We start from the raw sequence: 228,411 nt of genomic DNA, 5'->3' as shown, positions 1-228,411 counted from the left end.
GCAATCGTCTGTTCGAGCTCGGCCTGTCCGAAGTCGGTCTCGCGCTCTGCGCTGCATCCTCGAAATCCGATCAAACGCTGATCGACCAGATCTTCGCCGAGCATGGCCGCGACGGTTTCCTGACCGCGTGGCTCAACGCCCGCGAGGTCGGTTGGGCCGTCGATCTCCTTCCCAATGTCCAAACACTCGTCCCCCAACCCGAAAAGGAGCTTCAGCCATGAGCATCCGTCGACTTCGTAAATACTCCGCTGTTCTCGCGGCGACCATGCTTGCCATGCCGCTTGCGATCTCGCCGTTCGCGACCGCGCCCGCCTATGCGTGGAAGATTGTCTACGATCCTTCCAACTACGCGCAGAACGTCCTGACTGCCGCGCGCACGCTGGAGCAGATCAACCACCAGATCACCTCTCTTCAGAATGAGGCCACGATGCTGATGAACCAAGCCCGCAATCTTGCGAGCCTGCCGTTCTCCTCGCTCCAGCAGCTTCTGCAGAATGTCCAGCGCACGAAGCAGCTTCTGAGCGAGGCGCAGAACATCGCCTTCGATGTGCAGCGGATCGACCAGGCGTTCCAGCAGCAATACGGCAACGTCTCCATGTCGGCCACGGACCAGCAACTCGTCTCCGACGCGCGCTCGCGCTGGCAGAACACGGTCGGCGGCCTGCAGGACGCCATGCGCGTCCAGGCGGGTGTCGTCGGCAACATCGACACCAACCGCACGCAGATGAGTGAACTGGTGAGCCAAAGCCAGGGCGCGACCGGCGCACTTCAGGCAACGCAGGCTGGCAACCAACTGCTCGCACTCCAGTCGCAGCAGCTCTCCGATCTGGTGGCGTTGCTTGCCGCCAATGGGCGTGCCGGCGCGCTGACCGAAGCCGAGCGCACGGCTGCGGCCGAGCAGGGGCGGGAGCAGCGCCGCCGCTTCCTGACGCCGGGTTCAGGCTACCAGCCGGGCAATGCGCAGATGTTCAACGGCAACTGAGGGCGGGCTTATGGACGGTAAGATGTTGGCCCGGCTGGGCGCTGTCGTGTTCGTCGCCGTCGCCATCACGGCGGCGGTCGTCGAACTAACCCGAAAGGAGGAGCCGAAAGAGGAGTTCTCCACGCGCATCATCGAACCTCCGCATGATCCGCTGCGCGAGGGGCAGCGCCGGTGCCAGCAGCTTGGGCAACAGGCCGCGAACGACGCCGAATGCCTGCGCGTCTGGGCGGAAACGCGCGACCGTTTCCTGCGTCCGTCCCCCGCGCCAGCGTCACCGGCCCCCAGCGAAGGGCGATGAACCATGGGCGGCTCGGGCGTCATCGACACATTCCTCGGAACCTTCACCCGCTATATCGACAGCGGATTCGGTCTGCTCGGCGGCGAGGTGGCGTTTGTCGCCACCACGCTGATCGTCATCGACGTGACGCTGGCCGCTCTCTTCTGGAGCTGGGGCGCCGACGACGACATCATCGCGAGGCTGGTGAAAAAGACCCTGTTTGTCGGGGTCTTTGCCTACCTGATTTCCAACTGGAACAATCTGGCGAAGATCGTCTTCGACAGCTTCTCCGGTCTCGGACTAAAGGCCGCCGGTACAGGCTTTACGGCTCAGGATCTGCTGCGTCCCGGCAAGGTGGCACAGACCGGCCTCGATGCGGCGCGTCCTCTGCTTGACGCGATCTCGCCCCTGATGGGCTGGATCGCAGTCTTCGAGAACCTGATCCAGATCGTCTGCCTGCTCTTTGCCTGGGCGCTGGTCATCCTCGCCTTCTTCATTCTGGCGATCCAGCTCTTCGTGACTCTGATCGAGTTCAAGTTGTCGACGCTGGCCGGCTTCGTCCTGATCCCGTTTGGCCTGTTCGGCAAAACCGCCTTCATGGCCGAGCGCGTGCTTGGCAACGTGATCTCCAGCGGCATCAAGGTGCTGGTCCTCGCCGTCATCGTCGGCATCGGCTCGACATTGTTCAGCCAGTTTACACAGGGCTTCGGCGGGCAGACCCCGAGCATCGACGACGCGATGGCCATCGTGCTCGCCGCGCTTTCGCTCGTCGGCCTCGGCATCTTCGGTCCCGGCATCGCCTCTGGTTTGGTCAGCGGCGGTCCACAGCTTGGCGCAGGCGCCGCGGTTGGCACCGGCCTTGCTGTCGGGGGCGCAGCACTTGCCGCCGGTGGCGGCGCGGTGATGGCCGCGAAGGGCGGAGCCGCTCTTCTTTCCGGCGGCGCCGCTGCCGCGCGTGGTGGCGCTGCGGCGGCCGGCGCGGCATCGTCGGCCTACACATTGGGCTCTATGGGACAGTCGGGCGCGTCCGGCCTCGGAGGCGTAGCGCGCGCCGCCGGATCGGCCTCCGTTTCCCCGTTGCGCCGTGCCGCCTCCCGTGCGTCCGAGAGCATGAAATCCAGCTTCTCCGACGGCGCGCGAGCAGGCGTCAGCGCCACAGGTGGCTCTTTCTCGTCCGGCGCGGGTGGCGGCGAAGCCGATCCCGCTTCCGTCGCTCCCGCAGCCACCCCCGACCAGCCGCCGGCCTGGGTGCAGCGCATGAAGCGCGGCAGCCACGTCTCCCATGGCGTCAGCGCTGCCGCCCATGCCGTCCGCTCGGGCGACAGCCATGGGTCCGGCGCATCCGTCAATCTCTCCGAAAGTGACCGTTCATGAATCTCTTCAAACGCCCGGCCGTGCATTACGGCAAGACACCTCAACCGGAAACGCCTTACCAGAAGGCCGCACAGGTCTGGGACGAACGCCTCGGCTCCGCCCGCGTCCAGGCGAAGAACTGGCGCTACATGGCCTTCGGCTCGCTGATCCTCTCAGCCGGCTTCGCGTCCGCATTAGTCTATCAGTCCGCTCGCGGGACAGTGGTTCCCTGGGTGGTTCAGGTAGACAATCTGGGTCAGGCCCAGACCATTGCCCCTGCCGCTGCCGACTACCGTCCGACCGATCCGCAGATCGCCTGGCATCTCGCACGCTTCATCGAGCAGACGAGAAGCATTCCGGCCGATCCGATCATCGTCCGGCAGAACTGGCTCAGGGCCTATGAATGGACGACCGATCGCGGTGCGGCTGCCCTCAACGACTATGCCCGCGCCAACGATCCCTTCACGAAGGTCGGCAAGCAGCAGATCGCCGTCGAGGTTTCCAGCGTCATCCGCGCCTCTCCGGACAGCTTTCGCGTGGCGTGGACGGAACGGCATTTTGAGAACGGACAGCTCGGCGTGACAGAGCGATGGACCGCGATCCTGACCATCGTCATCCAGCCACCGCGCGATGCGGAGCGGCTGAAGGTCAACCCGCTCGGAATTTATATCAATGCGATCAACTGGTCGCGGGAGTTGAGCCAATGAACCGGCCGATGATCCGCAAACCCGCCTTTGCGGTTTTCCGTAAATCCGCGCTTCCGGTTCTGCTGCTTTCCGCCTCCACGTTGGCGGGCTGCGCCACGCCGCAGAAGCCGCCAGAGATCAGCTACGATCGACATGTTCCGGCTTTGCCGGCCGTTCCCGTATCGGCGACGGACGATCGGCCCCGTCCGATCCACATCCCTCCGGCCTGGACGCCGGCAAAGGGCGGCACTGCGGGCAGCACACCAGTCGCTCGCGTCGAGAACGCCAACGCTGCCGCTCGCGTGCAGCCGCGCCGGGAGGGCTACTTCAATGCAATCCAGATATATCCCTGGTCGGAAGGCGCGCTCTATCAGGTCTATGCAGCTCCCGGGCAGATCACCGATATCGCGCTGGAACCCGGCGAATCGCTGACCGGCGCCGGGCCGATTGCAGCCGGCGACACCGCCCGCTGGATTATCGGTGACACCGAGAGCGGCAGCGGCACGACCCGCCGCGTCCATATCCTCGTGAAGCCGTCTCGGCCGGACATCACGACCAATCTCGTCGTGACCACCGACCGGCGCGTTTACATGATCGAGCTGCGTTCCGGCGCGAAGCCCTATATGCCGTCCGTCTCCTGGTCCTATCCGCGGCCGCGCGCCGGTCAAGGCCAGAGCATTCCGGCAACCCCGGTCATCCCGGCCGTTGCGGCGCGCAACTACCGATACCGTTTGACCGGTGGGAACCCGCCCTGGAAACCAGTCTCCGTCTATGACGACGGTCGCAGGGTCTACGTCGAGTTTCCGGGCGGGATCATCCAGGGCGAAATGCCGCCGATCTTCGTCATCGGTCCGGAGGGCGAAGCCCAACTCGTCAACAGCCGTATTCATCAGCACATCCTGATCGTCGATCGCCTCTTCGGCGCTGCCGAGCTTCGCCTTGGCAGCGGCGACAAACAGCAGGTCGTCAGGATCGTCCGCACCGATGGGAGGCCCGCATCATGAGTGAGGACAATACCGACAATGCAGCTACCATGCGCCTTCGCGCCGAGGCGCCACGCGTCACCCGCCTTTCGCGAAAGGTGCTGGCAAGCGTCGCAGCCGTCGGCCTCGTCGGGATCGGCGGCGCGCTGATTTACGCTCTCCAGACCCGCAATGGAGGCCAGGGCGGAGAGGAACTTTACTCGACCAACAACCGCCAGACGGCAGATGGCCTTGCCGGTTTGCCGCGCGACTACACCGGGCCTGTCCTCGGCCCGCCGCTGCCCGGAGATCTCGGGCGGCCGATCCTCGACGCTCAGAACCGGGGCCAGCCCGTCGTTCCGCCGACGATCACGACAACCACCGTCGATGAGGCGGAGCAGCGCCGCCAGGCCGAGGAAGAAGCTGCGCGGACCAGCCGCGTCTTCTTTCAGACCCAACCTGGCTCGACGGCGACTACACCCGGCGGCTCAACCATGCCGAATGTTCCCGGCTTCGATCTTGCCGGCTTGGCCGGGCAACCCGGACAGCAGACCGCGCAGGATCGGCAGCTTGCGTTTCTCAATGCGCCAGTCGATCGCCGGACTACGGCGACGGATCGCGTCATGGCTCCGGCTTCGCCGTTTATCCTCCAAGCCGGGGCGGTGATCCCCGCCGCGCTTATCACCGGCATCCGTTCCGATCTGCCTGGCCAGATCACGGCGCAGGTGACGGAAAACATCTATGACAGCCCGACCGGAAGATTGCTTCTGATCCCGCAGGGCACCCGGATTATCGGCCAGTACGATAACAACGTGCAGTTCGGGCAGAGACGAGCGCTGTTGGTCTGGAACCGGCTGATCTTCCCGAACGGCCGCTCCATCGTCCTCGAACGCCAGCCGGGCGCCGACACGCAAGGATACGCTGGTCTTGAGGATGGGGTCGATTATCACTGGTGGGATCTCGCCAAAGCGGCCGGTCTCTCCACGCTGCTCGCGGTTGGCACGGAACTGGCGGTCAGCGATGAGGACCGCCTGGTCCGCGCTATCCGCGACGGCACACAGGACACCATCAACGACGCCGGTCAGCAGATTGTCAGGCGCCAATTGCAGGTCGCGCCGACGTTGACCATCCGGCCGGGCTTCCCGGTCCGCGTCATCGTCACGCGCGATCTCATCCTCGAACCCTACAGAGGCTGACTATGGCAAAGCTGAAACTTGGACCGATCGCCGACGACAAGCCCGTCAAGGTGGCGGTGGAGCTGCCCGCGCCGCTCCATCGCGATCTTGTCGAATACGGCCGGTTGCTCGCCGAAGCGGGGACCCAACCCATTGAGCCGGTCCGCCTGATCGTGCCTATGCTAGAGCGCTTCGTCGAGACGGATCGCGGTTTCGCCAAAGCCCGGCGTTCGGTCACGCCCGACCGTCAGGAAGAGTGATCGGCTGCGTTGCGAAGCGCTTCTTCGACAGGCTCTTGGCGAGGCTCAGCATCCTACGTAGCGCGGGATTGTCGTTACGCGATGACCAGACCGCGCAGAATGGAATTGCATCCGCCTCGAGCAACCGATAGGTCACGCCTGGAAACATCGTTCCCGTCGTCGCCTCACTGGTCAGCGTGATCCCTTCAGCAAGCGCCACCATCTGCATCAGCGTGTCTCTGTTGTAGATCGGGTACCGCTCGATACTCGGACGATGGCCGAGCTCCGCGAGATGCTTCACGAGATAGTCGTGGATCTCTGGACCGGGCTCGGCCTCGCTCACGATGAAGTGCCGCCCGCGTAGATCGGTCCATTCGATCCGATCTTTTGCTGCCAGTTCGTGCGTCTCCGAAAGCACGACGAATACCCTCTCACACCATAGCCGCGTCACCTCGCAGCTCGGCACTTCAGCATGTCCGGTCAGAAAGGCGACGTCGATCTCGTGTCGCCGTACGGCCACCACGTGGTCGGCAGGCGCGCCCTCGACGAAAGTCGAACGGATGCCGGGATTTTGCTCGCGGTAGCGCTGGAGCAGCTCAGCGATAAACCCCGACGCGAGCGAGGTGAATATACCGATCCTCAGCACACCCTTCTCGGCGCGGCCAGCCGCGCCCACCTCCTTCAAGGCGAGGTCGATCTCGTTAATTGCTCTGCGCGCATGCGTCAGGAATTTCTTTCCGGCTTCGGTGAGCGACACGCCGCGCGGACAGCGGATGAAAAGAGCCGCGCCAGCCTGGTCCTCCAGATCGCGGATCCGGCGGCTGATCGCGGACTCCTGTACTCCGACTGCGAGCGCCGCCTGTCGGAAGCTGCCATGCTCGGCCGCCGCGATCACATAGTGAAGCTGTCGGAGTTGGATTTCAGGGTTGCAGTCATGTCTGAGCAAACACTTCGACTCCCCGCGTTATGGCCCTTCTGCTGGAGCGGTTCATTTTGCGAGTTCTCCATCCCAGCGTATCGTCGTGATGGACCCGTTTAAAGGGAATGCTGTAGGATGGCGGGCCGCCTGGGCCATCGCGCGTCGCGATGGTGATCAGCTTCCGACCCTTCTCCCGTGATGCCCCCGACCGTTCATTTTCCGGGTCTGCAAACAGGGCAATGAGGCTGGCGTAGATGCCGACTACGGGCAGGCAGACTGGGGATTGTGTGCTCTTGGCCCCCGCGGCGTAGGATGCATCGTCCTCCAGTCCGTCGGCGCTGCACTTCGAAAGGGCGATCAGGACGGCAAGGCCGATCGCGTTGCCGCCGCCCTGTTTATCGTAACGCTCGCCGGGGAGTGTCGCGATCCATATGCCGGTCGAGACGATGACCTGCCCGACCTCATCGGGGCATCCCAGTTCTATCGCGGAGTTCCAACCCATGCATGTTATCCTCTCTGCAACTGCCAGGCGCTGTACCCTGTTCAGGCTAAGACGAATTCCAGTTTCAATTCGTCTGCTGTAGGGCGACTTAACCAATGTCGGGCTGAAGATTGCCTGATCCTAGCCCCAGGATGTGTTCAGCTGTGTCACAGAAATCGGAACGTGCGCGTCGATGTCGATGAATTAGCGACCCGTGACGGAGCAATGGCTTGGCTTTGCCACCAGAGACGGCATGGGCGGTTCCTCGTCATGACGTTCAGGCTCGGGTGAGCCGCCGGTATCAAGATGCTGTGTACGACATCGATAGGATCTGAAGACCTCATCGAGGGAGACATTCATCCGGTCGCCCCAAACAGTGGTAAGCAAGGATTTCACTGTCTTGGATTGACGGCGCTGTCGCGGCCGCGAAGTCGAGCCGCCGTAGAGTAACTCCGCCAACATCGGAGGCATTTCTCAAATGCTCTCGAGATCATCTATGCGGATATCGCCGTTCCTCATAGTGCGACACAGCTTCACATAAACGGGCGCTACCATACCATAAATATAAATGTCAGTGTCCTTTGAAGTACTGCCGAAGGCCGTGCCAGCACGCGCGTGTTACCAAGGCCGACGCGCTGGATCAGGAACTGCCGAATTCCTTCATATCGGCGACCAACAGCAGATCGTCCGCCACCTGAGGCGGCCTTTATGACCAGTATGAGCGGAGGAACGTGACATGAGCTGGAACCCTACGCAGAACCCCGAATGCCCCGAAGCCGTCAGCCTGGACGCTATTGAAACCCTCATCATCCCGCGCACCCGCGATCTCGGCGGTTTCGAAGTGCGCCGGGCATTACCCGCCCCGAAACGGCAGATGGTTGGCCCCTTCATCTTCTTTGATCAGGTGGGACCGGCGGAGTTCCTGACCGGCGGTGGCATCGACGTACGTCCGCATCCGCATATCGGGCTGGCGACCGTGACCTATCTTTATGAGGGCGCATTTCATCATCGCGATAGCACCGGCGCCGACCAGATGGTCTACCCCGGTGAGGTAAACTGGATGATCGCCGGTAATGGCGTCACGCATTCCGAACGCACCAGCGAGGAGATGCGCAGCCGTCCCCGCACCGCTTTCGGAATCCAGACTTGGGTTGCGCTACCAGATCATGCGGAAGACACTGCGGCCAGTTTCGAACATCACGGTCGCGAGGCGCTGCCGGTCATCGAGGATGAAGGCAAGCAGGTCCGGCTGATCATCGGCTCTGCTTGGGGCGCGCGGGCTCCAGTCAAGACCTTCACTGAGACCTTCTATGCCGATATCATTCTATCCGCCGATGCAAAGCTGCCGCTGCCCGACGATCACGAAGATCGCGGCGTCTATGTCGTTGAGGGCAGCATCCTGATCGCCGGAACTCCGTTTGCTGCTGGCCAAATGATGGTGTTCCGTCCCGGCGATCGGATCAGTCTGACAGCAGGCGAGACTGGCGCGCGCCTTATGGTGCTCGGCGGCGAGACAATGAATGGACCGCGCTATATCTCGTGGAACTTCGTCGCTTCGTCGCAGGAGAAGATCGATGCCGCGAAAGAGGCCTGGCGAAAGGGTGACTGGGAGCATGGTCGCTTTCGTCTACCGCCCGGCGATGAGACCGAGTTCATCCCGCTGCCCGAATAGCTGAAGTGATCGAATGTGATACCAGAGTGGCTAGCATACCCATCGACAACAATTAAGTGGGAACGAGAAGTGACAAAACCCCGGGTCATCTTTCCGGTCAACAGGCATGCTATTTACGAAGAACATCGCTACTCGGCAGCCGCAGCGATGGAACACCCGAACCTGATTTCGAACGTCAGGTTGAAATGGCCTTCGACAATCTGAAGGCTGCACTCGATGCCGTAGGCTGCACGTTCGACGATCTCGTGGATGTCACGACGTTCCATACAGATCCGGAGAGCCAGTTCGCAACGATCATGGAAGTCAGGCGGAGGATTTTCACCAAGCCGCCCTATCCCAACTGGACTGTCGTCGGAGTAAACTGGCTGGCCGGGTTCGATTACGAGATCAAGGTGATCGCACGCCTACCGGAGAGCAATTAAGTCCCGAGGCTTTTCCTCATCCGCCCACTGTAAGGACGGCCTTTCCCGCGAACTTTCTTTTCAGAAGTTTGCGGGCTGTCGCATCGGTGTCGACCCAAGGTGCAGTCTTTCCGATAACCGGACGCAGACTTCCATCGGACAGCCGCCGCGCAAGGTCGGCAAGAATGGCCGACCCGTCGGCCGCACAGTCCGGCCGGTACAACTCCTCGAGGAGAAAGAAACCGTAGAGAACCGTACCGCCGAATGCTCCGCCGGCCTGAAGGCGGAAGCGACGGGCGTCAAAGGTCGTGAGCCTATCCTCCGAAGCATCCCCGAAAAGAACGCAGACACCGCGCGATGCCAGCCACATCAGCGCATTGCCCAGAAGCGAGCCTCCAACGCCCTCCAAAATGAGGTCGTAGGGCGCACTCTTTTCGCCGGCCTCAACGCCGACCGCGATATCGTTCGCGCCAAGGCTGCGCAGGAATTCCGCTGTCGAGCCATCCCGCGTGAAGGCCGTCACGTGGGCACCTGCAGCCGCTGCGAGCTGGATCGCATAAATGCCGACACCACCCGTGGCCGCCGTGACGAGAACGCGGCTTCCCGGACCAATCGCCTTCTTCCGCAGCGCTATGGCCGCAGTCAAGCCTGCGACAGGGAGGGTCGAGGCCGCTTCAAAGCTGACGTCGTCGGGAATTTTGGCAAGTCGGCTCGTCGGCACGGCGACACGTTCCGCCCAGCCACCGCTCCATACCAAGCCTACCACGCGATCACCTGGGTGGAAACCGGATCCTTCCGGCGCGGTCTGTACTACACCGGACAAATCCCATCCGGGTCGATCGCCATCGCTACCTTCATTGAGTGCACCGCGAACCTCGCCGTTGTTCAGGGAGAACGCGCGAACCGCGACGATTGCCTCGTCCGGTGCGGCCCCAGGTTCTGTATGTTCGGCAAGGACGAGGTGAGTTTCTGCGCCTGTCTTCGAAACTGTGATAGCTTTCAATGTGACACTCCCCGGTTCAGTATTCGACCCGATTTGGATCTGGTTGGGTATCGTTCCGCGGGTGAAGACACGCGCAACGGTGGTCCGATATCGGCCGAATGCCGGATTATTTCGCAGCCTCTTCGATCAGGTCTGCCACAATCTTCGGGTGCGAGACCATCACAACATGCGATGCCCCCTCGACCACGACCGTCTGCCTGGAGCCTGCACGCTCTGCCATGAAGCCAAGTGCCTTGGCCGGGATATTTTTGTCGCTGTCGCCATAGACGAAGTACGACGGCAGCGTTTTCCAAGCCGGTTCACCGGACTTGTCCGTCAGGGCCGCTTCAGTGATTGGCCGCTGGCCGACAGCCATTAGTGCCGAGGCATCTGGCGGAACGTCGTGCGCGAACTGGTCGCGGAACTTGGTCTGGTCGATGGAGAGATCGACGCCACCGTCAGTGAGCTTGATGGGAGCAGCAAGCGCTTCCCCAAGCGTGCCGCCGGGGAACCTGCCCGCCAGATCGGATGCAGATTCGCCAGAATCCGGTGCGAAGGCAGCCACATAGACGAGTGACTTGACGTTGTCGTGCCCATTCGCAGCGTTGGAGATAATTTGGCCTCCATAGGAATGACCAACGAGCACCACCGGGCCCTCGATGCTTCCGACGACGTCGGACACGAGACCCGCATCATTTGATACACTTCGCAACGGGTTGGCTACAGCGACCGTCTTATAGCCGTCCTTTTGGAGGTTGACGATGACGCCATTCCAGCTTGACGAGTCAGCAAATGCACCATGAACCAGGACGATAGTGGGCTTGACCGGTTGAGCGATAGCGGTGCCGGATAGAAGGGAGGTCGCAATAGCAACCGTTGCAGCAAGCTTGAGCATGATCACTTCCTATTCATATCTGTTTTTGTGAATTTTCATGCGTCTAATCCGCGACGCGGAGAAACGTGTGTCGGAGACGGCTCGGCTCCCTTTTAGTCGACATCGGCGGACAGATAAGGCTAAGCAGTCTCAACGATCACGGCGGACCGACGGCGTTACCAGCAGTCTTCGTTCAATTCGTTACTGCCGTGGTGGCACGATTCTTATTGTTCCTGCAGGTGTTTCGGTAGCCCTTTTTCATGATGAGCTGTGTCGCTGAGTCGGGAACGCTACACTTTGCATCCGCAAACACGTAGTGGCAGCGCGCGCGTTTATTCAGTTTGCTGCGCGATGCACGTGCATCGCGCAGCCGCAGGGGCTGGTCCTATCGCCGGCACTCGCGGCGGTCAGGGTCGCGCCTGCAGCGGTCCCAGCGCGCGCGATCAGTCGCCACTTGGGCGTTTCTCGCAATCTCCTGTGTCAAGCGGGTCCGCTCGAGCGACTCCCGTTGCGCATTGTCGCGCCGCGCCCGTTGTTCCAGCATGCAGTTCGTATAAGCGCGAGACCCATAGGCCGCCCCAAAGCTCTGGCAGGTGTCCGCGTCCCTGTACTGCCGCTCTTCGGCTGACACGCACCCTGTTACAGCAAGGCCGAGCAGGGCGATGGAGAATATGGTTATCGCAGACCGACGACGTTCGGCGGAAGGACGTTGTAGCATTCTGTTGATCTCCTTTCGAGAATGAGCGCTGGCGGTCAAAGCGCGACGCAAGCGAGCGACGTCCCCCTCAGTCGGCATAACCAGCCCAAACCCCAAAGAGCAGGAGAAGATTGCGGCAACATTGTTTGACTGTGGAAAATCCTCCGGGAACAATCCGGTCGCCACCTGGAGCCCAGTGCGCGCTTCGCGAACCGGAACGTCCCGGTGTCGACGTTTCTGACATCAGTGCAATTACTGCACGTACCTTGAAACACGCCGTTGAACGGAAGCGGCGTGAAGATTAGCCCAATTCTCTGCAGCAAGCTTTTTACTCTTGAGACACCAAGGCGTTGATGAGTGCGTAAGTGGCTTTAACACGTGCTTCATTGGGATAGTTGCGGTTCGCCAGCACGACGACACCCAGATCCTTGTCCGGGAGAAAGGCGACATATGCGCCGAAACCGTTCGTCGATCCCGTCTTGTTTAGAAGAACCTGCTTTTGGGGTGGCAGAGCGGGCACGATCCTATCTTCCCGTTGAGGGTTCAGAATGAAGTCTGGAGCATTGCCCGATATAAGCTTTTTCTCATCGACAGGCCATTCGTACTGTTCCCAGATCATGTCCTGCGTGAAGTAGGCAGTCCGGAACTGACCTTCATGTGTGCGGGCAATCGCTGTCTTGATATCCGCCGGAACCTCCCGCTGACCGAGTTGTGCATCAAGGAACGTCAGCATGTCGCGAGCGGTTGATTTGATGCCATAGGCTTCCGCGTCGAGAACGCCCGGATTGACGCGAATGGCCTGGTCGGTCTTGTCATAACCATAGGCGTAATCGGCGATCGCCTCATTCGAGACCGTGATCCAGGTGTTCGACAGGCCAAGTCCGGTCAAAAGCTCAGCCTTCAGGGTGTTCTCGTATGTCATGCCCATGGACTTGGAAGTAATATGTCCGAGCATGCCGATGCTGACGTTGGAGTAGCTGCGCGCTCCAGGCTGCGTCGGTTTCCAGATTTTCAGCCACGCAGCCATCTTATCGACGTGGTCCACCTCGTCGGGCACCTGGAGGGGCAGGCCACCTGAGTGATGGGTGGCCAGATCCATTAGCGTTATGTCGTCGCCGATCCGGCACGTATTCGAGCAAAGGTGTTTTGCAACCGTATCGTCGAGCGATAGCTCACCTTTCTGCTCCGCGATCGCCGCCAAGGTCGCGGTAAAAAGCTTGCTGACCGATCCCAATTCGAAAATCGTGTCGGGGCTGACGGGCCGCTGATCCGCCAGCGATGCAAAACCATAGCTATAAAAACTATGCCGGCCGTTCTGGGTCGCTCCGACCACGAGTCCTGGAATTTTGTACTCCCTGACCGTGGAGGCGAAAATATCCTTCGCTTTCTGCTCAATTGCTGTCTCAGCAGCAGATCCGGGGTCCAACGGCACGGCACCGAGCGCAAGCGCGAACGAAAGGAGATAACGTCTGTTCAAACTGATTTTCCCTATGGCTGAGAGGACCCGCGCAGTCGGCATTGCTGAGAGAATTCGCTTCCCGTTCAGCCATGGCCGCTGCTGCGGGTGATTGCAGCGACCAAAGGGCTTTCACTTTACTGCATTGGCGAAAATCTCATGGCCGATGCAAAACTATTGGCGCCGTTATAGACGCAATGCAGGATGACACAGGGCCAGACCGATCCGGTTGCCCGGAAAAGGATAGCAGATAAAATACCGACCATGATCGCGACGGGCAGGATCACGCCGACGCCGTGCGCGAGTCCGAATATGATCGCGCTCAGAACGATGCCGGCAAACGCGCCGTAGCGGTTGACTGCATTCGCAACGACACCTCTGAACAGGATTTCCTCGCCAAAGGGCGTGAAGATGGCGCCGCCCAGGAAAGACAAGAGAAACGGTAAGGGTCCACCACGCGCGGCCGCATGCAGGATGCCTTGAGGATCACTGCTCCCAAACCAGGCCAGGTATGCGAACTGTATGATCAGGTTGATACCGTATCCGATGATTCCGACTCCAGTCGCGATCAGGAGCCAGCGAGGTGAGACCGGTCGGAACCCGAAGGAGCGCAGATTCCGTATCCGCAGGCTATATGCTGCGGTGAAAGCACCGACGCCGACGAAACCTCCTGCCGTCGAGCCGACAACTCCTAGGACAACGGGATCGTTGCTGGGTAGAAGTCCCATTAGCAGGCCGAACGAAACAAGAAGCACTGCGTATGCGACGAGCCCTATCAGTATTTCTGGCCAGCCGGGTCGTTGCCATCGATCATCTGTGATCATTATCAACCTCAAGTATAACAAGGCGGCGCCTCGCGGTCGTAGCTCACTGCAAACGCGCAAGACCACGAGGATGGATGCAGGCAGCCCGGCGTCGCGATCCGTCCGTGTAGATGCGCAGGGAAACATTGCGCCAACATTGGCTCGGCCGCGGTTACGACACCGCAGTGAACTCTAACCGTACGATCGCCCCGCCGCTGGGGGCCTCTGCGATTGTGATGCGGCCGCCATGGTGATCCACGACCTGTTTGACCAGATTGAGACCCAGGCCAGCACCGGAAGAACGCGGCCTTAGCCGGTGAAAGGGTTCAAGCACCCGTTCGTGTTCTTCGCCCGGTATGCCGGGACCGTTATCCTCCACTTCCACGGAGGGGCCGTTAACTCGCACTATCACCTCGTCCCCGCCATGCTCGACAGCATTCTGGATGAGATTTGTGAGCGCGCGTTCTATCGAACCGGTATTGCCCATGATCATTCCGGGCTGTTCAACAATCACCTCGATTGCCTTGCCCGACGAAACGAGCACCGGCGCCAGATCCGCAGCGACACTGCGGGCGAGCGCAACCACGTCGAGCCGGTCGCTCGGTGCGCCATTGTCCAATCTATGAAGATCAAGAAGTTGCTCGGACAGCGTCGCAAGCCGTGATACGTCCGGCAAGAGCAATCGCAGACCCTTGTCGGTCGCGGCGTCGATCTTCATTCTCAATATCGCGATCGGCGTGCGCAGCTCGTGCGCGGCCGACGCGATGAAACGGTGCTGACGATCATAACCTTCATCGAGACGGTCGAAAGCTTCATTGACAGCGCGGACGAGCGGGCTGATCTCGCGTGGAACCTTGTCTGCCGAAAGACGGATGCCGCGACGTCCGGCGTCGATCCGCTCTGCTTCCTCCGCAGTTTTTATGACACCGGCCAAGGCGCGCTTGACGATCAAGGGCGTCGCGACGATGGAGACGAGAGCCAGGGCGAGGAAAATGGCAGTCGCTACGATATTGGATGCAATGGTGATGAGCGCTGTGAAGGGTTGGACCCGACCATGCGCAATGATTTTCATATCGCCTGCGGGGCCGGATTCCTGTCGAACCAGGACGGAAAGGGTGAAGGGCTCGAACTGCCCGCGCATGTCTGCCGAAGACAGTTTGTCGAGGTGGGGAATGAGGGGAGCGTACTCCGCCGGCACCTGGCCGAAGGCAACCACACTGCCGTCGCTAAGCCGGGCCGCGAACCAGAGATCCGGCGATTCCTCTCGAAGTTTCGCCAGCTCGGAGGTCACTTCCACTATTGGGTCTCCGGCCGCATACCGGACGATCGAGTTTGCCGCAACTTTTACGACAGCCTCCTCGACATACATCCCGTCAAGAGCCGAATTGACGAAAAAGATGATGAATCCGATGGCGGCGACCGCGATCGTCAGAAACTGGAGGATCAACTGCCTGGCGACGAGGCGCGTCTTCAATGATGGCTGACGGCGCTTCAATCCTTTGCCCTGAGCAAATAGCCCACTCCTCTTACCGTATGAATCTCGACGCCGGCGCCTGCTTCGTTGAATTTTCGACGCAAGCGTGAGATATGAGAATCGAGTGTGTTCGACTGGATAGCGTCGTCGAAGCCGTAGACTGATTCCTCAAGCGTCTCGCGCAGGACAACGCGTCCGCGACGCCGAATCAACGCAGTGAGCACTGCAACTTCACGCCTTTGCAGTACCAACTGCGTTGCGCGAACCCGTGCTTCGCCAAAGGCCATGTCGAATACGATGTCACCGACGACGATCTCGTCTGGTGCAAGTTCGTTCGGGCGGCGCTGCACGGCCCGGATGCGAGCAAGCATTTCCTCCAGGTCGAAAGGCTTCACCAGGTAATCGTCGGCGCCATCATCAAGCCCGGCAACGCGGTCGTTCAGTTCCCCACGAGCGCTCAACACAATGATAGGCACGCCCGGATTATCTACCCGCAGCTGTCGAACAAGGCTAAGGCCGTCGCCGTCGGGCAATGTGCGATCGAGCAGGACAAGCTCATGCACGCGCGACTGGGATGCTTCACTGGCAAGCGAAATGCTTGTCACCCAGTCGACCACGAAACGGTCGCGTTCAAGCGCGCCGCGCATTGCTTTGGCGAACTCCGCCTCGTCCTCGACCAAAAGTATCCTCATGCTGGTGTTCCCGCAACGTGGGAAGGTGCGCCTGAATCAGTGAAGTGGAACCTCTTACCGCCGAGCTGTAATGCCCCAATACCGATACGTCTCATTTTCCCTGTCGTGCCCCGGTTTGATATGCATTCGGGACTTTCGACGCAAAGCTGGGTGACGACTTCGCCAGGCAGCCGGTGACAAAACGAACGATTTCCTCTGTGAGTTCCTGATCTTCCGGGGCGCCTCCAAAGCCGCCATGCGGCATTGTCTCGAAAACATGCAGTTCTGCTGGAACGCCCGCACGTCTCAGCTTGCGATGAAATCTCACTGCATTGGAAAGGAACAGATCGCGGGTTCCACTTTGCAGGAAAGTCGGCGGAAAATCGGCCGCTATTTCCCCGAAAAGTGGAGACAGGTAGGGATGAGACAAGTCCGCTCCGTTTGCGTAGAGCAGGTTATGCGACATCAGCGAACTCGGCAGGATGACGTCGATCGTCCGGTTGGTCTGAAAGCTGTCGCCCGATTCAGTGAGGTCCACTTCCGGGGAAAGGAGCACGACGCCGGCCGGAAAAGGCAGGCCTTCGTCCCGTGCCCTCATAATAGCAGCCATCGCCAAGTTACCGCCGGCCGAGCGACCGCTAAACACGACACGGTTTGCGCCATAGCGCTGGATCAGGTGCCTGTAGGTTACGATGCAGTCGCTGAGGGCGGCGGGATAGGGGTGATCTGGTGGCATGCGATAGTCGATACCGTAGCAGATCATACCGTGCCGCTCTGCATGTATTCGCGCACTTTCCCGACAGGAATCGCCGCCGCCAAAAACAAGCGCGCCGCCATGCAGATCGATAAGAACGCAGTCCGCAAGTCTAATATTTTCCGGTGTCGCTACATGGGCCGTGGTTGTGCCGAAATGTAGCGTTTCGAGATTTCCTTTCGTTTCCTTCGCAGCCTCCGGAAGAGTTTCTGCGTAATACCTGTCGGCAGCGATCTGCATCTGCCGCCATGCCTCATGATCTTGTGGTGATGGTGTTGCAAAGAGTGCGTTGAGTGGCGCTCCCTCGCGTACGGCGGCGTGCAACATTACCTGCGCCTCGGTGCTTATTGAGGCGGGGACGGGTATTACGCGTTCGTCTACGCGGACGCCCTGTGACCCAGCTGGTTTCCGACTGTCTACCATAAGAGATTTCTCCCAATCCATTCATGCGTCTCGCTAACCCACTAGGTCGGCATTTAGCTCTCTGAGATCGAGCGTATCCGTGGCCCTACTTTCTATCGGGCAGAACGCGGCCGAGGAAATCGCGGATCAGGGCGCGATCTCGTGGGCATGGGTCTCCAGCGCGAAATGTCCGGCATCGAGTAGATTGACCTCTGCGTTGGGAAGGTCGCGCTTGGAAGCTGCAGGATCAATGAATGATGGCGGTGACACGGATCTCGAACCGCATCGTCGGCAGGCCCAGCGCCTCGACGCCCACCTGCGTCCAGATCGGTGCGTGGTCCGGCATGTACTGGCGGTACAGCTTGACGATCGTCTCGTTGACGATCGGAGGAAAACCGCCGACATGGTAGGTGTTGACGTGAACGACGTGCGACCATTTCGCGCCGGCCTTCGCCAAGATCAGTTCGATATTTCGGAATGCGGCGGCGATCTCTTCATCGATCGCCTCGGGGATCTCCAGATCGTCGTTCCAACCTCCCTGGCCGGAGGTCTCGACCCGGTTTCCGATCTTGACAGCGTTCGAGAAGTGCAGGTTTTCACGAAACTTTTCGCCGAAGCCCGGCACGACGATGAATTCAGGCTTTTCCATTGTGTTTCTCCATTTTCAAAGGTTCAAAATCTTGAGGAGCGCAGCGGAGTTACTCAAACGATTCCGCCAACGCTTTTCTGTATTGATCGGGTCTTCACCTGCCGACGTGAGTTCAGCGTCCGCTTGTTACCAACGGAACTACGAGACGCCGTTACCAGCGTTACGTTGGCGACCAGTGACATTGTCGCGTAGTTCCCAAAGTTTTGCCTGGCATGGTATCGGCGATGTGAAGCTAAACCGGCGCCACTACTGGTTTGCCAACTCGGCTGTCGGCGCTCTGCATGCCGGCCATCATTCCCGCTCAACCTTTCGCGGTGAGCCTTCCGCCTCACACGCGAGGACCTTCTGCACGGCCGGATCGCCCGCCAACCTGTCATGAAGTGCCAGCACGTTCGGATATCCTTCCAATCCTCCCGGCAGAAGCTTCAGCGCCCAGCGGATCATCGGGAAGGAATAGGCGTCTATCATCGAGCGCGCGCCATTCAGGATATATTCTCGCCCATCCAAGTGGCGGTCGAGGATGCTTAACTGCTTCGCGACCAGTTTGTATCCGGCTTCGACCGCCGCCTGCCGGGCACTTTCACTTTCGTCGCTCGTGTAGCGGAAAGGCATGAAGATCGGCCAGAAGGCCGCATGAACGTCCGAAGTGAAGAAGGCGGACCAGCGATGCGCTTCGGCTCTGGCGCGTAGGCTATCCCCGCCGGCAAGGCCGGCATCGGGGTGTTTGTGCGCCAGATAGTCGAGGATCGCACCGGCCTGTGTCAGGAGCCAGCCGTCATCCTCGCGGAGCGTCGGCACCGCCCCGGCCGGATTGACCGCAAGAAGCTCCCTGGAACCGTACTGCACCCTGACCGCCTCGTAGGGTGCGCCGATCCATTCGAGTGCGATATGCGGCGCCAGCGAGCACGCGCCCATGGCATAGTAGAGTGTAGGCATAATTTGTCCTATCTCGTTCTTCGATTTCTACGGGAGTTGTGACGAGGCGGAGAAGATTCTCAGCAGAGGCGGTCACAGCGATTTGTGCTTTTGCAAAAAGGCTTGATCATCAGAGAAGCGGCTTTCGCACGGGTTGAAGGAGCAGCCGGTTGCTGCCCGACATGATGTCCCCGTGGACCTGCTCGGACAGGCGCTCGGCGTCGCGGCGACGAATGTCGGTGGTGGCATCTTCAATATCGGCTTTTCCGTAGCCCAAGGCCCGCAAACTTTCGGCTCCCATCAGGTAAGCGGATTCGACTGTTTCGCGGATCTGGTAATCGACGCCGGCGCGGATCAGATCTATCGCGTGTCCACGATCGTAGCTGCGGACAAGAAGCTTCGCCTGGGTGAATTCGTGTTGCGCCAGTTCCACGATCTTCATCGCGGCCTTCGGGTCGTCTATACAGATCATGATTGCGTCGGCTTTCTCCGCACCGGAGTGTCGCAGCGTGTCGAGTCGAGTCCCGTCGCCGAAGAAGACTTTGAAGCCATATCGCCCGGCATCGCGGATGCGGTCAGGGTCCCTGTCGATGACAGAAAGCTCCACTCCCTGCGACAGAGGTATCTGTGACGCGATCTGACCGAAGCGTCCGAACCCGATGACAAGGACCCGCCCCTTGAGATCGTGGGCGGGATCGACGCCATCCATCGACTCTTCCGTACGAAGCAGAAGGTCGGTCGCTATCGTGAGCAGCGGGGTCAGCACCATGGACAGAATCACCACAGTGGCAAACAGTGCGTTCTCCCGCGTATCGATCACGCCGCCCGACGTCGCTGCCGCATAAAGGACGAAGGCAAATTCGCCACCCTGGAGAAACATGGATGTGCGATGCAGGGCCTGGTGGTTGGAGCCTCCGAACAGACGCGCGACTGCATAGACCACGGCACCTTTCGCGACCGTGAACGCGCCCAGCAGGGCCAGCAGAAACGGCCATTCGGCCGCAACGATCGAAAGGTCCAGAGACATGCCGACCGCGAGGAAGAACAGTCCCATCAGCAAGCCGCGAAACGGCTCAATATCGCTTTCGATCTGATGCCGGTAGCTCGAGCTTGAGAGCATCACCCCGGCAAAGAACGCGCCCATCGCCATCGACAATCCAGCGACATCCATCAGCAGAGCTGCACCGAGAACGACGAGCAGCGCTCCTGCCGTCAGCACTTCGCGGGTGCGGGCACGTGCCAGCAAGGCGAAGAACGGATTGAGGCCCCAGCGCGAAATGCCCAAAAGCAAGAGCAGCGCCGCAACGGCCACGAAGGCGTCAGTCCATTCTGCCTGTCTATGCGATAGCGGCGAGAGGAAGGCGACCACCGCCAGCAGCGGTACGATCATCAGATCCTCAAACAACAGGATAGCGACCGACTTCTGTCCCTCTGCGCTCGAAAGCTCCCCGCGGTCCTGCAGCACAGACATTATCACGGCGGTCGAGGATAAGACAAAGCCCGCTCCTGCGATGAAAGCGACGGTCGCAGAGAGGCCGAAGAACACCGCGCCCGCAAGCGCGAGTGCTGCCGTCGCGGCGACGACCTGGACAAGGCCCAGCCCGAAAATCTGGGCCCGCATCGCCCATAATTTGTTCGGGCGCAGCTCCAGTCCGATCACGAACAGGAACATCACCACGCCAAGCTCGGAAAAATGGAGGATGGATTGGGTATCGGTGAACAACCCCAGCACCGATGGCCCGACGAGAACGCCAGCGGCGAAGTAGCCGAGCACCGATCCGAGCCCCAGCCGGCGGAACAATGGCACAGCGACAACAGCCGCTCCCATCAGGACAACTGCCGGTCCAATCGTTTGCCCCAGGCTCACTTCAGCCATCCACGTACCTTTCCTGCTTTGCGTTGGTCATGATCAAAGGGCGGCGGATGATAAGCCGTCCGCCGTGATCGATAGTTGGAAGCGAAGTCCGGCAGGGTGTCCGCCACCTCGCTCAAGCCTTGTCGCGGCCTTCGATGAAGGCCAGCAGATCGGCATTGATCAGTTCGGGATGTGTGGCGAACAGGCCGTGCGACAGGCCGGGATAGGTCTTCAGCGTGCCGTTCGGCAGCAGGTTGATCGCCTTGCGGGCCGAAGCGTCGATCGGCACCACCTGATCGTCTTCGCCGTGCATCAGCAGAACCGGCTGCGAAACGGCTTTCAGGTCCTCGGTGAAATCCGTCTCCGAGAAGGCGGAGATGCAGTCGTAGTGGGCTTTTGCACCGCCCATCATGCCTTGCCGCCACCAGTTGCGGATCAACCCCTCGCTTACTTCGGCACCTTCGCGGTTGAAGCCGTAGAAGGGGCCAGTCGGGACATCGAGGAAGAACTGTGCGCGGTTGCGCAGGAGCGCCTCGCGAAATCCGTCGAACACCTGCATTGGCAGGCCGCCGGGATAACGCGGTGTCGCCAGCATGATCGGCGGTACCGCGCCGATCAGCACGGCCTTCGACACTCGACCAGGCTGGCTGCGAGCGACATAACGGATCACCTCACCGCCACCGGTCGAGTGCCCGACGTGAACCGCGTCCTTCAGATCGAGTTCCCGGGCCAGCTCCGCGACGTCGGACGCATATGTGTCCATGTCATTGCCTGTATCGGTCTGGTCCGAGCGACCATGACCGCGCCGGTCATGCGCGATGACGCGGTAGCCCTTGCCGAGGAAGAACAGCATCTGGTTGTCCCAGTCGTCCGCGCTGAGCGGCCAGCCGTGATGGAACATGATGGGCTGCGCGTCTTTCGAACCCCAGTCCTTGTAGAAGATCCGGGTGCCGTCCTGCGTCGTAATTGCCGTCATGGTTTTCTTTCCTTTTCTTAGGTTTCCGGATGGGAGGACCGGGTTGCCACCATCTTCCCGATGGTGAGCGATCGTCGTTGAAGCATTCTCTGGTCGATTATCGGCACGCAGATGTTCTTGTCACTTCATTGGATCAGTCCTGACCGACGGGCTGCGGGCGCGGCGCCCGGACCATACGGAGCATCTCCTCGACGTCGTGGCGTAGGCCCGCCGTTCAGTTTTGGGTTGGAAGCCGTAGTCTGTCGCGACAAGCCAGTTCGAAATGTGAGAAGCTTGCGAATGAAGGTCGTCATGTCCCAGCACTCCAAACAGGTGCATTTTTCTCAAACGATTTGATCAGCAATTCGGAAAGTATGCGCACCTTTTGCGACGGATGCGGACTTGGTGGGCGCACGACGTGGACATTGCCGACCGGCAGGGGATATTTGCTCATAACCGGTACGAGCGCACCGGACGCAAGATAATGTTGCGTGACACAGTCGGGAAGCCATGCAAGGCCAAGTCCGGCCGCGGCTGCATTGGCAAGTGCCATTCCGTTCTCGGTTTTGAACCGTCCTTGCGGCTGCACGGTGACGATTTTGTCTCCATCCATGAACCGCCACGTTTCAGCCCCCACCAAAGCCTGGTGAGAGCTGATCTCATCCGGTGCTGCCGGTGAGCCATGCTTCTTGATATAGTCAGGGCTTGCGACCAACTGCCCATAAATCTGACCAACTCGCCTCGCGATCAGGTTCGAATCGCGCAGTGCACCAACCCGGATTGCACAATCAAATCCCTCTGCGATCAGATCCACGAAGCGATCACTGTAGTCAGCCTGTAATTGCAGCTCTGGATGGAGCCGCGCCATCTCAGAAAGCACTGGGGCAAAATGTACTGGCCCCGATGTCAGTGGCACGGCGACCCGCAAGCGTCCACGAAGATTGCCGGCTGGCAGGATAATCTCCCTTGCCGCATCGATTTCGGCGCATACCTTTGCAGCATATTCACGAAAGGTAACACCGGCTTCCGTCAGCGCAGCACCGCGGGTCGTTCGTGCAAGAAGCTGGATACCCAAAGCTTCCTCGAGACGGATGAGGCGCCGGCTGACCATCGACTTGGATATCCCCAGTCGACGTGCCGCGGGAGAAACGCCCCCGGCGTCAGCTACTTCGACAAATGTCTGCAGATCCTCGATATCCATATGGTCACCCCGGTTCGAATTCGTTTCCCGATCAGATCTTTCCAGCAGCCCTCACGATTGGCGCCACTTCGGTGCCGAGAAGTTCGATCGAGCGTTTCATTGCCACCGTTTCCAGAGAGGCGGTGCTCATCTGAAATGTGATGCGAGAAATACCACCGAGCACCTTGCTGGCCCGAAGCATCTTCTCGGCAACCGTTGTCGGGGCGCCGATCAGGAAAGCGCCGTGGGGCCCCGCCATGTCTTCGAACTGCTGACGCGTTGGGGGCGACCAGCCACGTTCGCGTCCGACCTTGGTCGTCAGATGCGCCCAGCCCGGGAAGAAGGCGTCCCTTGCCGCCGCGTCGGTCTCGCCGACGAAGCCCATGGCATGAACGCCCACCTTGAGCTTCTCGGGACCGTGCCCCGCGCGCAAGCCGGACTCGCGATAGAGATCGACGAGCGGGCGAAACCGTTCAAATGTTCCTCCAATGATCGCCACCATCAGCGGAAGGCCGAGCGCGCCGGCACGCGCGAATGATTGCGGCGTGCCGCCAACGCCGATCCATAGAGGCAGTCGCGATTGGTGAGGCCTCGGAAAGACCCCCTGGCCGTTCAACGCCGGGCGGAATTGCCCCTCCCAGACGGGATTGCTTGTCTCGCCAAGCTTCAGGAGCAGGTCGAGCTTTTCCGCGAAAAGATCGTCATAGTCGCGTGTGTCCAGACCGAATAGCGGATAGGCTTCCACGAAGGAACCTCGGCCGACAACGAGCTCCGCCCGGCCTTTGGAAATCAGATCGAGGGTTGCGAACTCCTGAAAGACCCGCACCGGGTCGGCGGCGCTCAGAACGGTTACCGCGCTCGTTAATCTAATCTGGCTGGTGCGCGCCGCTGCTGCGGCAAGTATGATCGCTGGTGCGGAATCGAGGAATTCGGCCCGGTGATGCTCGCCGATACCGAATACGTCCAGCCCGACCCTGTCGGCGACCTCCACTTCCTCAAGAAGATCGGCGATGCGGTCGGTTGCCAAAGGGAGCTTTCCGGTCGTCGGATCAGGAAGGATCGCGGCAAAACTGTCGATACCTATTTCCATGCTTGGTCCTTCCAAGTTTTATCGGGGTTTGTTGCCGGCGCCACCACGCCAGTTTCATTTCCGTCGTCAGATATTCACCGTCGCGGTGGTCGAAGACGCCTCTTTCGCGTCGGTGCATGGCTGGGCCAAGCGTGAGCATGCTAGAATCGGGATGGCGAGGCTCAACCTGAGGATCTTTGCGGCGACATCAACTCGAGATTCCGCCATCCCGGTCAGCTTTTACAAACCGGCCTTGCTGGCTGCCTTTACGGGCGTGTTGAGGAGTTGCTGTTCCCAGAGATAGGCGATGCCGCTGCCAGCGAAGTGCTGGATGAGAATCTCGGTCAGCTGTTCCACATGCCCGGTGCGCGCCCAATCGCGCTGCCATTCGCCGGCGAGCGCCATCACGGTCATCGGGTTTGCACCGGCCGCGATCATACGCTGGACAGCAACTTCGTGGGACTCCTTCGAAATTCCGCCCGACGCGTCGGTGATTACGGTCACGTCCCAGCCTTCGCCGGCCGCCTGGATGACAGGCATTGCGACGCAGACTTCTGTCCACAGGCCGGCAATAATCAATTGCTTGCGACCGGTCGCCTTAACAACATTCACAACATTCTCGTCCTGCCAGGTGTTTACCCAGGTGCGATCGATGACCTCCTGGTCCGGAAATACATCCGTAATCTGCTTGAATAGAAGTCCACCGCGATCCGCGATCACGCTGGTAAGAATAGTCGGAACGTCGAAGGCTTTTGCCAGCTTCGCCAGCGCGGTCGTGCTGTTGACCACGGCTTGCGGATCGTGGCTGTTCAGGTTCGCGAGCTGGTAGGGCTGGTGGTCGATCAGAACGAGGACCGAGTCTTCGGGGCGAAGAAGTGAATCAAGGCCGTTACGAAAGGTCATGGAAGCATCCTTTGTTGCTGTTGAGGCGTGGGTTAATCGGTAGGCTCACACCGCTTGCGATGACGCCTTGATCGACAGTGTCATTTTCATTTGTGATGCGGTAGCGCCCGATCGTGTAGAGCTGTGTCGCGAAACGAGGAACGCTAAAGTCAAAACCTGTATTTCTATCTGTGGTACGATCGGAACGATTCGAGCGCTAATCTGTCGTGAATACAGGAACGTTGATTTGGACATCGAAGACCTGCGGACCTTCGTGGAAGTTGCTGATACTGGCGGGGTTTCCCCCGCCTCGCGGCGGCTCGGCATCTCGAAGTCGATGGTCAGCCGGCGGCTTATTCGGCTTGAAAAGGAATTGGGTGTGCAGTTGCTCGCTCGCACGACGCGCGGCGCCGCGCTCACGGAGGCTGGGATCACCTTTCGGGAGCACGCCGCAAAAGTCTGCGCCGAGATCGACATTGCCAAGGAGACGATATCGCCCGCCGGCGATCTTCGCGGTCGGCTAAGAGTAGCAGCTCCGCTTACATTCGGTCCGACGCACTTCGCGCCGGTGCTCGCATCCTTGGCACAGCGCCATCCGGAGTTGCACATTCAGGCCAGCTATACTGATCGGTTTGTTGACCTGATCGCAGAAGGGTTCGACTGCGCGATAAGGGTCGGTCATCTTGCCGACTCGAATATGCTTGCAAGACGTGTCGGCTGGACCTCCGCCAGGTACGTTGCAACGCCGGACTACATCAAAAAGCACGGCTCACCCGAGACGCCAGAGGAATTCCTCACGCATGAAGTTGTCATGCAGGGAACCGAAACATGGCTGGCGATGGATGGGGATAAGATCATCACTTTGAAGCCGCAAGGCCGCTTCAAAGCCGATAACGCCGTGGCTCTTGTGGCCGCAGCACTTGCGGGAATTGGCCTTGCCGGTCTTCCTGAAGAATTGATCAGGGAGCATCTGGCTTCCGGCGCGTTGGTCCCGGTCATGACACGCTATCCGCCGCCCAAACTTGGCATCTATGTGATCCGGCCGCCGGGGCAGCACCCTGCACGCAAAATACGGGTGCTCACCGAGATTCTAATCGAGTGTTTTGAAGACTTTTCGACGGATCGTGAAAACTAGGACCCGGATTGGGCCGGGTCTTTTGCGGATATCACGACGATCGCAGGGCAAGTGCCAAGCTTTCATGAATATGAGAGTGGCGCTCTGATTTTTGCGTTGCGTGTACTTTACCGAAAACCGTTGCGTGCTTTTCGGAATGCGTCCGAACGTAACAGCGATCCATTCAACGTCAAAAACGCTCTCCGACCAATTCTTCGCTCTTTTGCCAGAGTGCTTTTGCCCGTTCGGGATCCACGGCGTAGCCGTAAAGGCCTTCATCGGCAGGATCGAGTGCGCCCTCCACCTTATCGCAGGACTACGTGCCAGGCGATGTAACGGCAATCAAGGAAAAACCGTGCGTTTACCTGCTGCTGGATCAGGTTGTTCTCCGGTCCGCCAATTATGTCAATCGGCGTCCAGAGGGATAATGCTGCCGCCTTCCGCATGCAACCGAGATAGATAGGTGGTGTGATCAAGAACTTGAAAAGGGAAATACAGCCCTGCTAGGGTCGGCCTGTTACCGTCCAGCCCGATCAGTCGTTCAAGGATCATGCTAACGCCCAGTGCAGTCAAGGAAGCGGCGCCGTCCGGATGAAACACCGCATGGCGGGTGCGAAGCGGCTGTCCGTCGTGATCCCCGCCAGCCAGTTCGATGATGATTTCCGTCGATTTGGGTTTGCCCCGACGACGGGACGAACTGACGCCGGTCGCAATGTTGAACTGAACATTCGGCGCTCCGGTTGCTGCGGCCAGGCCGGCAACATCAACAGACGAAAAGCCTGTCCCAATTATTTTGGTACCATCGATCGCATGGAACTCGGCTTTGGCATCATCTTCACCACGCCAGACATAGCTGCCGTCACGACGGGTGAGGGCGGCCGGCATCATACGGTTCAATCGCTCGAAATCCTCGGCGACGGCCGGGCCGCCACCGTCCTGCTCATCGACAAGGGCACCGATCGTGATCTCGTGAAGTCGTGCAAATGCTTTTGCGCATGTGAATGTGGCGACGGTTGTGGCGCCGACCAGCCATTCATAGCCGAGGACGACTGCCGCGGCGTCCGGCGCGTGCATATAGGTCGCAACTTCAGGAGCAATTTCATAGACGCCTGAGGAAATGCCCAGATGCGGTATCCTTCGGCTTTGAGCGAAGCGCAGGCTGGCCAATCGTTCGTCAGCGTAAAAAATCGCGACGGCGCTGACCTCGCGATCACCGAGACCGAGATCGTCAGCACACGCGTCAATCACCACGCCCTCTGCTTGCCCGATCTCGCTTGCGGCGTTGCGGCTTTTGAGCAGATCGCGCCCACCGATCAATAAAGGAACATCGGGGTAAACGGAGCGAAGCGCGCGGGCAGTCAGACGTCCGATCGCGCCCGTGCCACCCAGCAGGAGAATAGGATGGGAAATCATTGTCGTATATCCTTACTTGGTATAACCTACCAATGGTAGTTTATGCCTACTAAAAGTAGGTTTTGCAAGGACCCGACAATGACAGGTATTTCCAATCACGTTGCCATACAGACCTCATCACGTAGGCTTTCGAAAGGAGAGAGACGACGGCAACTGCTCTATACTGCATTGCTGATCGTCCGCGAAGAAGGTGCAGACCGTCTGACGCTGGGCAATCTCGCCTCCCGTGCCGGAATCTCCAAACCGGTGGTGTACGAACATTTCGGTACCCGTTCTGGTCTACTCATCGAGCTTTACCGGTGGATTGATGACGAGCGGGTGAGGGCATTTCGAACTGCGATGGCAGCGGGTGCGCGGAGCCTAGAGGAAACCATTCATCTGCTGGCGGAAGCCTACATCCGTTGCGCTGCTGACATGACGGATGAATTTCATACCGTCGGCGCAGCCTTAACCGGAAGTGAGGAAAAAGCCGTCGTATTTCAGGAATTGCTCGACAATTCGGTTCAGATGTTCGCCACAGTCCTTAAGCCCTTCGATACTCTATCGGCAGGGGATCTGGAGAAGCGTTGCATTGGGTTCGTCGGTGCGGGAGAAGCGCTTTCGTCTGCTGTGGTACGTCAGATTTTGTGCCAGGGCGAAGCTGTCGAGGTCTTTGTGTCGCTGATCGCTGGCGGAATGGTTGCATCATAAATTCTCAGACTCAGAAAGATCTGAGTGGAGGTCTCATCCGAGGGAAGTGCTGAGAGAAATCGGCACTTCCGTACTGCCTTCGACGTGGATCGTCCACATATTGTCAAAGTGACGAATGACCACGTTCGAGATCAGATGAGCGTCCTGATCGCGCTGTCCTCGGTTCAGACTGTTGCCTGATCTTCGCGCGCGTCATAGCTGCGCTGACAGTCCTGGATCACGTCAATGTTCTCGACGGTCCAGTCGAACAGGATCGAGAACGGTCCTTGCAGCGATCGGCCGAGCGGTGTCAGCGCATATTCGACGCCGAGCACGCGCCCGTCCAGAACCCTGCGCGTCACCATCCCGTTGCGTTCCAGTTTGCGCAGCGTCTGCGTCAACACGCGCTGGGTGACGCCATCGAGGCGGCGTTTGATCGCATTGAAGCGACGGGGCTTGCTGAGCACCGCCAGCACCATCATCGACCACTTGTCGGCTATCTGGTCGAGGATCACCCGGCTCGGGCAGTCGGCACGGTAAACCGGGTCATTTTCACTTGTTGGTTCATCCATCGGTATCCTCCGGCATCCCTGGGATGCTTCAGGTGCGTAATTGACGCTAAGTATCCGATGAATACTTTATGGTCAATGGTGCAAAACACCGGCACCAGAGTTTCCCGAAGAACAGAGACTTTACATATGACAGACACAGCTTTCAGCCGGCTTCGAATTTCCAAATCGGAAGGCATCGCGACGATTACCATCGACAATCCTCCGGTCAACGTTCTCGATGTCCCCTTGATGAGTGAGATACGCCGTTTTCTTCTCTCCGTTCGCGATGATCCCGACACGCGCGTGCTGGTTTTCCAGAGCGCGGACCCGGAATTCTTCATTGCTCATGTCGACATGACTTTGATCGACGAGCCGCATGCCTTCGATGAGATTGCCCGCGAGGCTCCGGAAGGCCTCAACCCGTTCCAGGCATTCGGTGAGCTGCTGCGGGAGCAGCCGCAGGTGACGATCGTCAAGCTCGCCGGGCTGGCGCGCGGCGGCGGCGCGGAGTTCGTCGCAGCGGCCGACATGGCGTTCGCAGCAGAGGGGCGGGCAGGGCTTGCCCAATGCGAGGCGTTGATGGGCATCACGCCCGGCGGCGGGGCCATGCAATATCTGTCCAGCCGGATGACACGCGGCCGGGCTCTCGAAGTGATCCTCGGCGCCGATCTTATCGATGCGGCGACGGCGGAACGCTATGGCTGGATCAACCGGGCGCTGCGGGCCTCGGAACTCGATAGCTTCGTCGACCGGTTGGCAGGCAACATCGCCGCTTTACCAGAAGGCGTCATCGCCGCCGCCAAAAAGGCGGTGCCACCCGCAGACTTGCGGGAGGGCTTTAGTCGCGAGCACGACGCCTGGGCGGGATTGTTCGCGCGCCCGGCGGCCGAAAAACTCATTCGAGGCGGGCTTAAGGCAGGAGCACAGACCAGGGACGGTGAGCGAAACCTCGAAGGTCTGCTCCGTGCGCTGCGGGTTTGACGCCAAGGCGTCGCCGGACGTTCCGCATCTTGCAACACAGTTCAGCAGGTCTTGAGACTAAGCGTCGTTAACGGAGAACATTAAGTTAGCGGGACAGGCGGTCGAGCGTCTTTCGCATCTTGTAAGAACCATCGCGGCCTGGGTCGACTACGTAGAAAAGGAAGAACACATGATTGATCTGAACGGGAAACGTGCATTGGTAACCGGAGGGTCGCGAGGCATCGGTGCCGCGATCGCATTGGCTCTCGCCGAGAACGGCGCTGACGTGGCGTTTACGTACCAGCGCTCGGCTGAAAAAGCTGCCACGGTGGCCAAGTCCATTGAAGATGCGGGGCGTCGCGCGGTTGTTATTCAAGCCGATAGTGCCAATCCTGAGGCGATCACGCGTGCAGCCAGCGATGCCATCACGGCACTTGGTGGTCTCGATATCCTCGTCAACAGCGCGGCGATCGGCCACTCCGGAATGATCGTTGACCTCGATGTAGCCGACTATCAAACCTTGATGGACGTCAACGTGCGAGCGCCAGTGCTGTTCGCGAAGGCTGTCATTCCGCATCTTTCCGCCGGCGGGCGTATCATCTCCATCGGATCGGGTCTCGGTGAGCGGGTTCCATTCCCGGGCGTAACGGCTTATGCGATGTCCAAGGCAGCGCTCACCTCTTTCACCCGCGGGCTGTCGCGCGAACTTGGTCCGAACGGCATTACCGTAAACCTGGTGCAGCCCGGATCGGTGAATACCGATGCAAATCCGGCGGACGGCGCGGCCGCCGACTTCCAGCGGAGCCTCACGTCGCTGGGGCGTTTCGGCGAGCCACGCGAAATCGCGAACGCTGTGGTCTTTCTCGCAAGTCCTGCTGCGAACCTGATTACGGGTGCCATTCTGACCGCCGATGGGGGCGCGATAGCCTGACTGCGCCCGGTCTTCCTTGGGCTAAGGGGGCGAACCCTCGCCTCCAACCTTGGATGATCGGAGCCTAAATTGCCGTCCGGAAAAAGCAAGCTAAGGTGCATGCTTCCGCATCAGATGACCGCGGATCATCGAACGGTGGTCATCGCGATACTTAACAGGTCGGCTGACCAGCCCGTAGAAGCGCCATGCCTCAAGGTGTACTGGACGGTTATGATGATCTCAGGCGCGGCGCTCAACGCATTGCCGATTTGCCTTTGGGTGATCCGGATGTTCTTTTGCTCAAATCCGCCAGCGGCATCTCGCAAAGGCGGGCGTTTGTCGCTGCGCTGCTGGCCACAGACATCGGTGATCGCCCGCATCTGTTGCGTGTCGAGACCCGTACCGGTCGCGGGGCGGCAAACCGACGAGCAAGGCCATCAAGGAGTTCGCTGAGCAGTGGGCGTTCGCCGAGCAATAGACCAAATTGAAAGTCCGTCAGCCGGATTGATACAAACAAGACGCTCAAGTCGTAAATGAACCCGCCTTCCAGGCGGGTTTGTGAAGCCAAGCTTGGTGTTACCTAAACATCTCGCCGGGGTGTCCATCCCTGTGGTGCCATTTCGAACTGTTCGAACAAGAAGCCCGGCGCGACGGTGCATCCGACTAGGGTCCAAGCCCCGAGGGGTTCCGCCGTCTGCCACCATCCCGCGGGAACGACGAGCTGCGGCCGTTCGCCGGCGGTAAGGTTAGCGCCGAGGCGATGAGGGATCATGTCGCGCCCATCGGGCGAAAGGGTGAGAGCCAGCGCATCACCGGCATGGAAATGCCAGATCTCCGTCGCGTCCTTGACGCGGTGCCAGTGCGAGCGCTGTCCGGCTTCGAGCAGGTAGTAGATTGCGGTAGAATAGCCACGAGGGGCCGCCGACTCGTCGCGGAAAGTCTCGGCGTACCAGCCGCCTTCCGGGTGCGGCTTGAGGCCGAGCGCCTCGATGATCTCGCGAGCGGATGGCGTTACATCCCTTGGAAGTTCAGTCATGACGAGGGCTCCGAAATCGATACCGGGACGGCTACCCTCGCAGACAGAATGTGCTCGAGATCTTTCAGCGCAGCTGCTGCGGTGGCGAGGGGCTCCTTGCCGGATCCGATCGCGATCGTATCGCCCATCGCGTCGGTGGTGATACGGATTGCCTTGTCCTTTCCCCGAACATTCGCAAGTGGGTCTGAAAGCGGATAGGTCCTGATTCCGACCGCGGCGCGGAATTTGCCGTCAATGCGCGTCAGGCTGCCGACGAGTTTCGGAACCACACCTTCCGCTCGCCACGCTTCGATACGATCTCCGGTGACCGACTGGATGCCTTCGACGGCAAGCTCGTCCATCGTTAGGTCGGCGCCGAGCCCAAAATTGGCGAGGATCAAGAGCTTGCAGGCGGTATCCCAGCCTTCGGTGTCGTTGCGCGGATCGGCTTCGGCGAAACCGCCTTTCTGCGCCTCCTGCAGGGCCGCATCGAAGCCGAGGCCTTTCGTCGTCATAGCGTCGAGCAGGAAATTGGTCGTGGCGTTCAGGATACCCTCGATTTCGAGCACTTCGCAGCCCTTCAGGCTGTAATCGACGAGATCGATCGTCGGCAGGGCGGCGGCTGCTGCGCCGCTGAACTTCAGCATCGCACCCGAGCCTGTTGCGAGCTCACGCAACTGTTTTCCGCTATGGACCAGCGCACCCTTCGATATTACGATCGTGTCGCGCCCGGCGGCGAGAGCCGAGCGGATATAGGCCAGTCCCGGGCCGCCGGTGCGGAAATCACTTGGTCCCGCCTCGATCAGAATGTCGGCGCCGCTTGCCGCCACGAAGTCCGGTCCAGAAAGCCCTGCCGCAAGCGTATCCAGCCGCTCAGCTTCCAGGCCGCCGGGGTCGGATAGACCGGATCGCGATCCGCAGACGGCGACCAGGCGAACATCGGCTCCGTAGACCTTCCGATAGCGCTCGCGCCGGGACAGAAGCAGCTTCGCCGTGGCACGTCCCACGCCTCCGAAACCTGCAATCGTGATGTTGAAAACCCGCATATAGTCTTCTTTCTTTTCTGGTTTGCCTATTTCTTTTCTGGTTTGCCTACGGCCTGTCGACGGACAGTCGCTAAAACGCCTCGACCTGGACGGGTTCCGGCGTTTGCGTTCGTGAAAGGCCAGATTGCTGGGGTTGCAATCTTACCTTGATGCAGGCTCGGGCCTACGGTCCGGCCCTTGGTGGCACCTGTCGGCTATCTGGAGAGCGCCTGTTCGATAACCGGCCTCGCTGACGATGATGGATTGTCGGCCAAGCGGTCAATCCGTCGTCGTAGCGTCGAGGCCGGTCCAGTGGGCGACGAACGCCCAAAGGTCGGCGATCTCGTCGATTGCCTTGTTGGTGGGTTTCCCGGCACCGTGGCCGGCCCGCTTGTCGACCCGCAGGATCCGCGGCTTGTCGCCGAGGCTCGCGGCCTGAAGTGCCGCAACATATTTGAAGCTGTGGGCCGGCACGACGCGGTCGTCGGTATCAGCCGTCGTGACCAGGATCGCCGGATAGGGTGTGTCCGAGCGGATCGTGTGATAGGGCGAATAGGACAGGAGGTTACGGAAGTCGGCTTCCTTCCGTGGATCGCCGTAGTCCCCGATCCAGAACTGTCCGCCTGTGAAACGGGCGAAGCGCAGCATGTCCATGACGCCGACACCTGGAAGGACCGCGGCGAAAAGGTCCGGTCGCTGGTTGGTCACGGCCGCGACCAATAGGCCGCCATTGGATTCGCCTTGGATTGCGAGGCCCTCGGCAGCGGCGATGCCTTTGCTCTTCAGATATTCGGCGGCGGCGATGAAGTCGTTGAAGACGTTCTGCTTGTTCGCGAGCCGCCCAGCGTCGTGCCATGCTTTGCCGTATTCCCCGCCGCCGCGCAGATTGGCGACGGCGTAGGCGCCGCCCGCTTCCACCCATGCGAGGACGGGCGGCGAATAATAAGGGATCATGCTGATGCCGTAGCCGCCATAACCGTAAAGGATCGTCGGTACCGGCGCCTGAACGTCTGCCCGGCGCACAACGAACATCGGAATGCGTGTGCCGTCTTTCGATTGATAGAAGTGCTGTTCGACGGTGATGCGGCCGAGATCGATCGCGACCTCCGGTTGGGCCCAGACTTCGAGCTGTCGGTTGGTGACATCGTAGCGGTAGATCGTCATTGGAGCGTCGTAACCGGTGAAGACGAAGAAGGCGTCGTCGTCGTCCGGACGTCCGTGAAAACCGCCCGCACTGCCAATGCCCGGAAGCTCGGCCGTCCCATCGGGCGTGCCGTCGGGCATATAACGGCGGATCTCGGTCTTGGCATGGACGAGATAGGTGACGAGAAGCCTCCCGCCGAGGAGGGATGCATCGTTCAGCGTGGCGTCGTTTCGCTCTTGGACGAGATCGACGATGCGCAGTTCGGCCTCAGCGAGGTCGAAAGTGACGATCCTGCCGCGCTCCGCCCCTTGGTCCGTCACCACGAAGAACCTGTTCCCCTGATTTCCGGCTACGAACCAGTTATGCCCCTGGGTCTCGATGACAGGGCGCGGCGTCCACGTCGGGTCGTGTAGGTCAATGATCGACAGTGTGTTGCTGCCCGCGCCGGGAGTCGAATAGATCACGACATAACGCCCGTCCGCTGTCACGCTGACCGTCTGTATGAGGAGCTGACCTTCCGCTGCCGCGTAAACGAGGCGGTCGTCAGCCTGCGCCGCGCCGAGTGTGTGGAAATAAATGGCGTGCCCGGTGACCGGCGCTTCGAATCCGTTCGCCGCAGGCGGCTCTGGAAAACGGGAGTAGAAGAACCCGGATCCGTCATGTGCCCAGGCGATGGCGGTGAAGCGCGCCCATGCGATTTCGTCGGCAAGGGTGTTTCCACTCTCTACATCGAGAACCCCGATCGTACGCCAGTCGGTGCCGCCCTCCTGGCGGGCAAAGGCAACATGACGTCCGTCTTCGCTGACGGCCCATTCTGCCAGGGCCGCCGCGCCGTCCTCGGCCCACGTGTTCGGATCCACGAGGACATGTTCCGGGCCGTCCGCCCCTTCGCGCATGACGAGAACCGCCTGGTCGTCGAGGCCGGGATTGCGGGTGAAGAAATAGCGGTCTCCACGCTTGATCGGGGCGGTCAGGCAGGCATGCTCGAAGAGCGCCGCCAGCCGCTGCCGGAAGGTTTTTCGGCCCGGCAGCCTGGCCAGATGTGTTCGCGCCAGCTCGTCTTGCGCCTGCACCCACTCCGCGACCTCGGGGTGACTGCGCGCATCGCCTTCCAGCCACCGGTAGGGATCGGCAATCGTTGTGCCAAAATGCTCTTCCGTCGTGTCGATGCGTCGGGTTTCGGGATAGATCATTTTTGGTTCCTTATGGAGCGAAGGGACTGGCCGACCAGTTTAGCGAGCGACCGGATCGCAGATCGGCAGGGTGCTTGCTGCGCGAATGGCAGCGGCCAACCGGTCGCAGACTTCATGGTGTTCGAAGTAGCGGCCATGGGTGAACGTGGCAGTGCATATGTCTTCATCGACAACGCGCACGGCGGCCATTGCGGCCGCAGCGCAGAGCTTGACGTCGAAATCCTCGGACGTGCGCCCGGCGCGCTCGGCAACGATCGCGACGAACTCGTCTTCTGCTTGCGCGCTCGCCATCAGATAGGCGGTGCGGATCGCCGGTTCGGTTTTCAGGCGGGAGATCAGCCGCGCCACGGCTACGCCGTCGCGGATTTCCTGCTCTGTCTTCAGCATCGAGCCCAGCGTATCGCGCAGGTAGACCTCGATCGAGAACTCGCGCGGCCAGGTGCGCAACAATTCGATGAAGCGCAGCCCCGTAACCATGAAGAGCGGCTCGATACAGGCTTCCTTCGATCGGAAATAGCGCCAGACCGTTCGCTTCGAGAGCCCCGATGCGGCGGCAATCGCGTCGCCACTCGTCTTCTCGACGCCGTATTTCCAGAACAACTCGGCCGCGTGACGTGCGACCTCAAGTCGCCCTTTCTCGATCTTTGCCAAACTCTGATATCCTTCTGTCACTTAGTGCCAACCCATTGTTTGGCACTAAGTGTCACTTTGGTCAAGGAGATGGACGAAGCCTTTTCGCCCGGCGCCTGCGCGAGCGGCTAGCCGAGGCCGCGCGTTAGAGCTGCCATGACATCCTTGATCGGCCTGCCGTTCCACGTTTTGCAACAACGTTTCGCATTCGGGGAGACTATGCTGCTCGCCGATGCAGTACTAACCTCCACGCCATGAAATTCTAATGAAGGCGGCCATTTCCCGGAGGGCACTTACAGCCGCAGCTATAACAGCGGTGGTATCTCGAACCAAATCCGGAGCGATAAAAATAAAACTCAGGAAATCACATGGTAGATATCGTCCATCGCCTTCATCATGTCGGTGTCGTCGTCAATGACCTGCGGGCTAGCCTTGACTGGTATCGTGATAAGCTTGGATTCGAGCACCAGTACAGTTTCATCGTGCCTGGCGCGCAGGTGGCCATGCTCGTCCGCGGCCAAGCTAGGCTCGAAATCTTTCAAGTCGAAGGTGCTACGCCGATGGCAAGCGAGCGCGAAGACATCGAAACACTCCTGAAACGCGGTGGCGTCAACCATTTCGCGCTCAATGTTGATGAACTGGAAGAGACCATAGCCGCGCTGGCGGCCAAGGGTGTTGAAATCGTTATACCGCCAACCTCCGTTCCCAACAATTCCGGCGATCGTTTCGCTTACATCCGGGACAATGAGAGGATGCTGGTCGAGTTGTTTCAACCGGCGTCCTGAGAATGGGTGCTGCGATATCGGCCCAAGAATGCCTATCCGGCTTTCCTCATCGTGCAGCACCGCGTCTTGCATATCAGACGACCGATCTATCGTCCCTCAGTGTTCGGCACGGCGAAAGGCGGCGTTGGTGCGTAGAGTTGTGCGTTCGCTACCATGAGTATTTCAATTCCGCTCGAACATAGTTGCTGTCACTGCCTCCGGCGTCGCGAAGCGCCGAGCCGACTTGATAATGGACGGCCTCCAGCGATCCCGTGAGAACGGGGGTGAAACGGTAGTCCGCCCTGACCTGCAAATAGGCTCCTGTCCATGCCGACCCCTGACCCGCCGTGCCGGACACGGGAATGCTTGGCAGGGTGTAGACGGCGTCATCAGTCGTTTGTCGCCAGAGCAGTCCGACCCCGGCCATCAAGGTCAGGTCTTCTGTCGGCTGAACGGTGACCGATGGTTTGATGTGGACGAGGTTGGCGTATCCGGTATGACCGCCGAGCGAGAAATAAAAGCCGTTCGGAAACAGCGGATTGAAAGTGCCGAGCGTGTCGTCGCCCGCATCACTGTCGCCCGACGCCACGTCGAACTGCAGACCAATCCGCGGCGACCAGGTAATATCCTCGAACGTGTATCCGGTCCTCGCGCCTACGGCCCAGGCTAGAATATCAGCCGAGCCGACCTTGCCGACCTGTCCCATCGCTTCCGCGTCCCAGTCGAAACCGGCATATTTGCCAGCCGTCCGGATATTGAGAATATGCCTGTCCTCCTCACCCGACGCGGTGAGAAAGGTGGCGTCCTTGCGCTGATAAAGTGCATAATACGCGGAGGCCTCGATATCCGGCGACAGCTGCCATTCCACACGAGCTCCGCTGAACATTGCATCGCCACTCGATCGATCATCGAAAGGGCGGTCATCGCGATACTGGACAGGTCTGCTGACAAGTCCATAGAAGCGCCATGCATCCGTCTCCCACCCGGCCCAGACCGCATCGAACGACTGACGGACATTCGGCCCATCGCGCGTCGAAACGAACCGTTCCAGGTCGAACGCAAAGTCCTGACGGCCAACCCTTGCCCTGAACGTTCCCGCGTCGGTCTCCTGCGTATAACCGATGAAGGCTTGACGAAGGTCAAATCGGTTCGCGTCATTGGGACCGACTACCGTCTTGTTGAACGCACGTACATCCTCGAACTGTGTGAATAATTGCCAGTTTTCATTCAGGTGAACATCGATATGGAACTGTGCGCGCTGCAACCAGTAGGAGTCCCCGGGATTCGCGCGCACGGTTCCGAATGCCGGCGCATCACTGACTTCGAAGATTTCGCGCAGATTGAGCCCGAGCGAGATGTAGCTGTCGGGATTGGAAGAAAACAAGGGAATGTATTTGAGGTTGTCCAGCGGCTCAGTCCGCAGTTTTGGATCTGCGAGAAGCGACCAGTCCTCTCGCGACCTGTCGGCTTTTATCGAAGGCCTTTGCTGCTTCAGGGCAGAAGCATCTGCCATGGCGGGCAGGTAGTCCCACTGAACAATGGCGAGGGCAGCAAGAGAAATCAACGGTAACCGCGCCCTGGATGCGGACCAAAGGCCAAGCGTTATTGAAAAACGCGAAATGGCGTATCTCTGTCGGTCAATCCTCTGCTCGCCTTTCGACCTTAGGCACATGGACACATCCTGTGTTGTTTTTCTTGAGTGGTCGCCGCCGTCCGTCGCTGGCACGGTATGCGATGGACGGAGAAACGAGTTGAAGCGGCTATGAAAGATTATAGAATCGATCCTATGTTCGCGGTTGGTGCGGTACGTTGCGAAGATGCCTTCCTGGAAGATTCACCGGCGCCGACGTTGTCATTCTCTTCTTCGCCTTGGTAGCCCCCGGTCGCGTGAAGCCGTGTCGCAAAATAAGGAACGCTTTGTGGAAATTGAGGATCTAAGGATATTCGTTGAAGTTGCCGATGCGGGCGGATTATCGTCGGCAGCGCTACGACTGGGCATCTCAAAGTCGATGGTCAGCCGGCGGATTAACAGGCTTGAGGCCGAACTCGGCGCACAGCTATTTGCAAGGACGACCCGTGGTATAGCGCTCACTGAAGCAGGAGCTACATTCCGCGATTACGCAGCCAGGACCTCCGCTGAATTGGACCTGGTTCGCGAAACGATCCTGCCCGCCGGTAAGCTTCGAGGCCGCATGCGCGTAGCTGCCCCATTATCATTTGGTCCGACCTGTTTTGCTCCCGTCCTTTCGCGGATGGCGAGCCAACACCCGCAGCTACAAATCCTCTCTTCCTTTACTGATCGCTTCGTGGATCTCGTGGGAGAAGGGTTTGATTGCGCAATCCGGCTGGGGCATCTGTCGGATTCGAACCTCGTCGCAAGACGGATCGGACCAATCTTTGGCAAGCTGGTTGCAAGTCCTGCTTATATCGAGGCTCACGGTGCTCCAGAGACGCCCGACGAGATTGTGAAGCATCAGACCGTTATGCGGGATGCCGAGAAATGGCAATTCATGGATGGAGACGAGATCGTCACAGTGCGGCCCCAGGGGCGCTTCATCGCTGATAACGCAATGTCACTGGTAGCGGCCGCTCTGGACGGTGTCGGGGTCGCCTATCTGCCAGAGCCGTTGGTCGCGGATCATATTCGTTCGGGCGCGCTGGTGCCAATCATGGCGCGTCATCCAATTCCGCCGGCCGGCATCTTCGTGGTGAGGCCGCCGGGCCAATATCCCTCTCGAAAAGTGCGAACCCTCACCGAGATGCTTATCGAACGATTTGGAACGACGTCCGTTAGCGAGGGGAAGTCGGCTGCCGACAAGGTATTCTAACGATCAGTGCAGGGTAGTGACATTCCCGGCATTGAAGCCATGAGGGCCGACTGAAGCGAAGACGACAAAACCGCTCCAGCAGAGATATACCATAGTGGTCCCGTATGGTGCGGAGATCTGCCGGAAACACGAGCGTTGAATCATGGCGTCGCTCGCACCACCGTCTGCCTCGGAAAGAGAATGCCTCCAGAAGATGTCTTCACTCCGCTGACAACGAGCGGAGCGTCATACCTCGCCGGGCACCGTATCCCGAGCCTCGTGTGCAGCCGTGAAGCTGATTCAGGCAGAAACGGGAGCAAGCAGCGAGCGACGATGGCGAGCCCATGGACCTGCTCCGCCAGTGTCGCACCAAGACGATCCGAAATCCTCTGCCGTTCCGTTTGGTTGAGCTCGCCCAGCAAGGCCTTGGCGTCAGACCAAGGCGCTTTCCGCGTAAACTCCCTGTTCGCGGACCCCAGATAGGAAAAGATTTCTGCCAAGCCGACGTGAAGTTCGTAGTTATCGAAGGCGTCCAGGATTTTTTCTGGAAGAGACGCTGCTTCGCGAACAAGGGCACTGTCGGGAACGGCTGGCGTTACACCGGAGAAGGACGAAGACAGTAACGTGATAACCCGATTGAGGAGATTTCCAAGCTGCCCGCCGAGTTCTCCGGACCACGCAGCGTCGAGCCGTTCCTCGGAAAAGTCTCCATCATCGGCCGAACGGATATGGCGGAGCAGGTAATAACGAAGTGCGTCCGGAGTCCGGTAGTTTTGAACGAGACCATCGGGATCGATGCCGTTGCCGGTCGATTTTCCGATCTTCCGCCCGTCGGCGGTCAGATAGCCATGAACGTAGATCGACGACGGCAGCGGTAGGCCAGCGGAAAGGAGTATCGCCGGCCAGTAGATCGCATGGAACTTGGATATTCCCTTTCCGACGAAGTGAATGCGCTCGCCCTGACGCGCCCAATAGTGGCTGAACAGCACCTCGTCGGAACCGTAGCCGAGCCCTGTCAGGTAGTTCGCCAAGGCATCGAACCAGACATAGATAACTTCATCACTGCCGGGCACGGGAACTCCCCAGCCGCGTGCCCGCTCGGCACTGCGCGACACACTGATGTCCTCGAGCCCGTGCCGGAGCAAGGCAAGTATCTCGTTTCGCCGGTGACCCGGCACGACCTGAAGCTCCTCCGTCTCGATCAGACGGAGGATACGGGAGCCATATCGGGAGAGGCGGAAGAACCAGTTTTCTTCCTTGATGACTTCAAGCGGGATACCGTGCTCCGGGCATCTGCCGTCATCAAGATCTGGTAGGTCGTAGAACTGCTCACAGCCCACGCAATAAAAGCCCTCATAGCTCTTTCGATAAAGATCGCCATTCTTCGCACATGCATTCCAGAGGGAATGAACACAGGCGGCATGTCCTGAATCAGCGGATGTGCGGACGAACGCATCGTTTGAGATGTGGAGGCGCTTGCCAAGCTCTTCGAAGCGGGCTGCATTTTCGCCGACGAAGTCGGCCACGGGACGTCCTGCCGTTTCCGCGGCTCGGACATTCTTCAAGCTATTATCATCCGTCCCGCATTGAAACCTGACGTCTTTGCCGAGAAGTCGGGAATGGCGAGCATAAGCGTCGGCCTGCACGAGTTCGAGCGCAAAACCCACATGTGGTGCGGCATTGACATATGGAATCGACGTTGTGATGTAAGTCGTCGTGTTGTTCATTGGGATATCCTTGTGGAGGTTGAGTATCCCTCAAAGCGGATCGACCAATGAAAAACCGCCTCAAGGGCGGTCTAGGGTGCATAAAAAGCGCACAAAATCCGCCACGCTAGGAGCGCAGCATCATCATCGTGGCGTTGGCAAAAAGTCTGTCCATATCCTCACTGCTATCATGCGTAGACGGCGGGAACAAGATAGCGACTGACAGATTTACCGGCGCCGAAGCGACAAATGGCGAGACGTTCTTCTTCGATCAGACCTGCCCGGCCGAGTTGGTGACCGGTCACGGCATCGACGTTCGACCCAGCACTTTATCGGCCTTGCCACTGTCAGGTGCCTGTATCGCGGCAACTTTCATCGCTGCTGCAGGACGGCTGACCAGATTATCCGTCTCGGTGCATTGGACCGAATGATCGCAGGGCGTGGTGTTTCCCGTTGCAAGCAGCCAGGCGGTACGCGTTCCACCTTTGGTGACGGAGTATTGCGAATAGCGGGACTACCCAATCTATGACGGCGACGATACCAACCGCGTTGAAAGGTTGATCGGCAAGATGAGGGGTATCTCGGGTTGCCGCCCCGAAGGCGAAAGACGAGGGAACGTGGCTGCGCGGCGGCACTCGGAAGGAAAGGGAACGCCAGAAGACTGTTCCCAAAGATGGAGTGAACAGCAGCAACGGGCAGTCGTTCGGCTCATCAACGACCGCGAGTTTATGCACACGGCAGAAGCTATCCGTCGCTTCTCAGCACTTCGCCAGAGTAGACGCTGTGGCAGCACAATTGAAGTACGCTAACAACATGTGAGGTGAACAATGACAGATATTGGACCTGATCTTACCCCGGCTGAACGCCAAATCGCTGTCGTCATCAGCCGTGCGGACAGGATGTTGGCTGCTGCCGTTTCGGCGGCTTTGGAAAAGGCGATCGAACAGGCTGCCCATGACCTGCGAGCAATCGGCCAGGAGGACGCCACGCCGGTTCTGCAATATTTTGCAAGCGTCGTTCATCAGCAAATGTATTGTTTGATGTGTGGTGCGAATCCGGACACTTTTCAAGGAGGCGATCCGGATATCGCCTACCACGTTATCCGCAACAGCCAGAATATTGCTAAACACTATTGGTCGGCAGACATCGAGCCTTATCCAGCCAAGTGAAAATAGTATTATTGTGCGCCGGCATTCGCGATCCAACGAGGCTTTGCAAATCGTCGACCCTCTCGCTCGCGTTCCTCATTGTAGGACACAGTTTCGCGCGCGGCGAGACTACAGTGACGCCCAATCGAACGTTAGAAGAGGGCTATATGCATGGGGTTTCTGCACTTCGCACGAACTACCGATGACCTCAGTAGAAAGATTGAAAATGGCGTTCCGCGATGATCTGAAGTCACTTCTTCGGCGAAGTCGGCGAGATCTTTCAATTATTACCTGGGGCTGCGTGACCGGAAATCAGTCTACGATCGGGGTGTTAGAAGCAAGCTGTTCCGCGCGATGGGGAGCGGAGGGGATGGCGATCAGGCGGCGACAGCAATCCGGGCGATACATGGCAGCCATACTGTTCACGGCGCTGGCACTTGCATTGTGCGCCTGCGCCGCGCGGCCCGGCTCATCCGTCCTCACTCCGGTGGCTGCCGTCGAGGGCGCGAAGCAGGTTACCATCTTCGTGGCGAGTACGCGGGCAACCGATCCGAGTACACCAACCTTCCTGACCGACCGGTTTACGGCCACAACTACCTATGTTCGCTATGTCGTCTCCATTCCCCCGACCCACCGACCGACCGAGATCGAATGGCCGACGGATGTGCCGGACCCGACCCGGCACTTCGCGATCGTTTCGTCCGAGCGCCTCGATGAAAGGCGGTTCTTTGCGGAAGTCGGGGGCACTGCCGCCCGCGGAGAAGGGCTCGGCCGCGACGTCGCCATCTTTGTCCACGGCTTCAACAGCAACTTTCCGGAAACGCTGTTCCGCACGGCTCAACTCACCGCCGACGTCCAGGTCGCGCAGTCAGCAGTGCTGTTCTCATGGCCTTCGAAGGCAGCGATCACCGGGTATCTCGCAGACAAAGACGCGGTGACGTTCTCGCGCGATGCGCTTGCCCGGGTGGTCGAGCGGGTCGCTGGCGACCGCCATGTCCGGGGGATGAAGCTTTACGCTCACAGCATGGGGGCTTGGCTAACTATGGAGTCTGTCCGGCAAATCCGGATTGCCAAAGACGAGCGCACCCTCGGCAAGCTCATCGACCTCACGCTCGCTGCGCCAGATATAGACGCGGAAGTCTTTCTTCAACAACTCCGGGTCGTCGGCCGCCTGCGCTCTCCCGTCACCGTTCTGGTCTCCAGGAAGGATCAGGCGCTGTCGGTATCCAGATTTATCGCCGGAGGGCAATTCCGTGCCGGCGCAGCCAACATCGATGATCCCCAAGTTCTCGTCGAAGCGCGGAATTCAAACCTCCGCGTGATCGACATAACCAACCTGGCCACGCAGGCGGGAGCCGGCCACGATGGTTTCGCGGCCTTCGCTTCCATCTATGGCCGCCTCCCGCAGAGCTCAGACGGAAGGGTTGCTTCCGACATCGGTCCGGGTGTCTACGAGCTTGATGTCGCTAACAAGTTCGAAACGCTCGACGCCCGACTGGTCCAACGGGTCGCAGATACAAAGACCATCGAGCGCTAGCACTTCGCAGTTACGCGACTGTACGAAATAGTCCGCTATGGTTGCTGGTAGGAAGTGATTTTAGAAGGGCATACAACGGTGATAATGATCGGTACTTAAGAGAAACCCTAGCCCACACTCACGCAATGGCACACAGTTAACACTGCGGTGCGTTGTCCCATTAAATTGACAGGCTCCAAGCAGGTCTGGACCGCTTCTGGGCATCAGCTGTCACTGGTCGGTTTGCTTGCGTCCGGACAACGAGCCAGAGCGCCTATTGAGGCAGATCAAAATCGGCTGTCGCGAGATCCGATCCCGGACTTCGCGGTATTCTCTGGGGCGCATCCGGCAGCGAGCGCGAAGGCCGCGAAGGTCGCCACCGACGGCATGGCGCCAAAGCTGCCCAGAAGCAGGCCGAACAGCGGGGCGCCGGCCGTCTGGCCGATGGCAATCGTCAGGAAGGCGATCATTAAACCTGTAGCGGGGCGGTCGGCCAAGGTGCGCACCCCCCACACAAGATAGACGCCGGTGAGCATCACGTAGGCCGCTCCGAACACGGCCCCGCCAAGGAGTACTATTGCAGGCGTCCTAGCCCCGGGACCAAAGCTCAGGATGGCTGTCGCCATCAGGACAAGAAGTGTCCAGTGGACAGGCACCAGTCCGAAACGCGCGATGCAGCCACCAGCCCATATGCCCGTTATCCCGCCGAGGCCGATGCAACTCCATAGGAGGCTGACGCCCGCCGGGCCCCAAGCCAGTTGCCGCGACACGAGCTCGCTGCCGAAAGACCACACCGCCGTACTCGCCGCGCCCATCAAAAACGTTGCAGCGATCAGGCGCAGCAAAGATGTGGATGCGACCGGCTCTTCGGCAACTCTCTTACCAGTGCGAGCATTCGGTAACAAAGCTGCGGTGATAACTGCCAAGATCACCGCCATGGCCGCAAAGACGGCAAAGCCAAGCCGCCATTGTTCCGCCATAGCAAGAGCGATAGGACCCGAGATGGCAACGCCGACGCTTGCCCCGGCATTGATTGTCGTGTTCGTCCTATCCTGGCCGGACGGCGGGACAGCCGCCGCCACGACCGCGGCCATCGGCGGCGACGCCAGCCCGGTGCTGGCGCCGGCCACCATCACGGAAATAGCCAGAATTAGCGCAGACGGTGCCAGTGCAATACCCGCCATGCCAATGGCCGCGACTGTCGCGGCTATGGTTGCGACCACCGTGGCTCCGACCCTTTCGGTAAGGTAGGCGGAGGCGATGATAGTAACACAATAGGTGGCGAAGGCACCACCCGAGATTACGCCGCGCAATTCTGGACCAAGCGCAAGATCCGCGCCGATCTGAGGCAAGAGTAATCCGAAGGCAAACCGGGCGAACCCGTAGCATACGGCGATCAGGCCGAGGCCTATCGCACCAGTACGGAAAGCCGGGCTCATGACCGTGCCTTTTCAACGAGCACCGAAGCCGCAGCCCGCGCGGCCGAGACGGAGAAAGCACCCCGATACACGGCGGCATGGATCGCGCCCTCGAAAAGAACGAGAACCTGTTCGGCCAAGATTGGGTCATCGTATCCGAGTTCCGTCAGAACGATGTCAGCGATCCGCTTCCGAAGGGCTGACTTGTGCGCAGCGACCGCCGCCGAGATTTCAGGAATCTCTCCGCCTGTCTCAGCACGGGCGCGCAGGAAGAGGCAGCCTCGTGTTCCTTCGACGCGGTTCCAATCTTCGAGCGCAGCGAAGAGCGCGTCCACACTCCCGACTTCGATTCTGCGCATGAACCGCCGATCCCGTTCGGTGAGGATCGAGGCCATGAGCTTTACCTTGCTACCGGCATGCTTGTAGAGCGTCCGGCTCGACATGCATGCGGCTTCAGTCAGCTGGTCCATACCAGTTGCCGTGAAGCCGTGCTCATCGAACAGTTTCTCGGCTGCGGTGACGAGCCTTTGTTTCATGTTCATCTCGGATCCTCCGTGCCGGGTCATGACCATTATGTAAAACGAACGTTTTACATTTCAAGGGCAATCGATGCCAACGCGTGGCGCCTCGTCACTTGGCTTGCCGCTGTCTTTGATGCCTAGGACATCCCTTGCCGGACCATCGCGGGCAAGTGCTCCAAGCGGTGGTCCGGCTGGCATGGTAGATATGAGCTGCGAATTGCGTCCCGAAGTTTATTATCCGGTGATGAATGCCAGGATATCCGCGTTCAGCACATCGGCATTGACCGTCAACATGCCGTGAGAATAGCCGGGATAGGTCCTCAGCGTTCCGTTCTTCAGCAGCTTGACGGATTTCAATGCCGAGGCAGCGATCGGGACGACCTGATCGTCCTCACCGTGCAGCACGAGGGTCGGTACGGTGATTGCTTTCAAATCCTCGGTCTGGTCCGTTTCCGAGAAGGCCTTGATGCCGTCGTAGTGCGCCTTGGCGCTGCCCATCATGCCTTGCCGCCACCAGTTCTGAATGACTCCCTCATGGACCGTCGCGCCTTCGCGGTTGAAGCCATAGAAAGGACCTGACGGGACATCGCGGAAGAACTGTGCACGGTTGCCGGCCAGCGCTGTCCGAAAACCGTCGAAGACCTCCTTCGGTGTGCCTTCGGGGTTGTCAGTGGTTTTCAGCATCAGCGGTGGGATGGCGGCTACAAGGACGGCTTTAGCCACGCGGCCTGCAGGTTCGCCATGTTGCGCCACATAGCGGGCAACTTCGCCGCCGCCGGTGGAATGGCCGATATGGACCGCGTCTCGCAGGTCCAGCGCCTTTACGACCGCAAAGGCGTCGGCCGCGTAATGGTCGATGTCGTGACCTTCGGAGACCTGCTCCGAACGCCCATGCCCACGCCGATCGTGGGCGACGACGCGATATCCTTTCGACAGAAAGAAAAGCATCTGTGCATCCCAGTCATCGGAACTGAGCGGCCAGCCGTGGTGGAATACAATTGGCTGCGCATCCTTGGGGCCCCAATCCTTGTAAAAAATCTGAACATTGTCGCCGGTCGTGACAAAGCCCATGGTGAGTTCTCCTTCTGAATGTTTTAGGGTGACGGGGCTGCGGGCACGCGCTGCGCGTGGCAGTAATGTAAGGCTTGCGGCAAGCGCCGCGCCCGCGATCAGGGCATCACGGCGGTTGAGCGGCAGGCCGGGGGTGTAGAATGGAGGCATAGAGACGTTCCGTGAGTTAATCCAAATGTGGCGGAGGGTTCTGCGCGGTGGTCTCTCAAGAGAGAGTGTTTCCGAGCATTTCCCACGACAGTCTGGACACGGCCCAGAAAGCGGAGTTGCTGGAAAGAGGGTCTGAGTGTGTCCTTGGCCGCTGCTCTAGTTCGGATAGGTTATGCGGGCAGGCATGCGCTCAAATAGACGTTGTCTGAGGTATTGATGTCATCTGAATAAACGGTGCGGCAGTTGCGATAAAACTGTCAGACAACGCGTTTGAGCATATGTGCAAACTCTGTTTTTTCGACATTGCTGCGCCCGTTGGCATGAAAATCCGCAATATGCGGACCATGCTCGTGGTGTCGATTACGGGTTTCCACGGATGCCCATTCCTCAACGAACACAAAACGTCCCGGTTCGTTTTGATCCTCGAACAGATCGTAACGGATATTACCTTCCTCGTTTCGAGAAGGTTCGACGAGCACCGACAGGTCATGACGCAGTTCGTCTTCCTTGCCTGCCTTGGCTTTCAGCCCGACGACTATGAATAGCTCGCTCATTTGCTTTCTCCTTGCAAAATGCGGCGACAGCAGCCGAGCCGCCATCGCCATGGATCTTGGTTGTTGCTTGTCGGCTAAAGGTTATTTGGCGGCTTTTTCGACGTTGAAACCATCGTAATTGTCGAACACGCCCATGAAGCCCGGAACCGTCGCCTCGCGTGCCCAGTCGCGCTGGAGTTCGCAATACATCTGAACGCGGCTGATCAGCTTTCCCCCAGCCTGTTCGATGCGGCGTAGTGCTGCTTCATGGGCGGCAAGAGAAGTGCCACCGATGGCATCGACCGGCAAATAGACTTCATAACCTTCCTGAATGGCATCGAGCGCGGGGAAGGTTAGGCATGCCTCGGTCCACAACGCGGTCATGATGAGTTTGCGGCGGCCAATGGCCTTGACGGCCTGTTTGAACGCCACATCCTCCCAGCTGTTGATAGAGGTACGGTCATAGGTCGGCAGATGGCCGAGCACGTCCTGAAGTTCGGCGATCGGCGGCTTGTTGCGGCCGGTTGCGACATTGACGGTCGAATGGATGATCGGCAGATCGTAGTTGACCGCCGCCTTGGCGACGCTTGTGATGTTGAAGACCAGTTCGTCGCGCGGCATCGAGCGGATCGACGATACCTGTATCGGCTGGTAGTCGATGACGATGAGGGCAGAGTTTTGCGGCGTGAGAAGCTGGTCGGTATGGGGATTGCGGATTTCTTCGCTTGCCATTGGTAGGTTTCTTTCATCGATTGGAATTTTGCGCTGGCGCGGGCCGAAGCCCTCGATCAAGTGGACGAGCGAGCGCGGACCCTTCCACAGGAAAGAGGAGCCGGATGCTGTATGCTTCCGGCTCTCCCGATCATGCTGCGGCGATGCCGAAGCATCCGCTGTCAACGTCTTCGATCGCCTGTCTGATTTCAGCCTCGTTGTTCATAACAAACGGCCCGTAGCCCACGATGGGTTCATCGATCGGCTCTCCCGTCAGGACCAACAACTGCGCTTCACCATCGCTATGAATGCGAGCCTCGCGGCCTGCCGGATCGAGCAGTACCATCTCCGCTTCACCTGCCTCATGGTTGTTATCGATGACGACGCGATCGCTTAGCACCACGATCATCGCGGTATGCCTCTCGGGCAGATCGAGCGTCAGTTCTGCGTCGGTCTTGAGGGTCAAGTCCCACAGGTTGATGGGGGTGAAGGTTTTTGCCGGCCCTTTTATTGCGCGATACTGACCGGCTATGATCCGTGCCTTCCCGGCGTTTCCGGGCAAAGAGACCTGGGGAATGTCCGTCTTCAGGATGCTCTGATAGCCGCCCGATGTCATCTTGTCCTTGGCGGGCAGGTTCAGCCAGAGCTGAACCATGCGCAATGTCCCTCCCGCCTTTGCGAAGGCTGACGAATGGTATTCCTCATGAATGATGCCGCCAGCCGCCGTCATCCACTGGACGTCACCCGGCCCGATAATACCGCCATTGCCTGCCGAATCGTGATGTTCGACCTCGCCGTCATAGACGATGGTGACGGTCTCGAAGCCGCGGTGCGGATGCTTGCCGACGCCACGCCGCTGCGTAGTTGGTTGAAAGTCATATGGCCCGGCGTAATCGAGTAGGAGGAACGGGCTGATGTGGGCGCCGAGGGTATTATAGGAGAAAAGCGAGCGAACGGGAAAACCGTTGCCGACCCAATGTTGCCGATCATTCCCGTAGCGGCCAATGACTTTCTTACCCATGTTTTTTCCTCCATCAACGCTGCAGTAGAGCTTGATGAAGGAAGGAATAACATCGCAACGATGATGAAAAAAGATTGCAAAAAGCGACGCAGCGTCCTACAAAAAGGACAATGCAGGACCTTAACGATTTTTATTATTTTGTGGCCGTTGTCGACCATGGTGGCTTCTCTCCAGCCGGGCGTGCGCTTGGCATTCAGAAGTCAAGACTGAGCCGTCGTATTCTTCATCTGGAAGAACGTCTGGGCGTGCGCCTTCTCAACCGTTCTTCTCGCCGCTTTTCCGTGACGGAGATCGGTCGCGAGTTCTACGAGCGTTGCGTGGCAATGCTTGTCGAGGCTGAGGCTGCCGAAAAGGTTATCGCCAGGGTGAGGACGGAGCCGCGCGGTGTTGTACGCATGAGCTGCCCGACGGCATTGCTTTCGTTTCAGTTCGGTGAGCTGATTTCGCGTTTCATGATGCAGAATCCGGGCATCGAAATTCATCTGGAAAGTACGAACCGCCGCGTTGACGTCATTTCGGAAGCGATCGATCTGGCCATCCGGGTACGGTTCCCGCCGCTTGATTCGACTGATCTTGTCATGCGCTGGCTCGATGAAAGCAGCCAGTGCCTGGTTTCCGCGCCTGGCCTGATTTCAGGCGCCGTAAAATCGCCTGCCGATTTGAGGGGGCTGCCGAGCCTGGATTGGAAGCGGCCTCACAGGGATTATGCCTGGGAGCTGCATCACGCCGATGGGCAAGTCGCGACCGTTCCGCATTCGCCCCGCCTGATCACCGATGACATGAAGGTGCTTCGCGATGCGGCAATTGCCGGCGCGGGTGCGGTACAATTGCCGACCATTTTTGTCTGGGATGATATCAGAGCGGGTCGGCTCATTCATGTTCTTCCCGACTGGCGACCTATGGCAGGCATTGTACACGCGGTTTTTCCCACCCGCCGCGGGCTGCTGCCATCGGTGCGGGCGCTGGTCGATTTTCTTGCCCATGAATGTGCGATCCAGCGCTCGCAGGCAAATAAGATCGTGCCGCCCATCGATCTTTCTAATGCCTTGCCGGAAAGCTGATATTTCACTCAGCGCTCAGCCTACGGCCTGATCTTGACGGGCATCTCATAGCTCCGTTGGCAGTCCTGAATTACATCGATGTTTTCAAGCGCCCGGTTGAACAGGATCAAGAATTTTGCAGTTAGTGCCCAAGCGGTGACAAACGCCTTCGTGAAGCGTGGTCTCATCGCGGTTAGCGTGACAAGGCAGCAGCTATCACAGCATTACCCGTCGTCGTAAGTGCCAGGCGGCACCTTTGAGTGAAGGGTTAATTCGTTTTCTCTCGATGAGTATTTTGGCGTCAGGTTCCTACGCGGTGTAAGCCCCCGGTGAGGGCCGTCTTGCGAGGTTGATGCGAACATCGGAAGTCCTAGTGCAAACACTAGGAGTAGTCCTATGACGAAGCATCCGATTGAAGTGATCACGTCTGTCGAGCGCCGCCGGCGCTGGTCTCGCGAGGACAAAGAGCGGCTCGTTGCGGCCTGCCTTGAGCCAGGTGCGGTGCTTTCCGAGATTGCCCGTGCGGCCGGTATCCATGTGAGCCAACTCTTCCGTTGGCGCAAGGAGCTTTGCCAAATCGAGGAACCGAGGCCTGATACGGCGAGCACGTTGGTGCCGGTGATCGTGTCGGAGGCCCAACCCGCCGCTACGGAAGCGCCGGCCCCATCGCAGCCCCGCCGGAAGCGTAGCGATGTAACGATTGAGCTGGGCCGTGGCCGTCGTGTTCGAGTGGACAGCGACATCGACACGGAAGCGCTTGGCCGCATTCTCGATTGTGTGCTGGGTCGGCGATGATACCGGTTCCTGCTGCCGTGAAGGTCTGGTTGGCAACCGGCCATACCGATATGCGCAAGGGCTTTCCCGGTCTGTCGCTGATGGTGCAAGAGACACTGAAGCGCGATCCCATGTGTGGACATCTGTTCGTGTTCCGCGGCCGCGGTGGTGGCTTGATCAAGGTCATCTGGCATGACGGCCAAGGCGCTTGCCTGTTCACGAAGAAGCTGGAACGCGGACGCTTCATATGGCCGTCGACGGCCGATGGGACGGTCGTGATTACCCCTGGGCCGCTCGGTTATTTGCTGGAAGGTATCGACTGGCGGATGCCGCAAAAAACCTGGCGACCGACGTCGGCCGGATGAGCAAAAACACTGGAATGGCGGGGTCGAATATGATTCCATCAGTCCATGAACAATGCGGCCGAACAGCTTCCTGACGACCTTGCCAGCGCACTTGCGGCCCTGGCGAAGGAGCGTGCCCGGCGCATCACGGCCGAGGCAGATGCCGCGACCGCCAAGGCGGAGGCCGCCAGCGCAAAGGCACTGGTGTCACATTCCGAGGCGTTGATCGCGCGGTTGAAGCTGGAGATCGAGAAGGTTCGCCGTGAGCTCTACGGCAGCAGGTCTGAGCGCAAAGCGCGGCTCCTTGAACAGATGGAACTACAGCTCGAGGAGCTGGAGGCTGATGCTGGCGAAGATGAACTGGCAGCAGAGATCGCAGCCAATGCCTCGACCGTCAGGGCCTTTGAGCGCAGACGTCCGTCACGCAAGCCGTTTCCAGAACATCTGCCGCGCGAGCGTGTCGTCATCGCTGCCCCGACAACCTGCCTCTGCTGCGGTTCAGCCAAGCTGTCGAAGCTCGGCGAGGATATCACCGAGACCCTGGAGGTCATCCCACGTCAGTGGAAGGTCATCCAGACGGTGCGGGAGAAGTTCTCCTGCCGCGAATGCGAGAAGATCACGCAGCCACCAGCGCCCTTCCATGTGACGCCGCGCGGCTTTGCCGGACCCAACCTTCTGGCGATGATCCTGTTCGAGAAGTTCGCCCAGCACCAACCGCTGAACCGTCAAAGCGAGCGCTATGCCCGAGAGGGCATTGTCCTCAGCCTGTCGACGCTGGCCGACCAGGTCGGCGCGTGTGCCGCTGCCCTGAAGCCCATCCATTCTCTGATCGAGGCGCATGTCATGGCCGCCGAGCGGCTGCATGGCGACGACACCACCGTGCCGATCCTGGCGAAGGGCAAGACCGATACGGGCCGCATCTGGACCTATGTCCGGGATGACCGGCCGTTCGGCGGGCAGTCACCGCCCGCCGCCCTCTACTATGCCTCGCGAGACCGGCGACAGGAGCATCCCGAACGCCACCTGAAGACCTTCACCGGCATTCTGCAAGCAGATGCCTATGGCGGCTACAACCCGCTGTTCAAGATTGATCGCGATCCCGCGCCTCTGACACAGGCGCTGTGCTGGGCACACGCGCGCCGCAAGTTCTTCGTGCTCGCTGACATTGCCACGAATGCCAAACGTGGCAGCAAAGCCGCGCCGATCTCGCCGATGGCGCTGGAGGTGGTAAAACGGATCGACGCCCTGTTCGACATCGAACGCGATACAAACGGTCTTGCCGCCCAGCAACGACTGGAGCACCGTCGCAAGGACAGCCAGCCGCTCGTCGAAGAACTGCACGACTGGCTCCTAACCGAGCGGGCAAAGCTGTCGCGCAGTTCTCCCGTCGCCGAGGCAATCGACTACATGCTGAAGCGCTGGAACGGCTTCACGTCATTCCTCGACGACGGCCGGATTTGTCTCACAAACAATGCCGCCGAACGCGCGCTCAGAGGTTTTGCACTCGGAAGGAAGTCATGGCTCTTTGCCGGATCGGATCGTGGTGCAGATCGCGCCGCCTTCATGGCGACGCTGATCATGAGCGCCAAGCTCAACGACATCGATCCGCAGGCCTGGCTCGCCGACGTCCTTGCTCGCATCGCCGACACTCCGCTCAGCAAGTTGGAGCAACTGCTTCCGTGGAACTGGATATCGGCACGGTCACCCCTGGCATTGGCATCATGACATCCAACGAACGCATCGCCCGGCTTCACATCAAGCTCGATCATATCGAGCCAGTTATCTGGCGCAGGGTCGAGGTCCCGATCACCACCAGTCTGAAGGGGCTGCACGACGTCATCCAGGCCGTCATGCTCTTCAAGGATTATCACCTCTTCGAGTTCAATGCCGGCGGCAAGCGCTATGCCGTTCCCGATCCCGAATGGGACTTCGGGGCTGATACCTATGCTGCCCGCAATGTTCGCATCGGCGCTCTGGTGGATCGCGGTATCACCACCTTCAACTATACCTATGACTTCGGCGACGACTGGCGGCACTCAATCACTGTCGAGGCCGTCACGGACGCCGATCCGGCAGTCGAATATCCGCGCTTCCTCGACGGCGACCGGCGCGCGCCGCCGGAAGATGTCGGCGGCTTGCCCGGCTTCGAAGACTTCCTCATCGCAATGTCAAAGCCACGACATGCACAACATCGCAAAGTCGTGGACTGGTATGGCGGTCGCTTCGAGCCGAATGATATTGGCGTCGATACGATCAATGAGCGGATAGCGAAACTGGCGCGTCGCCGAACGCTCGGGAAAGCTGGCTTCGCAAAAAGCCGAACCAAACCCCACTGACCGGATGCTGAAGACCCATCCGCGGCCTACGCCGGATGCTTACTACGCGGTGGTACGAAATAGACCGCTACGCTCGCAGGTAGGAAGAGATTTTATTAAAGCACGGGGCGGTCGCGATGATCGCAAGTTAAGATGAAAGCAGGCCCCCGCAACCATTTCCTACTCCAAGCTATCCCGCAATAGCCGAAAACCACGGTCCTGTACGCTAAACAGCTACGATCAAACAGGCTAAATCCCCGACATAAAACACAAATCCAAGATCAGCAGGTGCAAAGCAGGGGGCGCACGTTCGCGCGGATGAAGTGCGTGTCCGATCCAGTCGATGTAAACTGACTTCCCGGCCTCTTCGAGCAATCGCTTTATGCCAAGAATTAAGCTCGCGTCTTTGATTGAGTGAGATAGGAAAATATCAAACTCGTCACGAAATGCTGCGAGAGCGTTATGAAAGGCAAGAAATACGCGTGCTGCCTGTTGGTCAACTCCGGCAATTTTTGCGCGGACTTGAGCTTCCGTAACATATGTTGGCAATTCAAATTACTCCGCCACGGTCGTCGGACCAAGCTCCGATTAATTTGACCTGAGGATTTGAAGTGCCTTTCTGCCAAGATCAAGTGCTTTATTGATTTCCGTAGTGGTGACGTCCTGCCCGTGGATCGCTGAGTTTGCGACGGCCCAGAATTCGACGAGCATGCCATATGACGGTGATAGGCTTGGATCAGAGCGAACGACAATGTCTGCCAGTTGGCGTGGTGGCGTCTTCCTGCCAGCTATCTTGAGGTCCCCATTCTTAACTGCTTGGTCTGCCAGCATCCCGATAGCACGGTCGATCATATTTCGAAGTGACACGAGTTTTTCAAGCTGTGATCCAACCTGCTCGTATTCGATCAAGGCGGTCCGGCCTTCAATGAAGCGGACAATCGCACGAAAAACGTGCCCATGAGCATCCTCTAGGACGAAGGGTTCATCGACAGAGAAAGTGGTAGGCTGACGCTTTCCGCCATCGATCGCAATATTCTCAGCATACAAGTAGGTTCGTTCGCTTGTATCGAGAATGGGATTTAGCCGTCCGCTCAGCCCTTCGATATGACCTGTAGACTGGATTATGATTGAGCCGACATCGCCTCGCTTTTTCAGGCGGACTTCCAGCTGTTCTGATGTATTCAGGTTCGTCAATATTTTGGGACAGTAACGGGGGTGCGCGACAAGCACTCGATAAGTCCGCGAGTGCACCACCGGCAGTATCGCTCGTCCTTCGCTGTCACTTACGGCATCGATTGTCGTGCCGTTTTCCGCGATCGCCGAAATCATCGCACCGTTGATTGGATTATTCCCATCTGCCAAGATATGGATACGAATGCTCGTCTGTTCACTGGTCGCGGCCACCTCATGAGGACGTATCAGTTTCAGCACTTGCTGTGCGGCAGCGCCGACGTTGTCCTTCGCGATGCCGTAAGTTTTCAGATGTTGAAGGTAGGACGGGAGCCGCTCAGTACCTGCATCTTCCAATATAAATGGTATCAGGAGACGTGGTCTTTCATCAGAAGCAGCTTGCCGTAGAAACATGCGAACGTCAGTTTCCACGGCGCGGTTTCGATCATCGCCGTCGCCAAATAGCAGAACAAAGTGATCGACATTTTCCAATGCATCCGAAACAGATCGAGCCCAGTCCTCTCCCGCAATGACATGATCGGGAATTCTGACGTCAATACCATTGCGGCTCAGCTCTGAAGCGAGCTTGTCCCCGATGTCTCGATGCTCAGATGAGAAGCCTATGAAGACCGACCTGTTCTCGGGATCACGGCCGATTCTTCGTGCTGCCCCGACGAATTCGTCGCGCGACCCAACAAGAAGATGTGTCTTGCTCAGATTGTGCGCGAGAAGCGCGGCCAGATTCTCCATCGCAAAATTGATGCTTGACTGGTCCCCAATCGGATCTTCGACAACGGAGAGTTTTTCACCAAAGCTCCAAAAGGGGACGTATGGAATAGTCGTAGCTGGAATCAGCTTTTCGAGCCTTGCATCCTGACTGGCCCAACCCGAATAAAACTCTTTGAGTTCAGCGACGAATCTCTCTCGCCATTCTTGTGATATTCGGTGCTCAACCTGCGCTTCAAACCGTGCCGGAATAGGCAGCGTCAGCAACGGAGAACGGTCGAGGGCAATGTCGTTTCTAATCGTTGTCGCGCGTCTTGCTACCTTTGTCGCACCGCTGATGCTCTGCTCGTTTGCTGTAAACAAGAACGCCAGAATATCAGGTAGCTGCGCTGTCACGATGCCTGAAAAATCGGTCACACCGGTTCTCGAGTCGATAAGGACAAAATCGTAGGTTTCCCTGATTTCATCGAACATCGTTTCGAGCGCGTCTCCTAGGCCTTTCTTGTAAAGCCTGTCCCAGTTGAGCTGTTGCAGTCGGCGAGTATAGCCTTCGTCAGCGAGACCGGATTTGATGAGATCGACACCGGGAAGTTGGCGACTATCCAAGGGGATGACGAGTTCACGCCACAGCAAAGGAACCTGGGCTCGTTTATGGAAATCCAGCAAAAGCTCAACAAGGCCATTTCCTTCGAGGAAGCGATTGTCACGTCTGTAAGGTTTGAAAAAGTCTTCGAGGCCAGGGGCCTCCAGATCCCAATCCACACACAGAACGCGAAACCCCCATCGGCCGAGCAATGCCGCGATATTAGCGAGCGCAAAAGAACGCCCAACCCCACCTTTGTAGGAATAGAATGTGATTACGGTTCCTCTCATCTCAGATCCTCGGCAACCGCACTCTTGGGCCTTTTTGAGCAATTGGCTCAACGTCCACAAGAGGGAAATCAGGTTCCCACTCAGGGGCTGCTGCGAGACGGGCTTGAATATCCTCTGCGACATCACGAACGGCGTTGTAGAAATCAATGTACGCGATGGCTTCGCGAAAATTTGGCAGCGGGTAGCCAAAGCTGCTGAGATCCTTCACCTGGATAGCTTGGGCGCGCTTGTCGAAATTTTGTCCGTCCGAGTATTTGATTGGATATACGAGGCTTGACTGGTTGACGGCGCCAGGACGAGCATACCGCTGTTCACGTGCGAGCATGCTCTCCCATTCTGCAATGCACCAGTGAGAGCGAAAATAGGGCGGTGTCCAGACAGCAACCATTATTCTGCTGTGCTTAAGAGCAGTCTTGATATTGTCGGGCCAAACAACACCAACTGGTTGGGCGCGATCTAGAAAAATCCGTGGTTCGTCTGGCAAGAGCGCATCGAGATGGTCGCGCAACAGCGGAAAAAAGTGATTATCCAGCCATGGCTCCACGTACGGCGTTCGCGGATAACTCAAGAAAACGTCCCATTGGTAAGCCACTCCAACCCCATCACTTTTTTAACGCTGTAGCGATTGCCTCCAATATTTCCGACACCAATACGTCCGGCTCGGCATCGAGCTCTCCGAGCAGCAGTACCGCGGATTTGGCCTCTGCCGACAAATCAGACAAAAACGTTTCCGGAGCGGCGGCAACGTCGTCGAATATCTCTTTGGCAGCATAACCTGATGTGCCCATGGCAATTACCATCAGCTTGTCTCTTGCCGCGATCTCGAATTCCTGTTTCATGCCATCCGCGATGATATTGGCGCCGTTTTCGTTCTTGTTGCCAAGAAGGAATATCGCAATTCCTGCCTCGCCAATAAGCTCCTCGCGATACCTTCTCCATACGGCCTCCCGATCACCATCGGCGATCTGCTGCGGGAAGGGGCGAACTAGCAGCGCGTCGTCAAGTTGGTTCCTGGAGGTCCGATAAACTTGGTCAACAACGCCGCTGAGTAAGGCATCCCCCACGCCCTTACCTAGGCCAGTAACCACTCGATATCCGTGCTTCGCCAGTTCCGAGCCGAGAATGCGACTGAATGCTTCGACCTTGGATCGCCCCCACGGATCAAAAGTATCTGCGCTTCCCGAAACGAATACCGACTTGCTTCGGTAGTGGCGGTGAAGCATTTGTAGGGCTTCATCGATCTCCGCGTACTCGTCGACCAACACGGCTTCAATATTGAAGCGCAGAAGATCCGCAATAACGAGTTCCTGTCGAACGACGGCGTTTTTAAAGGCCTCGTCCGTCTCCCCTGGCATTTTCGTGCGCTTTTTGAAAAAGCAGTAGTGTTTACGCTGGTTGTCGTCGAGGTTGAGACGAACTCTGCTCAGGATATAATCGAGATTTGGATCGGTAAAACTGAAGCCAAGAAATAGAAACGTTCGCGAAACAAGATCCCCTGACAGGGCGGTCACAAAGGCTGCGCGGTTTACATGATAGCGCTCGTAATCATCCTTTGCCAGGACGGCATCCTGTGGGTTTGAGATGTCGCCATGCATTTTAAAGACGACGGCATCGCGTCCCCGTCGCGTCAGGGCAAGATGGGCCTCCGTATATTTTATATCTGGTGTTTTACCCTGGGCTGAAAGGGATTTTTCGATCAAGTCATCGTAGTTTGTCGTCCAATAGGTCGCAATCGGCAGTCGGGCGAGGGTATTGTGATTAGCAGTGGGGTTTTTCGGAACGCCAAACCGTTCGATGAGAAGCTGGTTTTGCTGCCCCTTGTTTCCGTGATGCTTGTTGCGGTGAAACTGTGCGAGAGCAACAAAATCGGTTTCAATATCGGCGTCTAGGTCGAGCTCTTCCGCGATCGGGCGAAGGAGCTCTCGCCAATTTACGAACCCGGCCGGAGCCGATAGACCCGCTCCGGCGAACACTGCAGCGTTACCCTCGACAATTTCTTTCAGGTAACGTTCGACGAACTGCTTGACCTTAGGTTTCATAACGTTTTTCTTTTCCAAGAAAACCACAGCGTGTATTGATGTCTGCAAGGCGGCCGTCCCAGACCGCCGCGCTCCCTCAATTCTCTAGCAGATTCATTGCGCGCGGCGGTACTAAAACTTCCTTACGCGATTTAGTCCTGTGCAATCTTGTTAATGGGCCTACTATTGCGAGGCAACGCTGTTTGGTGACGGGGCGTTAGCGCCCCGCTGCTGACGCTGCCATGTCGATCCAATTCCCGATGTTTTTGAACCCGTTTTGACTCCAGTCATACTCGTGTGTCATCTCTGACAGGCGCACGGGCGCTCCCCTGTTCGGAGGGGAGTGGAAATATTGGGGAAGACCGATCGGCTGGGTGTAGTCTTGATACCATCGCCAGCTCCAGGCGCCGTTGTGATTAAACCGCTCACACAGGTAGTATTGACCGCTCTCGGCTGCAGCGATTCCTATGTAGCGGCAGGGATTATCGCCCCTATCGTCGGGGAGTCTTCGCTCATGGTGATTGATGCTGTTGATGTGGACTGCGAGAAGACCTTTACCATCCACCACGCTGCGGGCTATCTCGTAGCGTACCCAGCGCCGATGCCATGTTTGCGACCCCACCAATACACAAACCGCTGAAGTATTCTTCACACCGTCGCGGATGAGGCGCTTCAATGATTCATCGCCGTCTAGCTTACGCGATTCCCACAAGCTGGCGTCATAGTAACCCTCGATATTTCGGCCAGTATCGCTTGAGGATCGAGCGAATTCTCCCGAATTCCGGACATTGTTGACCCTCATAATATCTTTGAAGTGGAAAGAGAAAAAGACGCGCCTCTTCTTCTGCTGTTGGTAGCCGCTGAGCCCAAACGTCACGTCTTGTCGTCCTCCGTTGAATTCCTACAGGCTTGATCAATCAATTGGGTGTCTTCAGCCAAGTACTTGTGGCATCGCGACGCGGAGGAGCATTGCTCATCTGTGCAACCATGCGTGTATAACGTGCCGCCGCGCTTGATAGCAATATCGGTCGATGCTCATATTGAAAAGGTAGAATCGCGGAATTTTCAATGTCTTTGCAAACTATCTTCATCAGTCACGCCAAACCTGAAGACAATGACTTTGTCAGATGGCTCAGCGCTCGCTTGACAGGCGCGGGCTACAAGGTCTGGGCAGAGTTGATTGATTCAACGGGTGGTAGCCCTTTCTGGGCAGACATAGAGGTGGCGATAAGGGAGCATAGCGTTAAATTCATCAGCGTTGTCTCGAAGGCTAGCGTTGCCTCAGACAGGAGGGGTTTCCGCAATGAACTTTCCATCGCCGACTCGCGCAGCAGAACTCTCAAGGATAGTCGGTTCATTATCCCAATAAGGCTCGACGACGTCACTCTAGACGAATTTCCGGCTCAGCTTCACCAACTCCATCACATCGACTTCTCAAGCAACTGGGGAGAAGGCTACCTGGATCTTATACGCTCGCTTGAAAAGATGGGCGTCACGAAGGATGCGTCCGCTGACAGCACCCTTTTTGAAGACTGGCGGAGGATATCGGAATCCGCGTCAAGCATCGTCGAGGCGGCTACCGAGCGCGCGCTCACCAACCTCGTACAGATCGTCAAACTGCCTACGACTGTGAATGTCTTTTCGTTCCAGGGAGACCTAGACAAGTTTTCGGCTGCGCTCAGAAAGACTGAAGTGCCCTGCAGCCAGTTCTACAGACTTGTCGTCACTTTCTCCGACATCGGGTTTCTCCAGGAAAGGTTGCCAGACCACTTTAAGCTGAGCGAGCATTCATCGTATGCATTCGAGGAATTCATCGATGGCACGGACAAGGGCGCAACCCGCCCCAAAAAGATAGACGCAAAAAACATGGCAACAGCAATGCTCCGCGCAAATATTGAGAGGTACCTGTGCGTACGCGGCTTGCGAGAGTTCTCAGGGAGACAGGCCGCATACTTTTTCCCAAAGGATTTACTGCTGAACAACAAGGTATTCTACCAGCTTCCCCAGGGAAAACGCACTTGGAAAGCGGTGGTTGGTCGAAGTGAAAAGATGGGCGTCTTCTGGCATCTGGCCATGAAGGTGAATGTCACGATCGGTGATGACCCCGTGGTTCGTTTCAAACCGTATATCTGTTGGTCTGAAGACGGGGTCACGCCGATCACAGATCCCAAACGAACTTCCGCGATGAGGAAGCGCTTTTGTAAAAACTGGTGGAACCCCCAATGGAGAGGGCTTCAGGAGGCATTCATAGCATTTCTGGCCGACGACAAACCCACGGTGGAGATTGAGCTTGGATCTCGGGACGCACTCTCGCTTGATCGTGATCTCGTCTCGATCGATCTGGCGCGACGGATGCCAACCGATCTTCTTCTCTATGACGAGCCCGACACGCCGCAAGAAGAGCCCGAGGACGATGTCGAAGACCTCGATGGGGACAGCCTGGCTGGAGAGGGCGACGAAGAATGAAATGGGAAGTTGTGCACATTGAGGAACCAAATCTAGCGTTTGGGCATGGTCAAAGGGCTCAACATCCAAAGGATGGTCTGTTCCTCTATGGCCCGCCCGCCTCTAACCGAAATCCAGCACGAATGGATGTAGGGGTGATCGGTACACCGGCGGGAATCGAGCTATTCAAGGCATGGGTAAGGGCGATCAGAGGCACTATCAGTGCCCCGGAAGCTGGCAGGCCGGAGAACAAAATGATGTGGCCAGGCTTTCAGGCCGCTTTCGGAATCGACTGGCCGGAGCAACCATTTGTAACCTGTGCGGTTGCGTCAGAGGTACTCGATACTCGTATACGCTCCAGCGATCGCAGTGAGGCTATCCATTCAGCGGTCAGCGTATACGAGGAAGCTTTGCGGCGTCATCTACTGCAGGAGGAGGAGCGGCCAGCGCTGTGGTTCGTCATCGTGCCGGAGATCGTTTTTAAATACGGCCGACCACAGTCCAAAGTCCCACGAAGCGAGCAAATACCGTCCCGCGCAATTGGAAGGCGCCAAGCGAACAGAATGTTCACGGGTGGCTGGCTCTTCGAAGAGGACCTCAAAGAAGCGGAGATTTACAAGTACGAAGAGAACTTCCATAACCAATTGAAAGCAAGGCTGCTGGATACAAGGCAAATCCTGCAGGTCGTCCGTGAAACGACTTTGGCTGGGGGCAACCTTGGCGATACAAAACGGCGGCTTCAAGACCCTGCGTCAGTGGCTTGGAACCTTGCAGCTACCTCATTCTACAAGGCTGGGGGCACCCCCTGGAAAGTTGCCGATGTTCGTGAGGGCGTTTGCTATGTCGGCCTTGTCTTTAAAAAGATGGATATTCCCGGCCGCGCCGAAAATGCCTGCTGCGGGGCTCAGATGTTTTTGAATACCGGAGAAGGTGTTGTTTTCAAGGGTGCAGTCGGTCCTTGGTTTTCCGAGGCTGACAATTCATTTCATCTCGGCGGTGCGAAAGCCCATGAGCTCATGAAGATGATAGTGGACGCATACATCGACATGCATGGAAAGGCACCATCTGAACTGTTCATCCACGGCAAGACCTGGTTTGATGATGATGAGTGGTCCGGCTTTAGCCGAGCCGTACCGGAAGGAACACGCCTTACCGGGATACGAATTCGCAGACAATCCGAGATAAAGCTGTTTCGATTCGGAAAAAATCCGATTCTTCGTGGTACGGCCATTATCACCAACAGCCGAAGTGCTTACTTATGGACTACGGGCTTTGTCCCCAGATTGAATACATACCCAGGAAGGGAAGTTCCGAATCCACTCACGGTAGACATCGTCAAAGGTGACGCGGAAATCCGAACTGTTCTGGAAGACTTGATGTCTCTAACCAAACTTAATTTTAATAGCGCCACATTCGGAGATGGGCTTCCGGTTACACTGCGATTTGCCGATCTCGTAGGCGAAATTCTGACAGCTGCGCCCCTTGAGACCACGCCTCCTCTTCCCTTCAAAGCCTATATCTAAACAGACTGGGTAAAGGCCTGTAAGCGTGCAGCCGACCAATGCGGTCAGTCGCCGGTGGAGTTTGCGCATACCTCCATTCTACGATGCGCAGACGACGTGATAAATGGGCGTTTGATTGTCATGACCCCCGAAGGGTTTTCGGATTTTTGCTTGGGCTTATCTGAACCGGCTGCCCCGGTTCCGGAAATGGTCGAACTCATAAATCGGCCCGCGCCTTGGGAACGAGGACAGACTGCCGATAAGTGATTGGACTTCACTGGTTGCTCGCCCTCTGGTTTGAAGGCGAGGTCGCTATGCCCATGTTGCAAAAAGTTCGCCTTGCGGGATGACGATATCCCTGGAAGCCATTGTTAAACAATCTGAAATTGCGCGACTTAAACCTGCAACCATCTTTACTTGCTTGGAGCGCAAGTAAAGATGAAAGCTCGCCCCCGCAACCAAATCAGAAATAGCCCCGTCTCCGACGGGGCTTTTTGCGTTTAAAGCCAGTGAAACCCGGGAAAGACAAAGTCATCCCAATAAAGTCACGACGCCAGCAAATCCATATCCCAATATCGTGATAGCAAAGAATTTTGTCGCCCCGCGGCAAACTGATAGAAGCCCAAGCGAAACTATCTCAACGGAGACCGTGATGAAGCTCTATTACAAACCCGGCGCATGTTCATTGGCACCCCACATCGTGCTTAGCGAAGCTGGCTTTTCCTACGACCTTGAAGTGGTCGATCTCAAGGAAAAGAGGACAGCGAGTGGTGCCGACTACCTGAAAATCAATCCTCGTGGTGCAGTACCTGCTATCGAGGTTGAATCCGGTGTCGTGATTACGCAGAATGCAGCAATTCTGCAGTATATCGGTGACCATTCTGATGTTGCAGCCTTCAAGCCTGCCTATGGCACGATTGAACGTGCCCGTTTGCAGGAAGCGCTCGGCTTCTGCGGCGATCTGCATACAGCGTTCGGCGGTCTGTTCGCGCCCAATTTGGCTGAAGAAGCAAAGGCCACAGTGGTTGCCTCCATCAATCGTCGTATGGGGCAGCTTGAAACGATGCTTTCGAGCGACCAGGACTTCTGGCTTGGGGCCGATTTTACGCAACCCGATGCCTATGTATCCGTCATCATCGGTTGGGGCCTCATGATGAAGGTCGATCTTACGGCCTATCCGAAGGCCCTTGCTCTGCGCGAACGCGTCATGGCGCGTCCTGCCACCCGAAAGGCCCTCAAAGAAGAAGGCCTGCTCTAGAGCGCATCCCGAAAAGTGTGAAACGGTTTTCGGACAAAGATGCGCGTTAAATCAGATAATCAGAGTGCCGATCTGATCCAATCAGATCGAAACGCGCTCTAAGCACTCAAAGCCCGGTGGCAAACTGTCGCCGGGCTTTTTGATTCCGAAGCGATGAATTGAGCTTTGCTTGCACACACTCAATGAAAACGACGGTGCGGCAGCTCTAACTATTCTCAGGAACGTGCGACGGGTTCGGTGTCAGGGCGTTCGATGAAGGGGCAGCTTCAGCTGTCTGAGCTGTGGCTGCAGCCGTGCCTTCCAGTTCGAATTTATCGACATGCATTGACTCGTTCTTACGCCATCCCCCATGAAGATAAAGCGCGCCAGCCATAAGCATCGTCGAAAGCATGGCAACAGGGAAGCTGAGCCACAGGGCATCCGGTCCGAGCCAGTCTCTCATGCCGACGGCAACACCAAGTCGCACCGGATACATCGAAACAAACAGAATGATAAGCGGCCACATAACCTGGCCATTGGCTCGGACGGTACCAAACAGGACCATTGAAACGCCAAAGGCGATAAAGCCCCATGTTGCGATCTTGCCGATGTGCTGACCTATCGGAATGGCAGGGCTGTCAGCACCCAGGAATATCTGCATGGCTTGCCTGTCCGCGGTGAGTAGAACAACAACGAGAATACCGGTCATCAGGATTGCATAGAAAACTCCGATGCGAGTAATGCGGCTGACGCGGTCCCACTTGCCTGCGCCAATATTTTGCGCTGCCATGGCGCTTACCGCTGCGCCAAGCGCCATGGCTGGCATCTGAACATAGGTCCATAATTGTTGTGTTGCGCCGAAGGCTGCGGTCGTGTTGACGCCTTCCTGATTGACCAATCGCATCATTGTCAGCATGGCGCTTGATACCACGATCATCTGGATACCCATCGGAAGTCCTTTGCTGAAAATCAGCTTCAAGACCTTGAGGTCTGGCACCAGAAGCCAAAGCTCCTGTCCCTTGAGACGCAAAGGCAAATCTCGGCGATAGACATAGATGAGCATGGCAGCGAGGCTGATATAATTGGCTACGGCTGTGGCGAGTGCTGAGCCTGATATGCCGAGCGCGGGAATAGGACCGATCCCAAGAATAAGCAGCGGGTTAAGTGCTATGTCGAGGATGACGGCGAGACCCATGAACATGAGCGGAGTCATGGAATCGCCACTGCCGCGCAGCGCCATCATCAGAATGGTCTGCATGAGAATGGCAGGCATCGCGACGAAGGTTACCTGCAGGAAGGCGCGCGCCAATGGCTCGATGGTTTCGGGCGTTCCGAGAAGCCCCAACACAGAAGGCGCAAGAAACCAGCCAACGATTGAGACTATGATGCTGACCGGAATGAATGCGCCCAGCGTTGTGCCTGTGATGGCGCGCGCTGTTTCTATATCGCGGCGTCCGAAAGACTGACCAATGAGAATAGTTGATGCCATCCCAAAGCCAAAGACAAAGGCTGTTAGCAAAAACATCACCAGATTGCCGTTGGTGGTCGCGGCAAGCGCATCTGTCCCGAGCAGCTGTCCGATCCAGATTGTGTCAATGGAGCCGTTTGCTGATTGCAGGATCGAAGATCCGAGTGTGGGCAGAGCAAAGAGCAACAATGCTTGATTGATAGGCGCTGTCGTCAGATCAATGGTGTTTTTCATCCGGCCTCAATCTGGTTCGCCTGTGTTGCAGCTTCACAAGCATCGATAATGCTTCCAAGTTTCAAACAATTCAAATCGCTATCTTGAACGATTGAGTTGAATTGCAGTCAAGAAACAACAAAACCAATGTTTTGGCTTTAAAATGAACGTTTGGCTGCTATCTTGTGCCGGAATCAGGCCGGGCCTCTTTAGTCAATGCTCTGCTTCGTCTGCAAGAATATCGATTTTGGAATGGATGGTATGATCTCTCGTCTTCTCGTGGCCGGCATGACATTGGCGTTTGCAACCTCTGCGAATGGTCAAGCACACACTACCCCATCAACTCAACCCGATAAGTTCATCCCCGTTTCGCAGGTCAGTGGTGTTGATATTGTGCGCTTAGCAGAACTGCCGAAAGTTCCGAAAAAGAGTCACGAAGCGGAATCCTGTGATACCCCAGCCAGCAAAACTCCAAGTGTCGAGGCGCGCGCGGTTGAACAGCAGGGCTGGACCGTAACCGGTGAAGCGAAACTTGGTTCTCTGCAGGCTGTCAGCTTCGTGGCCGACATGGAACAAGGAACGAGCGGATCGTGCCTGTTGAAGGAAGGCAATCTTGCCTTTTATGAAGACGGCAAACTTGTTGCACTTGCATATGCGGCCAAAAATGCCGCGCTCAGTCTGGGTCGTGTTGAACAGAATGGCGACGGCCTGCGCATTTGGGACGGCGACTGGGTACAGCAGCCGGTTGCTGATGTGAAGCTGGTTGGTGGCAAAGGTATCATTATCACCGCATTACCGGGCGAAGAGAAATTCTGTTCCGGCCAGGTGACGGTACCTAATATTTATCGACTGCCGATTAGTCTGGCGCGTATCATGCTCAATGAACATGGCTGGCAGCCAGAAGAAAGCAAGGATGAGCTGGACATCATATCGAAGGGTTTGCGAGAGATGGGTATCAGCGAGGTTGATGGCTGCTCAGGAACCGGCTTCGGCTATTGCGGCTTCTCCTATAAGAATGCTGACCACAGCCTGTCTGTCACAACGGTAGGTGATACGCCATCGGTCCTGTCTTATGATGTGAAGTGCTCGAATTGAGCGTAATGCGCATCTCGAAAAGTGCGAAGCGGTTTTGCAGAACAAGATGCGCGCAAAACAGATTGATAGAGCAGTTCCAGCGGTTCAATGAAAACTGGAAATGCTCTAATGCGTGCATCTCAACAAGTTGAGGGCACTGATCTAATCAGCCACGATCTTTGCTTTCACGAAGACATCGTAGCGGGTGCTTTTACCGAGAATCTGATGGGAGGGCTTGCGTAGCCCTGCCATCGGCTCTGCACGCAAGGGCCATTTGAGCACGACGCGATTTTGCGCATGCTCCAGCGCGACCTGCATCAGCTTCTCAGAGTCTGCGTCGGTGCCGACGATCTCGCGGATTTGGCGCATTTCCTTTTTGACCAGTGCTGAATTCCCTCGCGGTGGGTGCATGGGATCAACCAGAACGACCATTGGCTTCAATTCCGGTATCAGCAGGCAGGAATCGCCATGTAATAGCGTCATGCGCGCCACGGTTTCCGCATACTGACCGCCTTCAGCTGCAGCGCGCGCCAGCCCTTCAGCCAGCAGACTGTGCATTTTCTCTGATCGCTCTATCAGCGTTACTTTCGCCCCCAGTGCGGCGAGCAGAAAAGCGTCGCGGCCAAGACCGGCTGTTGCATCCACGATGTCTGGCGTGATGCCACTTACAAGACCCGCCGCCTTTGCCAGAGCCTGTCCGCGCCCCTCGCCAGAACGAAAGCGATGCCCGACGGCACCGCCGACAAAATCAACAACCAGTTCCGATGTGTCTATTTTCTGCGACATGGGTATTTCCGAAACATAGCCATTGTTAGAAAGGGCAAGGGGCCGTGAATTGCACATGCCGACCATCCGGGTGATGGAAAGCGACTTCTTCTGCGTGAAGAAGCAAGCGGTCTGCCGCGCCAAGTGCCTCACCTTTGGCATAAAACTCATCACCGAGAATAACATGTCCCAGCGCTTTCATGTGAACGCGCAGTTGATGAGTACGACCGGTCAGCGGAAACAACTGAATCCTCGTGCTGTTTTCATGACGTTCCAGCACCTGCCAGCGTGTCTGGGCTTGCTTGCCGTTATCAAGATCGACCCGATGACGCGGTTTATTGTCCGGATCGATTGCCAGTGGCAGATCGATCAGTCCCTCGTCTTGTGCCACCCGACCCCAAACCTCGGCAATGTAGCGCTTCTCTGTTGTGCGCGCTTCAAACTGCGCTGCAATAGCGGCGTGGGCTTTGCGATTGAGCGACATGAGCACGAGACCGGACGTGTCCTTGTCCAGACGATTGATCATCAAAGCTTTTGGAAACTGTTTTTGGACGCGTGTGGCCAGGCTGTCAGAAAGCGCCGGATGACGTCCGGGCACGGATAACAGTCCGCTTGGCTTATCCAGAACCAGAATATCCGCATCGCGATGGATGATCGAAACATACGGCTCTAACGGCGGATTATAAACGGGAGAAATATCAGACAACACACTCATGTCGGTCATCTAGCATGGTTTGGCTCTCTACGAGAAGCGCGAAGACCGCGTAATTGAGTATGCTGAACTGGCGCGGTTTGGCCATGTGTGAGCTATGCTGAGAGTTAGTGTCGATAACGAATTTGCCGCGTCGTTGAGCATGACTCATATATAGTTTATCTTCATAAGCAGTGCCTTAATAAACGGATCCTTTCGGATATGATGGTATGACTGTCATTGTTGCTGCAACAGTAGAGAATATTAATGTCCATCAAGGATGACGCTGCGCTGAGCCAGTTGAAAGACGAGTTGGAGCGGCTGCGGCTCGACTTAGAAAACAAAGAAAAGCTCATCAATGAGCAGGCGCAAACGCTTTCACACTTCAAAAAAATATATGGGCAATCTTCTATTGTCGCTCAAATCGGTATCTGGGAGTGTACATTACCCGACGAGGCGTTGACGTGGTCAGACTATGTCTATGATATATTTGAGCTTCCACGGGGCGCGCCGCTTAACCGATCTCAGACACTGGATTGCTATACCGAGAGTTCCCGGCAGGAGCTACAAAAGCGCAGGTCGGGTGCCATAGCAGAATGCAGCGGTTTCACACTGGAAGCCGAAATAACAACATTCCGTGGTAACAAGCGCTGGATACGGATCACGGCTTCTATCGAATGTCAGGATAACGTGCCGGTTCGAATTTTTGGTATGAAGCAAGATATCACAGATCAGAAAGCTTTGTTTGACCGCATCATATATCTCGCCGAATATGATCAAATGACGGGACTGGCCAATAAAAGCCAGTTCCATTTAAAACTGACTTCAGCGTTGGAATATGCGGCCATCGACAGCAAATCTGGATTTCTTTTGCTCATCGATCTGGATGGGTTCAAAAGTATAAATGACGATTATGGTCACCTCGCTGGTGATGCGTGTATCAAGACGATGGGTGAGCGCCTTAGTGCAATAAATCACACAGGCAACAGTATTTTCAGAATAGGTGGAGATGAGTTCGCAGTTATCGCGCCGAGCTCTTATGATAAAGAAGAGGCTGAAAAGCTTGCACAAATCATAATTGAACGTCTCTGTGAACCGATAAAGTTTGGCAATAAAATGTTAAAGCTCGGAGCATCAATCGGCATAGCAGAGATATCAGGAGATTCTGCATCCAGTGTCTTTATCAATGCGGATACGGCGCTTTATTCTGCTAAGGCTGCGGGAAAGACGACATTTCGTTGTTATCAGCCGGGCATGAAAAGCGGCCCATCCCGAATTGAATTTTGATCAGAGTTGAGTTTCTGCTGTCAATTGTTGTGTGCTGTCTTAGCTTATAAGGCGAGTGTGTTTTGAAACGGCTCGTATTGCTGCAACAAGGGAGAAAGCGAATGTCACAGTTGAATGTAGCTGTTCTGGTTGGAAGCCTGAGAAAAGATTCGTTTAATCGCCGAGTGGCTTTGGGGTTGAGTTCCGTTGTGCCGAAGGACATGACTCTAAGGAGCATTGAGATCGGCGATTTGCCGCTTTATAATCCTGATCTAGATGAGAATACGCCACCCGCAGAATGGATGCGGTTTCGATCAGAAGTGAGTAAGACAAATGCCGTTCTTTTCGTGACACCAGAATATAATCGATCTGTTCCGGGTGCTTTGAAGAACGCAATCGATGTGGGGTCGCGTCCTTACGGGCAGAGTGTCTGGAGCGGAAAGCCTGCAGCGATTATCAGCGGTTCGCCGGGAAATATTTCTGCCTTTGGCGCCAATCATCATCTGCGGCAATCGCTGGTATTCCTCGATATGCCGACCTTGCAACAGCCCGAGGCTTATCTCGCGCATGTTGATAAACTCGTTGATGAAAGCGGCAAGCTTATGCCTGATACGGCAAAGTTCTTAGGCGAATTCCTCAAAGCATTTGATCGATTTGCCCAGAAGAATATTTGAGGTTTCGGTAACGGAATCTCGCATATCGGGTGTGCTGCAAGGGGACCTCAGAACGACAGGATTGTTGATTGCCGCTGAGAACTGACCCAGTTTGGGCGGATATTTCCATTTAGAATTGACCCATGTTTGAACCTTCCCTCGTTTGTTTTTCAGCGAGGGCTATGGAGTGATCGACATGGCATTATTGAGCGTTATCCGCCGGTGGCATTACCGGGACGAACTATCGATCCGCGAGATTGCCCGACGAACGGGCCTATCGCGGAACACCATCCGCAAGTATCTGCGTCTCAATGGCGTTGAACCAAAATTTCAGGTTCCGGACAGGCCAAGCAAACTCGACCCATTTTCTGACCGACTGACCACGTGGTTAAAGTCGGAAGATCGCAAACCTCGCAAACAAAAGCGCACGGTGAAGCAGATGCACGCTGACCTTGTCGCTCTGGGCTATGAGGGATCATACAGTCGCGTTGCCACCTTTGCCCGCGAGTGGAAGGCCGATCTTCATATGCACAACCAGACATCGGGTCGAGGTACGTTTGTCCCTTTGAGCTTTGAGCCTGGCGAAGCATTTCAATTCGACTGGTCAGAAGACTGGGCAATTATCGGCAGTGAACGGACAAAGCTTCAAGTCGCCCATACGAAGCTAAGTTATTCCAGAGCTTTTATCATTCGTGCTTATCTCACACAGTCCCATGAGATGCTGTTTGACGCTCACAACCATGCATTCCGTGTGCTTGGTGGCGTTCCACGGCGTGGCATTTATGACAATATGCGTACAGCCATCGATAAGGTCGGTCGAGGCAAAGAACGGGACGTCAATATTCGCTTTCAAGCCATGGCCAGCCATTATTTGTTTGAACCAGACTTCTGCAATCCTGCATCGGGTTGGGAGAAGGGACAGATTGAGAAGAATGTTCAGGATTCTCGGCATCGGTTCTTTCAACCAGCTCCACGATTTGCTTCACTGAATGAATTGAACGACTGGCTGGAGGAACGTTGCAGGTTTTTCTGGGCAACGACACAGCATGGCAAAATGCGCGGCAGCATAGCCGATCTTTGGATGGAGGAAGCTCAGGCTCTCATGCCCGTTTCCCGACCTTTTGATGGCTTTGTCGAATATACCAAGCGCGTATCACCGACCTGCCTCGTTCACTTTGATCGTACGCGTTATAGTGTTCCAGCATCCTTTGCCAATCGTCCAGTAAGCCTGCGTGTCTATCCTGATCTTGTCGTGGTCGCTGCCGAAGGGCAGATCATTTGCGAGCATTCACGCATCTTCAATCGCTCTCACGAAGCACCAGGTCACACTGTCTATGAGTGGCGGCACTATTTGTCGGTCGTTCAACGAAAGCCCGGTGCATTGCGCAATGGCGCTCCTTTCACGGAGCTTCCTGAAGCGTTTCGCACACTCCAGTTTCATCTGTTGAAGAAGCCGGGCGGCGATAGGGAAATGGTCGATATCCTTTCCCTCGTCTTACAGCATGATGAACAGGCCGTACTTATGGCAGTCGATATGGCACTGAAGTCGGGAGTGCCGACAAAGACCCATATCCTCAATTTGCTTCACCGTTTGGTCGACGGCAAATCTCTCATTCCACCCCCGATTAATGCGCCGCAGGCACTTACCCTTAACAATGAACCCAAGGCCAACGTCGCACGCTATGACACCTTGAGAAAGGCGGAGGCTCGTCATGCGTCATAATCCAGCGAGTGGTGCTATCGTTATCATGCTGCGGCAATTAAAGATGCATGGCATGGCACAAGCAGTTGGTGAACTCACCGAACAAGGGTCACCAGCATTCGAGGCAGCTATTCCAGTTCTTTCTCAGCTGCTAAAAGCCGAAACGGCGGAGCGTGAAGTCAGATCAGTTGCCTATCAGCTCAAAACTGCACGCTTTCCAGCCTACCGTGATCTGAACGGCTTTGACTTCGATAGCAGTGAGATAAACGAGGCATTGGTCCAGCAGCTGCATCGCTGTGACTTTCTCAATGATGCAAACAACATCGTTCTGGTTGGTGGACCCGGCACGGGTAAAACTCATATCGCCACCGCTATTGGAGTACAGGCGATCGAGCACCACCACAAACGTGTCCGGTTCTTCTCAACCGTTGAACTTGTGAATGCACTTGAACAGGAAAAAATCCAGGGCAAATCGGGGCAGATCGCCAACCGACTCATTTATTCCGATCTCGTCATTCTTGATGAACTCGGATATCTGCCATTCAGCGCATCAGGTGGCGCACTTCTATTCCATCTGCTCAGCAAACTTTACGAGCGCACGAGCGTCATAATCACCACCAATCTCAGCTTCAGTGAATGGGCAAGCGTGTTTGGTGATGCCAAAATGACGACCGCATTGCTCGACAGGCTCACTCATCACTGCCACATCCTTGAAACCGGAAATGATAGCTTTCGGTTCAAAAACAGTTCCGCACAAGAAACAAAACGACCAAAGGAAAACACGAAACTTGACCGCGAATAAAAACCCGAACAATAATTAAAAGGCGGGTCAGTTCTCGGTGGAAATTCCGGGTCAGTTCTCAGCGGCAATCAACACCCCCCTGAATAGCTCACGTCCCCAACGTCGGTATCATCTATGACAAATATTGAGTTCGATCCATGTTTCCGCTCAAGGGAGCGTAGTGGGCCGAGACGAATGAAAGAAGTCTCTCCTTTTCCTCGCCAATGCCTATCTCGAACAATTACGAGGAGTCTTGAGGCAATTTCCTGGATTACGCAAAATGCCCCTAACTCTGCCATGCTCCCTTCGCTTTCACAGAAGAGCAGAATTAGTTCGGAAATTTCGGCTAAATCCGTTTCAAATTGAAGCACATCATCATAAGCGTCTGAAAATATATGAAGCTTAGTAATGTCTTCTGCTTGAATTATAACTTTTCCCCTGAGCACTGGATTATCAAGTATTTTAAGGAAGCCATCGCGAAGTGAAAGCGGAACAGGCTCGCTGATATCTGAGTATTGTCCACCACACAGGAATACCACCGCAGAAGGCGATTGGACATGGATTTTATCCACGTCGAGCTCTTCTGCGAATGGCAACATTGCTTACCCTTAAAGCCCTGTAAGGTAGGGATGTTTCATCGAGCGGAGCGTCCCGTAGGGCGATGTTTCATCACTACCTTACAGGGCACCAAAATTCCGCAATATAATGAGACCCAGACGAAACGCTAGGCCAAGTGCCACACTATGCACTCAATACACGTAAGCAAGATCAAAATAGTAGGAAGAGATAAATTGTCAACTAGGTTTAATTACGTGAAAGCAGAAGTATGTGTAACAGTAATGGAGCAAAAAAATGCCAGTATGAGGCAAGGCGTGCCTTGAGCGTGTCCCTTGATAGCGCACCAGCGCTGAGCAGCGCACGGAGATCCATACGAGCAAGTTGTATTCAGGTTAAGTATTTGATACAATTAATAAAATCGTAGGATTCGAGCCCGACATAGTGCGACCTCCTGTAGCAATGAATTACATATGCAGAAACGCATTCTTGTCCGCACCTCGTGGTTGATGCTAGATCATCTGAAAATGGGGTGGGTCATGCGTAAGTCTTTTGTTTGCGCCGTTGCGGGCATTTTGTCAGCATTCTATATAATTGCCGTCGGAGTCGCGTTTGCGACCGAGACTAGCTTCGGTCCTTTTACGGTTGATGAATCTAAGCCAGATGTAATTAAGATGAATGGCATTGTAGCTCCGGGGGCTGCTCTGGATTTTCGTAGAGCTCTCCGCGCTGCACCAGATGCCAAACTGATCATACTTAATAGCGATGGTGGCAACGTTCAGGCTGGCTTGCTCATAGCCGACGACATCCACCAGCGAGCCTTGGCGACTTACATTCCAAAAGCGAGCAAGTGCTATTCGGCATGTTCATATATCTTCCTGTCGGGCAAGGAGCGCAAGGCTGATGGCGAATTAGGCGTTCATCAGATATCGTCAGACTCACCTGATCTGGTCGGTGCTCAATTGGCGATATCCGACATTATAGAAGTGCTGAGCAGATTTGATACGCCGCCAGCGGTTATGCAGATCATGTTCAAGACGCCACCAAATGAGATGCACGTATTCAGTCCGGAAGAAATTCAGCGATACGAACTTAATCGGTCAGTCGATCAGCGAATAGACGTTGGTCGGCCAGCTGCTGGTTCAACTTCTGAAAAAAACGAGGAAGATGCAGGAACTGTCAGGCCTGAAGCCGGTATTGAAACTATAGCTCCTGCGCCGCCCCCAAATGTTGAAGCTGAAACCCTCGCCAAGCTGTCACCGCTTGAAGAGTTTACCAAACGCCCGAACAGGATAGCGGTTTACACAGGGCTTGATCTCTTCGGTGAAGATATATCCAGCGTTCGCGTCGTCGACGCTGCTGCATGTGCTAAAAGCTGTCTTGAAATGAACGGCCAGTGCAAGGCGTTTACGTTCAATACTAATCCTAAGGTTAAAAAGGGGCCGAACTGCTTTCTTAAGTCGAACGAGGGGCGAGCGGACGGAAATAGCGTCGCATTCTCTGGTCGTTTTCTCAGCGGTTCGGAGTCTGATCCTGAACCATTTTCGCTTGGTATGATTGATCCGGCAAAAGCGCTTTTTGACGATGTCGATTTGCCAGGAGGCGATCTGTCTCGTCGCCCTCATACATCAGCTCGAACCCCTTTGACGTGCCGTCTTGCGTGTATCGACAATAATCGCTGCGTGGCTTTTACATACGTCAAACCTAAAAAGGAGTGCTGGCTGAAGGGAACTGTTGGATCACCGAAGTTTGGTAAGGGGCTGGTTACCGGTGTCAAAAAATATGAGACGTTCGCGCCTGCCAAAATTATCACTTTGAACTGAGATTTAATGATGCGTTTTTCGGAAGAAGTTTGCGAGAAGCTTGGCAATTATGTCTATCGACTAATCGATCCGCGCAACGGCGAGACGTTTTATGTCGGAAAAGGCAAAGCCAATCGTGTGTTTGACCATGCGGCAGGCGTGTCCGCTGGCGACGGAGACGGGGATCAAATCCTTGGCGCCAAGCTGGATCGTATTCGGGCAATCAAGAACGCCGGTCTTTCCGTCACCCACGTCATTCACAGGCACGAAATCCCGGACGCAGCTATATTCGAAGTAGAAGCGGCGCTGATCGATGCTTATCCCGGACTAACCAATATTCAGGGCGGTCATGCAAGCACTGATCGTGGTCCGATGAATCACATCGAATTAATAGACAAATACAGCCTTCCTGAGTTTCCGACAGAACCTGCAGACGGGCTGGTCCTTATTTGCATCAACAAGCTTGAGGAGCGTTTCAATCGGAAAGCGATATATGATCTCGTCCGATACTGCTGGCGCATCAATAGGAAGCGGGCGGAGAATGCCGCTTACGTGATTGCGGTCATTCGTGGTGTGGCCGTTGGGGTGTTTTCGTCGGAGGTCTGGCTACCCGCAACGCTTGAAAACTTCTCTGATGTGCCACACGCGTCAGATGCTGAGGGACATCGATTTGGGTTCATTGGCAAAGAAGCACCAGAAAGTGTGTGGGATCTGTATGTAGGAAACCGGGGCAAGCAGATTACGAACCCAGAATTAAAGCATGTTCAGAATCCCGTGCGATTTTGGAAGTGCTGAAATGCGATAAGACCGATAGAATTAGCAGGAGCTATTTTATATGCGAGTAATCCCTGAACATCCGAGTAAGCTTGCACGAATTGGCTCCTGCTTGGCTGTCATGGGGTCACTTGTGTGGGTGCAGTGGCCGATTGACTTTCAAAATCTGAATATCGCGGGCGTAATCCTCTTGATCGGATCACTCGTTACGTGGTTGGGAATCGAGCTTGCAGATTTCTCTAATGGCAACAGTGCGCACGACGGTATGATGGTCGATGATGTAAATAAGTTGAACTCGCTTCTTAAGCTCGTAGACCGGCATCAAGCTTACATTTTACGCGAGCACGCTATTGAAACATCTATGCACGATACCGACTACGATGGCATCCAACAACTCGTCCGGTATCACAACGACGATATCTTCCCCTTCCACAATAAGAATATCCAGGTGCACTATGAACAGCTTTGTCGCGATGCTGAAAAATTTCTACGTGACCTTTTCAATCTCTACACCTCGGATGGTCGTGGTTGGATGACTTGGCGCGTTGCCGGAGAGGGCTGGGTGTCGCAGGATGTGTATGATAGAGTTATGAGTAGGATAGGTGAACTGAATCGGCAAACCTCTTTGCTCAGCCAAACATGGGAAGAACTCATAACATTGGCTTTAGCGGAGTTGAAAGGAGCTTCTCAGCCTATCAATAGATATGAGTAGAATCTCTGCGACGTGCCTTGAGCGTGGCTCTTGATTGCAGACAAGCGCTGGGCCGCGCGTGGAAATCCCTACGATTAAGCTGTATTTCGTGTAAGAATTTGATTTCAATAATTAAATGGCGGAGAGGGTGGGATTCGAACCCACGGTGGAGTTACCCCCACGCCGCATTTCGAGTGCGGTACTTTCGACCACTCAGCCACCTCTCCGCATTGTGCACTACGGTAAAACGATCTATGAAAATCGCGCCGTCGGTAAGCATCTAAAGCGAATGCTAAGTGTGTAGCGGCTCAATAACGGGCCAAACACAATTAGACAAGACCTAATTTGCATTCCGGGACGAAAATTCTTGACTTTTCCGCTACCTCATATCTATAAGCACCTGACTTTATGTGTGGGGTAGTCCGCGCTTATTGTTTTGATTGGAGATTTCCGGTTTTCCGGGCTCTGATCAGGAGGCTGAGAAGCTTCCAAAATCAATCGACTGATAAAAAGACGGCCCGTGCCCAAGGCGCTTGCGTTGCTGGGTATGAGAGCTGGACCGAACGACCCGAAAGGAAAACAAATGTTCGCAGTCATTAAGACTGGTGGCAAGCAGTACCGCGTTGCCGCAAACGACCTGATCAAGGTTGAAAAGGTTGCTGGCGAAGCTGGCGACATTGTAGAATTTGCAGAAGTTCTGATGGTTGGTTCGACCATTGGCGCGCCAGTTGTTGAAGGCGCTCTGGTAACGGCAGAAGTCGTTGAACAGGGCCGCGCTCGCAAGGTGATCGCGTTCAAGAAGCGTCGTCGTCAGAACTCCAAGCGTACCCGCGGTCATCGTCAGGAACTGACGACTATCCGTATCTCGGAGATCCTCACCGATGGTGCGAAGCCTTCCAAGAAGGCAGAAGCCAAGAAGGCAGCTCCGAAGGCAGACGCCGCTGAAGGCGAAGCCGCAAAGCCAAAGAAGGCAGCGCCTAAGAAGGCTGCAGCCAAGGCTGAGTCGGCTGAGTAAGTAGAAGAGATTAAAGGAGAAATCCAATGGCACACAAAAAAGCTGGTGGTTCGTCGCGTAACGGTCGCGATTCAGAGTCGAAGCGCCTTGGCGTGAAGAAGTTTGGTGGCGAAGCTGTGCTCGCTGGCAACATTATCGTGCGTCAGCGCGGCACCAAGTGGCATCCGGGCGCCAATGTAGGCATCGGCAAGGATCACACCTTGTTTGCGCTTACCCAAGGTTCGGTGTCTTTCCGCGCGAAAGCCAACGGCCGCACCTACGTGTCGGTCAATCCGATCGCGGAAGCAGCAGAGTAAGCCGGACCTCTATAAAGTACCGGCGTCCCATGGACCCGGTACATATGGCGACCTGCCAGAAGATCGAAGGGAAGATGGGACAACCATCTTCCCTTTTTTTCATCTGGAGGACAGAACAATGGTCGTCGAAGTTTTAGAAGAAGATTATTACGAGAGCTGTAGTGAGCGGGAGGACAGCTATGCTGATCTCTCGCCCGGATTAGCAGATCAGTTAGATTGCCCCGTCCTCGTTACCGAACGGCTGGTGCTCCGCCCGCCGCACACTGAAGACGTGGATGCAATTTCCTATCTTGCCGATAACACCCGCGTCTCCGCTATGCTCGCCCGTATGCCTCATCCGTACACCCGCGAAAATGCAGTCGACTTTGTCGAGCGCGTGCGAAAAGGCGAGATGGGCAATTGCATTTACGCAATTACCCAAGCTGAAACTGGCATATTTATGGGCTGTTGTGGCATCCACGCGCATAAACACGGCGAAGGGCTGGAGATCGGATATTGGCTCGGCGAGCCCTATTGGGGGCATGGTTTTGCCACCGAAGCCGCGCACGTGTTGATTGATCTGGCTTTCCGGGCAACGCCTATAGAACGGCTGCATGTTTCGTGCCGTGTCAGCAATGACGGTTCAAGACGGGTGATCCATAAGTGTGGCTTCCAGTTCAGCGGAATGGGCATGTCGGATTCGCTGGCCGTTGGTAACGTTCCTGTCGAACGTTACGTTCTTGACCGTCGGACTTGGATCGGCCTGAGAAGCTGGCAGTCATAATTATAAAAAATGGCCCTGTGGCTTCAGTTACAGGGCCGATAATGATCGGGGAATGAAATGATTGATATTCACGCGTTAAGCCGCGACCGGCTGACGTTACGTGCACTCGACAAAGGCGATCTGCACAGGTTTCGGGCAATCCGACTTTCGGCGCTACAACTTGCGCCGCAGGCATTCGGATCGAGTTTTGATGAAGAAAACGCCTATTCCGACAGCGTGTTTGCACGTCGTCTGGAACAGGTGAATGGCAATGTTATTTTCGGTGCCTTTGATGGCGAGAACTTGATGGGCATTGCCGGGCTTTATCGGCACGAGCGCAAGTCGGAGCGGCATCGCGGCACTCTGGTAAGTGTCTATGTTGCGCCGGAAGCACGTGGATTAGCTCTTGGTAAGGCGCTTGTTGAACGGATTATCGAACACGCGGCGCAGCACGTCGTGATACTGGATGCGAAAGTCGTGGCGACCAATGAGCCTGCGAAGCGCATCTATTATGAGCTTGGTTTCAAATCCTATGGCGTTGAGCCAAAGTCGCTTTTCGTGCAGGGGCAGTATCTGGATCAGGAACTGCTCTATATCGATTTCAGCGATCCTGCGTGGAAACAGAATTTAGGCTGAAAACCAGTGTCGTCGAGTGGATTGAATTTGACATTTGTTCGTTACCTGCAGCGGAGTGATGCAAATGTCGGAATCGGAGCACTAGCTGTTTGCAGGACAAGGGTTTTGCTGTAATTGCAAATCGGATTGCACGAGATTGCGTGCGGTCCCAAGTTTAAGACGCGCTACGATACAAGTTTCGGATGCGTCACAAGAGGTAAGTTCAATGAAATTTCTCGATCAGGCCAAGATTTACATTCGCTCCGGCGCGGGCGGTGCAGGCGCTGTTTCGTTTCGGCGCGAGAAATTTCTTGAATTCGGTGGTCCTGACGGCGGTGATGGCGGTCGTGGCGGTGATGTGTGGGTCGAGGCGGTAGACGGTCTCAATACGCTGATCGATTATCGCTACCAGCAGCATTTCAAGGCCAAGACCGGCATGCATGGCATGGGCCGCAACATGACGGGTGGCAAGGGCGACGATGTCGTGCTTAGAGTGCCTGTTGGTACGCAGATTTTTGAAGAAGATAATGAAACGCTGATTTGCGACATTACTCAACTCGGTCAGCGTTATCGTCTCGCCAAGGGTGGTAATGGTGGCTTTGGCAATCTGCATTTTACAACGTCAACAAACCGTGCGCCGCGCCGCGCCAATCCGGGCCTTGACGGTATCGAGCGCACGATCTGGCTGCGCCTGAAGCTGATTGCCGATGCCGGTCTGGTCGGATTGCCGAATGCGGGCAAATCCACATTCCTCGCAAGTGTGACAGCTGCCAAGCCAAAGATTGCCGATTATCCTTTTACCACGCTGCATCCTAATCTTGGTGTTTCGCGTGTTGATGGTCGTGAGTTTGTGATTGCCGATATTCCTGGGCTTATTGAAGGCGCAAGCGAAGGTGTGGGCCTTGGTGACCGCTTCCTTGGCCATGTCGAGCGCACGCGTGTGCTGTTGCATCTGGTATCGGCGCAGGAAGAGGATGTGGCAAAGGCTTACACCGTCATTCGTGGCGAGCTCGAAGCTTACGAGCACGGTCTTGCTGAAAAGACGGAAATTGTAGCGCTATCGCAAATTGATACGCTTGATCCGGATGCACGCAAGATCAAGATCAAGGCACTGAAAAAGGCCTGCGGGCGCGATCCGTTGCTACTTTCTGCGGTCAGTCATGAAGGTCTGAACGATACGCTGCGTCAGCTTGCAAGCGTTATTGATAAGAGCCGGGCTGCAGAGGCGGGTACGGCTGAAGCCGAAGACTGAGGATAATTATTATCTTAAGCGCATCTTGTCCGAAAACAACTTCACCCTTTTGGGGATGCGCTTTCGGTGCGGCGAGGAAATGAATGCATGCTGAAACAACTCAAAGACTATCGCCGCATCGTCATAAAGATCGGTTCCGCTCTGCTGGTGGACCGATCAACTGGTCTCAAGCAGAGCTGGCTTGAGACATTGGGTCAGGACATTGCCAATCTGGCGCGTGCCGGGGTGGAAGTTCTGGTAGTTTCTTCAGGGGCCATTGCACTTGGCCGCACAGTTCTTGGGCTGCCGAAAAAGTCGTTAAAGCTTGAGGAAAGCCAGGCGGCAGCTGCCGCAGGTCAGATCGCGCTTGCCAAGGCTTATGCCGACGTGCTCGGCAGCCACGGCATCAAGTCTGGCCAGATTCTGGTGACACTTTCAGACACCGAGGAGCGCCGCCGCTACCTCAATGCGCGCGCGACCATTGAAACGCTTTTGAAACTTGGCGCGGTTCCGATCATCAATGAAAACGATACGGTCGCGACAACCGAAATTCGTTATGGCGACAATGACCGTCTGGCAGCGCGTGTAGCCACCATGATGGGTGCTGATCTGCTGATCCTTCTTTCGGACATTGACGGGCTTTATACGGCACCTCCGCACAAGGACCCGAACGCGCAGTTTCTGCCGCTCGTTACAACGATTACTCCCCAGATTGAGGCTATGGCGGGTGCGGCTGCATCCGAACTTTCGCGCGGTGGCATGAAGACCAAGCTTGATGCTGGCAAGATTGCCAATGCTGCAGGCACCGCGATGATTATCACCTCCGGCACGCGTATGGCGCCACTTTCAGCCATTGATCGTGGAGAACGCGCAACCTTGTTTGAGCCGTCGCGTGCGCCGGTTAATGCCTGGAAGACCTGGATTTCCGGCAATCTGGAACCTGCTGGAAAATTATTGGTCGATGCCGGTGCGGCTAAGGCGCTGAAGTCTGGAAGATCGCTACTGCCTGCGGGTGTGAAAGAGATTGAAGGTCAGTTCGAGCGCGGTGATACGGTTGCAGTGCTGAATGAAGAGCGCCGCGAAATCGCGCGTGGACTGATTGCTTACGATGCTGACGATGCGCGCAAAATTGCTGGGCATAAAAGCGATGAGATTAGTGCCATTCTTGGTTATGATGCGCGCGCTGCGATGATCCACCGTAATGATCTGGTGGTACGAGGTGTGACCACTACCGAGACGGAAGAAGCGTAAGGGGAAGAGGATGTTGAACAAAGTGGATGCCGGAACTGACATCGCAGCCATCATGGCAGAAGTTGGTCGTAAAGCCAGACAGGCAGCGGCTCCGCTTTCCATCGCTTCGCCTCAACAGAAAAACAAAGCCCTGCTTGCTGCTGCAGATAGCATCCTTGCAAGCAAAGACGCTATTCTTGAAGCCAACAAGCTCGATCTTGCCAATGCTGCGGAAAGCGGGATGGCAGCTTCGTTTGTTGATCGGCTGACACTGGATGACAGTCGTATTCAGGTGATTGCTGACGGCATTCGCGCTATTGCTGAATTGAATGATCCGGTCGGTGAAGTGATTGCCGAGTGGGATCGTCCGAATGGTCTCCATATCGAGCGTGTTCGCACGCCGTTAGGTGTGATTGGCGTGATCTATGAAAGCCGTCCCAATGTGACGGCGGATGCTGGCGCATTGTGCCTCAAAGCCGGTAATGCCGTGATTTTGCGTGGTGGTTCGGATTCCGCACATTCGTCGGCTGCTATTCATATGGCTCTGGTTGCGGGACTGGAGGCAGCTCAATTGCCTGCCGATGCAATCCAGATTGTGCCGGTTACAGACCGCGCGGCGGTTGGCGAACTGCTCAAAGGTCTCAATGGTGCGATTGACGTGATCGTGCCACGGGGCGGTAAAAGCCTCGTTGCGCGGGTGCAATCGGAAGCGCGCGTGCCGGTTTTCGCGCATCTTGAAGGCATCTGTCATCTCTATATCGATAAGTCCGCTGATCTCGACATGGCGCGTGCGATTGCTGTGAATGCCAAGATGCGCCGCACCGGTATTTGCGGTGCGACCGAAACCTTGCTTGTGGATCGCGCGGTGGCTCAAACGCATCTGGTGCCGGTTCTTGAAGATCTGGCTTCGAAGGGCTGCGAAATTCGGGGCAGCGGTGAAGTCGTCGCACTTTATGAAGCCGCGACGCCTGCCGCGCAAGAAGACTGGTCTACCGAATATCTCGATGCAATCATTTCGGTGGCGCTGGTCGATGGTGTTTCTGGCGCGATTGAGCATATCAACCGTTATTCCTCGCACCACACCGAAGCTGTTGTGGCTAGGGATGCGGATGTCGTTGCACGCTTCTTCAACGAGATCGACTCGGCCATTCTTTTGCACAATGCTTCGACGCAGTTTGCTGATGGCGGCGAGTTCGGCATGGGTGCGGAAATTGGTATCGCGACTGGCAAGATGCATGCGCGTGGTCCGGTTGGCGTCGAACAACTGACCTCCTTCAAATATCGTGTTCGTGGAAACGGACAGGTTAGAGGTTAGGCTCGACATGATCTTATCCGAAAACTGGTACCCCCTTTTCGGGATCATGTGCTAATGCGGTTCGGCTTTGGGCTTTCCGCATTAAAGGCGAGTTATCCGGACGTTGATGCACAATATTTGCGCATGCCGCATGTCGAAAAGGGCATGACGGTCGGCCTGTTTGGCGGCTCGTTCAATCCACCACATGGTGGTCATGCGCTGGTCGCTGAAATCGCCATCCGGCGGCTGAAGCTCGATCAGCTCTGGTGGATGGTGACGCCCGGCAATCCACTGAAGGATAAGCGGGAACTTGCGCCGCTTGCTGAACGCTTAGAGCTCAGTGAGCATGTCGCAAGCGATCCGCGCATCAAGGTGACGGCGCTGGAAGCAGCCTTCAATGTGCGCTACACAGCCGACACTCTGGCGCTGATCCGCAAGGCCAATCCCGGTGTGCATTTCGTCTGGGTTATGGGTGCAGACAATCTGGCTTCTTTCCATCGCTGGCAGCGCTGGCGGGAGATTGCGCAGAACTTCCCGATCGCAGTGATCGACCGGCCGGGTTCGACTTTGGCTTATCTGTCGTCACGGATGGCGCAAACATTTTCCGATAGCCGGCTAGATGAACATTACGCGCCGATCCTTGCACGGCGTAATCCACCGGCCTGGACGTTTATTCACGGGCCGCGTTCTTCGCTTTCTTCAAGTGCGCTGCGTAAACAAAAATCGAACAAATGAAGGATGTCTTGAGCACATCCGAAAAGTGTAAAGCCACTTTACGTCTAAGATGCGCTTCAAAAGAAGCCAAGACTCTTGAAAGAATACAGGGACTCTGCCTATCTTAGGTATGTGCGGTGCTTATGACTGCCGTACGGCGTTGTTCTTGTCGGAAAGGAACTACACTGAGAACAGCAATTGAGAAGAAGGCTCACCACGCGCCTTCACCGGTCGGGATGAACGAAACAGCTTTCGTGTCCCAGACCTTCGACGCGGCTTTGGCCAGTCTCGAAAACTCCAAAGCAGAATCCATTATCCCCATCGACATTCGCGGAAGATCTTCGATCGGCGATTATATGATCGTCGCTTCTGGTCGTTCGCATCGTCACGTGACGGCTGTCGCTGACCATCTTTTGCAGGCGCTCAGTCAAATGGGCTGCAAGAATGTCCGGGTCGAAGGGCTCGAGGGCGGTGATTGGGTTCTCATCGATACAGGCGATATTGTCGTCCATATTTTCCGTCCGGAAATCCGTGATTTCTATAATCTGGAAAAAATCTGGATCAACGACGATGCCGAAGATCAGCGCGCATCGGGAACGGTGCACTGATCAAGTCGTAAGAGGGCACTATGCGTGTGAGTGTGATGGCCGTGGGCCGGATGAAAGCCGGCCCCGAGCGGGAGTTGGTCGAGCGTTATTTCGGCCGCTTTTCCAAGGCGGGACCGCCATTAGGGCTCGAATTTGCGGGTGTGAATGAAATACCCGAAAGCCGCGGACAAACAGCTGATCTGCGTAAGGCCGAAGAAGCACAGCGCATCAATGAAGCACTTGATAACGGGGCAGCCCTTATCCTGCTCGACGAGCGCGGCAAAGCGCTCGGCTCAGAATCTTTTGCTGAACGCATTGGCCGCATGCGTGATGATGGCAAGCGCCAGCTGATTGTTGCCATTGGCGGCCCGGATGGGCACGATCCTTCGTTACGATCGCGCGCAGATCTGGTTCTGGCGCTAGGCGAGCTCACATGGCCGCATCAGATCGCGCGTATATTGATAGCTGAGCAATTATATCGTGCTGCAACAATTCTTGCAGGCCATCCGTATCATCGGTCCTAGTTCTTTCATGTTTTTCAAATAGGTGGCGAAATCGGTCCTGTTTTTTGGCCGATTTTATAACTGCCTCTTGCATCACCTGCAGAAAACCATGTCACATAACTCACTTACCGAGACGTTGCCACAGATCGCTTTCGTGACGGATAGCGGCTTTCTCAAACCCACTCTTGTGGCTATGTGGGGCGTGCTCCGTCACTTGACCCTACCGGGTATCATTCATTTCTGGGGTGACGGCCTTAGCGACCAGGACTGGGACGCGGTCAGGCGTGTTGCGATGACAAATCCGGCTGTTACACTTAATTGCCTCGCTTTGTCGGCCGATGATCTGGATGGCGCCAAGGGGCCGACCGCACATATTTCAGCTGCAACGATGGGGCGTCTGCATATTCCAGCTCGAATTTCTGGTCGCGTTCTTTATATCGACGGCGATACTCAGGTCGTCGGTGATGTTGCACCGCTTTTCTCGCTCAATCTCAATGGTTGTCCGATTGGTGCAGTACGTGATTGCGTCGTGGCGAAGTGGTCGGCGCGCGGTCTTAAAGTGCGCGATAAATGTCTGGTTCGCGTAAGCGAGTTACAGGGACTGATGGAGCAGACCGATATATCGCGCTATTTTAACGCCGGTGTCTTGCTGCTTGATACAGATGCGATCCGCGCCGAGCCAGAACTACATCAAGCAATGCACGATCTCGTTCGAGCTTCCGCATTCCCGCTAGGTGATCAGGACCACCTCAATAATGTGTTTCGTGGTCGTGTGCATCTTATCAATCCGGCTTACAATTCTTCATGGCGCGATTCCTCCCGACAACGCAGACATATTGTCCGACTTGGTGGAGACGCCGAGGAAAGCAAGACGGTTCCGGATATTATCGTGCATTTCCATGGCCCGGAAAAACCGTGGAAAAGACCGCGCCGCGATCTTTGGAAAAGTCGCGCACGAGCCGTCTGGCGCTATCGCCGTGAAATGCAGGAATATGCGAGCAAATACCCTGACCTTGCCCTTTGAGTAATCTTCTTGCCTAATACTGCCACGAACAATGGTTGGACAAGCACGGATGCATATCACTCGGCTCGATCATATACAGCTGGCGATGCCAAAGGGCGAAGAAGAAAAAGCTCGTGCTTTTTACGAAGGACTTCTGGGAATTCCTGAAGAGCCGAAGCCATCAAATCTGGCGGTAAGAGGTGGTTGCTGGTTTGAGCGAGGTTCGTTGAAAATTCACCTCGGTATCGATCCCGAATTTGTTCCCGCCCGCAAAGCGCATCCGGCCTTCATTGTTAAGGAGCTGGCAAAGTTGATCGAAACGCTGACCGCCGCCGGTGTCTCTGTTGTCGACGATGAACCGCTGATTGGTTATGCAAGATGCTATATCTCTGATCCATTCGGGAATCGTATCGAATTGATGGAACAGCTCGCGTCATGACGGCTATAATCGGCTCTGCCGGGTTATGGTTGATGGTTCGTTAACAGTATGCGGCTAGTTTTGGCCTTGTTTGTTCCTGATATAGCGCGCCATGAGTCCTTTTCGCCTTCCAAAAAAGTCTTTGCTGTCTGCCTTGATGCGGGCTGGCCTTGTTGCGACTGCGCTTATGTCGGGCGCAACGCTGGCTTTTGCACAGGAAGGAATCCAGCAGCAGCGCGACAAGGCAGCAAGTGAATATGAGCAGCTCAGCACCGAACTCTCGGTATCAAGCGACAAGCTGAAGCAGCTCGAAGACGAGGTAGCCAACCTTAAGAAAGACCAGGCAACGATTACGGCAGCACTGATCCAATCTGCAAAGACTGACAAGAAATTGCAGCAGGATATTGCTGATAGTGCCGACAAACTCATGTCTTTGCGTGAGCAGGAAGACGGCATTCGCAATTCCTTGCGTGCGCGGCGCAGCATTCTGGCTGAAGTGCTGGCAGCCCTGCAGCGGATGGGTTTGAACCCGCCGCCTGCCATTCTTGTACGGCCCGACGATGCCCTGGCATCGGTACGCAGTGCGGTGCTGCTTGGCGCGGTTGTGCCTGAAATGCGCGAGCAGGTGGAAGAACTCACAAGCGATCTCCAGGATATGCAGCGTGTCACGGCCTCGATTACTCAAGAGCAGGACAAGCTCAAGGAAACACGCACTGCGCAGGCCGAAGAGCAGAAGCGTCAATCACTTCTTCTTGAAGAAAAGAAGAAGTTGCAGGCACAATCCGAGCAGGAAATAGAGACACAGCGCAAGCGTTCGGAAGAACTTGCGGCCAAGGCGGGTAGCATCAAGGAGCTGATCGACGGGCTCGATGAGCAGATGGCAGGGGTCCGGGATGCGGCTGATGCTGCGCGCAAGGCGGAAGCCGAACGTCTTGCAAAAGCGCAAGAAAAGGCCGGAGAAGCAACGCCTGGCGAGAACCGCTTGCATGCTCAGATCGACTTTGCATCATTGCAGGGAAAGTTGGGATTGCCTGCTGCGGGCAAGACAATCCGACACTTTGCTGAAAAGGATGGGGTTGGCGGCAACATGATGGGGCAGGTGGTCGAAACCTTGCCCGCTGCCACGATTACGTCACCTTCCGATGGCGTTGTGCTTTATGCAGGTACATTCAGATCTTATGGGCAGCTCTTGATCCTGGACGCGGGCGGCGGATATCATATCGTGATGGCTGGCATGGGTCGAATCGATGTGGCGCAAGGTCAGTTTGTGTTGGCGGGTGAACCTGTCGGCGCAATGGGTGAAAAACTTCTCGCAAGTGTTGCACCGATAGAGGTGGGCAATGGCGCGCCATTGCTTTACATTGAGTTTCGAAAGGATGGAAAACCCGTTGATCCGGCCCCGTGGTGGACTGAACGGCTTTCTGGAAGGACACAAAATGATACGTAAACTGTCGCTGCTGTTCGCCGGAGCCCTTATGGGGGCGTCAGCCATGGTGATGGTTCAGGGCGCGCCTGCTTCCACTGCCTTTGCGGCAGCGGGGAAAGACAGCGATGTCTATAAGGACCTTGCACTCTTCGGTGATATTTTCGAGCGTGTGCGTCAGCAATACGTGACGCCGCCCGATGACAAGAAGCTGACCGAAAGCGCGATCAACGGCATGTTGACGTCGCTGGATCCACATTCCTCCTATCTCAACCCGGAAGCCGCGCAGGATATGCGCGTGCAGACCAAAGGTGAGTTCGGTGGCCTTGGTATCGAAGTGACAATGGACAATGATCTTGTGAAGGTCATCGCGCCGATTGATGATACGCCTGCCTCCAAGGCCGGTGTTCTTGCGGGCGATCTGATCAGCAAGATCGACGGCCAGGAAGTCCGTGGATTGAGCCTCAGCGACGCCGTTGAAAAGATGCGCGGTGAAATCGGTTCGCCGATTGAGCTCACACTTATTCGTCAGGGTGCTGATAAGCCTATCACGCTCAAGATCGATCGCGCTGTGATCAAGGTCAAGGCGGTTCGCTCGCGGATTGAGAATGATGTTGGCTATCTGCGCGTGATTTCCTTCACCGAGCAGACTTCGGAAGATCTCAAGAAGGCGATCAAGGACATTCAGGAGAAGCTGCCGGGCGACAAGCTCAAAGGCTATGTGCTCGACCTTCGCCTCAATCCAGGTGGACTGCTTGATCAGGCCGTGGCTGTTTCAGACACGTTCCTCGATAAGGGTGAAATTGTTTCGACCCGTGGACGTGATCCGCAGGATGTAACCCGCTTTGACGCGCGCAAGGGTGATCTTGTTGATGGCAAGCCAGTGATCGTGCTGATCAATGGCGGCTCGGCCAGTGCTTCGGAAATCGTTGCCGGTGCATTGCAGGATCATCGTCGTGCGACCGTGCTGGGCACGCAGTCTTTCGGCAAGGGTTCCGTTCAGACGATCATCCCGCTTGGTGAAAATGGTTCGCTGCGTCTGACGACAGCGCTCTATTATACGCCGTCGGGCAAGTCGATCCAGGGCAAGGGCATCACGCCGGACATCAAGGTTGAACAGCCATTGCCGCCAGAACTGCGCGGTGAGGATGTTGTTCGCGGTGAGTCCGAGCTCAAGGGCCACATCAAGGGCAATGCTGAAGACGATCAGGGATCGGGTTCGGCAGCTTATGTTCCGCTTGAGACTAAGGATGACGTTCAGCTCAACGAAGCGCTGAAGCTTCTGCGCGGTGAGGAAGCCAATGCTGCGTTCCCGCCAGACCCTAAAAAGGGTGTGCTGAACTGATCTATCTGTGACGACGACTGAAACAACAAACGCGGAAGCCTCGGCTCCCGCGTTTTCTTTTTGTCGCAGTTTAATAACATTGAAACGCTAAGAGCTGCCGCATATCAATGGGTGCGCATACCTGCGAATACACGGAGATTACGATGTCGAAGCATAAAGGTCCTGTCGATCCCGAAAGCCTGCCTTATCGCCCCTGTGTTGGGTTGATGGTGCTCAACAAGGAAGGTCTCGTCTGGGCCGGGCGGCGCATCGTTATTCCAGGTGATGAGATGGATGGGGCAACACAGCTTTGGCAGATGCCGCAAGGCGGTATCGATAAAGGCGAAGATCCAGCAGTTGCATCGCTGCGTGAGCTTTATGAGGAAACCGGCATGAAGTCGGTATCCCTCCTTGCTGAAGCCCCAAACTGGATCAATTACGATCTACCTCCACGCCTGGTCGGGCAGGCGCTTAAAGGAAAATATCGCGGACAGACCCAGAAGTGGTTTGCTTATCGCTTTGAAGGCGACGAGAGCGAGATCGCGATCAATCCTCCTCCCGGTGGTCATACGGCTGAATTCGAGGAATGGGCGTGGAAACCGATGCAGGAACTGCCGGATTTGATCGTGCCCTTCAAGCGTAAGGTCTATGAAGATGTGGTTGCCGCTTTCCGGCATCTGGCGCCTTAATTCTCATAGCCTCTTGTCTGACAGGCCAACATATTGTCAACTCATTGCAGATGCGTCGCGGGATGCATGATGAGAGGGAGAATTGCTTATGGACGGTGGAAGTCTTCTCGTATTTCTATTGGTCGGCCTGATCGCCGGCTGGCTAGCTGGCAAAGTGGTTCAGGGTGGTGGTTTCGGCCTCATCGGTAACATCATTGTGGGTGTGATCGGCGCTTTCTTCGCAGGCTGGCTTTTGCCGCGACTGGGTTTTTCGGTCGGCGGCGGTATTATCGCGGCTATCGTCAACGCCTTTATCGGTGCTGCGATCCTTCTTGTTATTCTGCGTATCGTTAAACGCGTCTGAGGGCGCGTTCCAATCTTGAATTAAGGCCCGGTTTTTTCAAAAGCCGGGCCACTCTTTTTCAAAGTTCAATCCCATGACACCGAATTCGCGACTGTCTCTCGGTCTGGCTCTGACCGCATCGGCGGGCTTCATTGATGGAATTGCTTTTCTCGAACTGGGCGGCTTTTTTGCCTCTTTCATGAGTGGCAACACCACACAGCTCGGTCTCGCTATTGCCGGGCAGTCGGATGCGATGGGACGGGCAATTATCTGGCTTCCGGCGGCTCTTATCGCCTTGTTTTTCACCGGAGCTTTTTTAGGTACGTTGACCGTTCGCGCTCATGGCAAGAACGGTAGTCTTGCAGTTATGGCTAGCGTGGCGGCGATACTTCTTCTGGTCAGTGTCTTGCGCCACGAGGGGCTCAATCTTATCCATCCGGTGCTGCTTCTGGCAGCCGCCATGGGTGCGCAGAATGCCGCCGTACAACCGATCGGCTCAGCGCGCCTCGGTGTGACTTATGTGACAGGAACTTTGTTTAATTCTGCTGCCGATCTTGCCGGATCATTGCGGGGCGAAGCACCAAGGTGGCGCTGGTTGCAACATTTCGCCGTTTGGCTGTCACTGATGATTGGTGCCGTTCTGGGCGGCTTTGCGCATTATTTCATTGGCCTTGATGCGCTGTTTATCCCAGCAGCTATGATCCTCAGTGTGATGGCAATTTACTGGCGAGCGAATTAGAGCGCGTTTCTACGTGCATCCCGAAAACCGTTTCACACTTTTCGGGATCGCTCTAGCTAAACAGCGACTTCTCGCTCTCTACCAGCTCGGAAATCAAAGCTGAGACGGCAGTAACGCGCCGCAGGGTGCGCGCGGATTCGTGATAGGTCAGCCAATAGGATCGACGGATGATGCGATCGGGCAGAACAGGCACCAGATTGGGATCAGCGCGTGCGATGAACGCGTGAAGAATGCCAATGCCAGCACCCGCACGAACTGCCTCTACCTGTCCCAGCGCACTTGAAACTTCAAAAGCAGGCTTCCAATCGCGGCTGATTTCCGGCGCATATGCCAGAGACGGATTGATCACCAGATCTTCCACATAGCCAATGGTCCGATGCTTGTTCAGATCTTCGACGCTTTCCGGCATGCCATTCGCTTCAATGTAGGAGCGATGTGCAAAAAGACCGAGCGTATAATCGACCAGCCTGCGGGCGATCAGCCGCCCCTGTTCCGGGCGTTCGACCGTGATAGCTATATCTGCTTCACGTCGCGACAATGAGAAGGAGCGCGGCACCGGCACAAGCTGGATCGTGAGGTCGGGATATTGCTGTGTCAGCCTCGCCAGCCTTGGAGCCAGAAACGTAACGCCAAAACCATCGGGCGCACCGATCCGCACTGTACCTGAAACAGCGATATCCGCATTGCCGACCTGCGAACGCGCGGAAAGCATTTCTGCTTCCATGCGTTCGGCTGCAAGCAGAAATTCCTCGCCCGCCTGCGTGAGCGTCGAGCCGTTGGTTCGGCGCGTCAGCAGAGTCGTGGAAAGTGCAGCCTCAAGTGCAGTCAGTCTGCGGGCAACTGTTGTATGATTGAGGCCAAGCCTTTTGGCCGCGCCCAGAATCTGCCCAGAGCGCGCAACGGCAAGGAATATGCGGATATCGTCCCAGTTCATGGCGTTCTTTGTTTGAGCGTGATCTTACAGCGGTTCCAGTTAATATTGAATCGTTGGAGCCGCTGTAACTATTTGTTTTTACGCATTTCCGAACGCAAAAGCGGTTCCCACTTTTGCTGGAAATGCTTTAATTTGAGCATGACCTTGTCCGAAAACCGCTACGCACTTTTCGGAATATTGCTCCATCGTACTATAGAAAATGCACAACGGATACGCTTTTCAGCGCCTTGCAATTGTGAATTTGCAGAGCCAGGATGGATATCAAGATGGCAGTTTTGAATCTGCCAGATGGAACCGGAATTCAGGGAGGTCTTTTCAATGCGCACTGTAGGACATTTCATCGGCGGCAAGCATGTCGCTGGCAAAAGCGGACGTACATCGGATATTTTCCAGCCGCTTGATGGCACGGTGCAGGGTACTGTCGCTCTCGCCACAAAAGACGAAGTCCGCGAAGCGGTGGAAAATGCCAAGGCCGCACAGCCTGCATGGGGTGCAACCAACCCGCAGCGCCGCGTTCGTATTTTGCGCAAGTTCCTTGAACTGGTTGAAGCCGAATATGACAGCCTTGCCGAACTGCTTGCACGTGAACACGGCAAAACCATTGCTGACGCCAAGGGCGATATTCAGCGCGGTCTTGAAGTGGTCGAGGTTTGTCTTGGCTCTGCGCATATGCTGAAGGGCGAATTCACCGACAATGCAGGAACCGGCATCGACACCTATTCCATGCGCCAGCCGCTGGGTGTGGTTGCTGGTATTACTCCGTTCAACTTCCCGGCAATGATTCCCCTTTGGAAGGCCGGACCTGCGATTGCTTGCGGCAATGCTTTTGTGTTGAAGCCATCCGAGCGCGATCCAGGTGTGCCGATGCGCTTGGCCGAACTGTTCATGGAAGCCGGTCTTCCAGCCGGCATTTTCAACGTCGTCAATGGCGACAAGGATGCCGTTGATGCGCTGCTTGATGATCCTGATGTTCAGGCTATTGGCTTTGTCGGCTCAACACCGATTGCGCAGTATATCTATGGTCGCGGCTGCTCGAACGGCAAGCGCGTCCAGTGTTTCGGTGGTGCCAAGAACCACATGCTGATCATGCCGGATGCGGACATGGATCAGACCGTGGATGCACTAATCGGCGCGGGTTACGGTTCGGCAGGCGAACGCTGCATGGCGATCTCGGTAGCTGTTCCGGTTGGTGAAGACACTGCAAACCGCCTGATGGAAAAGTTGATCCCACGCGTTGAATCGCTAAAGATTGGTCCTTCGACTGATAATTCAGCTGATTACGGTCCGGTTGTTACCAAGGCTGCACTAGATCGCATTCGTGGTTATGTCGATCTCGGTGTCGAAGAAGGTGCAAAGCTCGTCGTCGATGGCCGCAACTTCAAGATGCAGGGTTATGAAAACGGCTTCTACATGGGTGGTTGCCTGTTCGATAATGTCACGTCGGATATGCGCATCTATAAGGAAGAAATCTTCGGTCCGGTTCTCTCGGTTGTGCGCGCTAAGACCTACGAGGAAGCGCTGGCCCTTCCGAATGAACATGAATACGGCAACGGCGTTGCCATTTTCACCCGCGACGGTGATGCAGCCCGGGATTTCGCAAGCCGTGTTCAGGTCGGCATGGTTGGTATCAATGTGCCGATCCCTGTTCCGATTGCTTATTACACCTTTGGTGGCTGGAAAGCTTCTGGCTTCGGTGATCTCAACCAGCATGGCCCGGATGCATTCCGCTTCTATACCAAGACCAAGACAGTCACCTCGCGCTGGCCGTCAGGCGTCAAGGACGGAGCCGAATTCGTTATTCCAACGATGAAGTAACGCCAGACGATTTTCACATTGCGCGTCCTCGCTCCGCTGCGGGCGCGCGGTGGCGTCAAGGACGGAGCCGAATTCGTCATTCCTACGATGAAGTAACGACCGCATTTTATGGAATATCGACCCCGCCCATCGTGGCGGGATTTTCTTTTCTAACGGCGTGCCGGAAAGGGAACAGAGTTTCTTTCCATTCGTTTAAAACAAGCACGAAGATTTCCGTGCGGTCGTTTCGCAGTCGAAGCGATTCACTTACGTTCGGATCAAGAGTAAGGGGCATAATGCCTTTTGATCAGCCAGAATGTGCAGGGAGTTTTCCATGGCCACGAAAGTCAATCAACGTATCGTCCTCGCATCGCGTCCCGATGGGCAGCCGGTAGCTGAGAATTTTCGACTTGAGGAAGTGGCAATCCCAAGCCCGGGCGAAGGTGAACTGCTTCTGAAACTGCGTTACCTTTCGCTTGATCCCTATATGCGTGGGCGCATGAGTGCCGCCAAATCCTATGCTGCACCTGTCGAGATCGGCGGCGTCATGGATGGTGGGACCGTGGGCGAAGTGGTTGAAAGTCGAAGCGCTGGTTTTGCGCCGGGCGACCTCGTGCTTTCCCATTCGGGCTGGCAAAGTTATGCGCTGGCAAAAGCCACCGATGTTCGCAAGCTTGATCAGAAAGCAGCGCCCGTAACCACGGCACTTGGCATTCTTGGAATGCCGGGCTTTACCGCTTATTCGGGCCTTCTCACAATTGGTCAACCGAAAGAAGGTGAGACCGTTGTGGTCGCCGCAGCAACAGGACCTGTGGGTTCAGCTGTTGGCCAGATTGCGAAGCTGAAAGGCGCGCGCGCTGTCGGCATCGCGGGTGGTGCAGATAAATGTCGTGCGCTGATTGAAGAGTTTGGCTTTGATGCAGCAATTGATCATCGTAGCGATAACTTTGCAGAAGAGCTGGCCGCAGCCTGCCCCAAAGGCATTGACGTTTATTTTGAGAATGTAGGCGGCAAAGTCTTTGCGGGAGTTTTCCCGCTGCTCAATCAGTTTGCGCGTGTGCCGGTCTGTGGTCTGATTGCCCAATATAACCAAAGCGGAGCGTTCGATGGACCGGATCGACTGCCGGTTTTCATGCGGGACGTTTTGTCAAAGAGCCTTACCATTCGCGGTTTTATCCAGCGTGATTTCGTGGAGCAGCGCCCGGCCTTCTATCATGATATGGCGAAGTGGATTGCCGATGGTCATGTGCGCTATCGCGAGGACATTGTTGACGGGCTTGAAAATGCACCAAAAGCCTTCTTCTCGCTGCTTGAGGGCGGTAATTTTGGCAAGCTGATCGTGAAAATCGCATGAGTGTATTTCGAAAAATGCCAATCTGTTTGCAGACGAGTTACGTTTGATCAAACATTCTGCTTGCAGAACGGCGCTTCGGGCGTGATGCTGTGGTTCTTCTCTGAGACGCGAGTCTTTTCTTGAGGGCAGGCAGGTCATGGGTGAACGCCAGCAGGCGGGTATAGGCGAGGGCAGCGGTCCGGGACGCGAGCGTCAGGACGAGGCGCAGCGTATTCTTGATCGGCTGCAGCGTGAACAGATTGGTGCCGAGGGCATTGTGCGGCGTGGGCTTTCTCGCACCGCCGATCATCTCTCCGCCAGCGACGCACCAGAGAATGATCCAATCGAACTCTGGGCTACGCGCGTTGGGCGCGGACTCGGCCTCATCATCACGCTGGCGATTATCGGCTGGCTCCTTTTCTATCTCATGCAAAGCTAGGTTCAACATGACGCTCTCAGCGCCGTCGGATGCGACAACCGTTATTGTCATTTCAAGTCATGTCGTTCGCGGTTCGGTGGGCAATCGCGCCGCGGTTTTCGCATTGGAAACGCTGGGTTTTCCTGTTTGGGCCGTACCAACTGTGGTGTTGCCATGGCATCCTGGTCATGGGCCTGCTGGGCGCATTGTGCCGCCGCCGCAGGAATTTGCGACATTGATGCAGGATCTGGAACGCGCGCCGTGGCTGGGTGAAGTGGGTGCGATCCTGACCGGATACCTCGGGCATCCCGAACAAACAGAAGCTGTAGCCGGACTGATCAAGGCGGTGAAAGCGCGCAATCCAAATGCGCTCTATCTGTGTGATCCGGTTATCGGCGATCAAAAGGGGCTGTATGTTCCTGAAGCGACGGCCGTCGGCATCCGCGACAAGTTGTTGCCGCTTGCCGATATTGCCACGCCCAATCGATTTGAGTTGTCCTGGCTGACCGGCGTGCCGCTTGAAGATAACAAGGCACTGATGGAAGCAGCACTTGATGCGGGGCCTGCGACGATGCTGGTGACATCTGCTTTCCCGCTTATGACGGGCAGTATCGGTAATATTTTGCTGACGCCTACGGCCGCATTGATGGCGGAGCATCGTTGTGTCGAAGGCCCCACCAATGGTCTTGGAGATCTAACTTCGGCGGTGTTTCTGGCGCGCAAACTTTCCGGTCTTTCCGACGAGAAGATGTTGCAAAGTACGACAGCTGCAGTGTTTGAGATCATGGCTCGTTCTGCGAAGCGCGGGGCTGATGAACTGATGCTGGAAGCAGATGCGTCCAGTCTCGCAACGCCGATGGCAATGGTACAAACCCGACGGTTGGTACATCCAACCAAGGGATTGCGCGCATAATACCAAAATCCCATGAGAATCACTCATGGGATTTTGGTTAAAGCATTTCCAGCAAAAGTGGGAACCGATTTTGCGTTCGGAAATGCCTAAAAACAAATAGCTACAGCAGTTCCAACGATTCACTATTAACTGGAACTGCTGTAAGCGCCAGTGATTGAACTTTTCAAGGCGTGATGCGTCTGCAGCATCTTGAGCCGCCTTGGTATAAGAGTTGGGTTAAGTGGCAACGGGTCGCAAGTTGTCGCCTCACGTTTTTAATTGCTCTGCGTTTTCGATAGGGATAATGGAAAGCCATGGCTGATATTCCAGATACACTCCTCGCCGGTTACCAAACCTTCATGAGCGAGCATTTCGCGTCTGAAACGGCACGTTATAAGGAACTCGCTGAAAAAGGTCAGGCACCAGAAACGCTGGTCATTGCCTGCTGCGATTCCCGCGCCGCTCCGGAAACAATCTTCAACACGGCACCGGGCGAAATATTCGTTTTGCGCAATGTTGCCAATCTTATTCCGCCTTATGAGCCGGATGGTGAATTCCATGCGGCTTCTGCTGCGCTCGAATTTGCAGTGCAGAGCCTCAAGGTTAAGAATATCGTCGTCATGGGCCATGGTCGATGCGGCGGTATTAAAGCAGCGCTTGATACGCAAAGCGCGCCGCTTTCACCAAGCGACTTTATCGGCAAGTGGATGAGCCTGATTGCGCCAGCGGCGGAGACCATCAGTGGCAACCAGCTGATGACACCGACCGAGCGTCAGACTGCGCTGGAGCGTATTTCGATCCGCTACTCGCTCAACAATCTGCGCACATTCCCATGTGTCGACATTCTTGAGAAGAAGGGCAAGCTTACCCTTTATGGCGCGTGGTTTGATATTTCGACCGGCGAGCTGTGGGTGATGGATCAGCAGACCGGTGACTTCAAGAGACCTGAAGGTTCGGTCATAGACGCACCGGAAACAGCAGCATAAGACGAAAAAAGCCCCGAATTTCGGGGCTTTTCTCTGTTCGTTTTATGGCGAAACAATGTTCTCACTTCGCCATAAGTATGATTATTCGTCGATTGCCTTGCCCATTTCGGCAATGGCGCGCTGGTAAACGCTTGCAGCATTCCAGCCCTGGATCGCGCCGTAGTTGGCTTCACCTGGCTGGTAGCCAGCGCCGCGTCTCCAGCCGTGACCGACGAGGAAGTTAGCAGTCGAATAGAGTGCATCCGCCTTAGAGCGAGCCATGTCAATATGACCGCTGCCATCGCCGTCCACGCCGTATTTCAGAACGTTAACAGGCAGGAACTGTGTCTGGCCGATTTCGCCATGCATGGCGCCGACAGCATTTGGATCGAGATCCTGATTGTCGATCAGCTTGAGCGCTGCATAAAGCTGCTGGGTGAAATAGTCGCTGCGGCGGCAATCATAGGCAAGCGTTGCAACAGCCGAAAGCGTGTGCTGCTTGCCGAGATAGGCACCGAAGCCAGTTTCCATACCCCAGATTGCAAGCAACGGGCCGGCAGGAACGCCATAGCGCTTTTCGATTGCAGCAAAGAGCGCTGCATTCTGCTTCTTCATCGAACGTCCGCGCTGGATGATCGTGTTTGCGCCACGCTTCTGCATGAACTGCTCGAAGGAAAGCTTGAAGCTCTTCTGATTGCGATCAGCATTGATCGTGGCCTGCGCATATTTTGTATTGGTCAGTGCGCTGATTGCACGCTTGCCAATACCACGTCCCTGCGCTTCCTTGATCGTCTGCTGGAGCCAGGCATTATAGCCAGCGCCGTTGTTTCCGCACTGGGCTGCCTCGGCTAGGCCAGTTCCGGCCATCATGCCCACTGCAAGAACTGCTGCTGCCGTCCAAGACCGGCCCTTGGCAAACAATGCCATTCGTTTCTCCTTCGGAGTTGATTCTACCTCGGCGCGAATTTGCCATTCTTTACGTCAAATGTCATGCCGGAACCGGACACCAAGTCCCACCATTTCAAGTATTTTATCGCTAAAATAGGGGAGTTTGACAAGTTTAGGGCTTGAGAACGAGCATTTTCGCCCCTGTTGACAAAGTGCTTCATACCTATGAACTATAGCCGAGGTGGTAAAAACTATTTACCACTATGATTACAATTTGATCTTTTAGGCCACGACATTGACGAGGGAGGACGCCACGTGTCGAATGGATTTCTTGCGTTATTTGCATTTTTGCCGATTTTCGTAGCCGGTGTAATGCTGGTTGGATTTCGTATTCAAGCCCGGACCGCCATGCCGGTCACTTACATTGTCACAGTCATTATTGCCATGGCCCTATGGGGTATGAGCGGCAATCGCATCATCGCTTCTACCATTCAGGGCTTGATCCAGACTGCCGGATTGCTCTGGATCATCTTCGGAGCGATCCTGCTGCTTAACACACTGAAGCATTCGGGCGGCATTTCTGCGATCCGGTCTGGTTTCGCACAAATTAGTCCCGATCGACGCATTCAGGTGTTTCTGATTGCGTGGCTTTTCGGTTCCTTCATTGAAGGGGCGTCTGGCTTTGGAACGCCTGCGGCTGTTGTCGCTCCATTGATGGTTGCCGTTGGCTTCCCAGCGCTTGCCGCCGTCACATTCGGTCTCATTATTCAATCGACGCCCGTTTCATTTGGAGCGGTTGGAACTCCTCTCATTGTGGGCGTTCAGTCGGGCCTCAATCGCGAGGCATTGACGGGGCAACTTCAGGGCGCTGGTTCAAGCTGGGAATACTTCTTTCACGTCATCACGTCGGAAGTAGCCATTCTGCATGCAATTTGTGGCACTTTAATTCCGCTCTTTCTTGTTCTTATCATGACGCGTTTCTTCGGGCGCAACCGGTCGTGGACAGAGGGGCTGGCCATTCTGCCTTTCGCGCTCTTCGCAGCCATTTCATTCACAATACCTTACGCTCTAAGCGCGGTGTTTCTGGGTGCGGAATTTCCGTCAATGATCGGCGGTCTGGTCGGTCTGGCTTTCGCCACGCTTGCAGCACGTGCCGGATTTCTGATGCCAAAAGACACGTGGGATTTTGCGCCAGCGTCTGAATGGCCGGAAGGCTGGATGGGCAGCGTCGAGATGAAACTCGATGAGCTGACATCACGGAAAATATCGTTGGGACTTGCCTGGACGCCCTACATACTTCTGGCGCTGTTCCTTGTGATAAGCCGTACATTCCCTGCTGTTGGCAGTGCATTGAAGTCGGTGACTTTCGCTGCAACCAATATCATGGGGGAAACCGGAATAAGCGGTGACTTTGCGCCCTTGTTCCTACCTGGAGGGCTGCTCGTCATTGTCTGCCTGATCACGTTCTTCATTCACCGCATGTCTGTAACACAACTATCCAAGGCGTTTGGGGAGAGTACAAAGACGTTGCTCGGCGCTGGCTTTGTGCTGCTCTTCACCGTCCCAATGGTTCGAGTGATGATCAATTCAGGCGTCAATTCAAAGGAGTTGGTAAGTATGCCGCTGATGGTTGCGGATTGGGTGGCTGTCGAGGTCGGCAATATCTATCCATTCTTCGCTCCATCCGTCGGTGCTCTCGGCGCGTTTCTTGCAGGTTCCAATACTGTTTCCAATCTCATGCTGAGTCAGTTCCAGTACGGTGTTGCGGAAGGGCTGGGAATATCCGGGGCTTTGATGGTTGCAGGACAGTCGGTTGGTGCTGCGGCGGGCAATATGATCGCTATTCATAATGTCGTTGCTGCTTCTGCAACGGTCGGATTATTGGGCCGCGAAGGCTTGACGATGCGCATGACCATCATTCCGACGATCTATTATGTGACGCTGGCAGGCACGTTGTTGTTAATCGGCTTCTATGTGCTGGGCATCGGCGATCCACTTGTCGGAGCAGTTGCACAATAACGCTCGAGCAAGCGGCTCTGTGCTACATTGTACAGGGCCGCTTCCCGCCTTTTGCTTGACATTGCAGGTTTATCGCCTTAGAGCCTACCCCAATCTATCCGCGATCTTCAGAACGCGAGCCGCCGACCGGGACCCATTGTGGTATAAAACGATCCCGGAGGTCCACATCCGACAGCGCGATGCGCCCTCGGGTGCTGTACCTCTTTGATTGGTTTTATAACTGGGCTGCTTCTTGAACTGGCAGATATGTGGGACGATCTATCCCTGATGAAGCATTAAGCCTCCTCTCGGATTAAAAGGAAATTCGATGTTTGAATCACTTCAGGAGCGTCTTGGCTCCATTCTGAACGGCTTGACCGGACGCGGCGCTCTCTCTGAAAGCGACGTGACGGCTGCGCTGCGCGAAGTGCGTCGTGCGCTGATTGAAGCCGATGTCTCGCTGGAAGTGGTTCGTTCGTTCACTGACAAGGTCCGCGAAAAGGCTGTCGGTGCAGAAATCCTCAAGAGCATCAAGCCCGGTCAGATGGTCGTCAAGATCGTCCACGACGAGCTTATCGAAATGCTGGGCACTGAAGGTGTCACGGTTGATCTGAATGCGCCTGCACCTGTCGTCATTATGATGGTTGGTTTGCAGGGTTCGGGTAAGACGACCACCACCGGTAAGCTTTCCAAGCGCCTCACGGAGCGTCAGCGCAAGAAGGTGCTGATGGCGTCGCTTGATACGCGTCGTCCGGCAGCGCAGGAACAGCTCCGTCAGCTCGGCATTCAGACGTCTGTTGATACACTGCCGATCATTGCTGGTCAGTCGCCCGTCGAGATTGCCAAGCGCGCCGTTCAGGCTGCGAAACTTGGCGGTCATGATGTGGTCATCCTAGATACCGCAGGCCGTACGCATATCGACGAGCCGCTGATGGTGGAAATGGCGGATATCCGCAAAGCCGCCAATCCGCATGAAATTCTGCTCGTAGCCGATAGCCTCACTGGTCAGGACGCCGTCAATCTGGCACGCAACTTTGATGAGCGCGTTGGCATTACCGGTATCGTTCTGACCCGTATGGATGGTGATGGCCGTGGCGGCGCAGCACTTTCGATGCGTGCCATTACTGGCAAGCCGATCAAGCTGATCGCCACCGGCGAAAAGATGGATGCGCTTGAGGAGTTCTATCCCAAGCGTATTGCCGACCGTATTCTCGGCATGGGCGACATTGTTTCGCTCGTCGAAAAAGCTGCCGAAAACATCGATGCGGAAAAAGCTGCAGCGATGGCCAAGAAGATGCAGTCGGGCAAGTTTGATCTTAATGATCTTGCTGACCAGCTTGGCCAGATGAAAAAGCTCGGTGGCATGGGCAGCATCATGGGTATGATGCCCGGCATGGGCGGAATGAAGGACAAGGCGGCGGCAGCCGGTCTTGACGACAAGGTATTTGATCGTCAGATCGCAATCATCGGTTCGATGACCAAAGCCGAACGCGCCAATCCAGACCTTCTCAAGCATAGCCGCAAGCAGCGCATCGCCAAAGGTTCAGGCACGAATGCTGCCGACATCAACAAGCTTCTCAAGATGCACCGACAGATGGCCGACATGATGAAAGTCATGGGCAAGGGCAAGGGCGGAATGATGAAGCAGATGATGGGCGGCCTGGCTGGCAAGATGGGGCTTGGTGGTCTTGGTGGTGGTATGGGTGGCATGCCTGATCTCTCCAAGATGGATCCCAAGCAGCTCGAAGCGCTGGCCAAACAGGCGGAAGCAGCTGGTCTAACCAAAGGCGGCGGTCTTCCAGGATTGCCCGGTTTAGGTGGACCTAAGCTTCCTGGTCTTGGTGGTGGTCTCCCCGGGCTACCTAAGAAGAAGTGAGTATCATGGCCGACGAACAGAACACCGTACCCGCTGAACTTCTGTCCTTGCGCGCGTCCATCGATAATATCGATGCAGCACTCATCCACATGCTTGCGGAGCGGTTTCGCTGCACCAAGGCTGTAGGTGTCTTGAAAGCCGAGCGCGGCCTTGCTGCTGCTGACCCGGCTCGTGAGAAGCGTCAGGTCGAGCGCCTTCGTGGCCTCGCTGTTGATGCCCATCTCGACCCAGATTTTGCCGAAAAATTCCTGAACTTTATCGTGAAGGAAGTCATTCGGCACCATGAGCATGCCGCTGCCAACCACAGCGGAAACTGAATAACCGAACAGAGCGGTTTCAGTGAAAATGAAACCACTCTGTTTGTTTAATTTACGCATTATCCGACGCAAAACCGCTTCGCACTTTTGCTGGAAATGCTCTACCGGATTAACCAATTGCCCGTCAGGGTAGAACTTTTGTCTAAAGGAAAGAAAAAATGGCTCTTAAGATCCGTCTCGCCCGCGCTGGCTCCAAGAAGCGTCCTTACTACCACATCGTTGTTGCTGATGCTCGCGCTCCACGCGACGGCCGTTTCATCGAAACCGTTGGTGCATGGAACCCAATGCTTGCCAAGGACGCTGAACGCGTAAAGCTCGATGGCGACCGCATCCAGCATTGGATTTCGCAGGGCGCACAGCCAACCGACCGCGTTCTTCGCTTCCTCGATCAGGCTGGTCTTGCAAAGCGCCCAGAACGCAGCAACCTGACCAAGGGTGAGCCAGGCAAGAAGGCTCAGGAGCGTCTCGCTCTCGCCAAGCAGGCTGAAGAAGATGCAGCAGCCAAGGCTGCCGCTGCTGCTGAAGCTGCGGCCGCAGCAGCTGCCGCTCCTGCTGAAGAAGCTGCAAGCGAATAATTTTTCGCAATTCGCGATTGGAAAAAGCGGCGGAGCAATCTGCCGCTTTTTTTATGTGCTGCCACAGGATTGCCCAAAGAGGCCGGATGCGTTCTAGAGCGCCGTGCGCCCTCTTGGGCGCACAAAGGTCGCTCTAACACTTTATATTTACAGCATAGTTTTACCTTAAACTGATTCAAGTTTAAGGATTTATGCTGTAGAGCGTGTCGCGTTTAATCGCACCCATGGTGCTCGCTCTAGATTCTTTTGATTGTCGCATGTTCGCGAACGTTAAATGAATCCATTTAACTGCGACATGCTTTAGAGATCCAGCTCCCATGTCTGGCCAATGAGATCTGCACCGAAAGAATGGTGTGGCTTTTCGTCGATAAGTCGGAAACCAGCTCGTTCATAAAGACGCCGGGCTGCCTTCAATATATCGTTCGTCCATAGTGTGAGGCGGTCATCGCCGACCTTGCGCGCATGTTCAATACAAGTGTTCACAAGCTTGGCGCCTACGCCAGAGCCTCGCGTCTCCGGTTCTACATAGAGCAGGCGTAGCTTGCCCAGTTTCGGTCTGTCGCCTCGTACCAGAAATACCGATCCCACGATGCGTCCATCGTTTTCGGCCACCCACGCGGCATCGTGGTCTGGATCGAAGGATTCCATGAAATCGGCTATGATACGGGAGACGAGTGCCTCGTAGTCGCTGTTCCAACCGTATTCATCCGTATAGAGCACAGCCTGCCGATGGATGATCCAACCCAGATCGCCAGGACGCAAGTTGCGCAGCTGCACTTCAGCACGCTCTTGTTTGTCGAATAAGCGCGTGATCGTTCCTGCCGCCGTCAGCAGGTCCTTGCGCTGATCCGGTCGCAATTCATCGAGCAGTTCGCCCACGGCCTCGCAGGTGTTTCGTTCTAATGCTGCAAATGTTCTCCGTCCCATCTCCGTCAGTTGTATCGGACGGCTGCGCCCGCCTTCGGGATGCTGCGATGTTTCGATCAATCCACGTTCGGAGAAGCGCTTGAGCGTCCTGCTGAGTTGGCCACGGTCGAGATCGAGAGCGCGCATGATGTCCGCCGCTGTAGGCGCCGGGCGGTGCGCGATCTCATAGAGAATGCGCGCTTCGGTCAGCGTGAACGGGCTGTTGTCGAGATGTGCATTCAGCAAGCCGAGGCGGCGGGTGTAGGTACGGTTGAAGGCACGCAACGTGCCGATGTCGGTTTGGTTGTCCGTCTGTTTCATGCCTCTTTACGCCACGTGCGGCGCCTCCGTATGTTGACACAATCAATATCCAATATGTTGACTAAGTCAACATCCTAATAATGACTGAGCTTTCTCCCCGATTTGAATCGTCGGGGAAATGCTTGAAGCCGGCTTTCACGTAGCCTCTGGTTGCTTTCGGTAAACGGGCTGGACGACGAGCAAATTTCGTCTATCTTATTGATTTGACGGCTCGCATTCTCGTGAACACAGATATGCGGGCTCAAGAAGAATTATTCAGGCGCTTAGAAGGCGCCTTTTTCAGGAGAACACCATGTCGGCCGTGACCGCTATCCGTTCTTTCTCACTTTCAATATTGGGTCGCCGCATTTTCATAGCTCTTGGGCTTGCGGTCCTTGTGCCGCTACTTTCGGCCTGTGGCTTTAACACCATTCCGACCAATGAAGAAAAGGCCAAGGCTGCATGGAGCGAAGTGCAGAACCAGTATCAGCGCCGTGCCGATCTCGTACCTAATCTGGTCGAAACCGTGAAGGGCTATGCCGCTCATGAAAAGGAAACTCTTCAGGCGGTAATTGATGCGCGTGCCAAGGCGACACAGGTGCAAATTACGCCGGAAACGCTCAATAACCCTGAACTCTTCAAGCAGTTTCAGGATAATCAGGCCAACCTTACCAGCGCGCTTTCACGCCTGATGGTGGTTGTAGAGCGCTACCCCGACCTCAAAGCCAACCAGAATTTCCTCGCGTTGCAATCGCAGCTGGAAGGCACCGAAAACCGAATTGCCGTAGCGCGCCGGGATTATATCGAAGCGGTACGTGTATATAATACGGCGATCCGCACCATGCCGACGATGATCTGGACATGGATCTGGTACCGCGATGCTGTGCCGATGCAGACATTCAGTGCGGATGCGGGAAGCCAGACAGCACCCCAGGTCAACTTTAACAATTGATCGGGTTTTCCGTGGCAGCTTTGCTTCCCATGCGTGCGGCGTTTCGCGGCCTGAACCGGCTGCGAAACCTGTTTGCTTTTGTCGCGCTTCTGTTCGCGGTCTTTGCGGCGGTGGGTGCAAATGCGCAGGACACGGCAAAGCCTGCGCAAGTTTTGACCGGGCGCGTGGTTGATGCAGCCGGTATTATTGACCCGACAGCACGGCAGCAACTCACGCAAAAACTCGCCGATTTTGAAGCGAAATCGTCCGATCAAGTGGTGGTGGTGACGGTTCCGAGCCTGAACGGCGAGGATATCGAAACCTATTCCAATCGCTTGTTCAGGGCCTGGGCGCTGGGTCAACGCCAGGAAAATAATGGCATCCTGCTGGTCGTAGCACCCAATGATCGAAAAGTGCGCATTGAGGTCGGATATGGCCTCGAAGGCACGATGACGGATGCGCTTTCGAGCGTCATCATCAATGGTACGATCATTCCGGCGTTTCGCACCGGAGATTATTCCGGTGGTGTGGTTCAAGGCGTTGACGGGATTTTGTCGGTGCTTTCCGGTGATGCAGCTGAGCTTGAAGCGCGTGCAAAACGCAACGTTCAGACAAGTTCTGGTTCCGACGACGTCGATTGGATTTTTGTCGTTTTCATCACTTTTTGGTGCCTGATCTTCTTCGGAGGCTTTGGCATGGCGATCCTGACGCCAATCTTTGGGCGCAAGATCGGTCCCGGTAAGTATCGCTGGCTGGGTATGGTGGTCGATTTCAACTCACGCGGCGGGTCTGGCGGCGGCGGTTTCTCCGGCGGTGGCGGTGGATGGTCATCAGGCGGTAGTGGCGGTGGCGGCTTTTCTGGCGGCGGTGGTTCGTCAGGCGGCGGCGGCGCTTCGGGTAGCTGGTAGGGGAGGAATCTGTGACAGGTAAAAACCTAATCGGCGGACAAGATCACAAGCGTATCGCTCATGCGATCCGCGATGCCGAGGCCAATACGAGCGGCGAAATCTATGCCGTTCTGGCGCGTTCCAGTGATGATTATTTCTTTGCTGCGGGCTTCGTTGCAACCTGCGGCATTCTCATAACCTCGGTCATTCTTGCATTTCTCGCGCATTGGTACTGGTTCGATATCCGGCTACCGATGTTTGGTCTCGCTATTCTGGCGGCTTTCATTTCGGCGATGCTGGTTCTCTGGTTTCTGCCTTCGATCCGTATGTTGCTGGTGCCGCGCCGCATTCGCTATAAACGCGCCCATCTCAATGCATTGCAGCAGTTTTTAGCGCGCAATGTACACATCACAGAACACCGCACCGGCATCCTGCTTTTTGTCTCTATGGCGGAGCATTACGCCGAGGTTATCGCCGATGCAGGCATTCACGCGCGGGTCGAGCAGGAAGAATGGAATGGGATTGTTGCAACCCTCATCCATCATGCTTCACGCAAGGAGGTAGCCGAAGGTTTCGTATTGGCCATTGGTCAGGCAGGCTTGTTGCTGGAGAAACATTTCCCCGCTGGTGACAATGATATCAACGAGCTGGACGATCATTTGATCGAGCTTTGATCGGGATTTTCACGGCTCAGATTCGCCCCTGATTTGTGGCAAAATTTAGCTGTTATGACGCTTACGTAAACCTGTTGTGTCACCTGAAGTGTGATTGACGCGAAGCGAAACGGCATATTTCGAAATTTCCCGGAGAGTTTTCGAAGTTTTGTTCCAAATTAAATGGATTAGATGCGAGTTTTCTGACTTTCACGGAATTTTTTGGTTGTTTTCAACGATTTGTCATCGAAACGGATACCCAATCTGCTAGTTTGGCGCGCATTGCCATCATGACAGGAGTATCCGACGTGACTGCAAAGCAGGATCGGTCGAGCAAAATTAAAGGTTCCAAGGCAAGCAAGGAGGAGAGGAAGGGAGGAAAGTCAAAGGCGCTAACCGCGTTTTCGCAGCTTCTCTTCGAATGGGCTCCGCCCGAAGATCTTGCGGCCTACGATGCTGCAGCGCTCGATAAATCTGCCCAATATGGCTACGAGGCGCTTCAATCCTATCGTAAGGGCAAGAGTATTATCAGCGTCGATAACAGCATCGAACGCCATGGTCGCCCCGTCAGCGTCATCACCATCGTCAACGACAATATGCCGTTCCTGCTCGACTCAATCATGGGTGAGCTGAACGATCATGTCAGCCAGATTTTTATGGTCGTGCACCCGGTTTTCGATATCGAGCGGGAAAAAGACGACCTCACCATTCTAGGCGAAGCATCGCAGCTCGCACCCGCCAAGGGCGTTGAGCGCGTAAGCCTTGTGCAGATTCATCTGCCAGCACTCGACAAGCAGGCGAAAGCTAATCTGACCGCCGCGATCAAGCGTGTGCTCGGACAAGTCCGTTCCGCTGTCAGCGACTGGAAGCCGATGATGAAGCGCCTTGATGGCGCTATCGCCGATTACAAGCGGGTTCAGGAATTGACGGGTAATGCCGCAATGCCGGAAGCAATCGCCTTTCTCGAATGGCTGCGCGATGATCGTTTCATCTTCCTCGGCATGCGTGAGCTGACCTTCAAGGGCAAGGGTGACAACCGCGAACTGGTTCCTGTCAAGGAAACACTGGGTATCCTGAACGACAGCGAAGTGCGTATCCTCCGCAAGGATGACGACGACACGGTGACACCACGCGAAATCACTGACTTCCTCGACAGCAATGAACCGCTGATCGTGACCAAGGCAAATTCGCTTTCGCTGGTCCATCGCCGGTCTTATCTTGATTATGTCGGCGTGAAGATTTTTGGTCCGAAAGGTGAAGCCATCGGCGAACTTCGTCTCGTCGGACTGTTCACCTCCGTTGCCTACACGAGCTCGGTCGCGGGTATTCCTTTCATTCGCTCCAAAGCCGACGCAGTTATCAAGCATCTCGGCTTTAACCGCGAAGACCATTCGGGCAAGGCACTTATCAATGTGCTTGAAGAGTATCCACGCGATGAGCTTTTCCAGATCGATACGGAAAGCCTGACGGCCAATGCCGAACTGATCCTGGCATTGGGTGAGCGTCCGCGTGTGCGTGCTGTTCCGCGCCTTGATCGCTTTGGCCGCTTCGCAACTGTGCTGGTCTACATCCCGCGTGACCGTTATGACTCGGTCGTGCGTGAGAAGATCGGTCGTTATCTCGTCGAGATTTACAGTGGTGACAGCTTCGAATTCCATCCGGTTTTTCTGCAAAACGGCCTGACCCGTGTGCAGTTCGTCATCCGCCGTCATGAGCGCTCGACGCCACATGTGGATCGCGAAGAACTGGAGGCGGAAGTGCGTGCCATCGTGCGCACTTGGGAAGACGCGGTGCGCGAAAGCTCGGATAGTGCGGATGCGAAGACTGTCGCATTAGCTGCAAGCTTCCCGCAATCTTATCGAGAAATCTTCACTGCACCTGAAGCCCTGATTGACGCAGAGCGCATAGCTGGCCTCAGTGCCGAGGCACCGCTTTTCGTGGACTTCTATCGCTATCGCACCGATGGGCCGGATGCGGTTTCGCTGAAGCTTTATCATCATGGTGCGCCGGTTGTGTTGTCGCAGCGGGTGCCGCTTCTGGAAAACATGGGCTTCCGTGTCGTCAGTGAGCAGACCATTGATTTGCCGCAAGCAGGCAAAGACAGCGCTCCGGTCTATGTCCATGATATGCAGCTTGTGAACGCCTATGGTGCTCCGGTCGATCTGTCTGACGATGGCGAGATGCTGGAAGATGTGTTCCGCAATGTCTGGGATGGGCTGGCGGATAATGACGGCTATAACGCACTGGTGCAGACAGCACGTCTGACCGCGCGCCAGATCATGATCCTGCGCTCTTATGGCCGTTATCTGCAACAGGCAGGTATCGCCTATTCGCAGGGCTTTATCGCAGCCGCATTAAACCGCTATCCAGAAATCGCCAGCGACCTTTATTCGCTGTTTGACTTGCGCTTTAACCCATCGGCCAAGCGTCGCGAATCTGCAGAAAAGAAGCTGGTTGATGGTATCGAAACGGCACTGCTCGGAGTACCGAGCATTGATGACGACCAGATACTGCGTCGTTTCCGTAATCTGATCGAAGCCACGTTACGTACCAATGCCTATCAGCCGGATGGCGAAGGCAAGCCACGCGTGACCTTTGCGTTCAAGCTCAATCCACGGCTTGTGGAAGGGCTGCCTGATCCGCGTCCATATCGCGAAATCTTTGTTTATGGTCCTGAAGTGGAAGGCGTTCACCTTCGCTTTGGCGCCGTTGCGCGCGGTGGCCTACGCTGGTCAGACCGAGCACAAGATTACCGCACAGAAGTCCTGGGCCTTGTGAAGGCCCAGCAGGTCAAGAATGCGGTGATTGTGCCAGTGGGTGCCAAAGGCGGCTTCTATCCGAAGCGTCTGCCGGTTGGCGGCGATCGCAATGCGGTGTTCGAAGCCGGTCGTGATGCCTATAAGGTTTTCATCTCCACGCTTCTGTCGGTCACCGATAACATCCATGACAATGATGTTGTGCCGCCTGCGGAAGTCGTGCGTCATGACAATGACGATCCTTATTTCGTTGTTGCTGCCGACAAAGGCACAGCTACCTTCTCGGATACAGCTAACGCGATCAGTCAGGCGCACGATTTCTGGCTGGACGATGCTTTCGCATCGGGCGGCTCTGCCGGTTACGACCACAAGGGCATGGCGATTACCGCGCGTGGAGCATGGGAAGCCGTGAAGCGGCATTTCCGTGAGTTCGACAAGGATATTCAGACCGAGCCGTTCACGGTTGCGGGTGTGGGCGATATGTCGGGCGACGTGTTCGGTAATGGTATGTTGTTGTCGGAGCAGATCAGGCTTGTTGCCGCATTTGATCATCGCGACATCTTCATCGATCCCGATCCGGTTCCTGCAGACGGTTTTGCAGAGCGCAAGCGTCTGTTCGATCTGCCGCGTTCAAGCTGGCAGGATTATGATCGTTCGAAGCTTTCGGCTGGTGGTGGCGTCTATAGTCGCAGCCAGAAGACGATTACCCTGTCGGCAGAAGCTGCAAAAGCTATCGGCCTTAGCAAAACCACAGCATCACCTCAGGAGATTATGACGACGATCCTGAAGGCGCAGGTCGATCTTCTGTGGTTCGGCGGCATTGGTACCTATATCCGTTCGACGGCGGAAACGGATGCTCAGGTTGGTGACCGAGCCAATGATGCAATTCGTATCACGGGTTCTGAAGTGCGGGCGCGGGTGATTGGCGAAGGTGCAAATCTTGGCGTCACGCAGCGCGGCCGTATCGAATATGCGCTTACTGGCGGCCGCAGCAATACCGACGCTATCGACAATTCAGCAGGCGTGAATTGCTCGGACGTCGAGGTCAACATCAAGATCGCACTGGCCGCGGCAATGCGTTCGGGTAAGTTGAAGCGTCCTGCACGCGACAAGCTGCTGGTAAGCATGACGGATGAGGTTTCGGAGCTGGTGCTGCGTAACAATTATCTGCAGCCGCTCGCGCTTTCCTTGAGCGAACGTCAGGGCCTTACAGAGCTGCCTTATCAGGCACGCTTCATGGCCGAGCTGGAAACCCGAAAGCTGCTTGACCGCAAGGTTGAGTATCTGCCTTCGGATGCGCTTCTGAATGAACGCCAGAAATCTGGTCAACCGCTGACACGTCCAGAACTTGCTGTGTTGCTTGCCTATGCCAAACTGTCGTTATCGGATGATCTGGTAGCAAGCAGGCTTCCGGACGAGCCTTATTTTGATCAGCTGCTGTTCGGTTATTTCCCCAAGCGCATGGTCAAAAACTATGCCGAGGAAATTTCCAACCACCGTCTGAAGCGGGAAATTGTTGCTACTTTGCTGGCTAATGATGTCATCAATCGTGGGGGCATCACCTTCATCAGCCGTCTGGCTGATACGACGGGCAAGTCGGCTGCCGATATCGTGCGGGCTTATGTGGCAGTGCGTGATGGCTTCGAGATCAATGCGATTTATGATGCCATCGATGCGCTTGATAACAAGGTGACGGGCGATGTGCAGAACCAGTTCTATCATCTGGTTGGTGAAATGCTGCTGTCGACCACCGCTTGGGTGCTCCGCAACGATACAACGCGAGCCAATCTCACAGAACTAGTGAACACGATCACGACGGCACGTGCAGCTCTTGAGCCACGCTTCGATGGCCTGATGCCAGACTACCTCATCGAGGCCGTACAGGCAGACAAGGCAGCCTTCGTCGAGAAGGGCGCGCCTGAGAAGCTTGCTCAGCGTCTGGCCAATCTGCAGCTTGCAGGCATCATGCCAGATATTGCTTTGATTGCGCATCTTGCGTCTGCTGATCTGGTGGCGACCGCCAAGACCTATTTTGGTGTATCGGAAGCCTTCCGCATCGGTCGTATCGAGGAAGCGGCACGTACCATCCCCGTCACAGATTATTATGACGGTCTGGCATTGTCGCGTGCGAGCGATACGATCACGCAAGCGGCACGTGGTATCACGATTGCAGCGCTCAAGAAGCACGGGAAGGATAAGGATCCGGCGGCAACATGGTTCGCTGAAGATGCAGCACGCATCGATCAGGTCAAGAACCGTATGGTCGCTTTGACCGAGGGCGGTGATCTGACCGTGTCTCGGCTGGCCGTTGCTGCGGGGCTTATGTCTGATTTAACTCAGTAAGGCACGACAACTCTGGGTTAAAGGGGCGGCTTCGGTCGCCCCTTTTTGTTTATTGTGGGCTTTAGCAGCGCAGTATAAGGTCCAGCTTAATTATGAAGGAGCAGCTTCAAGCATCGGGGGCAAGGAGCAATTCATTGAGCGATCAATCTGTGAGCGCGAGAGGCTATGCTTCTCGACGCGGCGTATGGGGCTGGATATTTTTCGACTGGGCGGCACAGCCCTTTTTTACAGTTGTCATCACTTTTATCTTCGGCCCTTATTTCATTTCACGCATGGCTGAAACGCCTGAGGCGGGGCAGATTGCCTGGGGCTATGGCTTTGCTGCGGCAGGCTTTGCCATCGCAATTCTATCACCCATTCTGGGTTCTATTGCCGACCAGACCGGTGCGCGAAAGCCTTGGATCGCGTTCTTTGCGGTTCTCAAGATCGTCAGTCTGATGACGCTTTGGTTTGCAGTACCCGGAGCCAATCTGTTCTGGGTATTGCTTGCCTTCAGCATAGCGATGGTTTCTGCGGAATTTTCTATTGTCTTCAACGATTCCATGATGCCACGTCTTGTGCCGCGTGAGGATATAGGCAGAGTTTCCAATCTCGCTTGGGGACTTGGTTATCTGGGCGGCATGATTGTTTTGATCTTCGTCGTCTTTTGTCTTGCGGCTTCACCTGAAACCGGCAAAACGATCATCGGTATGAAACCCCTCTTTGGGTTGGACCCGGTCCAGGGAGAAGATGCCCGTATCACGGGGCCGATTTCCGCCATCTGGTATCTGATTTTCGTTCTGCCGATGTTTTTGTTCACACCCGATCAGGCGCGTGGAAAGCCTCTGCGACAGGCACTCGGCAAAGGTCTGTCGGAGTTAAAGGCGACATTGGGCGAAGTACGCAGGCGTCCAGGCGTTGCACGGTTTCTGATTGCCCGCATGATTTATCAGGATGGCGTCAATGCCATCATTGCCTTAGGTGCAGGCTATGCCGCGTCAATGTTCCATTGGTCGATCACGGAGATCGGTCTTTTCGGCATGATAACCAATGTCATGGCGATTTTCAGTTGCCTTGTTGCGAGCCGCATGGATGCGCGTTTTGGCTCCAAAGTGATCGCGATGATTTCACTCGTATTGCTGTTTCTCGCTTCCATCGGCATTGTTTCGACTGGAAAGGATTACATGCTGTTTGGCATGGTGGCACTGGAGTATACGGCCGCTCAGGGATTGTTCGCGACCGCTGCCGAGCATGCCTATCTGATTTACGGCATCATGATGGGGGCAGCCTTTGGCCCAGTGCAGGCGTCGTCCCGCTCGTGGTTCGCACGCAGTATCAAGCCGGAAGAGTCGGGTCGATATTTTGGCATCTATGCGTTGGCCGGAAGAGCGACAAGCTTCCTCGGCCCGTTCCTGGTGGCAAGTGTTACGGCACTCACGCATTCAGCGCCATTGGGTATGTCGGTATTGGTATTGTTTTTTGCCGTTGGTTTGGTGCTGACTGCGAGAACCCCATATCCTGCGGACAGATAAGGAACGCAGCGCGCCAAGCGCGCTGCTTTTAAACGCTCACATCATGCCTGCGGCTTTGGCACAGGCAATGGCGACAAGCCCGCCAACTACGGGTGCTGCAACGGGCACCCAGGCATAGGACCAATCCGAACCGCCTTTACCCGGAATGGGCAAGAGAGCATGCGCAATGCGTGGCCCGAGGTCGCGCGCTGGATTAATTGCATAGCCGGTGGGGCCGCCCAGCGAAACGCCAAGCGCCCAGACAAGCAGGCCAACCATCAGCGGACCCAGTACGCCTGTTGCACCAACAGCCTTTGTACCAATGGCAATGACCACGAATACAAGCACGAAGCTGCCTATGATTTCAGTGATGAAATTGGCCGGGATGTTGCGGATGGCCGGGCCTGTGCTGAAAACAGCAAGCTTGATACCCTTGTCTTCAGTGGGTTTCCAATGGGGTAAATAGGCAAGATAAACGAGTACCGCTCCTGCGAATGCACCAAGCATTTGTGCGGCTATGTAAGGCAGTACATCAACAGCGGGAAACGTACCTGCAGCATATAAGGCCAATGTTACAGCGGGATTGAGATGGCCTGCGGCACCTGCTGAAACCGCAACCATGACACCACACAGAACAGCAAAGCCCCAGCCTGCCGTAATCACAATCCAGCCAGAGTTCTGACCTTTGGATTTAGCGAGAAGCACATTGGCGACGACGCCGTCGCCCAGCAGGATAAGCACCATTGTGCCGAGAAACTCTCCGATAAAGCCATGACTCATTATCTGCTCCGAGAATAATTTGATGCTGAAAAGCTGTCCGGTGGGCAGCAACGCTCACCGGCTGTCTAAAAATATATTTTGCTATCATGCGACGGCCGATTGATCCGGCCGGTTTCATAAACCTCAATCGACCCAGTTGAGCGAGCGCTGAACGGCCTTTTCCCACGAGGTGAACAGGCGGGTTCGTTCCTTTGATGTCATCTTGGGATGCCAGCGCTGACCGACTTGCCAGTTTTCGATAATGTCGTTTGTCGATCTCCAGTAGCCAACGGCAAGACCAGCCGCATAGGCTGCTCCAAGTGCTGTGGTTTCGATGATCTTGGGACGCACGACAGGTACATTCAGGATGTCGGACTGGAACTGCATGAGAAGCTCGTTGATGGTCATGCCGCCATCGGCGCGTAATTCGGTGATTTCGACACCAGAGTCCTTCACCATGGCTTCCAGCACTTCGCGGACTTGATAGCAGCTTGCTTCGAGTGCTGCGCGGGCAATATGGCCCTTGTTTGCAAAGCGGGTCAGACCGGCAATGATGCCACGCGCGGAATCTTCCCAGCGCGGTGCGTAAAGGCCGGAGAAGGCAGGAACAAAATAGACATCGCCATTGTCTTCGACGGTGCGCGCCAGTGTTTCAATGTCGCCACTGGTTTTGATGATGCCGAGATTATCACGCATCCATTGCACCAGTGCGCCGGTGATCGCGATGGAGCCTTCCAGCGCATAGACCGGCTTTTGGTCACCAAGCTGATAGGCAATAGTCGTTAGAAGCCCGTAGGTGGATGGAACCAGTTTCTCGCCGGTATTCATCAGCATGAAGCAGCCGGTGCCATAGGTGTTCTTGGCTTCGCCTGGCTCAAGGCAGGCCTGACCGAAAAGGGCTGCCTGCTGATCGCCTAGAATGCCTGCAAGCTTGACATTGACAAGCGCGGGTAGGGTAATCTCGCCATAGATTTCACTGGAAGAACGAATTTCCGGCAGGCAAGCTGCGGGAATATCGAATATCCGCAGGAGTTCCTCGTCCCATTCGAGCGTAGACAAGTCCATCAACTGCGTGCGTGACGCATTGGTTACGTCGGTGATGTGAATGCCGCCTTTTGTGCCGCCGGTGAGGTTCCAGACAAGCCAGCTATCCATCGTGCCGAACAGCGCATCGCCTGCTTCTGCCTTCTCGCGCACACCGGGAACATTATCGAGTATCCAGCGCAGTTTAAGGCCTGAGAAATAAGTCGAGATCGGCAGTCCGGTCTTATCGCGGAGACGATCTGCGCCGCCATCTTTCGCAAAATGATCGACCAGCTCGTCCGTGCGTGTGTCCATCCAGACAATGGCGTTGTAAAGTGGTGTGCCGGTTTTCCTGTCCCACAAAAGCGTGGTTTCGCGCTGGTTGGTGATGCCGACCGATGCGATATCGGAAGCTTTGAGGTTGGCTTTCTTCAAGGTCGCGGCGATGACATGCTGCGTGTTGCGCCAGATTTCATTGGCGCTGTGTTCCACCCAGCCAGCCTTCGGGTAAATCTGCTCGTGTTCTCGCTGGTCCATGGCGATAATGTCGCCGTTCCGGTCAAAAATGATAAAACGTGAACTGGTGGTTCCCTGATCGATGGAACCGACGAACTGTGTCATTTACTATGCTCCTCCCGCTCGAATGGCAGAGATCTTGTCAGGATGCGAATATGTATGTCCGTTGCAACCCATTTTCGCTAATTTCGAATGAATATATGCGTCTCTCCAAAAGCCACTGTGCTCTTTTTGAGCAGGTGGCCACTTCAACATAATTCAGGCCCGTATTGCAGCACTCCCAATGCTTTTTTACTGACATCCCTTATTTCATTTATACGTTAAATGAACTTAATCGAAATAATATGAATATCAAACGAAAGCAATAGGGGTATTTTAGAGCGATTATCCCGCCTCTTTGATAAGATTTGCAGGCTAATTAATAGGGTGCACTTTCGTTTGCGAAAATGTACCCAGCTTACCAAGAACTCAAAGAAAAAGCCCCGGCAACATAGTGTTGCCGGGGCTTTTGCGTTCAATATAGATTGCTGTATTAGTGACGGAAGTGACGCATACCGGTCATCACCATGGCAATGCCATGTTCGTCAGCCGCAGCAATGACTTCATCGTCACGCATCGAGCCACCCGGCTGGATAACCGCCGTGGCGCCTGCCTGGACAGCAGACAGCAGACCATCGGCAAACGGGAAGAACGCGTCGGAAGCGACAACACAGCCCTTGGTCAGCGGCTCTGCAAGACCAGCTGCTTCGGCTGCATCTTCAGCCTTGCGGGCAGCGATACGAGCTGAATCTACACGGCTCATCTGGCCTGCGCCGATGCCGACCGTTGCGCCGTTCTTAACGTAAACGATAGCGTTCGACTTCACGTGCTTGCCAACGCGGAAAGCAAACTTCATGTCGTTGAGTTCGGCTTCGCTTGGGGAGCGCTTGGTCACGACTTTCAGATCAAGATCGTCAACGACGCCATTGTCGCGCGACTGAACCAGCAGGCCGCCAGCAACTGTCTTGGCCGCAATGCCTTTGGCGCGCGGGTCAGGCAGTCCACCTGTTACCAGAAGACGCAGGTTCTTCTTGGCCGCAACGATAGCCTGTGCGCCTTCGGTCGCGTCTGGTGCGATGATGACTTCGGTGAAAATCTTGACGATTTCTTCGGCTGCAGCCTCATCAAGTGTTTTATTAAGCGCAACAATACCGCCGAAGGCTGAAACCGGATCGCAGGCCAGTGCCTTGAGATAGGCTTCGGTGATGGTTGCAGCTTCTGCCACGCCGCAAGGATTGGCGTGCTTGATGATGGCAACGGCTGCGGTGCGGGCCGGGTCAAACTCGGCAACGAGTTCGAAAGCCGCATCGGTGTCATTGATGTTGTTATAGGAAAGCTGCTTGCCCTGAAGCTGGGTTGCTGTGGCAACACCAGGGCGCTGTTCGCCGGTCAGGTAAAAGCCAGCAGTCTGATGTGGGTTTTCACCATAGCGCATGACAGAGTGCAGCTTGCCAGCAACCGAACGGTGGGTCGGAGTCTCTTCATTGATTGCTTCGGCAAACCAGTTGGAAATGGCTGCATCATAAGCGGCAGTGCGCGAGAATGCCTTGGCTGCGAGCTTTTTACGGAAAGAAATCGGGAGCGATCCTTCGTTCTTTTCGAGCTCGGCTACAACGTCCGCATAGTCAGCCGGATCGACAACGGTTGCCACATAGGCATGGTTCTTTGCCGAAGCGCGGATCATGGCCGGCCCACCAATGTCGATATTTTCAACAGTAGTGTCGTAGTCGCCGCCCTTGAAGCGGACTTCTTCAAACGGATAAAGATTGATGACGGCAAGATCGATACCGCCAATGCCGTGTGCTTCCATGGCTGCGATATGTTCAGGATCGTTGCGCACTGCAAGCAGGCCGCCGTGCACTGATGGGTGCAGCGTCTTCACGCGTCCATCCATGATTTCCGGAAAGCCGGTGACTTCCGAAACGTCCTTTACAGGAATGCCTTCTGCGGCAATCGACTTGGCGGTGCCGCCTGTCGAAAGGATTTCAACGCCGTTTGCGTGAAGTGCTTTGGCGAAATCAATGAGGCCGGTCTTGTCGGACACGGAAAGGAGGGCGCGGCGCACCCGATGAAGATCGGGAGCGGGAATATGCTTGGAGCTGACAGCCATAGGGAGTTGGTCTCTTCGTTGCTGAAACATAAGCGTTCAGGAAGGGTGGACGGCTGCGAGTTAGCACAGGAGAGGAACGAATCATACCTCAAAACACCCGAAAACTGCAGAGATGTGGGTTTCTGTGCTTAAGCCAATCTCTTGTCGACTCTCGAAGGCCGGGGAGTGCAAGAGATTGTTCATAAATCCGTGGGGGCGTGAAGCCAGTTAAGCATAGCTTCCGATGGCGACACGGCTGAATTGCCAGTTCACTTCCGGCAGGTCAGAGGCCGGGAAGGACAACACAATTTGCTTTGATGTCACAGGCCCGCGGAAGCCGGCGAAGAAGATACTGTCTTCCAGCTGTGGCGCCACTTCGAAGCAGGAAAAAGCCCATGTGTCGTCATGGGGCGCACTCAAGATAATCAGACCATTTTCATCAAATGAGATATCGACAGAAGGGTGGATATGAAAACGCACGGCGATGTTATCGCGCCCGTTGGCTTTCAAAGCCTTGGCATCGCCACGATAGAAACGGTCGGCACCCTGAATGACACTGCCATTGTGCGAGAGCACTGCGCGGCGCTCGTGGAAAATTCCAAAAAGCCGAACATAACCGTCATGGCTTGCCATAAACCCTTGTCGGCCCATGTCTTCCACACGATCACGCTGCACTTTGGTCGGTCCCGCAATGATCGGTGTGCCGATCATGTTGGAAAGGCCTGCATTCAAGCTGAAACGGCAGGATGATGTGTCGTTGATGGTTGCGGTCGAGTGTGCGGCGGTCGAGCGTCCCAATGGACGAAATTCCGGTGGACCAAAGCGGTCGACGCCGGAATTGACGATATAGCGCTGACGTCCGGAGGACATTTCAAAGGCGAGACAGCCTGCATGGGCATCGCGCGAAGAGGTAACCGGTGGCGGCAAACCCGTATCTGCAATGATCGTGGTGGAACCCATCGACAGGCGTTCATAACCGGAATAGGGCGCATGGGTCAACGGTGAGCCTGCGGTTTCATCATGGCGCAGAACCGAGATGATGCGTTCCGACATGGTCGGGCCGACGCCGTTGAACAGTGCAAGGCTGCCGTCCTGATGACGGAAGAAACGAAGTGCTGGCAACATACGCTCGACGGCTTCGATCAATGCTTTGGGCGGTGATTCCGTGCCATTGGCGTAGGTCTGGCGCAGCGGCAGAAGGTCAGCCAGCAGTTCGAGAATAGTCAAAGGGTTGCGCGAAACATGGCCGCCGTCAGGCAGGATCTGGCGCTTCAGTTCATATTCGAGATTGCGGCGTGCCGCACGCGCAGTCGGTGGTGAAACCGGGAGCGCGAGGGCTGCAAAAGCCAGTGCGATGCGGGCGCGAAGGCGTTCTTCGCCGTCATCCATGGCCGAAGCCACCGTGCGCAGATAGCGCACCTGCATGGCGAGAGAGCGCATGAATTTGCGGTAAGCGGGCAGTTCAGCGCCCGAAAGAATCAGATTGGAATGCTGCAGCCATGCGATGATGCGTTGCGCTGTGACTTCCGGTGACCATGCCAGTCCGCCAATGCGTCTTCCATAAAGGCGCATCCAGTCATCGAGCAAAGCACGTGCATTGGCAGTGGCAAGCTCGCTGTTGGCGCTTTTGAGGTGACGCAGCCAGCTGAAGCTGTGGAGTGCCGCCTCCCATTCAGGCGTTGGTGGCTCAACGGCAAAAGGCGAAAGCCCGCCCGTTTCGACAAGGCGACCGGCAAGCGCAAAGCGGCCGTGATAGAATTCCTGCGCGAGCTGGGGGTCAGCGACGCGAAGATCGGGCGGGGCGATGAGGATGCGTTCCGGCGTGAAGCCGGTGAAACGCCAGCGATAAAGCGGGCCCATGCGCAGGCGACGGCTGAACCTGCGCCAAGCCTGTGCAACAGCCAGTCCCCAAAGATGCGGGGTTTCGCTCAACGCGACTGCCACCCTCTCGTTCTCCGTATTAAAGTTCATTCTCACTGGACCCGATAAGGCAGGTCCGCCCTTTCATGGCATGATTCATTCGAATGCTGTTTCTGCATCGCGGAATCATGCATTAATAGAATCGTATATAATGGTGAACCGAGTGTTAACCATAACGGACGCAGAGCACCCGCTATGGCAATTTCATCGATTTTGATGGTCTAAAGCCGCGTGATCAGGCCTTGCGCTTGAAACGCGCGGCAAAGAAGCCATCCATTCCGGCCATATGCGGATTTCCACCGAAGTGTTCGGCGGGCAAATCGGCAGGTGTTGAGCGCAGGAAGCCTTCTTTGGTGATCAAGCTTTCAAGGCCGGGGCAATCTTCGAGGGTGATCGGATAGGCTTCAATGACCGGGTTTTTGAGTGCATTGCGGGCCAAGTCCTCGCCTTCCTGCGGATGTAGCGAGCAATTGGAGAACAGCACTGTGCCACCGGGTTTCACAAGCGTGATGGCCTGATCAAGCATTTTGGCCTGAAGGGTCGCAAGCTTCTTGATATCCTGCGGTGTCTTGGTCCACGGCACATCCGGGTGACGGCGGACAGTTCCAGTGGATGAGCAGGGCGCATCGAGCAGCACGGCATCGAACAATGCATCTGGCTTAAAGTCCATCATATTGCTTGAAACCGTGCGGGCTTTAAGGCTCAGACGTTCCAAATTGCCTTCAAGCCGCTTGAGGCGGTTTTCGGACATATCAAGGGCTGTCACATCAGCGCCCTGAATCACAAGCTGTGCAGTCTTTCCACCTGGGGCTGCACAAAGATCAGCCACGCGCTTGCCTTTAATGTCGCCCATCAGGCGCGCAGGTAGGCTTGCGGCGGCATCCTGCACCCACCAGTCACCCTCGGCAAAACCGGGCAGGTCGGTGAGGTTGCCCTCGACTGTCTCAAGACGCACAGAACCGTTAGGCAAGGCTACGCCGCCGAGCTTTTCAGCCCATTCCTTCGGATCACCTTTCACGGTGAAATCGATTGGCGGCTCATAACCATGCATGGTCAAAATGGCTTCGGCTTTTTTCGGGCCATAGGAATCGGTAAGGCTCTTTGAAAACCATTCCGGCACATTTTTTTCAGGCTGCAATGTGTGTTCGAGTGCCCGCTCTTTGTTGCGCGATAGACGGCGCAGAAGAGCGTTTACCAGACCTGCATATTTGCGATTGCGCGGATCGGCATTGGCCGCTTCGACCGCGAGATCGACTGCCGAATGATCGGGCAGGTTGAGGTAGAAAATCTGCGCGATGGCCACATGCAGCAAATGTTTGAGCGCATGTGCATTTTCCGGCAATGGACGGTCGAGGCGCTTGTTGATTGCGCGTTCAATGCTGCCGCGATTACGCAGAGCCGAACCGAGAATGGCGCGAACCAGCGAGCGGTCGCGCGGTTCCAGCGCCAGATATTGCGGATGGCCATGGCTGTTATCAGTGAGGCCGTCGAGCGATGTGTTCTTTTCGATCACCGCACCAAGCAGGCGTGCCGCGCACAAACGCGCCGCAAGGCCCGGCCGTTGTTCGGCGCGGTCTGCGGCGTAATTGTGTGTCTGCGGCTTGTTATTTCCACGCTTTGGCGCAGGTTTCTTATCGTTCACGCTGTTCTACTTTATCTAACGCACATCCTGCTTTCGGGACGCGCTTTTACGACCAAGGGCCCCGATAGCCGGAACCGCCACTGTTGTTATCGCCTGCATTACCACTACTTTGTCCCCATGGGCCACTGCTTTGTGATGGCGTCGAGGTGCGTTGCGCCATTCCAGCCGAACGAATACCCATTTCGGCAGCCATTTGTTCGAGTGCTGAGATGCGGTTGTCTGTGTCCGGATGCGTCGAGAACAGATTGTCCGCACCACGTCCGCTCAGTGGATTGATGATGAACATATGGGCTGTCGCCGGGTTATGCTCGGCTTCCTCATTCACCACGGTTTTTGCGCCACGCGCAATCTTGCCGAGCGCCGAGGAAAGCCAAAGTGGATTGCCACAGATTTCTGCACCGCGCCGGTCAGCGGCATATTCGCGGGTACGGCTTACGGCCATCTGCACAATCATAGCGGCAAATGGCGCAACGATCATCGCAAGGATCGTGCCGATCACGCCCATGATGCCATTGCCGTTTTCGCGGTTACCACCTAGGAAGAAAGCGAAATTACCAAGCATGGAGATTGCACCCGCGAGGGTGGCGACGATTGTCATGGTCAGGGTATCGCGGTTTTGAACATGGGCTAGTTCATGTGCCATGACGCCTGCGACTTCTTCCGGTGTCAGGCGCTGAAGAAGGCCAGTTGTGGCTGCGACCGCTGCATTTTCCGGATTACGGCCCGTGGCAAACGCGTTGGGCTGATCCTCATTGATGATATAGACTTTTGGCATCGGTAGACCTGCATTGGCGGCAAGGCCACTGACCATGCGGTAGAAGTCGGGTGCCGAGCGCTCATCGACTTCCTGCGCATTATACATGCGCAGTACCATCTTGTCGGAATTCCAATAGCCAAACATGTTCATGGCAACCGCGATTACCAATGCGATCATCATGCCGCCGCCGCCGCCCAATAAGTAACCGATGCTCATAAACATGACTGTCATGAGAGCGATCAGCATGGCAGTTTTCGTCATATTCATGCGTAGGGGTCTCCAGTTCAGCGAAAGTTTATCTCAAACAGGGTTTTGCTTACCCGCCAGATTTACCTATATGATGGGTATGAACGGCCCCAGCTTCAATAATGGGGCTTCAATAATGGATTTGCTGCGGATGACCGATAAATTCAACGAAACCGACATCAATGACAATGTAGCTCCGCGTAAGCTGGACGATCTGCCAGCTGCAGCACAGCGCGCGCTCAAAGAAGCTGAAGCACGTCGCGCGAGCGAAAATGTCGAAAAGTTACCGCGTGAGATTGGCGGACGGGGCGGCAAAGATCCCGCTCGTTTTGGCGACTGGGAGATCAAGGGGCGGACAATAGATTTTTAAATTGCGATACTTCCGCATTTGCGGCCCGCAGTTACCCTCACCCTGAGCCGGTGCGATAGCACCGTGTCGATGGGCGAGGGATATGATTTCCTGATCCTTCGAGACAGCGCTTCGCGCTTCCTCAGGATGAGGGGTGTAGCGATATTAAAAAGGCCGGGAAATCCCGGCCTTTTTGTTACTTCTTGTTCTGGCGATTTTCGATCAGATCGTCCACGACGCCCGGGTCGGCGAGGGTCGAGGTATCGCCCAGTGAGCCGAATTCGTCCTCTGCGATCTTGCGCAGAATACGGCGCATGATCTTGCCTGACCGGGTTTTCGGCAGGCCGGGCGAGAACTGAATCTTGTCTGGTGTCGCAATTGGCCCGATTTCCTTGCGCACGTGGCTGACCAGCTCTTTGCGCAAAGCATCGGCATCTTGTGTTTCAGCGCCCGTCATCAGAGTGACGTAGCAATAGATGCCTTGTCCCTTGATCGGATGTGGGTAGCCAACGACCGCAGCTTCCGAAACGGAATGATGCGAGACGAGTGCCGACTCGATTTCCGCCGTGCCGAGACGGTGACCGGAAATATTGAGCACGTCATCGACGCGGCCGGTAATCCAGTAATAGCCGTCGTCATCGCGGCGGCAGCCGTCACCGGTAAAATACTTGCCTTTATAGGTTGAGAAGTAAGCTTCGATGAAGCGCTTGTGATCGCCATAGAGCGTACGCATCTGGCCGGGCCATGAGTCGATGATGCAGAGATTGCCATCGACTGCACCTTCAACAACGGCACCTTCGCCGTCAACCAGCTGCGGTTTCACGCCGAAGAAAGGACGCGTTGCCGAACCGGGCTTGAGGTCGGTTGCACCGGGCAGCGGCGTAATCAAAATACCGCCGGTTTCCGTCTGCCACCATGTATCGACAATCGGTGAATGCTGATCACCCACGACGTTATAATACCATTCCCAGGCTTCGGGGTTGATCGGCTCGCCAACCGAACCAAGCAGGCGCAATGTCGAGCGCGATGAACGGGTAACAAATTCATCGCCCGCCCCCATCAGCGCGCGGATTGCGGTTGGCGCGGTATAGAAGATATTGACGTGGTGTTTGTCGATGACTTCCCAGAAACGACCCTGATCGGGGAAGTTCGGTACACCTTCAAACATCAGCGTGGTAGCACCATTGGCGAGCGGCCCGTAGACGATGTAGGAATGGCCTGTCACCCAGCCCACATCCGCAGTACACCAATAGACATCGCCGTCATGATAATCGAACACATATTGATGTGTCATCGAAGCATAGACGAGGTAGCCGCCGGTGGTATGAAGCACACCCTTCGGCTTGCCTGTCGAGCCGGAGGTATAAAGGATGAATAGCGGGTCTTCCGCATTCATGGGTTCCGGTTCGCAGGTAGGTTCTACGCTTGCCACTTCCTGATGATACCAGAGATCACGGCCAGGGCCCCAGCTGACCTTGCCACCGGTGCGGCGAACGACCAGAACCTTGTTGACCATGACATATTGCTTGGCAGCTATGTCGATAGCCGTGTCGGTGTTTTCCTTGAGCGATACCGGCTTGCCACCACGTACGCCTTCATCAGCGGTGATGACGAAAGTGGATTCACAGTCGACAATACGGCCAGCGAGCGCTTCCGGCGAGAAACCTGCAAAGACGACCGAATGCACGGCGCCAATACGGGCACAGGCGAGCATGGCATAAGCCGCTTCCGGGATCATCGGCAGATAGATGGTGACGCGGTCGCCTTTCTTGACGCCATGCTTTTTCAGCACATTGGAGAGACGGCAGACATTTTCGTAAAGTTCACGGTAGGTGATCTTTTTATCTATGTAAGGGTTGTCGCCTTCCCAGATGATGGCGACCTTGTCACCACGGCTTTTCAGGTGGCGGTCGATACAGTTGTAGGAGACGTTGGTCACGCCATCTTCATACCACTTGATCGATACGTCGCCGTTGAAATCAGTGTTCTTGACTTTGGTAAAGGGCTTGAACCAGTCAATGCGTCGGCCGTGCTTGGCCCAGAAGCCATCCGGGTCGGTTACGCTTTCATTGTACCAGTCGAGATAGGTCTCGTTGTCAATGAGCGTGTTCTTCTTTGCCCCCGGCAGAACGGGGTAAAGCTTTTCCGACATGTGTTCCTCCATAACTGTCCGGCGATCCTCCCGCCAGAATCGACAGCCCGCATCGGGGCAAAGCCATCGCCAGACTCATCTACATTCCGTCGCGTCCAACGTAAATTAGACATTGGGATCGACTATGGTCCACAATGACGCAGCACAAAAATATGAACGGAGCGGCAGCACTCACGTCGTGTTGGTGCTAACATACTGTTTTTACACTTTAAAAACTATTTTTGGCGATTATAATTCCTGTCGGAGCCGCTGAACACCTATAACGGGCTCCCTGTGAAAAGGGGAAATCGCCATGACGACATCCGCTTTTGTTTTAAAGTCGGCCTTTGAATTGCAGCTCGCCGGTTATGGTCTGACGACGGCGAAAATCTTCTATCATCTGCCTGATCACCCGCATTTGCTGCAACTTTTTGTATGGCAGGACTATGATCTCGCGCCGGAATTTCCGGTGCTCAATCATTTCATAGAATTCTGGAAGGAAAAGATCGACGGGCCGCTGCATTCGGTCGCCTACGCGCATCATCGGTTGCTTGGTCCATCCGACTGGAAGAATGTGCAAGGAGAAATTCTTTTACACTGACAACGGCTCATCTATGATGCGTGCCACGGTCTGATTTGAGAGCGGTTCCAGTTGAGGTTGAATCGTTGGAACCGCTCTCATTGTTTGTTTTTACGCATTATCCGACGCAAAACCGCTACGCACTTTTGCTGGAAATGCTTCAATGTAGGCTGCTGGAAGGCCAAATGGCGTTTGTGCATCTTTCCCACCCAGAAAAGGCGCTGCTTTACGCCTCAAAGACGTTGCTCGGCTGTCTTATTTGTTGGTTTGCATTGCAATGGGCAGGGATTGAGCATCCGATTTGGGCGGTGATCACGGTCCTAATCATTTCAGATCCCGACGTTCGCACAACGCTTGCTCTTTCGCAGGCACGGGCGATCAACACCGCAGTTGGATGTGCCATTGGCATGATAACCATCTGGTTAGTGGGATATTCGCCGGTTGCGAGCTTGTTCGGAGCAGCCCTAACGGTATTTGTCATCCTGATGATCGACCGATATCCAGTCAATTGGCGACTGGCGCCCGCAACCGTGGTAATTGTGATGGATGCGGGACGCTTTGCTCAAACACGCAACGAGGAACTGCTGCTCGCCCTATCGCGGTTGATTGAAATCGCGCTCGGCTGCGTGGTAGCGATTGCTTTGGCCTGGATTTATACCAAGTTCATTGAGCGGGTGCGAGCACATAGGCAGCAACTGCCACCTCACGCGGAAGGCGAATAGCTTCGTCCGCCAAAGATCGCCGAACCAACACGCACTGACGTTGCACCAAAGCCAACGGCGGTCTCAAAGTCGCCCGACATGCCCATGGAGAGTTTACCGACATTGGCTTCGCGCGCCAGCTTTTCGAGCAAAGCGAAATGCGGCCCCGGATTTTCGCCCGCAGGTGGAATGCACATCAGCCCTTCAATGGCGAGGCCGTGTTCGTTGCGGCAACGCTCGACGAAGGCGACTGCTTCTTTGGGTGGAATACCAGCCTTTTGTTCTTCAAGCCCGGTATTGACCTGAACATAAAGCTGCGGGCTTATACCTTGCTTTTTGATCTCGGCAGAAAGAGCAACCGCAATTTTCTCACGGTCGACGGTTTCGATAACGTCGAACAGCGCCACCGCATCGGCGGCTTTGTTGGATTGCAGCGGACCGATCAGGTGCAGCTCGACGCCAGAATAAGCTTCTCGAAGTGCTGGCCACTTGCCTTGTGCTTCCTGCACGCGGTTCTCACCAAACACGCGCTGACCGGCATCTAGAACCGGGCGGATTTCGTCTGCCTCGAATGTCTTGGACACGGCTACGAGCATCACAGAGCCCTTATCGCGGCGCGCTTCTTCTTCGGCATTGGCAATGACCGCCTTGACCTTGTTCAGGTTCGCTACAATATCTGACATGAAACTCTCGCTTTCAGGCTTTTCATCCGCAAAAGGTTGACGCTTTCGCCAATACGTGGTGAAGGTCGCCATTAAATATCGACTCTCCTTATTGCATCACCTTCGTACGAGTAAATACGCTCATGGCAGCCGAACGTTATAATCCGCGCGTGGCGGAAGCACATTGGCAGAAAATCTGGGAAGAAAACCAGACTTTCGAGACAGACAACAGCGACAGCCGCGAAAAATATTACGTGCTCGAGATGTTCCCCTATCCATCGGGGCGCATTCACATGGGCCATGTGCGCAACTATGCGATGGGTGACGTGGTCGCTCGCTACAAGCGCGCCAAGGGCTTCAACGTGCTTCATCCAATGGGATGGGACGCCTTTGGTATGCCTGCGGAAAACGCGGCGATGCAAAACAACGTGCATCCTAAAGAATGGACCTATCAGAACATCGCCACGATGAAGCGTCAGCTGAAATCGATGGGTCTGTCGCTCGACTGGTCGCGCGAGTTTGCGACCTGCGATGTTGAATATTATCAGCGCCAGCAGATGCTGTTCATCGATCTGTTTGAAAAAGGTCTGGTGACGCGCAAGACCTCCAAGGTTAACTGGGACCCGGTCGACAACACCGTGCTTGCCAATGAGCAGGTTGTGGATGGTCGCGGCTGGCGTTCGGGTGCGCTGGTCGAACAGCGCGAACTGACGCAATGGTTCTTCAAGATCACCGATTTCAGCGAGGAATTGCTGGCCGGTCTCGACACGCTTGACCAATGGCCGGAAAAAGTTCGCGTCATGCAGAAGAACTGGATCGGCAAGTCGGAAGGCTTGCAGGTTCGCTTCGCGCTCGACGGCAAGACCGCGCCACAAGATTTTTCGGAAGTGGAAGTCTACACGACTCGTCCAGATACGCTGTTTGGCGCATCTTTCGTGGCGATCGCCGCTGATCATCCGCTGGCTAAGAAGCTTGCCGAAACCAATGCCGATCTGTCTGAGTTTGCAGATGAATGCCGCCGCACCGGAACCTCCGTTGCAGCGCTTGAAACGGCTGAGAAAAAAGGTTTCGACACAGGCGTCAAGGTTAAGCATCCGTTCGATGAGAACTGGGAACTGCCGGTTTATGTCGCAAACTTCGTGTTGATGGAATATGGCACTGGCGCGATTTTCGGTTGCCCTGCTCATGATCAGCGCGATCTGGATTTCGCCAACAAATATGGTTTGAAGGTAACGCCGGTCGTTCTGCCAAAGGACGAGGATGCGGCGAATTTTGTGATCGGCGAGACAGCCTATACCGATGATGGCGTGATGGTAAACTCACGCTTCCTCGATGGCATGACGCCGGAAGCAGCTTTCAACGATGTCGCGAATCGTCTTGAAAAGACCGATCTTGACGGTCGTGCGCAGGCCCAACGCAAAGTGCAGTTCCGTCTGCGCGACTGGGGTATTTCGCGTCAGCGCTATTGGGGTTGCCCAATCCCGATGATCCATTGCGAAAGCTGTGGCGTCAATCCGGTGCCGCGTGCTGATTTGCCGGTCAAGTTGCCGGATGATGTCGAGTTTGACCGTCCGGGAAATCCGCTTGATCGTCATGCAACATGGCGTCATGTGAACTGCCCGAAATGCGGTGGCGAAGCGCGTCGCGAAACCGACACGATGGATACATTTGTCGATTCGTCCTGGTACTATGCACGCTTTACCGCCCCGTGGGAAAACGAGCCTACAAACCGCGCGATTGCCGATCACTGGTTGCCGGTTGATCAGTATATTGGCGGCGTAGAACACGCGATCCTGCATCTGCTTTACTCGCGCTTCTTCACCCGTGCCATGAAAGTGGCTGGTCATGTCGGCATTGATGAGCCGTTCAAGGGCCTGTTCACGCAAGGCATGGTGGTGCACGAGACCTATAAGTCTGATGGCCAGTGGGTGGCACCTGCCGATATTCGCATTGAAGACATTGATGGCAAGCGCACCGCTACCATGCTTGATAGCGGTGCTCCGGTTGACATTGGCTCAATTGAGAAGATGTCGAAGTCGAAGAAGAATGTGGTCGATCCCGATGACATTATTTCTTCTTACGGTGCTGACACTGCGCGCTGGTTCATGCTGTCTGACAGCCCGCCAGAGCGCGACGTTATCTGGACAGAAGCGGGCGCAGAAGGCGCGCATCGTTTCGTGCAGCGCGTCTGGCGTCTGGTATCGGAAGCGGCACCTGTTCTGAAAGATGTTGCGCCCAAGTCGGGCATTGACGGTGATGCTCTCGCTATTTCCAAAGCTGCGCACAAAGCAGTTCAGGCTGTCGGCGACGATATTGAAAAGCTCGCTTTCAATCGTGCGGTTGCGCGTCTTTATGAATTGGTGAATGCGCTTGCAGCATCGTTGCAACTGGCTGCCTCGGGCAAGGCTGATGATCAGTTGAAGGGAGCTCTGCGTGAGGCCACCGAAATGCTGGTTCTGATGGTTGCACCGATGATGCCGCATCTGGCTGAACAGTGCCTGACTGAACTCGGCGGCAAGATCACCGGCAAGGACACGCTCGCTGCAACAGCAGCATGGCCATCGTTCGATGCCGCGATGATCGTGGAAAACGAGATCGTTTTGCCGGTACAGATCAACGGCAAGAAGCGTGGGGATTTGACAATCGCCCGCGACGCTGATCAAGCTACAATCCAGCAGGCGGTGCTCGAACTTGACTTTGTCAAGGCTGCGCTCGATGGGGGCTCGCCGAAGAAGATCATCGTGGTGCCGCAAAGGATCGTCAATGTCGTTGCCTGATCGCCTCATTTCCACATTCAAGGCTTTCCGCGTCGCAATCGCTGCTCTAGGGGCAGCGGTTCTGATCGCAGGCTGCACCGTGCAACCGCTTTATTCGTCGGGTGGTGCCGGCGGCACAATCGGTGGCAGCGTCACGCCGGATATGCGCAGCAAGCTTGCGTCGATTTCAATCGACCCGGCAGGCAATGTGTTTCAGCAGCAGGTTCGTAACCGCTTGATCTTTTTGCTCAGCGGTGGGGCAGGTGAGCCTGCCGCTCCGAACTATCGCCTCAGCCTGGGCTTAAGCAGCAACACGCTGAACGCGGTGAGTGTGGATATTGGCGATCAGACTGACCGTACCGGTCGTCCATCGGCTGGTATCGTCAAAGCGACATCCAACTATGTGTTGCGTGACAAGGACGGCAAGCCTCTTGTCTCGGGCACACGTACAGCGGGATCGTCATTCGATCGTCCACGTCAGGAATTTGCTAACCTGCGTGCTCAACGCGATGCCACCAAGCGCGCGGCAGAAGAACTGGCAGAGCAGATATTCCTCTCACTTGCGATGCAGATGTCGAAGCTCTGAGCGGGTTAGATTTTGTGAATTTTAAAAGGCGGCGCAATTTGTGCCGCCTTTTGTTTATGGAGCAGAGAAAACATGCGTCTCGTTTCGTTCTCGGCAAAAGGCTATCGGTCGCTTAGATCCGTCCGGTTTGAGCTTGGACAGGTTACGGTCTTTGTCGGTGAAAATGGTGCGGGAAAGTCCAATCTTTATCGCGCGCTTCAATTGGTGAAGGCCGCGGCTGAAGGTACATTCTCGAATGAGATTGTTCGTGAAGGCGGCATGCAATCGGCCATGTGGGGAGGAATTCGACGCAAGCATGAGCTGGCTCGAATCATTCTTGAAGCCGAGTTTGAGGATGAGCGGCTTGCATCGCGTCTGTCTTATCGGGTTGAGGCGGGATTGCCGCCGCCGGTATCGGGTGCTTTTCCGTTTGAGCCGCAGATAAAGGAAGAGCAGCTCAATCTCGACACCGGACGCCGCCCCATTGATCTGATGGATCGAAAAGGACCTGCCGTCTTTGCACGAGATGGAGAAGGGCGGCGGATGGAACATCCGGCACGGCTCCTTACTTCCGAAAGTGGCCTCGCAGTCCTCGGGCAGTCGGGTCACTATCCCGAAATTGGCGATTTATCTGCTCAATTGCGGGGCTGGCGCTTTTATCATGGTTTCAGAAGTGATCGTGATGCGCCGGTGCGGCAGCCATCCATTGCTGCAACTGCTGCGATGCTGGACGAGGACGGTAGCAATCTCGCATCGGTGTTTGCGACACTCGCCCATATTCGTCAGGATACAGTCGATCTGGACCGTCTGATTGCCGATGCCTTGGAAGGCGCAAAGCTTATCATTCCGTTTCCGGAAGAAACAGCAACATTCGGTCTGAATTTTCCAGCTTTCCCACCACGTGTGTTCAGACCCGGTGAATTATCGGATGGGCAGATCAGATTACTGGCCCTGGCAGGTGCGCTTTTATCTTATCGTTTGCCGCCGCTGATTGCATTGAACGAACCAGAAGCAAGTCTGCACCCGGATATGATTCCTTCGCTTGCGAAGATGATCGCGCGAGCCTCGGAGCGCAGTCAGATATGGATGGTGACGCATTCGGCTCGGCTTGCGGATGCAATTACGGAGCATTGTGGCAGCAGGCCCATCCGTGTTGCCAAGAACGATGGCGAGACGATATTGGGATAAGCAAAAACGGCGGATCATTGATCCGCCGTTTTGCTTGATTAAGTGATCTGCCTTAAGCGATCTTCTGGCCAGTCTTCGCCCAGTCGGCGAGGAAGGCTTCGAGGCCCTTGTCGGTCAGCGGATGCTTGACGAGTGCCTTGAGCGTTGCCGGAGGTGCAGTAACAACATCGGCACCGATGAGAGCAGCTTCCTTGACGTGGTTTACGGTGCGAACCGAAGCGGCAAGGATTTCGGTGCGGAAATCGTAATTGTCGAAGATGGTACGGATTTCGGCAATCAGTTCCATGCCGTTGACGCCCATGTCATCGATACGACCGATGAATGGCGAAACGAAGGTCGCGCCAGCCTTGGCAGCGAGCAGAGCCTGATTGGCTGAGAAGCAGAGCGTCACGTTGGTCTTGTGACCGTCCGAGGTCAGAGCCTTACATGCCTTGAGGCCATCAAGGGTCAGTGGAAGCTTAATGCAGATATTGTCTGCGATCTTGGCAATGACTGCCGCTTCCTTCATGATCTGCTCATACTCTGTTCCAGCAACTTCAGCCGAAACCGGGCCCTTGACGAAGGAGCAGATTTCTTTGGTTACTTCAAGAATATCGCGGCCCGATTTCAGGATGAGGGATGGGTTAGTGGTTACGCCATCGACCAGACCCAGGTCGTTGAGTTCGCGGATTTCCTTGACGTCCGCAGTGTCGACGAAAAACTTCATAACAGCGTTCCTCCATAGTGAGCGCGGGTGTTGAGGGAAACTAAATCCATTTAATTCCCGGAAGGTGGCTTTTCTTTAGCGCAAAGCCACGCCAAGGTCACGCAATCATGTCGAAAGATTCGCACGATATTTTGGGCCTCTTTGCGGAACCCACTCCGAGTGTGGTGCCGGTGCTTGTACCCATGCCCGCTGAGCGGCCTTATTCTTATATGGTGCCGGAGGGAATGCGTGTCCAGCCCGGCTCGATCGTGCGCGTCCCGTTGGGACCGCGTGAGGTTGCAGGAATCGTTTGCGATGGCGTGACCGATGCGGTGGATGCCAAAAAGCTCCGCGCAATCTCACAGGTTTTTGATTGTCCGCCCGTGGACAGCGAAATGCTTCGCTTTATGCGCTGGGCTGCTGACTACACGCTTTCACCACCCGGAATGGTGGCGCGCATGGTGCTGCGGGCCCCTGCGGCCTTTGATCCAGAACCCGCTGTTCCGGGTCTTCGCTACAATGGCGGCGAGCCAGAGCGTATGACTGATGCTCGCGCCCGCGTCATGGAATTGGCGCGCGATGGACTCGCCTGGACACGCTCAGGCCTTGCCCATGCAGCAGGTGTCTCGCTGACCGTTGTCGATGGTCTGAAAACGCAGGGCGTGTTTGAAGAAGTGATGTTGCCTCCGCCTGCGGTTGTGGCAACACCTGACACTGATTATGCGCGAGCAGCGCTTTCAGAAGACCAGCAGGCTGCCGCTGAAATGCTGGCCGAATCGGTTGTGGCAAAGTGCTTTTCGGTTTCGCTTCTTGATGGCGTGACGGGCTCGGGCAAAACGGAGGTTTACTTCGAGGCGGTAGCCAAAGCGCTCGATCAGGGCAAACAGGTAATGATTCTCTTGCCTGAAATCGCACTCACACAGCAGTTTCTCGACCGTTTTCATGATCGATTTGGTGCAAAGCCCGCTGAATGGCATTCCGATCTTGCACCGCGCACGCGCGAGCGTGTCTGGCGACAAGTGGCCGAAGGCACGGTGCGTGTTGTGGCGGGCGCACGTTCTGCGCTGTTTTTGCCGTTCAAAGAGCTTGGGCTGATCGTTGTCGATGAAGAGCACGATCCGGCTTACAAGCAGGAAGATCGCGTTTTCTATAATGCGCGCGATATGGCGGTGGTGCGCGGACATATCGGTAATTTTCCGGTCATATTGGCATCGGCTACGCCTTCGATCGAGAGCCAGGTGAATGCCGATCAGGGCCGGTACAAGCGAATCAAGCTTTATGGGCGATATGCGGAAGCGGCATTGCCGACGCTCAAGACCATCGATATGCGCCGCTCTCCGCCGCCGCCAGGACGATTTCTTTCACCGGCACTAACAGAAGCTGTGGGAAAGACGGTGGAGCGTGGCGAGCAGGCGCTGCTGTTCCTCAACCGCCGTGGCTATGCGCCGCTAACGCTTTGCAGGGTGTGCGGACATCGCTTCCAGTGTCCGCAATGCTCAAGCTGGCTGGTCGAACATCGTTTTCGCGGTCAGCTCATGTGTCACCAGTGCGGCTATCATGAGCCAGTGCCGGAAGCGTGTCCTGAATGCGGTACGCTTGATCATCTGGTTGCTTGTGGCCCTGGCGTCGAACGTATTGCAGAAGAAGTTGCTGCGACTTTTCCAGATGCGCGAATCATAGTGCTTTCGTCTGATATGGCTGGTGGTGTAAAGCGTTTGCGGCTTGAACTTGATGCCATTGCTAAAGGCGAGGCCGATATCGTGATTGGCACGCAGCTCGTGGCCAAGGGGCATAACTTCCCCAACATGACACTGGTGGGCGTGGTGGATGCCGATCTCGGGCTTGCGAATGGTGATCCGCGTGCAGCTGAGCGCACATTCCAGTTGCTCAATCAGGTCACGGGCCGCGCTGGGCGTACAGGTCGCAAGAGCTTGGGTCTTCTTCAAACCTATCAGCCGGATCATCCCGTGATGCGCGCCATCGTTAGTGGCGATTCGGAAGCATTCTACGCCCGCGAAATCGAAGAGCGGGAACGCAGTGTTTTACCGCCCTTCGGTCGTCTCGCCGCGCTTATCATTTCGGCCGATAATCGACCCGATGCCGAGAATCACGCACGTGCACTGCGCCGTGCAGCGCCAGCATCGACTGAGATTTCAGTGCTTGGACCTGCGGAAGCACCACTCGCCCTTGTGCGTGGCCGGCACCGGTTCCGCATCCTCGTGCACGGAACAAAAAGAGCAGATATTCAAGGGTTTATACGCGCATTGCTCGCCGCCGCTCCCAAGGAACGTGGTTCTATCAGAGTGCAGGTGGATATCGATCCGCAGAGCTTCCTTTAGTTCTGTATCCTACAAAAACGGAGGTCAGAAAAAAGGGTTTGCATCTCTAGTGACTAGAGGATGTAGCCTTTATCTTGCGCGCTTTTTAAGGTTTTGAAAAATGATGAGATATGACCGAACTTCGCAACAGCAACGCGTGAGAAACGGGAGTCGCTTTTGGATTATCTCACTGATTGGATTAATGATCTGGTCGCTTGCGATCTGGCTTTCCTATTCTTTTTCTGATGCTGTAATCGCCTGGATTGACAGCAATGGGCCAGCTCTGACCTCCATTGGAACAACGGTGGTCGGTAATGAGGCGAGTGCCTTGATCGGTATTTTCAAGCTTGATCAACTGGCTGGTTCTGGGGGCGCTATTCTGCGGGGTTTGCTCGCACCGGCGCTTTGGATCATATGGGTGATTGGCGCGGCGATTATTCTCTTCATTCCGTTAATTGCAGGGCGCATCGCCAAATTACGCAGCTCCAATAAGCACTGAACGTCTGCGGTTCGGTCTGACTGCTGTGTCGTTGCCGGTTAATATACTGCGTAGTGATCGACCTGATCGGTTTTCGGTCGCGCAAAACTGGGTTATAGCCAAGCAGTTCAGATTGAGGGTGAAACGCAATGGAATTTTATCTTCCCGCCACAACCGGCGAATGGCTCGCATGGAGTGCGGCGGTTGTAACCGCTTTTGCTGGCATCGTTATGCTTTTCGCACCGGGCATCACCATGAAACTGATGCGGCTTCAACCGATCAATGCGCGCCCGGAAGCTTATAGCTCCATTCGTGCCGTGCTGGCTGGTCCTTATCTGGGGATAGGGCTTGGCTGCCTCATTTTTGCACAGCCATTTTTGTGGGTCGTTCTTGGCGCTGCGTGGGGATTTGCGCTGTTCGGACGTTTCATTTCGATGATGTCGGATAAGGGGGCAACTTTCTATAATATTGTCGCTGCCGTTATCGAGTTTGCGCTGGCTGCCGGACCTTTGCTTTATGCTTTTGGCTTTATCCGCTGAAGTCGGATTGATGCGCTAAAGAGCACCTTGCTGTATTAGTGGGCTTGGTTAGTACTTTTCTAACCTAAAATTGCGGCAAAACTTACGCAAAAGTGCGGGATTCGCGTGTTGCGAGTCTGGTTCGTCTATGCTAGACGGCAATCACATTTCGGTGTTGTCGCGCTCGCGCGTCAGGGGTTACCCGGAAACATTCAATAAAATCATCTGCTTGGCCTTTCGGTCCTGCCGAATTCCCAAAAAGATGGTTTCAACGTAGAGAGCAGGTTTTTCGTGGCAGAAACGTCTTCGCTCATTTCAGGTGTCGCACAGCGCTACGCCGGATCGTTGTTTGAGCTTGCGCTCGACGCTAAATCCGTTGCTGCTGTGGAAAAAGATCTTGGTCGTTTCGAGGCGCTTCTGAGCGGAAGCGAAGACCTGAAGCGCCTGATTTCCAGCCCGGTCTTCTCTGCTGAAGACCAGCTTCACGCTATTAGCGCGATTGCTGACAAGGCTGGCATCAAGGGTCTGGTCGGCAATTTTCTGCGCGTCGTCGCGCAAAACCGTCGCCTTTTTGTGCTGCCGGGCATTATTGCCGCTTTCCGTGAGATTGCAGCTGAACATCGTGGTGAGATTTCCGCTGATGTTATTTCTGCGCACGCATTGACTGCCGCGCAGCAGAACGAATTGAAGGCAACGCTGAAGGGCGTCGCCGGCAAGGACGTGACGATCAATGTCACCGTCGATCCGTCGATCCTCGGCGGTCTTATCGTCAAAATGGGTTCGCGTCAGATCGACACGTCCCTTCGCACTAAACTTTCTTCTCTCAAGCTTGCACTGAAAGAGGTCGGCTGATGGACATCCGCGCCGCGGAAATTTCCGCTATCCTGAAAGAGCAAATCAAGAACTTCGGCAAGGAGGCTGAGGTCTCCGAAGTCGGTCAGGTTCTGTCCGTCGGCGACGGTATCGCCCGCGTTTACGGTCTGGACAATGTTCAGGCTGGCGAAATGGTCGAATTCCCTGGTGGTATTCGCGGCATGGCGCTTAACCTTGAAACCGACAATGTCGGTGTGGTTATTTTTGGTGCTGACCGTGACATCAAGGAAGGCGACGTCGTCAAGCGTACCGGCGCGATCGTCGACGTTCCAGTCGGTCCAGGCCTGCTCGGCCGTGTTGTCGATGCTCTCGGCAACCCAATCGACGGCAAAGGCCCTATCGTTGCTACTGAACGTCGCCGCGTCGACGTCAAGGCACCGGGCATCATTCCGCGTAAGTCGGTTCACGAGCCAATGTCGACCGGCCTCAAGGCTGTTGACGCTCTGATCCCGGTTGGCCGTGGTCAGCGCGAGCTGGTCATCGGTGACCGTCAGACCGGCAAGACCGCGATCATTCTCGATACCTTCCTTAACCAGAAGCCAATCCACGACAACGGCCCAGACAAAGAAAAGCTTTATTGCGTCTATGTCGCTATCGGCCAGAAGCGTTCGACTGTTGCTCAGTTCGTTAAGGTCCTCGAAGAACGCGGCGCTCTCGAATATTCCGTCGTGATCGCAGCTACTGCTTCTGATCCGGCTCCGATGCAGTACCTTGCGCCATTTGCAGGCTGCGCGATCGGTGAATATTTCCGTGACAATGGCCAGCACGCTCTGATCGGCTATGACGATCTTTCCAAGCAGGCTGTTGCTTACCGTCAGATGTCGCTTCTGCTTCGTCGTCCTCCGGGCCGTGAAGCTTACCCAGGCGACGTTTTCTATCTGCATTCGCGTCTTCTTGAACGCGCTGCAAAGCTCAACGACGAAAACGGTGCTGGCTCGCTGACGGCTCTGCCGGTCATCGAAACGCAGGGCAACGACGTTTCCGCGTTCATTCCGACCAACGTGATCTCGATCACCGACGGCCAGATCTTCCTCGAAACCAACCTGTTCTATCAGGGTATCCGTCCGGCTGTTAACGTCGGTCTGTCGGTTTCCCGCGTTGGTTCGTCGGCTCAGATCAAGGCCATGAAGCAGGTTGCAGGCTCGATTAAGGGTGAACTCGCCCAGTATCGTGAAATGGCAGCATTTGCTCAGTTCGGCTCGGATCTTGATGCTTCGACGCAGCGTCTGCTTAACCGCGGTGCTCGCCTGACCGAACTTCTCAAGCAGCCACAGTTCTCGCCGCTCAAGACGGAAGAACAGGTTGCCGTGATTTACGCTGGCGTGAATGGCTATCTTGATAAGATCGCCGTCAACCAGGTTGGCAAGTTCGAAGCAGGTCTTCTTTCTTCGCTGCGCACCGAGCACAAGGATGTGCTGGATGCGATCCGCGATGAAAAGGCACTCACCGACAACATCAAAGCAAAGCTCAAGGCAGCGGTCGACGCGTTCGCCAAGTCTTTTGCTTGAATTTTGTGACGGGATGAACGGATGCCTTCACTAAAGGATCTGAGAAACCGTATCGCCTCGGTCAAGGCGACGCAGAAAATCACCAAGGCGATGCAGATGGTCGCCGCAGCGAAGCTGCGCCGTGCCCAGGAAGCTGCGGAGGCTGCACGGCCTTACTCGCAGCGCATGGGTGCCGTCCTCGCTAATATCGCGCAAAACGTGAGCGGCGAAGACGCACCGGCATTGATGGCTGGTACGGGCAAGGACGACGTGCATTTGCTCGTCGTCGCGACTGCAGAACGTGGCCTTTGCGGCGGTTTCAACAGCCAGATTGCGCGTCTTGCGCGTGATCATGCTCGTAAGCTCCTCGCTGAAGGCAAGACGGTCAAGATTCTCACCGTTGGCAAAAAGGGCGCAGACATTCTGCGTCGTGAATTTGCCTCGCTGATCATCGACCATGTCAATTTGCGTGAAGTCAAACAGCTTGCTTTCGTGCATGCCGACCAGATCGGCCACAAGGTGATTGAGCTGTTTGAACAGGGCGCATTTGATGTCTGCACGCTGTTCTATTCCGAGTTCAAGTCGGTAATCGCACAGATTCCGACCGCGCAGCAGCTCATTCCAGCTTCGGCTGGTGATGTTGCGCAGGCGGATACTGCAGGCGATGCGATTTATGAGTACGAACCTGATCCTGCGGCGATCCTGAGCACGCTGATCCCGCGCAATATTTCGGTCCAGATTTTCCGCGCTCTGCTGGAAAATGTGGCGGGCGAAATGGGCGCGAAGATGAGCGCAATGGACAATGCGACGCGTAATGCCGGTGACATGATCAACAAGTTGTCGATCACATATAACCGTCAGCGTCAGGCTCAGATCACCAAGGAACTGATCGAAATCATTTCGGGCGCGGAAGCGCTTTAGAGTTAAGGTTCATCGCATGATCTTCCCCGAAAAGTCTGCAACTTTTCGGGATCATGCTAACGGAAGGTAAAGGATCGATGGCAAAAGCAGCGACCCCGAAAACTACCGCCGCGGCCGAAGCGAAGCCAGCAGCGGCCAAAGCTCCAGCCAAAAAGGCTCCAGCCAAGACTGCTCCAGCTAAGGCAGCTGCCGCTCCTAAGGCAGCTACGACCGGTGCAGTGGGCAAGATCACTCAGGTCATCGGCGCTGTTGTCGACGTACAGTTCGAAGAAGGTCAGCTCCCGCTGATCCTCAACGCTCTGGAAACCGACAACCTGGGCAGCCGTCTGGTTCTTGAAGTTGCACAGCATCTGGGCGAAAACACTGTTCGCACGATTGCTATGGACTCGACCGAAGGTCTGGTTCGCGGCCACGAAGTGCGCGACACGGGCAACCCGATCATGGTTCCGGTTGGCGAAGAAACGCTCGGCCGTATCATGAACGTTATCGGTGAGCCGGTTGACGAAGCTGGTCCGATCAAAACGACTGCACGTCGCGCGATTCACCAGGAAGCTCCTGAGTATATCGAACAGTCGACCGAAGCTGAAATCCTCGTAACGGGCATTAAGGTTGTTGACCTTCTCGCTCCTTACGCAAAGGGTGGTAAGATCGGTCTGTTCGGCGGCGCAGGCGTTGGCAAGACCGTTCTGATCATGGAACTGATCAACAACGTTGCTAAAGCGCACGGCGGTTACTCCGTATTCGCAGGCGTTGGTGAACGTACCCGTGAAGGTAACGACCTTTACCACGAAATGATCGAATCGGGCGTTAACAAGCTCGGTGGCGGTGAAGGCTCCAAGGCCGCACTCGTTTACGGTCAGATGAACGAGCCTCCGGGTGCGCGCGCTCGCGTTGCCCTGTCGGGTCTGACGGTTGCTGAAAACTTCCGTGACAAGGGCCAGGACGTTCTGTTCTTCGTGGACAACATCTTCCGCTTCACCCAGGCTGGTTCGGAACTCTCGGCACTTCTGGGCCGTATTCCTTCCGCAGTGGGTTATCAGCCAACGCTGGCAACCGACATGGGCCAGATGCAGGAACGCATCACCACGACGACCAAGGGTTCGATTACCTCGGTTCAGGCAATTTACGTTCCTGCCGACGATTTGACCGATCCTGCACCGGCAACGTCGTTCGCTCACTTGGATGCGACCACGACGCTTAACCGTTCGATCGCTGAAAAGGGTATTTACCCGGCTGTGGATCCACTTGAATCCACGTCGCGTATGCTCGATCCGATGATTGTTGGTGAAGAACACTACGCAGTTGCACGTCAGGTTCAGTCGATCCTTCAGCGCTACAAGTCGCTTCAGGACATCATCGCCATCCTCGGCATGGACGAACTGTCGGAAGAAGATAAGCTGACTGTTGCGCGCGCTCGTAAGATCGAACGCTTCCTGTCGCAGCCGTTCTTTGTTGCTGAAGTGTTCACCGGTTCGCCGGGTAAGCTGGTTGATCTCGCCGACACCATCAAGGGCTTCAAGGGCCTTTGCGCAGGTGAATACGATCATCTTCCAGAACCAGCCTTCTACATGGTTGGCTCGATTGAAGAAGCGATCGAAAAGGCGAAGAAGTTGGCTGCTGAAGCCGCGTAATGAATTGAGTTTTCGGCGGGCTTTCATGCCCGCCGCAAATGCCTGTTCATTTGTTTGAGCATGATCTTTTCCGAAAATCGGTTTCCACTTTCGGGATCAAGCTCTGGAAATTTAAGTGAGAACCATGGCTCAAGCTTTCCAATTCGAACTCGTGTCGCCTGAACGCCTTCTGCTATCCGCGCAGGTGACGGAAGTCGTCATTCCGGGCAGTGAAGGCTATTTGACGGCTCTTGCCGGACATTCGCCGTTGATGACGACGATCATGCCGGGTGTTGTTTCGGTTAAGCTGAGCGACGGCAAGTCCGATTCCTATGTGGTTTTTGGCGGCTTTGCCGACATTACCCCACAGGGCTGCACTGTTCTGGCCGAATCGGCAACACATGTTGACGATGTTGATCCTGCCGACATTCAGAAGCGTATCGAAATCGCTCGCAAGCATCTTGAAGATGCTTCGACGAACGAACATCGCACGAAGGCAGAGATTTTCCTGCATCAGCTGATGACACTGCAGGGAACCGTATTGCCGGCCTGAAAAGGTTAGGCTTCGGCTTCCTATACCAACAATTCTTTAAAAGCGGGCCTTGGCCCGCTTTCGTTTTTTTCACGCTCTTACTGCCGGGGATTTTTCGGCCGAACCGGCACTATGCGTTGGTTGTACCATCACGCTTGCGTGAGTTTGGTATGATCGCTTGAAAACCGTGTGCTGGCCATTTATCTCATTAATTAATTGTTAGGTCCCTAATATAAGGCTTTCACGATGAGCAGAGCAGATCTCAGTGCGGAGATGATCGACGCAATGGCGAAGGTCAATCGCAGGCTTCGCACATTGTTTGATGCTCGCGTCAAGGAGCGAGGCCTTACGCTGGCGCGTGCGCGTACTCTGCTGACGCTGATCGAACAAGAAGGCCTTTACCAGAAGGAACTGGCAGAGGTGCTTGAGATCGAAAACGCCACCATGGTTCGTTTGATCGACGGCTTGGAGCGTCAGGCTTTTGTCGAGCGGCAAGCAGTGGAAGGTGATCGTCGCGCAAAGCGCATTATGATGACCGAACAAGGCAAACAGCTCGCTGAGGAAGTCGTCAAACTTGCTGGTGATGTTCGTGCTGATTTGCTTGAAGGCATCAGTGACGAAGATCTGAGCACAGCACTTCATGTGATGCGTAAAATGTCTGACTCCATGAACAAACCACTGTAGATCGGATCGCGGTTTCGTGAACCGTCGCCCTGCCTTCGATCCACATCTGCCATTTTTTTGACATCAGCGACCGCTTAATTTCATCTCATTAAAGTTCATGGCGGAGCGTTGGAGATGCGTTACTGGTCGCAGACTGTATTTGGTCTTCTGGCCATTCTTTCCATAGCTTCGGTTCAGACGATGGATATGGGGCATGGAACACGGCATTTGTATGCTAATGCGGTCAATGACATAGGCACTGACGATGGCCTTATTTTCGATACGAGATCAACGACGGCCGTTGGCGTTAATGCCCTAGCACAAGTGCGTAATTCGTTAAGCGCAGCCTGATCCATCGGCGCTTTATTGTACTGTTAATTCAAGTCCCAAGCCGTTTTGAATTTTGCTGGATGCGGGTTCGATCTTATGGTGCAAGCGTCCGCAGATAAGCCATCAATTCACTGGCCGTGTCGCTGGCGCGCTCCGGCTCACGAGATACGATAGCTTCGATCAGGGTGGCGTGGGCATTGGCAGAACCGGTTATGCCGGTCGAGGGGCGCAGTCTAAACCAGAATCTGCGGCTATGCGTTTGTAAAGGCGCTGCCAGACGTGCCGCGTAGGGATTGCTGGCTGCTGTGCCAAGCACGATATCGAATGCTTTATCCGCATCCAGAAATAGTGAAACATCTTCGGAAGGTATGGCCTGACGCATGGCGTCCGCGGCAGCCTTGAGTCGCTCGTAATCGCGCGCGCTGCCAAAACGCGCAGCATCACGCGCTAGTACCCGCTCGACACCTTCGCGCGCATCCAGAACCTTGGTGAAGTCCGTGGGATCAATTTGCGCGATAGCAATGCCAGAACGCGGACGCACCTCAACCAGTCCTTCCCAAGCCAAACGCTGGATCGCTTCGCGAATAGGGGTTCGGCCCATTCCGGTTAACTCGATCAAGGATCGTTCGTTGACGATAGCACCAGGTTCCAGCTCAAGCGTCACAATCGAGCGCTCCAGAACGCGATAGGCCTGTTCTGCGAGGCTCTCGCTGCCCCAGCTATCAATAAGAGTCGCGGTATTTTTCGCTGTCTTGTCGTGGATGCTTGCATGTTCCATGCAGATCTAAGCCTTATAATGATAGCAATTGACAGGTTTGAACCTTACAGATATATCTGTGATATATCAATGAAGAGCGCTATGCCGTCGCAAAAATAGCAAGAATACCGATACTGAGCGATTATCATCGATAGCGAGCTTTTGGCATGGTGTCATTCCAAAAAATGGATGGACAGAACCGGTGCGAAATGCGCGAAAATAGATCAGAGTTGTAAGCTGAGGCGAATATTAGCAGACCGGTCGGGAGCCGTGCATTTATGAATTCTGATCCAAAGGGGCAACACGACATCGTCATCGTTGGAGGTGGGATCGTGGGTGTGGCCACCGCTGCATTACTGGCCGAAAAAGGTCGCGATGTTCTTGTGATCGACCGCAGCGGCATCTGCGAGGAAACAAGTTCCGGCAATGCCGCCGCCCTTGCATTTTCCGATATTCTACCAATGGCATCCAAAGGCGTCATGCGCAAGGTTCCCGGTTGGCTGATGGATCCTCTTGGGCCGTTTTCGATCCGGCCTTCCTACTTCCCGAAAATGATCCCTTGGCTTTACCGTTTCTGGCGTGCGAGCAGTGTGGAAGCACTTGAAAAGACGACAGTCGCTCAGGGCAATATGATGCGCCTTGCCGAGAGCGAGATGCTCGGGCTGATTGATCGTGCTGGTCTGCGCGATTGTCTGCGAGAAGACGGAAATCTTGAACTTTATGAAAGCGAAACAGAGCTTGCTGCGTCGCAACCCGGATGGGATGTGCGTGAGAAGGCCGGTATTGCTTATGAACATGTGCGCGCGAGCCGATTGAAGGAATTGCAGCCGGGTCTTGATGCGCGATTTGTGGCTGGCACCTTTGTTCCCGGCTGGAAGAATGTCAGCGATCCAAAACTGTTCGGTCAGGCCATCTGGGCCTATGCGGAGAGTAAAGGTGCGCGCTTCCTGCAGGCGAAGGTGGTAAATGCACAAAAGCGCAATGATGGTGCGGCTGTTCGCCTTGATGATGGTACGGAAATCAACGCATCGCACCTTGTGCTTATGGCGGGTGCGTGGTCGAAGGATATCGCCCAAGGGTTTGGCGATGCGGTGCCTCTCGATACGGAGCGCGGCTATAATACGACACTGCCGGTTGGCAGTTTCGATGTGAAGCGGCAGCTGACTTTTCCCGGTCATGGCTTCGTCATCACGCCAATGGCAACGGGTTTGCGCGTGGGTGGTGCTGTCGAATTTGGAGGCCTTCAATTGCCGCCAAACTTTGCGCGCTCAGCTGCGATGCTGAAAAAAGCCTCGATGTTTTTGCCGGGACTGAAGACAGAGGGCGGGCGGCAGTGGATGGGCTATCGTCCTTCGCTGCCCGATTCCATGCCAGTTATCGGCCGCGCATCCTCAGGTGGCAATATTTACTATGGTTTCGGCCATGGTCATCTGGGTCTCACACAATCGGCAGCGACAGGGAGAATTATCTGTGATCTCATCACAGGTTTTGCGCCTGTCATCAATATTGAACCATTCAAGCCACAACGTTTTCGGAACTGACCACCATGGCAAGACATTCTTTCTTTTGCATCGACGGACACACATGCGGTAACCCAGTACGTCTGGTGGCTGGCGGTGGCCCGAACCTTGAAGGTTCCAACATGATGGAAAAGCGCGCACATTTCTTGCGCGAGTATGATTGGATCCGCACTGGTCTCATGTTCGAGCCACGCGGACATGACATGATGTCTGGCTCCATCCTCTATCCACCGACACGTCCGGATTGCGATGTGGCAGTGTTGTTTATTGAAACGTCGGGCTGCTTGCCGATGTGTGGCCATGGTACCATCGGCACCGTGACCATGGCGATCGAGCAGGGGCTTGTGACGCCCAAGACGCCAGGAAAGCTCAATCTAGATACGCCTGCGGGGCTTGTGTCCATTGAATATAAGCAGAACGGTCAATATGTGGACCGCGTCCGTCTCACCAATGTTCCGGCCTTCCTTTATGCGGAAGGGCTGGAAGTGGAATGCCCCGATCTGGGGCCTCTCAAAGTAGATGTCGCATATGGCGGAAACTTCTACGCAATTGTTGAGCCGCAAGAAAATTACACGGACATGCAAGATTATTCCGCGTTGCAGTTCATTGCCTGGAGCCCGGTGCTGCGCGAGCGTTTGAACGAGAAATATAATTTCCAGCACCCTGAGCTGCTGGACATCAATCGTCTGACACATATTCTCTGGACGGGAAAGCCGACGCACCCTGAAGCTCACGCACGCAACGCAGTTTTCTATGGTGACAAAGCGATTGATCGTTCGCCTTGCGGCACCGGCACTTCGGCCCGAATGGCGCAGCTTGCGGCCAAAGGAAAGCTGAAACCAGGTGATGATTTCGTGCATGAATCCATCATTGGATCGCTGTTTCACGGTCGGGTGGAGCGTGCTGTGGAAGTGGCTGGAGGCAGCGGAATCATCCCGTCCATTGCTGGTTGGGCACGCATGACAGGCTACAATACCATCTTCATTGATGACCGCGATCCGTTTGCGCACGGATTTACTGTTGCGTAAAACCGGTACGGTAGGCAAAAATAGGGGGAAACTCCCTATTTTTTGTCTGTGACGCAGTGGGGAAACTATGGAATAAACGGCTCTGGGTAGGAGAAAAAAATATATACAGGGCCCTTCTTAGGGGACATAACTAGTTTGTGGAGGAAGGAAGTCATTAGTCTTTTGTCTGAGACAAAAGGGGCTTGCATTCCTTTATACAGCCGTTAGGTGTAATTATCCGGGAAAAAATGAAGTCGCACGAAATAATGATGCGGCAATAAAACCGGGTAGAGTAAAATGGGTGGCTTCTAGATGGAATATTTCTTCCAGCAGGTGATCAACGGGCTCGCGCTCGGGTCGATCTATGGCCTGATCGCCATCGGCTATACGATGGTCTACGGCATTATCGGCATGATCAACTTTGCGCATGGCGATGTCTTTATGCTCGGCGCCTTTATGGCGCTGATTGTTTTTCTAATCATCACAACATTCATAGGAGCGCTGCCGATCGCGCTCATGCTGCTTCTTATGATGGTTGTCGCAATGGTGCTGACGGGGCTCTGGAGTTGGACGATCGAACGGGCGGCCTACCGGCCTCTGCGTGGGTCGTTTCGCTTGGCGCCGTTGATTACAGCAATCGGTATGTCCATTGCATTGTCCAACTTCGTTCAAGTGACGCAGGGACCGCGCAACAAGCCGGTGCCACAGTTGCTCAACGGCTCCTACAGTATCTTTGGAACCGATGTGACGATCTCGCTTAAGCAGATTGTGGTCATTGTGGTGACGGCGGTTCTGCTGACGATCTTCTGGTATATCGTCAACCGTACATCGCTTGGGCGTGCGCAGCGTGCCTGTGAACAAGATCGTAAGATGGCGGCACTTCTCGGCATCAATGTCGACCGCGTGATTTCGCTGACCTTCGTTATGGGTGCGATGTTGGCTGCTGTCGCCGGTACGCTTTATCTCTCCTTCTACGGCGTGATTTCGTTTGCTGACGGGTTCATCCCCGGCGTCAAGGCGTTCACTGCTGCTGTTCTGGGTGGGATTGGCTCACTGCCGGGTGCTGTTGTCGGTGGTCTGCTGATCGGTCTCATTGAGGCATTGTGGTCGGCTTATTTCTCGATCGATTACAAGGATGTTGCTGCGTTCTCGATCCTCGCAATCGTTCTCATCTTCATGCCGTCCGGCATTCTTGGCCGTCCTGAAGTCGAAAAGGTGTAATCATGGCCGTACAAACAGGTTCACGCCCGGATTCCCTTTTTGCCCGGGCTATTCGTGAAGGGTTCATTGCCGGTCTTGTGGCATTGGGGCTTTTCATTCTGATCGTCGGTTTTAAAACCGAACAGAATATCAACAATGAGCTGGTGCTGCAGCAGCGTTGGGGAGCGCTCGCGATCCTCGTTGCGATGGCTGCTTTCGGGCGCTTTGGCTTTATCGCCTTCCTGCAGCCCTGGCTTGAAGCACGAAAGTTTGCGAAAGCGAGCCGCCCGACGGTTGCAGCCGGAAGCCCGTCTTTCTTCCGCAGGCATTTTTCGCAGTTCGGCGTCGTGTTTCTCTTCGTTTACCCGATCCTGATCGTCGGCATGCTTGGTTGGCAGGGATCGCTTAAGTGGGTCGATAACTTTGGCGTTCAGATCCTTATCTATGTGATGCTAGCATGGGGCTTGAATATCGTGGTTGGCCTCGCTGGCCTACTTGATCTGGGGTACGTCGCTTTTTACGCGGTGGGTGCTTATTCCTACGCGCTGCTTTCTTCTTATTTCGGCCTGTCCTTCTGGATGCTGTTGCCGATTGCAGGCATTCTGGCTGCAACATGGGGCGTTATCCTCGGTTTCCCGGTCTTGCGTCTGCGCGGAGACTATCTGGCTATCGTGACGCTGGCATTCGGTGAAATCATCCGGCTTGTGTTGATAAACTGGACGGATCTGACCAAAGGAACGTTCGGTATTTCCGGCATTGCCAAGGCAACCTTTTTTGGTCTGCCTTTCAATGCCAGCAAGGATGGCTTCGCAGCATATTTCGGTCTGACCTTCTCGGCCGCCCACTACAAGTTCTTCCTTTACTATGTGATCCTCATTCTCGCCCTGATCACAGCTCTGGTCACGATCCGTCTTCGCCGCATGCCTGTGGGTCGTGCATGGGAAGCACTGCGTGAAGATGAAATCGCTTGCCGTTCGCTCGGGATCAACACCACCACGACCAAACTCACCGCCTTTGCGACGGGTGCGATGTTCGGTGGTTTCGCCGGTTCCTTCTTTGCTGCCCGTCAGGGCTTCGTAAGCCCTGAATCATTCGTGTTCCTTGAGTCCGCTGTCATTCTCGCCATCGTCGTTCTGGGTGGCATGGGGTCGCTTGTCGGTATCGCCATTGCTGCGATTGCGATGATCGGTGGCACGGAAATCCTGCGCGAGATGGGCTTCCTTAAGGCCATCTTCGGTCCAAATTTCACGCCTGAACTCTACCGCATGCTGATCTTCGGCCTTGCCATGGTGGTTGTCATGGTCTGGAAACCACGCGGATTTGTCGGAAGCCGAGAACCAAGCGCGTTCCTTAACGAGAAGAAGATGGTGTCGGGTGCCTTTACCAAGGAAGGGCATGGCTGATGGCGGAGACAAAAAATATGGCTGGCAATGGTTCGAAAGACACCATTCTTACAGTTGAGCATCTGTCGATGCGCTTTGGCGGTCTCGTCGCAATCAATGATCTGAGCTTCGATGTGAAGCGCGGGGACATCACGGCGATCATCGGTCCGAACGGTGCGGGCAAGACGACTGTCTTCAACTGCATCACCGGCTTCTACAAGCCGACCGGCGGTATGCTGACGATGAACCGTAATACCGGCGAGAAGTTCCTTCTAGAACGCTTGCCTGATTTCAAGATCACGCAAGTGGCACGTGTCGCCCGTACATTCCAGAACATCCGCCTGTTCTCAGGTCTGACAGTTCTGGAAAATCTCCTTGTCGCACAGCACAACACGCTGATGCGCTCCTCGGGCTATACGATCCTCGGACTTCTTGGGCTGCCGGGCTACAAGAAGGCTGCCAAGCAAGCGGTTGAAAAAGCCCGTTACTGGCTCGAAAAGATCAACCTCATTGATCGTGCGGACGATCCGGCCGGTGATCTGCCTTACGGCGATCAGCGTCGCTTGGAAATCGCCCGTGCCATGTGCACCGAACCCGAAATCTTATGCCTTGATGAGCCTGCGGCTGGTCTTAATCCGCGAGAATCAGCTGAACTCAACAAGCTGCTGCTCGATATCCGTAAGGAAACGGGTACGTCGATCCTGTTGATCGAACACGATATGTCGGTGGTTATGGAAATTTCCGATCACGTGATCGTACTTGAATATGGCACAAAGATTTCTGACGGTTCGCCGGAAAAAGTGCGTAACGATCCACGCGTTATTGCAGCTTATCTTGGTGTCGATGATGATGAGATTGCCGAGCTGATCGAAGAAGCTGACAAGCCGGGTACCGGCGATCCTGCAGACTTTATCGCAACTCAGCTTGCTGTAGAGGCAATTGAGGAAGAAAAAGCTGAGGAAGCTGTTCGTTTTGCAGGCGGATTGGCAGCCGCGCGTGACGGGAAGCCTGACAATCTGACGCTCATCAAGGGCATCGGTGCAGTCAACGAGAAGAAGCTCAACGAGCACGGCATCTATCATTTCGATCAGATTGCTGCCTGGACTGAAGCCGACATCGTTCAGGCTGAAACCTATCTCGAGTTCGACGGTCGCATTTCCCGCGAAGACTGGGTGGGGCAGGCAACCGAGCTTGGTTCTGGTCAGGCAACCGAGTTTTCAGCGCGTGTTGAAGCCGGTGATGTTCCAACGAGCCATAAGACTGCTCCCGCAAAGGTAGCCAGAACCCCTAAAGGCACAAAGAGCGCCAAAGCTCCGGCAAAGCCCAAGAAGGGAGCTGAATAATGACGGCTGAAACCATGCAAATAAAGCAACCGCTTCTGGCCGTCGAAAAGGTCGAGACCTATTACGGCAACATCCGTGCGCTCAAGGGTATCGACCTGACTGTCAACGAAGGTGAAATCGTAGCGCTTATTGGCGCCAACGGTGCTGGCAAGTCCACGCTGATGATGACCATCTTCGGTTCCCCGCGTGCGCGCACAGGCCGTATTCTTTTCGGAGGCAAAGACATCACGTCGATGCCGCCACATGAGATCGCAAAGCTCCGGATCGCGCAGTCGCCGGAAGGTCGCCGTATCTTCCCGCGCATGACTGTTCTTGAAAACCTTCAGATGGGCGCCAGCCTCGATCACCAGCAATATTTCGAAGAAGATGTTGCGCTGATGTTCGATCTATTTCCGCGTCTGAAAGAGCGTATCACACAGCGTGGCGGGACTCTTTCAGGTGGCGAGCAGCAGATGCTGGCAATTGCGCGTGCACTGATGGCGCGTCCGAAGCTTCTGCTTCTTGATGAACCGTCGCTGGGCCTTGCTCCACTGATCGTCAAGCAGATCTTTGAGGCGATCAAGGAGTTGAACCGTACGCAGGGCTTGACCGTGTTTCTCGTCGAACAGAATGCCTTTGGTGCGCTGAAGCTCGCGGATCGCGGCTATGTTATGGTCAATGGATCAATCACGATGAGCGGCGCGGGCCGCGAACTGCTGGCTGACCCGGAAGTGCGTGCTGCCTATCTCGAAGGCGGAAGGCATTAAGGAGAAAAATCATGCAGGGAATTCTCTACGAAGAACCGTCATTCTGGTTGTTTTTTCTCATCACCTGTCTTCTGGGCGGTTGGGCGGCCTGGATGACCGGTCGTGCCTGTGCGCAGACCTGGCGGACTTATCCGCAGCTGCTGCTCTATCTCATCCCTTTGGGTGCAGCGGTCCGGTTCATCCATTATGCCTTGTTTGAAGGCACGCTGCTTTCGCTGCACTATTATCTGGTTGATGTGATTGTGCTGATGATCATCGGCACGGTCGGGTTTCGTTATACCCGCACCAAGCAAATGGTGCGCCAGTATAACTGGCTTTATGAAAAAGCTTCGCCTCTCAGCTGGAAGGCAAAATAATTCAAAGCTTCGCCGTTACGCGGCGGAGCTTTTTTAAAAAGATCACGCTGAAAAACAGGTTCAGCGTAGATATTGCTGGCTAATCAGCAAGATAATAAGGCGATGCAAAAACATCGTTTCGGGGTAACTATAATCGGGAGTTCAAGTAATGAAGAAATCGCTTTTCTCAGGCGTTGCTCTTGCAGCGGTGATGGCTTTCAGTGGCTCGGCTTGGGCAGATGTACTGTTGGGCATCGGCGCACCGCTGACCGGTCCAAATGCTGTTTATGGTGCTCAGATTCAAAAGGGTGCTGAAGCGGCAGTCAAGGAAATCAACGATGCCGGCGGCATCAATGGCGAAAAGATCGCGATCTCGCTCGGTGATGACGTTTCGGATCCGAAGCAGGGCATTTCGGTTGCCAACAAGTTCGCTGCTGACGGCGTAAAATACGTTATCGGCCACTTCAACTCCGGTGTTTCGATTCCGGCATCTGAAGTCTATGCTGAAAACGGCATTCTCGAAATTTCACCGGCAGCAACCAACCCGGTCTATACAGAACGCGGTCTGTGGAACACGTTCCGTACCTGCGGCCGTGACGATCAGCAGGGCATCGTTGCCGGTCAGTATATCTTCGACAACTTCAAAGATGCCAAGATTGCTGTGATCCATGACAAGACACCTTATGGTCAGGGTCTTGCCGACGAAACCAAGAAGAAGCTTAACGAACTTGGCGCAAAAGAAGCACTTTATGAAGGCGTAAACGTCGGTGAAAAAGACTTCTCCGCTCTTATCGCCAAGATGAAGCAGGCTGGTGTGACGGTTGTTTACTGGGGTGGTCTCCACCCAGAAGCTGGTCTCATCATCCGCCAGCTCGCTGATCAGGGTCTGAAAGCCCAGTTCATCTCGGGCGACGGTATCGTGTCGAACGAACTGGCTTCGATCGCAGGTCCTGCTGTTGAAGGTACGCTGAACACGTTTGGTCCGGACCCACGTAACGCCCCAGCCAATGCTGAACTCGTCAAGAAGTTCCGCGATGCTGGCTTTGAACCAGAAGCCTATACGCTCTACTCCTATGCAGCGGTGCAATCTCTGGCAGGCGCAGCTAAGGCTGCTGGCAGCAATGACCCACAGGAAATTGCCAAGGCTCTGCGAGAAAAGGGTCCATTCCCAACCGTTCTGGGCGATCTTGCTTATGATGAGAAGGGTGATCCCAAACTCCCAGGTTACGTAATGTATAAGTGGGAAAAGGGTGCTGACGGGAAATATAATTACATCCAGCAGTAATATTCATTCAGAATTGTTGCGTTAAGCTAAAGAATGCCCGGACATGTGCCGGGCATTTTTATTTCATAAAATCTATACTCGCATGAAGTCATGCGAAAAAAGCATCATAATTAGATAATAATGTGGGTAGACAAGCGCAACATAAGCCATTCTACCTATAACAACGATATTGTTCGGTGTAAATCACGGTGAGCAATTTGTTCCCTGGAGGAGGGGTGAGGGCATGTCGCGATCTGATTAAGACAGCGCAACGCTCTGACATTTTGAGTTTACGCGCATCTTTTCCGAAAGCCGTTTCACTGTTTTCGGGGGCGCTCTAATGGGAGTAATTGAAATGAAGAAGTCCTTATTCTGTGGCGTGTGCTTTTCTGCTCTTGTTGCGATGGGCGGAGCGTCTTTCGCTGATGTGCAGCTGGGCGTTGGTGCGCCCTTGACCGGCGGTCAGGCTGCCTACGGCGACCAGATCAAGCGTGGCGTTGAAGCGGCTGTCGCAGAAGCAAATGCTAAGGGCGGCATGAATGGAGAGCAGATCACCATCGTTTATGGCGACGATGCTGCCGACCCACGTCAGGGTATTTCGGTTGCAAATAAGTTCGTCGGCGATGGCGTGCAATTCGTAATTGGTCATTTTAATTCTGGTGTCAGCATTCCGACATCGGATATTTATGCTGAAAACGGCGTACTGATGATTGCGCCAGGCACCACCAATCCGACCTTCACCGAGCGGGAATTGTGGAACACTTTCCGCACCTGCCGTCGCGACGACCAGCAGGGCATCGTTGCGGGCAAGTACATTGCCGACAATTACAAGGACGGCAAAGTCGCAATTCTGCACGACAAGACGCCTTATGGTCAGGGTCTTGCCGATGAAACGAAGAAGTCACTTAATGCCAATGGCAAGGAAGAGACGCTCTACGAAGGCATCAATCAGGGTGACAAGGATTTCTCGGCTCTGATCTCCAAGATGAAGGCCTCAGGCATCACTGCCGTTTATTGGGGCGGCATGCATCCGGAAGCAGGCCTGATTATCCGCCAGATGGCCGATCAGGGCCTGAAGGCTCAGTTCATTTCGGGTGATGGCATCGTGTCGAACGAACTGGCCTCTATCGCTGGTGATGCAGTGTCGGGTGTTCTGAACACATTTGGTCCAGATCCGCGTGACGACGCAGCGAATGCCGATCTGATCAAGGCGTTCCGCGACAAGGGGTTTGAGCCTGAGGCCTACACCTTCTATGCATATGCGGGTGTTCAATCGCTGGTGGATGCGGCCAATGCGGCCGGAAACAATGACCCGCAGTCAGTTGCCGAAGCCATGAAGAGCAAAGGTCCGTTCAAGACCGTGCTGGGCGATGTATCCTATGATGCAAAGGGTGATCCAAGCCTTTCTCCTTATGTCATGTTTGAGTGGCGCAAGGGAGATGACGGCAAGTATAATTACTTCCAGAAGAAATAAGGCTGATTGAGGCAGACTCAACTGCCAATGGGGTGCTGAGCAGTGTTCAGCTTGCTGAATGTATTATTTATTCAGTAACATTGTGCAGATTGCCTCATATATTAGCATATTTTGCTTCAAATTTCAGCAGATTGCCCGACTTTTGGTCGGGCATTTTGTTTTTATCTCCTGATTGCACAGTTTGTTTGCGCTGGCCCATTTTGCGGGTTAAGCAAAGGCACATTTTTCATTGCAGCCTGGGAGACCTGCCTTGTCCATACGTAAAATACTGGTCGCCAATCGTTCAGAGATTGCCATCCGCGTGTTCCGTGCAGCCAACGAGCTTGGCATAAAAACGGTTGCGATATGGGCTGAGGAAGACAAACTTTCGCTGCATCGTTTTAAAGCGGATGAGAGCTATCAGGTCGGTCGCGGACCGCATCTGGAGCGCGATCTTGGGCCAATCGAAAGCTATCTGTCGATTGATGAAGTGATCCGCGTAGCCAAGATTTCGGGCGCGGATGCCATTCATCCGGGCTATGGCTTGTTGTCGGAAAGCCCTGAGTTTGCCGATGCTTGTGCTGAAAACGGTATTATCTTCATTGGCCCGAAGCCTGAAACCATGCGTCGTCTTGGCAACAAGGTGGCCGCGCGCAATCTCGCGATCGAGATTGGCGTTCCGGTTGTACCTGCAACTGATCCGCTGCCAGACGATATAGCAGAAGTAAAGAAGCTTGCGGCCAAGATCGGTTATCCTTTGATGCTGAAAGCGTCATGGGGCGGTGGTGGTCGCGGTATGCGTGCGATCCGTGCCGAGGAAGATCTGGCGCGTGAAGTGACGGAAGCCAAGCGCGAAGCCAAGGCAGCGTTCGGCAAGGATGAAGTCTATCTCGAAAAGCTCGTCGAACGTGCGCGTCACGTCGAAGTGCAGATTTTGGGTGATACGCATGGCAATGCGGTTCATCTTTATGAGCGTGATTGTTCGATCCAGCGCCGTAATCAGAAAGTGGTGGAGCGTGCGCCTGCGCCTTATCTCAATGATGCGCAGCGTCAGGAACTGGCCGGACATGCGCTCAAGATTGCGCACGCAACCGATTACATCGGTGCTGGCACGGTCGAATTCCTGATGGATGCCGATACGGGCAAGTTCTACTTCATCGAAGTGAACCCGCGTATTCAGGTCGAGCATACCGTTACGGAAGAAGTGACGGGCATCGATATCGTCAAGGCGCAGATCCATATTCTGGAAGGTTTTGCCATTGGTACGCCAGAATCGGGTGTGCCTGAGCAGAAAGATATTCGTCTCAACGGTCATGCGCTGCAGTGCCGTATTACGACTGAAGACCCTGAGCACAACTTCATTCCTGACTATGGTCGCATTCAGGCCTATCGCTCGGCATCGGGTTTCGGCATTCGCCTTGACGGCGGCACGGCTTATTCGGGTGCGGTCATTACCCGCTATTATGATCCGCTGCTGGTGAAGGTGACAGCTTCTGGTTCGACACCGCTTGAAGCGATCCGCCGTATGGATCGCGCGCTGCGCGAGTTCCGCATTCGCGGCGTTGCGACGAACCTTACTTTCGTGGAAGCGATTATCAATCACCCAAGCTTCCTGGCGAATGACTATACAACGCGCTTTATCGACACGACGCCTGAACTTTTCACCCATATGAAGCGTCAGGATCGTGCGACCAAGCTTTTGACCTATGTGGCTGATGTGACCGTCAATGGTCACCCGGAAACCAAGGGTCGCGCCGAGCCGTCGAAAGATGCCGCAACGCCGGTATTGCCGTGGTTTGGTGATCGTCCGGTAGTGGATGGCACCAAGCAGTTGCTCGACAAGCTTGGGCCGAAAAAGTTTGCCGAATGGATGCGTAATGAAAAGCGCGTTCTCATGACCGACACGACGATGCGTGATGGCCATCAGTCTTTGCTGGCTACCCGCGTGCGTACCTATGACATTGCGCGTGTGGCAAATGCCTATGCACAGGCGCTGCCGAACCTGTTCTCGCTGGAATGCTGGGGCGGGGCAACCTTTGATGTGTCCATGCGCTTCCTAACGGAAGACCCATGGGAACGTCTGGCAATGGTGCGCGAAGGTGCACCGAATATCTTGCTGCAAATGCTGCTGCGCGGCGCCAATGGCGTTGGCTACAAGTCTTACCCGGACAATGTGGTGAAGTACTTCGTGCGTGAAGCTGCACGTGGCGGCATGGATATCTTCCGCGTGTTCGACAGCCTCAACTGGGTTGAAAACATGCGCGTGTCGATGGATGCTATTCTGGAAGAGGATAAGCTCTGCGAAGCAGCCATCTGCTATACAGGCGATATTCTCAATCCGGACCGCGCCAAATACGACCTTAAATATTACGTCGATCTGGCCAAGCAGGTTGAAAAGGCCGGCGCGCATATCATTGCGCTGAAGGATATGGCGGGGTTGTTGAAGCCTGCGGCTGCACGTGTGCTTTTCAAGGCGCTGCGTGAAGAAACCGATCTGCCGATCCATTTCCACACCCATGATACGTCGGGTATTTCAGCGGCAACGGTGCTTGCAGCGGTTGATGCAGGTGTCGATGCCGTCGATGCGGCGATGGATGCCTTCTCCGGCAATACCTCACAGCCGTGCTTGGGATCAATTGTTGAAGCACTGCATGGAACGGAGCGCGATCCGGGTCTTGATACGGAAACGATCCGCCGCATTTCATTCTATTGGGAAGCAGTGCGCAATCAGTATGCGGCCTTTGAAAGTGATCTCAAGGGACCTGCTTCGGAAGTTTATCTTCATGAAATGCCGGGTGGTCAGTTCACCAACCTCAAAGAACAGGCGCGTTCGCTTGGCCTTGAAACCCGCTGGCATGAAGTGGCCCAGGCCTACGCCAATGTGAACCGCATGTTTGGCGATATCGTCAAGGTCACACCATCCTCCAAGGTGGTGGGAGACATGGCGCTGATGATGGTCTCTCAGGACTTGACCACGGCAGATGTCGAAAACCCGGACAAGGACATTGCTTTCCCGGATTCGGTTGTTTCGATGATGCGCGGTGATCTCGGTCAGCCGCCTTCGGGTTGGCCAAAGGCACTTCAGAAGAAGATCCTGAAAGACGAAAAGCCGTTCACTGTGCGCCCGGGCTCGCTGCTTCCGGCTGCGGATCTTGATGCAGAACGCAAGTCGGTTGAAGAGACTGTTGGCCGTGAAATCAGCGATCAGGAATTTGCTTCCGCGCTGATGTACCCAAAGGTCTTCACGGACTATGCTGCGGCACAGGAAAATTATGGCCCGACCAGTGTTCTGCCAACGCCGGTTTACTTCTATGGCCTGAAGCCAGAAGAAGAAGTTTTCGTTGATCTGGAGCGCGGCAAGACGCTTGTTATCGTCAATCAGGCGATGAGCGAGACGGATGAGAAGGGCATGGTGACTGTGTTCTTCGAGCTCAATGGTCAGCCGCGCCGCGTAAAGGTGCCAAACCGCGCCAAGGGTGCGTCAGGTGGCGTCAAGCGCAAGGCAGAACTGGGCAATGACAAACAGGTCGGCGCGCCGATGCCGGGTGTTGTGTCTACTGTTGCTGTCTCGCAAGGGCAGAGTGTGAAGGCAGGCGATGTGCTGCTTTCTATTGAAGCCATGAAGATGGAAACGGCTCTTCGTGCCGAACGCGATGGTGCAATTGCCGAAGTTCTGGTCCGCCCCGGTGAGCAGATTGATGCGAAGGATTTGCTCATCGTTTATAACGACTAAGCTCGCTTATTTTACTGATCGAACAACGCCGCGTCCTGCAAAGGGCGCGGCGTTTTGGTTTTGGTTTGCGTCATCACAAAAATCTGGTATGCACGTTTGTACCGATTCATGCGTGTTTATGCATGTTAATAGGAAGGCGATTATGACCGAGCTTTTATTGCATGAAAGACAGGCGCACATTCAGGCGCTGCTCGACCAGTCAGGGCGTGTGCTGGCGAGTGAGTTGGCTGAGTCTTTTGGCGTATCGGAAGACACGATCCGCCGCGATCTGCGCGAGATGGCGGCTGCAGGTCTTTGCAAGCGTGTTTATGGTGGTGCACTGAAGGCAGCACCTTCTTACGCGCCGCTTGTTGAGCGCGATGGCGAAAGGCCAGAGGCGAAAGCAGCGCTTGCTACGGCTTTGGCCGGATTGATCGAACCGGATACAACAGTGTTTCTGGATTCGTCGTCAGCCAACCTTGCCCTCGCCCGTTTGCTGGTGGATCGCGGCGATCCGCTGACTATTGTCACCAACACGCCGTCCATCGCTGCTATCCTTCTGCAATCAGAAAACATTGATGTGGTCATGATAGGCGGTCCTATCGATCGCCGCGTCAGTGCAGCTGTTGGCGCCCGTGCTCTGCGCGATGCAGAACTGGTGCGGCCTGATCTTTGCGTGCTGGGTGCCTGCGGTATCGCTGCAGAAATAGGTGTAACGGCGCTTCATCTCGAAGATGCAGAATTCAAGCGGGTGATTGCAGGTCGCAGCCGTAAAGTTGCCCTCGCTATCACGACAGAAAAGCTTGGTACGGTTGCTGCTCACGATGTCGTCTCACTTGATGATGTGAGTGTCATGGTTGTCGAAGACGATGTGGATGAAGATGTGCTTGCGCCTTATACGGCGTTAGGCCTGAACATAGTATGCGCGGCACAGGGCCGTAACTGAGGACCAAATGGAACAGACTGCCGGACGAAATGATGTGCTGAATGACCGTGCGCCTATCGTGACCAGAGAGCGTATCGCTGTGGCGCTGCTCTTTTTGATGAATGGCTATATCTTTGGCGGCTGGGCACCGAAAATTCCCGAGTTTGCAGGGCGTCTCGGGCTCGATACCAGTGGTATGGGATTGATGATTCTCGTCTTCGGTGTTGGCTCTCTGTCGATGATGCCGGTGGCCGGTGCACTGTCTGCGCATCGCGGTTCGGGCGCGGTCGTCAAGCTATTTGCAATCGGACTTATCCCCGCTTTGCTGATTATTGCGCTTGTGCCGAATATCGTCACAGCTGTGATTGTCATGTTCTATTTTGGCGGCATGATCGGTGCGATGGATGTCGCAATGAACGCCAATGCAGTCGCCGTTGAGAAGAACATGCGCCGGGCCATCATGTCGTCCTGCCATGCATTCTGGAGTCTTGGTGGTCTGATTGGGGCAGCAACGGGCGGCTTTCTCATCGCGCATGTCGGCTCGACTATTCATGCGCTGATTGCGACCGTTGTGGCAGCAGGATTGCTGATTTTTGCATGGTCTTCGATTGTCGCGGACAAGTTTCATCATCCAAGCGGCGAGAAGCAGAAGCTGGTGCTGCCACGCAATGCGCTGCCATGGCTGGTCGGCATTATCGCTTTGTTCTCGATGATCCCGGAGGGCGCGATACTTGATTGGGGCGCATATTATCTGCGCGATGAAATGGGTGCGTCAGTGACGGTCGCTGGTTTTGGCTTCGCAGCTTTCTCCATGACCATGGCGATCATGCGCTTTGCAGGCGATATCGTCCGCGACCGTTTCGGCGCGATCAACACGCTACGCTTCTGCACTTCGATTGCGATTGTCGGCATGGTGATCGTCGGACTGTCGAGCCATCCTTACGCGGTGATCTTTGGCTTTGCCATTTGCGGTATCGGCATTTCCAACATGGTGCCGATAGCCTTCTCGATTGGCGGCAATCTGCCGGGCATCAATCCAAGTGTTGGCCTGTCGATTGCCACCACCATGGGCTATTCCGGTATGCTGGTTGCGCCTTCGCTGATCGGCTTTGTCGCCAAGCATAGCGGTTTCAGTATTGTGTTTTTGGCACTGCCTGTTCTGTTGCTGGTCGTTCTCGCGTTTTCAGGACTGGCGAAGTATGCGGATAGTTCACACTAAAAGCATTTCCCACAAAAGTGCGAAGCGGTTTTACGCAGGATAATGCGATGGAAAAAATGCATCGAGCGGTTATCGCTCGATGTTATTCAGCGGTCCAGCCGCCCTCGACTGGCAGGGCGGCACCGTTGATCTGTGCTGCTGCGTCCGTTGCAAGGAAGGCTGCAAGCGCGCCGATCTGGGCGGTGGTCACAAATTCCTTCGTCGGCTGTTTATCCAGCATGACTTCGCGGATTACTGTTTCCCGATCCATGTTATGGGCTTTCATCTGATCGGGGATTTGCGCTTCGACAAGCGGGGTCAGCACATAGCCGGGGCAGATGGAATTGGCCGTGATTCTGTCAAGGGCAAGCTCAAGTGCCAGCGTTTTTGTGAAGCCGACAATACCGTGCTTTGCTGCCACATAGGCCGACTTGAATGGCGAGGCGACAAGTCCATGGGCCGATGCGATGTTGATGATCCGGCCCCAGCCAGCTTTCTTCATATGAGGAATTGCAGCCGCTGACGTGTGGAACGCCGAGGTCAGGTTGATCGCAATGATCCGGTCCCATTGCTCGGTCGGAAACTCTTCGACCGGTGCCACATGCTGGATGCCGGCATTGTTGACGAGGATATCGGCACTGCCCAAGGCTTCCACGCTCTTGTCAATCAGCGTGCGGCTGTCGTCAGCTTTGGACATATCGGCGCTGACATAGATCACGCTTACGCCATGTTCTGCGGCGATTGTTCTTGCTAAATCGTGGTCTTCGCTGCGGTCCGTGAACGAGTTGATCACAACATTGTGCCCGGAGCCCGCAAGCGCGTGGGCAATGCCAAGCCCGATGCCTGAATTGGAACCGGTGATAATCGCGGTTTTGCGGGCATTCGCATTTGGCATGTTTAAATTCCTCCCATTTGACGCGCAACTCTTCCGAAAACCGCTTTGCACTTTTCGGGATGCACTTTGAATTCTTCGTATAATGAGGAGGCGACAAGGCGTCGGCAAGTGATTATATAACAACAAAGCGAGGCGGTCAGGCGTTGACAATTGCGCCTTGCTACGCCACCTGAAAGCAGGCCCGTACCAAGAGCAGTTCCCGATGCGTGAAATATGGTTTCCATCGGCAATTGCGGCAGGACAAAAGAACAGAGCACAATGTCTTCCGAGACCGTCAGCTATTTTTCGCATCCATTTCCCCGTCGCCAATCCGTTGGCGTGAGCGTTGGCGGAGTTATCGTTGGCGGCAGCGAACCTGTTGTTGTCCAGTCGATGACCAATACCGATACGGCTGATATCGATGGCACAGTAGCGCAGGTTGCAGCTTTGCATCGCGCGGGTTCCGAGATCGTGCGCATCACGGTGGATCGTGATGAATCCGCTGCTGCCGTTCCAAAAATTCGTGAACGTCTTGAACGCCTCGGCATGAATGTGCCGCTGGTCGGAGACTTCCATTATATCGGCCACAAGCTACTCGCCGATCATCCGGCCTGTGCGGAAGCGCTCGCAAAATATCGCATCAATCCGGGCAATGTCGGCTTCAAGGACAAGAAGGACAAGCAGTTCGCCGATATCGTCGAAATGGCAATCCGCTACGACAAGCCTGTCCGTATCGGCGTTAACTGGGGTTCGCTTGATCAGGAATTGCTGACCACGCTGATGGATCGTAATCAGGCTGAGGGTGCGCCTTTGAGCGCGCAGGAAGTCATGCGTGAAGCCATTGTTCAGTCGGCGCTGATTTCGGCAAACCTTGCAGAAGAAATCGGCCTTAGCCGCGACAAGATCATCCTGTCGGCCAAGGTCAGTCAAGTGCAGGATCTGATCGCCGTTTACACAATGCTTGCACAGCGCTCCGATCATGCACTGCATCTCGGTCTCACCGAAGCGGGCATGGGTACCAAGGGGGTCGTCGCATCGTCTGCTGCCATGGGTATTCTGCTTCAGCAGGGCATTGGCGATACGATCCGTATCTCGCTGACGCCAGAGCCGGGCGGCGACCGCACGCGTGAAGTGCAGGTGGCACAGGAACTGCTGCAGACCATGGGCTTCCGTCAGTTCATTCCGATTGTTGCCGCGTGTCCGGGTTGCGGACGCACGACCTCAACCGTGTTTCAGGAACTGGCGCAGAATATTCAGGACGATATTCGTCGCAGTATGCCTGTCTGGCGCGAGAAATATCCGGGTGTGGAATCGCTTTCGGTGGCCGTCATGGGCTGCATTGTCAATGGTCCGGGCGAATCGAAACATGCCGATATCGGCATTTCGCTTCCCGGAACGGGCGAAACGCCGTCCGCACCGGTCTTTGTCGATGGCAAGAAGGTTACGACGCTACGCGGACCTGAGATTGCCGCTGATTTCCAGAAGATGGTTGCCGAATATATCGAAAACCGTTTTGGGCTTGATCGGAAGATCGCTGCTGGTCAGAACTGATTTCAGTTTGATACTGGGCGCGTTGCGACCTCCGGCATTGATTTGCGGGTTGCTGCCCAGAATATGAGCGTGAATAGGCTGATGCTTGCACCAAGCAGAGAAACGCCGTTCCAGCCTGCATAGGCATAGATCCAAGTTGAAATTGCCGAACCACTGGCGCTGCCGATGGAATAAAAAACCATATAGGCAGCAGTCAGTCGATTTTGCGCGTCTGGACGCACGCGATAGATCATTGCCTGATTGGTGACATGTACGGCCTGAAGCCCGAAATCAATTACCAGTACGCCTATAATCAGCCAGAGTAACGAATGCCCAAGCAGAGCAATCGGCAGCCATGAAACCAGCATGAGTGTAAGCGCTACGCCAGTCATACGTTGGCCGTGCCCGCGGTCGGCGGCGCTTCCTGCACGTGAAGCAGCAAGCGCGCCTGCAGCCCCTGCAAGACCAAACAAGCCGATTTGCGCATGGCTCAGTTCGAATGGCGGCGCGCTCAGGGGCATGACAAGTGGTGCAAGCAGCGTGGTGATATCCGCAAAGATCAGCATCGCGATGATTGCACGAATGCGCAGTACTGGCTCTGCTCGGAAGAGCGTTATCAGTGAAAGGATAAGGGTTGGGTAGGAGACGCTCGCCGCCTGGCGATGCTGTTGCGGCAGGCTGCGCCATAGAAGAAGCGAGATCAGCAAGGTCAGTGCTGCAGAACTGAGATAGACGCTGCGCCAGCCGCCAATGTCGGTAAGCGCTCCGGCTATGGCGCGCGCCAGCAGTATACCGAGCACGATGCCGCTTGTGACAATACCCACCACATGACCACGCCGTGCGGGATCTGCGAGACTTGCCGCATAGGCTACAAGCGCCTGAGTAACGACAGCCAGAAGGCCCGTCGCGGCCATTGCCAGGAGAAGTATGCCCGCACTTCCTGCGAAGCCAATGGCGAGCAGCGATAAAGCTGATAGCAGGAAATGAGCGATAATCAGCTTGCGTCGGTCGAAAAGATCGCCAAGAGGCACTAAAAAAATGAGGCCGATTGCATAGCCAATCTGGCTGGCGGCGACGATTAGGCCTGCGGTCGAACGCTTAAGCCCCATATCATCTGCCATCACATCAAGAAGCGGATGCGCGAAATAAACATTGGCCACTGCTAGGCCGCTGGCGATGGCGAATAGCAAAAGTGTCGCTTTAGAAAGCGCAGGGCGTGCGAGGTCATTCACAGCAGACGGTGCTGCTGCGTCAACGGAGGACGTCATGATTGGCTCCTATAAATGGTTTTAAAATGAAACCATTTTGCTTTTAGCTCGATTGGTTTTATATTGCAACCAAGTTGCAATGATGGAGTAAACATGGTTCGCAAGAAGAGCCTGAAAGGTGACTATTGCCCAAGTGCGCGCGCGCTTGATGTGATCGGGGATTGGTGGTCGCTGCTGATCGTACGTGAAGCATTTGACGGCGTAACGCGCTTCAGCGCTTTCCAGAAGAGCTTGGGTATAGCGCGCAACATACTCGCCGAGCGGCTACGTAAACTGACCGGTGAAGGGATTCTGGAATCAGTGCCCGATCCCAAAGGTGGCGCGCATCAGGAATACAGGCTCACAGCCAAGGGGCGTGATCTGTTGCCAGTCGTCGTCGCCTTGCGGCAATGGGGAGAGAACTATCTTTTCTCGCCTGATGAGCCGCATTCAAAGCTGGTCGATACGGCAAATGGTAAAGGTGTCGCGCAGCTGCAAGTTCGCGCACTTGATGGTCGCCCGCTCTCGGTCGATGACGTTGCCATCATCAAGGTGCGCGAAGAGGAGTTATAAAACTTTGTTTTTGACGCGCATCTTGTCCGAAAACTGGTTCCCATTTTTCGGGATACGCTCTAGTTTCTTTTAACTAACGCATGTTCGCGACCGCTAAATGACGCCATTTGAGCGCGATATGCTTTAGCTCTGGCGTTCTGCGATGAAGCGGGCAGCCTGCTTGAGAATAGTCGCGTCGTCGGCAAAAGGCTCGAGTAGGCTCTCGGCCTGAGCGACAAGGCCGGATAGCTGCTTGCGGGTCCAGTCAATGCCATGAAGCGCCACGAGTGTGGCTTTGCCAGCGGCGGCGTCTTTGCCGGTTGCCTTGCCCATAGCCGCCGCATCTGCGGTCACGTCGAGAAGATCGTCGGCGAGTTGGAAAGCAAGGCCGATTGCCGAGCCGAATTCGGCCATACGCTCACGGTCCTCGCGTGATGCGCCTGCAATGATTGCGCCCGCTTCACAGGCAAAGCGGATCAGTGCTCCGGTTTTCATCGCCTGCAGGGTTATAATGCCTGCTTCATCTGGCTTGTTATCTTCCGCCATCAGATCAAGCGCCTGACCGCCAGCCATGCCACCAACGCCGGATGCACGTGCGAGCGCCGATACAAGCTGGATGCGAATATCGGCAGGCAGATCGGTTTCGTCTGAAGCCACAATGTCGAACGCATAGGTCAGCAGGCTATCGCCCGCGAGTATGGCTGCAGCTTCATCATAAGCTTTGTGTACGGTTGGCTGGCCGCGCCGAATGTCGTCATCATCCATCGCCGGGAGATCATCATGGACAAGCGAATAGCAGTGAATGCATTCAAGCGCCGATGCAACGCGCAGGACCGCATCGCCGTGTTTGCCGAACAGGGCCGCACTCTCGACGACGAGGAAAGGGCGCAGCCTTTTTCCGCCGTTCAGCACGCCGTGGCGCATGGCTGCAAGCAGTCGCTCCGGGCGAGCCACTTCTCCAGTGCGCAAACGAAGATCCAGAAGCCCGACCAGCATTGTCTCGACTTCGAGCGCACGCAGGTTCAGGGATTGAGCAAAATCGACAGACACGTTTTCCATGCAGAAGGGGATGGACGAAAGCGCTGAATTGGTCAACTGGGCACAACGATCAGCACAGGCTTTTTCATCAAGCGGTCATCAAACGGCAAGTTTGTAGCAAGGACTGGTTGAATTTGGTGTTTGAATACCGCCACCGGCTTATGGAATCGGGTTCATTATTGTTAAGGAATAGTTTATGTCGCTTGAAAGGGATTAACGGGCGGTGGAAGTGGCAAAAATCATTCTCAAGAGCAAAGATGGGCGCAATTACTTGGCTGATCCCGTTTGGGGTGGCAGAATTGCCCTTATGCTCAAGATTTTGGTGGCACTTGCTATTCTTCCGCTTTTTCTGATCCTGATCTATTCGGTTCCCTTTGTGCGCCCGATTTCGACTTTGATGGTCAAGGATTATGTCCTCTTACGGGATGTCGACCGGCAGTGGGTTAGCATAGACGATGTGGCACCCGTTCTGGTGAATTCAGTCATGATGGCAGAGGACGGACAGTTCTGCAGCCATGGTGGCGTGGACTGGCATCAGCTCAGTCTGGTGCTTGATAACTCGGGCGAGGGTGGCCCGAGCCGTGGGGCCTCTACCATCACCATGCAGACGGTGAAGAATCTGTTTCTCTGGAACGGGCGTTCCTATATGCGTAAAGGACTTGAATTTCCTCTGGCAATTGCTGCCGATGCGGTGCTTTCGAAACGGCGTATCATGGAGATTTATTTGAATATCGCCGAATGGGGGCCGGGTATCTATGGAATCGAGGCTGCAGCTCAACATTATTTCAAGCGCCCCGCATCTCGCCTCACACCTCAGCAAGCAGCACTGCTTGCCGTAACGCTTCCCAATCCTGCTCTTCGCAATCCGGCTAAACCCACCCGAAACATGCAGCGCATCTCGCGCATTGTTGCCGGTCGCGCTTCACGAGCTGGTCCTTATGTGACGTGTGTGCGATAAACGCCTGGACCGGAAAAAAGATAAGACTCCGACTGGTCAAATGCCGCAAGAGCGTGTATAGGCACGTGACTTTCCGGAATTTTGTCCGATGTGACAGGCTCCTCGGGGCCGTGCCGGACGTTTGTTTATCGATCAGTGGAGCTGGATCCATGGCAGTACCAAAACGCAAAACGTCTCCGTCGAAGCGCGGCATGCGCCGTTCGGCAGACGCTCTCAAGGCCCCGACTTACGTCGAGGACAAGAACTCGGGCGAACTTCGTCGTCCGCATCATATCGATCTTAAGAGCGGTATGTATCGCGGCCGTCAGGTCCTCGAAGCTAAGGAATAAAGTCTGAAGCTGCATTGCAGCTGAAAGATGGATTTCAAAAACGCCGTTTCCGGTTTCCGGAAGCGGCGTTTTCTTTTTGAGAGTTTTGAATTACGAGGCCACTACAGCATAATTCCTTCAACTTGAATCAGTTTAACGTAAAATTATGCCGTAAATATAGAGTGTTAGAGCGACCTTTGTGCGCCCAAGAGGGCGCACGGCGCTCTAGTGTACGTCACCTCGAGATGACAAACTCAGCCAGCGTCGGCGTTGAACCCGGTGGCTTCGATGCCAGCAATCGCTGCGAGTTCATCATTGTCCGACGTGTCACCTGAAATGCCGACGGCGCCGATGATTTCATTTGATTCATCTTTAATCACGACGCCGCCCGGAACAGGGACGATTTTCCCACCAGATACGCCTGAGAGACCTTCCAGAAAATGCGGACGATCCTTGGCCTGATTGTGGAGCCAGCGTGAGCCGGTGCCAACAGCCAAAGCGCCAAATGCTTTACCAGAGGCGATCTCAAAGCGAAGAATTGAAGTTCCATCCTGTCGCTGAAAGGCCTTGAGATGGCCACCAGCGTCGAAGACTGAAACAACAATTGGCTTCAGTTGCAGTTCTGTGGCCTTGGCAAAAGCACCGGCAATGATCGCGTTCGCTTTTTCCAGCGTTAGTTGGGACATGGTTTTCTCCTTTGTTTGCATGGTGCTAATCTAACGGTTGTTGAGCAATGCGCATGGTCAAAAATGCATGCCTATCGAAGAAACTGATTATCATTTTGAGCGAAGGTGTCTTCTCGCAACCCTTGCGTCAGTTCTTGCAAAAGGGTTCATTTTGGGTTTTCTCTGTCAGTGATTTTTCAAGGAGGAAAGAATGACAGCCACAAATAATCCGAAGGCCATCGTTATTGCCAGCGCTGCCCGTACAGCGGTGGGGGCTTTCAACGGTGCCTTTGCCAACGTGCCAGCGCATGAGCTGGGTGCTGCTGTTATTGCGGCAGCTCTTGAACGCGCAGGCGTTGATGCGGTCGATGTGGACGAGGTCATTCTTGGTCAGGTGTTAACGGCAGGTGAGGGGCAGAACCCGGCCCGTCAGGCGGCAATGGCTGCTGGTTGCCCGCAAGAAACGACGGCTTTCTCAATCAACCAACTCTGCGGTTCCGGTTTGCGCTCTGTGGCGCTTGGTATGCAGCAAATTCTGTCAGGCGACGCAAAAATCATCGTGGCGGGTGGACAGGAGTCCATGTCAATGGCGCCACACTGCGCACATCTGCGCGGTGGCGTGAAAATGGGCGATTTCAAAATGGTCGACACCATGATGAAAGACGGCTTGGTCGACGCCTTTCACGGTTATCCCATGGGGATTACAGCGGAGAATATTGCCAAACAGTGGCAGTTGAGCCGCGAGGAACAGGATGTGTTTGCGCTTGCCTCCCAACATAACGCCGAGGCCGCACAGAAGGCCGGCCGCTTCGATGATGAAATCGTTCCTTTTACTGTGAAGAGCCGAAAGGGCGAGACGATCGTTTCCGCCGACGAATATATCCGTGCTGGCACGACCATTGAAGCACTTGCCAAGCTGAAGCCTGCTTTCGACAAGGAAGGCACGGTCACAGCGGGCAATGCCTCCGGCATAAATGACGGAGCTGCTGCCGTGGTTCTGATGGATGTGGACGAAGCTGTAAAACGCGGTGTCGAACCGCTTGCGCATATTGTTTCCTGGGCGACTGCGGGTGTCGATCCATCAATCATGGGGACGGGCCCAATTCCTGCGACAAGGAAAGCACTCGAAAAGGCAGGCTGGACTGTTTCTGATCTGGAGCTGGTTGAAGCCAATGAGGCTTTTGCAGCGCAATCCTGCGCTGTCGTGCGCGATCTCGGTCTTGATCCAGCAATTGTCAACGTCAATGGCGGCGCTATCGCTATTGGCCATCCGATTGGTGCCTCGGGTGCGCGTGTGCTGACAACGCTTCTCTATGAAATGAAACGGCGCAATGTGAAGCGCGGTCTGGCAACGCTATGCATCGGCGGCGGCATGGGTGTCGCCCTGTGTGTCGAGCGGTAATAGATGGGTAAAAGTTAACGCCGACATCGTTTGTATCAAAAATGGAGCGGCAAAGCTGGGCTGCTCTATGGGATTTGCGCCCGGTCGCTACCATATATGGTGAGAACAAAAGAGGAAAACCTGCAGATCAGCGATTCGTCGCCGATTCGTTCCGGCTTTGGCCTGAAGGTTAATGAAAATGGGTTCTCATGGGATGTGGGCGTTAACTAACTGTCAGGAAAGATTGATACTTTATAAACGATTGGGTTTCGCGCTTCTCTTGTACGAAAGCGTCAAAAGCAAAGGTTAACGTGCCTATCGTTTTGTTCTTACTTAAGCTCGAACCTTAACGCGAGTGATTCATCATATGGTGGGTCCGGGTTTCTTCACCACCATATGTGGCCGTGAACAAAAGGCGAAGAGCGCAGAAACAGCGATTCGTCGCCGATTCGTTCTGGAGTCGTTCTAGTTCTTAAGAGAGGCATTTGTTAAGATATGGAAACGCATATAATCAACGTCCCAATCTGTGTTCTCACTCCTATGGCCATTTGAAAGCCGTTTTGTTCTTTTCAGGGTGCGTTTGAGAACAGTTCCAGTTAAAACAGCGAAGGTTTTGCAGGGCGATAAAGGCCCTAAAACACTGAATGAAACTTAACAGGAGCGCTTTAAGCTCAAGTCATATAGTGCTATCGCATGGCATTTGTTCCGGGAATTCTATTATTGGCATGAACCATCTCCCTGCCCACGATCTGCCGCTAAGCTTGAGCGGCCGCGGTGTTACTGCGGTGCTGGGGCCAACAAATACCGGCAAGACACATCTCGCTATTGAGCGGATGTTGTCGCATGGCAGTGGCATGATAGGCCTTCCGCTGCGCTTGCTTGCGCGCGAGGTTTACAATCGTGTTGTCGAGAAGGTCGGAGCTGCTAATGTCTCGCTGATAACAGGCGAGGAAAAAATCACACCTCCCGGTTCGCGTTATTCAGTTTGCACCGTTGAAGCCATGCCACGTCGGACAGATATGCCTTTTGTGGCTATCGATGAAGTGCAGCTCGCGGGTGATCTGGAACGTGGTCACATCTTTACCGACCGTATTCTGCATCTGCGTGGGCGACAGGAAACCTTGTTGCTTGGTGCAGGCACCATGCGCGGCATTCTTGAAAAGCTTTTGCGCGGCATCACCGTGGTGACACGTCCGCGTCTGTCTCATCTTTCCTATGCGGGCGCCAAGAAAATCATTCGTCTGCCGAATCGCTCGGCTATCGTGGCGTTCTCAGCCGACGAAGTTTATGCGATTGCAGAACTGATCCGACGTCAGCGTGGTGGTGCTGCCGTGGTGATGGGTGCGCTCAGTCCACGCACCCGCAATGCGCAGGTTGAGCTTTATCAGTCGGGCGATGTCGATTTTCTGGTTGCGACCGATGCGATCGGCATGGGACTTAACCTTGATGTTGATCATGTGGCATTTGCACAGAACCGCAAGTTTGATGGCTACCAGTTCCGCGATCTGACACCCGCCGAGGTTGGTCAGGTCGCAGGTCGCGCTGGGCGTCATTTGCGTGACGGTACTTTTGGCGTGACAGGGCAGGTGCAGCCGCTTGACGATGAGCTTGTGGAGCGGGTCGAAGCGCATGCGTTTGATCCGGTGAAAGTGCTGCAGTGGCGGACGGGGAGGTTCGACTTTTCGTCGCTCAGTGATTTGCGTTATTCTCTGGAAACACCGACGCCCATCGAAGGGCTCACCAAAGCATTGCCTGCGGTTGATCAACAAGCGCTTGAAAATTTGTCGAAAGACGAAGACATTGTGCGGCTTGCAACGACGCCTGCGCGGATCGAACTTTTGTGGGATACCTGTGCGCTCCCCGATTATCGTAAGATCGCGCCGGCTCAACATGCCGATATCATTGCAACCATTTATCAGGATCTGGTCCGCCGAGGGAGCGTTGATGAAGATTATATGAGCGAACAGGTGCGCCGCGCAGACAGTACAGAGGGGGAAATTGACACTCTGTCGCATCGCGTGGCGCAAATCCGTACCTGGACTTTTGTGTCGCACAGGCCGGGATGGCTTGCCGATCCGACACACTGGCAGGAAAAGACGCGCGAAATTGAGGACAGACTGTCCGATGCGCTGCATGAAAGGTTGACGAAACGCTTTGTAGACCGCAGGACAAGCGTGCTTATGAGGCGCCTGAGAGAGAATGCCATGCTAGAAGCAGAAATCAGCCCGGCCGGTGACGTAATTGTCGAGGGCCACAATGTTGGGCAACTAGAAGGATTCCGGTTCACTGCCGACGTTCAGGCTGAAGGGCCGGACGCGAAGGCTGTGAAGACGGCTGCACAAAAGGCGCTTGCCGCCGAGTTCGAACGTCGTGCGGAGCGGTTTGCTGCGGCACCCAATGGCGATTTTGCGCTTGGGTCGGATGGCGTGATGCGCTGGGTTGGTGCAACCGTTGCAACGCTCGTCGCTGGCGACGATGTGTTGAAGCCGCGCGCAATCATTCTGGCCGACGAACAACTCACCGGATCAGCACGCGACAAGGTTGCTGCCCGTATTGAACGTTTTGTCGTGCACCATATCGAAACCGTATTGAAGCCACTGACTGATCTCAGTGCTGCTGACGCTTTGACCGGTATGACACGCGGCCTGGCTTTCCAGATCGTCGAAGGTCTTGGTATTCTTCAGCGCCGCGAAGTGACTGAGGAAGTACGGGGTCTGGATCAGGATTCGCGAGCAGCTCTTCGACGTCTCGGCGTACGGTTTGGTGCCTACCACGTTTTCATGCCAATGCTGCTGAAGCCCGCTCCGGCTGGCCTTATCACACTGCTCTGGGCTCTGAAGAATGATGGTCGTGAACGCGCTGGTTATGGCGATGTGGTCAATGTACTGGCCGCCGGTCGTACATCGGTCGTCGTTGATCCGGCTTTTGATCCGATGTTCTATCGTCTGGCCGGTTATCGCGTGCTTGGTCGTCGTGCCGTGCGTATCGATATTCTGGAGCGTCTTGCTGACCTCATTCGTCCGGCACTTGCCTGGCGTCCAGGTTCGGGTGCGCGTCCGGAAGGTGCCTATGACGGTGGCCGTTTCATCGTGACCCCTGCCATGATGTCCATTCTGGGCGCGACCGGCGAGGACATGGAAGAAATCCTCAAGAGCCTGGGCTATCGTCATGAAGCCATGGATGCAGCCGATGTAACGGCAAAGCTTGCCGAGCTCGATGCATTCGCTGCCGAAGCGACTGTCAAGGACACGGTCTTCAAGGCTGCCATACCTGTTGCAGTTTCAGTTGCAAGTGAAGGCGAAAAGCCTGCCGTCCCGGCAGCTGAGCCTGTGCCTGCACCAGTGGAAGCCGCTGTTGCTGAGACTGCTGCAGAAGCCCAGCCTGTTGCAGAAGCCCAGCCTGTTGCAGAAGCCAGGCCTGTTGCAGAAACAACTGAATCTCCGGCTGAAGAGCCGAAGCCTGTTCTTCTGTGGCGTCAGGGCCGCTTTGAAGGTCGCAACCGCAATCAGGATCAAAACCGTCAGCGCCACAATCGCCCACAGCATGGTGGTCAAGGTGCCGAGGCTCGCAAGTCCGAAAGTGGTTCAGAAGGCGGCGAAACGCAGAACACGCGTGACAATCGTGGCGGCAAGCGGTTTGACAAGAACCGTCGCAATCATGATGGTGCCGGTCAGAATCAAGGACAGAATCAGGGCCAAAACCAGAGTCAGGGCAAGCGCGAAGGCTTTAAGGGCAAGCCGCGTGATGGTGATCGTAACCGTCAGCCAAAGCGCGACAATGCAGGCCAGCAGGGCAATAAGCGTTTCGAGCAGGAACGTCCTGTAAGAGTCGATCCCGATTCGCCTTTTGCAAAGCTTCTTGCTCTTAAGGAGCAACTGAAGAAGTAAGATGGCGACCGAAGCGATTGCAAGGCAGCGTATCGACAAGTGGCTGTTCTTTGCGCGCGTGGTCAAATCAAGATCGCTGGCGGCGAAACTCGCCGTCGGCGGCAAAGTTCGTGTTAATCGCGACAAGATCGAGCAGGCCTCGCATCAGGTGAAAGTCGGTGATGTTTTAACCATCACCCTTGAGCGGCGCATTGTGGTCTACAAGATATTGTCTGGCGGAGAGCGGCGTGGTCCAGCTCCAGAAGCGCAGCTTCTTTACGAAGATCTGACGCCACAGCCCACTCAACAATCTGAAACCGATGAAGCTATGCAGCCCCGACGCGAAAGCGGTACAGGCCGTCCGACCAAGAAAGAACGGCGCGACACAGACCGGTTGCGCGGTGGTTGATGCGGACGCGTTGCCGCAGTATTACGCGGCAGCGTGACGAAAATTGCGCATTAAAGCGTTAAATTAAAAGCTCTTTCCGTGATTGATGCCATAAATGGAACGTCGTTTCAGATGTTCGTGACATATTGATATTGCGGCGTTTCGGCCCTTGTCATAGGACAATAAAGTCGCTACCTCACCGTTGGCGATTGCAAAGGCATGAGCTGGCAAGCAAGCCACACGCCGTACACCATATGCGTGACACATATGTCGTGACCGGAGCGAACCATTCAGATGTCCGATCTGAGTGTTCAAACAGCCAGTTCAGGATAGATAAGCCGTTCCTTCAAATAGAAGGTTGGCAACAGGAGTTGGACAATGACTTATGTCGTGACCGATAATTGCATTCGTTGCAAATATACGGACTGCGTCGAGGTTTGTCCTGTCGACTGTTTCTATGAGGGCGAGAACATGCTCGTCATTAATCCAGACGAATGCATTGATTGCGGCGTCTGTGAGCCTGAATGCCCAGCGGAAGCCATCAGCCCGGATACCGAGCCGGGTCTCGACAAATGGCTTGAGCTGAACGCGGAATATGCGGCCAAGTGGCCAAACCTGACCGCCAAGAAGGACGAGCTCCCGGAAGCCAAGGAAATGGATGGCGTAACGGGTAAGCTTGAGCAGTTCTTCTCGGCGGAACCAGGCTCGGGCGACTAAAAATCGCATTGCGGGCGCGTTTTGTCTGCACGGTTGCGCGAATACAGCCTATTTTAAGGGCGTCTAAAGTTGCCGAAAGTAAGATATTTGGCAATTTGTTGATTCTTGCGCAAAATTGTGTTAAGTTGCACAGATAATTTCGGTGACTGGACGTCAACTCGTGGCGCAAACGCATTAATCTCTGAAAGGGCTATATTTTTTTACTGGGCTGTATGGCACCGGAACGGATTTTTGCGATTTCGCGTCCGTCCCTAACCAACCTTCCCGGTAGATAAATCTGTGTCCGAGACGCGCTTCCAGTTCAAACCGCAACGACTTCCGTAGCTCTCCCAAGAGGTGCGGTCGAAATCATGTGTAAACCGGCGAGTTGCGCCGGGCACAACAGGGAGTATTGAAGCGTATGTCATCCCAGCAGAAGAAGACTCCGGCTCGTCAGGGTTTCAAGACCGGTGAATCGATTGTATATCCAGCTCACGGCGTTGGCCAGATCGTCGCGATCGAAGAGCAGGAAGTAGCCGGTCATAAGCTTGAGCTTTTTGTTATCGACTTTGAAAAAGACAAAATGCGCCTCAAGGTGCCAGTCGCTAAGGCTGTAACCATTGGTATGCGCAAGCTGTCGGAAACCGATTATGTCGAGCGCGCATTGAAGGTCGTTCAAGGCCGTGCGCGCGTGAAACGTACCATGTGGTCGCGCCGTGCGCAGGAATATGATGCAAAGATCAATTCCGGCGACCTCATCATGATTTCTGAAGTCGTTCGCGATCTGCATCGCGCTGAAAATCAGCCTGAACAGTCTTATTCCGAGCGTCAGCTTTATGAAGCAGCCCTCGACCGTATGGCGCGCGAAATCGCTGCCGTGAACAAGCTTTCTGACACGGAAGCTGTTCGTCTTATCGAAGCAAATCTCGCCAAGAGCCCGAAACGCACCAAGGCTGATGCTGATGCGGAAGGTGATGCTGACGGCGATGAAGTCGAAGCAGCGTAATAAACGCTCGCATTGTTCTCTAAAAAGCCCGGTTCTGCCGGGCTTTTTATTTATCTGAATTAGAACAGACCAAGTTGTGTGCTTCTAAGATACCTATTTTTCAATGGGGTCTTATCTAAAGCCGCTTTGGACTTTTGGCTCAAGTGCTCTATTTTCCTGCAATGTCAAAGATTTATAGTGCGTAAATGGAACCGGAAGGTTCTTGCCGCGTTGTTAAGCAGCACCAGTTCGTAAACGGGTTTGTTTTGCGGCGTATCAGTCTGGCCTCAGAGCAGGTCTGTAAAAGGCATTTTGAACGAATACGTGACGTTCATTCAATTGTTCTTCGCAGAGCTGGAATATCTTTTGTCTTGCGCTTCCAATTTTTTTGAAAGCCTCGCAGTCAGAACAGGAGAACCAGATGAAGACGTCATCCACGAGCCGTTCCTCCACCGTTCCAGCAGTGCGTTTGCCAATGGCGGCGCGCAACATGCCACCAGCTGCCGCCTCTTCTCCCCAGTCAATGATCCGCAACGCAATGTCCGCTCCTTATCTGGAGCGCGAAGAAGAACGCGCGCTGGCCATTCGCTGGAAAGAAAACAAAGATCAGGAAGCACTTCATCGTATCACCGCGTCGCATATGCGATTGGTGATTTCCATGGCCGGGCGCTTCCGTAAGTTCAAGTTGCCAATGAGCGATCTCATTCAGGAAGGGTATGTGGGTTTGCTCGAAGCGGCTGCGCGCTTTGACCCTGAACGAGATGTGCGCTTTTCGACTTATGCGTCGTGGTGGATACGCGCTTCGATGCAGGATTACATTCTGCGCAACTGGTCTATTGTCCGCGGCGGCACAAGTTCTGCACAAAAGTCGCTATTTTTTAATCTTCGTCGTCTGCGCTCCAAGCTTGCTCAGGAAGATGAGACGATGAGCAAGGCGGAAATCTATAGCCAGATTTCCACTCAGCTTGGTGTTTCTGCAAGCGATGTCGAATTCATGGATAGCAGGCTCTCTGGGTCAGACAGTTCGCTCTCGGCTTCGGTGAACAGCGATGAATCCGGTGGATCCAGCCGCATGGATTTTCTTGTCGATGATCATCCATTGCAGGATGAGGTGGTGGAAAGCACCATCGACATGGAGCGCCGGGTAAGCTGGCTTCACACAGCCCTTCATGCGCTGAACGAGCGTGAGTTGCACATTATCCGGGAGCGTCGGCTTGATGATGACGGTGTGACATTGGAAGCCTTGGGCGAAAAGCTCGGCATTTCGAAAGAGCGTGTCAGGCAAATTGAGAGCCGGGCTATGGAAAAGCTCAAGCTTGCCCTATTGGATCAGCACGAAATGGCCGCCTATCAGGCTTAAAGTTTTTCCTGGAGCGATCCTACGCAAAACTACTTCGGACTTTTTGGCGATGTTCTAATTGCCTTTAAGCCGGGGCGACCAGTCTTCTACCTTGCGATTTTCGAGACGGCGGACAGCATAACGCTTCCAGCCGTCTGCAAGGTGTGGGATCTGAGCCATCTCAGTAAGCTGATCATAGTTGAGCATATCGACGTAAAGCAGATGCCAGATCCGTTGCAGCGTCCATTCTGGTGATAGCCGCTCGACGAGCAGCATCGCATCGCTCTCAGCAATGACCCCTTCTTCAAGAACACGATAATACCAGCCGGTGCGTCCGGTTTTTTGAACCCGCACGGCCATACCCGGTACATCAAAACGTGCATTGAGTTTCCAGCAAGGCTGTCGGCCTTGCGACACTTCCACCAGCGCTGTACCAATGCGAAAGCGATCACCGACTGCAACATTGTGCTCGGTCAGTCCGGTCGTGGAAATATTCTCGCCAAAAGCGCCAGATGCATCAAGACGAGGATTGTCACCTACATCCTTACGCCAATCGGCATAATGATCGTGTGGATAGTGATGGACGGCCTTTTCTGGGCCGCCATGCACTTTTCTGTCGCCTTGCTCATCGCATTCAAGACCGTCACGAAGAAGCCTTACGCGGCCAGAAACGGGCTTCTTATCAATGCCGCTCGGTGCCTGTCGTTCTCCCAATGGAGCGATCTTTCCGGCAAGCAATGCACTGATACAGATTTCCACTTCTGGGGCATCCTTATTCGCTAATGAGCTTTACCCGATCACCAACCGACACCGTCGCGCCAGCAGACATCGCATTGAGCAAACGGAACAATTCAAGCTTGCGGGTTGTGCCTTGCATGCGTGCGGAAAGGCTCGCCATCGTATCGCCCGGCTTCACAGTAACGACGCGGATGCGCAAAGGCTTGATCGCCTCCTGTTCGGCTGGTGACAGCAAGCGGAAGGATTGCGTGACGGTTTGCGATGCGGGAAGCAAGGTATTGCTGCCCTTCGGCGCTGCGGTGAGGAAGCGATAAACCTTATTGTTTGCGCCAATTACCACAATGTCGAACTGCCAGCGGTCGGCGCTTGCGCGCGCGGTTGCGGCAGGCAGGCCATTGATGGTGATCGGACGGATCGAGCTTTCGTCAAGACCTGTTACCCAGCCCGATTTGATATAATCGGTGAGGCTTGAACCTGAAGGCAAAGATGCGCCGTCAAAACGGATCGCCACTTCACCCGGACCGCTTGCCATAACGGCATTGGCCGAATTGTCGATCGTGAAGCCTTCTGGTGCGGTGAAGGTCACGCCCAGTTTTGGATGAATGAAGGTCTGCTCCCGAACATAGCCTTCATTGGGCGAGTCGCCATAAAGCAGGCCATCAATCCCGTTGAGGAAGGAATCGCGGTCTGTCGTGCCAACTCCGGGCGCACCAATACGGCGTGCATGTCCGAGCGCAAGCTGAATGCGCTGCGGGGTGGCAGGGTGGCTTGCGAGGAAATCTAGGCTTGCATCCGTTGCGCCAGAAACCGATCGGAAGTCCGTATAGGCTTCCATCGACTGCAGGAAGCGCGCGGATGCAAAGGGATCGTAGCCCGCTTCACCGATCATCTTGATGCCAATGGCGTCGGCCTGCAGTTCCTGATTGCGTGAGAATTGCGCTAGGCGCAGTTTGCCGCGAATGGTAGCTTCCCGGCTTGCGCTCTCATTATGCAGGACTTCCGTCGCGACACGTCCGGCAATTGCCGTTTCGGCTTCCTTCTCCTGACGAAGGATACCGTGATTAGCAACAACATGGCCCATTTCGTGGGCGATAACAGCTGCGACTTCCGAGGAATCATTGGCAAGCGCCAGCAAGCCGCGCGTTACATAAAGAAAGCCGCCGGGCAGTGCGAAGGCATTGATATTAGGACTATCAAGAATAGTGATGCGATAGGTCTGATCCGGCTTGTCGGAAACTGTCGTCAGATTGCCAACGATCTTGGCAACCATGCGCTCAAGCCTCTGATCCTTGTATTCGCCGCCATAGGTGGCAAGGATGCGTGGGTGCTGCTGCGCGCCGATCTGTGCCAGACGGTCGTTGCGGGTGACGTTTTCAACCGTTACCGGATTTGAGGATGGCTGAAGGCCAAGATCCTTGCTTGAATTGATCGACTGACAGCCTGAAATCAAAGCAAGAGCAAGCAAGCCAAGACCGATGGCTGGTTTCCGCCAATTGCGCTGCATCCGTTCTGGCAGAGAGACTGGAAGACACAGGGAGGCCCGGGCACGGGTCTGTTGACGGATCAGTATTTTACCCTCGCAATTGAATCAGCGTCGATATCTTGGCGCAAATCTAGCTACAGACTGAATATCCTACAAGAAGCAGATCAGCGTTCTAAGCCGTTCTTCAAGCTGATTGCGAACAAAATATGTCCACAACCGTAACATTAGGAGTGTTTCCTGCTGCGTTTGAATCGCAGGGGCACTCTAAATTTTTGCCTGTTCACCGATATAGCGTTTCAATGCTTCCGGTCCAGATGGTGATAGCAACTCGCGTGCGGGCCCCTGAGCGGAAATCTGTCCGCTGTCGAGAAACAGCAACAATGCATCGAGATAGATGGCATCTTCAGGAGTATGGGTGACCATCAACACGGTCATGGCGTTTTCGTGTTGCAGTTCACGCACAAGATCAAGCATCTGATGACGCAACGCCGGTCCCAATGAAGCGAAAGCCTCATCAAGCAAAAGCACGGGTCGCTCGCGCACCAGTGCACGCGCTATCGCCACGCGCTGACGTTCGCCACCGGAAAGCGCTTCAGGTTTACGCTGTTCTTTCCCTCGAAGGCCGACGCGGGCAAGAGCGTTAGCAACGGTTTCGCGGTCCATTTGACTGAGTTTTAGATCGGGCGAACGCCCAAGTCCGACATTCTGTTCGACCGTCAGATGGGCGAAGAGATTGTTTTCCTGAAACACCATCGAGACAGGTCGAGATGCTGGCGGCAGGCGGGTGACGTCTGTCGTGCCGATCAGAATTTTCCCAGACTGTGGTGTTTCGAACCCGGCAATGAGATTGAGAAAAGTGGATTTACCCGAGCCACTGGGGCCGACAATCGCTGCGATGACACCGCCCGGCACTGTCGCATCGAAATTCATAGTGGTTTCGCCATAGCTGAAACGCACATCCTGAAAGCAGATATCAGCCAGATTGGCTTTAGGCGGCTGGGCATTCATGGACGGGACGTTTCCTTTCGGGCTGCGGCGCGGTCTGCAATAATCATCAGACCAAGACACAGCAGGCCGAGGATAAGCGCAAGGCCTGCTGCGTCGAATGTGCGATAGCTGCCCATGCGTTGGAACAGAAGATAGGGCAGAGTTAGCAATGCGTCGCTGCCGAACAGGGCGATAGTGCCGAGATCGCCGAGAGACAGTGCCATGGCAAAGGCAAAAGCCATTCCGAATGGTCTGCGGATGGACGGCCAATCGATAAGTCTCAACCGGTTAAAGCCTGTGATTCCAAGCTGTGCGCAAAGTCGGTTATGGCGCGCCGCCGATGTGTCCCATGCCGGCCTGAGTAGCCGTACTGCGAATGGCATTGCCATGGCGGCGTTGACCGTTACGACCATGAAGGGGGCCATAACGAATGGGTCGGTGAAATGGCGTAGCAGAATGAACCAGCCTGCACCCAAAACGATGGGCGGCATCACCAATATGAGGCTGGCGCCAGTGTCGAAGAGATTGGCAAGACGTATGCTGCGTGTCGCCTCACGCGCGATTACCAGTGAGAGCGAGAGAATGACGGAAAGAAGGGCGGCAGAAAAACCAAGTGCGATGCTGGTAGAGATAGCGCGCCATACGGTCCATTCGCTTAACAAGCGTATGAGATCGGCCGCGAGGCCTGAAATGACAACGCCTGAAACGGGCAGCGCCACATAAAGAAAGCCGATAGCGATGGCGAAAATATTGAAAACCCGTTCTCGCTTGGATGGGGTGCCATAGCGTCTGGCTGTCGCCGCTAGGGTGAAACCCTCTTCTGACGGCCGTCCAGTCAGGCGCAATCCCAGCAAGATCGCCAGTGTGAGCGCGAGTTGTGCCAGGGTGAGGGCTACGGCTCGTGCCGGATCAAAGTCGAAATGCAGGCTTTGGTAGATGGCGACTTCAAGCGTTGTTGCGCGAGGGCCGCCGCCAAGCGTCAGCACAGTGGTAAAACTGGTGACACAGAGCATAAATATGAGGCCGATCATGCCTGGCAGGTTGCGGCGAATGACCGGCCATTCGATGAAACGGAAGCGCGGTGTGCTGCGCATACCAAGCTGCGAGGAAAGTTTCGAGTAATCAGCGGGGATCGTTTCATAAGCGGCAAGAATGAGCCTGACCGCCAGCGGCATATTGAAAAACACATGCGCAATCAGAATGCCGGTGATGCCGTAAACATCGGGAGAAACCGGGTAGCCTGCCGATTGCGAAAGCTGCGCGATAAATCCATTGCGCCCATAAATGCTGGTGATACCCAGCACAGTCACAAGGGCTGGCAGCGCCAACGGCAGCGCGAACAGACGCAGAATCAGACCACGTCCCGGAAAGCTTGTTTCCGAATACAGCGCGCGCGCCACAGGAATTGCAAACAGCACTGATAGAAGGCTCGATGCTGCCGCCTGCAGAACGGTGAACCGGGCAACCCTGAGTAGGTAGCTGTCGAAATAGACATCCGTGTTAAAACCACTGGCCTCCATCGCCAGAGCAAGGAGAGATCCGCCGACCAGAACCGCCAGAAAGCCAAGCGCTAATATGCCTGCAAGTGGTTTCATCGCAGGCGTTTGTCTTGCGCGGCTGATGGTCAGCGGGTTGTTCATTTGCTGGAGGCTTTAAGCCATTCGTCGACCCAAGCCTTGCGGTTCTTTGCAACCTCATCAGCAGGGATCAGAAGTGTCTTTTCAGGCTTTGGCAACTTGTCGAAAGCGTCAGGAAGGGGAGTGGAAGTTTTGCCAGCCGGGAACATCCAGTTGGTTTCCGGGATTACATCCTGAAAGCCGGGGCCGGTCATGAAGGCAAGAAATTTCTGTGCCAGCGGGTTCTTGGCACCAGTGGTTGTCTGTGCCGCCAGCTCGATCTGCAGGTAGTTGCCTTCTGGATAGGCCAGCGCCTTATAGCGTTCGGTGTTTTCCGCGACCATGTGATAGGCAGGCGATGTCGTATAGGAGAGCACCATTGGTGCTTCGCCCTTGGTGAAAAGACCATAGGCTTCCGACCAGCCCGGCGTCACCGTCAGGATGCGCTTTTGCAGCTTTTCCCAAGCTTCATCGGCCTGATCGCCATAGACTGATTTGATCCACAGTAGAATGCCAAGGCCGGGTGTTGAAGTCCGCGGGTCCTGAATGACGATTTTCTGCGACGGATCACCGTCGACCAGTTCCTTCAGGCTTTGCGGTGGGTTGGGCAGTTTCTCGGAATCATAGACGATAGCGAAGTAGCCATAGTCATAAGGTACAAAAACATCGTCCTTGAAGTCACCCGGCACTTTGACATTGGACAGATCAATACCGCTTGGCGCGAAATAGCCCGTGGCACGTGCTTCTGTTGTGAGGTTCGTGTCTAGACCAAGCACGATGTCGGCTTTTGTGTTGCCGCCTTCCAGCTTCAGGCGATTGAGAAGGGCGACGCCATCAGCCGATGCGATCCATTCCAGCTCGCAATCGCATTCCTTCTCGAAGTTTTCCTTCACCTTGGGGCCGGGACCCCATTCGGAAACGAAACTGTCATAGGTATAGATTGTGAGCTTGTTTTTTGCCTGAGCAGCCGGTGCAAAGGCAAAAGCTGCAGAGAGCGATAAGGTCAGCAGAGATAAAAGCCGCATAACGGCAGGTCCTTTCTTTTACTTAAAGGATTGAGCGCCGTTATCGATAAATCGGGCAGCATCTAATCCCTCCGCCGGTATAAGCCGGATCAGGTTCAGCGGGTTAGCCGGAGTACGGCTTCTCAGCTATTCAATGGTTGAATGGCACCCCGTTAGAGCAGGGCCGACAATAGAGCCTTGCAAAGAGAAGGGCAAGGGATGCTTCCGCATCAACATGCAGGCTTCCGGGTAGAATTAACGCGTGTTATGAGCGATTTATGAGCACATTTGTTATTCTTCTCGGCGGCGATCTCGTCGTCACGGAACGCTTGAAACGGCAGATAGCTGGCGCGCGAGTTCTTGCTGCGGACGGCGGGATGCGCCACGCGGAAGCCCTTGGGGTTGAGCCCGAACTTTGGTTGGGAGATTTCGATTCAACCTCCGACGCATTGAAAGAGAAATATGCGCATGTGCCGCAAAGAACCTTTCCCGCTGCCAAGGATATGACGGATGGTGAGCTTGCGCTTGAGGAAGCCTTTGAGCGTGGAGCGAGTAAGGTCATTCTCTGCGGTGCTTTTGGTGGCTCGCGTACCGATCACACCTTGCTGCATCTGACTATGGCAACCGCGCAAGTCGCAAAAGGCAGAGACATTCTTCTGTCCAGCGGAGCGGAGGAAGCATGGCCATTGGTCGCAGGAGACTATGTTTATGATTTACCCGACGGCACATCTTTTAGCGTTGTGAATTTCTGCACCGTTGAAGGGCTTACAATCACAAATGCCGAGTGGCCGTTAGACAATGTGACCTTGCCGTTTGGTTCATCGTGGACTGTCTCCAATATTGTGCGTGGAACTCTTTGCGTTTCAGCGCGTTCAGGTCTTGCGATACTTGTAGCGAACTTGAGTGAGGAGGCTCATTTTCAGGGCAGCTGCTAACCTTAAAAATTGAAACTGCTTGACGCTGACAGGTGAAACGTATTGTAAATGGGTCAAGCGGGTATGATCTGCTTTACGCCGAAGTTGGGGACGCAAAGTCGGTGTTGGTGTAACTCTAGTAGGAGATTGTTTCATGAAGTCACGTCTTTCCATGATTGCAATCGTCGGTGCGCTTGCGTTCTCAACAGCAGCATGCACGACGGGTGAACAACGTACTGCCGGTTATGGTGTCGGTGGTGCAGCTCTTGGTGCGCTCGCAGGCGGCGCAATCGGTGGCAATGGTCGTGGTGCTTTGACCGGGGCTGCCATTGGTGCTGTCGGCGGTACGCTTCTCGGTGCTGCGACAACCCGTAACAATGTTCAGTATTGTCGTTACCGCGATAATTACGGTCGCGTTTACGAAGCACCTTGTAACTAAGACGGGTTGGTCCGTTTAGCGGGATCAAAGTTTAAAAACAGGCCGGGGAAACCCGGCCTGTTTGTTTTTTGACGGTTCCATTTGACAGAACGGCTTTTGTCCCCGACAAGCAGGGCGGAATTTTCAACCGCTTTTTTCAAAGAGAACCATGGCACCTCCGCTTCTTCGCCTCGACCAGATCAAGCTCACCTTTGGCGGCACACCGCTTTTGGAGGAAGCTGCCCTTTCTGTGAGTGAGGGCGACCGCATCGCGCTGGTCGGCCGCAACGGTTCAGGCAAGTCCACTTTGCTCAAAATCGCGGCCAATATGGTCGAGCCGACCTCGGGCGAAGTGTTCAAGCATCCGGGCGCGACGGTTCGTTATCTGCCGCAGGTGCCGGACCTTGATGGTTTTCCCAATGTACGTGCATATGTCGAAGCCGGGCTTGGACCGGCAGATGATCCGCATCGCGTAACCTATCTTCTTGAGCATCTGGGCCTTACTGGCGAAGAAAAACCCGATCATCTGTCTGGTGGTGAGGCGCGCCGTGCAGCCCTTGCACGCGTGATCGCGCCGCAGCCTGATGTGCTGTTGCTTGATGAGCCGACAAACCATCTCGATCTCAATACCATTGAATGGCTGGAAGACGAACTGCGTCAGATCCGTTCGGCTATCGTGTTGATCTCGCATGACCGTCGCTTTCTTGAAAATGTCAGCCGTTCGACTGTGTGGCTTGATCGCGGCATTACCCGTCGCATCGATCAGGGCTTTGCGCATTTTGAGGAATGGCGTGACAAGGTTCTGGAAGAGGAAGAACGCGATCTGCACAAGCTTGGCCGCCAGATCGCACGCGAAGAGCATTGGTTGCGCTATGGCGTGACGGCTCGCCGCAAGCGCAACGTGCGTCGTCTTGGTGAGCTGCATTCGATGCGGTCGGAGTTTCGCAATCATCGCAAGGCGCAAGGCAATGCTGTTCTGGCAGCAAGCGATTCCAAGGAATCCGGCAAGCTTGTCATTGAAGCGAAAAAGCTCAACAAAGCTTATGATGAGCGCGTACTGGTCCGAGATTTTTCGACTCGTGTTCAACGCGGTGACCGGATCGGGCTTGTTGGTCCTAACGGGGCAGGCAAGACCACACTTTTGTCAATGCTTACTGGCAAGCTTCAACCAGACTCAGGCACTTTGCGCCTTGGTGTCAATCTCGAAATGGCCGAACTTGATCAGAAGCGTGAAAGCCTCAATCTGGATGATACGCTGGCGCATTATCTGACCGATGGTCGCGGCGAAAGCCTCATCGTCAACGGTGAGCAGCGCCATGTCGTTTCTTACATGAAGGACTTTCTTTTCCAGCCTGAACAGATACGCACGCCGATCCGTGAGCTGTCAGGCGGTGAAAGAGCGCGTCTTATGTTGGCGCGCGTTCTGGCAAGGCCTGCCAATCTGTTGATCCTTGACGAGCCGACCAATGATCTCGACATGGAGACGCTCGATCTTTTGCAGGAACTGGTTTCCGGATTCCCTGGCACGGTCATTCTCGTCAGCCATGATCGCGATTTCCTTGACCGCACTGTGACCTCTGTGATTGCGCCGGAAGGTGATGGCAACTGGCTCGAATATGCTGGTGGCTATGCCGATATGATGGCGCAGCGCAAAGAACAGGCTTTGGCGCGCCGCAATGTGAAGGCCGCTGCCGCACGCGCCGACGAAAAGGGCAATGAGGCTGTGCAGCCCAAGCGAGAGGAAAAGCGCAAGCTTTCCTACAAGCAGAAATTTGCACTTGAAAGCCTGCCGGGCAAAATGGATGCGCTGGCAAAGGAAATCACCGTTCTGGAAGGGAAGCTGGCTGATCCGCAGCTGTATGCCAAAGATCCAACGCTGTTTGCCAAGACGGCCGATATTCTTGAAAAGAAGCGCACAGAGCATTCTTCCATGGAAGAAGAATGGCTGGAATTGGAGATGCTGAGGGAAGAGATCGAGGGATAATTTCTTATCCCTCGACGACCGATTCTAAGCACTTGCCTTGTTGAGCAGCGCGATAGCTTCCGCATCCAGTTTTATCTGCGTTGCGTCGATCAGTTCACCAAGCTGGGCAGAACGCGTTGCACTGGCAATGGGTGCAGTGATTGCCGGATGGGCAATCAGCCAGGCAATCGCAATCTGCGCAGGTGTGGCATCATTTGCGCGGGCAACCTGATCGAGCGCCGCAATAATGCGTGATCCACGATCGGTCAGGTATTTTTCGACGGATGAGCCGCGCGCACTCTGCCCAAGATCATCCTTCGAACGGTATTTACCCGTCAGGAAGCCGGCTGCGAGCGCGTAATAGGGAATGACGCCCAGCTCATTGTCACGGCAGATTGCTTCAAGTCCGCTTTCAAAACCCGAACGATCATAGAGATTGTAAAGTGGCTGCAAAGTTTCATAGCGCGGCAGATTGTGTTTGCTGGACGTATCAAGCGCTTCGGTGAGACGTTCTGGGGTGAGGTTTGATGCGCCGATAGCGCGCACTTTGCCAGCGGCCATGAGCTCTTTATATGTTCCCAGCACATCCTCGAACGGTGTTTCCGGGTCGTCCCAGTGAGACTGGTATAGATCGATATAGTCGGTTTGGAGCCGCTTGAGGGAGGCATCGACGGCTTTGCGGATATAAGTGGGAGAAAGGCCTTTTTCGTCCGGCCCCATTTCTGAGCCAACTTTGGTGGCGATGACGACTTTATGGCGCAGGCCGCGGGATTTCAGCCAGTTGCCGATAATAGTTTCGGATTCACCACCAGTGTTTCCTGTCGCCCATGCGGAATAGACATCCGCCGTGTCGATGAAATTAAGTCCTGCATCGACAAAACGGTCGAGAAGCGAAAATGAAGTCGCTTCGTCGACCGTCCATCCAAATACGTTGCCGCCAAAACAAAGCGGCGAAACTTCGAGTTCAGTACGTCCGAGCTTTCTAAACTCCATGGACCCTATCCTCTTCCTGTGCATACGACCCCTTGCGGACCCGCAGGGTTACGATTTCAGGAAGAGAGTCGGGCCCTTAAAGTCAGCCCATGCCCAATGCATCCATATAGAGCTGGAGCATGGCTTCTTCTTCCTGACGTTCATGGTCTTCTTTTTTACGCAGACGAATAATGGTCCTTACGACCTTGCTGTCAAACCCCGAACCCTTCAATTCCGCGTAAACTTCCTTGATATCGTCGCCGATGGTCTTTTTTTCTTCTTCGAGACGTTCAATGCGCTCGATGAAAGCACGCAACTGGCCAACAGCAATTGTCTGGGCTTCGCTGGTAATGTCGTCGCTCACGGGTTTCTCCAATTCAAAGTCGATTATGAATGCAAGCAATAGCGGTTTGTTTCGACGCGCGTATCGTCACCGGAAAGCCGGTTCCATCTTTTCTGCGACATGCTGTAAAGGAACGGCGCGATTGTCGAAAGTCTGAAACGTTTTTCGTGCGAGTCGCGAGCAAAATTAAGAGGCTTTGGGGCCATTTATCGCCTTTTGGCTGTGGATAGCGGGTAAAGGCGATTAATCGATAGGCCCTGTTCGCGAACCAAAATGCCGGATTTCATGGATTTCCGGCAGCGTGTTGATAGCGGTAAGCATCGGTGCCAGTCGCTCGGCCCACTCGGTCGCGCCAGTTTTCTCTGCGATCAGATCCTGTCGTACTTCAATGAGCACATGCGCATAGCCGCGGCTGGTTGCGTGACGATACATGGCATCGTTTTTCAGCGCGCCATTATATGGCTCATTGTCGCCTACGATCAGGCCGGGTTGGTCGCGTAGCATCGAAAGGAGTGGAGTAATCGCGCGCGGGTCGGAATCCCATAGAAGACCAATGTGCCATGGCCGATCATTGCCACGCCAGTTTGGCGTGAAGGAGTGGATGGAAACAACAAAAGGCGCTTTGCCACTCGCAAGTGCGACCTGGGTGCTCACGGATGCGACTGCATCATGATAGGGACGATAGAACTTATCGAGGCGTTTCTCACGCTCATCCGGGGTCATCGGATAATTGCCGGAAATGACCGCGCCGTCCGATAACTGCATGATGAGGGTCGGATCATCCTCACCGCGATTGGGGTCGATCAGCAGGCGCGAGAAGCCACCCATGACTGCTGGTGCGTCAATCTTTGCAGCGAGCTGACGTGTAAGTTCCTCGACGCCGATATCATACGCGATATGCCGTTCAAACTCGCTTTTTGCCAGACCCAGACTGCCATATTCAGCCGGCAAATCACGTCGGGCATGGTCGGCGGTCAGAAGCAGGCCAAGACCGAGATTGCCATCGACCTGATGGACGGGGGAAAAGGACGGAGCAGATGACATGCAAGTGGCTTCTTCGGTGAGATTTTTGTCACAAATCGCAAGTAGTTTCAGCTCTGTCATGAGAAAGTCGAGATTGCAACGATCATTCTCAAAAGATTGAGGAAGGAGTTTCCGGGTTGAGACAAAGAAGCCAATCTAATCGTTTAAATTGGACGTTTTTCCGCTTAAATCGCTATGCAGTTTGAATGGAAATGCTGTAACTGATTTGTTCTCTCCGGGATTGCGTTGACATCAAAGGCGAAACTGCCGAAAAGAGAGCGATCGAAAGAGGATTTCCTTGCGTGAGACAAAAGCGATTGCGGGCTGAAGGAGTTCGGCGAATGCGACTTCCACTTTTCTTAGGTTTGTTCTCCAGCGTGCTTATCGGTACACTGGGCATAACAGCTTTGGAAGCGCGTGCTGATTTTCGGGTGTGTAACTCAACCCAGAACCTGGTTGGTGTCGCCATTGGCTATAGAGCCAAGACAGGCTGGGTCACTGAGGGCTGGTGGCATATTGACGGTTCAACCTGCAAGACGCTGCTCGAAGGCCCACTCTCGTCACGCTATTACTATCTCTATGCTGAAGATTCCCAGAGCGGCGGCCGCTGGGAAGGTAAGGTGAACATGTGTGTTGCGGAAAAGGAATTCCGTATCACGGGTGTTCAGGACTGCTTTGCGCGGGGTTTCCAGCGCAATGGCTTCCAGGAATACGATACCGGGGAACAATCGAGCTGGATGGTACAGCTTACTGACGAAACGCCGCTAGAAAACTCCACAGTTACAGGAACTAATAATCAATGAAGCGCAACCGCAAGGTCAAGATTCTCGCCACACTCGGCCCGGCGTCCGGCGAGGAATCCGTCATCCGTCAGCTTTTTGAAGCCGGTGCAGACGTCTTCCGTATCAACATGAGTCATGCCGATCATGACACGATGCGTACGCTTGTTCAGCGCATTCGTAATGTAGAAAAGGAACTTGGCCGTCCTATCGGAATTCTGGCTGACCTTCAGGGTCCTAAGCTGCGCGTTGGCAAGTTCAAGAATACCAAGGTTGCGCTCGTTGCAGGCCAGACTTTCACACTCGACAACAATGAAGAGCCGGGCGACGAAACCCGCGTGTATCTTCCGCACCCGGAAATTCTGGAAGCTGTGGAGCCCGGTCATCGTCTGTTGATCGACGACGGCAAGCTGGAACTGATTGCCGAAGCCTCTGACGGCAAGTCGATCCGCTGCAAGGTTGTCGCTGGCACAAGCATTTCTGATCGCAAGGGCGTGAGCCTTCCGGACACCACTTTGGGTGTCGGTGCTCTGACAGAGAAAGATTACAAGGATTTCCACGCGGTTCTGAAGGAAGAAATCGACTGGGTTGCCCTGTCGTTCATTCAGCGTCCGGAAGATCTGATCGAAGCACGCAAGATTTCGGGTGGCAAGGTCGGCCTGATGTCGAAGATTGAAAAGCCGCAGGCTGTGACGCGTCTCGATGAGATCATCGAGCTTTCCGATGCGATCATGGTTGCTCGTGGTGATCTTGGCGTTGAAATGCCACTGGAAAGCGTTCCGGGCATTCAAAAGCAGATGATCCGCAAGGCACGCCGCGCTGGTAAGCCGGTCGTGGTGGCGACGCAGATGCTCGAATCGATGATCACCGCACCGGTTCCGACCCGCGCTGAAGTGTCTGACGTTGCGACCGCTGTTTTCGAAGGCGCTGATGCTGTCATGCTTTCTGCTGAATCCGCGTCCGGCCAGTATCCGGTCGAAGCTGTTGCAACAATGAACCGTATCGCCGAGAAGGTTGAGCGCGAGCCGACCTATCCGGGTATTCTCGATGCACAGCGTGCGATCCCTGAGCCGACTGGTTCAGATGCGATAGCGCTGGCTGCTCGTCAGATTGCTGAAACGCTCAATCTGTCGGCTATTGTCACCTATACGGCTTCAGGAGCCACGGGCCTGCGTGCAGCGCGTGAACGTCCTCGTACGCCAATCATTGCACTGTCGCCGATTGTTGAAACCGCGCGCCGTCTCTCGGTCGTCTGGGGTCTGCATTGCGTGGTGACAGAAGACGCGCATGATCTGGAAGACATGGTTGATCACGCCTGTCAGGTTGCTTTCAAGGAAGAGTTTGGCAAGGCTGGTGATCGTTTGATTGTTACGGCAGGTGTACCATTCGGAACGCCGGGTGCTACCAATTTGCTGCGCATCGCCTATATCGGTGCCGACGGTCAGTCCACAGACTAAACTGGCGGAATTCGGTTAAGGTGCTAGTTATAGTTGATAAAAAACGCGCTCCTTTCGGGGCGCGTTTTTGTTTGTTGAAGAAGGACAAGGCCTCGGTCTCATCCTAAGCATGGCAAAGGATCAAGCCATGGAGAGCCGCAGGTGATCAACGCCTTGCGCTTTGAGATGGCGCTCTACACTTTCTCAGTTTGAGGCGTCCTGCAAAGGAATCAGGTGCGAGTGTCGCTCAGTTCTTCGGTGAGATCGAAGAAACTCTTCTGCGCGTCCCGCATCATTGGATTGATCTGTAGCGCTTGTTCATAGGCGCGCAGCGCCTGTTCTTTCAGCCCGCGTGCACGCAGAATCTCGGCCATGCCGGTAAGCGCACCATAATGACGCGGCTCAAGTTCCAGCGTACGATTGATGTCGTACATAGCGTGGGCATAGTCGTTTCGAAGGTAATAGACAGTCGCACGACGGTTCCATGCTTCAGCATAGTCCGGATCGATTGCGATGGCTTCATTTAGGAAATCGAGTGCTGAGGTATAGCGTTTTTCAAGCATGGCGCTACTCGCCCATTGCACGAGAAGGTCTACCGTAGCGCTGCCAGATTGCGACCAGATCTGATTGATCTGAACGGTGATGCGGCGCGCCTTTGTCTCGTTGGATGTGCGCTTGAGATCAGCAAAAAGCTTGTCGAGGCGCTCTTCAGGCGTTTGTGCTGCAGCCGGAGCAGGCTTTTCCTGCTGTGGCTTTTGTTCGCTGTCAGCGCCAACCTGAACAGGCAGAATAGGGGCTGTGAGCGATGGCTTTGTATCAGCAAGGGCAGGGCTCATGATAAGCAAAGCTGCGCAGATAGCTGACAAAAGCGAGGTGTGACCCAGATGTGCAAAAACGTTCCGCATGCGCATAATCTTCATCATGCGCAGCGAAACGTCAAATGCAAAATCAGAAATAAGATTAGCCCTGGCGAGCCTTAAAGCGCGGAGCAGTCTTATTGATGATGTAAACGCGGCCCTTGCGGCGAACGAGCTGGCAGTCACGATGACGAGCCTTGAGCGCCTTGAGCGAATTCTTGATCTTCATGTCAATCACCGGTCTTGGTTGGCCCATCGACAGAACATGCCGCCGGGCTGCATAAAAACAGGCGCCCAAGGCGCCAATTGGTTACAGGCAGTATTCCTGCCCGAAGGGTTGGCCGAAATACACAATATTCCAGCCAAATGTCAACTCCCGCACGACAGATTCACGAAGCTCTGTTCGGAAAATCTTGCCGCAGGGGCCTGTTAACAGGGGAATCTGATGGATTCCCCTGTAATGCTCAACTTGCGCGGGGCTTAATGCGGGTCACATGACCCATTTTGCGGCCCGGGCGAGCTTCCTTCTTGCCGTAGAGATGAAGCACTGCATTCGATTCTGCGAGAATCGCTGGCACCTGCTCAATGTCGTCACCGATCAGATTCTCCATCACGCAGTCTGAATGGCGAACCGTATCACCAAGCGAAAGTCCCGCAACTGCGCGAATATGCTGTTCGAACTGTGAAATGGCGCAAGCGGCTTCTGTCCAGTGACCTGAATTGTGCACACGTGGCGCAAACTCATTGGCCAGCAGAGTGCCGTCGGCGAGAACGAAAAACTCGAGGCCAAGCACACCGACATAGTCGAGTGCATGTAAAAGCTTCTCGGCTGCCTTGCTGGCCGCTTCCGCCGTTTTTGCAGGTATGGTTGCTGGAACGCTAGAGGTCGCGAGAATGCCGTCCTTGTGGACGTTTTCGGCGATATCGAAAATCGCAATATTGCCGCTGTGGTCGCGGGCGGCGATAACCGAAACCTCGCGCTCAAACGCAACAAAGCCTTCAAGGATCGCAGGCGCGTGCTTGATCGTCTCAAGTGCTGCGCGAGCCTCGCTTTCATTGAGGGATGTCAGGCGAACCTGTCCTTTGCCGTCATAGCCCAGACGGCGGGTTTTCAGGATGCCGCGTCCGCCAAGTGCACCCAAAGCTGCAATGAGCGATTCTTCATCATCAACCAGACGCCATGGTGCGGTCGCGATATCGCTTTCATTGAGGAACTGCTTTTCTGTAAAGCGATCCTGCGAGATTTCGAGTGCTGCGGGCGGTGGCAGGACGAGCGCCGTTTCCGCTAGCTTGTCTGCGGCAATCACCGGCACATTTTCGAATTCATAGGTAATGACATCAGAGGCGGTAGCAAGCTCTGCGAGCGCAGCTGGATCATCATAGGCAGCAACGATCTGGCGATTTGCGACTTGTGCTGCAGGGCAATCAGCCTGAGGTTCCAGAATAACGGTCTCATATCCGAGACGAGCAGCTGCCATTGCAAGCATACGGCCAAGTTGGCCGCCGCCGATAATGCCGATTGTCGATCCGGCTTTCAGGCTAGCTGTGAGTGCTGAATTTGCCATATCAGACCTCGTCGGATGGGCGTTCTGCAACGCTTTCGGTCTGCGCTGTGCGCCATTCATCCAGACGTGCCGCGAGTGCATCGTCATAAAGTGCAAGAACGGCTGCGGAAAGAAGGGCTGCATTCACAGCACCTGCACGGCCAATCGCCAGAGTGCCGACTGGAATGCCTGCTGGCATCTGGACGATCGAAAGAAGCGAGTCCTGTCCCGAAAGAGCTTTGGATTGCACGGGCACGCCAAATACCGGAAGAGGCGTCATGGCTGCGGCCATGCCTGGAAGGTGGGCAGCACCGCCTGCACCGGCAATCACCACCTTGAAACCTTCGGCTTTCGCGCCTTTGGCGAAAGCAACAAGGCGATCAGGCGTCCGATGCGCGGAAACAATACGGGCATCAAAAGATATTCCCAATGCATCCAGCGTATCGGCAGCATGACGCATGGTTTCCCAATCGGACTGGCTACCCATAATGATGGCGACGTCTGCACTCACGCTCATTGATCTTTCCTATTTCCGCTTCCGTAGTTCGGTCGTTCGTGTAGTAAAAACAAAGCCGGGCGGCCCCCGGCTAAAAACTCATTGCTATCTGAAGGTCAGGCGATGATGTCAGGAATGACGTGATCTTCCATTTCCTGCAGCTTGTCTTTGATAGCGAGTTTTTTCTTTTTCATGCGCTGGATACGCAACTGATCACAGCCGACCGTCATCATGGCGTTGATGGCTGCATCGAAATCCGCGTGTTCCTGTTTCAGACGTGCGACGGCCAATCTGATTTCGGCCTGTTCCTGATCGGACATGCGGTTTGCCCCGTATTGTTCAGAATAATATTACGGGCCGCGCCAGCGTGGCACAGACCCGTTTCGAGAGCAGCCCTTATCACATTTTTCGTGATTGGAAAATGCTACCACGACAAATTCGACTTTCGACCTCACTCATGCCAAAGTGTCATGGTTCTGTCATGGGCGGCTGTCAACGAGCTGCGGTTCATGACAGTCGGGACTGCGTAACTGGCCCGAAAAAACAGGAGTATTTTGGGTATTTGCGCAGTGTGAGCGGGTGAAGCTTTGCGGTTGGCAGGTACTTCGCGCACGGTTTCATCCTTTGGGAAATCAATCAAAGGAGAAATGATGATGGCTATCGAGTCCCATCTTGCCACGCTCGAAAAAAAGCACGGCGCTCTGGAGCAGGAAATTTCCGATGCCATGGCGTCACCGGCAATGGACAATCTTCACGTTGCATCTCTCAAGCGCAAAAAGCTCGTGCTCAAGGAGCAGATCGAAAAACTGAGAACACAAGTCACTCGACATTAAACCATCCGTCAGTAGCGTGTGTTCGATCTGATCGAATTAGGTCGACACCCTAATGTTTTGGATTTTCGCGTATTCTATCCGAGAATAACTTCAGACTTCTCGGGCCGCGCTCCAAAGCTTATCGCTTTCGGACTTTTTCAAATCCGAAAGTTCCATGGACAGTACGCAATCGCCATTGGTGACGGCCAATAGGATGGTACTGTTGAAGATGTTGGCGGCTGTGCGTCAGCCGCCGAGCATCCCAAGCATCCAATATTAAATAAATTTAACAGCATGGTGAAAAGCAGCGATTATTCGCTGCTTTTTTGTTGCTTGCCTGAAGCGACTTCTCAGCCGTCAACTTCCGCTCTCGGGTCGAGATTCATGCCTTCTGGTGTCGCGCTCTTCACAGAAGGCATGCTCTTGAACTGTTCTTTCTCAGCCTTTGGCACGGATGCGCGCCTGCGCGAGCGGAACAGCGCATAGCCGGTGATCGAGATGTGGGCGAGGGCAGTTATTGCAAATAGACCGGATGGCCAGAAGATGTCCATAGCGGCGGCTGCCAGCAAGGGCCCGAGCATGGTGCCAAAACCGTAAAGCAGCAGCAGTCCACTTGATACTTTCACGAAGCTTTCAGACGACGCGTGGTCATTCGCATGGGCAACGGCGACGGGATAGAGTGCATAGGCGAGCGCGCCATAGCAGCCTGTCATGATGATTATGACTTTGCCGTTCGACGGGCCGATGATGAAGGCCATAAGTCCGACGAGAGCTGCAAGTGAAGCAACCCCGGCCAGAACATAACGTCTGTCAACAAGATCGGAAATGCGCCCGACCGGAATTTGCATCAGAGCACCGGCAGCAATGGTTACGCTGACCATCAATGCGATTTCTGTAGTCGAAATGCCAGATTTTGCGCCGAACACAGCGCCCAGTGTGCCCCATGCGCCATTGGCAATGCCGATCAGGATACAGCCGACGAAGGCGGCGGGTGAATTGCGGTAAAGCGCTTTGAGATCAAGTTGAACCTCGGTGAGAGGTTTTGGACTGACAGCTGTCGACATGGCAGTTGGAATAAGCGCCAGACAGAAAAGAATGCCGGTGATCATGAACAGATGATCGCCGCGGATATCTCCGTTCGCCACCATCATCTGACCACTCATTGTGGCCCCGTAGTTGACCATCATATAGAGGCCAAAAATCTTGCCGCGGGATTCGTTGGTGGCGCGCTCGTTGAGCCAGCTTTCGATCACCATGAATGCGCCCGCCATAGAGAAGCCAGTGAAGGTGCGCAAAATAATCCATGATATCGCATCAATATAGATGCCGGACAGAAGTGCAATGATCGCTGCGGAGGCTGCAAAGCAGCCAAATGCACGAACGTGCCCGACGCGTCGCACAAGGCGCGGGGCGAAGACACAGCCCGCGACAAAGCCACCCGCCCATGTGGTGCCCAGCATACCCAGAGATGCAACGGAGAAGCCTTCAAGGCCGCCGCGCAATGGCAGCAGCAGGCCGTGGAGGCCGGAGGCCATCAGAAGAAAGGCTGTGCCACACAGTAGCGCCAGAACCTGAATGTAAATTCGCAAGATCACGTTCCCGGGATTTTATGAAGTCGCGAGAGGTGCGACTTCGCTCTATCGTTGATGATCGGGCTGAGACGATAGCTCAGCGGAAAAGCGCTTCGGCAGCAGCGCGGCTGTCACCTTTTTTAAGCCTTTCAGCCTTCAGACGCTCAATTTCGGATTGTAGCAAAGTGATGCGCTGGTCGATCTCTATGACTGAAAGCAGCGCCAGCTCATCCTCACTTAGAACCACGCTGTCGCGGGGCTTACTTGCATCTTCATCGATACCGATCATGGCCTTCCTCCGGAGTCTATGACGGACTTATAAGCGCAGAAAAGATTTAACACCTTGAATCTTCGCATATATATTTCAAGAAATCGATGAAGAATTATATTGAAATGAGCAGTGTACTCCTGTGGGTGGTATTTCTGCGACGAGACGTTTGAACAGGAGTTTGATCATGATGGCCGAATTGCCTTCCCAGATGACAGCAATCGAAATCGCAGGCCCGGGTGGCGCTCATATGCTGCGCCCGATCCAGCGTTCGGTGCCTGCGCCAAAAGCAGGGGAGGTTCTGGTTCGGATACGTGCGGCGGGCGTCAATCGCCCCGACGTTCTTCAGCGCGAGGGGCATTATGCGCCACCGGCGGGTGCTTCCGATATTCCGGGCCTTGAGATCGCGGGAGATATTGTTGCGCTTGGCGAAAGTGTCAGGCGCTACAAGATCGGCGATCAGGTCGTGGCCTTGCTTGCTGGTGGCGGCTATGCCGAATATGCGGTTGTGCACGAAACCAACGCGCTGCCGCTGCCGTCTGGCTATGGCTATATTGAAGCTGCGGCAATTCCCGAAACCTTTTTCACCGTCTGGCATAACGTGTTTGAACGTGGCGGTTTGAAAGAAGGCGAGACATTGCTGATCCACGGCGGCTCATCCGGTATTGGAACAACAGCTATTCAGCTTGGCAAAGCGTTTGGTGCCAATGTGATTGTCACGGCAGGTTCGACCGACAAGTGCGAAGCCTGTCTGAAGCTCGGCGTAGACAGGGCCGTTAACTATCGCGACGAGGATTTCGTCACGGTGGTCAAAGATGTGACCAAAGGCAAAGGAGCCGATGTCATTCTCGATATGGTGGGCGGCGATTACGTCGATCGTAATTACAAGGCCGCCGCAGAGGACGGGCGCATTGTGCAGATTGCGTTTCTGAATGGCGCGAAGGCAACCGCAAACTTTGCACTTCTGATGACAAAGCGCCTTACCCATACCGGCTCGACATTGCGTCCGCGGTCTGTTGGCTTCAAAGCGGACATTGCGCGTGAACTGGAAGCAAAAGTCTGGCCGCTGCTGGCGGAACGCCGCGTCTCCCCGGTTATGGATATGATTTTCCCGCTCAAAGACGCGTGGCGGGCGCATGACCGGATGGAAGGTGGTCAGCATATCGGCAAAATCGTGCTCGACGTGGCATGATTTTAGCTTGCGATAGAGAATAGGGGATGTGGTGGAAGCACTTTCTTGCTCTATGGTCAAAAAAAATATATATAGGCCGTGATTTCCCGGAATTTGTGGTTTTTCCCACGTCCCGCGCCACCGGAGCGGACGAACAGAAGGATTATATCTAATGGCCACCCAGCTTCTTATGCCGAAGGCAACGGCCGTCTGGCTCGTCGATAATACGGCTTTGTCTTTTGATCAGATTGCTGCTTTCTGTAAGCTGCATCCGCTTGAGGTAAAGGCAATAGCTGACGGTGAAGCTTCGCAGGGCATCAAGGGGCTTGATCCAGTTATCACCGGCCAGATTTCGCGCGAAGAAATTGCCAAGGGTGAAAAGGATCCTTATCACCGCCTGAAGCTTTCCGATCCAAAGGTGCGCGTGCCAGAAGCCAAGCGCAAGGGACCGCGTTATACGCCGCTTTCCAAGCGTCAGGACCGCCCAAATGCGATTCTCTGGCTGGTGCGTAACCATCCTGAACTGAAGGATGCGCAGGTTTCCCGTCTGATCGGCACGACCAAGTCGACCATCGAACAGATTCGCAACCGTAGCCACTGGAATTCAGCCAATCTGACGGCAATGGATCCTGTGACACTCGGCCTTTGCACGCAGATCGACCTCGACCTTGAAGTCGAACGTGCAGCACGCAATCGCCCAGCGCAGGAATCTGACAGCACGCTGCTGCCAGCATCTGCGACCGAAAACTTCGATTACCGTGATGAGCAGCCTGAAGAAGAAGAGCTGGATGCGGACAAGGTATTCGCAAAGCTCTCTTCGCTGAAGGGCTCAAACACCGAAGAAGATGAAGAATAAGCTTTCTTCGAATGGACATAAAAAACCCGCCGGTCTGGCGGGTTTTTTATGAGGTTTTGGGAGATCAATCCTTAAATGCGTTGTATTCGCTCATTTCCATGAGACGATAGAAATCGGCAAGCGTCTTGCCGCGCTCGGAGCGAAAGGTGCGACCTGCATTGCCTGCCGTAAGAATACGGTCTGTGCGGAAAGTGCGGAAAGCATTGCGCAACTCGCACCAGCCAATCACTGTCCACACTTTGCCCCAGAACCACAGACCCAGCGGACGGATATCGCGCTCGCTCTCCCGGGCTTCCAGATCGCGATAACGGATGTTGAGAACTGTGCCTTCATCGACAGCACGTTCGACCGCATCGATGACACGGCGTTCACTTACGCTGATGCTTGTCGACGGCGCGTGAATTTGTGTGCCGGTGATGCGGGCACGTTCTTCCTTGGGCAGAACGGCTTCGATTTTTACCAGCGCTTCTTCAGCGCCACGCGCCATGGAAACGCCGCCCCAGGCGCGGATTAGGCGCGCGCCTGCTACAAGCGCCACGATTTCATCGCGCGTAAACATCAGCGGCGGCAGCTCAAAGCCTTGCCGCAGAATATAGCCAACGCCGGCCTCGCCATCGATAGGAACGCCTGTCGATTGCAGATCAGCAATATCGCGATAGATGGTTCGTTCTGACACTTCGAGCCGCTCGGCAAGCTGTCGCGCGGTGACAAGCCTGCCACCGCGCAGGTGCTGAACGATCTGGAAAAGGCGGTCTGCGCGGCGCATTCCGGGTTCATTCTCCGTTGCATTGTTTGGCTTTGCGCTGCTCCAGATAGCGATCTGGCCAGCCCATATCCTTGCGCAGGTCACGCGGGAGATTGTCGAGCGCGCGTTGTGTGAGGATGAAGCGTCGACGTTCGTCCTGCCTGCGCATGTATTCTTTCAGAACTGCGAGCAGTGGTGCGATTGCGAGTGCCATGGTGAATCCCTCTTCTCTAGGAAGATACTATGACACAGGGCTCCTGACAGCTATCTGTCAGGAGGGATCGCTTTATTATCATCCTAATATTAGCGCACCGCAATTACTTGATCAGGCTTTAAACCGTGGTGTGGCGGTGTAGCTCAGTGGCAGACGACCACCATCTGCATAGATCGTCTGGCCGGTGACATAACTCGAATCACGGGATGCCAGAAACGACGCAATTGCTGCGATTTCAGAAGCTTGACCGATTCGCCCGAGCGGCGTGCGCTCGACAATCTTTTTGCGTGCTTCGGCATTCGTGTTTACGGCTGACAGCATATCAGTTTCGATGGAACCCGGACCAATTGCATTGACCCGAATCCCCCATTTGGCAAGTGCCACTGCCATCGTGCGTGTCAGCTGGTTCATGCCGCCTTTGGAGACAGAATAAGCAAGTTGTTCCGGTAAGCCGAATATCGCATTGATCGACGACATGTTGATGATGCTGCCAGCCTCGCCCCCCGCTTCCACGCGGGCAACCATACGTTTGGCGACAGCCTGACCACAGAGAAACGCGCCTTTGAGATTGACGCGCATCACGCGATCGAAGTCTTCTTCCTTGAGATCGAGAAAATCGGCCTGATGCACGATGCCTGCATTGTTGACGAGGATATCAATCTCACCAAGATTGGTGGCGGCATAGGTCAGAAGATTATGAATATCGAGCTTGTCGCCAACATCGCAAGCAATGCCGAGAACCTTGCCATACTGTTCCAGATCCCTGACAGCCTTTGACGCTCCTGTGCCGTCGACATCTGACACAACAACGCTCGCACCATCCATGAGGAAACGCTTGGCAATGGCATAGCCAATACCGCGGGCAGCACCCGTGACGATTGCCACCTTGCCTTCTAACTGCATCGATCAATCTCCGAATTTTGACGGAGAGTGGACCGGCGAATTGCGCCGGTCAAGAGTTGGAAGCGCATCCCGAAAAGTGTGAAGCGGTTTTCGGATTTGATGTGCGATAATGCAGAGCTACGCAAAAGCCAGACCGATGTGTCGCTCTCGTAAAACTGAGCTGATTTCATCGAGAATAGCCGGATCGTCGATGGTGGCTGGCATTTTCCATTCTTCGCCATCCGCGATTTTCTGAATCGTTGATCGCAATATTTTCCCCGAACGGGTCTTTGGCAGGCGCTTTACGGTCAAAGCCAGTCGGAAAGCAGCGATAGGGCCAATGACATCGCGAATCATACTGACACATTCCTTCTCGACCTCGTGCGTATCGCGGTCGATATTGGATTTCAGCACAAGGAAGCCGCAGGGCACCTGACCTTTGACGGCATCGGAAATGCCAAGCACCGCACATTCTGCAACATCGGGATGACTGGACAGCACTTCCTCCATGCCCCCCGTCGAAAGACGGTGGCCCGCGACATTGATGATGTCGTCGGTGCGGCTCATGATGTAGAGATAGCCGTCTTCATCCATGTAGCCCGCGTCAGCGGTTTTATAATAGCCGGGAAATTCGTTGAGATAGGCTTTGCGAAAACGGTCATCGGCGTTCCACAGGGTTGGCAGACAGCCGGGCGGTAATGGCAATTTGATCAGGATGTTGCCAAGCTGACCGCGTTCGACCTCATGGCCTGCATCATCGAGCACGCGAATATCATAGCCTGGCAGGCAGACAGCGGGGGAGCCGTATTTGGTTTCGAGCAGTCCAAGGCCAAGCGGGTTGGCAACCATCGGCCAGCCACTTTCAGTCTGCCACCAATGATCAATTACCGGACAGCCGAGCAGATTTTCCGCCCAGTGGATCGTGTCAGGATCAGCGCGTTCACCAGCAAGATAAAGGGCGCGGAATTTGGACAGATCGTAGCGTCGCACGAAATTGCCGCCTGCGTCTTCCTTCTTGATAGCACGCAGCGCAGTAGGCGCGGTGAACATCACTTCAACACCATGCTCCGCGATAATGCGCCAGTAGGTGCCAGCATCAGGCGTTCCGATGGGTTTGCCTTCAAAAAGGATACTGGTCGCGCCCGCAATCAGCGGTGCATAGACGATGTAGGAGTGACCAACCACCCAGCCGACATCGGATGCTGCCCAGAAAACCTGTCCCGGCTCAATACCGAAGACATGTTTCAGCGACCATGCGAGCGCCACCATATGCCCGCCATTGTCGCGCACCACGCCTTTGGGCTCGCCGGTGGTGCCCGATGTGTAAAGCACATAAAGCGGATCGGTGGCTGCGACCGATGTGCAAGGGACATGACGACCGCGCGCCGCATCTACTGCTGATCGATAATCGATATCGCGACCTTCAATAAGATTGTGCGGATGTTGTTCGCGCTGGAGGATGATGCAGTGTTTGACTTTGTGGTGGGCAGTTGCAATCGCCTTGTCGAGCATCGCCTGATAGGGCACGACGCGCGTTGGTTCGATGCCGCATGAACCGGCAATGATCATCACGGGCTTTGCATCATCGATACGGGTTGCAAGCTCGTTGGCGGCAAAGCCACCAAACACCACCGAATGCACGGCGCCGATTCGAGCGCAAGCCAGCATGGCAATGGCTGCTTCCGGCACCATCGGCATATAAATGAGAATGCGGTCACCTTTCGTTACACCATTGTCGAGCATGACGGCAGACAGCGACACAACCTCTCCGAGCAATTCGGAATAGGTAAATTTGCGTGCCGAATTTGTAACAGGACTATCGTAGATAAGCGCTACCTGATCACCACGCCCATTTGCGACATGGCGGTCGAGTGCATTGTAGCAGGTGTTGCATTCGGCTCCCGTGAACCAACGACCATAGACACCTTCATCGCTTGCGAGAACCTGATCCCACGGCTTGAACCAGTCGATGGCCTTGGCTGCTTCGGCCCAAAAACCTTCGGGGTCGTTCTGCCATGCGGCATAGATTTCGGCATATCTTGACGTCATGCGTTCCTCCCAGAAGCGCGTGCTCTACCAGACCAGATGGCCCGAAAAAGCGTCGCGATAACATGCTGGATGAAAGCGCAAGACAGGCCAGTTCGGCCTCGTCTCCTCCACGCGCTTTTCATCTCCTCCGGTGGTTAGTGTATGCTGACGATTAAAGCCTCGTCCATGAAACTAAAGATGAATAAGTGTATCATAGCCACCGTATAATTTGATGAGGCTTGCGGGATACGAATGGCTGGGCCACAAGAAAGCATGAGAGGTGTTTTGTGACCAAAGTCCTGCCTGTGCTGCTTATGGCCCTCATGGGCTTGCACATCATCAAGCCGCTTGGCTTGCCGGGTTTGAAGAAACGTGGTGATTTCTGGAAGATCGCTGTTATTGCAATCTTTGTAATGGCATTGGCCGTTGGGTTTCATTTCGCGGAAAACTAAAAGGCCCGGTCGTAAACCAGGCCTTTCATGTGCAATATCCGGTTAGGCAGCTTTTTCGAGGTCTTTTTGCCAGCCGCCAGTTGCAGCAAGGCCATTCATCTTGGCGCGATGCGCAAAGGCACGCTGGCCAGCAGCAACGTTTTCGTCCTTGCCGCCCCAGGCTTCCAGTGAAGCGGCTTGCAACGCACGGCCATAGGAGAAGGTCATTTTCCATGGCATTTCGAAGCCGGCATTCATTGTAGACAGATGTGCTGTTGCTTCTTCGCCAGTCTGGCCACCCGACAGGAAAGCAATGCCCGGCACTGCGGCAGGGACCGTGTTGCGGAAGCAGCGGACGGTCTTTTCGGCCACTTCTTCAACAGAGGCTTTGCGCGCCTTCTTGCCGTCGATAACCATGTTCGGTTTCAGGATCATACCTTCAAGTCTGACGCGTGCGTCGTAGAGTTCTGTGAAAACGGTCTTGAGCACCCATTCGGTGACTTCGTAGCAACGGTCGATGGAATGATCGCCCGGCTTGCCATCCATCAGCACTTCCGGCTCAACGATTGGCACGATACCCGCTTCCTGACAGAGTGCCGCATAACGGGCGAGGGCCTGCGCGTTTTGCTTGACCGCTCCCCATGTCGGAAGCCCATCAGAGATGGAAATCACAGCGCGCCATTTCGCAAAGCGTGCGCCAACGCCATAATATTCGTTGAGGCGCTCACGCAGGCCATCAAGACCTTCCGTGATGGTTTCACCGTCAAAACCTGCAAGAGGTTTTGCACCGGCGTCAACCTTGATGCCTGGAACAGCACCCGCCTTGCGGATAAGATCGACAAGTGGTGTGCCGTCTTTGGCCTTCTGACGAATGGTTTCATCATAGAGGATGACGCCAGAAATGTAATTCTTCATCGCGTCGTCAGAGCGGAGCAGCATCTCGCGATAATCGCGGCGCGAATCCTCAGTCGAGGCGAGGCCGATGCTTTCAAAACGCTTTGCGATGGTGCCGGAGCTTTCATCCGCAGCCAGAATCCCTTTGCCGTTTGCGACGAGTGCAATTGCAATATCTTCAAGACGTTCGGTCATGTGTTAGCTCCTTAAGGCCCCGCAAGGGGCAATATTGGGAAGCTGGGCAAAGAGCCTCAGCCGCTCTCAAGACACATATTCATTTTCGATAGCAGAAGAGTTAGGCCAACAAAATGGCAGCACAAGTGGTTGAAACGATTGAAATTTTTTCAAACGATTTAGCCGGGACAAGTTTTCTTACCGGCTGTCAGAACTCTGCTCTAATTGGCGTGCAGAATGAATATTCCAGATTCGACAGACGAATATGCGATTTCAACCCCATTTGGTTTTGACATGACGCCTGAGAATCCCATCTAAAGGATATCAATTATAAGGAGGAGAGATGCGAAGTGCCCTACTAAGCCTGCCGTTCATTCTGGCTGCATCGATGATCGCCCTTCCGGCTCAGACCGCCTTTGCGGACAGCATCAATGCAGGAAGCAGGGAAGCCACCACTGAATTGCCTTTCAATGTGGCAGCAGTGGCGGAATTTGACACACCATGGGCGATTGCATTTCTGCCGGGCGGCAAACTGATCCTCACCGAGAAGGGTGGCAAGATTTTTGTCGTAACCGAAAAGGGTGAGAAGACAGAAGTTGCAGGCGTGCCGGAGGTTTTGTTCAGCGGCCAGAATGGTCTGCTGGATGTTGTTCCTGCGCCTGATTTTGCCAAGAGCAAGGCGATCTATTTCACCTATGTCATGCCGGAAAATGGTGGCGGCGCGCTCATTTTGGCGCGTGCAACGCTGTCTGAAGGCAAGGGCAAGGCTGAGCTTAAGGATATCAAGGCAATTTGGCAGCAGGCTACGCCCGCGAAGGGCGGCCAGCCAGGCGGCAAGATTGCCTTTGCGCTGGACAAAAAACATCTGTTCTTGTCGGTCGGTGATCGAATGTCACCGGCGACTGCTCAGGATGAAAATGCACCGATGGGCAAAATCTTGCGCATGAACCTCGACGGTTCTGTGCCCAAGGATAATCCGATGGCTTCCGAAGGCGGCGTCAAGGCACTGACATGGACAACGGGTCATCGCAATCCCTATGGGCTAGCTTTCGCGCCCGACGGCAAATTGTGGGAACATGAGATGGGGCCGCGCGGTGGCGACGAGTTCAATCTCATCAAGCCGGGTCTCAATTACGGCTGGCCGGTTGTCTCCAATGGCGACAATTATAGTGGCCGTCCGATCCCGCGCCACAGCACGCGGCCAGAGTTCGAAGCACCGATGCTGTTCTGGACGCCGGTGATCTCGCCGGGCGGACTGGCATTCTACAAGGGCAAAATGTTTGCCGACTGGAATGGCTCTGCGCTGATCGCTGGCCTTTCGTCGATGGCGCTGATCCGCGTGACGATCAACAGCGACGGTCAGCCGAATGAAACTGAACGGTTTTCCATGGAAAACCGTATTCGCGACGTGGCAGTTGGTCCTGATGGCGCGATCTGGGTGATTGAGGATGATAATCCTGGGCGGTTGTTGAAATTGACACCTAAGACATAAAGAAAAAGCCCGGAGGAAACCCCGGGCTTTTCGTTTTCTTACTTCTTCAGCACATCAACGCCGGGAAGTGGCTTCCCTTCCATCCATTCAAGGAAAGCGCCGCCAGCGGTCGAGATATAGGTGAAGTCGTCGGCGACACCTGCATGATTAAGCGCTGCAACAGTGTCGCCGCCGCCGCCGACAGATACCAGTTTGCCTGCCTTGGTGCGAGCTGCAACATGCTTGGCTGTCTTGACGGTTGCTGCATCGAAAGGACGCAATTCGAATGCGCCGAGCGGGCCGTTCCAGACGAGTGTTGCCGCATCATCGATGGCCGAGGCGATCAGGTCGGTGGAAAGCGCGCCGGCATCCAGAATCATGCCGTCGCTTGGCACAGCGTCAACGCCATAGGTCTGGTTTGGTGTGTCGGCAGCGAAATGCCAGCCAACAACCGCATCGACAGGCAGGATGATGGCGCATTTGGTCTTTTCAGCCTTGGCCATGATTTCGCGCGCAGTGTGAGCGAGGTCATGTTCGCAAAGCGATTTGCCGACATCGCGGCCTTGTGCTGCGAGGAAAGTGTTGGCCATGCCGCCACCAATCACCAGTGCATCAACCTTCTCGATAAGGTTTGACAACAGGTCGAGCTTGGTCGAAACCTTGGCGCCGCCAACGATTGCAACGACCGGACGCGCTGGCTGACCGAGGCCCTTTTCAAGCGCTTCAAGTTCTGCCTGCATGGCGCGGCCTGCATAGGCTGGCAGCACATGGGCGAGACCTTCGGTCGAAGCGTGCGCGCGGTGCGCTGCCGAGAAGGCGTCATTGACATAGATGTCGCCGTTGGCTGCAAGTGCTGCAACGAATTCTGGATCGTTCTTTTCTTCGCCCTTGTGGAAGCGGGTGTTTTCAAGAAGCAGAACATCGCCGTCTTTGAGTGCCTCCACTGCCGACTTGGCTTTATCGCCAATGCAATCTTCGGCAAAATGCACTCCGTGACCAAGCACTTTTGCGAGCGGCTTGACGACGTGTTTCAGGGAGTTTTCGTCAGAAGAAACGCCTTTTGGACGGCCGAAATGAGCGAGCAGGATGACTTTGGCACCCTTCTTCGACAGTTCCGCAATGGTTGGAACAATACGTTCGATACGGGTGAGGTCGGTTACCTCGCCGTTAGCCATCGGCACGTTGAGGTCAACGCGAACCAGAACGCGTTTTGATTTGACGTCGGCATCATCGAGGGTGCGGAAACTCATGAGAATTCTCCCGGGGCTTTTTCCAGCAGTCTGTGAGCGATTATCGCTCAGACAGGCAGGCGCTGGAACAGGGTTGGGTAATCGGTGACAAGCCCGTCTTCATCGACGGGCAATTCAGCGGTAAACGTGCGGTCGGCGGCAGCGTAACGGTAGAGCTTGTCTTCCTTAAGACAGGTATAACGTTGGCTGTCTCGCAACGGACGGAAACTATTGAACGGTACATAGAGCATGTCGAGCTGTACCGTGCCGCTTTCGGGCGTCAAACCCAAACGGCGGATAGGCAGAGTATTCGTGAAAGGTGTTCCTGCCAGATCAATGTCTATGCAACCATCAAACTCGGATAGTACGTCGCCGGCCATAGTAGTCCAGCGCCCATTTCCATCGGATTTGAGTTCGAGCGTTAAGCCGGATGTCGTTTCGATGAGGAAATGGAATACGCGCCAGTCGCTTGCGCAATCGATGCTATAACGTACACCGTAAGGAACATCGCCACGCTCGCCGATAATAACGCCAGTTGCGTTGATAGTGTTACCGGCGGGCGTGATATTGAGATGTTCGAGCCCTTCTCCTTCCAGCGAACGCCAGCGCGCAACGGTGGGGAGAAGGGAGCGAAACATTGAGCTGCTTAGATCAGCTTGCCGAAAGCGACGGCGGTGTCGCTCATGCGGCTCGAGAAGCCCCATTCATTGTCGTACCAAGACAGGATGCGTACCATCGTGCCGTCCATGACCTTGGTCTGGTCGGTGTGGAAGATCGACGAATGCGAATCGTGGTTGAAGTCGTGCGATACGAGTGGTTCATCGGTGTAACCGAGGATGCCCTTGAGACGGCCATTGGCAGCTTCGCGGATCGCATTGTTGATTTCTTCAACAGTGGTCGTGCGCTTGGCGACGAAGGTCAGGTCGACAACCGAGACATTCGGGGTTGGAACGCGGATTGCAACGCCGTCGAGCTTGCCCTTGAGTTCTGGCAGAACCAGACCAACAGCCTTTGCAGCACCCGTCGAAGTCGGGATCATGGAAAGTGCTGCTGCGCGTGCGCGGTAGAGATCCTTGTGCATGGTGTCCAGCGTTGGCTGGTCGCCCGTGTAGGAGTGGATCGTGGTCATGAAGCCCTTTTCGATGCCGATTGCATCGTTGAGAACCTGAGCCACTGGCGCGAGGCAGTTGGTGGTGCAAGAAGCGTTGGAAATGACCAGGTGGTCCTTCGTCAGCTTGTCGTGGTTCACACCGTAGACGACAGTGAGGTCAGCACCGTCGGCAGGAGCTGAAACGATGACGCGCTTGGCACCTGCTTCAAGATGAAGAGCGGCCTTGTCGCGTGCAGTGAAAATGCCGGTGCATTCCAGAGCGATATCGACGCCTTCTTCTTTCCACGGCAGTTCAGCCGGGTTGCGAACAGCGTGTACTTTGATCGGACCGTAGCCAACGTCGATGGTGTCGCCAACGACTTTTACTTCTTTTGGAAAACGACCATGAACGCTGTCATAGCGCAGCAGATGCGCATTTGTTTCCACCGGGCCAAGGTCGTTGATTGCAACGACCTGAATGTCGGTGCGGCCTGATTCGACGATAGCGCGGAGGACATTACGGCCGATGCGGCCAAAACCGTTGATTGCGACGCGAACTGCCATTTTCTCTAAATCTCCCGAAAGGGTTCTGCATATGCAGTGGCTTGATAAAACAGTTGAATGCGTTTGGGAACGCCCCAACTGGAAACGTAAACGCCGGCGTGTTTAACGCCGGCGTTTGATAATTATGCGGCGGCGTTGAGTTTCTTTTCCGCGGCTTCGGCAGCAGCTTCTGCTGTGATGCCGAAATGCTTGTAAAGATCGTTGATCTCGCCCGAAGCGCCGAAGCCCTTCATGCCGATGAACACGCCGTTGTCGCCGATGAAGCGTTCCCAGCCGAGGCCGAGCGCTGCTTCGATAGCAATCTTGACCGGCGCATTTCCAAGCGTTGCCTGCTTGTATGCATCGCTCTGTTCTTCAAACAGCTCAAAGCAAGGAACGGAAACAACACGGGTTGCAATGCCCTTGCCTTCGAGAAGGTCGCGAGCCTTGAGCGCGATTTCCACTTCCGAACCGGTTGCGAAGATCGTGACTTTGGCATCGTTGCTTGCGGCTGCAAGTTCGTATGCGCCGAATGCGGAGAGGTTTTCTTCGCGATGTTCGGTACGCACGACTGGCAGGTTCTGACGGGTCAGAGCGAGCGTCGAAGGGGTCTTTGTCGACTTCAGTGCAAGCTGCCAGCATTCTGCTGCTTCCACTGCGTCTGCCGGACGGAAGACGTTGTGGTTTGGAATTGCGCGCAGAACAGCCAGATGTTCGACCGGCTGGTGGGTCGGACCATCTTCGCCAAGACCAATCGAATCATGCGTCATGACGTAAACAACGCGGATGCCCATCAGCGACGACAGACGCATGGCCGGACGGCAATAATCTGAGAAGGTCAGGAAGGTGCCGGAGTAAGGAATGACGCCGCCATGCAGTGTCATGCCGTTCATCGCAGCCGCCATGCCGTGTTCGCGGATACCATAGTGGACGTAACGGCCACCGTAGTTTTCTGGCGTCACAGCTTTGGTCTGGCTGGTCTTGGTGTTGTTGGAACCGGTCAGGTCGGCAGAGCCGCCGATGGTTTCAGGAACAACGCCATTGATGACTTCCAGAGCCATTTCCGACGACTTGCGGGTCGCAACCTTGGGCTTTTCAGCGGAAAGCTTCTTTTTATATTCGATGATGGTTTCATCGAAGTTTGCAGGCAGATCGCCACGCATGCGACGTTCAAATTCTGCACGGGTTTCAGCATCGACATTTGCCAGACGCTTTTCCCATTCCTGACGCTTCTTGGCAGAGTTCAGGCCAGCAACGCGCCAAGCGTCGAGAACCTCAGCAGGAACCACAAATGGTTCTGCCGACCAGCCAAGTGCCTTACGGGTCGCAGCGATTTCTTCTGCGCCGAGTGGCGAGCCGTGGACCTTGTTCGTGCCGGCCTTGTTTGGCGAACCGAAACCAATGGTGGTCTTGCACGCGATGAGCGTTGGCTTTTCCGAAACCTTGGCCAGTTCGATAGCCTTGGCAATCGCATCCTGATCATGGCCGTCAACAGCAAGCGTATTCCAGCCGGAAGCGGCGAAACGTGCAGGCTGGTCGGTGTTATCGGAAAGGGAAACGGCACCGTCGATGGTGATGTTGTTGTCATCCCAGAAGACGATGAGCTTGTTAAGCTTCAGATGGCCCGCAAGCGCGATGGCTTCCTGGCTGATGCCTTCCATCAGGCAACCGTCACCGGCAATCACATAGGTGTAATGGTCAACAAGGCTGTCGCCGAACTGTGCGTTCAGGATGCGCTCGGACAGCGCCATGCCGACAGCATTGGCAATGCCCTGACCAAGGGGACCGGTGGTGGTCTCGATGCCTGCGGCATGACCATATTCCGGGTGACCTGCGGTGCGCGAGCCCAGCTGACGGAAATTCTTGATTTCGTCGATGGTGATATCTTCGTAGCCCGAGAGGAAGAGCAGCGAATAAAGAAGCATTGAGCCGTGACCTGCTGACAGCACGAAACGGTCGCGATCTGGCCAATGTGGGTTCTGCGGGTCGTGCGACAGGAAACGCGTATAGAGCGTTGTCGCGATGTCGGCTGCGCCCATCGGCAGGCCGGGATGGCCGGAATTGGCTTTCTCAACCGCATCAATCGAGAGAAAGCGGATAGCGTTGGCCAACTGGTTTTGTTTATCGGAATTCGTCATGGTCTCGGCCGTCTTTCCATAGAGGTTTTAACGGGGTTGCGGCGATGCCTCGGGACTGAAGCACGAACTCCTTATACTAAACGATTTAATCTCTTTAAACCGATTAAATTCTTCAGATGCTCGCGCTGCAGAAGGCTTTGGGACACATAGCACCTGCGCCCGAGGAGTCAACAAAACGATGACTTTTGAACGATAAACAGTCCGCGACTGTGCGTTGAATGCGGGCAATTTATGGGCTGTTCATCACCGAAAAGCCTTTTTTGCGCTGATAACGGTGCATGAACAGCCAGTCTGGCTCGTCATTTGTTGCTTATCGGGCGGTCGATTATTACAGTATTTTCAAAGATGCCCGTCCGGCAGGCGCGATTCGATGTCTGTGATCTGGCATTGGAAAGGATATGGATGGCACCCGAAACGACCCTCAGGCAGGTCCTTGAACGGCTGGAAAAGGCACTCAATACGCTTGAACAAGCGGTGGACCTGCGGCTGGACAAGGAAGGCGATTTCGCCGAAGCCGAGGAAGAGGTGCAGCGCATGAACGCTGACCGCAGCCGTCTTGCTCAGGAACTCGATCAGTCTGAGGCGCGCGCGGAACGGCTGGAAGCCGCAAATCGCGAAGTCTCGCGTCGTCTTGTGACGGCGATGGAGACCATACGCGCCGTTCTGGATCGATAGGGGAATAAGCATGGCGACTGTTACCGTTACCATCGACGGCAAAGCTTATCGCATGGCCTGTGACGAAGGGCAGGAGGAGCATCTCTCAGGTCTTGCTGATCGTTTCGACCAATACGTCACCCATCTCAAATCTTCTTTCGGCGAAATCGGCGATCTGCGTCTGACGGTGATGGCCGGCATCATGGTGATGGATGAGCTTGCCGAAACGCAGAAGCGTATCAAAGGGCTTGAGGCCGAAATTGAAACTTTGCGCCGATCCCGCGATGAGGCACTGACCAGTGCCGACAAGAACGATGCGGCGATTACCGGTATGCTTTCGGACGTAGCCGCTCGGCTTGAACAGGTCGCCTCGCGCATTGCGCCGCGCCCAAGCTCTTCGTAACGAAAATATAATAGCTCATATCAAGGTAGCTACTGGCGCTCACCTCTGACAGGGCCTATATAGGTTGTCGGCGTACTGCGCTTCCCGACAGGTGTTACAGCATCCCCGGGGCCTTATTGATCTCTAAGGGAGCTGTCCCTGTGAAGGCCTGTGGGCTTTCGCATATGGCACCCACCTACGTTGTAGGTTCCCGGGATCAATCACAACCATCGGTCGTCGTGGTCGCCACTTTTCTCTAAATTACGCATTTTTCCTAACTTGTGCATGGTCCGGGCCAAAGGTGCCTCGCGCTTTCGGTTCAAATGCTCTAAAACGCGTTATCCTTCAAAGATATGTGCGTTTTTAGATGAATTCTTCTTCCCCAAATGTACCCGGCTTTTTTGAACGTTTGCGCGTGGCTGTTCCAGTCGCAGTGGCTTACGGGCTTTTGCTCTATCTCCTGATCTGGGTGAGCACAGCGCGGGAATGGATGCCGTTCATCGGCGGGCTTATGCTTTTGCCCATGGCGATATCAAGTCTTGCTTCCAGCCTCAGCGATCCGCGTGCAGAAAAAGACCTCTGGCGTCATGTAAGAATGGGCTGGATGATTATCGGCGGTTTGGTTGTCGTCAGCATGGTTGGCTTCAGAGAAGGTGGCATTTGCGTCGTAATGGCCTCGCCATTTTTCTGCATTTTCTCCGCACTGGGTTCATGGGTGACGCTTTCGCTTATTCGGCGTTTCCGCACACCGCGTTCCACGATGCTGGTGATCGCGCTGCCGTTGCTGTTTTATCCGCTTGAGCCATTGCTGAAATATGAGCCGCATGAAGGGGCTGTGACAACAATCATTGACATCGCAGCGCCGCCGGAAGTGGTTTGGCAACAAACGGCGGAAATCCGCAATGTACGTCAGGACGAGCTATCATGGACATTCAGCCATGGCATTGTTGGCGTTCCACAGCCCGTGGACGCTCGTCTTGAGGGAACGGGCATCGGTGCCGTGCGTCAGCTTGAATGGACGCGGGGCGTCAAGTTTCAGGAAGTCGTGACGCGCTGGGAAGAAAACAAGCTTTTAGCGTGGGATTTCCGGTTTTTGTCTGATTCGATCCCCGCGGCTGTCGAGGCCCATATCAATGTGAACAGCAACTATCTCAAGCTCGCCAATGGCGATTATCGTCTTGAAGCATTGCCGAACGGTCATACGCGGCTCACACTTACCACCCGCTATCAGATTGCGACGCCGATCAATTTCTACTGTGACCTGTGGGGCAAGGTTTTCCTGAATGATTTTCATAGTGTTGTGCTGAAAGTCATTCGGGATCGCTCAGAACAGATTGCAGCTGCTTCTTGACGGATGCCGCCATTCCGGTTCCACTAATGTTTATCTCCCAAAAGTGGGAACCGGCTATTGGATAAAGACATACGAGAAAACAAGGGCTTAAATCGTGTTGCATGGATATGATTAAACACGACATGCTTTAGCAAAATCACTGGAGGGCGCTGCAATGAACGACCACGGACAGCCACGAGGCGATGACAAGCAGGCATTAAGGCGTGAGGTGCTTTCGCGCCGTGACGCACTTGATCCCCGGTTTCGCTATGAGGCTTCCTTGTCGGCAGCGAAGAAGGCTGAAACGGCTATCGTTGCCCTCAAAGGCATGATGATCGCTGGTTACTGGCCAATCCGTTCAGAGATCGATCCGCGCCCGTTGTTGTCTTACATGCGTGAAAAGGGTGTGCGGCTCTGCCTGCCTGTTGTGCTCGACAAGGTAACGATTGCTTTTCGTGAATTTCTACCCGATGCGGAACTCGTTCAAACAGGTTTCGGTACCATGGGACCAGACAAAAATGCACCGCTGGTCGATCCTGCGATCATGCTGATGCCGCTGGCGGGTTTTGACAAGCGTGGACATCGGTTGGGTTATGGTGCTGGGCATTATGACCGAGCGCTGGCTCGCTTTGCCGAACGCGGTCTGGAGCCGCTGTTAGTCGGGATGGCTTTTGACTGCCAGGAAGTGCCACATGTGCCCAATGAGCCGCACGACATTGCTCTTCACCATATACTGACCGAGACCGGCTTGCGCTCATTCAATCAGGGCTGATAAAGACGCATTTATGAGATTACTTTTTCTTGGTGACATGGTGGGCCGGTCGGGGCGCACGGCGGTCTATGAAAAGCTGCCGGGGCTGATCTCTGATCTCAAGCTGGATTTTGTGATCGTCAACGGTGAAAACGCCGCTGGCGGCTTCGGCATAACCGAAGAAATTTTTCACGACACGATCCGCGCAGGCGCGGATGTGGTGACGACGGGAAACCACGTATGGGATCAGCGCGAAGCGCTGGATTTTTCCAAGCGTGAAGATCGGTTTCTGCGTCCGGCCAATTTTCCGAAAGGAACAGCGGGTAAAGGCGAGGGGCTCTTCATTGCGAAGAACGGCGCGCGCGTGCTGGTGTCCAATGTGATGGGCCGCGTGTTCATGCATCCGGACCTCGATGATCCTTTCATCGCTGCCGAGAAGATCCTTGAAGCTTGCCCGCTTGGTGAACAGGCGGATGCGGTGTTCTTCGATTTCCATGCGGAAGCAACCAGTGAAAAGCAGTGCTTCGGCCATTTCGTCGATGGGCGGGCCAGCGCCGTTGTTGGAACGCATACCCATGTGCCGACCGCTGATTGCCAGATACTGCGCAATGGCACTGCTTATATGTCTGATGCAGGCATGTGCGGCGACTATGACTCGTCGCTTGGTATGGATAAGGAAGAGCCGCTCAATCGCTTTTTGTCGAAAGTACCCAAAGGCCGTTTTGAAGCGGCCAGCGGCCCAGCGACAATTTGCGGTGTCGGGATCGAGATTTCCGACCGTACGGGTCTTGCCGAAAAAGTGGCTCCTTTGCGTATCGGCGCAAGGCTTGAAGAGGCCATTCCGGAATTCTGGAAATAAAGCATCTGAGCCAAAAGTGGGAACCGGTTTTGCGTTCGGAAATGCGTAAAAACAAATAGTTACAGCGGTTCCAACGATTAAGTCTTAACTGGAACCGCTGTAACGCTTCATTTTGTGCTGATTTACGAAGTTATCGTCAATGGGGCTGCTGATTGCAGATAGGGGATCGCCGCCCGTTGAACGCTTTTGCGGAGTTCCTATTTCCTTGCGATGAGCTTTCGTAAGGGGACACGACTCAATGGAGTTTTTTGCCGAGCATCTGGCATTTCTTTCAAGTCCAGGCGGATGGGCCGCACTGATCACGCTGGTGACGATGGAAGTCGTCCTTGGCATCGACAATCTTATTTTCATATCGATTCTGACCAATAAGCTTCCCGCTGAATTGCAATCCAAAGCACGGCGCATTGGCATTGGTGCAGCGCTCATTTTGCGTCTGGCATTGCTGTTTACGATCTCAATCATTGTGCAGCTCAAAGAACCGGTCTTCCACGCCTTCGATCATGGTTTCTCCTGGCGTGATATAATTCTCATCGCTGGTGGTCTTTTCCTCGTCTGGAAGGCGACCAAGGAAATTCACCACACTGTCGATCCGGAAGACGGTAAGGAGAACATTGGCGGCAAGGTCGTTCAGCTGACGATGAGTGCCGCCATTGTGCAGATATTGATACTCGATCTCGTGTTCTCCGTCGATTCGATCATTACCGCTGTCGGTATGACCGACGAGATTGCGATTATGGTTATTGCTGTGCTCGCCGCCGTTACAGTCATGCTGCTTGCTGCCGATCCGCTGTCGCGGTTCATTGCCAACAATCCAACCATTGTGATGCTGGCACTGGGTTTCCTGTTGATGATCGGTATGACGCTGATTGCCGATGGTTTTGGCTTCCATGTGCCAAAGGGCTATATTTACGCGGCTATGGGCTTTTCGGCGCTGGTCGAGGCTCTCAATATGCTGGCTCGACGCAGGCGAAAGCAGTAAAGTTTTCAGGTACGAAAAAGCCGCCCTCTTTTGAAGAGGGCGGCTTTGTTATGTTTGAGTTAGCGTGCGGCAGCTTTGAGAATAGCAGCACTGAGGGCTGACTTTATGAGCGCGCCGATGAGGAATGGCGTTACGCCGAAGGCGACGGCCTTCTCAATGCCGATAGCACCTGCAAGCCACATTGCACCCAGTGCAAGGCAGAGAAGATTGGCGGCAAGAAACGATACAAAAGCTAGGCCTACACGCTTACCATTCCAGCCGCGTTCTGCCAGATAGCCTGTCATTGCTGCGATGATCGGAAACGAGACAAGATAGCCCGCCGTTGGGCCCGCAAAATGCTGGATGCCACCAGCGCCACCAGCCAGAACTGGCAAGCCGATCATGGCTTCGCCGAGCCATGCCAGAACCGTAACAAGGCCAAGACGCCAGCCATATAGTGCACCAATCAGTGGAACGATCAGTGTTTGCAGCGTGATTGGGACGGGAATCATCGGCACCGCGACCTGTGATGAAATCGCCAGAGCCAATGTGCCGAGTGCAATGGCTGCGAGACGCATTGCCGGTGAACGGGATTCAAGATTGAGTGGGCTGAACGTTGAGCGTGGTTGCGTGATGCTTACCATAGCGTCCTCAAATTATAGATAAAAATAAGATTCGATCTATTTAAATTCCAGCGAAACGCTGGATTTGGCAAGTGTGAAATTAATAAAATATATAATTCACTGATCACGAGGCGCAAAGTGCCCGGAAATCAAAGATTTATAGCTGTGACTTTAAATTGGTCAGCCGACGATAGCGAAGGAATCGCGTGTTTTGCCGGAAGCGGTCTTGACCGGACGATGGCCAATCCACTGCACATGGCGGGAAAGAATCGTCGCAGCGACATCGACATCATTTTGCCGGAGTGCTGTCAGAATCGCGCGGTGATCGTGATCTGTTCGGGTTTCCCATTCGGAGCGCCAGGTAGCAAACAGAAAGCGGGCGCTGGCCGCGTGGAGATCATCTATCGCGGCAAGCAGGCGCGGCATGTTGCAGGGGTCGAGAATCAATCGGTGAAACCGGCGATTGGCATCTTCCCAGCTTTTTACGTCGCGCGATTTATCGCCTTCAAGGGTTGCCTGTTCTGCGGCATCAAGTGTGGCGCGGGTGATATGCGGGGCCGCGTGACGTAGCGCCAGCACTTCAAGCGCTGCTCGCATTTCGGCAACTTCGTGGAGTTCGCTGATATCAAATGATGCAACCCGCACGCCCCGGCGCGGTTCCGACACAGCAAGCCCCTGAGCTTCAAGCCGCCGAAACGCCTCGCGCACAGGCACATGGCTGGTTTCGAACTCTTCGGCAATATGATCCTGCCGCAGTTTGCTGCCCGGCTCAATCTCACCCGCAATGATGCGATCCGCGAGGATGCGGCTGATGCGGACGGCAATGGTTTCGCCGGGAGTTTCACTGGAGCGCTGATTCATGATTTTATAGATAATTTGTTTGCAACATCACGTCGAGACTTAAGTGCATTATCGACATAGGAATCAGCAAATTAGCGCTTTTGCTGGACGAATGAGGCTCAATTCCTTATAACGCGCGCATTCTGCACGGAAAGCACGGTGGCCCGAGCTGTGGCCTGCCCTATTCTCATGTGACGCTTTCTCCGTGCGCTTCATTAGAACAGAACAGGGGTGCCATGGCTGGCCATTCACAGTTTAAGAATATCATGCACCGCAAAGGGCGCCAGGATGCCGTGCGGTCGAAAATGTTTTCCAAGCTCGGACGCGAAATTACTGTCGCTGCCAAGCAGGGTCTGCCTGACCCATTGATGAACCCGCGCCTGCGTCTGGCAATTCAGAACGCCAAGGCGCAGTCTATGCCGAAAGACAATATCGAACGCGCCATCAAGAAGGCCGCCGGCAATGACGGTGAAAACTATGATGAAGTGCGTTACGAAGGCCGCGGCCCGGGTGGTGTTTCGGTGATCGTCGAAGCCCTGACCGACAACCGCAATCGTACCGCATCGAATGTGCGTGCTGCTTTCACGAAGTCGGGCGGCGCGCTTGGCGAAACCGGTTCTGCATCCTTCATGTTCGATCGCGTTGGCGAAATCGTCTACAAGGCCGAAGTCGGTGATGCCGATAAGGTCATGGAAGCAGCCATTGAAGCTGGCGCTGAGGATGTTCAGTCGGGCGAGGAAGATCATGTGATCCTTTGCGCCTTTGAAGACATCGGTGACGTCTCCAAGGCCCTCGAAGCCTCATTGGGTGAAGCCGAATCGATCAAGACGATCTGGAAGCCGCAGACCAATACTGAACTTGATGAGGAAAAGGCACGCTCTGTCCTCAAGCTGCTCAATGCACTCGAAGACGATGACGATGTGCAGAACGTTTACACGAACTTCGAAGTCAGCGAAGAAATCATGGAAAAGCTGAGCGCCTGATTTCGGCTTTCAGTTCTGGATTGGAAAACTCCCGGTTTGTCCGGGAGTTTTTTTATTGTGCTGAAGAGTTGGGGGTCGCTTACCGCAATACAGCGGTTCCGGTTAATATTGAATCGTTGGAACCGCTGTAACTATTTGTTTTTACGCATTTCCGAACACAAAACCGGTTCCCACTTTTGCTGGAAATGCTTTAATTCGTCATAAAGCTCATCCATTGCGCCGCTATCAGCCACATTCACCAATTTCATATGGTGAGTTTGTGCGGCAGCTTGCATTTCAATGTTTTCACGGAGAGAGCGTTCAATGAATTTATCGATGATAGCCTGATGAAGGGCGTCGGCTCTGCTGTAACCAGCTTCGCTGCGCATTCGCTCTTGCAGAAAATCGGCTTCCGCATAAAGACAAATGCAGCTCGTGAAGGCCGGGTTGAGCGTTGCAAGATATTCGGGGCGTAGCGCTGCGCCTTCAAAGATGAAAGGCCTTCCGGCGTGGATTTCATCTTCAATTTTTCGCCTGATAACAGGCCAGATATTTTTATGGTGCACTTTCAGAAACCAGTGAATCGTCTCTGATGACAGGCGTTGATAATATTCAGCGATTGTGGGGCGAACTGTGGGCCACGGACGTCCGGGATGACGGGCAAGTTCATCTGTCGAAATGATGGTCCATCCAAGCTTATCAGCAAGCCGGTGAGCAAAAGAAGTTTTGCCGACATGAGACGTGCCGGTAATCATTATGCCTGAAAGCGCTCTCATCATCATTGGAGTAAAGATTAGAGCGTTTGTTCGTACTTTAAAAGCCGCAACAAAAAACCTCGCCGAAGCGAGGTTTTTCGTAAGTTCATCAATGACGGTATTAGATACCGAGATTGCCGAAACGGTTCTTGAACTTGGTTACGCGGCCACCGCGATCAAGCAGGGTCTGCGAACCACCGGTCCATGCTGGATGCGTGGATGGATCGATATCGAGATTCATCGTATCGCCTTCCTTGCCCCAGGTAGAGCGGGTTGAATATTCAGTGCCATCGGTCATCACGACCTTGATGGTGTGGTAGTCGGGATGGATATCAGCTTTCATCTTCTCAATCCTGAAAGTCTGGGAAGAAAAGCCCAGCTCTAATGTTAAAAACTGCGGCACTTTCGCCCAATGGCAGATATGAAGACCCGTTACTTGCAGGCAACGGCTTCCAAAAGGGTTGGCGAGCCTATACATCAGGCGCACAGCAATAACAAGGGCGCAATCTCAAGAATGGCCAGCAGAGACAGTCAAATTCGCATGAATCCCGATTTCGATGCACAGGAAGGCCGTAAACGCCGCTCGCTGAAGCCTCTGAAGCGCATGGTTCCCTTCCTTTCACGCTATAAGATTCTGGTTGTGGGCGCTCTTTTCTCGCTGGTTCTTGCTGCCGTGACGACGCTTGCCGTTCCAGTCGCTGTGCGCCGGATGATCGACCACGGCTTCACGGGTGCCAATGCTATCTTCGTCAATAATTACTTTGGCATGCTTGTGGCACTCGCGCTCGTTTTGGCTGTTGCCTCGGGGCTTCGCTATTTCTTCGTGATCTCGCTTGGCGAACGTGTGGTTGCCGACTTACGCAATGCGGTGTTTTCGCATGTGACGAGTCTTTCGCCGGAATTCTTTGACCGCTCGCAATCGGGCGAAATCGTTTCGCGCCTGTCTGTCGATACCACGCAGATCAAGTCAGTTGTTGGCGCGACTGCCTCTGTTGCGCTCCGGAATCTTATTTTGGGCATTGGCGCGCTCATCATGATGGTGATCACAAGCCCGAAGCTCTCGGCACTGGTGATTGGAGCCATTCCGCTGATCGTTATCCCGCTGATTGCATTTGGGCGTTCTGTACGCCGTCGCTCGCGCATGACGCAGGATATGCTTGCCCACGCCAATGCCTATGCCAGCGAACAAATCGGTGCCATGCGCACTTTGCAGGCCTTTACCAATGAAAATATGGTGGTGGGTCGTTTTGCGGGTGCGGTCGAAAAGGCCTATCAGGCTGCAAGGTCTTCGATCAAGGCCCGCGCAATCCTGACCGGCTTTGCAATTTTCCTGATCTTTTCGAGTGTTGTTGCAGTGCTCTGGTTCGGTTCGCGTGATGTGCTTTCCGGCACTATGACTGCGGGGACATTGGGCCAGTTCGTTCTCTATGCCGTCTTTGCGGCCAGTGCGTTTGGTGCGCTTTCAGAAGTGGGCGGCGAACTTGCGCAGGCAGCGGGCGCTACAGAGCGGCTTGCAGAAATACTGGATGAGAATCCCGATATTGCAGCGCCTTTGAAGCCGGTCGCATTGCCGGAGCCGCCGCGTGGCGAAATCAGCTTCGATGCGGTGCATTTTTCTTACCCTTCACGCCCGGACGCTCCGTCACTCAATGGCGTGAGCTTCACTGTAAAGCCCGGTGAGACGGTTGCGATCGTTGGGCCATCAGGTGCTGGTAAAAGCACAATCTTCTCGCTGGTGATGCGCTATTACGACCCTCAGACGGGTTCTATACGGATGGACGGCGTGGCACTGCCTGAAGCGGATCCGGTCGCTGTGCGCGCGCGCATTGCTGTTGTTCCACAGGACGTAGCAATCTTTGCAACCAGCATTCGCGAGAACATTGGCTTCGGCAGACCTGGTGCGAGCGATGCAGACATTGAAGCTGCCGCGAAGGCCGCCTTGGCGCATGATTTCATTCTGGCACTCGACAAGGGTTATGACACAGAGGTGGGCGAACGCGGCGTTACGCTTTCCGGTGGTCAGCGACAGCGCATTGCTATAGCGCGCGCTGTCTTACGTGCTGCACCAATCTTGCTGCTCGATGAAGCGACATCTGCGCTGGATGCCGAAAGCGAAATGCTGGTGCAAAAGGCGCTCGATGTTCTGATGGACAATCGCACAACGCTAGTCGTTGCTCACCGTCTGGCAACCGTGCTTAAAGCCGACCGTATTCTGGTGCTCGACAAGGGTCGAATTGTGGAAGAAGGCACGCATCAAACACTTGTTGCTCAGGGCGGTATTTATGCGCGCCTTGCCAAGTTGCAGTTTGAGGCAGGCGCTGGAGCCTTTGGTATTTAATGTGAAGGGGGGCGAAAGCCCCCTTTACAGCGGTTCCAGTTAATATTGAATCGTTGTAACCGCTGTAACTATTTGTTTTTACGCATTTCCGAACGCAAAACCGGTTCCCGCTTTTGCTGGAAATGCTTTAATTCACGTGCATCTTATCCGAAGACCGCCTCACCCTTTTTGGGATGAGCTCTTTTATCTCTCAGTCAGTTTCAACTCGATACGACGGTTTCTGGCGCGGGAATCTGGTGCGTCTGAACTATCGAGTGGCTGATATTCGCCAAAGCCGGCTGCGACGAGCCTATTGGCTGGAACGCCATTGGCGATCAGATATTTGACCACAGCCGTCGCACGCGCCGACGAAAGCTCCCAGTTGTCGCGGAAGCGCCCGGTGCCTGCAAGCGGCACATTATCGGTATGTCCATCCACGCGCAGAACCCAGTTTATATCGTCCGGGATTTCCTGATTGAGCGTGATAACCGCATCAGCGAGCTTTTTCATTTCGTCCTGACCCGCAGGGTTGAGGTCAGATGAGCCTGTCGGGAAAAGCACTTCCGACTGGAACACGAAGCGGTCGCCGACAATGCGGATGTTTTCCTTGTCAGAAAGAATCGCACGCAGGCGGCCGAAGAAATCCGACCGATAGCGGTTGAGTTCCTGCACGCGCTGCGCCAGCGCCACATTGAGCCGGCGGCCAAGGTCGGCAATCTTGGCATTCGATTCGCGGTCACGCGATTCGGAAGCATTGAGCGCATCTTCAAGCGCGGCTATCTGGCGCCGAAGCGCAGAAATCTGCTGATTGAGGAGCTCAACCTGTGAAAGCGCCTGCGCACTGACCTGCTTTTCCGAATCAAGGCTCCGGCTGAGTTCGCCCGCCCGCTTTTCTGCAGCAGCACCCGCGCCGGTTCCTTCATTGAGCAGAGCTTGCAGGCGTGAACGCTCGCTTTCAGCGCCTGAAAGTGAGGCTTGCAAGTTGGCAATCGTGTCCTGCATATCCTGCGAATTGCTTTTTTCAAGCGACAGAAGCTGTGTCAGTTCCTGTATCTGGCTGTTGAGACGCGCCAGCGCGCTGTCCTTACTGTCGACATCGCGGCTTAGCAAAAACTGTCCCAGCACGAAGACCGTCAGCAGGAACATAATGGCCAGGAGCAGGGTCGTCAGCGCATCGACAAAGCCTGGCCAATAATCGACATGACGCTGTGGGCGGCGGTTACGAGCAAGACCCATGATGCTTACTCCGTCCGCTTGTTGTCGGTCGGACGCTCGTTTGCGGTTTTCGAGCCGATGGCTTTGTTAAGACGGTCCAGCGTCTCGCGGATGGCTTTTTGTTCCTCGGCCTGTTTTTCGACCCAGTCACGCATCATCTGTTGTTCGCTGCGCATGCTTTTGACGAGGCCCTGAATTCCTTCAGCCAGATTGGCGAGTGCTGCTGATGTGCGCTGGCTGGAAGCCTCGCCCCCTTTCAGGTTTTGCACGTGTTCAGCGAGGTTGCGAATACCGCCAAGATTATCGTCGGGTGTCAGATCGGAACTAAGGTCCGTGACTGATGAAAGCCAGTTTTCCAGTTCGGTGTAGAAACGGTTTTGCGCGCGTCCTGCTTGCAGATCGAGAAAACCTAAGATTAGCGAGCCGGAAAGGCCGAAGAGTGAGGAGGAGAATGCAGTGCCCATGCCGGAAAGGGGTGCCTGTAGGCCCGCTTTAAGCGAATCAAGCACATCCGTAGTGCTACCCGAACTTGGGTCCAGTGACTGAATGGTTTGTCCAATGGAACCAACGGTTTCAAGCAGACCCCAGAAAGTGCCGAGCAGGCCGAGGAACACTAGAAGGCCGATCAGATAGCGCGATATATCGCGGCTTTCATCAAGGCGTGTGGCGATCGAATCAAGGATGGAGCGCATCGACGCTGTCGTGAGTGCCATGGATTGCCTGCGCCCGATCAAAGCACGCATGGGAGCAAGCAGTACAGGCGGGCGCGTGGCTCCGTCGCGTTCGCCGTCTCGGAATGAATTAACCCATCGGATTTCCGGGAGCAGTCGCAGCACCTGACCAAAGGCCAGCAGAATTCCCACGAGCAGCACAAGGAAGATCAGGCCATTGAGGCCCGGATTGGTGACGAAGAATGTATGGATCTGCCGCATCAGCACCGCAGCCAGGAAAGCGACAATGATGAGAAAGATGACCATGGAGAGAATGACAATTCTCGGGCTGCTCAGGCGGTAGGGGTCATAGTCCCGTGCATCGTCCAGTCGTTCCCGTGAAAGTCTCAAATCGCTCATGCGTCCTGCTCCATGGTCGGGTGCTCAAACAGAATCCTACTTCATTAGTTCATGAAGCGGAATCATCTGAAACAAGAAAATTGCACAGCTTTATGACGTTGGCTCTCAGCTTTACGATGCGGACAAAAACAAATCTTCCAATGCAGCTTTTATATTAATATTGGTAGCTAAAATAACTTTAGAGAATGCTTCTTTTAGTATAAAAAATTGTTATATCAATTTAAATAAAATATTGGTCTTTTTAATTATTCAGATCTTGCTATTTATTCTTGGTACACTCAAATATAGAAAGGGATATTATCATGCATTGGTGGAATATACTTGGGAAGGTACTTGAAGCTATCGGTAAGGCTCTGTCGTATTTCTAATACTAATTCGTTGTTTTATAATTAAATTAAGACAAAGCCGAGCGATTTATCGCTCGGCTTTGTTTGTCCACTTTGTTGATTCGATCCAAAGAAAAAGAAGAGTGGATCAATAAAGTGATGGAGCTTGTTTTTAGATAGGTTTCTTGATGGTCTTCAACAGTGCGCCATGAATGGCTTCATTGCCTGCAACAATGGTCTTGGTGCCGAAGATATCCTGACCGCCATTCTTATCGGAGATAAAGCCACCAGCTTCGCGGATCATCAGCATACCTGCGCCGAGATCCCAGGGATGCATGCCATCTTCCCAGAAACCGTCAAGACGGCCCGCAGCAACATAGGCCAGATCAAGGGCAACAGCGCCCATGCGGCGAATGCCAGCCGTTTCGGCCATGACATTGCGCAGTTCGACCAGGTAATGGCCGTGATGGCCGCGACCCAGATGCGGTATGCCGGTGCCGATTACGCAATCGACCAGCTTTGAACGGGCCGCAACACGCAGACGACGATCATTGAGGAACACACCACCACCGCGTTCAGCCGTGTAGAGTTCGTCCATAGCTGGATTGTAGATTACGCCCGCAACGATCTGTCCCTGACGCTCAAGAGCGATAGAGACTGCGAAAACTGGAATACCGTGCAGGAAGTTGGTGGTGCCGTCGAGTGGATCAATCAGCCAGCGATGCTGACCGTCCTTGGATTCGACCTCACCCGATTCTTCCATCAGGAAGCCGAAATCAGGGCGGGCGCGGCTCAATTCCGTGTAGATGATCTTTTCCGCTTTGCGGTCGGCCTGGCTGACGTAGTCGCCGGGGCCTTTAAGGGAAACCTGAAGGTTCTGGACTTCGCCGAAGTCGCGCGCAAGGCTGCGGCCGGCCTTCATAGCGGCCTGTACCATGACATTGAGAAGGGCTGAGCGGGCCATTTCTTTTATCCTTTTTGGCGTGATCCCGAAACGTGGCTTCCAGCTGGATCACACAGTTTATAGTAGACATCTTGATGTTTCTGACGCCAAGGCATCTGAAAACAATCGGGGAATTGAGTAATCTGAGAAAGAACAGTCACAGCTTCGCACTTTTCGGGATGCGCTTTGGCTGTGACGAAACATGCGACGCCTGAAACAAGCGCCGCATGTTGATAAGCATATTTATGCGCGGCTGATGTAGGTCAGCTCGTTGGTATCAACGATGACGCGCTCGCCAGATGCGATGAATGGCGGAACCAGAATGCGGATGCCATTTTCAAGAACAGCTGGCTTGTAGGAAGAAGCAGCAGTCTGGCCTTTGACGACCGGATCGGCTTCAGTGATTGCGAGCGTTACCTGATCTGGAAGACGGATGCCGATTGGCTTTTCTTCGTAAAGTTCAACGGTGACCATCATGCCGTCCTGAAGGAAGGCCGCGCGGTCGCCAACGAAATCTTTCAGGAGTTCGAGCTGTTCGTAGGATTCGGTATCCATAAAAATCAGCGCTTCACCCTGTTCGTAGAGGAACGAGAAATCCTTCTGTTCCAGACGAACGCGCTCGACGGTTTCAGCAGCGCGGAAACGTTCATTGAGCTTGGTGCCGGTGATTAGGTTCTTCAGTTCAACCTGATTGTAGGCGCCGCCTTTGCCGGGCTTGACCGCATTGGTCTTGACCGCAACCCACAGGCCGCCATCATGCTCGATGACATTGCCGGGGCGGATTTCGTTACCATTGATCTTCATGAGCTTAATCCGGGAATAAATGTGAAAACTGTTGCGGCCCGGCGCATCACGACAGAAAGGCAATCTCCCGCTTTATTTCGGGGATTGCGTCCATCTTTAACTCGAACCACGATAATCGGGTCTCCAAGACCATAAAACGAGGCTTTGTGCAAGCCTGAGCAAGCATTCAGCTCGTTTTGAATCTCTAAACCAGCGTCAAATCCATCAATTAGGCGGTGGTTTTTCGGGTATTTTCGATCGCGCGGCTCTGGGGTTCATCGCAATTTCTTGTGGCTTGATGCCAAAATCTGCCCTATGTCCGAACACCAGTTCCCCGTGCGAGATCGCAGGAGATCTGGTTTATCGCAGTAGTTTTGCCGCTCATGCGGGCAGGGCACTGCAACCAGTCTTCATGTTATCCGCAGACATTTTGGAGAGACATATGAGAACCATTGTGAAGGCATTGCCTGCGTTTCGCCGTCAATATGTTCGTTCTGCCGTGGCAGGTTTGTTGGTCTCTACCTTTGCGGTTATGTCCGCTCCAGAGCTTGCGACAGCAGCATCGCCAGCAGTCAGTGCGCATCAGCACGATGCTGCGGTTTCAGCGCCCGACGCTGCAACTGTTTTGAAGTCCATCTACAATGTTGCAGGCGATGGTTCTGATTCCTACGTTGTTGGAAAAGGCGTGACGGCGACCTACTGGTTCGGTCATGCGTTTGAGCGCGATGGAAAGCAGTACTTCACCGGTTTTGCCTGGGAAACTCTTGAAAAGCAGGGTGATTCCGGCGAGGCAGAGGCGGCCCCCGAAGCGCAGGTTAATCTGTCTGAAGCAACCTTCATGCTTTCTGACGGATCGTGGGCCCTCCAGCATGCCGCGCGAGATATCGGTGCGATGGGATCTTATGAAAAGCCCGATGAGGTCGACACCGATCGCAAGGCGGTGGAACATCGCACGCCAGCAGGTAAACTGGTGCTGGCAATCCCGATTGCTGGTTTTGACCGTGGCACGTCTTACAGTGGCTATGATGTATTTGCATTGGGCAAGTCATGGACACATGTCGGCTATCTTCTGGCGGGCGAAGATAATGGTGCGGCCTGTTCAGATGGCGAGGTCATGCCATGTATATCCAATCTGGGAGAGGTGACTTTCGCTCCTGATGACAAGTCCGATATGCCGAAACTTGTTGTAAATTTCAGCGGAACAACAATTTCCGCGCCGGGTAAGACACGTGAGCTCGGTGCTGCCGATGCTGCGACCTACGTTTATGATGCCAGCAAGAAGGCTTACGAAAGTCAGTAAGGCTATACCCTTCCAAAGAATGAAAAAGCGCGTCACTTCTGGTGACGCGCTTTTTGCATTTTCAAAGTGGACGATGCCCGAGATTAGCGGACGCGAAGGCTGTTAGCGGTCTGGATCGCTTCTTTGAGTTGCTCGTCGGACAAGCCATCCATCATGTCATTGAGATCGGGCGAATGGAAACCGGCGCGCTGCGCGATGACATACCAGGCGGCAGATTTTACCAGATCACCATCTGTACCGATGCCATCACGATAAAGACGGGCGAGCCATGCCTGTGCCAGGACCATACCGCGCTGGGCGGCAATCTGCATCCAGCCAAAGCCTTGTTCGTAATTGCGGTCGCCGCCACGACCTTCGATCAGCCAGCGTCCCAGATCATATTGAGCGGTGTCGTAGCCTTTGCGTGCAGCGAGAAGCAGATATTCCCGCGCCTTCTTTTCATCTTTTGCGATTTTGTCAGTGCCATTGGCGTAAATCTGGCTGACTGCATATTCTGCATCAGGCAGTTTTGCTGCAGCAGCCTTTTCAAACCATGGGAAGGCCTGATCAATTCCTGCCTTGCCGGATGCCTTCATCATGACGAGCTGGCCGTAATTGAACTGTGCCATAGCATTGCCGCCTTCGGCAGCTTTCTGCATCAGTTGAGTGGCCTTGGCGGCATCTTTCTGAATGTATCGGCCCTGAAGCAGCAAGGCGGCGTAACGAAACTGCGCTTCGTTAACGCCATTTTCTGCGGCCTTGGCATACCATTCGGCAGCCTTCTTCTGATCGGCAGGCACACCCAGCCCACGGGCATAGATTTCAGCGATAAGCGTTTGCGATGCTGGGTCACCTTTTTCAGCCTGTGGCTTGGCGAGATTGAAGGCCGTCAAATAAAGTCCGCGCTGATAGGCGCCAAAAGCTTCATCGGCAGGTTTATCGCCGAACCGGCTTGGATCGATGTGAGGCAAAGTGTTTGTCGACGCTGGCTGCGGCAGCATCTTTGGCTTTTCCGCAGGCTTGTCGCTTTTACCGTCATGCTTTTTTTGAGCGCTTGCCGGTTCGCCTGCAGCCATTGCAGCAGGGACGGACGCGACAAAGATCAAAGCCGTGGCGAGAAGAATTCTGCTCTTCATGGGGGCGTACAAAACCTTGGCGGATTTAGTTTTCGAAACGAGGGGCATTTTCATCAAGAAGGCGGTTGGCTTCCGCTACGGCCTTTGCAGGATCTTCTGCTTCAAAGACTGCGCGGCCAAGGGCTACAAAATCAGCACCGGTCTGTGATGCTTCAATGACGCTTTCAATTGTATTTCCAGCCTGTGCGACGCTTGGAATTTCGACCAGTTCAGCCCACCATTCGGCCAATGCCAGATTGCGAGGGTGAGCATCTGGCTTGTTATCCGCGCCAATTTTGCCAAAGAAAACGTAATCGGGCTGCAATTCACCAATTTCCATAGCGCTGTGACGATCACGAAGATTGCCCGTTCCAACGATGAATTTCGGTGTGTGCTTCTCGATGGCTTCCGCAAGCTCTGCAGCCTTGCCTTCAATGTGAATGCCATCGGCGCCGACACGGCCAGCAATACGCGTATCGTTGAGAATGATTGCAGCAGCGCCTTTTTCCTGGATAACGGCAACGGCCTTTTGGGCAGATGCCTGAAAAGTCGCTTCATCCAGATCGCCGCCGTCGAGAATCACGCTTGCGACATCGCCACCTGAAAGCGCTGCGGACAGGAGTTTCGCCAACGCATCACCATTTGAGATCGGTGGTGCAACCAGCAAAAGGCGGCAGCGTTCGTTATCTTTTGTAGCAGTTGGCGCGTTCATAAACCAAACCTAGCGAAAAATGTTGATGGAATTCGGGCATAAAGTAAGAGGGGTTCATTGAACAGCCCCTTTACATTTTCAGGACATTTGCGGGCCAATGTTCGGGGGCGATGAAAGTCTCATGTTGGCATTATGTTATCCACTGGAACGAAAGTTGATTGGAACCAACCGGGTTCCGCCGGAATTACCAGCTATATAGACGGCAATGAGTGCTGCGCTATTGCAGACGAAAAACAAACGGCAGGCAGGCGAAATGACGAATGAAACGGCGAAAATAGTGCCAAAAGTTCGCGATACACGCATCGACGTGTTTCGTGCTTTGGCCCTGCTTACGATTTTCATCAATCATGTACCCGGTACGATTTATGAGCACTTCACGCACAAGAATCTCGGCTTTTCTGATTCTGCCGAAGCTTTTGTTCTGATTTCAGGCATGGCTGTTGCGTTGGCCTATGGCGGAAAATTTGCGCCAGGCAATCGTCTCGTGCTGACATTGAAAATGTGGCGCCGTGCGTGCGTGCTTTATACGGCGCATATTATGACGACGCTTGCGACCATCGGCATTTTTGCTGCTGCCGCCATTTTCCTCAAGCATCGTGAGCTTCTGACCCAGATCAATATCGGCCCGCTGGTCAAGCAGCCGGTCGAATCTTTGCTGGGTCTCGTCACGCTGGGTCATCAGCTTGGCTATAACAACATTCTGTCGATGTATGCCGTCATGCTTCTTATGACGCCGCTGCTGCTACTTCTTGCGCGCATCAGCCTTTCGCTGATGGTTGCTGTGTCGGGCACAGTCTGGCTGTTGTCGGGCCTTTATGGTGTAGCGCCTATCAACTATCCGACCGGAGGCGTCTGGTTCCTTAACCCGCTATCGTGGCAGTTCTTGTTTGCAATTGGTATTGCTGGCGTCATCCATGTGCGCCGCGGTGGTAAGTTGCCAACACATCCTGCGCTGATTGCAGTAGCAGTTGGTTATCTGGTTCTCTCACTGGCCTGGGTTCGTATTCCGCTTTGGGGCATTGACGCATCAATGGGCATGCCGGCAGTTCTGACCGGTTTCGACAAGACCTTTCTTTCTGCTCCGCGTCTTCTGCATGTACTGGCGATGGCCTATCTGATTGCTGTCGTGCCGACACTGAACAGCATCGCGCGCACGGCACCGGATAATCCGCTCGCTATTCTCGGCAAGCATTCGCTGCCCGTCTTTATCGCGGGTACGCTATTGGCGATGGTGGCACAGGTCATGAAGCTGATTAATCCAGGTGGCCTGCCATATGATACACTCTTGATCGCAACGGGCGTGGTGATGCAATTTGCACTTGCTTATTATCTTGAGTGGCTGCCAACCATCGGTTGGGGCAAGAAGCCTGCTGCGAAGCCTCTGGTGTCCGAGGGTTCCAAGTCTCCTGTCACTTCAAGTCCAAAACCTGCGTTACAGCGCGGTTAACAAGCCAGTTTTAAAAGCCGCCTTCGGGCGGCTTTTTCGTTTGGGTGTATTCTGAGAATAACGATTTTTCCACAGCTCGAACGTAAAATTAACCCTTCATTAATCTTAACGGCGTTAAATGGTTTACATCCAGTTCGGCTGGATTCTTACCGAGTGGTTTAGCCACTCTGTTTGACGCCTCCCTGTTAAACTCCTGAGAGCCGCCTTTGCGGCTCTTTTTTTATGCGCTTCATAGAATCAAGTGCATGTGGGACTGTCTGGCGTCCAAACTTTTCACGCTTTGTTTAAATCTGCCTAAAAATATTAACCGAACGTTAAACATAAACTTGCGCGACCGTGCATGAAGGTGCAGTTTGTCGTGGACTTGTCTAACGCAGCTGTTCCGTCCCAGCTCTCCCCATGGTCGAACAGCGGTTCAATAATTTCATTCGCATTCATTTGACGAGAATGCGAGCAACAGAATGATCGCCCGTTGTGCGGTCATGTAAGGTGGCAGAGCAGTGATTAGCGAACAGGGACAGATGCCGGGTAACATGATCAGCCTTGCTGAACGCATGGTGTTCTCGGATTCCTTCAAGCCGATTTACAGTGAAGGCATGGATATGGTCGAGGAAGCCGCAAGCTATCTCGACGGTGAGGGCCGCGAAGAAGCGCGTAATCTCTCGCGCGTTGCCGCAACGCTTTATGCTGCCGAATCGATGCGCCTGACCACCCGTCTCATGCAGGTGGCGTCCTGGCTTCTGTTGCAGCGCGCCGCTCGCAATGGTGAAATGTCTCGCCAGCAGGTCGAGGCCGAGAAGGCGAAAGTTCGTCTTGATACGCCTTCGGCTGGTGAAGTGGCGACCGGCTGGAATGAACTGCCATTCGCATTCATTGAACTCATCGAACGCTCAATCCGCCTTCAGGCACGCGTCCGTCGCATGGATCGTAATGTTTATGGTGAAGTCGTTTCACTGCAAAGTGCTCCACGCGGTAATCCGGTTTCGGATCAGATTGTGTTGCTTAAGACGGCTTTCGGCGCCTCTTAAAAACTGCTGATGCAGGAAAACTGGGTAGATTTCGGCTGTGATGGCCTGCAAATGACGCTCTTTTGCGCTGCCGGTACTCATGTACCTTTTAGTACACTCCGCTCCGGTTCTCAAAGAACGGCATTTTCGGCGAATCACTGCCAAAATCTACCCAGTTTTCCTGCATCAGCAGATGTGTATGTTTCTCTTTTGTTCACTTTTGTACTGTCAAGTGAACCTGTCTGAGGATAGGGTTCACTTATGAAAGAAACGATTCGCATCATTGGTATTGATCCAGGGCTCCGCCGCACCGGTTGGGGCGTTGTCGAATCGCTTGGAAATTCCCTGCATTTCATCGCTTCCGGTACGGTAACCTCGAATGCTGAAATGGATCTGGCTTCGCGGCTTTGTCAGCTGCATGAGGGCCTTTCCAAAGTCCTGCATGAATTCATGCCCCATGAAGCAGCGGTTGAGCATACATTCGTCAACAAGGATGCGACGGCCACGCTGAAGCTCGGGCAAGCGCGCGGCATTGCGCTATTGGCACCGGCACAGGCGGGACTTCCGGTTGCGGAATATGCGCCAAATGCTGTCAAGAAGGCGGTGATTGGCGTTGGCCATGGCGAAAAGCAGCAGATTCATATGATGGTGAAGGTTTTGATGCCGCGTGCAACATTCGATACCAGCGATGCTGCCGATGCGCTCGCCATCGCAATTTGTCACGCACATCATCGGCAAAGTATTGTCAGCGCACGCAGGATGCAGGCGCTTTTGAGTTAACGCGCATTTGGTCCTGAAAACCATTTTACACTTTCGGGATGCGCTTTTAGCGGGGTAGCACTGATATGATCGGCAAGCTTAAGGGCGTGATCGATGAAATCGCTGAGGATCATGCTGTTATTGACGTGCATGGTGTCGGCTATGTTGCCTTTTGTTCCGCCCGCACGCTCGGTAATCTGGGTGGGGCAGGCGAGGCGGCTATTCTGTTTATCGAGACCTATGTGCGCGAAGACATGATCCGCCTCTATGGCTTCGGATCACAGCTTGAACGCGAATGGTTTCGTCTGTTGCAGAATGTGCAGGGCGTGGGTGCCAAGGTGGCGCTTGCCGTGCTTGGAACATTGACGCCACCTGAGCTTGCCAATGCCATTGCACTGCGTGATCTCGCGATGGTTTCGCGTGCGCCGGGCGTCGGCAAGAAGGTGGCCGAGCGCATTGTTACTGAATTGAAGAACAAGGCACCTGCCTTTGCGGGTGATGCAAGCGGGACTATCGGCCTTAAGCAGGAGCTGGGCGCAGGTGCAGCCTCTGCTCCCGTAACAGATGCGGTTTCAGCACTTTCCAATTTGGGTTATTCGCGCGATCAGGCAGCGAATGCCGTAGCTGCGGCTTTGAGGGAAGCCGGTGATGATGCCGATTCGGCCAAGCTTATTCGCCTCGGCCTGAAGGAGCTGTCGCGGTGAGATACTTGCCTGATTTCAGCGATCATGCGAGGAGGGAGCCATGAGCGACCGTAATCCTCTTATCGATGCTGACTTGCGTGGCGAAGACGCCGACAGCACCTTGCGCCCACAAACGCTTAACGATTTTGTTGGGCAGGCGGCGGCGCGCGCCAATCTCAAAGTGTTCATCGAAGCTGCCAAGGTTCGCGGTGAAGCACTCGATCATGTGCTCTTTGTGGGGCCTCCGGGACTTGGCAAGACGACGCTCGCGCAAATCATGGCCAAGGAACTTGGCGTTAATTTCCGCTCAACGTCTGGTCCGGTGATTGCGAAGGCCGGTGATCTGGCCGCCCTTCTGACCAATCTTGAAGATCGCGATGTACTCTTTATTGATGAAATTCATCGACTGAGCCCGGCCGTTGAGGAAATCCTCTATCCGGCGATGGAAGATTTCCAGCTCGACCTCATTATCGGGGAAGGCCCGGCAGCACGTTCGGTCAAGATCGATC

220 protein-coding genes, 1 tRNA gene, 1 other RNA gene, 2 pseudogenes and 1 riboswitch (2 of these 225 running past the window's edge) are annotated in these 228,411 nt (G+C 55.1%); of the genes and pseudogenes, 131 read left to right on the top strand and 93 right to left on the bottom strand.

What is annotated here, in order from left to right:
* The 8 genes in view from trbE to CES85_RS20110 are tightly spaced (at most 10 nt apart) and all read left to right on the top strand, a layout consistent with a single transcriptional unit that may run on beyond the window.
* Nucleotides 1-221, top strand: the final stretch of a protein-coding gene (gene trbE, locus CES85_RS20145) for a conjugal transfer protein TrbE (RefSeq protein WP_095447505.1). Its footprint begins 2,236 nt before the window's first position; only the last 221 of its 2,457 coding nucleotides appear in the window; its start codon lies off the left edge, out of view; it ends in the stop codon at nt 219-221.
* The gene (gene trbJ / locus CES85_RS20140; RefSeq protein ID WP_095447504.1) at nt 218-982 is read left to right on the top strand and encodes a P-type conjugative transfer protein TrbJ; all 765 of its coding nucleotides are present in this window, start codon (nt 218-220) and stop codon (nt 980-982) included. The genes trbE and trbJ overlap by 4 nt, the downstream gene beginning before the upstream one ends.
* Before the next feature lie 10 nt (nt 983-992).
* Nucleotides 993-1,280 (top strand): putative entry exclusion protein TrbK-alt, encoded by a 288-nt coding sequence (trbK-alt, locus tag CES85_RS20135; RefSeq protein ID WP_095447503.1) that lies wholly within the window; start codon nt 993-995, stop codon nt 1,278-1,280.
* A 3-nt stretch (nt 1,281-1,283) separates the two neighbouring features.
* On the top strand, nt 1,284-2,633 hold the full coding sequence (trbL, locus tag CES85_RS20130) for a P-type conjugative transfer protein TrbL (protein ID WP_095447502.1): 1,350 nt from the start codon (nt 1,284-1,286) through the stop codon (nt 2,631-2,633).
* On the top strand, nt 2,630-3,319 hold the full coding sequence (gene trbF, locus CES85_RS20125) for a conjugal transfer protein TrbF (protein ID WP_095447501.1): 690 nt from the start codon (nt 2,630-2,632) through the stop codon (nt 3,317-3,319). The genes trbL and trbF overlap by 4 nt, the downstream gene beginning before the upstream one ends.
* On the top strand, nt 3,316-4,302 hold the full coding sequence (gene trbG, locus CES85_RS20120) for a P-type conjugative transfer protein TrbG (RefSeq protein WP_095447500.1): 987 nt from the start codon (nt 3,316-3,318) through the stop codon (nt 4,300-4,302). Before trbF ends, trbG begins: the two co-directional genes overlap by 4 nt.
* A complete protein-coding gene (locus CES85_RS20115; RefSeq protein WP_095447499.1) occupies nt 4,299-5,456 on the top strand; it encodes a TraB/TrbI/VirB10 family type IV secretion system protein in 1,158 nt (385 codons plus the stop codon). Before trbG ends, CES85_RS20115 begins: the two co-directional genes overlap by 4 nt.
* 2 nt (nt 5,457-5,458) lie before the next feature.
* Nucleotides 5,459-5,695, top strand: coding sequence for a DUF2274 domain-containing protein (locus CES85_RS20110; RefSeq protein ID WP_095447498.1), 237 nt, complete (start codon nt 5,459-5,461; stop codon nt 5,693-5,695).
* On the opposite strand, the gene CES85_RS20105 is transcribed toward CES85_RS20110, so the two are convergent.
* From CES85_RS20105 to CES85_RS27215, 3 genes are all read right to left on the bottom strand, one after another.
* Nucleotides 5,670-6,620 (bottom strand): LysR family transcriptional regulator, encoded by a 951-nt coding sequence (locus tag CES85_RS20105; RefSeq protein WP_095447497.1) that lies wholly within the window; start codon nt 6,618-6,620, stop codon nt 5,670-5,672. The two genes, CES85_RS20110 and CES85_RS20105, sit on opposite strands and share 26 nt — an antisense overlap.
* Complete coding sequence (locus CES85_RS20100; protein ID WP_095447496.1) at nt 6,607-7,095, bottom strand: hypothetical protein; 489 nt, start codon at nt 7,093-7,095, stop codon at nt 6,607-6,609. Before CES85_RS20100 ends, CES85_RS20105 begins: the two co-directional genes overlap by 14 nt.
* A gap of 183 nt (nt 7,096-7,278) precedes the next feature.
* Nucleotides 7,279-7,536, bottom strand: a complete 258-nt coding sequence (locus tag CES85_RS27215) for a hypothetical protein (protein WP_157743477.1) — start codon at nt 7,534-7,536, stop codon at nt 7,279-7,281.
* Between the two features lie 274 nt (nt 7,537-7,810).
* On the opposite strand from CES85_RS27215, the gene CES85_RS20095 reads away from it, so the two are divergent.
* Nucleotides 7,811-8,746, top strand: coding sequence for a pirin family protein (locus CES85_RS20095; RefSeq protein ID WP_095447495.1), 936 nt, complete (start codon nt 7,811-7,813; stop codon nt 8,744-8,746).
* 69 nt (nt 8,747-8,815) lie between these two features.
* Nucleotides 8,816-9,168: pseudogene (locus tag CES85_RS20090) on the top strand (RidA family protein).
* Nucleotides 9,169-9,184: 16 nt separating this feature from the next.
* On the opposite strand, the gene CES85_RS20085 reads toward CES85_RS20090, so the two are convergent.
* From CES85_RS20085 to CES85_RS20060, 5 genes are all read right to left on the bottom strand, one after another.
* Nucleotides 9,185-10,150 carry a zinc-binding dehydrogenase gene (locus tag CES85_RS20085; protein ID WP_157743476.1) on the bottom strand — a complete coding sequence of 322 codons (966 nt, stop codon included), beginning with the start codon at nt 10,148-10,150 and terminating at the stop codon, nt 9,185-9,187.
* Nucleotides 10,151-10,256: 106 nt separating this feature from the next.
* Nucleotides 10,257-11,024 (bottom strand): alpha/beta fold hydrolase, encoded by a 768-nt coding sequence (locus tag CES85_RS20080; RefSeq protein WP_095447493.1) that lies wholly within the window; start codon nt 11,022-11,024, stop codon nt 10,257-10,259.
* 1,004 nt (nt 11,025-12,028) lie between these two features.
* Complete coding sequence (ampC, locus tag CES85_RS20070; RefSeq protein ID WP_244923271.1) at nt 12,029-13,177, bottom strand: class C beta-lactamase; 1,149 nt, start codon at nt 13,175-13,177, stop codon at nt 12,029-12,031.
* Nucleotides 13,178-13,293: 116 nt separating this feature from the next.
* The gene (locus CES85_RS20065; protein ID WP_095447491.1) at nt 13,294-13,980 is read right to left on the bottom strand and encodes a CPBP family intramembrane glutamic endopeptidase; all 687 of its coding nucleotides are present in this window, start codon (nt 13,978-13,980) and stop codon (nt 13,294-13,296) included.
* A gap of 151 nt (nt 13,981-14,131) precedes the next feature.
* Nucleotides 14,132-15,031 carry a sensor histidine kinase gene (locus CES85_RS20060; protein ID WP_244923270.1) on the bottom strand — a complete coding sequence of 300 codons (900 nt, stop codon included), beginning with the start codon at nt 15,029-15,031 and terminating at the stop codon, nt 14,132-14,134.
* On the opposite strand from CES85_RS20060, the gene CES85_RS27855 reads away from it, so the two are divergent.
* The gene (locus tag CES85_RS27855; protein WP_244923269.1) at nt 15,014-15,436 is read left to right on the top strand and encodes a hypothetical protein; all 423 of its coding nucleotides are present in this window, start codon (nt 15,014-15,016) and stop codon (nt 15,434-15,436) included. The two genes, CES85_RS20060 and CES85_RS27855, sit on opposite strands and share 18 nt — an antisense overlap.
* A 14-nt stretch (nt 15,437-15,450) precedes the next feature.
* Here CES85_RS27855 and CES85_RS20055 read toward each other — a convergent pair whose 3' ends face one another.
* From CES85_RS20055 to CES85_RS20015, 10 genes and pseudogenes are all read right to left on the bottom strand, one after another.
* Nucleotides 15,451-16,125: a response regulator gene (locus CES85_RS20055; RefSeq protein WP_095447489.1), complete on the bottom strand. Its 675-nt coding sequence runs from the start codon at nt 16,123-16,125 to the stop codon at nt 15,451-15,453.
* 91 nt (nt 16,126-16,216) lie between these two features.
* Nucleotides 16,217-17,185 carry an alpha/beta hydrolase gene (locus CES85_RS20050; protein WP_244923268.1) on the bottom strand — a complete coding sequence of 323 codons (969 nt, stop codon included), beginning with the start codon at nt 17,183-17,185 and terminating at the stop codon, nt 16,217-16,219.
* Between the two features lie 181 nt (nt 17,186-17,366).
* Nucleotides 17,367-17,500, bottom strand: a pseudogene (locus tag CES85_RS28335) (alpha/beta hydrolase); the annotation flags it as partial.
* Between the two features lie 7 nt (nt 17,501-17,507).
* Nucleotides 17,508-17,909 carry a RidA family protein gene (locus CES85_RS20045; protein WP_095447487.1) on the bottom strand — a complete coding sequence of 134 codons (402 nt, stop codon included), beginning with the start codon at nt 17,907-17,909 and terminating at the stop codon, nt 17,508-17,510.
* A gap of 291 nt (nt 17,910-18,200) precedes the next feature.
* On the bottom strand, nt 18,201-18,845 hold the full coding sequence (locus tag CES85_RS20040) for a glutathione S-transferase family protein (RefSeq protein ID WP_095447486.1): 645 nt from the start codon (nt 18,843-18,845) through the stop codon (nt 18,201-18,203).
* A gap of 109 nt (nt 18,846-18,954) precedes the next feature.
* Nucleotides 18,955-20,700, bottom strand: coding sequence for a monovalent cation:proton antiporter-2 (CPA2) family protein (locus tag CES85_RS20035; protein ID WP_095447485.1), 1,746 nt, complete (start codon nt 20,698-20,700; stop codon nt 18,955-18,957).
* A gap of 112 nt (nt 20,701-20,812) precedes the next feature.
* Nucleotides 20,813-21,655 (bottom strand): alpha/beta fold hydrolase, encoded by an 843-nt coding sequence (locus CES85_RS20030; RefSeq protein WP_095447484.1) that lies wholly within the window; start codon nt 21,653-21,655, stop codon nt 20,813-20,815.
* Between the two features lie 289 nt (nt 21,656-21,944).
* The gene (locus CES85_RS20025; RefSeq protein ID WP_095447483.1) at nt 21,945-22,835 is read right to left on the bottom strand and encodes a LysR family transcriptional regulator; all 891 of its coding nucleotides are present in this window, start codon (nt 22,833-22,835) and stop codon (nt 21,945-21,947) included.
* Nucleotides 22,836-22,866: 31 nt separating this feature from the next.
* Nucleotides 22,867-23,904 carry an LLM class flavin-dependent oxidoreductase gene (locus CES85_RS20020; RefSeq protein WP_095447482.1) on the bottom strand — a complete coding sequence of 346 codons (1,038 nt, stop codon included), beginning with the start codon at nt 23,902-23,904 and terminating at the stop codon, nt 22,867-22,869.
* A 219-nt stretch (nt 23,905-24,123) separates the two neighbouring features.
* Nucleotides 24,124-24,786 carry a hydrolase gene (locus tag CES85_RS20015; protein WP_095447481.1) on the bottom strand — a complete coding sequence of 221 codons (663 nt, stop codon included), beginning with the start codon at nt 24,784-24,786 and terminating at the stop codon, nt 24,124-24,126.
* A gap of 226 nt (nt 24,787-25,012) precedes the next feature.
* Between CES85_RS20015 and CES85_RS20010 the strand changes: the two genes are divergently transcribed.
* Entirely contained in the window at nt 25,013-25,900 is an 888-nt protein-coding gene (locus CES85_RS20010; RefSeq protein ID WP_095447480.1) for a LysR family transcriptional regulator, read from the top strand.
* Between the two features lie 384 nt (nt 25,901-26,284).
* Here CES85_RS20010 and CES85_RS20005 read toward each other — a convergent pair whose 3' ends face one another.
* Nucleotides 26,285-27,292 (bottom strand): saccharopine dehydrogenase, encoded by a 1,008-nt coding sequence (locus CES85_RS20005; RefSeq protein WP_095447479.1) that lies wholly within the window; start codon nt 27,290-27,292, stop codon nt 26,285-26,287.
* Nucleotides 27,293-27,370: 78 nt separating this feature from the next.
* Here CES85_RS20005 and CES85_RS20000 point away from each other — a divergent pair, with 78 nt between their 5' ends.
* Entirely contained in the window at nt 27,371-27,982 is a 612-nt protein-coding gene (locus CES85_RS20000; protein ID WP_208636299.1) for a TetR/AcrR family transcriptional regulator, read from the top strand.
* A gap of 164 nt (nt 27,983-28,146) precedes the next feature.
* Here the strand turns inward: CES85_RS20000 and CES85_RS19995 are convergent, their stop codons facing one another.
* Nucleotides 28,147-28,533 (bottom strand): winged helix-turn-helix transcriptional regulator, encoded by a 387-nt coding sequence (locus CES85_RS19995; RefSeq protein ID WP_095447478.1) that lies wholly within the window; start codon nt 28,531-28,533, stop codon nt 28,147-28,149.
* 126 nt (nt 28,534-28,659) lie between these two features.
* Between CES85_RS19995 and CES85_RS19990 the strand changes: the two genes are divergently transcribed.
* The 3 genes from CES85_RS19990 (at nt 28,660) to CES85_RS27210 (ending at nt 30,870) form a co-directional block, all read left to right on the top strand.
* Nucleotides 28,660-29,493 carry an enoyl-CoA hydratase/isomerase family protein gene (locus tag CES85_RS19990; RefSeq protein WP_095447477.1) on the top strand — a complete coding sequence of 278 codons (834 nt, stop codon included), beginning with the start codon at nt 28,660-28,662 and terminating at the stop codon, nt 29,491-29,493.
* Nucleotides 29,494-29,662: 169 nt separating this feature from the next.
* A complete protein-coding gene (locus CES85_RS19985; RefSeq protein ID WP_095447476.1) occupies nt 29,663-30,403 on the top strand; it encodes an SDR family NAD(P)-dependent oxidoreductase in 741 nt (246 codons plus the stop codon).
* A 185-nt stretch (nt 30,404-30,588) separates the two neighbouring features.
* A complete protein-coding gene (locus tag CES85_RS27210) occupies nt 30,589-30,870 on the top strand; it encodes a hypothetical protein (RefSeq protein ID WP_157743475.1) in 282 nt (93 codons plus the stop codon).
* Between the two features lie 92 nt (nt 30,871-30,962).
* Here CES85_RS27210 and CES85_RS19975 read toward each other — a convergent pair whose 3' ends face one another.
* The 4 genes from CES85_RS19975 to CES85_RS19960 form a co-directional block, all read right to left on the bottom strand.
* On the bottom strand, nt 30,963-31,418 hold the full coding sequence (locus tag CES85_RS19975; protein ID WP_095447474.1) for a cupin domain-containing protein: 456 nt from the start codon (nt 31,416-31,418) through the stop codon (nt 30,963-30,965).
* A complete protein-coding gene (locus CES85_RS19970) occupies nt 31,415-32,443 on the bottom strand; it encodes a homoserine dehydrogenase (RefSeq protein ID WP_095447473.1) in 1,029 nt (342 codons plus the stop codon). Before CES85_RS19970 ends, CES85_RS19975 begins: the two co-directional genes overlap by 4 nt.
* A gap of 258 nt (nt 32,444-32,701) precedes the next feature.
* Nucleotides 32,702-34,759 (bottom strand): prolyl oligopeptidase family serine peptidase, encoded by a 2,058-nt coding sequence (locus CES85_RS19965; protein WP_095447472.1) that lies wholly within the window; start codon nt 34,757-34,759, stop codon nt 32,702-32,704.
* 39 nt (nt 34,760-34,798) lie between these two features.
* On the bottom strand, nt 34,799-35,410 hold the full coding sequence (locus CES85_RS19960; protein WP_157743474.1) for a TetR/AcrR family transcriptional regulator: 612 nt from the start codon (nt 35,408-35,410) through the stop codon (nt 34,799-34,801).
* Between the two features lie 347 nt (nt 35,411-35,757).
* On the opposite strand from CES85_RS19960, the gene CES85_RS19955 reads away from it, so the two are divergent.
* Nucleotides 35,758-36,174 (top strand): VOC family protein, encoded by a 417-nt coding sequence (locus CES85_RS19955; RefSeq protein WP_095447470.1) that lies wholly within the window; start codon nt 35,758-35,760, stop codon nt 36,172-36,174.
* Between the two features lie 148 nt (nt 36,175-36,322).
* On the opposite strand, the gene CES85_RS19950 is transcribed toward CES85_RS19955, so the two are convergent.
* Nucleotides 36,323-37,825, bottom strand: coding sequence for an alginate export family protein (locus CES85_RS19950; RefSeq protein WP_095447469.1), 1,503 nt, complete (start codon nt 37,823-37,825; stop codon nt 36,323-36,325).
* Between the two features lie 247 nt (nt 37,826-38,072).
* Between CES85_RS19950 and CES85_RS19945 the strand changes: the two genes are divergently transcribed.
* Nucleotides 38,073-38,981, top strand: a complete 909-nt coding sequence (locus CES85_RS19945; RefSeq protein WP_095447468.1) for a LysR family transcriptional regulator — start codon at nt 38,073-38,075, stop codon at nt 38,979-38,981.
* Nucleotides 38,982-39,121: 140 nt separating this feature from the next.
* Here CES85_RS19945 and metG read toward each other — a convergent pair whose 3' ends face one another.
* On the bottom strand, nt 39,122-40,687 hold the full coding sequence (metG, locus tag CES85_RS19940; protein WP_095447467.1) for a methionine--tRNA ligase: 1,566 nt from the start codon (nt 40,685-40,687) through the stop codon (nt 39,122-39,124).
* Between the two features lie 128 nt (nt 40,688-40,815).
* Here metG and CES85_RS27205 point away from each other — a divergent pair, with 128 nt between their 5' ends.
* From CES85_RS27205 to CES85_RS19930, 3 genes are all read left to right on the top strand, one after another.
* Nucleotides 40,816-41,097: a hypothetical protein gene (locus tag CES85_RS27205; protein WP_157743473.1), complete on the top strand. Its 282-nt coding sequence runs from the start codon at nt 40,816-40,818 to the stop codon at nt 41,095-41,097.
* A 396-nt stretch (nt 41,098-41,493) separates the two neighbouring features.
* Nucleotides 41,494-41,835 carry a hypothetical protein gene (locus tag CES85_RS19935; protein ID WP_095447466.1) on the top strand — a complete coding sequence of 114 codons (342 nt, stop codon included), beginning with the start codon at nt 41,494-41,496 and terminating at the stop codon, nt 41,833-41,835.
* A gap of 385 nt (nt 41,836-42,220) precedes the next feature.
* The gene (locus tag CES85_RS19930; protein ID WP_157743472.1) at nt 42,221-43,351 is read left to right on the top strand and encodes an alpha/beta hydrolase; all 1,131 of its coding nucleotides are present in this window, start codon (nt 42,221-42,223) and stop codon (nt 43,349-43,351) included.
* 266 nt (nt 43,352-43,617) lie between these two features.
* Here CES85_RS19930 and CES85_RS19925 read toward each other — a convergent pair whose 3' ends face one another.
* From CES85_RS19925 to CES85_RS19900, 6 genes are all read right to left on the bottom strand, one after another.
* Complete coding sequence (locus tag CES85_RS19925) at nt 43,618-44,769, bottom strand: MFS transporter (RefSeq protein WP_095447464.1); 1,152 nt, start codon at nt 44,767-44,769, stop codon at nt 43,618-43,620.
* The gene (locus tag CES85_RS19920) at nt 44,766-45,290 is read right to left on the bottom strand and encodes a TetR/AcrR family transcriptional regulator (protein ID WP_095447463.1); all 525 of its coding nucleotides are present in this window, start codon (nt 45,288-45,290) and stop codon (nt 44,766-44,768) included. The genes CES85_RS19925 and CES85_RS19920 overlap by 4 nt, the downstream gene beginning before the upstream one ends.
* Before the next feature lie 213 nt (nt 45,291-45,503).
* On the bottom strand, nt 45,504-46,490 hold the full coding sequence (locus tag CES85_RS19915; RefSeq protein WP_095447462.1) for an alpha/beta fold hydrolase: 987 nt from the start codon (nt 46,488-46,490) through the stop codon (nt 45,504-45,506).
* Between the two features lie 257 nt (nt 46,491-46,747).
* Nucleotides 46,748-47,044, bottom strand: a complete 297-nt coding sequence (locus CES85_RS19910) for a putative quinol monooxygenase (protein WP_095447461.1) — start codon at nt 47,042-47,044, stop codon at nt 46,748-46,750.
* A gap of 81 nt (nt 47,045-47,125) precedes the next feature.
* Nucleotides 47,126-47,755, bottom strand: a complete 630-nt coding sequence (locus tag CES85_RS19905) for a hydrolase (protein WP_095447990.1) — start codon at nt 47,753-47,755, stop codon at nt 47,126-47,128.
* Between the two features lie 130 nt (nt 47,756-47,885).
* Complete coding sequence (locus CES85_RS19900; protein WP_095447460.1) at nt 47,886-48,755, bottom strand: pirin family protein; 870 nt, start codon at nt 48,753-48,755, stop codon at nt 47,886-47,888.
* Nucleotides 48,756-48,865: 110 nt separating this feature from the next.
* Here CES85_RS19900 and CES85_RS19895 point away from each other — a divergent pair, with 110 nt between their 5' ends.
* From CES85_RS19895 to CES85_RS19875, 5 genes are all read left to right on the top strand, one after another.
* Complete coding sequence (locus tag CES85_RS19895; RefSeq protein WP_095447459.1) at nt 48,866-49,816, top strand: LysR substrate-binding domain-containing protein; 951 nt, start codon at nt 48,866-48,868, stop codon at nt 49,814-49,816.
* A 375-nt stretch (nt 49,817-50,191) separates the two neighbouring features.
* On the top strand, nt 50,192-50,590 hold the full coding sequence (gene tnpA / locus CES85_RS19890; protein WP_095447458.1) for an IS66-like element accessory protein TnpA: 399 nt from the start codon (nt 50,192-50,194) through the stop codon (nt 50,588-50,590).
* The gene (gene tnpB, locus CES85_RS19885; RefSeq protein ID WP_095447457.1) at nt 50,587-50,934 is read left to right on the top strand and encodes an IS66 family insertion sequence element accessory protein TnpB; all 348 of its coding nucleotides are present in this window, start codon (nt 50,587-50,589) and stop codon (nt 50,932-50,934) included. Before tnpA ends, tnpB begins: the two co-directional genes overlap by 4 nt.
* A 45-nt stretch (nt 50,935-50,979) precedes the next feature.
* Entirely contained in the window at nt 50,980-52,638 is a 1,659-nt protein-coding gene (gene tnpC / locus CES85_RS19880) for an IS66 family transposase (RefSeq protein ID WP_095447456.1), read from the top strand.
* Nucleotides 52,593-53,249, top strand: coding sequence for a plasmid pRiA4b ORF-3 family protein (locus tag CES85_RS19875; RefSeq protein ID WP_244923267.1), 657 nt, complete (start codon nt 52,593-52,595; stop codon nt 53,247-53,249). Before tnpC ends, CES85_RS19875 begins: the two co-directional genes overlap by 46 nt.
* 228 nt (nt 53,250-53,477) lie before the next feature.
* On the opposite strand, the gene CES85_RS27555 is transcribed toward CES85_RS19875, so the two are convergent.
* The 5 genes from CES85_RS27555 to CES85_RS19850 form a co-directional block, all read right to left on the bottom strand.
* On the bottom strand, nt 53,478-53,777 hold the full coding sequence (locus CES85_RS27555) for a hypothetical protein (protein ID WP_208636298.1): 300 nt from the start codon (nt 53,775-53,777) through the stop codon (nt 53,478-53,480).
* A 39-nt stretch (nt 53,778-53,816) separates the two neighbouring features.
* Nucleotides 53,817-55,997: a KGGVGR-motif variant AAA ATPase gene (locus CES85_RS19865; protein WP_167388304.1), complete on the bottom strand. Its 2,181-nt coding sequence runs from the start codon at nt 55,995-55,997 to the stop codon at nt 53,817-53,819.
* A gap of 1 nt (nt 55,998) precedes the next feature.
* Entirely contained in the window at nt 55,999-56,589 is a 591-nt protein-coding gene (locus CES85_RS19860; protein ID WP_095447454.1) for a TIR domain-containing protein, read from the bottom strand.
* 10 nt (nt 56,590-56,599) lie between these two features.
* Nucleotides 56,600-58,036 (bottom strand): SIR2 family protein, encoded by a 1,437-nt coding sequence (locus tag CES85_RS19855; protein WP_095447453.1) that lies wholly within the window; start codon nt 58,034-58,036, stop codon nt 56,600-56,602.
* 196 nt (nt 58,037-58,232) lie between these two features.
* Entirely contained in the window at nt 58,233-58,892 is a 660-nt protein-coding gene (locus CES85_RS19850) for a TIR domain-containing protein (RefSeq protein WP_244923266.1), read from the bottom strand.
* Nucleotides 58,893-59,083: 191 nt separating this feature from the next.
* Here CES85_RS19850 and CES85_RS19845 point away from each other — a divergent pair, with 191 nt between their 5' ends.
* The 3 genes from CES85_RS19845 (at nt 59,084) to gst (ending at nt 63,220) form a co-directional block, all read left to right on the top strand.
* Nucleotides 59,084-60,481: a toll/interleukin-1 receptor domain-containing protein gene (locus CES85_RS19845; RefSeq protein ID WP_095447452.1), complete on the top strand. Its 1,398-nt coding sequence runs from the start codon at nt 59,084-59,086 to the stop codon at nt 60,479-60,481.
* A complete protein-coding gene (locus CES85_RS19840; protein WP_095447451.1) occupies nt 60,478-61,983 on the top strand; it encodes an argonaute/piwi family protein in 1,506 nt (501 codons plus the stop codon). Before CES85_RS19845 ends, CES85_RS19840 begins: the two co-directional genes overlap by 4 nt.
* Before the next feature lie 631 nt (nt 61,984-62,614).
* Nucleotides 62,615-63,220 (top strand): glutathione transferase, encoded by a 606-nt coding sequence (gst, locus tag CES85_RS19830; RefSeq protein ID WP_095447450.1) that lies wholly within the window; start codon nt 62,615-62,617, stop codon nt 63,218-63,220.
* 205 nt (nt 63,221-63,425) lie between these two features.
* Here gst and CES85_RS19825 read toward each other — a convergent pair whose 3' ends face one another.
* Nucleotides 63,426-64,901 carry an MATE family efflux transporter gene (locus CES85_RS19825; RefSeq protein ID WP_095447449.1) on the bottom strand — a complete coding sequence of 492 codons (1,476 nt, stop codon included), beginning with the start codon at nt 64,899-64,901 and terminating at the stop codon, nt 63,426-63,428.
* Nucleotides 64,902-65,141: 240 nt separating this feature from the next.
* Between CES85_RS19825 and CES85_RS19820 the strand changes: the two genes are divergently transcribed.
* The gene (locus CES85_RS19820) at nt 65,142-65,975 is read left to right on the top strand and encodes a hypothetical protein (RefSeq protein WP_151096099.1); all 834 of its coding nucleotides are present in this window, start codon (nt 65,142-65,144) and stop codon (nt 65,973-65,975) included.
* Nucleotides 65,976-66,116: 141 nt separating this feature from the next.
* On the opposite strand, the gene CES85_RS19815 is transcribed toward CES85_RS19820, so the two are convergent.
* Together CES85_RS19815 and CES85_RS19810 are read right to left on the bottom strand one after the other, a co-directional pair.
* Nucleotides 66,117-66,740 (bottom strand): class I SAM-dependent methyltransferase, encoded by a 624-nt coding sequence (locus CES85_RS19815; RefSeq protein ID WP_095447447.1) that lies wholly within the window; start codon nt 66,738-66,740, stop codon nt 66,117-66,119.
* 25 nt (nt 66,741-66,765) lie between these two features.
* Nucleotides 66,766-67,434, bottom strand: a complete 669-nt coding sequence (locus CES85_RS19810; RefSeq protein WP_095447987.1) for an RluA family pseudouridine synthase — start codon at nt 67,432-67,434, stop codon at nt 66,766-66,768.
* 243 nt (nt 67,435-67,677) lie between these two features.
* On the opposite strand from CES85_RS19810, the gene CES85_RS19805 reads away from it, so the two are divergent.
* From CES85_RS19805 to istB, 4 genes are all read left to right on the top strand, one after another.
* Nucleotides 67,678-68,697: a diguanylate cyclase domain-containing protein gene (locus CES85_RS19805; RefSeq protein WP_095447446.1), complete on the top strand. Its 1,020-nt coding sequence runs from the start codon at nt 67,678-67,680 to the stop codon at nt 68,695-68,697.
* A gap of 101 nt (nt 68,698-68,798) precedes the next feature.
* On the top strand, nt 68,799-69,350 hold the full coding sequence (locus CES85_RS19800; protein ID WP_095447445.1) for an NADPH-dependent FMN reductase: 552 nt from the start codon (nt 68,799-68,801) through the stop codon (nt 69,348-69,350).
* Between the two features lie 175 nt (nt 69,351-69,525).
* The gene (gene istA, locus CES85_RS19795) at nt 69,526-71,052 is read left to right on the top strand and encodes an IS21 family transposase (RefSeq protein WP_157743400.1); all 1,527 of its coding nucleotides are present in this window, start codon (nt 69,526-69,528) and stop codon (nt 71,050-71,052) included.
* Nucleotides 71,042-71,833, top strand: a complete 792-nt coding sequence (gene istB / locus CES85_RS19790; RefSeq protein ID WP_095447444.1) for an IS21-like element helper ATPase IstB — start codon at nt 71,042-71,044, stop codon at nt 71,831-71,833. Before istA ends, istB begins: the two co-directional genes overlap by 11 nt.
* 68 nt (nt 71,834-71,901) lie before the next feature.
* On the opposite strand, the gene CES85_RS19785 is transcribed toward istB, so the two are convergent.
* Nucleotides 71,902-72,411, bottom strand: coding sequence for a retron St85 family effector protein (locus tag CES85_RS19785; RefSeq protein WP_095447443.1), 510 nt, complete (start codon nt 72,409-72,411; stop codon nt 71,902-71,904).
* A 429-nt stretch (nt 72,412-72,840) separates the two neighbouring features.
* Here CES85_RS19785 and CES85_RS19780 point away from each other — a divergent pair, with 429 nt between their 5' ends.
* From CES85_RS19780 to CES85_RS19770, 3 genes are read left to right on the top strand one after another with little or no spacing between them, the layout of a single operon-like run.
* Entirely contained in the window at nt 72,841-74,190 is a 1,350-nt protein-coding gene (locus CES85_RS19780) for a PAN domain-containing protein (RefSeq protein ID WP_244923265.1), read from the top strand.
* A 6-nt stretch (nt 74,191-74,196) separates the two neighbouring features.
* A complete protein-coding gene (locus tag CES85_RS19775) occupies nt 74,197-74,964 on the top strand; it encodes an LEM-3-like GIY-YIG domain-containing protein (RefSeq protein ID WP_095447442.1) in 768 nt (255 codons plus the stop codon).
* 40 nt (nt 74,965-75,004) lie between these two features.
* On the top strand, nt 75,005-75,655 hold the full coding sequence (locus tag CES85_RS19770; RefSeq protein WP_095447441.1) for a hypothetical protein: 651 nt from the start codon (nt 75,005-75,007) through the stop codon (nt 75,653-75,655).
* Between the two features lie 116 nt (nt 75,656-75,771).
* Here the strand turns inward: CES85_RS19770 and CES85_RS19765 are convergent.
* A tRNA-Ser gene (locus CES85_RS19765) sits at nt 75,772-75,861 on the bottom strand.
* A 356-nt stretch (nt 75,862-76,217) separates the two neighbouring features.
* Between CES85_RS19765 and rplU the strand changes: the two genes are divergently transcribed.
* From rplU to CES85_RS19680, 17 genes are all read left to right on the top strand, one after another.
* Nucleotides 76,218-76,649 (top strand): 50S ribosomal protein L21, encoded by a 432-nt coding sequence (gene rplU / locus CES85_RS19760; RefSeq protein ID WP_095447440.1) that lies wholly within the window; start codon nt 76,218-76,220, stop codon nt 76,647-76,649.
* Between the two features lie 26 nt (nt 76,650-76,675).
* On the top strand, nt 76,676-76,945 hold the full coding sequence (rpmA, locus tag CES85_RS19755) for a 50S ribosomal protein L27 (protein WP_094578302.1): 270 nt from the start codon (nt 76,676-76,678) through the stop codon (nt 76,943-76,945).
* A 118-nt stretch (nt 76,946-77,063) separates the two neighbouring features.
* On the top strand, nt 77,064-77,708 hold the full coding sequence (locus tag CES85_RS19750) for a GNAT family N-acetyltransferase (RefSeq protein ID WP_095447439.1): 645 nt from the start codon (nt 77,064-77,066) through the stop codon (nt 77,706-77,708).
* Nucleotides 77,709-77,765: 57 nt separating this feature from the next.
* The gene (locus tag CES85_RS19745; RefSeq protein ID WP_095447438.1) at nt 77,766-78,323 is read left to right on the top strand and encodes a GNAT family N-acetyltransferase; all 558 of its coding nucleotides are present in this window, start codon (nt 77,766-77,768) and stop codon (nt 78,321-78,323) included.
* Between the two features lie 205 nt (nt 78,324-78,528).
* Nucleotides 78,529-79,554 carry a GTPase ObgE gene (obgE, locus tag CES85_RS19740; RefSeq protein ID WP_095447437.1) on the top strand — a complete coding sequence of 342 codons (1,026 nt, stop codon included), beginning with the start codon at nt 78,529-78,531 and terminating at the stop codon, nt 79,552-79,554.
* Nucleotides 79,555-79,641: 87 nt separating this feature from the next.
* Nucleotides 79,642-80,784 (top strand): glutamate 5-kinase, encoded by a 1,143-nt coding sequence (gene proB / locus CES85_RS19735; protein WP_095447436.1) that lies wholly within the window; start codon nt 79,642-79,644, stop codon nt 80,782-80,784.
* 10 nt (nt 80,785-80,794) lie between these two features.
* A complete protein-coding gene (locus CES85_RS19730) occupies nt 80,795-82,078 on the top strand; it encodes a glutamate-5-semialdehyde dehydrogenase (protein WP_095447435.1) in 1,284 nt (427 codons plus the stop codon).
* A gap of 54 nt (nt 82,079-82,132) precedes the next feature.
* The gene (locus CES85_RS19725) at nt 82,133-82,792 is read left to right on the top strand and encodes a nicotinate-nucleotide adenylyltransferase (RefSeq protein ID WP_095447434.1); all 660 of its coding nucleotides are present in this window, start codon (nt 82,133-82,135) and stop codon (nt 82,790-82,792) included.
* 215 nt (nt 82,793-83,007) lie between these two features.
* A complete protein-coding gene (rsfS, locus tag CES85_RS19720; RefSeq protein WP_095447433.1) occupies nt 83,008-83,379 on the top strand; it encodes a ribosome silencing factor in 372 nt (123 codons plus the stop codon).
* A gap of 20 nt (nt 83,380-83,399) precedes the next feature.
* Complete coding sequence (rlmH, locus tag CES85_RS19715) at nt 83,400-83,882, top strand: 23S rRNA (pseudouridine(1915)-N(3))-methyltransferase RlmH (RefSeq protein ID WP_095447432.1); 483 nt, start codon at nt 83,400-83,402, stop codon at nt 83,880-83,882.
* Nucleotides 83,883-83,970: 88 nt separating this feature from the next.
* Nucleotides 83,971-84,885, top strand: a complete 915-nt coding sequence (locus tag CES85_RS19710) for a glycosyltransferase family 8 protein (RefSeq protein WP_095447431.1) — start codon at nt 83,971-83,973, stop codon at nt 84,883-84,885.
* Between the two features lie 49 nt (nt 84,886-84,934).
* Nucleotides 84,935-85,303: a VOC family protein gene (locus CES85_RS19705; protein ID WP_095447985.1), complete on the top strand. Its 369-nt coding sequence runs from the start codon at nt 84,935-84,937 to the stop codon at nt 85,301-85,303.
* Between the two features lie 166 nt (nt 85,304-85,469).
* Nucleotides 85,470-86,729: a murein hydrolase activator EnvC family protein gene (locus tag CES85_RS19700; RefSeq protein WP_434063364.1), complete on the top strand. Its 1,260-nt coding sequence runs from the start codon at nt 85,470-85,472 to the stop codon at nt 86,727-86,729.
* Nucleotides 86,719-88,050, top strand: coding sequence for a S41 family peptidase (locus CES85_RS19695; RefSeq protein ID WP_095447429.1), 1,332 nt, complete (start codon nt 86,719-86,721; stop codon nt 88,048-88,050). Before CES85_RS19700 ends, CES85_RS19695 begins: the two co-directional genes overlap by 11 nt.
* A gap of 143 nt (nt 88,051-88,193) precedes the next feature.
* Nucleotides 88,194-88,718, top strand: a complete 525-nt coding sequence (locus CES85_RS19690) for an RNA pyrophosphohydrolase (protein ID WP_095447428.1) — start codon at nt 88,194-88,196, stop codon at nt 88,716-88,718.
* An 88-nt stretch (nt 88,719-88,806) separates the two neighbouring features.
* Nucleotides 88,807-89,061 (top strand): GlsB/YeaQ/YmgE family stress response membrane protein, encoded by a 255-nt coding sequence (locus CES85_RS19685; protein WP_094578288.1) that lies wholly within the window; start codon nt 88,807-88,809, stop codon nt 89,059-89,061.
* A 73-nt stretch (nt 89,062-89,134) separates the two neighbouring features.
* Nucleotides 89,135-89,779: a YoaK family protein gene (locus CES85_RS19680; protein ID WP_095447427.1), complete on the top strand. Its 645-nt coding sequence runs from the start codon at nt 89,135-89,137 to the stop codon at nt 89,777-89,779.
* A 52-nt stretch (nt 89,780-89,831) separates the two neighbouring features.
* On the opposite strand, the gene CES85_RS19675 is transcribed toward CES85_RS19680, so the two are convergent.
* Nucleotides 89,832-90,713, bottom strand: a complete 882-nt coding sequence (locus tag CES85_RS19675; protein WP_095447426.1) for a LysR family transcriptional regulator — start codon at nt 90,711-90,713, stop codon at nt 89,832-89,834.
* A 318-nt stretch (nt 90,714-91,031) separates the two neighbouring features.
* Here CES85_RS19675 and CES85_RS19670 point away from each other — a divergent pair, with 318 nt between their 5' ends.
* The 5 genes from CES85_RS19670 to CES85_RS19650 all read left to right on the top strand — a co-directional run bounded on the left by CES85_RS19670 (nt 91,032) and on the right by CES85_RS19650 (nt 96,136).
* Nucleotides 91,032-92,528, top strand: coding sequence for a CoA-acylating methylmalonate-semialdehyde dehydrogenase (locus CES85_RS19670; RefSeq protein WP_095447425.1), 1,497 nt, complete (start codon nt 91,032-91,034; stop codon nt 92,526-92,528).
* Nucleotides 92,529-92,841: 313 nt separating this feature from the next.
* Nucleotides 92,842-93,861: an NADPH-dependent curcumin/dihydrocurcumin reductase gene (curA, locus tag CES85_RS19665; protein ID WP_095447424.1), complete on the top strand. Its 1,020-nt coding sequence runs from the start codon at nt 92,842-92,844 to the stop codon at nt 93,859-93,861.
* A gap of 136 nt (nt 93,862-93,997) precedes the next feature.
* Nucleotides 93,998-94,279, top strand: a complete 282-nt coding sequence (locus tag CES85_RS19660) for a hypothetical protein (protein WP_095447423.1) — start codon at nt 93,998-94,000, stop codon at nt 94,277-94,279.
* 7 nt (nt 94,280-94,286) lie between these two features.
* Complete coding sequence (gene pdxY / locus CES85_RS19655) at nt 94,287-95,171, top strand: pyridoxal kinase PdxY (protein WP_095447422.1); 885 nt, start codon at nt 94,287-94,289, stop codon at nt 95,169-95,171.
* Between the two features lie 293 nt (nt 95,172-95,464).
* On the top strand, nt 95,465-96,136 hold the full coding sequence (locus tag CES85_RS19650; protein WP_095447421.1) for a carbonic anhydrase: 672 nt from the start codon (nt 95,465-95,467) through the stop codon (nt 96,134-96,136).
* Between the two features lie 81 nt (nt 96,137-96,217).
* Here the strand turns inward: CES85_RS19650 and CES85_RS19645 are convergent, their stop codons facing one another.
* Nucleotides 96,218-97,042 carry a lytic murein transglycosylase gene (locus CES85_RS19645; RefSeq protein ID WP_095447420.1) on the bottom strand — a complete coding sequence of 275 codons (825 nt, stop codon included), beginning with the start codon at nt 97,040-97,042 and terminating at the stop codon, nt 96,218-96,220.
* A gap of 276 nt (nt 97,043-97,318) precedes the next feature.
* On the opposite strand from CES85_RS19645, the gene CES85_RS19640 reads away from it, so the two are divergent.
* The 4 genes from CES85_RS19640 to rpsP all read left to right on the top strand — a co-directional run bounded on the left by CES85_RS19640 (nt 97,319) and on the right by rpsP (nt 101,769).
* Nucleotides 97,319-99,022 carry an L-lactate permease gene (locus CES85_RS19640; protein ID WP_095447419.1) on the top strand — a complete coding sequence of 568 codons (1,704 nt, stop codon included), beginning with the start codon at nt 97,319-97,321 and terminating at the stop codon, nt 99,020-99,022.
* 307 nt (nt 99,023-99,329) lie between these two features.
* A complete protein-coding gene (gene ffh, locus CES85_RS19635) occupies nt 99,330-100,877 on the top strand; it encodes a signal recognition particle protein (protein WP_095447418.1) in 1,548 nt (515 codons plus the stop codon).
* A gap of 5 nt (nt 100,878-100,882) precedes the next feature.
* Nucleotides 100,883-101,194 carry a chorismate mutase gene (locus tag CES85_RS19630; RefSeq protein WP_095447417.1) on the top strand — a complete coding sequence of 104 codons (312 nt, stop codon included), beginning with the start codon at nt 100,883-100,885 and terminating at the stop codon, nt 101,192-101,194.
* A gap of 158 nt (nt 101,195-101,352) precedes the next feature.
* A complete protein-coding gene (rpsP, locus tag CES85_RS19625) occupies nt 101,353-101,769 on the top strand; it encodes a 30S ribosomal protein S16 (RefSeq protein ID WP_095447416.1) in 417 nt (138 codons plus the stop codon).
* 300 nt (nt 101,770-102,069) lie between these two features.
* On the opposite strand, the gene CES85_RS19620 is transcribed toward rpsP, so the two are convergent.
* Entirely contained in the window at nt 102,070-102,996 is a 927-nt protein-coding gene (locus CES85_RS19620; RefSeq protein ID WP_095447415.1) for a bifunctional helix-turn-helix transcriptional regulator/GNAT family N-acetyltransferase, read from the bottom strand.
* A 292-nt stretch (nt 102,997-103,288) separates the two neighbouring features.
* Here CES85_RS19620 and CES85_RS19615 point away from each other — a divergent pair, with 292 nt between their 5' ends.
* From CES85_RS19615 to CES85_RS19595, 5 genes are all read left to right on the top strand, one after another.
* On the top strand, nt 103,289-103,927 hold the full coding sequence (locus tag CES85_RS19615; RefSeq protein WP_095447414.1) for a LemA family protein: 639 nt from the start codon (nt 103,289-103,291) through the stop codon (nt 103,925-103,927).
* A 29-nt stretch (nt 103,928-103,956) separates the two neighbouring features.
* Nucleotides 103,957-104,814, top strand: coding sequence for a TPM domain-containing protein (locus CES85_RS19610; RefSeq protein ID WP_095447984.1), 858 nt, complete (start codon nt 103,957-103,959; stop codon nt 104,812-104,814).
* Nucleotides 104,815-104,825: 11 nt separating this feature from the next.
* A complete protein-coding gene (locus tag CES85_RS19605) occupies nt 104,826-105,467 on the top strand; it encodes a TPM domain-containing protein (protein WP_095447413.1) in 642 nt (213 codons plus the stop codon).
* Nucleotides 105,468-105,754: 287 nt separating this feature from the next.
* Nucleotides 105,755-110,545, top strand: a complete 4,791-nt coding sequence (locus tag CES85_RS19600; RefSeq protein ID WP_095447983.1) for an NAD-glutamate dehydrogenase — start codon at nt 105,755-105,757, stop codon at nt 110,543-110,545.
* Nucleotides 110,546-110,679: 134 nt separating this feature from the next.
* Nucleotides 110,680-112,056, top strand: coding sequence for an MFS transporter (locus CES85_RS19595; protein ID WP_434063357.1), 1,377 nt, complete (start codon nt 110,680-110,682; stop codon nt 112,054-112,056).
* A gap of 36 nt (nt 112,057-112,092) precedes the next feature.
* Here the strand turns inward: CES85_RS19595 and CES85_RS19590 are convergent, their stop codons facing one another.
* The 6 genes from CES85_RS19590 to htpX form a co-directional block, all read right to left on the bottom strand.
* Entirely contained in the window at nt 112,093-112,815 is a 723-nt protein-coding gene (locus CES85_RS19590; protein WP_095447411.1) for an MIP/aquaporin family protein, read from the bottom strand.
* 123 nt (nt 112,816-112,938) lie between these two features.
* Nucleotides 112,939-114,438 (bottom strand): glycerol kinase GlpK, encoded by a 1,500-nt coding sequence (gene glpK, locus CES85_RS19585; RefSeq protein WP_095447410.1) that lies wholly within the window; start codon nt 114,436-114,438, stop codon nt 112,939-112,941.
* Between the two features lie 427 nt (nt 114,439-114,865).
* Nucleotides 114,866-116,482: a bifunctional phosphoribosylaminoimidazolecarboxamide formyltransferase/IMP cyclohydrolase gene (purH, locus tag CES85_RS19580; RefSeq protein WP_095447409.1), complete on the bottom strand. Its 1,617-nt coding sequence runs from the start codon at nt 116,480-116,482 to the stop codon at nt 114,866-114,868.
* A gap of 207 nt (nt 116,483-116,689) precedes the next feature.
* Nucleotides 116,690-118,432 carry a heparinase II/III family protein gene (locus CES85_RS19575; RefSeq protein ID WP_095447408.1) on the bottom strand — a complete coding sequence of 581 codons (1,743 nt, stop codon included), beginning with the start codon at nt 118,430-118,432 and terminating at the stop codon, nt 116,690-116,692.
* Between the two features lie 184 nt (nt 118,433-118,616).
* The gene (locus CES85_RS19570; RefSeq protein ID WP_095447407.1) at nt 118,617-120,023 is read right to left on the bottom strand and encodes an RsmB/NOP family class I SAM-dependent RNA methyltransferase; all 1,407 of its coding nucleotides are present in this window, start codon (nt 120,021-120,023) and stop codon (nt 118,617-118,619) included.
* Nucleotides 120,024-120,069: 46 nt separating this feature from the next.
* Nucleotides 120,070-121,047 carry a zinc metalloprotease HtpX gene (gene htpX, locus CES85_RS19565; protein ID WP_095447406.1) on the bottom strand — a complete coding sequence of 326 codons (978 nt, stop codon included), beginning with the start codon at nt 121,045-121,047 and terminating at the stop codon, nt 120,070-120,072.
* A gap of 130 nt (nt 121,048-121,177) precedes the next feature.
* Here htpX and CES85_RS19560 point away from each other — a divergent pair, with 130 nt between their 5' ends.
* Nucleotides 121,178-121,396 carry a DUF1674 domain-containing protein gene (locus CES85_RS19560; protein WP_095447982.1) on the top strand — a complete coding sequence of 73 codons (219 nt, stop codon included), beginning with the start codon at nt 121,178-121,180 and terminating at the stop codon, nt 121,394-121,396.
* Nucleotides 121,397-121,571: 175 nt separating this feature from the next.
* Here CES85_RS19560 and acs read toward each other — a convergent pair whose 3' ends face one another.
* Nucleotides 121,572-123,527: an acetate--CoA ligase gene (gene acs / locus CES85_RS19555; RefSeq protein WP_095447405.1), complete on the bottom strand. Its 1,956-nt coding sequence runs from the start codon at nt 123,525-123,527 to the stop codon at nt 121,572-121,574.
* 292 nt (nt 123,528-123,819) lie between these two features.
* Here acs and CES85_RS19550 point away from each other — a divergent pair, with 292 nt between their 5' ends.
* On the top strand, nt 123,820-124,107 hold the full coding sequence (locus tag CES85_RS19550) for an usg protein (RefSeq protein WP_095447404.1): 288 nt from the start codon (nt 123,820-123,822) through the stop codon (nt 124,105-124,107).
* Between the two features lie 164 nt (nt 124,108-124,271).
* On the top strand, nt 124,272-124,808 hold the full coding sequence (locus CES85_RS19545; RefSeq protein WP_095447981.1) for an FUSC family protein: 537 nt from the start codon (nt 124,272-124,274) through the stop codon (nt 124,806-124,808).
* Here CES85_RS19545 and CES85_RS19540 read toward each other — a convergent pair.
* On the bottom strand, nt 124,790-125,470 hold the full coding sequence (locus tag CES85_RS19540; protein ID WP_095447980.1) for a YggS family pyridoxal phosphate-dependent enzyme: 681 nt from the start codon (nt 125,468-125,470) through the stop codon (nt 124,790-124,792). The two genes, CES85_RS19545 and CES85_RS19540, sit on opposite strands and share 19 nt — an antisense overlap.
* Before the next feature lie 122 nt (nt 125,471-125,592).
* Between CES85_RS19540 and leuS the strand changes: the two genes are divergently transcribed.
* The 3 genes from leuS (at nt 125,593) to CES85_RS19525 (ending at nt 129,958) form a co-directional block, all read left to right on the top strand.
* The gene (gene leuS / locus CES85_RS19535) at nt 125,593-128,226 is read left to right on the top strand and encodes a leucine--tRNA ligase (RefSeq protein ID WP_095447403.1); all 2,634 of its coding nucleotides are present in this window, start codon (nt 125,593-125,595) and stop codon (nt 128,224-128,226) included.
* Nucleotides 128,213-128,791 (top strand): LPS assembly lipoprotein LptE, encoded by a 579-nt coding sequence (lptE, locus tag CES85_RS19530; protein ID WP_095447402.1) that lies wholly within the window; start codon nt 128,213-128,215, stop codon nt 128,789-128,791. Before leuS ends, lptE begins: the two co-directional genes overlap by 14 nt.
* Before the next feature lie 72 nt (nt 128,792-128,863).
* Nucleotides 128,864-129,958, top strand: a complete 1,095-nt coding sequence (locus tag CES85_RS19525; RefSeq protein ID WP_095447401.1) for an AAA family ATPase — start codon at nt 128,864-128,866, stop codon at nt 129,956-129,958.
* A 52-nt stretch (nt 129,959-130,010) separates the two neighbouring features.
* Here the strand turns inward: CES85_RS19525 and fsa are convergent, their stop codons facing one another.
* Entirely contained in the window at nt 130,011-130,664 is a 654-nt protein-coding gene (fsa, locus tag CES85_RS19520; RefSeq protein ID WP_095447400.1) for a fructose-6-phosphate aldolase, read from the bottom strand.
* 107 nt (nt 130,665-130,771) lie between these two features.
* On the opposite strand from fsa, the gene CES85_RS19515 reads away from it, so the two are divergent.
* From CES85_RS19515 to CES85_RS19470, 10 genes are all read left to right on the top strand, one after another.
* Nucleotides 130,772-132,982, top strand: coding sequence for a primosomal protein N' (locus CES85_RS19515; protein WP_095447399.1), 2,211 nt, complete (start codon nt 130,772-130,774; stop codon nt 132,980-132,982).
* A 181-nt stretch (nt 132,983-133,163) separates the two neighbouring features.
* The gene (locus tag CES85_RS19510) at nt 133,164-133,460 is read left to right on the top strand and encodes a hypothetical protein (RefSeq protein ID WP_095447398.1); all 297 of its coding nucleotides are present in this window, start codon (nt 133,164-133,166) and stop codon (nt 133,458-133,460) included.
* Between the two features lie 128 nt (nt 133,461-133,588).
* Nucleotides 133,589-133,978 (top strand): AGROH133_08824 family phage infection protein, encoded by a 390-nt coding sequence (locus CES85_RS19505; protein WP_095447397.1) that lies wholly within the window; start codon nt 133,589-133,591, stop codon nt 133,976-133,978.
* 270 nt (nt 133,979-134,248) lie between these two features.
* Complete coding sequence (locus tag CES85_RS19500; RefSeq protein WP_095447396.1) at nt 134,249-134,809, top strand: F0F1 ATP synthase subunit delta; 561 nt, start codon at nt 134,249-134,251, stop codon at nt 134,807-134,809.
* Complete coding sequence (atpA, locus tag CES85_RS19495; RefSeq protein WP_024895799.1) at nt 134,809-136,338, top strand: F0F1 ATP synthase subunit alpha; 1,530 nt, start codon at nt 134,809-134,811, stop codon at nt 136,336-136,338. Before CES85_RS19500 ends, atpA begins: the two co-directional genes overlap by 1 nt.
* Before the next feature lie 21 nt (nt 136,339-136,359).
* Nucleotides 136,360-137,238, top strand: a complete 879-nt coding sequence (locus CES85_RS19490; protein ID WP_095447395.1) for a F0F1 ATP synthase subunit gamma — start codon at nt 136,360-136,362, stop codon at nt 137,236-137,238.
* Nucleotides 137,239-137,315: 77 nt separating this feature from the next.
* Entirely contained in the window at nt 137,316-138,869 is a 1,554-nt protein-coding gene (gene atpD, locus CES85_RS19485) for a F0F1 ATP synthase subunit beta (RefSeq protein ID WP_095447394.1), read from the top strand.
* A 124-nt stretch (nt 138,870-138,993) separates the two neighbouring features.
* On the top strand, nt 138,994-139,401 hold the full coding sequence (locus CES85_RS19480) for a F0F1 ATP synthase subunit epsilon (RefSeq protein ID WP_095447393.1): 408 nt from the start codon (nt 138,994-138,996) through the stop codon (nt 139,399-139,401).
* 225 nt (nt 139,402-139,626) lie between these two features.
* Nucleotides 139,627-140,064, top strand: a complete 438-nt coding sequence (locus CES85_RS19475; RefSeq protein ID WP_095447392.1) for a MarR family winged helix-turn-helix transcriptional regulator — start codon at nt 139,627-139,629, stop codon at nt 140,062-140,064.
* 114 nt (nt 140,065-140,178) lie between these two features.
* On the top strand, nt 140,179-140,394 hold the full coding sequence (locus tag CES85_RS19470) for a hypothetical protein (protein WP_095447391.1): 216 nt from the start codon (nt 140,179-140,181) through the stop codon (nt 140,392-140,394).
* A gap of 73 nt (nt 140,395-140,467) precedes the next feature.
* On the opposite strand, the gene CES85_RS19465 is transcribed toward CES85_RS19470, so the two are convergent.
* Nucleotides 140,468-141,151: a GntR family transcriptional regulator gene (locus CES85_RS19465; RefSeq protein WP_095447390.1), complete on the bottom strand. Its 684-nt coding sequence runs from the start codon at nt 141,149-141,151 to the stop codon at nt 140,468-140,470.
* A gap of 257 nt (nt 141,152-141,408) precedes the next feature.
* Between CES85_RS19465 and CES85_RS19460 the strand changes: the two genes are divergently transcribed.
* The 12 genes from CES85_RS19460 (at nt 141,409) to CES85_RS19405 (ending at nt 157,236) form a co-directional block, all read left to right on the top strand.
* Nucleotides 141,409-142,671, top strand: coding sequence for an NAD(P)/FAD-dependent oxidoreductase (locus tag CES85_RS19460; protein WP_095447389.1), 1,263 nt, complete (start codon nt 141,409-141,411; stop codon nt 142,669-142,671).
* 5 nt (nt 142,672-142,676) lie between these two features.
* Nucleotides 142,677-143,678 carry a 4-hydroxyproline epimerase gene (locus CES85_RS19455; protein ID WP_095447388.1) on the top strand — a complete coding sequence of 334 codons (1,002 nt, stop codon included), beginning with the start codon at nt 142,677-142,679 and terminating at the stop codon, nt 143,676-143,678.
* A gap of 291 nt (nt 143,679-143,969) precedes the next feature.
* The gene (locus CES85_RS19450) at nt 143,970-144,878 is read left to right on the top strand and encodes a branched-chain amino acid ABC transporter permease (RefSeq protein ID WP_094505617.1); all 909 of its coding nucleotides are present in this window, start codon (nt 143,970-143,972) and stop codon (nt 144,876-144,878) included.
* A 2-nt stretch (nt 144,879-144,880) separates the two neighbouring features.
* Nucleotides 144,881-146,260 (top strand): high-affinity branched-chain amino acid ABC transporter permease LivM, encoded by a 1,380-nt coding sequence (gene livM, locus CES85_RS19445; protein ID WP_095447387.1) that lies wholly within the window; start codon nt 144,881-144,883, stop codon nt 146,258-146,260.
* Nucleotides 146,261-146,277: 17 nt separating this feature from the next.
* The gene (locus CES85_RS19440; RefSeq protein WP_095447979.1) at nt 146,278-147,582 is read left to right on the top strand and encodes an ATP-binding cassette domain-containing protein; all 1,305 of its coding nucleotides are present in this window, start codon (nt 146,278-146,280) and stop codon (nt 147,580-147,582) included.
* On the top strand, nt 147,582-148,328 hold the full coding sequence (locus CES85_RS19435) for an ABC transporter ATP-binding protein (RefSeq protein ID WP_095447386.1): 747 nt from the start codon (nt 147,582-147,584) through the stop codon (nt 148,326-148,328). Before CES85_RS19440 ends, CES85_RS19435 begins: the two co-directional genes overlap by 1 nt.
* Before the next feature lie 11 nt (nt 148,329-148,339).
* A complete protein-coding gene (locus CES85_RS19430; protein WP_024895786.1) occupies nt 148,340-148,684 on the top strand; it encodes a DUF6867 family protein in 345 nt (114 codons plus the stop codon).
* Between the two features lie 148 nt (nt 148,685-148,832).
* Nucleotides 148,833-149,948: a branched-chain amino acid ABC transporter substrate-binding protein gene (locus CES85_RS19425; protein ID WP_095447385.1), complete on the top strand. Its 1,116-nt coding sequence runs from the start codon at nt 148,833-148,835 to the stop codon at nt 149,946-149,948.
* Nucleotides 149,949-150,282: 334 nt separating this feature from the next.
* On the top strand, nt 150,283-151,401 hold the full coding sequence (locus tag CES85_RS19420; protein WP_095447384.1) for a branched-chain amino acid ABC transporter substrate-binding protein: 1,119 nt from the start codon (nt 150,283-150,285) through the stop codon (nt 151,399-151,401).
* Between the two features lie 250 nt (nt 151,402-151,651).
* Nucleotides 151,652-155,113: a pyruvate carboxylase gene (pyc, locus tag CES85_RS19415; protein ID WP_095447383.1), complete on the top strand. Its 3,462-nt coding sequence runs from the start codon at nt 151,652-151,654 to the stop codon at nt 155,111-155,113.
* A gap of 118 nt (nt 155,114-155,231) precedes the next feature.
* The gene (locus CES85_RS19410) at nt 155,232-156,038 is read left to right on the top strand and encodes a DeoR/GlpR family DNA-binding transcription regulator (RefSeq protein WP_191793439.1); all 807 of its coding nucleotides are present in this window, start codon (nt 155,232-155,234) and stop codon (nt 156,036-156,038) included.
* 7 nt (nt 156,039-156,045) lie between these two features.
* On the top strand, nt 156,046-157,236 hold the full coding sequence (locus tag CES85_RS19405; RefSeq protein ID WP_095447382.1) for an MFS transporter: 1,191 nt from the start codon (nt 156,046-156,048) through the stop codon (nt 157,234-157,236).
* Between the two features lie 82 nt (nt 157,237-157,318).
* Here the strand turns inward: CES85_RS19405 and CES85_RS19400 are convergent, their stop codons facing one another.
* Nucleotides 157,319-158,110 (bottom strand): 3-hydroxybutyrate dehydrogenase, encoded by a 792-nt coding sequence (locus tag CES85_RS19400; RefSeq protein WP_095447381.1) that lies wholly within the window; start codon nt 158,108-158,110, stop codon nt 157,319-157,321.
* A gap of 258 nt (nt 158,111-158,368) precedes the next feature.
* Here CES85_RS19400 and ispG point away from each other — a divergent pair, with 258 nt between their 5' ends.
* Entirely contained in the window at nt 158,369-159,640 is a 1,272-nt protein-coding gene (ispG, locus tag CES85_RS19395) for a flavodoxin-dependent (E)-4-hydroxy-3-methylbut-2-enyl-diphosphate synthase (protein ID WP_064322460.1), read from the top strand.
* 2 nt (nt 159,641-159,642) lie between these two features.
* On the opposite strand, the gene CES85_RS19390 is transcribed toward ispG, so the two are convergent.
* The gene (locus CES85_RS19390; RefSeq protein WP_095447380.1) at nt 159,643-160,887 is read right to left on the bottom strand and encodes an MFS transporter; all 1,245 of its coding nucleotides are present in this window, start codon (nt 160,885-160,887) and stop codon (nt 159,643-159,645) included.
* Between the two features lie 93 nt (nt 160,888-160,980).
* On the opposite strand from CES85_RS19390, the gene CES85_RS19385 reads away from it, so the two are divergent.
* The gene (locus CES85_RS19385) at nt 160,981-161,439 is read left to right on the top strand and encodes a winged helix-turn-helix transcriptional regulator (protein ID WP_095447379.1); all 459 of its coding nucleotides are present in this window, start codon (nt 160,981-160,983) and stop codon (nt 161,437-161,439) included.
* Nucleotides 161,440-161,562: 123 nt separating this feature from the next.
* Here CES85_RS19385 and CES85_RS19380 read toward each other — a convergent pair whose 3' ends face one another.
* Complete coding sequence (locus tag CES85_RS19380; protein ID WP_095447977.1) at nt 161,563-162,477, bottom strand: polyprenyl synthetase family protein; 915 nt, start codon at nt 162,475-162,477, stop codon at nt 161,563-161,565.
* A 208-nt stretch (nt 162,478-162,685) separates the two neighbouring features.
* Between CES85_RS19380 and mtgA the strand changes: the two genes are divergently transcribed.
* On the top strand, nt 162,686-163,414 hold the full coding sequence (gene mtgA, locus CES85_RS19375; protein ID WP_191907309.1) for a monofunctional biosynthetic peptidoglycan transglycosylase: 729 nt from the start codon (nt 162,686-162,688) through the stop codon (nt 163,412-163,414).
* 149 nt (nt 163,415-163,563) lie between these two features.
* Nucleotides 163,564-163,743 carry a 50S ribosomal protein L32 gene (gene rpmF / locus CES85_RS19370; protein ID WP_006467787.1) on the top strand — a complete coding sequence of 60 codons (180 nt, stop codon included), beginning with the start codon at nt 163,564-163,566 and terminating at the stop codon, nt 163,741-163,743.
* Between the two features lie 233 nt (nt 163,744-163,976).
* Here rpmF and CES85_RS19365 read toward each other — a convergent pair whose 3' ends face one another.
* Entirely contained in the window at nt 163,977-164,408 is a 432-nt protein-coding gene (locus CES85_RS19365) for a GlcG/HbpS family heme-binding protein (protein ID WP_095447377.1), read from the bottom strand.
* Nucleotides 164,409-164,598: 190 nt separating this feature from the next.
* Here CES85_RS19365 and CES85_RS19360 point away from each other — a divergent pair, with 190 nt between their 5' ends.
* The 6 genes from CES85_RS19360 (at nt 164,599) to CES85_RS19335 (ending at nt 173,063) form a co-directional block, all read left to right on the top strand.
* Nucleotides 164,599-165,789: an acetyl-CoA C-acetyltransferase gene (locus CES85_RS19360; RefSeq protein ID WP_095447376.1), complete on the top strand. Its 1,191-nt coding sequence runs from the start codon at nt 164,599-164,601 to the stop codon at nt 165,787-165,789.
* Nucleotides 165,790-166,493: 704 nt separating this feature from the next.
* Nucleotides 166,494-169,655, top strand: coding sequence for a helicase-related protein (locus CES85_RS19355; RefSeq protein ID WP_095447375.1), 3,162 nt, complete (start codon nt 166,494-166,496; stop codon nt 169,653-169,655).
* Between the two features lies 1 nt (nt 169,656).
* Nucleotides 169,657-170,043 carry an RNA-binding S4 domain-containing protein gene (locus tag CES85_RS19350; protein WP_095447374.1) on the top strand — a complete coding sequence of 129 codons (387 nt, stop codon included), beginning with the start codon at nt 169,657-169,659 and terminating at the stop codon, nt 170,041-170,043.
* 357 nt (nt 170,044-170,400) lie between these two features.
* Nucleotides 170,401-170,739, top strand: a complete 339-nt coding sequence (fdxA, locus tag CES85_RS19345; RefSeq protein WP_007876747.1) for a ferredoxin FdxA — start codon at nt 170,401-170,403, stop codon at nt 170,737-170,739.
* Between the two features lie 400 nt (nt 170,740-171,139).
* Nucleotides 171,140-171,724 (top strand): CarD family transcriptional regulator, encoded by a 585-nt coding sequence (locus CES85_RS19340; protein WP_095447373.1) that lies wholly within the window; start codon nt 171,140-171,142, stop codon nt 171,722-171,724.
* Nucleotides 171,725-172,124: 400 nt separating this feature from the next.
* The gene (locus tag CES85_RS19335; RefSeq protein WP_095447372.1) at nt 172,125-173,063 is read left to right on the top strand and encodes an RNA polymerase factor sigma-32; all 939 of its coding nucleotides are present in this window, start codon (nt 172,125-172,127) and stop codon (nt 173,061-173,063) included.
* A 54-nt stretch (nt 173,064-173,117) separates the two neighbouring features.
* Here the strand turns inward: CES85_RS19335 and CES85_RS19330 are convergent, their stop codons facing one another.
* From CES85_RS19330 to thiB, 5 genes are all read right to left on the bottom strand, one after another.
* Complete coding sequence (locus CES85_RS19330) at nt 173,118-173,801, bottom strand: MOSC domain-containing protein (protein WP_095447371.1); 684 nt, start codon at nt 173,799-173,801, stop codon at nt 173,118-173,120.
* A 13-nt stretch (nt 173,802-173,814) separates the two neighbouring features.
* Nucleotides 173,815-175,284: a cell division protease CdlP gene (gene cdlP, locus CES85_RS19325; RefSeq protein WP_095447370.1), complete on the bottom strand. Its 1,470-nt coding sequence runs from the start codon at nt 175,282-175,284 to the stop codon at nt 173,815-173,817.
* 243 nt (nt 175,285-175,527) lie between these two features.
* Nucleotides 175,528-176,271 carry a thiamine ABC transporter ATP-binding protein gene (gene thiQ, locus CES85_RS19320; RefSeq protein WP_095447369.1) on the bottom strand — a complete coding sequence of 248 codons (744 nt, stop codon included), beginning with the start codon at nt 176,269-176,271 and terminating at the stop codon, nt 175,528-175,530.
* On the bottom strand, nt 176,268-177,878 hold the full coding sequence (gene thiP, locus CES85_RS19315) for a thiamine/thiamine pyrophosphate ABC transporter permease ThiP (RefSeq protein WP_191793452.1): 1,611 nt from the start codon (nt 177,876-177,878) through the stop codon (nt 176,268-176,270). The genes thiQ and thiP overlap by 4 nt, the downstream gene beginning before the upstream one ends.
* An 8-nt stretch (nt 177,879-177,886) precedes the next feature.
* The gene (gene thiB / locus CES85_RS19310) at nt 177,887-178,891 is read right to left on the bottom strand and encodes a thiamine ABC transporter substrate binding subunit (protein ID WP_095447367.1); all 1,005 of its coding nucleotides are present in this window, start codon (nt 178,889-178,891) and stop codon (nt 177,887-177,889) included.
* Nucleotides 178,892-178,940: 49 nt separating this feature from the next.
* A riboswitch (TPP riboswitch) is annotated at nt 178,941-179,053 on the bottom strand.
* A gap of 95 nt (nt 179,054-179,148) precedes the next feature.
* Here thiB and CES85_RS19305 point away from each other — a divergent pair.
* The 3 genes from CES85_RS19305 to CES85_RS19295 all read left to right on the top strand — a co-directional run bounded on the left by CES85_RS19305 (nt 179,149) and on the right by CES85_RS19295 (nt 182,186).
* Entirely contained in the window at nt 179,149-179,805 is a 657-nt protein-coding gene (locus CES85_RS19305) for a thiamine diphosphokinase (RefSeq protein ID WP_095447366.1), read from the top strand.
* Nucleotides 179,806-179,938: 133 nt separating this feature from the next.
* Nucleotides 179,939-180,223, top strand: a complete 285-nt coding sequence (locus tag CES85_RS19300; protein ID WP_094578220.1) for a YMGG-like glycine zipper-containing protein — start codon at nt 179,939-179,941, stop codon at nt 180,221-180,223.
* Between the two features lie 148 nt (nt 180,224-180,371).
* Nucleotides 180,372-182,186, top strand: coding sequence for an ABC-F family ATP-binding cassette domain-containing protein (locus CES85_RS19295; RefSeq protein ID WP_095447365.1), 1,815 nt, complete (start codon nt 180,372-180,374; stop codon nt 182,184-182,186).
* A gap of 24 nt (nt 182,187-182,210) precedes the next feature.
* Here the strand turns inward: CES85_RS19295 and CES85_RS19290 are convergent, their stop codons facing one another.
* From CES85_RS19290 to CES85_RS19280, 3 genes are all read right to left on the bottom strand, one after another.
* Nucleotides 182,211-183,158 carry an aldo/keto reductase gene (locus tag CES85_RS19290; RefSeq protein WP_095447364.1) on the bottom strand — a complete coding sequence of 316 codons (948 nt, stop codon included), beginning with the start codon at nt 183,156-183,158 and terminating at the stop codon, nt 182,211-182,213.
* A gap of 82 nt (nt 183,159-183,240) precedes the next feature.
* A complete protein-coding gene (locus CES85_RS19285; RefSeq protein ID WP_007876730.1) occupies nt 183,241-183,501 on the bottom strand; it encodes a DUF2312 domain-containing protein in 261 nt (86 codons plus the stop codon).
* A 222-nt stretch (nt 183,502-183,723) separates the two neighbouring features.
* Nucleotides 183,724-184,524 carry an N-formylglutamate amidohydrolase gene (locus CES85_RS19280; RefSeq protein ID WP_095447976.1) on the bottom strand — a complete coding sequence of 267 codons (801 nt, stop codon included), beginning with the start codon at nt 184,522-184,524 and terminating at the stop codon, nt 183,724-183,726.
* Between the two features lie 320 nt (nt 184,525-184,844).
* Between CES85_RS19280 and CES85_RS19275 the strand changes: the two genes are divergently transcribed.
* Both CES85_RS19275 and pyk read left to right on the top strand, forming a co-directional pair.
* Nucleotides 184,845-185,306: a DUF1036 domain-containing protein gene (locus CES85_RS19275; protein ID WP_095447363.1), complete on the top strand. Its 462-nt coding sequence runs from the start codon at nt 184,845-184,847 to the stop codon at nt 185,304-185,306.
* On the top strand, nt 185,303-186,739 hold the full coding sequence (gene pyk, locus CES85_RS19270) for a pyruvate kinase (RefSeq protein WP_095447362.1): 1,437 nt from the start codon (nt 185,303-185,305) through the stop codon (nt 186,737-186,739). The genes CES85_RS19275 and pyk overlap by 4 nt, the downstream gene beginning before the upstream one ends.
* A 209-nt stretch (nt 186,740-186,948) precedes the next feature.
* Here the strand turns inward: pyk and CES85_RS19265 are convergent, their stop codons facing one another.
* From CES85_RS19265 to CES85_RS19245, 5 genes are all read right to left on the bottom strand, one after another.
* Nucleotides 186,949-187,554: a tetratricopeptide repeat protein gene (locus tag CES85_RS19265; protein WP_434063363.1), complete on the bottom strand. Its 606-nt coding sequence runs from the start codon at nt 187,552-187,554 to the stop codon at nt 186,949-186,951.
* A 124-nt stretch (nt 187,555-187,678) separates the two neighbouring features.
* Nucleotides 187,679-187,804 (bottom strand): type B 50S ribosomal protein L36, encoded by a 126-nt coding sequence (ykgO, locus tag CES85_RS19260; protein WP_002967908.1) that lies wholly within the window; start codon nt 187,802-187,804, stop codon nt 187,679-187,681.
* 235 nt (nt 187,805-188,039) lie between these two features.
* On the bottom strand, nt 188,040-189,140 hold the full coding sequence (locus CES85_RS19255; protein ID WP_095447360.1) for a 5-(carboxyamino)imidazole ribonucleotide synthase: 1,101 nt from the start codon (nt 189,138-189,140) through the stop codon (nt 188,040-188,042).
* A 1-nt stretch (nt 189,141) separates the two neighbouring features.
* Nucleotides 189,142-189,630, bottom strand: coding sequence for a 5-(carboxyamino)imidazole ribonucleotide mutase (purE, locus tag CES85_RS19250; protein WP_191793453.1), 489 nt, complete (start codon nt 189,628-189,630; stop codon nt 189,142-189,144).
* 101 nt (nt 189,631-189,731) lie between these two features.
* Nucleotides 189,732-189,935 carry a YdcH family protein gene (locus CES85_RS19245; RefSeq protein WP_095447358.1) on the bottom strand — a complete coding sequence of 68 codons (204 nt, stop codon included), beginning with the start codon at nt 189,933-189,935 and terminating at the stop codon, nt 189,732-189,734.
* A 330-nt stretch (nt 189,936-190,265) separates the two neighbouring features.
* Here CES85_RS19245 and CES85_RS19240 point away from each other — a divergent pair, with 330 nt between their 5' ends.
* Nucleotides 190,266-190,448 carry a YdcH family protein gene (locus CES85_RS19240; RefSeq protein WP_024895753.1) on the top strand — a complete coding sequence of 61 codons (183 nt, stop codon included), beginning with the start codon at nt 190,266-190,268 and terminating at the stop codon, nt 190,446-190,448.
* Between the two features lie 329 nt (nt 190,449-190,777).
* Here CES85_RS19240 and CES85_RS19235 read toward each other — a convergent pair whose 3' ends face one another.
* Nucleotides 190,778-192,016, bottom strand: a complete 1,239-nt coding sequence (locus CES85_RS19235) for an MFS transporter (protein WP_095447357.1) — start codon at nt 192,014-192,016, stop codon at nt 190,778-190,780.
* Between the two features lie 79 nt (nt 192,017-192,095).
* On the bottom strand, nt 192,096-192,287 hold the full coding sequence (locus CES85_RS19230; protein WP_095447356.1) for a DUF1192 domain-containing protein: 192 nt from the start codon (nt 192,285-192,287) through the stop codon (nt 192,096-192,098).
* 166 nt (nt 192,288-192,453) lie between these two features.
* Here CES85_RS19230 and CES85_RS19225 point away from each other — a divergent pair, with 166 nt between their 5' ends.
* Both CES85_RS19225 and CES85_RS19220 read left to right on the top strand, forming a co-directional pair.
* A complete protein-coding gene (locus tag CES85_RS19225; RefSeq protein ID WP_095447355.1) occupies nt 192,454-193,458 on the top strand; it encodes an NAD(P)H-quinone oxidoreductase in 1,005 nt (334 codons plus the stop codon).
* 151 nt (nt 193,459-193,609) lie between these two features.
* Nucleotides 193,610-194,293 carry a DUF1013 domain-containing protein gene (locus CES85_RS19220; protein WP_095447354.1) on the top strand — a complete coding sequence of 228 codons (684 nt, stop codon included), beginning with the start codon at nt 193,610-193,612 and terminating at the stop codon, nt 194,291-194,293.
* A 64-nt stretch (nt 194,294-194,357) separates the two neighbouring features.
* On the opposite strand, the gene CES85_RS19215 is transcribed toward CES85_RS19220, so the two are convergent.
* The 4 genes from CES85_RS19215 to CES85_RS19200 form a co-directional block, all read right to left on the bottom strand.
* Nucleotides 194,358-195,059 (bottom strand): helix-turn-helix transcriptional regulator, encoded by a 702-nt coding sequence (locus CES85_RS19215; protein ID WP_095447353.1) that lies wholly within the window; start codon nt 195,057-195,059, stop codon nt 194,358-194,360.
* Nucleotides 195,060-195,066: 7 nt separating this feature from the next.
* A complete protein-coding gene (locus CES85_RS19210; RefSeq protein WP_095447352.1) occupies nt 195,067-195,252 on the bottom strand; it encodes a hypothetical protein in 186 nt (61 codons plus the stop codon).
* Nucleotides 195,253-195,363: 111 nt separating this feature from the next.
* Entirely contained in the window at nt 195,364-196,155 is a 792-nt protein-coding gene (locus CES85_RS19205; protein ID WP_095447351.1) for an SDR family NAD(P)-dependent oxidoreductase, read from the bottom strand.
* Between the two features lie 117 nt (nt 196,156-196,272).
* Nucleotides 196,273-198,183: a propionyl-CoA synthetase gene (locus CES85_RS19200; protein WP_095447350.1), complete on the bottom strand. Its 1,911-nt coding sequence runs from the start codon at nt 198,181-198,183 to the stop codon at nt 196,273-196,275.
* 266 nt (nt 198,184-198,449) lie between these two features.
* On the opposite strand from CES85_RS19200, the gene CES85_RS27460 reads away from it, so the two are divergent.
* Nucleotides 198,450-198,614 (top strand): hypothetical protein, encoded by a 165-nt coding sequence (locus CES85_RS27460; protein WP_167388303.1) that lies wholly within the window; start codon nt 198,450-198,452, stop codon nt 198,612-198,614.
* Nucleotides 198,615-198,656: 42 nt separating this feature from the next.
* Here CES85_RS27460 and CES85_RS19195 read toward each other — a convergent pair whose 3' ends face one another.
* The gene (locus CES85_RS19195; RefSeq protein ID WP_095447349.1) at nt 198,657-199,682 is read right to left on the bottom strand and encodes a class I fructose-bisphosphate aldolase; all 1,026 of its coding nucleotides are present in this window, start codon (nt 199,680-199,682) and stop codon (nt 198,657-198,659) included.
* 322 nt (nt 199,683-200,004) lie between these two features.
* On the opposite strand from CES85_RS19195, the gene CES85_RS19190 reads away from it, so the two are divergent.
* Complete coding sequence (locus CES85_RS19190; protein ID WP_095447348.1) at nt 200,005-201,153, top strand: PQQ-dependent sugar dehydrogenase; 1,149 nt, start codon at nt 200,005-200,007, stop codon at nt 201,151-201,153.
* Nucleotides 201,154-201,191: 38 nt separating this feature from the next.
* Here the strand turns inward: CES85_RS19190 and CES85_RS19185 are convergent, their stop codons facing one another.
* The 4 genes from CES85_RS19185 to tkt all read right to left on the bottom strand — a co-directional run bounded on the left by CES85_RS19185 (nt 201,192) and on the right by tkt (nt 206,132).
* Nucleotides 201,192-202,382 (bottom strand): phosphoglycerate kinase, encoded by a 1,191-nt coding sequence (locus CES85_RS19185; RefSeq protein ID WP_095447347.1) that lies wholly within the window; start codon nt 202,380-202,382, stop codon nt 201,192-201,194.
* A gap of 47 nt (nt 202,383-202,429) precedes the next feature.
* A complete protein-coding gene (locus CES85_RS19180; RefSeq protein WP_095447346.1) occupies nt 202,430-202,999 on the bottom strand; it encodes a putative glycolipid-binding domain-containing protein in 570 nt (189 codons plus the stop codon).
* A gap of 8 nt (nt 203,000-203,007) precedes the next feature.
* Complete coding sequence (gene gap, locus CES85_RS19175) at nt 203,008-204,015, bottom strand: type I glyceraldehyde-3-phosphate dehydrogenase (protein ID WP_095447345.1); 1,008 nt, start codon at nt 204,013-204,015, stop codon at nt 203,008-203,010.
* 122 nt (nt 204,016-204,137) lie between these two features.
* Nucleotides 204,138-206,132: a transketolase gene (gene tkt, locus CES85_RS19170; RefSeq protein WP_095447344.1), complete on the bottom strand. Its 1,995-nt coding sequence runs from the start codon at nt 206,130-206,132 to the stop codon at nt 204,138-204,140.
* Between the two features lie 402 nt (nt 206,133-206,534).
* On the opposite strand from tkt, the gene CES85_RS19165 reads away from it, so the two are divergent.
* From CES85_RS19165 to CES85_RS19135, 7 genes are all read left to right on the top strand, one after another.
* The gene (locus tag CES85_RS19165; RefSeq protein WP_010661399.1) at nt 206,535-206,807 is read left to right on the top strand and encodes a DUF4164 domain-containing protein; all 273 of its coding nucleotides are present in this window, start codon (nt 206,535-206,537) and stop codon (nt 206,805-206,807) included.
* Nucleotides 206,808-206,817: 10 nt separating this feature from the next.
* Nucleotides 206,818-207,189: a cell division protein ZapA gene (locus CES85_RS19160; RefSeq protein WP_095447343.1), complete on the top strand. Its 372-nt coding sequence runs from the start codon at nt 206,818-206,820 to the stop codon at nt 207,187-207,189.
* 69 nt (nt 207,190-207,258) lie between these two features.
* Nucleotides 207,259-207,417, top strand: a non-coding RNA gene (ssrS, locus tag CES85_RS19155) — 6S RNA.
* 118 nt (nt 207,418-207,535) lie between these two features.
* Nucleotides 207,536-208,519, top strand: a complete 984-nt coding sequence (locus tag CES85_RS19150) for an SRPBCC family protein (protein ID WP_095447342.1) — start codon at nt 207,536-207,538, stop codon at nt 208,517-208,519.
* A gap of 154 nt (nt 208,520-208,673) precedes the next feature.
* Entirely contained in the window at nt 208,674-209,270 is a 597-nt protein-coding gene (locus tag CES85_RS19145) for a 5-formyltetrahydrofolate cyclo-ligase (protein ID WP_095447341.1), read from the top strand.
* Between the two features lie 13 nt (nt 209,271-209,283).
* Nucleotides 209,284-210,108, top strand: a complete 825-nt coding sequence (locus CES85_RS19140; RefSeq protein WP_095447340.1) for a TIGR00282 family metallophosphoesterase — start codon at nt 209,284-209,286, stop codon at nt 210,106-210,108.
* 238 nt (nt 210,109-210,346) lie between these two features.
* A complete protein-coding gene (locus CES85_RS19135) occupies nt 210,347-211,087 on the top strand; it encodes a TerC family protein (protein WP_095447339.1) in 741 nt (246 codons plus the stop codon).
* A 59-nt stretch (nt 211,088-211,146) separates the two neighbouring features.
* On the opposite strand, the gene CES85_RS19130 is transcribed toward CES85_RS19135, so the two are convergent.
* Together CES85_RS19130 and CES85_RS19125 are read right to left on the bottom strand one after the other, a co-directional pair.
* Nucleotides 211,147-211,710: a biotin transporter BioY gene (locus tag CES85_RS19130; protein ID WP_095447338.1), complete on the bottom strand. Its 564-nt coding sequence runs from the start codon at nt 211,708-211,710 to the stop codon at nt 211,147-211,149.
* A 159-nt stretch (nt 211,711-211,869) separates the two neighbouring features.
* Nucleotides 211,870-212,550, bottom strand: coding sequence for a GntR family transcriptional regulator (locus tag CES85_RS19125; protein ID WP_095447337.1), 681 nt, complete (start codon nt 212,548-212,550; stop codon nt 211,870-211,872).
* 215 nt (nt 212,551-212,765) lie between these two features.
* Between CES85_RS19125 and CES85_RS19120 the strand changes: the two genes are divergently transcribed.
* Entirely contained in the window at nt 212,766-213,512 is a 747-nt protein-coding gene (locus tag CES85_RS19120) for a YebC/PmpR family DNA-binding transcriptional regulator (RefSeq protein WP_095447336.1), read from the top strand.
* A gap of 131 nt (nt 213,513-213,643) precedes the next feature.
* On the opposite strand, the gene CES85_RS28330 is transcribed toward CES85_RS19120, so the two are convergent.
* Nucleotides 213,644-214,270, bottom strand: coding sequence for an AAA family ATPase (locus tag CES85_RS28330; RefSeq protein ID WP_095447975.1), 627 nt, complete (start codon nt 214,268-214,270; stop codon nt 213,644-213,646).
* Between the two features lie 97 nt (nt 214,271-214,367).
* The gene (rpmE, locus tag CES85_RS19110; RefSeq protein WP_094505480.1) at nt 214,368-214,589 is read right to left on the bottom strand and encodes a 50S ribosomal protein L31; all 222 of its coding nucleotides are present in this window, start codon (nt 214,587-214,589) and stop codon (nt 214,368-214,370) included.
* 69 nt (nt 214,590-214,658) lie between these two features.
* Here rpmE and CES85_RS19105 point away from each other — a divergent pair, with 69 nt between their 5' ends.
* Complete coding sequence (locus tag CES85_RS19105; RefSeq protein ID WP_095447335.1) at nt 214,659-216,584, top strand: ABC transporter transmembrane domain-containing protein; 1,926 nt, start codon at nt 214,659-214,661, stop codon at nt 216,582-216,584.
* A 183-nt stretch (nt 216,585-216,767) separates the two neighbouring features.
* On the opposite strand, the gene CES85_RS19100 is transcribed toward CES85_RS19105, so the two are convergent.
* From CES85_RS19100 to efp, 4 genes are all read right to left on the bottom strand, one after another.
* Nucleotides 216,768-217,799, bottom strand: a complete 1,032-nt coding sequence (locus tag CES85_RS19100; protein ID WP_095447334.1) for a peptidoglycan -binding protein — start codon at nt 217,797-217,799, stop codon at nt 216,768-216,770.
* A gap of 5 nt (nt 217,800-217,804) precedes the next feature.
* Entirely contained in the window at nt 217,805-218,848 is a 1,044-nt protein-coding gene (locus tag CES85_RS19095) for a MotA/TolQ/ExbB proton channel family protein (RefSeq protein WP_095447333.1), read from the bottom strand.
* 498 nt (nt 218,849-219,346) lie between these two features.
* A complete protein-coding gene (locus CES85_RS19090; RefSeq protein WP_095447332.1) occupies nt 219,347-220,138 on the bottom strand; it encodes an inositol monophosphatase family protein in 792 nt (263 codons plus the stop codon).
* Between the two features lie 222 nt (nt 220,139-220,360).
* On the bottom strand, nt 220,361-220,921 hold the full coding sequence (gene efp, locus CES85_RS19085) for an elongation factor P (RefSeq protein WP_095447331.1): 561 nt from the start codon (nt 220,919-220,921) through the stop codon (nt 220,361-220,363).
* Nucleotides 220,922-221,342: 421 nt separating this feature from the next.
* Between efp and CES85_RS19080 the strand changes: the two genes are divergently transcribed.
* On the top strand, nt 221,343-222,200 hold the full coding sequence (locus CES85_RS19080) for a hypothetical protein (RefSeq protein WP_191793446.1): 858 nt from the start codon (nt 221,343-221,345) through the stop codon (nt 222,198-222,200).
* Nucleotides 222,201-222,283: 83 nt separating this feature from the next.
* Here the strand turns inward: CES85_RS19080 and CES85_RS19075 are convergent, their stop codons facing one another.
* Together CES85_RS19075 and CES85_RS19070 are read right to left on the bottom strand one after the other, a co-directional pair.
* Nucleotides 222,284-223,315 carry a tetratricopeptide repeat protein gene (locus tag CES85_RS19075; RefSeq protein WP_095447330.1) on the bottom strand — a complete coding sequence of 344 codons (1,032 nt, stop codon included), beginning with the start codon at nt 223,313-223,315 and terminating at the stop codon, nt 222,284-222,286.
* A gap of 25 nt (nt 223,316-223,340) precedes the next feature.
* Nucleotides 223,341-224,006: a thiamine phosphate synthase gene (locus CES85_RS19070; protein ID WP_095447329.1), complete on the bottom strand. Its 666-nt coding sequence runs from the start codon at nt 224,004-224,006 to the stop codon at nt 223,341-223,343.
* 253 nt (nt 224,007-224,259) lie between these two features.
* Here CES85_RS19070 and CES85_RS19065 point away from each other — a divergent pair, with 253 nt between their 5' ends.
* From CES85_RS19065 to ruvB, 5 genes are all read left to right on the top strand, one after another.
* A complete protein-coding gene (locus CES85_RS19065; RefSeq protein ID WP_095447973.1) occupies nt 224,260-225,453 on the top strand; it encodes an OpgC family protein in 1,194 nt (397 codons plus the stop codon).
* Nucleotides 225,454-225,974: 521 nt separating this feature from the next.
* Nucleotides 225,975-226,481, top strand: a complete 507-nt coding sequence (rcdA, locus tag CES85_RS19060) for a protease adaptor protein RcdA (protein WP_095447972.1) — start codon at nt 225,975-225,977, stop codon at nt 226,479-226,481.
* A 240-nt stretch (nt 226,482-226,721) separates the two neighbouring features.
* The gene (ruvC, locus tag CES85_RS19055; RefSeq protein ID WP_095447328.1) at nt 226,722-227,240 is read left to right on the top strand and encodes a crossover junction endodeoxyribonuclease RuvC; all 519 of its coding nucleotides are present in this window, start codon (nt 226,722-226,724) and stop codon (nt 227,238-227,240) included.
* A gap of 65 nt (nt 227,241-227,305) precedes the next feature.
* Nucleotides 227,306-227,923: a Holliday junction branch migration protein RuvA gene (gene ruvA, locus CES85_RS19050; protein ID WP_095447327.1), complete on the top strand. Its 618-nt coding sequence runs from the start codon at nt 227,306-227,308 to the stop codon at nt 227,921-227,923.
* Between the two features lie 40 nt (nt 227,924-227,963).
* Nucleotides 227,964-228,411: the 5' end (the start) of a Holliday junction branch migration DNA helicase RuvB gene (gene ruvB / locus CES85_RS19045; RefSeq protein ID WP_095447326.1), read on the top strand. It continues 596 nt past the right edge of the window; only the first 448 of its 1,044 coding nucleotides appear in the window; the start codon lies at nt 227,964-227,966; its stop codon lies off the right edge, out of view.

Source organism: Ochrobactrum quorumnocens, from assembly GCF_002278035.1.
Lineage (GTDB): Bacteria > Pseudomonadota > Alphaproteobacteria > Rhizobiales > Rhizobiaceae > Brucella > Brucella quorumnocens.
This window is presented reverse-complemented; position numbering and strand designations above follow the sequence as displayed.

Bases quoted from the DNA above. Each gene is read 5' to 3' on its own strand.
- trbJ (WP_095447504.1), top strand. From the start codon at position 218: ATGAGCATCCGTCGACTTCGTAAATACTCCGCTGTTCTCGCGGCGACC.
- trbK-alt (WP_095447503.1), top strand. From the start codon at position 993: ATGGACGGTAAGATGTTGGCCCGGCTGGGCGCTGTCGTGTTCGTCGCC.
- trbL (WP_095447502.1), top strand. From the start codon at position 1,284: ATGGGCGGCTCGGGCGTCATCGACACATTCCTCGGAACCTTCACCCGC.
- trbF (WP_095447501.1), top strand. From the start codon at position 2,630: ATGAATCTCTTCAAACGCCCGGCCGTGCATTACGGCAAGACACCTCAA.
- trbG (WP_095447500.1), top strand. From the start codon at position 3,316: ATGAACCGGCCGATGATCCGCAAACCCGCCTTTGCGGTTTTCCGTAAA.
- CES85_RS20115 (WP_095447499.1), top strand. From the start codon at position 4,299: ATGAGTGAGGACAATACCGACAATGCAGCTACCATGCGCCTTCGCGCC.
- CES85_RS20110 (WP_095447498.1), top strand. From the start codon at position 5,459: ATGGCAAAGCTGAAACTTGGACCGATCGCCGACGACAAGCCCGTCAAG.
- CES85_RS20100 (WP_095447496.1), bottom strand. From the start codon at position 7,095: ATGGGTTGGAACTCCGCGATAGAACTGGGATGCCCCGATGAGGTCGGG.
- CES85_RS27215 (WP_157743477.1), bottom strand. From the start codon at position 7,536: ATGTTGGCGGAGTTACTCTACGGCGGCTCGACTTCGCGGCCGCGACAG.
- CES85_RS20095 (WP_095447495.1), top strand. From the start codon at position 7,811: ATGAGCTGGAACCCTACGCAGAACCCCGAATGCCCCGAAGCCGTCAGC.
- CES85_RS20080 (WP_095447493.1), bottom strand. From the start codon at position 11,024: ATGCTCAAGCTTGCTGCAACGGTTGCTATTGCGACCTCCCTTCTATCC.
- CES85_RS20065 (WP_095447491.1), bottom strand. From the start codon at position 13,980: ATGATCACAGATGATCGATGGCAACGACCCGGCTGGCCAGAAATACTG.
- CES85_RS27855 (WP_244923269.1), top strand. From the start codon at position 15,014: ATGCGCAATGATTTTCATATCGCCTGCGGGGCCGGATTCCTGTCGAAC.
- CES85_RS20060 (WP_244923270.1), bottom strand. From the start codon at position 15,031: ATGAAAATCATTGCGCATGGTCGGGTCCAACCCTTCACAGCGCTCATC.
- CES85_RS20055 (WP_095447489.1), bottom strand. From the start codon at position 16,125: ATGAGGATACTTTTGGTCGAGGACGAGGCGGAGTTCGCCAAAGCAATG.
- CES85_RS20050 (WP_244923268.1), bottom strand. From the start codon at position 17,185: ATGTTGCACGCCGCCGTACGCGAGGGAGCGCCACTCAACGCACTCTTT.
- CES85_RS20045 (WP_095447487.1), bottom strand. From the start codon at position 17,909: ATGGAAAAGCCTGAATTCATCGTCGTGCCGGGCTTCGGCGAAAAGTTT.
- CES85_RS20040 (WP_095447486.1), bottom strand. From the start codon at position 18,845: ATGCCTACACTCTACTATGCCATGGGCGCGTGCTCGCTGGCGCCGCAT.
- CES85_RS20035 (WP_095447485.1), bottom strand. From the start codon at position 20,700: ATGGCTGAAGTGAGCCTGGGGCAAACGATTGGACCGGCAGTTGTCCTG.
- CES85_RS20030 (WP_095447484.1), bottom strand. From the start codon at position 21,655: ATGACGGCAATTACGACGCAGGACGGCACCCGGATCTTCTACAAGGAC.
- CES85_RS20025 (WP_095447483.1), bottom strand. From the start codon at position 22,835: ATGGATATCGAGGATCTGCAGACATTTGTCGAAGTAGCTGACGCCGGG.
- CES85_RS20020 (WP_095447482.1), bottom strand. From the start codon at position 23,904: ATGGAAATAGGTATCGACAGTTTTGCCGCGATCCTTCCTGATCCGACG.
- CES85_RS20015 (WP_095447481.1), bottom strand. From the start codon at position 24,786: ATGACCTTTCGTAACGGCCTTGATTCACTTCTTCGCCCCGAAGACTCG.
- CES85_RS20005 (WP_095447479.1), bottom strand. From the start codon at position 27,292: ATGATTTCCCATCCTATTCTCCTGCTGGGTGGCACGGGCGCGATCGGA.
- CES85_RS20000 (WP_208636299.1), top strand. From the start codon at position 27,371: ATGACAGGTATTTCCAATCACGTTGCCATACAGACCTCATCACGTAGG.
- CES85_RS19995 (WP_095447478.1), bottom strand. From the start codon at position 28,533: ATGGATGAACCAACAAGTGAAAATGACCCGGTTTACCGTGCCGACTGC.
- CES85_RS19990 (WP_095447477.1), top strand. From the start codon at position 28,660: ATGACAGACACAGCTTTCAGCCGGCTTCGAATTTCCAAATCGGAAGGC.
- CES85_RS19985 (WP_095447476.1), top strand. From the start codon at position 29,663: ATGATTGATCTGAACGGGAAACGTGCATTGGTAACCGGAGGGTCGCGA.
- CES85_RS27210 (WP_157743475.1), top strand. From the start codon at position 30,589: ATGCCTCAAGGTGTACTGGACGGTTATGATGATCTCAGGCGCGGCGCT.
- CES85_RS19975 (WP_095447474.1), bottom strand. From the start codon at position 31,418: ATGACTGAACTTCCAAGGGATGTAACGCCATCCGCTCGCGAGATCATC.
- CES85_RS19970 (WP_095447473.1), bottom strand. From the start codon at position 32,443: ATGCGGGTTTTCAACATCACGATTGCAGGTTTCGGAGGCGTGGGACGT.
- CES85_RS19965 (WP_095447472.1), bottom strand. From the start codon at position 34,759: ATGATCTATCCCGAAACCCGACGCATCGACACGACGGAAGAGCATTTT.
- CES85_RS19955 (WP_095447470.1), top strand. From the start codon at position 35,758: ATGGTAGATATCGTCCATCGCCTTCATCATGTCGGTGTCGTCGTCAAT.
- CES85_RS19950 (WP_095447469.1), bottom strand. From the start codon at position 37,825: ATGTGCCTAAGGTCGAAAGGCGAGCAGAGGATTGACCGACAGAGATAC.
- metG (WP_095447467.1), bottom strand. From the start codon at position 40,687: ATGAACAACACGACGACTTACATCACAACGTCGATTCCATATGTCAAT.
- CES85_RS19935 (WP_095447466.1), top strand. From the start codon at position 41,494: ATGACAGATATTGGACCTGATCTTACCCCGGCTGAACGCCAAATCGCT.
- CES85_RS19930 (WP_157743472.1), top strand. From the start codon at position 42,221: ATGGCAGCCATACTGTTCACGGCGCTGGCACTTGCATTGTGCGCCTGC.
- CES85_RS19925 (WP_095447464.1), bottom strand. From the start codon at position 44,769: ATGAGCCCGGCTTTCCGTACTGGTGCGATAGGCCTCGGCCTGATCGCC.
- CES85_RS19920 (WP_095447463.1), bottom strand. From the start codon at position 45,290: ATGAACATGAAACAAAGGCTCGTCACCGCAGCCGAGAAACTGTTCGAT.
- CES85_RS19915 (WP_095447462.1), bottom strand. From the start codon at position 46,490: ATGCCTCCATTCTACACCCCCGGCCTGCCGCTCAACCGCCGTGATGCC.
- CES85_RS19910 (WP_095447461.1), bottom strand. From the start codon at position 47,044: ATGAGCGAGCTATTCATAGTCGTCGGGCTGAAAGCCAAGGCAGGCAAG.
- CES85_RS19905 (WP_095447990.1), bottom strand. From the start codon at position 47,755: ATGGCAAGCGAAGAAATCCGCAATCCCCATACCGACCAGCTTCTCACG.
- CES85_RS19900 (WP_095447460.1), bottom strand. From the start codon at position 48,755: ATGGGTAAGAAAGTCATTGGCCGCTACGGGAATGATCGGCAACATTGG.
- CES85_RS19895 (WP_095447459.1), top strand. From the start codon at position 48,866: ATGCAGGACCTTAACGATTTTTATTATTTTGTGGCCGTTGTCGACCAT.
- tnpA (WP_095447458.1), top strand. From the start codon at position 50,192: ATGACGAAGCATCCGATTGAAGTGATCACGTCTGTCGAGCGCCGCCGG.
- tnpB (WP_095447457.1), top strand. From the start codon at position 50,587: ATGATACCGGTTCCTGCTGCCGTGAAGGTCTGGTTGGCAACCGGCCAT.
- tnpC (WP_095447456.1), top strand. From the start codon at position 50,980: ATGAACAATGCGGCCGAACAGCTTCCTGACGACCTTGCCAGCGCACTT.
- CES85_RS19865 (WP_167388304.1), bottom strand. From the start codon at position 55,997: ATGAGAGGAACCGTAATCACATTCTATTCCTACAAAGGTGGGGTTGGG.
- CES85_RS19855 (WP_095447453.1), bottom strand. From the start codon at position 58,036: ATGAAACCTAAGGTCAAGCAGTTCGTCGAACGTTACCTGAAAGAAATT.
- CES85_RS19845 (WP_095447452.1), top strand. From the start codon at position 59,084: ATGTCTTTGCAAACTATCTTCATCAGTCACGCCAAACCTGAAGACAAT.
- CES85_RS19840 (WP_095447451.1), top strand. From the start codon at position 60,478: ATGAAATGGGAAGTTGTGCACATTGAGGAACCAAATCTAGCGTTTGGG.
- gst (WP_095447450.1), top strand. From the start codon at position 62,615: ATGAAGCTCTATTACAAACCCGGCGCATGTTCATTGGCACCCCACATC.
- CES85_RS19825 (WP_095447449.1), bottom strand. From the start codon at position 64,901: ATGAAAAACACCATTGATCTGACGACAGCGCCTATCAATCAAGCATTG.
- CES85_RS19820 (WP_151096099.1), top strand. From the start codon at position 65,142: ATGATCTCTCGTCTTCTCGTGGCCGGCATGACATTGGCGTTTGCAACC.
- CES85_RS19815 (WP_095447447.1), bottom strand. From the start codon at position 66,740: ATGTCGCAGAAAATAGACACATCGGAACTGGTTGTTGATTTTGTCGGC.
- CES85_RS19810 (WP_095447987.1), bottom strand. From the start codon at position 67,434: ATGAGTGTGTTGTCTGATATTTCTCCCGTTTATAATCCGCCGTTAGAG.
- CES85_RS19805 (WP_095447446.1), top strand. From the start codon at position 67,678: ATGTCCATCAAGGATGACGCTGCGCTGAGCCAGTTGAAAGACGAGTTG.
- CES85_RS19800 (WP_095447445.1), top strand. From the start codon at position 68,799: ATGTCACAGTTGAATGTAGCTGTTCTGGTTGGAAGCCTGAGAAAAGAT.
- istA (WP_157743400.1), top strand. From the start codon at position 69,526: ATGGCATTATTGAGCGTTATCCGCCGGTGGCATTACCGGGACGAACTA.
- istB (WP_095447444.1), top strand. From the start codon at position 71,042: ATGCGTCATAATCCAGCGAGTGGTGCTATCGTTATCATGCTGCGGCAA.
- CES85_RS19785 (WP_095447443.1), bottom strand. From the start codon at position 72,411: ATGTTGCCATTCGCAGAAGAGCTCGACGTGGATAAAATCCATGTCCAA.
- CES85_RS19780 (WP_244923265.1), top strand. From the start codon at position 72,841: ATGCAGAAACGCATTCTTGTCCGCACCTCGTGGTTGATGCTAGATCAT.
- CES85_RS19775 (WP_095447442.1), top strand. From the start codon at position 74,197: ATGATGCGTTTTTCGGAAGAAGTTTGCGAGAAGCTTGGCAATTATGTC.
- CES85_RS19770 (WP_095447441.1), top strand. From the start codon at position 75,005: ATGCGAGTAATCCCTGAACATCCGAGTAAGCTTGCACGAATTGGCTCC.
- rplU (WP_095447440.1), top strand. From the start codon at position 76,218: ATGTTCGCAGTCATTAAGACTGGTGGCAAGCAGTACCGCGTTGCCGCA.
- rpmA (WP_094578302.1), top strand. From the start codon at position 76,676: ATGGCACACAAAAAAGCTGGTGGTTCGTCGCGTAACGGTCGCGATTCA.
- CES85_RS19750 (WP_095447439.1), top strand. From the start codon at position 77,064: ATGGTCGTCGAAGTTTTAGAAGAAGATTATTACGAGAGCTGTAGTGAG.
- CES85_RS19745 (WP_095447438.1), top strand. From the start codon at position 77,766: ATGATTGATATTCACGCGTTAAGCCGCGACCGGCTGACGTTACGTGCA.
- obgE (WP_095447437.1), top strand. From the start codon at position 78,529: ATGAAATTTCTCGATCAGGCCAAGATTTACATTCGCTCCGGCGCGGGC.
- proB (WP_095447436.1), top strand. From the start codon at position 79,642: ATGCTGAAACAACTCAAAGACTATCGCCGCATCGTCATAAAGATCGGT.
- CES85_RS19730 (WP_095447435.1), top strand. From the start codon at position 80,795: ATGTTGAACAAAGTGGATGCCGGAACTGACATCGCAGCCATCATGGCA.
- CES85_RS19725 (WP_095447434.1), top strand. From the start codon at position 82,133: ATGCGGTTCGGCTTTGGGCTTTCCGCATTAAAGGCGAGTTATCCGGAC.
- rsfS (WP_095447433.1), top strand. From the start codon at position 83,008: ATGAACGAAACAGCTTTCGTGTCCCAGACCTTCGACGCGGCTTTGGCC.
- rlmH (WP_095447432.1), top strand. From the start codon at position 83,400: ATGCGTGTGAGTGTGATGGCCGTGGGCCGGATGAAAGCCGGCCCCGAG.
- CES85_RS19710 (WP_095447431.1), top strand. From the start codon at position 83,971: ATGTCACATAACTCACTTACCGAGACGTTGCCACAGATCGCTTTCGTG.
- CES85_RS19705 (WP_095447985.1), top strand. From the start codon at position 84,935: ATGCATATCACTCGGCTCGATCATATACAGCTGGCGATGCCAAAGGGC.
- CES85_RS19700 (WP_434063364.1), top strand. From the start codon at position 85,470: ATGTCGGGCGCAACGCTGGCTTTTGCACAGGAAGGAATCCAGCAGCAG.
- CES85_RS19695 (WP_095447429.1), top strand. From the start codon at position 86,719: ATGATACGTAAACTGTCGCTGCTGTTCGCCGGAGCCCTTATGGGGGCG.
- CES85_RS19690 (WP_095447428.1), top strand. From the start codon at position 88,194: ATGTCGAAGCATAAAGGTCCTGTCGATCCCGAAAGCCTGCCTTATCGC.
- CES85_RS19685 (WP_094578288.1), top strand. From the start codon at position 88,807: ATGGACGGTGGAAGTCTTCTCGTATTTCTATTGGTCGGCCTGATCGCC.
- CES85_RS19680 (WP_095447427.1), top strand. From the start codon at position 89,135: ATGACACCGAATTCGCGACTGTCTCTCGGTCTGGCTCTGACCGCATCG.
- CES85_RS19675 (WP_095447426.1), bottom strand. From the start codon at position 90,713: ATGAACTGGGACGATATCCGCATATTCCTTGCCGTTGCGCGCTCTGGG.
- CES85_RS19670 (WP_095447425.1), top strand. From the start codon at position 91,032: ATGCGCACTGTAGGACATTTCATCGGCGGCAAGCATGTCGCTGGCAAA.
- curA (WP_095447424.1), top strand. From the start codon at position 92,842: ATGGCCACGAAAGTCAATCAACGTATCGTCCTCGCATCGCGTCCCGAT.
- CES85_RS19660 (WP_095447423.1), top strand. From the start codon at position 93,998: ATGGGTGAACGCCAGCAGGCGGGTATAGGCGAGGGCAGCGGTCCGGGA.
- pdxY (WP_095447422.1), top strand. From the start codon at position 94,287: ATGACGCTCTCAGCGCCGTCGGATGCGACAACCGTTATTGTCATTTCA.
- CES85_RS19650 (WP_095447421.1), top strand. From the start codon at position 95,465: ATGGCTGATATTCCAGATACACTCCTCGCCGGTTACCAAACCTTCATG.
- CES85_RS19645 (WP_095447420.1), bottom strand. From the start codon at position 97,042: ATGGCATTGTTTGCCAAGGGCCGGTCTTGGACGGCAGCAGCAGTTCTT.
- ffh (WP_095447418.1), top strand. From the start codon at position 99,330: ATGTTTGAATCACTTCAGGAGCGTCTTGGCTCCATTCTGAACGGCTTG.
- CES85_RS19630 (WP_095447417.1), top strand. From the start codon at position 100,883: ATGGCCGACGAACAGAACACCGTACCCGCTGAACTTCTGTCCTTGCGC.
- rpsP (WP_095447416.1), top strand. From the start codon at position 101,353: ATGGCTCTTAAGATCCGTCTCGCCCGCGCTGGCTCCAAGAAGCGTCCT.
- CES85_RS19620 (WP_095447415.1), bottom strand. From the start codon at position 102,996: ATGAAACAGACGGACAACCAAACCGACATCGGCACGTTGCGTGCCTTC.
- CES85_RS19615 (WP_095447414.1), top strand. From the start codon at position 103,289: ATGTCGGCCGTGACCGCTATCCGTTCTTTCTCACTTTCAATATTGGGT.
- CES85_RS19610 (WP_095447984.1), top strand. From the start codon at position 103,957: ATGCGTGCGGCGTTTCGCGGCCTGAACCGGCTGCGAAACCTGTTTGCT.
- CES85_RS19590 (WP_095447411.1), bottom strand. From the start codon at position 112,815: ATGAGTCATGGCTTTATCGGAGAGTTTCTCGGCACAATGGTGCTTATC.
- glpK (WP_095447410.1), bottom strand. From the start codon at position 114,438: ATGACACAGTTCGTCGGTTCCATCGATCAGGGAACCACCAGTTCACGT.
- purH (WP_095447409.1), bottom strand. From the start codon at position 116,482: ATGGCTGTCAGCTCCAAGCATATTCCCGCTCCCGATCTTCATCGGGTG.
- CES85_RS19575 (WP_095447408.1), bottom strand. From the start codon at position 118,432: ATGAACTTTAATACGGAGAACGAGAGGGTGGCAGTCGCGTTGAGCGAA.
- htpX (WP_095447406.1), bottom strand. From the start codon at position 121,047: ATGAATATGACGAAAACTGCCATGCTGATCGCTCTCATGACAGTCATG.
- CES85_RS19560 (WP_095447982.1), top strand. From the start codon at position 121,178: ATGACCGATAAATTCAACGAAACCGACATCAATGACAATGTAGCTCCG.
- acs (WP_095447405.1), bottom strand. From the start codon at position 123,527: ATGTCGGAAAAGCTTTACCCCGTTCTGCCGGGGGCAAAGAAGAACACG.
- CES85_RS19550 (WP_095447404.1), top strand. From the start codon at position 123,820: ATGACGACATCCGCTTTTGTTTTAAAGTCGGCCTTTGAATTGCAGCTC.
- CES85_RS19545 (WP_095447981.1), top strand. From the start codon at position 124,272: ATGGCGTTTGTGCATCTTTCCCACCCAGAAAAGGCGCTGCTTTACGCC.
- CES85_RS19540 (WP_095447980.1), bottom strand. From the start codon at position 125,470: ATGTCAGATATTGTAGCGAACCTGAACAAGGTCAAGGCGGTCATTGCC.
- leuS (WP_095447403.1), top strand. From the start codon at position 125,593: ATGGCAGCCGAACGTTATAATCCGCGCGTGGCGGAAGCACATTGGCAG.
- lptE (WP_095447402.1), top strand. From the start codon at position 128,213: ATGTCGTTGCCTGATCGCCTCATTTCCACATTCAAGGCTTTCCGCGTC.
- CES85_RS19525 (WP_095447401.1), top strand. From the start codon at position 128,864: ATGCGTCTCGTTTCGTTCTCGGCAAAAGGCTATCGGTCGCTTAGATCC.
- fsa (WP_095447400.1), bottom strand. From the start codon at position 130,664: ATGAAGTTTTTCGTCGACACTGCGGACGTCAAGGAAATCCGCGAACTC.
- CES85_RS19515 (WP_095447399.1), top strand. From the start codon at position 130,772: ATGTCGAAAGATTCGCACGATATTTTGGGCCTCTTTGCGGAACCCACT.
- CES85_RS19510 (WP_095447398.1), top strand. From the start codon at position 133,164: ATGATCTGGTCGCTTGCGATCTGGCTTTCCTATTCTTTTTCTGATGCT.
- CES85_RS19505 (WP_095447397.1), top strand. From the start codon at position 133,589: ATGGAATTTTATCTTCCCGCCACAACCGGCGAATGGCTCGCATGGAGT.
- atpA (WP_024895799.1), top strand. From the start codon at position 134,809: ATGGACATCCGCGCCGCGGAAATTTCCGCTATCCTGAAAGAGCAAATC.
- CES85_RS19490 (WP_095447395.1), top strand. From the start codon at position 136,360: ATGCCTTCACTAAAGGATCTGAGAAACCGTATCGCCTCGGTCAAGGCG.
- atpD (WP_095447394.1), top strand. From the start codon at position 137,316: ATGGCAAAAGCAGCGACCCCGAAAACTACCGCCGCGGCCGAAGCGAAG.
- CES85_RS19480 (WP_095447393.1), top strand. From the start codon at position 138,994: ATGGCTCAAGCTTTCCAATTCGAACTCGTGTCGCCTGAACGCCTTCTG.
- CES85_RS19475 (WP_095447392.1), top strand. From the start codon at position 139,627: ATGAGCAGAGCAGATCTCAGTGCGGAGATGATCGACGCAATGGCGAAG.
- CES85_RS19470 (WP_095447391.1), top strand. From the start codon at position 140,179: ATGCGTTACTGGTCGCAGACTGTATTTGGTCTTCTGGCCATTCTTTCC.
- CES85_RS19465 (WP_095447390.1), bottom strand. From the start codon at position 141,151: ATGGAACATGCAAGCATCCACGACAAGACAGCGAAAAATACCGCGACT.
- CES85_RS19460 (WP_095447389.1), top strand. From the start codon at position 141,409: ATGAATTCTGATCCAAAGGGGCAACACGACATCGTCATCGTTGGAGGT.
- CES85_RS19455 (WP_095447388.1), top strand. From the start codon at position 142,677: ATGGCAAGACATTCTTTCTTTTGCATCGACGGACACACATGCGGTAAC.
- CES85_RS19450 (WP_094505617.1), top strand. From the start codon at position 143,970: ATGGAATATTTCTTCCAGCAGGTGATCAACGGGCTCGCGCTCGGGTCG.
- livM (WP_095447387.1), top strand. From the start codon at position 144,881: ATGGCCGTACAAACAGGTTCACGCCCGGATTCCCTTTTTGCCCGGGCT.
- CES85_RS19440 (WP_095447979.1), top strand. From the start codon at position 146,278: ATGGCTGGCAATGGTTCGAAAGACACCATTCTTACAGTTGAGCATCTG.
- CES85_RS19435 (WP_095447386.1), top strand. From the start codon at position 147,582: ATGACGGCTGAAACCATGCAAATAAAGCAACCGCTTCTGGCCGTCGAA.
- CES85_RS19430 (WP_024895786.1), top strand. From the start codon at position 148,340: ATGCAGGGAATTCTCTACGAAGAACCGTCATTCTGGTTGTTTTTTCTC.
- CES85_RS19425 (WP_095447385.1), top strand. From the start codon at position 148,833: ATGAAGAAATCGCTTTTCTCAGGCGTTGCTCTTGCAGCGGTGATGGCT.
- CES85_RS19420 (WP_095447384.1), top strand. From the start codon at position 150,283: ATGAAGAAGTCCTTATTCTGTGGCGTGTGCTTTTCTGCTCTTGTTGCG.
- CES85_RS19410 (WP_191793439.1), top strand. From the start codon at position 155,232: ATGCATGTTAATAGGAAGGCGATTATGACCGAGCTTTTATTGCATGAA.
- CES85_RS19405 (WP_095447382.1), top strand. From the start codon at position 156,046: ATGGAACAGACTGCCGGACGAAATGATGTGCTGAATGACCGTGCGCCT.
- CES85_RS19400 (WP_095447381.1), bottom strand. From the start codon at position 158,110: ATGCCAAATGCGAATGCCCGCAAAACCGCGATTATCACCGGTTCCAAT.
- ispG (WP_064322460.1), top strand. From the start codon at position 158,369: ATGTCTTCCGAGACCGTCAGCTATTTTTCGCATCCATTTCCCCGTCGC.
- CES85_RS19390 (WP_095447380.1), bottom strand. From the start codon at position 160,887: ATGACGTCCTCCGTTGACGCAGCAGCACCGTCTGCTGTGAATGACCTC.
- CES85_RS19385 (WP_095447379.1), top strand. From the start codon at position 160,981: ATGGTTCGCAAGAAGAGCCTGAAAGGTGACTATTGCCCAAGTGCGCGC.
- CES85_RS19380 (WP_095447977.1), bottom strand. From the start codon at position 162,477: ATGGAAAACGTGTCTGTCGATTTTGCTCAATCCCTGAACCTGCGTGCG.
- rpmF (WP_006467787.1), top strand. From the start codon at position 163,564: ATGGCAGTACCAAAACGCAAAACGTCTCCGTCGAAGCGCGGCATGCGC.
- CES85_RS19365 (WP_095447377.1), bottom strand. From the start codon at position 164,408: ATGTCCCAACTAACGCTGGAAAAAGCGAACGCGATCATTGCCGGTGCT.
- CES85_RS19360 (WP_095447376.1), top strand. From the start codon at position 164,599: ATGACAGCCACAAATAATCCGAAGGCCATCGTTATTGCCAGCGCTGCC.
- CES85_RS19355 (WP_095447375.1), top strand. From the start codon at position 166,494: ATGAACCATCTCCCTGCCCACGATCTGCCGCTAAGCTTGAGCGGCCGC.
- CES85_RS19350 (WP_095447374.1), top strand. From the start codon at position 169,657: ATGGCGACCGAAGCGATTGCAAGGCAGCGTATCGACAAGTGGCTGTTC.
- fdxA (WP_007876747.1), top strand. From the start codon at position 170,401: ATGACTTATGTCGTGACCGATAATTGCATTCGTTGCAAATATACGGAC.
- CES85_RS19340 (WP_095447373.1), top strand. From the start codon at position 171,140: ATGTCATCCCAGCAGAAGAAGACTCCGGCTCGTCAGGGTTTCAAGACC.
- CES85_RS19335 (WP_095447372.1), top strand. From the start codon at position 172,125: ATGAAGACGTCATCCACGAGCCGTTCCTCCACCGTTCCAGCAGTGCGT.
- cdlP (WP_095447370.1), bottom strand. From the start codon at position 175,284: ATGCAGCGCAATTGGCGGAAACCAGCCATCGGTCTTGGCTTGCTTGCT.
- thiQ (WP_095447369.1), bottom strand. From the start codon at position 176,271: ATGAATGCCCAGCCGCCTAAAGCCAATCTGGCTGATATCTGCTTTCAG.
- thiB (WP_095447367.1), bottom strand. From the start codon at position 178,891: ATGCGGCTTTTATCTCTGCTGACCTTATCGCTCTCTGCAGCTTTTGCC.
- CES85_RS19305 (WP_095447366.1), top strand. From the start codon at position 179,149: ATGAGCACATTTGTTATTCTTCTCGGCGGCGATCTCGTCGTCACGGAA.
- CES85_RS19300 (WP_094578220.1), top strand. From the start codon at position 179,939: ATGAAGTCACGTCTTTCCATGATTGCAATCGTCGGTGCGCTTGCGTTC.
- CES85_RS19295 (WP_095447365.1), top strand. From the start codon at position 180,372: ATGGCACCTCCGCTTCTTCGCCTCGACCAGATCAAGCTCACCTTTGGC.
- CES85_RS19290 (WP_095447364.1), bottom strand. From the start codon at position 183,158: ATGGAGTTTAGAAAGCTCGGACGTACTGAACTCGAAGTTTCGCCGCTT.
- CES85_RS19280 (WP_095447976.1), bottom strand. From the start codon at position 184,524: ATGTCATCTGCTCCGTCCTTTTCCCCCGTCCATCAGGTCGATGGCAAT.
- CES85_RS19275 (WP_095447363.1), top strand. From the start codon at position 184,845: ATGCGACTTCCACTTTTCTTAGGTTTGTTCTCCAGCGTGCTTATCGGT.
- pyk (WP_095447362.1), top strand. From the start codon at position 185,303: ATGAAGCGCAACCGCAAGGTCAAGATTCTCGCCACACTCGGCCCGGCG.
- CES85_RS19265 (WP_434063363.1), bottom strand. From the start codon at position 187,554: ATGAGCCCTGCCCTTGCTGATACAAAGCCATCGCTCACAGCCCCTATT.
- ykgO (WP_002967908.1), bottom strand. From the start codon at position 187,804: ATGAAGATCAAGAATTCGCTCAAGGCGCTCAAGGCTCGTCATCGTGAC.
- CES85_RS19255 (WP_095447360.1), bottom strand. From the start codon at position 189,140: ATGGCAAATTCAGCACTCACAGCTAGCCTGAAAGCCGGATCGACAATC.
- CES85_RS19245 (WP_095447358.1), bottom strand. From the start codon at position 189,935: ATGTCCGATCAGGAACAGGCCGAAATCAGATTGGCCGTCGCACGTCTG.
- CES85_RS19240 (WP_024895753.1), top strand. From the start codon at position 190,266: ATGATGGCTATCGAGTCCCATCTTGCCACGCTCGAAAAAAAGCACGGC.
- CES85_RS19230 (WP_095447356.1), bottom strand. From the start codon at position 192,287: ATGATCGGTATCGATGAAGATGCAAGTAAGCCCCGCGACAGCGTGGTT.
- CES85_RS19225 (WP_095447355.1), top strand. From the start codon at position 192,454: ATGATGGCCGAATTGCCTTCCCAGATGACAGCAATCGAAATCGCAGGC.
- CES85_RS19220 (WP_095447354.1), top strand. From the start codon at position 193,610: ATGGCCACCCAGCTTCTTATGCCGAAGGCAACGGCCGTCTGGCTCGTC.
- CES85_RS19215 (WP_095447353.1), bottom strand. From the start codon at position 195,059: ATGCGCCGCGCAGACCGCCTTTTCCAGATCGTTCAGCACCTGCGCGGT.
- CES85_RS19210 (WP_095447352.1), bottom strand. From the start codon at position 195,252: ATGGCACTCGCAATCGCACCACTGCTCGCAGTTCTGAAAGAATACATG.
- CES85_RS19205 (WP_095447351.1), bottom strand. From the start codon at position 196,155: ATGCAGTTAGAAGGCAAGGTGGCAATCGTCACGGGTGCTGCCCGCGGT.
- CES85_RS19200 (WP_095447350.1), bottom strand. From the start codon at position 198,183: ATGACGTCAAGATATGCCGAAATCTATGCCGCATGGCAGAACGACCCC.
- CES85_RS19195 (WP_095447349.1), bottom strand. From the start codon at position 199,682: ATGACCGAACGTCTTGAAGATATTGCAATTGCACTCGTCGCAAACGGC.
- CES85_RS19190 (WP_095447348.1), top strand. From the start codon at position 200,005: ATGCGAAGTGCCCTACTAAGCCTGCCGTTCATTCTGGCTGCATCGATG.
- CES85_RS19185 (WP_095447347.1), bottom strand. From the start codon at position 202,382: ATGAGTTTCCGCACCCTCGATGATGCCGACGTCAAATCAAAACGCGTT.
- CES85_RS19180 (WP_095447346.1), bottom strand. From the start codon at position 202,999: ATGTTTCGCTCCCTTCTCCCCACCGTTGCGCGCTGGCGTTCGCTGGAA.
- gap (WP_095447345.1), bottom strand. From the start codon at position 204,015: ATGGCAGTTCGCGTCGCAATCAACGGTTTTGGCCGCATCGGCCGTAAT.
- tkt (WP_095447344.1), bottom strand. From the start codon at position 206,132: ATGACGAATTCCGATAAACAAAACCAGTTGGCCAACGCTATCCGCTTT.
- CES85_RS19165 (WP_010661399.1), top strand. From the start codon at position 206,535: ATGGCACCCGAAACGACCCTCAGGCAGGTCCTTGAACGGCTGGAAAAG.
- CES85_RS19160 (WP_095447343.1), top strand. From the start codon at position 206,818: ATGGCGACTGTTACCGTTACCATCGACGGCAAAGCTTATCGCATGGCC.
- CES85_RS19150 (WP_095447342.1), top strand. From the start codon at position 207,536: ATGAATTCTTCTTCCCCAAATGTACCCGGCTTTTTTGAACGTTTGCGC.
- CES85_RS19145 (WP_095447341.1), top strand. From the start codon at position 208,674: ATGAACGACCACGGACAGCCACGAGGCGATGACAAGCAGGCATTAAGG.
- CES85_RS19140 (WP_095447340.1), top strand. From the start codon at position 209,284: ATGAGATTACTTTTTCTTGGTGACATGGTGGGCCGGTCGGGGCGCACG.
- CES85_RS19135 (WP_095447339.1), top strand. From the start codon at position 210,347: ATGGAGTTTTTTGCCGAGCATCTGGCATTTCTTTCAAGTCCAGGCGGA.
- CES85_RS19130 (WP_095447338.1), bottom strand. From the start codon at position 211,710: ATGGTAAGCATCACGCAACCACGCTCAACGTTCAGCCCACTCAATCTT.
- CES85_RS19125 (WP_095447337.1), bottom strand. From the start codon at position 212,550: ATGAATCAGCGCTCCAGTGAAACTCCCGGCGAAACCATTGCCGTCCGC.
- CES85_RS19120 (WP_095447336.1), top strand. From the start codon at position 212,766: ATGGCTGGCCATTCACAGTTTAAGAATATCATGCACCGCAAAGGGCGC.
- CES85_RS28330 (WP_095447975.1), bottom strand. From the start codon at position 214,270: ATGATGAGAGCGCTTTCAGGCATAATGATTACCGGCACGTCTCATGTC.
- rpmE (WP_094505480.1), bottom strand. From the start codon at position 214,589: ATGAAAGCTGATATCCATCCCGACTACCACACCATCAAGGTCGTGATG.
- CES85_RS19105 (WP_095447335.1), top strand. From the start codon at position 214,659: ATGGCAGATATGAAGACCCGTTACTTGCAGGCAACGGCTTCCAAAAGG.
- CES85_RS19100 (WP_095447334.1), bottom strand. From the start codon at position 217,799: ATGGGTCTTGCTCGTAACCGCCGCCCACAGCGTCATGTCGATTATTGG.
- CES85_RS19095 (WP_095447333.1), bottom strand. From the start codon at position 218,848: ATGAGCGATTTGAGACTTTCACGGGAACGACTGGACGATGCACGGGAC.
- CES85_RS19090 (WP_095447332.1), bottom strand. From the start codon at position 220,138: ATGGCCCGCTCAGCCCTTCTCAATGTCATGGTACAGGCCGCTATGAAG.
- efp (WP_095447331.1), bottom strand. From the start codon at position 220,921: ATGAAGATCAATGGTAACGAAATCCGCCCCGGCAATGTCATCGAGCAT.
- CES85_RS19080 (WP_191793446.1), top strand. From the start codon at position 221,343: ATGAGAACCATTGTGAAGGCATTGCCTGCGTTTCGCCGTCAATATGTT.
- CES85_RS19075 (WP_095447330.1), bottom strand. From the start codon at position 223,315: ATGAAGAGCAGAATTCTTCTCGCCACGGCTTTGATCTTTGTCGCGTCC.
- CES85_RS19070 (WP_095447329.1), bottom strand. From the start codon at position 224,006: ATGAACGCGCCAACTGCTACAAAAGATAACGAACGCTGCCGCCTTTTG.
- CES85_RS19065 (WP_095447973.1), top strand. From the start codon at position 224,260: ATGACGAATGAAACGGCGAAAATAGTGCCAAAAGTTCGCGATACACGC.
- rcdA (WP_095447972.1), top strand. From the start codon at position 225,975: ATGCCGGGTAACATGATCAGCCTTGCTGAACGCATGGTGTTCTCGGAT.
- ruvC (WP_095447328.1), top strand. From the start codon at position 226,722: ATGAAAGAAACGATTCGCATCATTGGTATTGATCCAGGGCTCCGCCGC.
- ruvA (WP_095447327.1), top strand. From the start codon at position 227,306: ATGATCGGCAAGCTTAAGGGCGTGATCGATGAAATCGCTGAGGATCAT.